Raw genomic sequence first — 217252 nt, 5'->3', positions numbered from 1 at the left:
CTCCAAACAATGTCTGAACAGTCCTTACCCAGCTGAAAGCACCCACCCTCAACGGGTGAATGTGTTCAACCAAAGGAATCCATCCCCCACCACAAGGTGGTAGGACGGGGTTGTGCTTCATGCACTGGCTTTTAACACACTGTTGAGTTCTCAAGAAACGGACGCGTACACCATCACCCACACCCGACCAACCGGTCCGGCAGAACTCCGGGGCGTTCCATTTCGTATCACTATCTTATCGGAAGTGCCGGTTTCGTGTCAAACTGTCGGATTTTCCGACCATCGACTCGAACCCGCCGAACCCGCTAGGATTGCGACCACCCCGTTTCCAGGGCAACCCCTCTAACTTACTCCAACATCCGGTCGCTGTCCAATCACATGGACACATCCGGTTTGCCGGGATGGAGAGAGGGTTTTGCCGGGCAGTTAGTTCGCTCCTGGAGGTTTAAACCTGGAGGCTCGCTGCCCTGCGGAAAGAACACTACCAGGACTCTCACGTCACAGAGACAACTTGCCAACCATCCCGGAGACTCGCGCGTCCCAAACAGGCAAGCGCGCAACCAGACGTCAAGCCATCCGCAATCGACTCTGGATACGAAGAGGCGCGAGGGTCAGAATCCTGACTCCGCCGTGGAGGTGAGCACCATGACCCGCTCGGAGTTCGACGACATCCGCGCGCACATCGATGCGGAGGCCGACCACCCAGGCGACCTGCTGAGGGTTGCCAGGTCTCTGCTGAACGACCTTGAAGACGCACGTATGAGAGAGGCGACCCTCCGCGCCTACTATCTGCGTCTCCTCACCGCGGCTCGGGCGACGGTCGCCGCGGAGGCGGCCGGCTACCCGGAGCCGTTGACCTTCCTCACCGACGAGCTCGCCAAGCGCGGCCAGCTCCCGACATCCGAGGACGAGGTGAACCGGATCCTCGGCGACGCCCACACCGCGGCGGCGCTGCTGGCCTGCCTTGAGGAGAATCCTCTTGGGACGACCCCGATGAATACCGGAGGGTCTCGCGCGCGGAGGTGCGCCGGCACAAGCCGTAGCCTCCCGCGATGAGGCGTTCCGCGTCATTGACCTGGGCTTGAACCAAGATCTGTAAGACTCCAGGCATGTTGCAGCGAGGGCTGAATTGGGCTGCGGCGACCCTCGTGGGCGTCTTCGGCTTTGTCTGGACCGGTGTAGTGATGTTCGCGGCCGTCGAGACCTCGACGTGGACGTGGATAGGACAGGTCTCTTTCGGGGCCTTCCTCACCTGCTGGGCTTGCTACAAGGCGAGTCTGCTGGTGCGTTGCACCAAGCCCAGCTTCGTCCCGAGACATCGCCGAGTGAGGGTCAGAGCCTGAGGGATGTCCTCGCGAGCCGAGACCCGGCAGCCGCTCATCGGCGCCGGGTCCCGGTTCGGAGTAGGCACGGCGGGGGCGGTCCGGAACGGAGTCTCGCGTCCCGGCCGCCGGGGACCGGGCAGACTATGACCCCGTCCGGAACGAGCGGAGCTCGTCGGCCACCTGCCGGCACGGCACTCCCAGGTCGAACCGGCTGAGCAGGTGAATGCCCTCCCCCGTGTCGATCTCCAGGAGTTCCGTACGCGAGGTGAAGCGGGTCCTTGTGTCCACCCGGATACGCTCGACGGCGCTCCACGGCACCCGTTCGGATCCGGCGAAGCCCTTCACCACGACGAGACCCTCGCCATCGGCCGTGAGCCGTACCGGAGCGAGGAGATCGCGTACCACCAGCGCTGTCAGGATCGCGGCCGCGGCGCCCGCCAGGATCGCCCCCCGTGGGTCGTCGAGGGTGAGAACCGTGAGCACCGCGAGGGCGAACGCCCCGACGATCTTCATAATGAGGAGATCGCGGCGCACGCGCCAGCGCAGGACAGGTCCGGACGTTTCGCTCACAACGGCACGCCACCTCTCAAACTCAGGCATCTCTCGAAATGCCTCCCGCACGCCCGGCCCGACATCCCCTGGCGTGTACGGCGATGTGATGCCCCGGCCAAGCGCACGAAGGCGAGGTCTCGACTGCCGAAAACGCGGAAGGCCCTGATCTCTGGGAGATCAGGGCCTTCCGATTGGTAGCGGGGACAGGATTTGAACCTGCGACCTCTGGGTTATGAGCCCAGCGAGCTACCGAACTGCTCCACCCCGCGTCGGTGTGTGTTTGAACACTATCCGGGATTCCCCTCGGGCTGCAAATCGGCACGGGAATGCGAGGTCAGCGGCCTCACATCGCCCCGTGCGCGGAGCCTCTGGGATGTCACAGACGGGCACGAGGCGCTATCCCCATCGCAGAGCCTCTGGACGCGGTGGAGCCCGAGAAGGGAACAACAAAAAAAGCCCCGGTCGCCGTTTCCGGCGACCGGGGCCTTCTCATTGGTAGCGGGGACAGGATTTGAACCTGCGACCTCTGGGTTATGAGCCCAGCGAGCTACCGAACTGCTCCACCCCGCGTCGGTGTATGTCTCAACCATACCCGGCTTTGGTGGCGGACGCGAATCAGATCGCTGGGCCCCAATGTCTTTTTAGGGATTCGGTGTGGGTGTCGGTGTGGCGGATGGGACAGGCGTGGGTGTCGCCGACGGTGCCGGGGATCCCGACGCCGAGGGAGACGGGGTGGGCGCGGGGCTCGCCTCGGCGCCCTTCAGCTTCGACAGCGCCGCCTGGAGCTCCTTCTGGGCCTCGCCATAGTCGTTCCAGTTCGGCGGGTCGGCCTGGAGAGCGGCCTGCGCCTTGTCGTACGCCTTCTGCGCCTCGTCGATCGCCTGAGCCAGCGCGGTGGTGGGCTGGTTGGCGTTCGCCTCCTCTGCCGGCTTCCCCTCCCCCTGCTGCTCCTGTGGAGCGGCCTGGGTGCTGTCACCGAAGACCTGTTCCAGCGCACCCTTGAGCGTGTCGGCCGAGCCGACCTTGCTGCCGTAGGCCACCAGGACGCGGCGGAGGATCGGGTACGGCTCCTGACCGGAGGCGGCCGCGATCTCCACGTAGACCGGTTCGACGTAGACCAGGCCGTCGGCGAACGGCAGGGTCAACAGGTTGCCGTAGCGGACCTTCGCCTGGCCGAGTCCGAGCAGGTTCAGCTCACCGGAGAACTTGTTCTGGAAGTTGTTCTGCACCTGGCCGGGACCGGGGATCGTGGTGTTGGAGGGCATGCGCAGGATGCGCAGCTTTCCGTAGTCGTCTCCGGGGGTGGCGTCCACGGCCATGAACGCGGCCAGGTTGGGTCCCTGGCGCGGCACGAACGTGGTGGTCAGCGAGAACGTGGGCTTGTCGGTGCTCGGCATCTTGACCGACAGGTAGTACGGCGGCTGCTTGATGTCACGCTCGCCCGAGGACGGGTCGTTCGGGACGTTCCAGAAGTCCTGGCCGCTGTAGAAGGCGTTCGGGTCGGCGATGTGGTACTGGGAAAGCACGTCACGCTGGACCTTGAACAGCGCCTCCGGGTAGCGAAGATGCTGCCTGAGCTCGGGCGTCATCTCCGTCTGCGGCTTGATGACGCCGGGGAAGGCCTTGCGCCAGGTCTGCAGGATGGGGTCCTTCTCGTCCCAGGCGTACAGGTTGACGGTGCCGTCGTAGGCGTCGACCGTGGCCTTCACCGAGTTGCGCATGTAGTTGATCTGGTCGCGCGGCTGCGGGACCACTACGCGCGGGTCGGTGATGGTGTCGCGCGTCATCGCCTCCAGGCTCTTGCTCTGGGAGTACGGGTAGGCGTTGGACGTGGTGTACGCGTCGGCGATCCAGACCACCCTGCCGTCGACGATCGCCGGGTAGGGGTTGTCGTCCAGGCTCAGGAACGGCGCCACCTTGGCGATACGCTGCTGCGGGTTGCGCTCGTAGAGGATCTTGGAGTTCGGGTTGACGTCACCCGACAGCAGCAGGTTGATCTCGCCGTACTTGGCGGCGTAGAGCATCCGGTTGATGAAGGATCCGACCGGGACACCACCCTTGCCTTCGTAGGTGGTGTTCTTCTGGCCGGTGCCACCGCTCTCGGGGTAGTCGAGCTCCTGATTCCTCTGGCCGTTGCCACCGACGACGACGTACTCGGCCGCGCCGCGTGCCTCGCCGAAGTAGATCCGCGACTCCTTGAGCTTCGTCCGCTCCACCAGGGAACCGGTGACCGGCATGTCCTTGGCGTCGAAGTTGGGCAGCCCCTCGGAGTCGACCTCGTTGCCGGGCGCCGCCACGAAACCGTTGCCGTGGGTGTAGACGAGATGCCGGTTGATCCAGTTGTTCTGTTCGGCCGGCGGCCCCGTGAGCTCTCGCACGGCCACGACGGTGTCGCGCATCGTGCCGTTCTCGTCGGGGTAGCGGTCGACGTCGAGCGGGTCGTGGAAGTCGTAGTAACCGCGAATCCGCTGCTTCTGCTGGTACGTCTTCGCGACCAGGCTGGGGTCGAGCAGGCGCACGCCGGAGATGGAGCTGTCGGCGCTGACGTTGACCTTGCTCGGGTCGCCCTGAGCCGTGTAATCGATCACCTCGGCGTCGTTGACGTCGTAGGCTGTTCGGGTCGCGTCGATGTTGCGTTTGATGTATTCCTGCTCCTTGCCCTGCTGGTTCGGCTTGACCTGGAACTGCTCGACCAGGGCCGGGTAGACCCCGCCGATCAGGATGGCCGAGAGCACCAGGAGGCCGAAACCGACGCCGGGCAGCATGCCTCCGGCACGCACGACCCCGGCGAAGAACAGGACCGCGCAGATCAGGGCGATGATCGCCAGGATGGTCTTGGCGGGAAGCACCGCGTTGATGTCGGTGTACGAGGCACCGTGACGGAATCCTCTGTCGGAGAAGACCAGCCCGTATCGGTCGACCCAGTAGGCGACCGCCTTCAGCAGCACGAAGATGCCCAGCAGCACCGACAGGTGCGCCCGAGCGCCGCGCGAGGCGTGCACGCCTGGTGACTGGAGCCGGAACCCGCCGTACAGGTAGTGCACGATCGCCGACAGCAGGGCGGAGAGCACCACCGCGACGAACAGGAAGTTCAGCACCATCCGGATGAAGGGATAGGTGAACATGAAGAAGGAGATGTCCATCTTGAACTGCGGGTCGGTCGTACCGAACGGCGTCGCGTTGATGAACTCCAGCCAGGTCTTCCACTGACCTGAGAAGGACGAACCAGAGAACAGGCCGAGTACCGCCACACCGATCAGGAAGATCAGTTTGCGGTGCGGATCAAGGGCCATCCGATAGCGGTCGGCGCCGCTGGCGCCACCGAACATTCCCGGGCCGAACATCGGTCGCATGCGGTACGCCAGCAGCATGTTGCCGCCGACGATCCCGACCATCAGCAGTGCGCCGACGGCGAACAGCAGGATCTGCGTGACGATCACACCGGAGAAGACGGCCGTGTAGTCGACCGAGTCGTACCAAAGGTAATCAGTAAAAATACCGGCAAAGAGAAAGAAAAGGATAACTATCGCGCCCAGCGCGATCGCGACGGGAACTAGCAGTCGTGGCCGGCGGGGCAAGCGCATTGCCCTGCCGGCTCCGGGGGTCCGGAAGCTCAAGGCCAACCCCTTGTCGTAAGAGCACGGTCCGTGTCTGGCAACCTACACCGGCGGGCAATGGGCCGCGTTCAGCCTTTCGGGCACGGTCCGGCCACAACACCAACTGGTCTCGGGTCCTCAGGTCCAACGTACGAGGACCCCGATGAGTGCCCCGCCACGAGGCCCGAGACCCGGAAAACCAGATCTTTTACCTAATTGGGCGACGCGTCCCGCTTTCCGGGCTTCTCTTGCCACTCGCTCCCGAGGTCTCATTCCCTCGCCCAGGAGCCCCCGTCCGGCTTCGGGAGTCAGCCCGCCGGGCAGCTCGGCACGGAACCCGAGCCGGTGCGGATCGCGTCGATCGCCTGGACTGCCTCGCGCAGGGTCGCGACCTTGACCAGCCTGAGTCCGTCCGGGATCGCCTTGACCGCCTCCGCGCAGTTTTCCGTGGGGGTAAGGAAGATCGTCGCTCCCGCCTTCCTCGCGCCGACCATCTTCTGCTGGATGCCGCCGATCGGACCGACGTCACCCTCCGCGGTGATCGTCCCGGTCCCCGCGACGGACTTGCCGCCGGTCATCGCCCCGGGGGTGAGCTTGTCGACGATGCCCAGGGAGAACATCATCCCCGCGCTCGGTCCGCCGACGTCACCGACGTTGATCTTGACCTGGAAGGGGAACTTGTAGCCGACCCGCATGGTGATGCCCACGAGGGGGGCGCCGTCCTGGCCCGCGACGGTCGGGACGGTGATGGTCATGCTCTCGGCGCCCCGGTTGACGACAAAACCAACCTGCTCGCCCGGCTTGTGCCTGCGGACGGCGGCGGAAACGCTCTCGCGGTCGGACACGGGGGTGCCGTCCACCGAGACGATCTCGTCGCCGATCTTGAACTTCCCGTCTGCGGGCAGGCCCTTCTCCGTGGAGGCCACGGTCACGACCGAGCTGTAGGGGATCTTCAATTCCGTCAGCGCCGCCGCGGTCGCGTCGTCCTGGGAGTTCGTCATCTCCTGGGTGTTCTGCTCCTCGACCTCCTTCGCGGTGGTCGCGGGAGGGAAGATCGTCTCCTCGGGCACGACCGCGATGGTGGGATCGATCCATCCCCTGAGCGCGCTGAAAAGATCGATCCTGGTGCCGGGTCCGCCCTGGTAGGCGACGGTGACGAGGCTGAGCTTGCCTTCCGTCGGATACGTCTGGCGCCCCTCGACGCTGATCACTGGCTTGCCGTCGACGTCCCCGATGGTGTTCTCGGTCGGCCCTGGGCTCAGCACGACGTACGGGACCGGCAGCAGGGCGCCGACCAGCGCGAACATGAGCGTGAGGAAGCCCGCCACCATGAGGGTCAGCGCACGTCGGGACATGGACAAAGCCTATGCCGTACGACAGGTCATGAAACCGCACCCGGACGCCGCCGCGCCGACGGTCGCGTACCGGCCGGTCGATCTCACTCGCAGGCCCCCACCCACTCGGAGGAGCCGTCGGCGAAAAACTGGTTCTTCCAGATGGGGACCTGGCTCTTGAGGTCGTCGATCAGCCTGCGGGAGGCCTCGAACGCCTCGCCTCGGTGTGGCGCGGCGACCGCCACGACGACCGCGATATCGCCGAGCCGCAGGTCACCGACTCGATGGACGGCGGCGAGCGCGGTCACGGGGAAGTCCGTGGCGATCTTCTCCGCCACCCGGCGAAGCTCGTCCACGGCGCTCGGGTGCGCCGAGTAGGACAGGCTCGTAACCGGCTTGCCGTGGTCCTGCTCACGGACCGTGCCGACAAAGACCGTTGTGCCGCCCGCGGCGTGGTCACCGACGGCGGCGAGCACCTCGTCGACGGAGAGCACGCTGTCGCGAATATCGAGCAACCGGATGACATCCACGCCGCAAAGCGTACCGGCAGGGAAAAACGGCCCCCGCCGCGCACCTTCGCGGACGGGATCCGCGCCCGGACCCGTACGAGCCTGTACGCCCCGAGCGGACATCAGGTGGTGCGGCGCTTCTTGCGGGCGGCCCGGACGATCGCCGCGGTGCCGAGGACGGCGACGGTGGCGCCGGCCGCGGTGAGCGTGGCCTCCTTGCCGGACAGGCGACGGCCCACGACGGCGTGCCTGCCCTCGCGCAGCTTGAGGAGCTGCTCGAACGCGGCCTCGTTGCTCCACATCGGCTTCCAACCGGCCTCGCGCAGCGCGGCGCAGTCGACCACCCACGGGTAGACGACGTAGTGCAGGTCGGTGGCCGGGGCCGGGGTGATGCCGAGGCGGTGCAGGCGCTGGGCGGTGCCGAAGGTCAGCCCGGCGGGCAGCTCCAGCCGGCGCAGCCCGGAGATCTCCTCCACCTGCTCCTGCTCCAGCCACCCGTCGCCGCCGACGGCCACCACCCCCGAGACCGTGCCGAGCGCCGCCATCTCAAGGGCCGAGACGAGGTCGTCCACGTGGCAGAACTGCCAGCGAGGGGCGCATCCCTTCACGGTCAGCAGCCGGGGCGCCTCGAAGTGCCTGGTCACCACGCTGTCGACGCCGGGGCCGACCACGGCGGCGGGCCGGACCACCGTCACGCCGAGACCGGGGTGGCTGCGCAGGGAGCGGCGGGCCAGCGCCTCGATCTCCAGATGGTCGCCGACCATGCCCGTGTCGGGCTCGGCGGCGACCGGCGCCCCCTCGGGCAGCGGGACCGGGTTGTCGGGGACGGCTCCGTACACCATGGCACTGGTGACCAGCACGACCCGCCGCACCCGCGCGGCCGCGCTGGCGGTGAGCACCGTCTGGGCCGCTCGCAGATTGTAGGCGCGCCGCTCCGTCGGGTTGACGTCGAGCGCGTAGTCGGCGGCCAGATGCACGAGCACGTCAATATCAGATATGCGGTTCGCCAAGAGCGGATCTCGGACATCGAGGACCCGCCAGGTGACGTCGGGGACGTCACCACGCTGCTCGTCGATGGCCACGACCCTGCGGAAATCCGCAGACGAGGCGACCTTCGCGAGGAAGGCACGGCCTAGGCCCGAGGCGGCGCCGGTGACGGCGACGACGGGGGGCCGGGAGCGTTTCGAGGTAGGCACCAGGTCCTCACTTTGCACTGACCCGCCATACGACGGATAACGTGGCGGATGTGGACTCCTCCATCCTGCACGAGGTAGAGCGGTGACTGACTTGCCAGGTCGGGAAAACGACCCCAACGAGAATCCGTTCGCCATGTTCGGCAACCCGGAGCAGATCGCAGCGGCAATGCGCCAGTTCGCCGACATGCTCTCCGCTCCGCCGACCTCAGGTCCCGTCAACTGGGACATGGCGAAGAACATCGCACGGCACGTAGTGGTCGCCGAGGGCGATCCAAGTGTCATGGAAGGCGAGCGGCGCCAGATCGTCGACGCCCTGAATCTGGCCGACCTGTGGCTCAACGAGGCCACCTCCCTGCCGAGCGGGGTGAGCAACCCTCAGGCCTGGAGCCGTTCGGAGTGGATCGAGAAGACCATTCCGGTCTGGCAGAAGCTCTGTGACCCGATCGCCGCCCGCATGGTCGAGACCATGAGCGGCACGCTCGGTGCCGCCGGTCTGCCCGCGGAGGCCCAGGCCATGGCCGGGCCGCTGATGGGGATGATGAAACAGATGGGCGGCATGATGGTCGGCCAGCAGATCGGCCAGGCCGTCGGCTCGCTCGCCCTGGAGGTGATCGGCTCCACCGACATCGGCCTGCCGCTGTCGGACAACGCCGCCCTGCTGCCCGGTGGCGTCGCGGCGTTCAGCCAGGGTCTGGAGATCCCCGCCGAGGAGATCCGCCTTTACCTCGCCCTGCGCGAGGCGGCCCACCACCGGCTTTTCCAGCACGTGCCGTGGTTGCGCGCGCACCTGCTCGGAGCGGTGGAGGAGTACGCCAGGGGCATCACGGTGGACGCCTCCGCGCTGGAGGAGCAGCTCCGCGGGCTCGACATCAACAATCCCGAGCAGCTCCAGCAGGCCCTGAGCGGCGGCAACCTGCTCAAGCCCGAGGAGACCGAGCGGCAGAAGGCCGCCCTGTCCCGGCTGGAGACCATGCTCGCCCTGGTCGAGGGCTGGGTCGGCACCGCCGTGGACGGCGCCGCGGACGGCAAGCTCCCCTCGGCGACCGCGCTGTCGGAGACCGTACGGCGCCGCAGGGCGACCGGTGGCCCCGCCGAACAGACCTTCGCCACGCTCGTCGGCCTCGAACTCAGGCCCCGCCGCCTGCGCGAGGCCGCCACCCTGTGGCAGGCCCTGGAGGCCGACCGGGGCGTCGACGGCCGCGACGCGGTCTGGAACCACCCCGACCTGATGCCCACCGCCGACGATCTCGACAACCCCGAGAGGTTCGTGCGGGGCGAGCCCGAGCTCGACCTGTCGTCCCTGGAGGGGACCCTGCGGGAGCCTCCCCGCGAGGGCGGCGACGCCGAGAAGAAGCGCGAGGACGACGAGGACGGGAGCGCGTGAGCCTGCGCGCCGACGCGAAGGACGTGCTCACGGGGTGGGTCGCCCCGACTGCGGAGGAGGAGATCCTCCGCAAGGAGTTCCTTGAGCACGTCCACGCCAATGACGACGCGATGTGGCGCGAATGCGTCACCGGCCACCTGACGGCCACGACCGCGGTGCTCTCCCACGACGGTGAGCGGGTGCTGCTGACGCTGCACCGCAAAGCCGGGATGTGGCTGCCCATGGGAGGTCACTGCGAGCGCGGCGACGCCTCCCTGGAGGCGGTGGCGCTGCGTGAGGCCACCGAGGAGTCCGGCATCGCGGGCCTGCGGCTGCTACCGGGCCCGCTCGCGCTCGACCGGCACCGGGTCTGGTGCCACCCCCCGCACAGCAGCCACCTCGACGTCGAGTACGGCGCCGTCGCTCCCGCCGACGTCGAGGCCGTGATCAGCGCCGAGTCGCTCGACCTGCGCTGGTTCCCGGTGGAGGAGATCCCCGAGCTCTCCGACGAGGCGACCCGCCGACTGGCTCGCCGCGCCCGTGAGGTCCTGCGTTCCAGGTGATCGGGAGCTCGATGCCGTACTCCGGCCTGCCCTGGACATGCCCCGAGGGTGTTGGACCGTTTTACGCTTGTCTCATCTTCTCCCGGATATCTTCGTTCTCATCGGGCTGTACGGAACGGATCGGGGCACTGTGAGCGTGAAGACAGCGGCTGACAGGGGCGCCGGACGTGTCGAGAGCGCGGTCGCGCCGTCGGCGCGTCGACGGCGTTGGAAGGTTCCCAAAACCTTCGCCTGGGCCACGGTGACCCCGTTCGCCGCCTGGGCGGTGGCCCGGGTGGCCGGGCTCGAACGCGACTCGCTGACCACCCAGCTCATGACCGGCACCCCGTACGTGGCCGCGGCCTCGCTCGTACCGCTGCTGCTGTCGGCGCTGACACGCAACCGGGCGGTGACGGCGGTGGCGCTGGTCACCACCGCGGCGCTCGGCCTCAGCGTGCTCCCCAGGGCCTTCCGTTCAGGGGATCCCGCGGTGGCGGCGGCGGGAACGCCGCTGCGGGTGCTGACGCTCAACACGCTGTTCGGGCGCGCCGAGCCCGACGCCGTGATGGATCTGGTCCGGCGGCTGGATCCCGATGTGTTCAGCACCCAGGAGCTGACCCCCGGGATGGTCGAGGAGCTGCGGGCCGCCGGGCTGGAGAAGATTCTGCCGTACCAGGTGCTGGAGCCGGAGTGGAGCGCCGGTGGAAGCGGCCTGTACGCGCGGTATCCGCTGACTCCGAGGCAGGACCTGTTCGAGGCGATCGGGCACAACATGCCCGCCGCGCTGATGACGATGCCCGGCACCAAACCCGTCGAGATCGTCGACGTGCATCCCTTCCCGCCGCTGGGCAGGCAGGTCTACGACTGGACGGCCGCGCTGGAGGCCCTGCCCCCCGCCGCGCCCGACACGATCCGCATCCTCGCGGGCGACTTCAACGCCAGCCTCGACCACGCGGCGATGCGGCGTTTCCTGAGCCGCGGCTACGAGGACGCGGCCGCCGTCGCCGGGGAGGGCCTCACCCCCACCTGGCCGGTCAACAGGCGCGTCCCCGCGATGATCACGATCGACCATGTCGTGGTGGACCGGCGGGTGGGAGTCAACGCGGTCAGCGTGCACACCGTGCCCGGCACCGACCACCGGGCGGTCTTCGCCGACCTGCGACTACCTTCGCCGTCCTGACGGCTTTCCGAAACGTCAGGACGAGAGGAGCGCCCGGGTGTTGTCCCAGCCCTCCAGGCCGGGGTCGAGGAGACGGATGTCGTCAGGGGTGCGCAGGCGGTGCCAGCCGGGACCCCTCGCGACCATGCGGCTGCCGGGCGCGGAGGCGCGGAGCGCCTTGACCGGGTCGAGGTCGTCGAAACCCACCGTGGCCCAGTCCGGATAGGGCAGGTGGGCGGCGAGCGCCACCGTGCCGCCCCCGGTGTCCGGGCAGACGGCGATCCTGGCCCGGCCCAGCTCGCGAAAGAGCTTGCCGATGAGCAACGGGGGCAGATCGGGCGCGTCCGCGCTCAGCAGGACCGCCTGCCGTCCGTACGGCAGGGCCGCGAAGGCCGCCTCGACCAGGGCGCTCCCGGAAAGGTCGGGGATCTCTACGACCGGGGTGCCCGGCCAGACGATCTCCTCCATGCCGGGGACGCTCGTCACCACGACCGGAGAGACGAAGTCGAGCCCGGCGACGAGCTCGTAGGCGTCTTCGGCGAGGGCCGTGAGGAAGAGGGCGGCGTCGACCCCCGCAGGGGCCGCGTCCGCCACGGAGGGCGTGACCAGGACGGCCACCACTCGGTCTTCCGTCAAAACCCCTCCGCGGAACCGTGAGCCGCCGTGGAGAATCCCTCCAGGAAGCCTCGCGCCCGCTCGGCCTTGGGATATCGTTCCACGAGCGCCCAGAAGCGCGCGCCGTGGCTCGGCACCAGCAGGTGGACGAGCTCATGCATGATCACATAGTCGACCACCCACGACGGCATGCCCCGGAGCCGCGTGGAGATCCTGATGGTCCCGTGATCGGGGGTGCACGAGCCCCAGCGGTGTTGTTGGTTCTCCACCCAGCGCACGCTCGACGGCCTCGCCTCCCCGCCCAGATATCGGGCCGACAGATCGACGGCCCGATCGAGGAGATCGTCGTCGGAGGGACGTCTGCGCTGCTCCTTGGCCGCGAGGCGATCGAGCATACGGCGCACCCATTGTTCCTCATCGGTGCTACTCAAACCGGCGGGGAGGAGCACGATCGTTTTCTCGCCGTCGCGGTACGCAGAAACCGTCCGCCGGCGGCGAGAACTACGACGGACCTCGACTGTCTCGGGGGGCACATATGAACGGTAGCCGAGAATGGCGAATTCACACCAGAGGGTAGAACACGTTCCCGCTGGTCAATCCCCGTTCGCCGATTGTTCAGCGTGGATGATCAACTATGACCGTGACTTATCTAATTAACCTGGATATCAGCCGTCTCATGCGTTGCCGAAACGCGGGACCCGCTGTTCTCTCTAGCCTGCCGCCCCTTCAAGCATGCCGTCGTAGATCATCTCGACGGGCCGGGCGAAGGGCTTCCGGCGCGGCGCGGCGTCGAGATCCCGTACCCGCCACCCGCCAGGGAGATCTTTTGAGCGGTCGACGGAGCGGGGATCCGGCAGGGGGTGAGTTGTCCACAGGATGGGAGTTATCCACAGGCGACGGGAAAGACGTCTGGGATCTTGAGGGGCCATGGCACGCTGGCACACCCGGCCCGCCCGCTCTCCCCAGCTCACCTGCGGGTTCCTCCTGAGAAAGGTTCTGCGATGAGACCACGTCTGAAGCCCGCCCTACGCCGCGTCGCCCGCGACGGACGCACCCTGCAGTTCGGTCTGCATCCCCGTCACGCGGTGGTGCTGACCGATCTGGAGCCGGGGGTCCGCCGCTGGGTCGAGAGTCTCGACGGCGTCCGTGACCTCGCGGGCGTGCTGGCCGGTGCCGCCGAGGTGGGCCTCGGCGAGGAGGGCGGCCGGACTCTGCTCGATCTGCTGGTCAGCCGTGGTGTGGTGGACGACGCGGGCGCGGGCCCCGGTCCGCTGCGCACACTCGCGACGGCCGAGTGTGACAGGCTCCAGCCGGATCTCGACGCGCTCTCCCTCACACCGGGCACGATCGACGGCGGTCTCGCCGTGCTGGAGCGCAGGCGAGAGGCCCAGGTGCGGGTCTACGGCGCGGGCCGGGTGGGCGCGCAGGTCGTCACCCTGCTCGCCGCCTCGGGGGTCGGTCGGATCTGCGTCATCGATCCCGGTACGGCCCGGCGAAGGGACGTCGTCCCCGGCGGGCTCGGCTGGACGGAGGTCGGAATGAGCAGGCAGGACGGCGCGGTCGCGGTGGCCAGGAGGCTCGCGCCCGGTCTCACGGCGTGGACCGGCGACAGGGCGGCCCAGCTGGCCGATGGGGCCAGACCTTTCGACCTGGCGGTGCTCGCTCCGGTGGGGCCCCTGGACGGTCTCCTGGTCAAGGAGCTCGTCGAGTGGGAGATCCCGCACCTGCTGGTCACCGCCTTCGAGGGCTCCGGGTCGGTCGGCCCTCTGGTGCTGCCTGGACGAAGCACATGCCTGCACTGCCTAGATTTGACCCGACGAGATCGTGACCCCGGTTGGCCTGTCGTCAGCGCCCGGCTGGGTGGTTTCCCCGCAGGAGAAATCGCGTGTGGGACGGTGCTGTCGACGCTGGTGGCGGCGACTGCCGCAGGTCACGCACTCGCCGTGATCGACGGCCATGAGCCCGCTGTGACCAACAGCACAGTGGAAGTATTGCCAGATTGGAGCTGGAAGAGGCGATCCTGGAGTGTTCATCCTCAATGTCGTTGCTTCCGAAACGAGTTGGGGTCGCTGACAATGGTCGCGTCGGCTGCCTGTCGCTGACGGACACACGGCTCACAAACACACAGCTGACAGACACAGCTGACGGACACAGCGGTCGGCTACCTGCCGCCGACGGATACACAGCGAAGGGAGGGAGCGGCGTCTCGCTGTAGCAGCGGATGCGCCGCTAACCAAGGTGAGTGACCTTCCGCGCCGCGCCGTTGCGCGCTCTGCCAAGCTGGCCGCCCTGCCGATCGGGTTCGCCGGACGCACCGCTCTCGGTCTCGGAAAACGGATCGGGGGCAAGTCCGCCGAGATCGTCGCCCAGGAAATCCAGGAACGCACCGCCGAGCAGATCTTCAAGGTTCTCGGGGAGCTCAAGGGCGGGGCGATGAAGCTCGGCCAGGCGCTGTCCATCTTCGAGGCGGCGCTGCCCGCCGAGGTCGCCGGCCCCTACCGCGCGACCCTGACCAAACTCCAGGACGCGGCTCCGCCGCTTCCCGCGGCGACCGTGCACAAGGTCCTCGTCGAGCAGTTGGGCGACGACTGGCGGGAGAACTTCCTGTCGTTCGACGACAGGCCCACCGCCGCCGCGTCGATCGGGCAGGTGCACAAGGCCGTCTGGCACGACGGCCGGACGGTCGCGGTGAAGATCCAGTATCCGGGGGCGGGGAAGGCGCTGCTCTCCGACTTCACCCAGCTGTCCAGGCTCGGCAAGCTCTTCGGGGTGCTGCTGCCCGGCCTCGACATCAAGACTGTGCTGAGCGAGTTGCGCGAACGGGTGGTCGAGGAGCTCGACTATCTCCACGAGGCCGAGGCCCAGCACGCCTTCGCCCTGGAGTACAAGGACGATCCCGACTTCCTGATCCCGGACGTGATCGCCGCCAACGAGCAGGTGCTCGTCTCCGAATGGGTCGACGGCACCCCTCTGTCGCGGATCATCGCCGACGGCACCCAGGAGCAGCGTGACCGGGCCGGTCTCCAGCTTGTCCGTTTCCTGTTCTCCTCACCCGCGCGGCTGGGCATGCTCCACGCCGACCCCCACCCGGGTAACTTCCGGATCGTCGAGGACGGGCGGATGTGCGTGCTCGACTTCGGCGCGGTCAACCGGATGCCCGACGGATACCCGCCGGTCTTCGGGAAGCTGACCCGCATCTTCAACAACGGCGACATGGCGACCGTCGTGCAGGGCCTGCGCGACGAGGGCTTCATCCAGCCGCACATCGAGATCGACCCCGAAGCCCTGCGGGCGTTCCTCGCCCCCTACGTCGAGCCGACCGCCGTGGAGGAGTTCTCCTTCAGCAGGGAGTGGCTCCAGCAGCAGGCCGCCATGGCCACCGACCTGCGTCCCGGCAATGTGGTGCGCCAGCTCAACCTGCCGGCCTCGTACGTTCTCATCCACCGGGTGCACGCGGCGGGGGTCGGTGTTCTCTGCCAGCTCGGCGCCACCGCCCGCTTCCGCGAGGAGGTCATCCGCTGGGTCCCCGGGTTCACCGACGAAGACTCGGGAGAACCCACTCTCACCAGCGCCTGAGGGATTTCTCCCTGCCACGACTTTCCGCTCCTGCGAGTTCTAGTTCTTCGACTTCTACGCGGACAGGGCGCCGGTGGCTCACCGGCGCCCGAGGGCTGTCCCCTTGTCGTGGCGCGGTGACGTACTGCGATACCCCTCGATGTGCCACGACGTGTTGCGATGCCTCTCGGACCTACCACGACGTGTTGCGATGCCTAGCGACGTGCCGCAACGTCCTGCGACGTGCAGCGACGTGGTGGATCCGGCGAGACGTTTGAGGGGTGGCCCGCCTGAGCGGGTCACCCCTCGTTCGTCTCGCTCTTTGAGTCCGTAGCCTCTCTCTGGCCCGTCTCGCTCTTCACGTCCGTCTTCCGTGCGGCTTCGCGTGTTTCTCGTGCGTGCTCTACGCGTCGCCGCCGGTCCCTACCGGTCGGGTCGAACAGATCAAGACGGACAGATGACGACAGAGGACGATGGATCAGACGAGGCGCAGGATCGCGCTCCGCAGGCGCGCCGAGGCGCGCTCCGCGTCACGCTGGGCGCGCCGGAGGCGCTGAAGACCTGTGGCCCTGCGATGCTCCTCCGCCTCCCGGTGGAGGGTCCGTATTCGGTCACGGACCAGTTCTTCTTGCATAGACGGCAGGGGGAGGCTTCTGGTGTTGGAGTGGCTCATCGGGGTGGTCCTTTCGGAAACGTGTGGTTCGTGGTCGGCCGAGTTCTTGGTGATCCGGGTTCTCGGCGGTTCAGGTTCTGGGTGGTTCGGCGGTTGCCGGGTTGTTCAGGCAGCGACCGGGTTCTTGCGGGGACGCCCGCGCGGACGCTTCCGGGGAACGATCGCCCCCCGCAGGACAAGCTCGCCGCCCCAGACGCCCCACGGCTCCTCGCGCTCCAGCGCGCGGGCCAGGCAGGCCTCACGGATCGGGCAGCCCCCGCAGAGTGCCTTGGCGAACTCCACGTCCTCCGGAGACTCGGCGAACCACAGGTCGGGGTCGGTACGACAGGGGATTGTGGCTTCGTCGATCAGGTCCATGACCGTCTGGGCCCCCATCTGTTCACCTCTCAGCTAGGTGTTGATCTTCGGTTACCTCTTGGGGTGGGGGTCAGGAATGACGCGGACAAACAAGAAGGCCGCGGATCCTGGGTGCGGATCCGCGGCCTGAAGGCTTTTTTTCCTCGGTCAGGTTATGACCGGAGGTTGCCCCCAGGGTTGCGGACCGCGCAGTCCACCGTTTCCGATGTGCTTGGTCGTTGTTGCGTAGTTGCCGCCCAGCCCACTCCGAACAGCCGGGACGTCCGTCGCCGGGAAATCGACCGGAGTGAACCAACGACGGCCGGCTTCGGCGTGGAAGCGGGCAGAGTCCACCTGCAGAGCCAGAGCAGCCGCGCCGCCGGCGAGGATGACCTGACTGTCGCAAGGCAGAACGGTGTTACGGCGCGCGGAAGTGAGCCCCATCTGGGACTGCATCAGGATGCTCTTCACAGCGGACTCACCTCCATTCGTGGATCGTCGGACAGTAGCGTCCGACTTGCATGACCATGACCTTAAACCCCGGCCCGGGGAGTGGGCAACCTATTTTCTACCTGCGGTTTTGCGACTATCTCACGCGGATCATCGCCTCCTGAACTACCGACACGGCCAGTTTCCCGGACCGGGTGAACATCTCGCCCTTGGCGAGCCCCCGCGCCGCCCCGGACCAGGGCGACTCCTGGGCGTAGAGCATCCACTCGTCCACCCGGAAGGGACGGTGGAACCACATCGCGTGGTCCAGCGACGCGCCGAAGAGGTTGGACGCGCCCCATGCGAGGCCGTGGGTGAGAAGGACGGTGTCGACCAGGGTGAAATCGGAGGCGTAGGCGGCGAGCACCACGTGCAGCAGCGGATCGTCGGGCAGTTCCGCGTCGTAGCGGAACCACACGTTGGTGTTTGAACCGCGAAGCTCCGGGTCGCGGTAGGCCTCCCAGGTGAGGGGGGTGACGTAGCGGGCGTCCACCGGCCTCGGCCTGGACACCCACTCTCGCAGCGGCGAGTCCGGCCCCACCGCCTGCAGAATCCGGTCCCTGAAGAGCGGCAGACCCTCGGGGTCGACCACCTGCGGCATCGTGACCGCCTGGTGTTCGACGCCGGTCTCCGTCACGTGGAAGGAGGCCGACATGGTGAATATCGCCTTACCGTGCTGGATGGCCACCACCCGGCGGGTGGTGAAGGACCTGCCGTCGCGGACCCGCTCGACGTTGTAGACGATCGGGATGGCCGGGTCTCCGGGGCGGATGAAGTAGGCGTGCAGCGAGTGGACGTGGCGGTCGTCGGGCACCGTCCGTCCCGCGGCGAACAGCGCCTGGGCGGCTACCTGGCCACCGAAGACACGCTGGATGCGCTCCTTCGGGCTGCGTCCCCTGAAGATGTCGAGCTCGATCTGCTCCAGGTCGAGCAGGTCCAGAAGCTCCTTCAACGCCTCGTTCACGCGCCCTCCGTCTGGTTCGCGGCGATACGGCATAGTTCGAGTACCGCCTCACCATAACGATCAAGCTTGACCCGTCCGATTCCGGTGATGGCGAGGAGATCCTGCTCCGAAAGCGGCGCCCGTTCGGCGATGGCCTGGAGGGTGACGTCGGTGAAGATCGCCCACTGGGGGATCTTCTCGTGCTTGGCCACTCCCGTACGCCACGACTTGAGCGCCCCGAGCAGCGCCTCGTCGTAGTCGGCGGGGCAGCCCGCGCACCTGCCGAGCTTCTGCTCGGTGGCGACGGTGAGGGTCTTGCCGCAGACCCGGCAGCTGATCGGCGTGGCGACCTGGCGGCGGTCGGCCGGCGCGGTCGGGGCGTCGGCGCGGCTTTTCCGCGTGGAGCGGCCGGTGAGCCCGTCCAGGAAACGGGACGGTTTGCGGGAACGCCGCCCGCCCGGTGAGCGCGCCAGCGCCCACGACAGCGCGAGGTGGACGCGGGCGCGGGTGACGCCGACGTACAGGAGGCGGCGCTCCTCCTCGACCTGCTCGGGCGTCTCGGCGTAGATGATCGGCAGCATGCCCTCGGCGACGCCGACGAGGAAGACGGCGTCCCACTCCAGGCCCTTGGCGGCGTGCAGCGAGGCCAGGGTGACCCCTTCGACCGGCGGCGCGTGCTGCTCTCCGGCCCGGCGCTCCAGCTCGGCCACGAAGGCGGGCAGATCGGCGCCGGTGGCGGCGAGGTCCTCGGCGAGATCGGCCAGTGCCTTCAGCGACTCCCACTTCTCGCGGGCCTTGCCGCCGCCGGGGGCCTCGGGAGTGAGCCCGATGCCGGCCAGGATGTGGTGCACGGTCGAGGCGAGCGTGTCGCCGGGCTCGGCCGAGCGGGCGGCGCCACGCAGCAGCACGACCGCCTGGCGGACCTCGGGACGCTCGAAGAAGCGGTCGGCGCCGCGCAGCACGTACGGCAGGCCGGCCTTGGCGAAGGCCTGCTCGTACGCCTCGGACTGGGCGTTGACCCGGAACAGCACGGCGATCTCGCGGGTCGGCACGCCGGTGCCGACGAGCTTCCTCACCGCCCGCGCCACGCCCTCCGCCTCGGCGGTCTCGTCGTCGTACTCGGTGAAGACCGGTTCGGGGCCGTCGGGGCGCTGGGCGATCAGGGCGAGCTTGTGCGGGGTGCGCGCCCTGTCGAGCACCCGGTTGGCCAGGGAGACGACCTGGGGGGTGGAACGGTAGTCGCGGACCAACTTGATCACGGTGGCGTTGGGGTGCTCGACCGAGAAACCGGTCAGGTAGCGGGGGGTGGCTCCGGTGAAGGAGTAGATCGTCTGGTTGGGGTCGCCGACCACGCACAGGTCGTCGCGCCCGCCGAGCCAGGTGTCGAGCAGCAGTTTCTGCAGGGGGTTGACGTCCTGGTACTCGTCGACCACGAAGTAGCGGTACTGCTGGCGGATCTGGGAGGCCACCTCGCGGTGCTCGGTCATCACAGCCGCGGTGAGCTCCAGGATGGTCTCGAAGTCGACCAGGTGCCGGTCGCGGCGGAGGTTCTCGTAGGCCTCGTAGAGCCGGAAGACCTCCTCGGCGGGGGCGGGCGAGACGCGGCCCGCCTTTTTCGCGGCCTCCGCGTAGTCCTCTGGGGCGATCTGGGTGACCTTTGCCCATTCGATCTCGGAGGCGATGTCACGCAGTTCTGAACGGTCCTGGTTCCTGCGCAGGACGCGACAGGCGTCGATCAGCAGCGGCAGCTTCGACTCGATCACCCTGGGCGGGTCGCCACCGATGACGCGCGGCCAGAAGTAGGTGAGCTGGCGCAGCGCGGCGGCGTGGAAGGTGCGTGCCTGCACGCCCGGCGTGCCGAGGTGCCGCAGCCGCTGCCTGAGCTCACCGGCCGCGCGGGTGGTGAACGTCACCGCCAGCACGCCCTGGGCGTCGACCACCCCGCTGCGGACCGCGTGCGCGATGCGGTGGGTGATGGCGCGGGTCTTGCCCGTCCCCGCCCCCGCGAGGACACAGACCGGTCCTCTGACTGCTTCCGCCACCTCACGCTGCTCGGGATCCAGTGCCGCCAGAACGTTGTCGGGCTCCACGGAGCCTCCTTACACGCAGTCGAACGGACCGGGCGGCAACATCCTCCCAGTCACTGGCCAAGCATCAGTCATTCTGGCAACATGCCGCCGTCAACCTATGTGGTTCGCCGAGATGCACAAAGCGGGCTTTTTGCTCCACAATGGGGTCGACCGATCCGGGGGAAGGAAGAGGCTCGTGCGAACTGGGGTAACCGTAGGTGCACTCGCCCTGGCGACGGCGATGGTTGTACCCGCGGTGGCGTACACGACCGCGCACGCCCACACGGTCTCGGCTCCGGCCCAGGCCGGCGCACCCGGCTCGGCGGAGGCCCCCACAGGCAGAGCCACCACCGGTACGGTGAAGAACGGCGCGGACGAGGCGGATCGCAGCACGTACGGCACGGCGAAGGCGACCATCGGGGTGGCCGAGATCGGCACGGTCGCCGCGGGCACGACCGGCACAGGGACCGGCGTGAGCAAGGCCGGCACAGGCACAGGCGGCACGGGCACGGGCGACCCCAAGAAGACCTCCACCCAGAAGACCCGCGCGGGCAACCCGACGCCCCCTCCGGTGGGCCAGCCCGACCCCCTGGTGCAGGGCACGGTCGTCAACACCGTCGCGTACGGTCGGCACGTCCGCCAGCGCATGGATGTCTGGTATCAAACCGACGAGCTGAAGCGGCCGGGTGTCTTCCTGATCCACGGCGGCTGGTGGTCGTCGGGCGACAAGAAGTACATGACCGAGATAAGCCGCAGCTACGCCGAGCAGGGCTACGTCGTCTTCAACATCAACTACCGCCTCTCCACCGACGCCTCCTGGCCGGCACAGCGCACCGACACGCTGAGCGCGATCGCCACCGCGCGGCGGAACGCGGCGCTGTGGTCCTTCGACCCGAACAACTACGTGGTCATCGGTTTCTCCGCCGGAGGCCACCTCGCCGGCGCCGTGGGCACCTACAAGAACGGCTGGCCCGGCATGCGCGGCGTCGTCGGCATCTCCCCGGTGATGTCCCCGCTCACGGCGTACACCGAGGGCATCGACACCTTCGACCTGGAGAGGCGCAAGCTTCGCGAGTCGGCCATCAGGCTCGCCGGGGGCTGTGAGCCCACCGGCAAGTGCGCCAGGGTCTGGGCGAGCATGGAGGTACCGTGGCACGCGAGCCGCGGTGACGCGCCCATGCTGGTCGTGCACTCGGAGGACGAGTTCGTGTCGCCGGAGCACAGCGAGCAGCTCAAGGAGCACCTGCGCAAGGTCGGCGTGCCGGTGACGATAGTCACCGAGCCCGGCATCGCGCACAGCTCGCCTCTTTACCGGCTGCCCGGCGTGGCGGACCGGGTTCAGCAGTGGGTCGCGGAGAAACTGCTCCCATCGGGAAGATGAACGGCCCTCGCCGTGTTGCCATTGGCGCCGGACATCACATGAGGGGATTTTTCACGACATGGCGCTCACTGTGTACACCACGACCTGGTGCGGTCCCTGCAAACGGCTGAAGAGCCAGCTCAGCCGCGAAGGGATCTCCTACAAGGAGATCGACATCGAGAGCAACCCGGACGCCGCCACGTTCGTCATGAGCGTGAACAACGGCAACCAGGTCGTTCCCACCGTCGTGGTCGACTCCCCCACCGGCCAGGTCGTCAGGACCAACCCCTCGGTGATCGAGCTCAAGCGCATCCTGGCGGGCGCGGGCGTGTAACCGCCCTCGCGACGTCGGAGCCCCGGTCTCACTTCCACGGACACCGGGGCTCTCGTATGCCAGGGTTCACCAGTCGCCGGTGAGCGGCTCGCCGTACCAGGCCTCGATGAGCCTGCGGGCGATCGACACCTCGGGCGGCAGGCGCACCTCGCCGCTCTCCACCGCGGCCAGCAGCTCGGCACGGCTGAACCAGTGGGCCTCGGCGATCTCCTCGGCATCGAGGACGAACTCCGTCGACGTGGCCCGCGCGAAGAAGCCGAGCATCAGGCTGCGCGGGAAGGGCCAGGGCTGGCTGCCCATGTAGCGCGGCTCGACGACGCGCACACCGACCTCCTCGACCACCTCGCGCGCCACGGCGTGCTCCAGCGACTCGCCGGGCTCGACGAACCCGGCCAGCACCGAGAGCCGCCCCTCGGGCCACTGCGGCCCCCTGGCCAGCAGGCACCTGTCGTCCTCGTCGTGGACCAGCATGATCACCGCGGGATCGACCCGGGGGAAGTGCTGGCTGCTGTCCTTGGGACAGACGCGTACGTGCCCGCCCGCGCGCACCTCGGTGGCGCTCCCGCACCGGGGACAGAACTCGTGGGTGGAGTGCCAGGCGTCCAGGGCGACCGCGTACACCAGCAGCCCCGCGTCCAGATCCTCCAGCATCGCCCCCACCTGGCGGAGCCCAGCGGTGAGGGTCTGGCCCTCCTCCAGCTCCGAGGAGGCGAGCGGGGCGACGATCCGGTTGAAGGAACCGGTGTGGACGCTGTCCGCCAGCGGCGCCGCCACCGCGAAGTAGGCGATGCCCTCGGCGTCGACACCGAGCAGGTAGCGCTCGCCGTCCGGCGCCTCCGCCGTGGGCAGCAGGACCAGCTTGGCCTCTCCGCCACTGCGCCGGATCAGCGCCTGCCCGTCGTCGATGACCACGACCCTGGTCGCGGTGTCCGCCCAGGCCTTCTCGAGCCACTCGGCGTCGCCGCGAAGCGCCGCCGACCGGTCGATGGCACTGCGCGCGAGCAGCAGCGGTCCCAACAGTCCTTCTTGTGCCGCGATCTCCACGCCGTTCAGCCTCCCCCACCGAGTGCACATACTATGCCGCAGGGCGAAGCCTCTATCGCCCCTCTCCGCGTACAGGTCTTCCGCCCTTCTCGACGTACGCGCGGGAAAGGTGGCATACGTCTCGGCGCACACCCCCCTCCCCCCTTCTCGGCATGAGCACGGGAGAGGTGACACACGCCTCGATGTATCACCGATTTTCCTCCTTCCTCGCCCCTCGCCCGGTTCTTCCCGCCCTGTACAGAGGGCTCTGCGGGCTCTCATCATTGGGCGACACGGACATCTACTGTCAATAAGCTGATCGCCTCCGCGTGCCGATCGACCTCAGGCTAGGATCTCCGAGTTAGGTTAGCCTTGCCTGATATCGGGGGTCCCTGCATTGCGGCTGTACCTCACCGCGCTGAAACCGACCGACTCGGTCAGCGACGGCTTTCTCCCTGCGGCACGTGCGCTCGGCTGCGAGGTCACCATCCTCACCGACCGGCCCGAGCGGTACCGCGACTCCGGGGCCGAGGTGCTCCGCTGCGACGTGCGCGACGCGCGGGCGGTGATCGACACCGTCGCGCACCACCACGCCCCGGACGCGATCTTCTCGAACTCCGACCACATCCAGGCGGAGACCGCGCTCGCCGCCGCGTACTTCGGCCTGCCGGGCAAGGACTGGCGGGCCTGCGTCGACACCAAGAACAAGGCGCTCACCCGGCGGCGGCTCGCCGCCGACGGAGTCGAGACCGTCCGTTCCGCACGGCTGGCACCGGACGATCCGCCGCCCGCGGACATGCCGTTCCCCGCGGTCGTGAAGCCACGCGAGGGCGTGGCGAGCGAGGACGTCGTACTGGTCCGCGACGCGGGCGAGCTCGCGGATGCCGTCGCGGCCATCCGGGACAGGCGCCCCGGAGAGACGCTGGTCGTGGAGGAGTATCTCGACGGCCCTCTGCACACGATGGAGACGCTCGGCGACGGCGAGCGGATCAGGGTACTCGGCGGTTTCCGCACCACCCTCGGGCCGCTGCCGTACTTCGTGGAGGAACGGCTCGACTGGGAACCACCCCCCGGCCGCGACCACGTGCTGCGGGCCCTTGGGGCGCTGCGGGTCGGGTTCGGGGCCTGCCACACCGAGTACGTGATGACCCCGGCCGGACCGCGGATCGTCGAGGTCAACTACCGGATGATCGGCGACCACTGTGACTTCCTGCTGGCGAGCATGCTGGACGCGCCCCTGTTCGAGCTCGTTCTCGGCGTGCATCTCGGAGCGCGTCTCGGTGCGCAACCGCGGCCTTCCGACCAGGGCCAGGGGCACGCGACCGCGCTGAGCCTCGTCGCCGACCGGCCTGGAACCGTGGTGAGTGCTCCGGGCACGGTCGTTCCCGCACCCGGCGACCCGGTCCGTATCTGGCACCGGCCGCTGCGCGCGACGGGCGACCGGATCGACCTGAGCAACACCAACCGCGACTACGTGGGCATCGTCCGCGCGATCGGACCCGATCGGGCCCGCGTGGACGCGGCCGTCGCGGCATTCACCTCGGAGAACCCGTGGGTGATCGCGTGAGCCGGAACAACGTGGACGATCGGGTGGGCCAAAACCCCGTGGGCGACCGAGTGCGCCCTGGAACCACGGGTGACCGTGCGGACCGGGAACGCACGACCGATCGCGTGGTCCGCGGAGGTCCCGGGGAGGTGTCGGCGGGTCGGCGATCCACGGGTGACCGTGTGAACCGCGAGATCGCGGATGCCCGAGCGGTCGGCGGAGATTCCGGGAGCGAACGGGAACGGTACCTCGCCACCCGGGTGCTGAACGCGCTCCTGCGCGAGGACTACGGCGGTCTGGCCGCGCGGGTGACCCGCGACAAGACCGGTGTCGCGCTGCTCCTGCCCGGGGGCAGGCGGGTGCGGTTGACCCCCGGCTCGCTGTTCCAGGACTTCGTGGTGGCCCCGGAGGAGGCACTTCACCTGGAAGAGGTCCTGCGCGCCCTGCGAGAGATCTCCTCTCTCGCCGACACCGCCGGGGTGGAGTCGTTCGTCACCGAGTGCCGCGAGGCGTTGCGCGCCCTCGACCTTCACGACGTCCACCGCGAGGACGTACTCGTCCGGTTGAACGTCACCGCCGTCGCCACGCGTTCCGGCCTTCCGCACACGACGGTGAGCGGGAACGGACGCGCGACGGGAGACGACGCCCCGCGCACAACCGAAGACGAAACCGGACGCGCGGCGGGAAACGAGGCACCGCGCACAACGGGCAGTGGGCGCGAAAACGGGCGCGGCGGCGTGTGGTACGAGACGCTGGCCGCGTTCCTCGATCACCCCGTCTATCCGACGGCCCGGTCCAGGAGCGGCCTGTCCGACGAGGATCTGACCGCGTACGCGCCGGAGTTCGCGCCCGCCTTCGAGCTGCGATGGGCGGCGGTGCCGCGAGAACGGCTCATCGGGACGGAACCCCCGGTGGCGCCCGGGTTCGCCGCCGTCGGCCTGGCCGGGGATCTCGCGCGGACCCATGTGCTGTTCCCCGTACACCCGCTCACGGTCCCGGTGGTCGAGGAGATCCCGTGGGCGGTCGTGGCTCCGTCGGCGTACCTGGAGGTCAGGCCCACGCTCTCGATGCGGACGGTCGAGATCGTCCCCGGCACGCACCTGAAGCTGCCGCTCACCACCAGCACCCTCGGGCTGCGCAACCGCAGGTCGCTCAAGCCGGACACGCTGGCCGACGGGGCGCGGGCCGAGATGCTTCTGCGGGCCATGCCCGATCCCGAGGTGCTTCTCGCCGACGAGCAGACGTACGGGCACGCCGGGCACGAATACCTGGGCTGGCTGCTGCGCCGTCATCCCGCCGGGGAGGTCGTCCCGGTCGCGGCGCTGCCCGCGCCGCTGCCCGGAGGCGGCCTGGTCGTCGAAGAGCTCGCCGGGCGGTGGTTCGACGGGGACGTCACCCGGCTGCTCGGCCGATACCTGCGGGTGCTGTTCCGCTTCCACGTGCGGCTCTTCGTCAGGTACGGCACGGCGCTGGAGGCCCATCAACAGAACCTCTCGCTGGTGTTCGGCGCCGAGACCGCGAGCGGGAACGGCCTCGGGGGCGGTCTCGCCAGTGACGGAGGCGCGGGTGACGGAGGCGCCAGTGACGGGGGCGCGGGTGACGGAGGCGCCAGTGACGGGGGCGCGGGTGACGGTGTCCTGCGGTTGCTCGTCAAGGACAACGACGGCCTGCTGACCTCGCCGGACAGGCTGCGGTCCGCCGAGCTCGCGGTGCCGGACTTCACCGACGCGCGGATGTTCACCGACGACCCGCACGCGCTCGCCGACGTGTTCGTGACCATCACCCTGCATCTGGCCGCGGCGGCCGTGACGTTCGGAGCGCTGCCCTCGCCGAGGGCCTTCGAGCTGGTCCGCGACACGCTCACCGAGGCGCTCGACGAGTACGGGGAGGATCCGATGGCCCGGCTGCTGCGGGCCAGGACCCTCGACGCCGACCGGCTCGTCGGCAAATCGATGATCACCGCCGGGACCCTGGTGGACAAGGCCCGCACCGGCGCGCGGGACGTGAACAAGTTCTACGGCACGAGCGGGCCGAACTATCTCCGCCATCCTCCCCAGCTCCCGCGAACCCCCCAGATCCCGCGAAGGACGACATGACCAGCCTCGCCCTCGGCTCACCCGCCGCCGTCGCCCCCGCCGTCGCCGAGGACGTCTCGCTGGCGGCGCTGCTGCGCTGCTGCGTGAGGGAGATCGCGGGCCCTCGGGGGCAGGTCGGGCACGAGGAACCGTACGTGCTGCTGAGCGTCGCCGGCACTCGCCTGCGGGCCCGCGCGCACGGCGGGCTCGCGCTGCGCTTCGAGGGGCGGCCCGAATGGTTGGAGAACGGCTCCTGGCGGCCGCTCTCGACGGACGTGCTCGTCCGGCTGGTGGAGACCGAACTCGGCGAGGACAACGACGAGTTCGCCGCCCAGGTCGCCGCGAGCAGGGACGCCATCGCGGCGCTGATCGCGGCCCGGCAGGAGGTGCCGCCGCCCACCGACCCGTGGCTCGCCTCGGAGCAGGCACTGGTCGGTGGGCATCCGTTCCATCCCAGCCCGAAGGCGCGCGGCGGCGCGGGCTGGCTGCGATACGCACCGGAGGCGCACGCGAGCTTCCCGTTGCGGCTGCTCGGGGTGAGGGACGACGTGCTGGCCGGGGAGGGTGACACCGGCGCGCTCGACGAGCTCGGCCAGGCACCGCCGGGCTACTCGCCGCTGCCCGCGCACCCGTGGCAGCTGGAGCTGCTCGCGGCGGACCTGGCCGCACCACTCGCCGACGGCCGTCTGATCGACCTGGGGGAAAGCGCCCGGATGGCGGTTCCCACGTCGTCGGTCCGCACGGTCTACGAGCCGCTGATCGACCGGTGCCTGAAGTTCAGCCTGGATGTGCGGATCACCAACTGCGTGCGGAAGAACTCCTGGTACGAGCTGGCGGGCGCGGTCGAGCTGAGCCGTCGCCTCGAACCGGTCTTCCTCGACCTGGCCGCCGCCTTCCCCGGCACCCGCTGGCTGCCCGAGCCCGGCTACCGCTCCGCGAAGCTGGGCACCCGGCTGCTGGAAGGGCTCGGCGTGATCGTCCGGGTCGGCCCGTGGTCGGTGTGCAGGCCGGGGGTGACCCCCCTGTTGAGCGGCGCGCTGGCCACCGGGTGGCAGGTGGCGGGCGACATGCCGGACACGGTGCGGTCGCCGGTGACCGGAGCGGTGCGAAGCGACGTGCCGGACATCGCTCGGTGGCGGGCGGCGGGAACGGTGCCGGGCGTGGTCGGGCCGCCGATGACCGGAACGGTGCCGGGCGGCGTGCCGACGGGCATGGCCGGGGTGTCGGTGGCCGATCCGGTGCGCTGGTGGCGGGCGTACGTGGAGTGCGTGGCGCCGCCGGTGCTCGACGCCTACGTGAGTCACGGCGTGGTGCTGGAACCCCACCTGCAGAACGTCCTGATCGGTGTGGACGCGGACGGGCTGCCCGTGGAGGCCGTGTTCCGCGATCTGGAAGGCACGAAGCTCGTCGCGGGGCGGCACGACCTGTCCGGGGTGCCCCACCGGGTCGCCGAGGCGCTCACCTACGACGCGGCCTCCGGCTGGAACCGGGTGGTCTACTGCCTGATGGTCAACCACCTCGCCGAGATCGCCGCCTCCCTCGCGGGGACCGGGTCCACGCGGGAGCTGTGGGCGGTGGCGGGAGACGTCCTGGCGAAGTACGCGGCGTCGCGCGGGTGGCCCCGGCCGCTGTCGGAGCTGCTGTCGGGAGCGCCGCTACCGGCCAAGGCCAACCTGTCGGTCCGGTGGACGCGCTCGGCGGACCGTTCCGCGGGATACGTGACGGTCGCCAACCCGCTGGCCACGGCCTGAACGGCGGAGGACTTCCCGCGGGGTCCGTCGCCCGGACGGTCGACGGACCCCGCGGGGTCGTCGGGGTCGTCCGGGGCCGTCCGAGGTCGGCTGGAACCGTCTCCCGCCGTCGCGCCAGACATCTTCCGGCCAGCCTGAGAGGTTCGGCCCGTCAGGGAGCCCAGCGTGACGGTCGAGAGAGGGTGACGGTCACCGCCGTCCTCTCGGCGGCGACCGTCACCTCTTCACCTCAGGTGTTCGTCACCGGGGATAGACCTCCAGCTCGTAGAGGGAGTAGCCGTACGACGTCCCCCGCGTGACACCCTGCATACGGACGTACCGGGCAGTGGTCGGGGTGAATCTCACGTTGTCCGCGCCGCCGTTTCCCGTGGTGGTGGAGTAGACGGTGGTCCAGGTGGAGCCGTTGGTCGAGGTCTGGATCGAGTAGGCGGCCCCGTACGCCGCCTCCCAGCGCAGCAGTGCCCTGGCCACGGTCGTGGCCGACCCGAGGTCGACCTGGAGGTACTGGTTGTCGCTGGACGAGCTCGACCACCGGGTGGTCGGGTCGCCGTCGACGGCCCTGCTCGCCGGGTAGAAGAGCTGGGTGCTCGACGCCGAGGCGCTCCTCCCCTCCGCCAGGTTGTTGATCGCGTCACCCCGATGGGCGGGGAACGACACGACCTGCTGGTAGGTCGGCCGGTTCTGCCAGGAGATCAGCGAGTGCGTGATCCCGCCGAGCGGAGACTGCTCGACGGCGTCGGCGCACCACTGGTCGCCCGCCGCGCAGACGTCGTCTCCGGGGTAGGTCGTCGCCGCGGGTTCGGCGAGCGCCGCCGCCAGGCTCTCCAGCAGGACGGTACGGCAGCCCGCCACCGTGCCGTTCCCGCAGTACTTGGCGGGCAGCGGTCCGGGGACCGGGTCGCCGAGCACGCTTCTGACGTCCTTGCTCACGTAGCCCCACCAGCCGTACTGGAACGCCGAGCCCTTGTGCGCCTGGGCCTCGTTCGCCGAGGTGGGCAGGGTGGACAGGTCGCCCTGCTGGTGGCCGGAGGGTGACTCGTTGATCTGGATCGCGTTCACCATCGACTGGTAGAGGCCGTCGCCAAGACCCGGCCTGAACTGTGCGCGGACGAGCTTGGGCCACCACGCGTCGAACGCGCGGATCGCGTCGGCGTGGGCGTAGGTCTTACTGCCCTGCGAGGTCTCCAGCCTGCGAGATCCCGCCGACGTCCAGGCCGACAGCTTGGAGACGGCCGAGGCGAGGGCCGGGTCGGTCACGGCCGCGCTGTTGATCACTCGGAGCAGGTCGGGCAGGACCCTCTTCCCGCGCAGGTCGGTCACACCGGCCTCGGCCATGATCTTCGTGGTGCCCGCCCGGTCGAGCCTGCCGCTTCCCGACAGGGCCGCCTTGATCGGGGCGTCCAGCAGGTCGGCCCGATGGATCGGCCCGAAGCTGAAGTTTCCGTCCGCGGAGCCGTAGTCCTTGGCCTGCTTGTTGTTCCAGCTGACGAAGTAGTCCTGGTTCACCGCTTGGGGGTGGGTGGCGGGAGCGGTGTAGGTCGCGCTGTTGGTGGCCGGGTCGAAGCCCGCCCACTCGTGGGCCGCGTCGGCCGTCATCGGCAGGTTCGGGTCGGACACCGCGGACCTGACCGGGGTGTTGCCCGACATGAAGTACGCCGCGTCCTTGGAGTTGACGTAGAACCAGTTGAACGCGAAGCCGATCGTCGAGGCCGAGTTCGTGAACGCCGCCGCGTCACCCATCTGGGCCGGGTCGTTGAACATCTGGAAGCCGACCGCCGAGTCGACCTCGTGCTGGTACGTCGACCGCAGCGTGGTGAAGGCGGTGGGCTGCCCGCCGACGGTGCCGCGCCAGCTCACCAGCCCGTACTTCGTGCGCTGGACGACGAGGTCGTAGGAGCCGCGGGCGGTGGAGTCGGCGACGGTGGGCTTCCACGAGTTGGTCTTCCTCAGCGTCTCCATCTCCGTGCAGACGCCCCGGTAGAGGTAGTGGTTGGACGCGGTGGTGGCCGCGCCGCCGCCGGGCTCGCAGAGCTGGAGGGCGTACGTGTCGGTGATGTCCTGGCCGCTGGAGGTCGCGCTCCAGGCATAGTCGGTGCCCCTGCCGAGCAGCACGTAGAGGTTGAGCCCGGCGAAGGCGGCGCCGCGCGAGCGGATGCCCGGCCCTGAGAGCTCCTGCAGCATGAGCAGCTGGGGGGCGAAGTAGCCTGTCTGCGGGCCGAACACCGCGATCGGGTTCCCTGTCGCCGACTTCGCCGCCGAGACCACCACGGCGTTGGACATTCCGGGCTTGGAGTTGTCGACGAGCAGGCCGTCGAGCACGCCCTTCTGGGCCGTCGCCGCCGCCGAGGCTGCGGAGGTGGCGGAGCCGGTCTCGTTCGCGGTGATGTCCACAGGCGCCGTCGACGGGTCGGGCAGGACGACCCCGGTGGCTCCGGCGGGCGCGGCGCCGGACGGGAAGCTCTGGCCGTTGTGCAGGGTGAGCGTCGCCTCCGGGTCGTTCTGCGCGCGGAACGCCGCCCAGACCTGGTCGCCGACCGCCGTACCGTACTTGGCGCGGGCCGCGACCCGCACGAGCGCGGACTGCATCTCCGCACCGCCGCCACCGCCGAACAGCCCGCCGATCACGCCGGAGATCGCGACCAGGTCGGTCATGGTGAACTTCACCGGGCCGCCCGCGTTGGTGATCGCGTCGAGGTGCCCGGTCAGTACGTACTCTCCGGGGCAGTTCCGGTCCGCCATGCAGCGGTCGATGTAGGCGTTGATACCGGCGATGTAGTGCTGCACGTCGGTGTAGAGCTGCGCGCCCCGGGGGCCGGAGTCCCTCAGCCTGGTGATCTGCGTCTGGAGGTCCGCCTCGGTGTAGGGGGCGTTGCGCCAGGCGCTCTGCTCCAGCGCCCGGTTGCCGGGCGCGCCACCGGCGAACGGCGTCAGCTCGCCGCGGCCCACGTGCCGCATCAGGTCCATCACCCACAGGCGGTCCTGCGCTCCCGCGTACCCGGCGCCGAACATCGTGCCCTCGCGGGTCGTCCCGGTGATGTGCGGGGTCCCGGTCGCCTTGTCACGGACGATCGTCACGTCCGAACGGGGGTTCGTGGTGCTCTCCACCTGTCCGGCGGAGACGCCGAACGAGGCGTCGTTGAAGAAGTCGGCGATCTGGTCGTTGGTGAGGCCGGTGTAGCTAGACAGGAGGTTCGCGTACTTGCCGAGCTGGTCGTCGCTGTGCTTCGGCTTGGTGCCCAGGGCCTGGTGGGCGAGGATCCCGGCGAGGGTGGCGTTGCCGTTCTGCCCCGGAGGCAGGATGTCGGCGCACTCTCCGAGGCAGTAGTCGTCGGGAGGGAGGACGGCAGCGGTCACCGTACCGGTCGTGGTGCCGGTTTTGGATGAGGTCGTGGAGGCGGCGGCTGCGGGCACGACGGGGGATGCCAGCGTGAGGACCAGAAGGAGCCCGGAGGCCGCCGTGGTCATCCGCCGGAGGCGTGCATGCATAGGAGGATCCCCTAAACATGAGGCGTACTCGGATGTTGAGAGGAACATACGTTCCGGCCAACACCGAATCAATGGCCGCTGTGATAATCACCCCTACCGGTTGTGACTCGTTGTCAGAACGGCCGGTCGACTCCTTCGCGGAGCCGTGAGGACGAGACCAGGTCCACACAGTCGACGGTCCTGGAGACACCGCTCCCCGAGGGCACCTCCCACGCGATCCACACCGTCTTGCCTCCGTCTCCACCCCCGCCCCCTCTTCCTCCCGTACCTCCACGCCCGGCCCCTCCCCCGCCTTTGACGGGGACGACACCCCAGCGGTCGGCCAGCGCCTCGACGATCGCGAGACCCCTGCCATGAGAGGCGTCCTGGCCGAGGTCGAGCGGACGAGGCCACCCGGGACCGTGATCGGTGACCCGTACACAGACCCCCTGGGCCATGCTCCACAGCGACAGCCGGATCGGCTCCTGCCCGTACACCGTGGCGTTCGCCACCAGCTCACCGACCACCAGGACCGCGTCGTCGACGAACTCCGGCGGCAGATCCCAGCCGGTGAAGACGTCCCGCGTCATCCGGCGGGCCTCGGCGACGGTCGCCGGGTCACGGGGAATGTCCCAGCAGACGGTCCGGAGTCCGTCGAGGGTGCCTGCGACCATCAGATCTCCTTGCCCGTGCCGGTGGGTTTCCGCTTCGGTCTCTTCCGCCTCGCGCATCAGCGCGCACAACTCCTCGGCCGTGCCCGCCTGCACGACCAGCGGCTCGCCTCCCACCGCGATCGCGTAGAACCGGCGCCCGCCCACCCCGTACATGACCAGCCAGCCCGTCTCGGCCCGATCCAGCCGGTCCGCGACCTCCCGCTGCTCGCGGTCCCACCGCCGTGGGCCTCGCTGATCGACGGGCTCGCCCCGCCGATGCCGCCCGCTCACGCCGCTTTTCCCTGCCGCAGCATGCCCGGGTACGGCCTACGCCCGCTCCCGGCGAGCTCGTCCGGTGGCCGACCTCGCCCGTACGGCGCGAACGACCCCGCGCCCGCCGGCTCCACGGGACGGGCTTGACGTCCGTGACCGGGAAACGGCCGCGCCTCCCTCGGCGGGCGTACCTCCGCCGAGGCGGACAACCGCCCCGCGAACCCCAGCCGCCACCACTCCGCCAGCCTCGCCCGGAACTGCGCAGGAGTCGGCCGCTCGTAGGCGTGCGCCTGCCGGTGCGGCAGGCACCGGTCGTCGTGTGCGTACGGCGAATGCCCACACCACCGACACCCCAACGGGGTCGGCGGCCGGTCACCACTGAAACGCATCCGGATGACCCGGATCGCCCTTGTAAAATCGAGCACGGGATTGGACCTCCAGCGTCCGGTTCAAGAGGCCGTCACGGTGTTGCTGCACCGTGACGGCCTCGCCTATTGGCATCGGTTCAGTGGAGACGAGACGGGATGCGACCATCGCAACCGCTTGGGCTGGATAGATAGACCAGGATCACTGATGTCACCGCCCTTCTCATTCCACATTGATCAGAGCAGACATTCCTTCTGTCGATCCAGGGCTGACATGCAACCCGTGTCCGAACTACCGATCCACAAGTAGCATTAAATATGACAATCGCCGATGTGACACTAATTCGGACACGTTTCCGCAGGCTCCGGGGCAAGCAGTTGCCACTGTCGCAATGCGACCACTTTCCTGCCTCAAGCCCACTAGCATGCTGGCAGAGCAAAGTATAAATCGCAACGCACAAGTGATTGTGCGGTAAATTGTCCACTTTGACCGGAGGTCATAGCGGACAATTCCCAGGGAGGTCTCAGCATGGCGAACAGCCCTACGGTCAAGCGACGGAGGCTTTCTCAGGCATTCCGCCAACTCCGCCAGGAAGCCGGCCTCTCGGTGACCGAGGCCGCCAGGAGGCTGGAGTGGGAGCCGTCGAAGATATCGAGGATGGAGCGCAACGAGTGGAAGCTTCCCAGCGTCCACGACATACGCCTGATGCTCGATTTCTATGGTGTCACCGACGAAGACCAGCGCGAGGCGATGATCACTCTCGCCAGGGAGTCACGTCAGCGCGGCTGGTGGGAGAAGTACCAGGACGTCTTCCGGACCAGCCTGCCCGACTTCGAAGCAGGCGCCAGCGTCATCCGAACTTGGGAGGTCATCCTCGTTCCAGGATTACTTCAGACGGAGGCATACGCGAAAGCAGTATGGCGAGCTGGCCGTGTTCTGGACGAAGCCCTCATCGAACGCCATGTGCAGGCGAGGCTCGCACGCCAGGAGATCCTCACCAACGAGAATCCGCCGACCCTGCTGACATTGATCGACGAGGCCGCATTACGAAAGTTGATAGGTGGGGCCGAAGTGATGTGTGAGCAGATCAACCACCTCATCACCATGGCCGCCAGGCCGAACGTCACCATACAAGTAGTTCCCGACTCCGCTGGCGCCCATCCCGCCTTGGACGGGGCGTTCGTCATCCTGGACTTCCCCAATGACCCGAGCCTCATTTACACCGTGACCGTAACGGAAAATCTCTGGCTTGAGCAGCAGGCGGACTATCAGCGATATAGCCTTATTTACAATCATGTGATGACATTAGCTCTGTCACCAGAAGAGTCGGTTCGATACCTCACAAAACTGACAGAACAACTCAAGAGACAAGTGGAGCATAGTGGAACAAAACACTCATAACCTCGTCTGGTGCAAGAGCACCCTCAGCGGAGCCAACACCGACAACTGCGTCGAGATCGCCAACCTACCCGGCGGCAACCGCGCCATACGAGACAGCAAAAACCCCAACGGACCCATACTCAACTTCACGCACACCGAATGGCGAGCATTCATCACCAACGTCAAAAACGGCAGGTTCGACTATCCGAACCAGCCGACTCGACAGGCGGCTAACCCCATGAAGCATCACAAGGGATAGGCGAAACAGTGGACCAGACCCGTCCGAATCTCACCTGGCGCAAGAGCACCCTCAGCGGAGCCAACACCGACAACTGCGTCGAGGTCGCCAACCTCCCCGGCGGCAACCGGGCCGTACGAGACAGCAAAAACCCCAACGGACCCATGCTGAACTTCACCTTTGATGAGTGACGCGCGTTCATTGGCGGCGTGAAGAACGGCGAGTTCGGCCAGAGATAGTCGGCCATGCCTGGAGCCCGCCAAGTGCCATGGATGCGATCGACACGCTCGGTGAGGAGGCTGTTGCGCAAGTCCCCGCAAGTTCGTTGCTTGAGTTGCGTCCATGGAAGTGGTGTACGAGTTTCCCAGCCAGTGGGCATGGCGCCGTGAAGCGAGGACCGTGCCGCCGCGATGGGAGTTCAGCTTCTTCGCTTGTTGGATCTTCTGGAGCCGTTCGCTCGTTTGGGACTGTCGGGCGCCGTGGGGTTCCCGGAACCGCGCTTTGCCGGGGCTCTTTCGGAGTCATCGGCCTTCGAAGCGCCTGCCCCCTTGGGAAGCATGGTCCGGCGCCTCAGCTCACCCATCACGCTGAGCACGATCGTCATCAGCACGACCCCGGCCGCCGAGACCCAGAGGACGGTGAGCGACCTCAGCTCCTGCGGCTCCCTGGCCTCGAACACGCCCAGGGGATCCATCAGCATCTCGACCGGCGCCCCGATCTCCAGTGGCGAATCGTCCCTATAGTTCTTGATCACCTCGTCAAGGAGTCGACCGTCCGGTCCCCGCAGGACATACCGGTAATGGTCCCTGTGCGACCTCCGGCCCTCGACCCACGTCCGCTCCGCCACGGTCGTGGTCACCGGTTCACCGAAGGTGCTCAGGTAGTAGTCGCCCGGCAGGAACATGCCGCTCAACAGCAGTACGGCGAGGAACGGAAACGTCCCCCAGACCGCCCAGGGGACATCCTCGGAGATCCCAACCAGTGCCACCAGGGCACAGCCGACCAGGGCGAGGCCGAGCATCCCGCCCAGAAACGACCATCCTGAGCCGAGGGCGAAGACGATACCGATGAGCCACCAGGAGGTGACTGTCGCTGCGAGGAACAGCACCCCCCGCCCGACGACCCGCCACCAGCCCGCCCGTAAAGCTGCCTCTGTGACCACAGACCAGATCATGACAACGGAGGCAGGACTGTGACGTCACTCGCGAGGATGAGCGGCACACCATCAGAAGGATGACACCCGACCGGCAAGGCCGGCCGTTCGGGCTGTTCACCGGCCCCGGCGACGTCCGCCGCCAAAGGCTCACGGCGATGACCTCATCTCGCTGCCAAAACGTGAAAGCCTCTCTAAGATCAAAGCCAGACAAAGGCGGAAGAGTCTGGAGAAACCGTGGATGATCAGGCTGGGCCGGCCGGGGTTGACCCGAACGTGCCCAACATCGCCCGGATGTACGATTATTACCTGGACGGCAAGGACAACTTCGCCTCCGATCGGGCCGCGGCCGAGCAGATGCTGAAGATCTTCCCCGAGACACGCGACTCCGCGAAGGAGAACCGGGCGTTCCTCGGGCGTGCCGTACGCCTCCTGGTCGAGTCGGGCATCCGGCAGATCGTGGACCTGGGCTCCGGGCTTCCCACCCGGGGCAACACGCATGAGATCGCGCACGAGGTCGCACCCGACACCCGCGTGGTCTACGTGGACTACGACAGCGTCGTGTGCGCGCACAGCCGGGCGATCCTGGAGAACAGCGACAACGTCACCGTCGTGCAGGCCGACGTGCGTGACCCGGAGACGCTGCTGGCCGAGTTGCGCGGGCACATCGACTTCGACCAGCCCGTGGCGTTCCTGTTGCTCGCCATCCTGCACTTCATCCCGGACGAGAACCCTGAAGGCGCGGGTGCCTACCAGATCGTCGAGCGGTTGCACGAGGCGAGCGCGCCGGGCAGCTATCTCGTCGTCAGTCACGGGACCGACGCCAAGCCCGACACCACGCCGGAGGCCCTGGAGATCTACAACCGGGCCACCGCGTCGCTGAGCCTGCGCACGCACGCGGAGATCTCCCGCTTCTTCGACGGCTACGAGCTGCTCGAACCCGGCCTGGTGTTCCCCAGGGAGTGGCGCCTCGCCGATCCGCCCCTGTTCGGTGCCCGGAACACCTCTATCGGCTACGTCGGAGTGGGTCGCAAGCCCTGATGCGCCTTGGCTCCGAGCGGGAGCGGGGGGTCGCCCCGACGCTCCCGCTCGGCGCCGTACGAGCCGCTCGTACGGCTCCGAGCGGGTGAGGGCCGGTCAGCGGCGCGGGTGCCAGCTCGTGGTGTCGATGTCCAGGCCGAGACGGCGGGCGATGTCGTCCCACTTCACGTATTTGAAGTTGGTGTTCTCCCGCACCTCGCCCTCCGAGTCCGACGCTTCGGGGGTGTTGGTGCCGTCGTGCGTGACGAACAGGCCCTTGGGGAACCCGCGGCCGAGAGGCACGTTGATCACCATCGCCCCGTCGCTGCCCTGCACACCGTCGATACGACCGCGCTCGCCGACCTGGAAGGAGCCGAGGTAGGTGTTCCTTCCGCCGCGGTCGTAGACGGCGAAGGTGTTGTCTCCCTGGCTGGAGGCGATCAGGTAGCCCTTGCCGCCCTTGCCGTGGTAGATGGTCAGGCCCTCGGCGTCCGCGGTCAGGTTGCGGCCGCCGTACCCGGGGTCGGCCCCGGGTACGCACTCGTCGGCGTCGGCGTCGTAGGTGGCGGGTACGCCGTACTCCCGGACGCGGTCGACCAGCACCGGCGAGCCGGTGAGATCGCCGTTCAGACGCCAGATGCCGACATCCTCCTGTGCCGCGTAGAGCGTGCCGGTCCCGGCGTCGACGACCATGCCCTCGATCTGCGGACCCACGCCCGGCTCGTCGCAGGGAGTCCAGCTCCGACCGTTCGGGAGGGTGAAGCGCGAGGGCAGGTCGATGGTCCTGACCTTCGTGTAGCCGACCTTGCCGCCCGGGGCGTCGGTGAGCTTCAGCAGCGCGAGCCGCGTCGTGTGCCGGCGGCTGACCAGGACGTAGGTGCCCGAGTCCCGCTTCCAGGTCGCGAGGCCGTACACGGTCTCGGCGTCGTTCACCTCCGCCTGGGTCGTGTTGAAGACGAACGGCGCGGCGGGGTCGGTGACGTCGGTGAGCACCCGTCGGTCCCGTCCGGCCTTCGCGGGGTCGATCCGGTAGACGCGCAGCTTGTCCGCACCGCGGTCGGAGGCAACGAAGATGTCCGACCGTCCCGCCGCGGCGGCGTGACCGTAGACGACGTCCACGTTGTTCAACCGGCCCGGTTCGTCGTCCCGGCCGGGCGCGGCCGGCGCGGGCAGGTGCTGGAGCTGCCTGCCGTCCAAGTCGTAGACGTAGAGCCCGCCCTCCTTCGCGGTGGTGGCGATCACGCTCGCCGCCGGGGAGGTGGGGTGGACCCAGATCGCCGGGTCGTCACCGTTGGCGTTGCCTCCGGCCTCGTCGTCGAAGAGGGCCGGGGTCTCGACCCGGGGGTCGACGGTGGGCAGGTCCTTCGCCGTCGCCGGTAGGGCCACGGTGCCGAGCAGGCAGACCGTCAACGCTGTGGACGTCAGTGTGCTCAAGGGACGCATTGACTTCTCCTGGGAAAGGGGGGTGTCGCGACCTCGATCCTGTGCAGGCAAGCGGAACGAACGATGAACCGGACCGAAACTTCTCCTCAAATCAGGATGCCGTTCGCACTTGCCCACAGATCTCGATCTGAGGTTCAAAACCGCTCGGAGTGGGGCGAAAGTACCCCAACCCGCGCGATGTACCGGGTGACGGGATGGCCGTCGCACCCGTTTGGCCACCGGAGACTCACAACGGCGACAGGCGCGTTCCAGCTGTCCTCCGCCCCGGACGACTCGCCGCCGTTCTCGCTAGGCCACCGCGGCCCGGCGGCGAAACCGGCCGGGCGCCACGCCGAACTCCCGCTTGAACGCGTTACCGAAGGCGAACTCCGACCCGTACCCCACCCGCTCGGCCACCTCCGCCACCGACGCGTCGGAGTCACGCAGCATGCGGGCCGCGCTCATCAGCCGCCACCAGGTCAGGTACGCCAGCGGCGGCTGCCCGACCAGTCCCGTGAAGCGGCGGGCGAAGCCGGCGCGCGACAGGCCCGCGTGAGCGCCGAGGGACTCGACCGTCCAGCGGCGGGCGGGGTCGCGGTGGATGGCGTCGAGCGCGCGGCCGACGGCCGGGTCCGCCAGCGCGGCGGCCCAGCCGGACAGGGTGCAGGGCTCGTCCTGCGTCTCGAAGTAGGCCCGCAGGACATACAACTGCAACATGTCGAGCAGGGACGACACGACGGTGTCCGTGCCCGGGCGGGGATTGTCGATCTCTCCGGCCAGCAACTCGACGGCGGCCCGCAGCTCCGGATGGCTGCCGAGCGTCGAGGGCAGATGGATCACGCCGGGCAGCGAACCCAGGATCGGGTGGGTCCTGTCGAGGTCGAGCAGGTAACCGCAGGACAGAATGACCGTCTCGGCGCCCGCGCCGCCGAACCCTGCCGAGGCGAACAGCTGAGAGTGCGCGCCACAGTCGGACTCGACCAGTGGCCTCGCGGGATCGTCGGCCAACCCGAACGAGTCGCCGTGCGGCAGGAACACCAGGTCGCCCACGCTCAGTGGAACGGGCTCGCCCTCCTCGGGGAGGAGCCAGCAGGAGCCGCGCAGCACCACCTGGAACCCCGCGGAACCGGGCGACGCGCGGAACGACACCCCCCAGGGCGCACGCCAGGAGACACGGGCGGAGGTGGGGCGCCCACATCGGATGAAGGCCGCGACGTCGCTCAGCATATCCACGCGGCCAGTCTACGCCTTGAGACGCTGGCTTATAAATATTGGACAGCTACGCATTCATTATCTCAGCTGGTCTCCCTACGGTGGTTTTCGTAACCGAGCGAGGGAGAACGACATGCTGAAGGTCGGCATCATCCTGGGCAGCACCCGGCCCGGCCGAAACGGCGAGGCGGTGGCGCACTGGGTCCGCGATCTGGCGGCCAAGCGGGGCGACGCCGAGTACGAACTCGTCGACCTGAAAGACTACGACCTGGGAAACCTTGACGAGCCCGAGCACCCTGCCACGGGCAACTACCGGCACGAGCGCACCAAGCGCTGGTCGGCCAAGATCTCGTCCCTGGACGCGTTCGTGATCGTGACTCCCGAGTACAACAACTCGTTCCCCGGCGGGCTCAAGAACGCCATCGACTTCCTGTACGCCGAATGGAGCAACAAGGCGGCCGGTTTCGTCGGCTACGGCGTGGACGGCGCGCCCCGGGCGATCGCGCACCTACGGCCCGTGCTGGGCCTGCTCAGCGTGGCCACCGTGTCGAACCAGGTCGGGCTGTCGATCCACACCGACTTCGCGGACGGCTTCAAGCCCGCCTCCGTCCACGAGGACAAACTGAACGCCGTCCTCGACCAGGTCCTCGCCTGGGGCTCCGCCCTGCGTCCGCTGAGGGGATGAGCCTCGGACGCCACCGCGAACGCTCCGCGGACTCGGTGGCGCCTCGGCTCCCCGGGTTTCTCGTCAAGCCGCTCGCGCGACGTGGAGGCGGCTGCCTTTCCTCGCAGGGCGGATCCGGGCGGAGCGGCCCGCTCAGCCGGCGGAGGTGAGCAGCGGCAGTTTGCGTACGCCGGTCATGTTGGGGCTGGGGATGAACTGCGGCGGCTCGTCCGGGTCGGTGCGCAGGTGCGGGAAGCGGTCGAGCAGGATGTCGAGCGCGACGCGGCCCTCCAGGCGGGCCAGCGGGGCGCCGAGACAGAAGTGGATGCCCCTGCCGAAACCGAGGTGGGGGTTGGGATCGCGGGTCGGGTCGAAGACGTCGGGGTCGGCGAACTGTCTGGGGTCGCGGTTCGCCGCCGCGATCCACACCATGAGCAGCTGGTCGGCGGGCACCTGCTGCCCGCCGATCTCGACGTCGACGTTGGTGACGCGGCCGACGGCCGCGAACGGGCTGAAGAAGCGCAGGGACTCCTCGATCACGGCCGGGATCGTCGAGCGGTCCGCACGGGCACGGGCGAACCGCTCGGGCTGTTCGTCCAGGCAGAGCACCGTGTTGCCCAGCAGCATGGTGGTGGTGATGTGCCCGGCCAGCAGCAGGATGTTGGCGAAGTTCACCACCTCGGCCTGGCTGAGCCGCTCACCGTCCACCTCGGCCTCGACGAGCTGGGTGAGCAGGTCGGCGCGCGGGTGGCGCCTGCGCTCGGTGGCGTGTTCGCCGAGGTAGTCGGTGAGGTGCTTCATCTGCTCCATCGCGACCGCGAGGTTGCGCTCCTGCTCCTCGCTGCGGTTGACCAGGGAGAACCGCTGGGAGTTCTCGAAGATTCTGTCGACCCACTGCTTGAACACGTAGCGGTCGGAGCTGGGCACCCCGAGCAGTTCCGCGATGACGATGACCGGCAGCGGGTAGGCGAGGTCGGTCACCAGCTCCAGCCGGTCCTGCTCGGCCACCGCGTCGAGCAGCTCATTGGTGAGCGCGGCGATGCGCGGTTCGAGGTCGGCGACGATCTTGGGGGTGAAGGCGTGGCTGACGAGCTTGCGAAGCTTGCCGTGCATGGGCGGGTCCAGCTGCGTCAGGCTGCGCTCGGCGGGCCTGGCGATCTCGGGCACCATGCGGCTGGTGTCGGAGGAGAACGTCTTCGGGTCGCCGAGAATCCGCAGCGCCTCGGGATAGCCGTAGACGTTCCACATCCCGGTGTCGGCGTCGAAGTTCACCGGCTGGTCGGGCCGCTTTCCGCGTAGCCAGAAGTGCCCCTCGTGCAGGCCCCATGTGTCGGCGATGGTGGTCATGGCGTGCCTTTCCGCTCAGGACGGGTCCGGGATCAGCCGGGCTCGTGCGCTCTCTCGTACGCGTGGAACCAGGTGCGGTGGGTCGGACCGACGCGCTTACCTGCCGGCGCTCGAAGGTCGGTCTTCGAAAATCTCACGGGAAGACACTCAGGGGAGGATTTCCAGCCGGATATCAGGGATGTCGTAGTACAGATATGGCGCTGAAGTGATGATGCGCCGGCCTCCTCGCGCTCCGACCGAGATCATTGGGTCACACTCCGGCACCCAGGACGCGGGATCACGCCAAGAGCGTCATGTTCACCGTGAGGAGTTTCACGGGAGTACGGGGACCGACTCGACGAGGGTGACGAGGCCGCGTTCGTCGAGGAGGTCGACGGGGCGGACCGTCTCGTTGAGCAGGACGTAGTGGAAGGCCGCCCCCACCTGGTCCAGCGGGACGGCGGCCAGGTGGGACCAGGCCAGCCGGTAGGCGGCGAGCTGCACGGAGGCGGCGGCCTCGGCCTTCCTTCCGTTCGGGCGACGGCCGGTCTTCCAGTCGACGACCTCGTAGCGGCCTTCCGAGACCTGGAAGACCGCGTCCATCCGGCCCCTGACCACCCGGTCGGCGATCACGGTCTCGAAGGGGACCTCGACGTCGAGCGGCTCCCTGCCCGCCCACTCGCTCTCCTCGAAGCGTTCGCGCAGCTGGTCGAGGTGGGCGTCGGTCTCCTCGAAGTCGTCGGACGCGCCGGGCAGCTCGAACTCGTCCATCAGCCGCTGCTGGCCCCAGCGCCCCTCAAGCCAGCGGTGGAAGGAGGTGCCCCGGCGAGCCAGCGGCGCGGGTTTCTTCGGCACCGGGCGGCGGATCTGCCTGGCGAGCGCCTTGGGGTCGGAGGCGAGGGTGACGAGGGAGGAGACGGTGAGGTGGGTCGGCAGCTCCACCCGGCCACTGCCACGCCGTCGCTTCAGCTCCTGTTCCCTGAGCAGGAGCTCGATGTCGCGTTCCCACGCCTTCGCCCGCTCCCTGTCCCACCCTCGCAGCTCTGCCGCAGGAGCCGGCCGCCGCTCGGAGGACCGCTCACCGGGCTCGGCCTCGAACCCGGCCCAGGGCCCGGAGTCGGCTGCGGGTTCCGCGGCCGCCGTCCCCGGCTCGGAGACCGCACTCGCCCCGGAGACCGGCTCGGACACCGTTCCCGCCCCGGACGCCGTCCCCGACTCGGGTACGGCTCCCGAGCCGATCGATTCGTCCCGCCGGGCGGGGGGTGCTCCGAGGTCGGCATCGGCAGGGAACGGCGCCTCAGGCTCCTCGGGGAGGAACTCGTCCCACGGGTCTTCGAGGAAGGGAACGTCCGTCTCCTCGGGGAAGCCCTCCCCTTGCGGGGCCTCGGACAGCGGGGCCTCGGGAAAGGGAACGTCCTCGTACGCGGGCGCGGAAACGGCCGCGGGAGCGGGAACGGGAACGGGAACGGAGGCGGCCCCGCCCGCGAGGGCCGCGAGGGCGGCCTCCACCATGGTGGCGCCGTCGAGGACGGCGGCGTAGCGGGCGTCGTCCGGCTCGATCGGCCACCGGGCCTCGGCTGGCTCGTCGAGGAGCGGGTTGGTTGCGCCCTCCTCCATCTCCGGCGCCCAGGACACCACCCTGCCGCAGGTCTCGCGGATCTCCAGCAGGAAGTCCGAAGGGGCCAGCGGCCTGGCCGCGGTGCCCCAGCGGTAGCCGGAGGCGATCAGCAGGTAGTGGGCGCGGGTGACGGCGACGTACGCCAGGCGGCGCTCCTCGAGCAGGTCGCGGTCGCGGCAGCGCTCGTCGAAGTCGGCCAGCTCCTCCTTCGCGAGCCCGGCAAGTCCCGGCAGGTCGGAGGCGTCCCCGCGCAGCTGGTAGGGCAGCTTGCGCGGGTTCTCCGTCCACCTCGTGCTGGTCGTGGAGCGGGCGGGGAACACGGTGCCGACGGTGAGCGTCCCGGTCTTCGACAGCGCCTGGGAGAGACCGGGCACCACCACGACCGGCCATTCCAGGCCCTTGGAGGCGTGGACCGTCATCAGCTTCACGCTGTTGCTCTCGCCCACCCGCCCGGCGTCCAGGCCGTTCTCCTCCTCGTCGGCCGCCTTCAGGAACGCCAGGAACGCGCCCAGCGTGGGGTCCTCGGAGTCTCCGGCGAACCGGGCGGCGGCGTCCAGGAAGGCGTCGAGGTCGGCGCGGGCGGCGAAGGGGCCGACGGCCGTCCCCCTCGCCGCCACCTCGATGTCCAGGCCGAGCCTGCGCTCGATCTCCAGGATCAGGTCGGGCAGCGGCTGGCCGGTGTGGGCGCGCAGGACGCGCAGCTCCTGGGCCATCGCGACCAGCCTCACCGCGGCCAGGGGGGAGAACAGTTCCTGCCACTCGGGGCGGTCGGGCAGCTCGTCGAGGGCGTCGACCAGGCTGCCGCGCTCCTCGGCCATGTCGGCCACGACCTGGTCCAGCGGGTCGGCCACCGGCGAGGAGCCCTCGCGGGTCTCCCGGTTCAGCTCGCGGGCCCGCTCGCCGAGCTCCTTGAGGTCGGCGGGTCCGATCCGCCAGCGAGGGCCGGACAGCAGCCGCACCAGGGCGTCCCCCGCGCTCGGGTCGTAGATCACCCGCAGGGTGGAGACGATGTCGGCGATCTCCGGCACGAGCAGCAGCCCGCCCAGGCCGACGACCTCGACCGGGATGCCGCGCTCCTCCAGGGCCTTGCGGAGCGCGGGGAACTGCGAGCGTTTGCGCGCCAGGATCGCCACATCGTGCGGCTGGAGCGCCTGCGGCCCGCCCCACATGCTCTGCTTCGCCTTCTTACGCTCGCCTTCGCCCCACGGCATGCCATCGGGCGCGCTCTCGACGCCCAGCACCTTCGCGACCTCCAGGGCGACCCAGCGCGCCTCGTCGTCCGCGGTCTCGTGGAAGGCGCACATCACCCGGCCGCGCTCGACCCGGTTCTTACCGGGCACCAGGACCGGCACCTCCCTCGCCTCCATGCGGAGCGGCAGCTGGATCCGGGCGGCGACGTCGAGCACGGCGTCGCCGTTGCGGAAGCTGACCGAGAGGCGGTTGACGGGCGCGAGCTCCCCCGAGGCGGTCCTGAAGTCGCGCGGGAACCGGGTGAGGTTGCCCGCCGAGGCGCCGCGCCAGCCGTAGATGGACTGGCAGGGGTCGCCCACCGCCGTCACCGGGTGGCCGCCGCCGAACAGGGCGCGCAGCAGGACGAGCTGGGCGTGGCTGGTGTCCTGGTACTCGTCGAGCAGGACCACGGCGAACCGCCCGCGCTCGATCACGCCGACGTCGGCGTGCCGGTCGGCGATCCTGGCGGCCAGCGCCATCTGGTCGCCGTGGTCGACCACCTCCCGGCCGCGCTTGAGGCGGTTGTACGCCTCCACCAGCGGCAGCAGCTGCTCCCTGGCCCGCTGGGTGAGCAGCGGTCTGCGCTGGTCCTTGGTCGGAGTGCCGGGCAGCGCGGCGAGCCGCTGGGCGAGCTTGGTGCCGACGTCGCGCACGTCCTGCGGGGTGCGCAGGTGTTCGGCGAGCTCACCGGCGAGTTCGAGCACCGCCCGGGTGACGGTCGCCGGGCTCCATTCGACCTGCTCCATCGGTCCGTCGTACGCGCTCACCACCCGGCTGGCGAGCTGCCAGGAGACGGCTGGGGAGACCAGGCGCATCGTCGGCTCCAGCGCCTCGCGCAGGGCGTGCTCGGTGACCAGGCGGGCCGCGTAGGCGTGGTACGTCGAGATGGTCGGCTCGCCCTCCAGCAGCTCCGCCGGCACCTGCCCGACCTCGACGAGACCGTTGAGCCGCTCGCGCACCCGCGCGGCCAGCTCGGCGGCGGCCTTCCTGGTGAAGGTGAGGCCGAGCACCTGCTCGGGGCGGAGCAGCCCGTTGGCGACCAGCCAGACGACGCGCCCGGCCATGGTCTCGCTCTTGCCGGATCCGGCCCCGGCCATCACGACCATCGGTTCGAGGCCGGCGTCGATCACGGCGGCCTGTTCGGGGGTCGGCGGCAGGATGCCCAGCTTGGCGGCGAGCTGGACCGGGCTCAGCACGTGGCGCCCCCGTCAAGGACCGTGCGGTGCGGGACCGATCCCCCCGTACGCGCGACACGACCGGACGCGGCGCGCGGGTTCCCCGTACGCGTGACGCGGCTCAGCACGGGGCGTCCCCCGGGGTCGTGCGGCTCAGCACACCTGGTCTCCGTTCTTGCTGACCGGGCAGCTCGACCGTACGGCGCAGGTGCGGCAGCCGTCGTTCACCTTGGCCTGGAAGAACGGCCCCGACATGCCGACGGCGACGGTGCCGACCATGTCCTTGGCCCAGTTCGGGTCGGGGTCGTCCCCGAGGGGAGGCTGCGCCTGCTCCTTGGCGGCCTTCTTGCCCGCCGCGTCGCCCACCTGGACCAGGGCCGCACCGCCCGGTTCGGTCAGGCCGTGCCGCTGGAAGGCGCCGAGCAGCGCGGCGAGCTGGTAGACGCCGAGCTGGGGGTGGCGTTCGAGCTCGCTGTCCTTGGCGCCGGTCTTGCCGGTCTTGATGTCGATGATCACGGCCCGGCCCTCGCCGTCGCGCTCGACCCGGTCGACCCGGCCCTTGATCTGCACGCCCTCGGAGACCATCGCCGTGAACGCCTCCTCCAGGCCGACCAGCTCCCTGGGGTTCTCCTCGTGCCAGCGGACGAACTTGGAGATCATCTCCTCGGCGACCGCGCGTTGCTTGCGGTTGTACCAGACGCCGCCGAAGTCGAGCTCGTGCCAGACGTCGTCCAGGCGCTTGCCGAGGGTCTCCTCCGTGGGCATGCCCGTCGCGGCGAGGACGGCGAGCGCGTGCACGACCGTGCCCAGGCCGCGGGCCACGTCGGTGCCGCCCGCGCCCACGGAGGTCTCCAGCAGCCAGCGCAGGCCGCACTTGCTGAAGCTCTCCACCGCCGAGGGCGAGACGCGCACGATGTCGTCGGGCCAGCTGAGCGGGCGGTCGTCGGAGATGGGGGTGAGGGCGTACCACTCGTTGGGGTGGGCGCCCGGCACCCCCGAGGCGGCGAGCCTCGCCAGGTGCTCGGCCGCGGACCTGCGCAGCGGCTCGGGCCTGGTGGAGTCGGCGACCGCCGAACGCAGGTCGGCCACGAGCGCGGGCATGCTGAGCCAGCGGGAACGCTCGTCGACGCCCGCGTCCTCGGTCGAACCGGGGACGAGCTCGGTGAGGAAGCGGGAGGGCCGCTCCTCGGTGTCGTCGCCGCCCACGGCGGTAACGATGAGTTTCTTTCTCGCCCTGGTCGCGGCCACGTAGAACAGGCGGCGCTCCTCGGCCAGCAGCTGGGAGGCGAGGGCGGCGGAGACGGCCGCGGGGTTCTCGTGCTCGGAACCCTCGGCTCTGGCGACCATGTCGTCGGTGCTCAGGATGGACCCGCGCAGCCGCAGGTCGGGCCAGGCGCCCTCCTGAACCCCCGCGACGACCACCACGTCCCACTCCAGGCCCTTGGAGCGGTGCGCGGTGAGGATGCGGACCGTGTCGCCGTCGGGGGCGCGCTCGGCGAGCGAGTCGCCGGGGATCTCCTGGGCGACCAGGTCCTCGACGAACATGTCCACCCCGGCGTGCGGGAGCCGGTCGACGAACCTGGCCGTGTGGTCGAACAGCGCCACGACGGCGTCAAGGTCGCGGTCGGCCATGAGGCCCCGCACGCCGCCCCTGAGGCTGATGTCGGTCCACTTCCTGGCCAGGCCGGTGGCCTGCCAGACGGCCCACAGCACGTCCTCGGCGGTGCCGCCCTTTCCCACCGCCTCGGTGGCGGCGGAGATGAGACCGGCGAGCCGCTCGGCGGGCTGCGCCACGTGCGGCTCCACCCTCACCAGCTCCCGCGCGTCCTTCAGCGCCGCGACCATCAGCTCGCCGGAGGAACGCGGGCCGTGGGTCTCGCGGTCCGCCATCTCGTCCGCGTCGTACTCGCCGACGCGGGCCGGCGCCTCGTCCACGCCGTGCTCGCCGAGGCCGGTCGCCGGCTCGTCCGTGGCGTCGTCGCCGACGCGGATCGACGCCTCGTTCGCGGCGTGGTCGCCGAGGCCGGTCGGCGCCTCGTCCGCATCGCGCTCACCGGGACCGGCCGACCTCTCCTCCGCATCGCGCTCGCCGGAACCGGCCGACCTCTCCTCCGCATCGCGCTCACCGGAACCGGCCGACCTCTCCTCCGCATCGCGCTCGCCGGGACCGGCCGACGTCTCGTCCATGTCGCGCTCGCCGATGCCTGCGAGCGCCTCGTTCTCGGCGATCCGCAGCGCGCGGCGCAGGCGGCGCACCCCGATCATGTCGGTGCCGCCGAGTGCCCCGGTCAGCAGTTCCTCGGCCACCCCCTCGTCCAGGGTCTCCGGGTGCAGCGCCACCTGGATGAGCCTGATCAGCGGCCGTACGCCCGGCTCCTGGAACAGCGGCACCTCGCCACCGCCGACCACGACGGGCACCCCTGCGCTGACCAGCGCCCGGCGCAGCAGCGGCACCTGACGGGTCGCCGAACGCACCAGCACGGCCATCCGCGACCAGGGAACACCGTCGAGCAGGTGCGCCCTGCGGAGGGTGTCGGCCACGATCGCCGCCTCCTGCGGCCCCCCGTCGGCCACCAGCACCCGTACGTCGCCGGGCTCGGCGTCCGGCAGGGCGCGCAGGTCGCGGTGGGCGGCGGCGCCGGGGGGAGCGGGCAGGCGGGCGGTGACGCGGCGGGTCGCCCTCAGGAGTTCGCGACCGCTGCGGCGGCAGACGCGCAGCGCGATGACGGGGGCCTTCGCGCCGTTCGCGTCGCGGAACCTGTCGGGAAAGTTCATGATCCCGCGGACGTCGGCGCCACGGAAGCCGTAGATCGACTGGTCGGGGTCGCCGACCGCGACCAGGTCGCGGCCCTCCCCCGCCAGCTGCCGCAGCAGGAACTCCTGCGCGGGGTCGGTGTCCTGGTACTCGTCGACGAAGACGGCGTCGTACGCCGACCGTTCGCGAGCGCGCACCTCGGGGTCGGAGAGCAGCGCGCCCGCCGCGCGGATCAGCTCCGCGTAGTCGAGCACCGGCTCCAGGTCGAGGTCGAACCTGGCCTGGTATCGGTCGGCGAACCCTCCTGCGGCCACCCAGTCGGCGCGGCCGTGGCGGCGGCCCAGCTCTCTCAGCTCAGGTCCGTCGAGACCGCGCTCGGCGGCGCGGGCGAGGAAGTCGCGGAGCTCGGAGGCGAAGCCGCGCGTCTTGAGCGCCTCGTGCATGTCGTGGGGCCAGTGCGTGGCGCCGTCCTCCAGCTCGCCGTGGAGCAGACGTCGGATCTCCAGGAGCTGCTCGGGACCGGTCAGCAGGCGCGGTGGCAGCCCTCCGGCGAGCACGGCCTCGCGGCGCAGCAGCGCGTAGGCGTAGCTGTGGAAGGTGAGGGCGAGGGGGGTGCGGGTGGTGCGGCGCATCCGGGAGGTGATGCGCTCGCGCAGCTCCTCTGCGGCCTTGCGGCTGAAGGTGAGGACGAGCACCCGCTCGGGGTCGACGCCCCTGCGCTCGATCCTGTCGACGACGGTCTCGACGATCGTGGTGGTCTTGCCGGTGCCGGGCCCCGCGAGCACGAGGAGCGGGCCGCTCTCATGGGCCACCACCGCCCGCTGGTGCTCGTCGAGCACAGGGGCAACAGCCCTCCCCGCGCCCTCACGACGTATCAGCCGCCAGTCCTGACCACTCACAACTCGCCATTCCACCAGATCCCGGACGATGATCGTGCCGAGTCGGCGGGTACGGCATGGCGGATTCTTCACCGGATGGGGCGGGCCGCGGGCGGTTTTTCGGGAATCCGGCGGGCGGAGCACCGCGCGGACCTGGGCGGGAGTCTTCCGAGGGCTCCAAAGGGGGTGCGGGGGACGGGGCGGGCATCGTGCGGGGCACTCGCGGAATCACCGGAAACCGGCCGGGAATCCGCGAGACCGCCGGGAGCGGAGGGACGCCCTCCGAGTGACGAAGTCGCAGACGGTTCCGGCCCCGAGGACCTCTCCCGGCAGGAGACGCTCCCCGGGACGCACTCGGGAACGGCTCAGGGGGCCGTATCCGGAGAGGAGAAACAGCCCCCTGAACCGGCGAATCACCCGGCCCGGGGCGGGCGGGTCAGGCGGAGAAGACGCGGTCGACGAGCCTCGCCGTCGCCTTGCCGTCGTCGCGGGGGACGTAGGTGCGCTGGAAGAGGTCGTACTTCTCGGCGTGGGCGGCGGCCACCTCGTCGATCGACTTCAGGGCCTTGATGACCTCGGCCCCGGTGGACAGCAGCGGGCCGGGGGCCTCGGCGGCGAGGTCGAGGTAGATGCCCCGCTTGGACGAGTAGCGCTGCAGGTCGTAGGTGAAGAAGAGCATCGGCCTGCCGGTCGCGGCGAAGTCGAACATGACCGACGAGTAGTCCGTGATCAGCACGTCCGCGATCAACAACAGATCCGTGATATCCGGATATGTCGTGACGTCGCGGCCGAGGCCGGCGCGCACGTTCGGTGCCGCCTGCATCGAGTGACCCCGGATCAGGAACTCGTGGCCCGGACCGAGCACCCGGTGCGCCTCTGCCAGGTCCAGGCGGATCGAGGCGTTCTTGCGGTCGTAGTCGCGGTAGGTCGGCGCGTAGAGCACCACCTTGGCGCCCTCGGCGATGCCGAGCCGCGCGCGCACCGCCGCGGCCAGCTCGTCGCGGTCGGGGGCGACGAGCACGTCGTTGCGCGGGTAGCCGCTCTCCAGGACCTCGCCCTGGTAGCCGAACGCCTTGCGCATGACGCGGGTCGCCCAGGGGCTCTGGGAGACCAGCAGGTCCCAGCCGCGCACCTCGACGGCCTGCCGGTGCCAGGCCGGCGGCTTGGGGTCGCGGGACATGTGCGGCAGGTCGTTGCCCAGGCGCTTGACCGGGGTGCCGTGCCAGGTCTGCACCACAACCTGGTCCTCGCGGGACCGGAACCACGGCGGCAGGAAGCCGTTGGTCACCACGTAGCGCGAGCGGGCGAGTGCCGCGTAGTGCTCGCGGCTGCCCGCGCGCACCACGGTCGGCCCCTCGCCCGTGCCGAAACCGAGCCTGTCGGGACCCGGCGGCACGAAGGCGCCGTCCTTGACCACCCAGATGTGCTCACCGGTGTCGCCGCGCCGCACGCGCTCCTCGTACACCGCGCGGACGCTGCCCTCGTACTGCCGCCCGTCGTAGGCGACGTAGACGGTCGCGTCGTTCAGCTCACGGGTCCGCTCGGCGGGGTAGAAGTGCCGGCGCAGGGCGTACAGGCCGCCCGCGCCCTTCTCGTCGTCGGGAAGGTGCTCGGCGACGGAGAGCACGGGGATGTCGAAGCGGGTGGAGAGCAGGCGGTATTCGCGGCCGTCACGGATCTTCGTCTCCTCGTCCAGCCCGTCGAGGATGGCGTGGTCGACGCGGAACGGGACGATCTGTCCGGCCGCGTCGCGCACCGCCATGCTCCAGGTGCCGCTGTTCAGCGGAGCCGTGTCGCCGAAGCGGGGCATCGCGGCGGGCGCGAGCCTCACCGTGAAACGGGAGTCCTCGCGCTCCAGGGGGATCGCGTGGATCAGTCCGCTGCGGTGCTTGAGGGTGAGCGCGGCCTCACCGGAACCCGGGTAGGAGCCCTCCAGGGTGAGCACGCCCCCCTCGTCCCAGGTCGCAGCGGTGACGACCGGGCGAACCCGGTGCGCGGAGACGCTCACGCGGTCGCGCCGGTCGCGCAGCACGGTGATCTCCCGGTCACCGACGACCGTACGGCTCTCCCGGGCCTTGCCGATCATGACGGAGGCCGCGGGGTCGCCCTTGGGCTCGATCCAGAGCCTGCCGCCGTCGCGTTCCTGCAGCAGGGAGGCCGTCGCGAGCGGCACGACGACGGTGGTGCCGCCCTCGCCGGGGGTGAAGTCGGCGGCGATCCGGTGGCCGTCCAGGCGGGCCTGCCCCCTGTTGACCTCCTTGCCCGGCAGGAAGACCTCGACCTCCAGGCGCTCGCCGTCCAGCCGCACGCCGACCAGCTCGGCCCGGGTGGGCTGCAGCACGACCTGGAGGGCGCGGTCGGAGGTCCAGACGGGACGGATCCACCAGCCCTTGCCGAGGTCCAGGCCCGCGGGGCGCTCGGTGCGGCCGGTGGAGGGACCGCGCAGCAGACCGCCCGCGCGGGCGCCACGGCTCCAGATCACGATCTCGGCGCGCCAGGTGGTGGTGTCCTGGACGGTCTCGCGGCGGCGCAGCAGGCGCTTGCCCCCGCGCACAACGGCCCGCACGGCCGAACGCCAGCGCAGCGGCCACGGGCTCATCTCGGCGGTGAAACCGGACCAGTCGTAGTTGCAGCCCGCCTCCTCCGCCCCGTGGGTCGCCTCGGGGTGGAAGACCCTGCGGGTGCGAAGCAGCACCGGCGGCAGCCAGCGCGGGCCGCGCAGCACCACGGTGGCCCGGTTGAAGCGGCGGCTGCGCACGGACAGTCCGGCCAGGTAGGCGTGCCCGCCGATGTGCAGCCGCCCGCCCGACCAGGAGATGTCCTCGATCTGGGTGACCGGGATGAGGTCGGCCGCCCGCAGGCGGTACAGGGCCTCGGGCAGCTCGTCCTGGAGCGGCAGGTCGGCGTACCACCTGAGGCTCTTGCGGACGCGCCTGGACGGTTCGGCCGCGGCGGTGACGAGCTTCTGCAGCGCGTCGCCGTCGGCGAGCTCGTCGATCTCCCGGTGCTCGATCAGGTGGAAGGCGATCCTGCGGGCCACCGGAAGGTCACGCTTGACCTTCGCGTCGACGCCGGTGACGTACGGCTTCAGTAGCGTGACGAACTCGCGGCGCTTGGCGGCTCCTCGCTTGGCCGCGATCTCCAGCCGGGACCCCAGGGGGCCGGCCAGCGCGTCGGCGTCGAAACGGCGTCGCTCGACCGGTTTCAGTCCGTCTGCCAGCACCGCTTCCATGATCGAGTCGAGTGGTTCTCCCCGGTCGCAGAGATCCTGGACAGCCCGCAGGCGATCGGCGACGGGGTCGCCGCCGGCTCGTGCGGGAGTGGCACCGGTCGCCATGGAGAAGGCACCGCCTTTCGGACAGAGCGCTGTCCTAGGCCATGTTAGTGCGCCACAGCAGGGCCGGTTACGCCGTAATTTACGGGCTTGAGAGATTTACAGGCATTTGTAATCTAGCCGGTTTCCCGCTCGGTCCCGTCGTACCATCTATGGTTTCCCGTCCCATCTGGCCGCCCGCATGTCGGCGCGCGCACCCCTCAGCGGGGTCCGCTCCGCGCGCCAGCTCACCAGGCACCGCTGCTCGTGACCGGGCGGCGGGGTGCCGTCGGCGTGCACGACGCGCCACCAGGGCACGCCCCCGCCCCACGTGGACATCACCCTGCCGACCTGGCGCGGGCCGCCCTCGCCGAGATACTCGGCGATGTCGCCGTAGGACATCACCATTCCCGACGGGATGCGCTCGACCAGGTCGAGCACCCGCTCGGCGTACGGGGAGGGATGGCCTACTGGCTCCATACGGTCGGTCCGGCGGAGAGGATCTCGTCGAGCTTGCCGAACTCGTAGGCCGCGGAGCCGTTCAGCTGCTCCACCAGGCCGCCGCGGATCGCGTAGGACTCGCCGTCCTCACCGACGAGCCGCGCTCCCAGAAGGGCGGACACGCGCGCCAGCTGGGCCACCTGCCAGTCGGATCCGGGCGTGCCGGAAAGCCGGCCGTCCCATACCGCTATGGCATGGACAGCGCCATTGTGACGGGCCAGGATCTCCCCCGACTCCTGTGAACCTCTGAATTCGAACCCCGCCTGCCCCAGCACAGTCGCGAGTTCCGCGAAGGCGAGAGGCGCAGGGCGCTCCACGCGCAACTCGTACCCCATAAGGCGCGAGACTATCGAACCTTCCAGGTATTCCGGGTATGAATCCCGACATCTGGGCTGCCGCATCCGAACGGTGTCCAAAACGCGTTCGAATCGCAGTCGAATCACCGTCGAATACGGTCACCTCCGCGCTCTTCCGCGCCAGATCGGCTCGGGGGCCGCCATCGCCCGCCCTCCCTTGCCGGAGTGCCGGTTGAGCATCACCACGGCCCCCGCGAACGCGAGCAGGCCGGCCACGAGGCCCGTGCCGTACAGCCAGAGGCGCACGGGCTCCGGCCCCGGCCTGCTGGGCTCGGTGGGCAGGGTGCCGTCACCGAAGTGCTTGCCCTCGGGAACCGGGACCTCCTTCGCGCCGGCCACGAGGCGGCCCGCCGCCTCCAGGGCGGCCGCGGCGTCGACGACGCCGAACCCGACGTGGTCGTCGTAGCCGTTGACGGGCCGGGACGTGGCCGTGGAGGTGAGGGCCTGCGACACCATTTGCGGCGATATATCCGGATATTTTGCTTTTATTAGGGCGGCGACTCCGGCCACCAGCGCGGTCGCCGAACTCGTCCCCTCTGAGGACCCGTACTCCCCTCCGGGAACGACCACGGGAACGTTGACGCCCGGCGCCGAGACCAGGACCGAGAGGTTGTCGCTGCTGAACGTCGCCGGCCTGCCCAGGTCGTCCACCGCGCCCACACCGATCACCCCGGAGTATCCGGCGGGGAAGTTCCAGAAGGAGGTGGCTTTGTCCATGGCGTACTGGGAATCCCCGTCGTTGCCCACGGCCGCGACGAGCACCACGCCCCTGGACAGCGCGTAGGAGACCGCCTCCCGCTCGCTCCTGTGCGGCCCGTAGGCGCCCAGCGACATGCTGACGACCTTGGCACCGTGGTCGGCGGCGTAGCGGATCGCGCGGGCGAGAGGGCTGTCGGCGCGCGAGCGCAGATCCTCGGGCGGCGCGGAGGACCCGTCCTCCGGCCGCTCCTCGACGATCAGCGGCAGCGAGAGGATGCTCGCCTCGGGCGCGACGCCGAGCAGGCCCTCCTCCCCCTTGCCGGCCCCTGCGATGAGCGAGGCCATCGCGGTGCCGTGCCGCCCGGCGTCCGGGGTGTCCCTGTCGAACCGGACCGACCCCATGTCCGGCCCGGAGATCACCCGCCCCCGCAACTCGGCGACCTGGTCGTCCACCCCGCTGTCGACCAGGGCCACGATGACGCCCGCGCCCCTGGTGACCTTCCACGCCTCCTCGGCGTTGAGCATCTCCAGCACCCAGCGCTGGTCCTCTCGGACGTCCGCGGCCCCCCTGGGCTCTACGGAAACAGGCGGCGCCGACACCGGCGAGGCGGCCGACACCGGCCCGGCGAGCGCCGGACCCGCCACGCAGAGCGCGGCCAGCACTCCCGCCGCCCAGAACCGTCGCCGCCTCAGCACACGTTCCCCTGGGTGCACTGGGGAACGGCGCTGGGCTCGTCGCCGAGAGCACGGGCGATGCGCCCGGCGACCGCCTGGGCCGCGGGCCACAGCTCGCTGTGCAGGATCTCCTCGGGGGCGACCGCCGCTCGGGTGCGCCCGTCGGTGTAACCGGCGGTGGAGAAGACGATGTAGGGACCGACACCCACCCAGGCGTTGCGCTGGCGTTGCGCGGCCCCGAAGAGCTCGGTCGCCGTGCCGGGGAAGGCCACGGGGCGCACCCCCACCCGGTCGTCCACGCCCAGCTGCGCGGTCGCGGCGATCCTCCGCTCCTCGTTGTCGAGCACGGCGATGCCCACGGTGAAGACGAACGAGGACGTCTGGTCGACGTAGGTGGCCCGCAGCAGGGTGCGGCAGCCGTATTCGGAGAGCACCGATCCCACCGGCGCGTCCGTTCCCGCCGCGCAGGCCACCTCGGGGGCGAGACCGACCCTGCGGGCGTACTGCTGGACCCTGCCGAGGCCGATGTACTGCAACTCGACGGGAAAGACCAGGTCGGCGGTCCAGGTGTACCAGCGCCTGGCGATGTCGTCCTGGATGTAGCGGGCCTGCTCGGCGGCGGTCAGCGGGCGTGAGCTCGTCTCGCGCACCAGCCCGACCGTGCCGGTCAGCACGTTGGTGGCGGCGATGGCGAGGATCGTGCCCACCAGGATCAGGAAGATCGTACGGAAGTGGATGCCCTGCTCCAGGGTCGCCAGCTCGGCCCGCCTGACCGCCTCGCGGTCGCGGCCCGCCGCGGGCCAGGACCGCACGCGGGCCCGCCGGGCGGAGGCGCCGGGCGCGGGCATTCGCCGACCCCGACCGCCTCCGGCGCCGCCGGTGCCGCCCACCCGTGAACCGGACGGCGGCCAGCCGCCGCGCGCGCGGGGGGCGGGAGCCCCCAGGGGCCGCTCCGGCTCCCGGGACCGCCCTTGCTGCGACATACTTCGATGCTACGTCGAAGGACCTCTCCGCCCTATCGGCGGCGTGTATTTTCGCGGCGCTCTCCCGCCCGGACGCCCACGGTCAGGCCGGAGGCTCACGGCCAGGGGGTCGTGAACGGGTCCGGCACGGGTTCCTCGACGATCTCCGACGAGCGCGTACGGCCGATGCACACGGCGAGCACGATCAGGGAGACGACCGCACCGAGTCCGGCGGCCACGGCCACCCCGCCGTACAGGGTGATCCGATCCCGGTCGCGGTGGACGATCCGCACGGGCTCGACCGCCTTGCCCAGCGGGCGGGCGGGGTCGTGCCCACCGGCGCCCCCGACCCCCTCGGCGGTGAGGGTGTGCCGGGAGATCCTGGCGGCGGCGGCGAGTGCCCGGGTGGCGTTGACGACGCCGAAGCCCGTATCGGTGTCATAACCGCCGGTGGGCCGCCGGGTGGCTCCCGCGGTGATCGCCTGCACGACCAGCGCGGGCGACATATCTGGATATTTGGCCTTGATGAGGGCGGCGACGCCCGACACCAGGGCGGTCGCCTGCGAGGTGCCCCGGCCGACCCAGTACTCGTCCCCCGGCCCGGCACCGAGGATGTCCACCCCCGGTGCGGCCACCAGGACCGAGGGGTTCCGGTTGGAGAACGAGGCCCGGCGCAGCCCGCGGTCCGTCGCGGCGACCGAGACCACCCCGGGGAAGGCCGCCGGGTAGGAATAGGGGGCGTGACCTCTCGCGTCCGGCTTCTCCGCGCCCTCGTTGCCCGCCGCCGCGACGAGCACGACCCCCTTGGATATCGCGTACCGGATCGCCGACCGCTCCTCCCTGGTCGCCAGTTCCTTGGAGATCGACATGTTGATCACGTCGGCGCCGCGGTCCACCGCGTGCCTGATGCCCCTGGCCACCACGTTCTCGTAGCGCTCGGCGGTGTTGAACTCCCGGAAACCGGGCTCCTCGTCCTCCAGGATGACCCGTACGGAGAGCACCTTCGCGCGTGGCGCGACGCCGATCACCCCGTCGCCGCCGCCGGGACCGTGCCCGTGTCCGGCGATCAGCGACGCCATGTACGTGCCGTGCAGCCTCAGGGGCTCCACCCCCGGCGGGTTGGCCCCGGTCGTGAAGTCCCTGCCCTCGATCACCGAGCCGGCGAGATCCCGGTGGTCGCGGTCCACCCCCGAGTCGAGGACGGCCACGATCACCCCCCTGCCCTCGGAGATTTGCCAGGCCGCGGGCAGGTCAAGGGTTCGCAGCACCTCCCGCTGGCTCTCCCTGACGTCGTCGGCCCGCGCGACCGGTGCCGGAACCAGGACCACCGGCACCACCAGGGCCGCCAGCACCACCGGCGTCGCCCTCGTCATCGCGTTCCTCAGCGCTCTCAGTGCCCTCGGCGACATCAGAAGTCTCAGCACCACCAGCACGGTGAGCACCGGCGGCACCCTCACGGACGACCCGGTGGCGGGCAGACGCCTCGGCGTGGTCAGCATCGCCATTCCGTGGAGGCGCAGTCGGGGTGGGCGGGCATGGACAGCTTGGCGAGAATGCGGTCGGCGATGTCCCCGGTGAACGCGAACAGGGTCGGCCGCTGCTCGCCGACCGCCCTCGCCGGCCGGCCGTCGGTCTGCCCGACCGTGGCCATCACCACGTACGGGCCCGCCTGCCGTGCGAGGCCCGCCTGGCGCCCCGCGGAGACGAACCTGTCGGTGACGGTGCCGGGGAAGGCGAGCGCCCTCAACCCCGGCGAGGGCCTGCCGCTCCTGGGCAGTGCCGCCCTCGCCGTGGTGGCGCCGATCTCGTCCGCGAAGGCCGCGACGCCGACGGTGACGACGATCCCCTGGAGTGCGTCGATGTAGGTGGCCCGCAGGATGCCCAGGCAACCGGTCTGTCGCAGCACCTTGCGCAGCCGGGCGTCGACCGCCCTGTCACAGCGGGTCTCCGGCGAGATGCCCACCCGGCGGGCCTTCTCCTCGCCTCCCTGCTCGGGGGCGTAGGTGACGGTCTCGGGGAAGACGCGCCCGGCGGGCCAGGCCTGCCAGCGCCTGGCCACCTCGTCGAGGGCGGCCCGGTCGAGCTCCGCCTGGGTCGGCCCCCGGGTGAGCTCCGTCGCCGCGGCACTGCTCGCCACCCCGGCCACGATCGCGCAGAACATCGTGAGGGCCGAGGCCACGACCAGCGTCGGCCATGAACGCCGCCGCTGACGTGGGATTTCATGCACGCCCTCGACCTTAATGCGGCGAGGCGGGTGTCATCCGCCGTTCCGTCCAGATCCGTCAGTGTGGAGAGCACTTGGTGACCCCGGTGGAATCCCTGCGGACCGCCTGAACGGCGAGCGCCCCGCGGAGCGTGTGCTCCACGGGGCGCGGGACATACCGGACACGGGGCCTCAGTAGGTGGGCAGGCTCGGGTCGACCGTCTTGATCCAGCTGAGCACGCCGCCGCCCACGTGGACGGCGTCGGAGAAGCCGGCGCTCTTGACGACCGCGAGGACCTCGGCGGAGCGGGCACCGGACTTGCAGTGCAGGACGATCTTCTTGTCCTGCGGGAGCCGCTCCAGCGCGGAGCCGTTGAGGAACTCTCCCTTGGGGATGAGCACGGCGCCGGGGATGGACACGATCTCGTACTCGTTCGGCTCGCGGACGTCGATCACGTAGATGCTCTCGCCCTGGTCCTGCCAGGACTTGAGCTCGGCGGCGGTGATCGTGGAGCCCGAGGCGGCCTCCTGTGCCTCCTCGGAGACCGCGCCGCAGAACGCCTCGTAGTCGTCGAGGAGCTGGGTGACCGTCGGGTTCTTGCCGCAGAGCACGCACTCGGGGTCCTTGCGGACCTTGACCGAGCGGTAGTTCATCTCCAGGGCGTCGTAGATCATCAGACGGCCGACCAGCGGCTCCCCGATGCCCGCGAGAAGCTTGATCGCCTCGTTGACCTGGATGGAGCCGACCGACGCGCACAGCACACCGAGCACGCCGCCCTCGGCGCACGAGGGGACCATGCCGGGCGGCGGGGGCTCGGGGTAGAGGCAGCGGTAGCAGGGGCCGTGCTCGGCCCAGAAGACGCTGGCCTGGCCGTCGAAGCGGTAGATCGAACCCCAGACGTACGGCTTGCCGAGGAGAACGGCCGCGTCGTTGACCATGTAACGGGTGGCGAAGTTGTCGGTGCCGTCCACGATGAGGTCGTAGGCGGCGAAGATCTCCATCACGTTGTCCGTGGTGAGCACCTCGTTGTGAACGACCACGTTGACCAGCGAGTTGATCTCCCTGACGCTGTCGGCGGCGCTCTCCGCCTTGGGGCGGCCGACGTCGGACTGGCCGTGGATGACCTGCCGCTGCAGGTTGGACTCATCGACCACGTCGAAGTCGATGACGCCGAGCGTGCCCACTCCCGCCGCCGCGAGATAGAGCAGCCCCGGAGAACCCAGGCCTCCGGCGCCCACACAGAGCACCTTGGCGTTCTTCAGACGCTTCTGCCCGGCCATGCCCACGTCCGGGATGATCAGGTGGCGCGAGTAACGGCGCACCTCGTCGACGGTCAGCTCGGCTGCCGGCTCTACCAGCGGTGGCAACGACACAGTTCTGCTCCCGTTTCAGGGGTCTTTGATGCGGCTGGCGCAGCACGCTTCACTCACAACCTAACCCGGTGCCCCTGTCATTCCCCAACCGGTGTGAGGCGCGTCTCGGCGATGAGGAGCCTCGCCTCGCGGGCCACCCGCTCGGGGAACTCCATCTGGGCCACATGCCCGGCGTCGGGCAGCAGCACCAGCCGCACGCGCGGGAAGGTCCGGACCGCGCGGGCGGCCATGCGAGGGTTGACGAGGCGGTCGTGGCGGCCGTGGATGACCAGCGTGGGCGAGCTCACCTGGGCCGCCTGCCGCCACAGGTTCGTCTCCCCGCGCCTGAAGTACTCGGCGACGATGCCTCGGGCCGAGTTGATCATCGCCTCCACCGCGTACGGGAGACCGTCCCTGCGGCGCAGCTCTTCGGCCGCCTCCCTGAGCCGGTCAGGGTGAATCCGCCCGATGTCGGCGTAACACAGGGCAAGTGTGGCGCCGAGCCTGCGCTCGGCGGGCACGAGGGCGAGCCTGCTCGCGGCCCACTCGCCGATGCGGGGCACGGTGGACAGCGCCACCCGCGCCGGGGCGTACCTGGGCAAAAGGTCGGGCAGGGCCGGCGAGATCAGGGTGAGCGACCGGACCAGGTCGGGGCGGGTGGCCGCGACCCGCACCGAGACGGCACCGCCCAGGGAGTTGCCGAACAGGTGTACGGGTGTGTCGGAGAGCCGCTCGATCAGGGCCGCGACGGTCCGGGCGTGGGCGTCGACGGAGTAGTCGGCGCCCGGCGGCGCGGGCGAGTATCCGGCGCCGGGCAGGTCGAGGGCGTGGCCCGTCACCGTCTCGGACAGCTCGTCCATCAGGTCGGTCCAGTTGGTCGCCGAGCCTGCGAGACCGTGCACGTAGACGGCGGTCTCGGCAGGCCCACGGGGTGTCGACCGCACGTGGACCCGCTGTTCGCCGAGGTCGATCGTCTCACCCGGCCAGATGGGGATCGGGTTGTTCACCACTCGCCTCCTGTCGTTCCACTGCCCTTCCACGATAGTTCGGCCCTCGGCATGGCGGGGAGACAGCCTCCCGTTACCACAAAAGACACATAACGCTTTTTTCGCCAGATGTCTTCTATTGCACGATTTATCATCATTAATTCGACGGCATTCCATCGGCGCCCGCGACCGCCGAGGGGCACCCCGCGACCGAACCTCCTCTCCGCACTTCCCACCAAAGAACAAAGGCGACATTAAAGACATTTCATTTCAAAACCATCAATAAGAGTCCAACACATGCCATAAATAGATAAGAGCAGCGCAAAGCCCTTCGATTCCTGTTTCTAGCCCGAGATGGGCGGAAATCATGACAAGCAGGGATGGCTCATAGCCAGCCATCTTTGGCAATTCCGGTTTATGCGGAAAATGCCAGAAATCGGGGTAATCGATCCTTTCAAGGGGGAAACGCATGCCCAAGTTCAAGAGCGTTCTCGCAGGAGTCGCGATCAGCACGGCGCTGACCGGCGGCGTCGTCGGCCTGGGGGCGGCGACCACCGCCACGAGCGCCGGCGCGATGACCACCACGGTCACCGCCGCCGCCTTCCCGACATGCGGCGGCGGCTGCGGCTGGCGTCGCGGCTGTGGCCGCTGCTGTGGTGGCGGCTGGCGCCACCATCGTCGCAGCCACCAGCGCATCAAGGTGATCATCAACAACCACAACAACAACCACAACGAGCTGCGCAACGAAAACCGCAGCGGCCTCCTTCGGCCCCTGGCCTTCGGTGACGACGACGACGAGTAAGTCGCCGGCCCGAAATCGCGTACCCGCACAGGGGCGCGGCACCATCGGAGGACAGGACCACTCAGGGCCCGATCCGCGATTTCCCGCGGCTTCGAGACCGTGACAGAGAGACAGGACCCCGCGCTCGCCGCGGCCGTGCTTCTCATCCAGGGGAACGGGCCAAACGGCGACAGCGGAAACTTGGGGAGAGACTCCCAAGACCCTGACTCTCACCACAGTGCGAGTTCTCATCTCACGAAGTGACAGCGAGGCCCCGCGGTTTCCGGACCGCGGGGCCTTCGCGCGTCCTCCACGACCTTCCGTCCTCCGCCTTTCCCACCGTCGCCCGGTATCTCCTCCGAACCGCGAACTCCTCTCGCCACCTCGGCGCCCGTGTATGAGGCGACACCGGCTCGCCCCTCGACGGCGTCCCGCACCCCTCGCCCCTCACCTCAAAGAACAAATCCGACATTAAATGCATTTCGGTTCAAAACGACCAATAAGCATCCAACATCGACGATAAATAGCTAAGAGGATCGCAAAAGCCTTCGATCTCCGTTTGTCAGCAGACATGCGAGGAAACTATGACAACCAGGGATGGCTTATCACCAGCCATCCCTGACAATTTCCGGCTTATACGGGAAAAGTCAAAAACGGGGATACTTAGTCCTTACAAGGGGGAAACGCAATGCCCAAGTTCAAGAGTGTCATGGCAGGGCTCGCGATCAGCACGGCGCTGGCCGGCGGGGTCGTCACCATGGGCGCGGCGACCACTGTCATGAGCGCCAACGCGATGACCACCACGGTCACCGCCGCCGCCTTCCCGACCTGTGGCGGCGGCTGCGAGCGTCGCTGCTGCTGCGGTGGCGGCCACTGCCACCGGCACCACAGCCGCAAGCGCTTCAGGCTGATCATCAACAACCACAACAACAACGACAACGAGCTGTTCAACGACAACCGCAGCGACCGCATCGTGCCGCTGCTCGGCACGGCCGCCGCCGGTTAGTCGTCGGACCGAGGCCGCACACCCCGATCGGGGCGCGGCACAGCCCGAGAACGAAATCGCTCACGGCAGGATCCGCGATTTCCCGCGGTTTCGAGGCCGTGACGACGGAGAGACAGGACCCCGCGTTCGCCGCGACCGTGCTCCTCACCCAGGGGAACCGGCCGAACAGCGACAGCGGGAACCTGAGGAGAGATCCACAGGAACCTGACTCTCACCACAGTGCGAATTCTCATCTCACGAAGTGACAGCGAGGCCCCGCGGTTTCCACACCGCGGGGCCTTCGTCGTTTATGTCCAACTCCCGCCCCCCTCCCCAGGCCACTCCCGGGGGCTGGAGCGTGACACCGACGTCCGGTTCGGCCCGTCGGCGACGGATCACCCGGGGAAGGGTCGCCCCCCTCCGGGAAACGCGCGATCGAGACACAGGGAGCCGAGGTCGCACGACGACACCCTCGGCGGGCGCGAGCCGCACCGGCCCATCTCCCGGCGATACACGGCAGCCATCTTCGCCCTCAGTGAACAAATCCGACATTAAATACATTTCGCTTTAAAGCGACCAATAAGCATCCAACATCGACGATAAATAGCTAAGAGTAGGGTAAAAGCCTTCGATCTTCGTTTGTCAGCAGACATGCGAGGAAACTATGACAAGCAGGGATGGCTCATCACCGGCTATCTCTAACCATCTCTGGCAATTCCCGACTCATGCGGTAAATGCCAAAAATTGGTAAGTCAATCCTTTCAAGGGGGAAACGCATGCCCAAGTTCAAGAGTGTTCTCGCAGGGCTCGCGATCAGCACGGCACTGGCCGGCGGGGTCGTCGCCATGGGCGCGGCGACCACCGTCACCAGCGCCAACGCGATGACCACCGCGGTCACCGCCGGCACCTTCACGACCTGGGGCGGCGGCGGCTGCTGCCGTAACCGGGACTACCGTCGCACCCACCACCGCTTCCGTCTGACGCTCAACAACGACAGCTGCAACCGGAACCGGCTGCACAACAAGACCCGCTCCGAGCGCCTCGTGCCCATTAAGGAGCAGGAGCACGAGCACGAGCACGAGCACAAGCCTTGGCCGACGGAGGCCACGGCGCCTCCGGTCGCCGCGTCCTGATCCCCGCTTGACACGGGGTCGGAACACGAGGCCGACAACGGCTGGAACCGCGTTTCACAGCGGTTCGGAAACCGTTACCGAGAGGTAGGAATCCCGTATTCACCAGGATCGCGTTCTCCTGCTCGGGGACGCCGGCCCGGACGGTGAGCACGGAAAGCCGGGGATGACATCCTCGGGATTTCAACTCTCAACACAGTGCGAATTCTCATTTCTCACGAATCACAGGCGGGGCTCCGCGGTTTTCCGACCGCGGAGCCCCCGTCCTGTGTTGTCCCACGTGTTGTCCGACGCCCGCCGCACGATTCTCCTCCGCACCCCCACTCTCTGCCCCCGCCCCCTGTTTCCCTGGGGCCACGGCCCTCCCTCACGTCTCGGGCGGCACGGCCTCCTCGGGCCGCCCGGCGAGGCTCTCCCCGCCGACACCTCACCCCGGAACCCGGATGTCGCGCACACGTTCGTGAAACCCCGTCGACGCCGCGGACGACGCCATGGGCGGCCCGAGGCCGCGTCTTTCGCGGCGCGCGGTACCCGAGGTCGTACGCTGGGCGATGTCCGACGTTTACCGGAACCGGGCGAGGAGAGGGAGCATGTCGAAGCCCGGATGACGACAGGGGATGTCTGAACATGAACGCGCGGGGCGACAGATCACATGGGGAAACGGCCGACGACCTTCCCGAGGAGCTCTCCGTCGAGACGCCCGAGGCCGACGCCGCCGAGCAACAGAGGGCAGTGCGTGAGAACGGCTCCGAGACGCCCGCCGACCTCCCGCTGGAGGTGAATCCCGCCGACGCCGCCGAGCAGAACCGCGCGACGCGCGAGGAAGAACCGCAGTGGCCCGACTCCGTCCCTCTGGAGGCCGATCCGGCGGACGCCTTCGAGCAGCGGCGCACCGTCGAGCTCGACGAGGACGACTATCGCTGACCCGGGTTACCCACGCGTAGGATGGCCCCAGACGCCAGGAGCTTGACACGAGGAGACCACGTGACCGCTACCCCGGACGCCAAGCCCCGGGGCACCCGGCTGCCCCGAACAGCTCGCCGCCGCCAGCTGCTCAGCGCGGCACAGGAGGTGTTCGTGGAGAACGGCTACCACGCGGCCGCGATGGACGAGATCGCCGAGCGGGCAGGGGTGAGCAAGCCGGTTCTCTACCAGCACTTCCCCGGCAAGCAGGAGCTCTATCTGGCACTGCTCGACCTGCACGTGGACGACATGATCGCCCGCTGTCGCGACGCCCTCGCCTCCACCACGGACAACAAGCAGCGCGTCCAGGCTGCGATCGGCGCCTTCTTCGACTTCGTCTCCACCCAGGGGGAGGCGTTCCGGCTGGTGTTCGAGTCGGACCTGCGCAACGTCGCCCCGGTCCGCCAGCGCATGGAGCGCAACCTCCGTGAGAGCGCCGAGATGATCAGTCAGGTCATCCAGGAGGACACCGGCTGCTCCAGCGACGAGGCGCGCCTGCTTGGCGTCGGGCTCGTCGGCATGGCCGAGGTCAGCGCCCGTTACTGGATCAGCAGCAACGGCTCCATTCCCAAGGACGCGGCCACCCAGCTCATCGCCCGCCTGTCGTGGCGCGGCATCTCCGGTTTCCCGCGCACCGTCGCCGACCACTGAGATCCCGGCGCCGACGGCGCTCCCGCCGTCGGCCCCGGTCGATCTCCTCCGCAGCGGCACTCCCGCCACCGGCCTCACCGACCTCTCCCGAAGTGGCACCCTCACCACCGGCCTCGCCGGTACCCGCCGTGTCGGCACTCTCAGCACCCGGAACCCTCGACCGCTCCGGTCTGCGGCCCGGCTGTTCGCTCGCCGCGATCAGCTGTTCGCTTCGCGCGATCAACCGGCGCGTCGGGCCTTCGTTGGGGAGACCATGGGGCGAGCAACCCTCATCGAAAAGGGAGCACGATGGAAATCAAGATCGGCGTACGTTCCGTGCACCGTGAACTCGTAGTGGAGACCAACCTCACGGCCGAGCAGCTTGAGGGCGAGGTCAGCGCCGCTTTCTCGTCCGGCAACGGTGTCCTCACCATCACCGACGTCAACGGCCGAAAGATCATCGTCCCGGTCGCCTCACTCGGCTTCATCGAGATCGGCGAGGAGGAGGCGCGTCCCGTCGGCTTCGGCGGCACGCTCTGACGGATTCCGGGCTCGCGCCAGGTCGTCGTCCCTCGTCGGCATGGCGCGGTCCGCGGATCGGGTGCGAGCGCGCCGCCGCGGAGCCGAAGAGAGGGGCGCCCGGCTCGGACACACCCGGTGGCAGGGCGATTGCCCTGAGAACATCCCGCTCCCAGATGCCGAAACCACAGGTGCCGAAGCCTCAGGTGCCTGAGCACTCGTCCCGCTCGCCGAACCCGCAGCAGCGCGGGCGTCTGACGCGGCGCAGATGCTCCCGCCCCCGGCTCACCGCCGGGCAGCCCGCACCTCCCCTGCGCAGCACGGGACGCGAAGTCCAGCGGTTCGGCCCACATCTCGTCAAGGAACTGCCATAGCGGCGCGAGGCCCTCATGTCTCGCACGCTACAGCTGTTCGCCGCCTCACGTGTCGTGATCCGCCGACCGGCTTCCCCTCTCCGCCCCCGGCGAACAGCCTCAGAGGCGATCAAAGGCCCCGAGCCCAGCACGTGCGGGAAGCCCGCTAGGGGCCCGGGGTGAGTCCCAGGGCGGCCATCCGCCGGCCGTGCTTCTCGCTCAGCCGGGAGAACATCCGGCTGATGTCCTCTCCCACCGCCTCCACCAGCAGGGCCGCGAGCTCCGGTCTGGCCGCGGCCACGTGCTGCCCCTGGCTCAGCGCCTCTCCCACCATCCGCCTCGCCCACAGCGCGAGCCGTCCCGCCTGCCTGGGATCCTCGGAGAGCGCCGCGCGGACCCGCTCGACGGCGAACTGCGACCGTCCCTCGTCCGTGAGGACCTCGTCGACGAGCTCCCGCGTCTCGTCGTCCACGCCGACGGCCGCCTCGCGGTAGAAGTCGAGCGCGATCCCCGTGCCGACGTACGCCTTGACCAGGGCCTCCAGCCAGTCTCCCGGGAAGGTCTGGGCGTGCCAGTCGTCCAGCGGCCCGGTGAACGGCGCCATCGCCTCCTCGGGGTCCACGCCCAGGGAGGTGAGCCGGTCGCGGAGCAACTCGAAGTGCGCGTACTCCGCCGCCGCGAGGCCGCCGAGGGCGGCCTGATCGGTCAGCGAGGGGGCGTACCTGGTGGCGTCCTCGGCGAGCCTGAGGAACGCGGTCAGCTCGGCGTAGGCGAGGACGCCGAGCAGGTCGGAGACACCGGGAGGGGAATCGCTCATGGAGGCAGCCTACGAGTTCGGTGGCCTCGCGATTCACCGGGAATACGAAGAAATCGGTTCTCCGTTGTGGTATCGAGTACACTGCTCTGTGAAAGTGCGACCGCACCGTGTTAATCCGGGATATCCACGCCCGGACGCCCCCAAAAGTCGGCGTGACGCCGCAGCGGTCGCTGATGACATGAGAGGGCTGGACCTTCCGCGAGGACCCGGCACGGGGACACGTTTTCTGCCCGTGGTCCCGGCAGGCCTGCCTTCAACGGAGATTTAGGCAGGCCAAGCTGACGACGTTCCGAGACCTCGGAGTCACCCCAGAGATCGCCGATGCCCTTGAGACCGAGGGCATCATCGCGCCGTTCCCGATTCAGGAAATGGCACTCCCCCTGGCCCTCAACGGCCAGGACATCATCGGCCAGGCGCGCACCGGCACCGGCAAGACCTACGCCTTCGGCGTGGCGATGCTGCAACGGGTCGGCAAGCCGAGGAAGAACCGCAAGAAGCCCCGCGGGCTGGTCGTCGTGCCGACCCGCGAGCTCGCCGTCCAGGTCACCGAGGACCTTGTGACGGCGGCCGGCAAGCTCGGCTCGCGGATCCTCACCGTGTACGGCGGGCGCGCGTACGAACCCCAGATCGAGGCGCTCAAGCAGGGCGTCGACGTCATCGTCGGCACCCCGGGCCGCCTGCTCGACCTGGTCAAGCAGAAGCATCTCGACCTCAGCCAGATCGGGACCCTCGTCCTGGACGAGGCCGACCGGATGCTCGACCTGGGCTTCCTGCCCGACATCGAGCGCATCATCAAGCTCATCCCGGCGGAGCGGCAGACGATGCTGTTCTCCGCGACCCTGCCGGGCGAGATCGTCGCCCTGTCCAGGCGTTACCTCACCCGCCCCACCCATGTGCGGGCGGAGAACAACGACGCCGAGGCCGAGGCGACCCCGCAGACGACCCAGTTCGTCTGGCGGACGCACCGGATGGACAAGATCGAGATCGTCGGCCGCCTGCTGCAGTGCGAGGGCCGCGGCCTCACCATGATCTTCTGCGAGACCAAGCGTGCCTGCGACATGGTCGTCGAGCAGCTCAAGGAACGTGGCTTCGCCGCCGCGGCCGTCCACGGCGACCTCGGTCAGGGCCAGCGTGAGCAGGCCCTGCGGGCCTTCCGCAACGGCAAGATCGACGTGCTGGTCGCGACCGACGTCGCGGCGCGCGGCATCGACGTCGACGACGTCACCCACGTCGTCAACTACGACTGCCCGCAGGACGAGAAGGCGTACGTCCACCGGATCGGCCGCACCGGCCGGGCCGGCAAGACGGGCGTCGCGGTGACCTTCGTCGAGTGGGAGGACCTCACTCGCTGGAAGGTCATCAACAACGCGCTCTCGCTCCCCTTCCCCGAGCCGGTCGAGACCTACTCGACCTCTCCGCACGTCTTCAGCGACCTGGGCATCCCCGAGGGCACCAAGGGCGTGCTGCCGCGCGCCAACCGCTCCCGGGCGGGTCTGGCCGCCGAGGAGGTCGAGGACCTCGGCGAGACGGGTCGCATCCGCTCCCGTCCATCCCGCAAGGGACGCGAGGACGACTCTCGTAAGGGACGCGAGGACGATCGCGAGGAGCGTCGCGAGCGCCCCGCGCGCACGTCCCGTGAACGCCGTCGCACCCGTGGCGGCCGTAGCGGCGGGGAGGTTTCCGCGCCGGTCGCGGCCGAAGAACCCCAGTCCCCTGTCGTTGAGATCGCCGAGGTGGAGGCGGATGTGGCAGCCCGCAGGGACATCCGTGACGAGCAGCCCGCCGAGGCCGCGCCCCGCAGGGGCAGGGCCCGCAAGGCAGGGCTGAACCCCGAGGTGAGCCTCACCGGCACGCCCGAGGCTCCGGTTCACACCGAGCCCGTCGCGGAGGAGCCGGTTCGCCGGCAGCGCCGCGCCCGGCGCGAGCAGGTGGCGGACGCCCCCGTGACCTCGCAGACCCCTTCGGCTCCGCCGCAGGCCGACGAGCGGGTCGCGGCGTTCGCGGAGCCCAGAGAGGACGACATCGTGGCGGAGCGCTGGGACGACGAGCCCGTGGCCGAGGCCCCCGCGCCCCGGCCTCAGCCCGAGAAGATCATTCCTCCGAGCCCGTTCTCGGTGATCTTCAAGTCGCCGGACCTGGCGTCGGAGGATGACGAGATCGCCCCCTCGGCGGCCTCGGAACGCGTGCAGAGCCGCCGTCGGCCGCCGGTACGCAACGGTCAGCAGCGAGGACCGCGTCGCCCCAACTAGCAAGTACCACCACGAAAAGGGGCGCGACCATATCGGTAGCGCCCCTTTTCACGCTCCCGGCCCCTTACGGACGCACGGAGCGAAGTCACCAAGAGAGGTATCGTGGGGCCACGTGAGTACGCCGCGTTTTCTGACCCTGCCTCCTGGCGTCCGCTCTCGCCAGATCGAGACGGCGGTGGGCTCCTTCGCCGTACTGGAGGCCCTGCCCGTCAGCGGCATCCCGGAGCGATGGCCCGCCCTGCTGGTGCCCGGTCTGACCGGCAGCAAGGAAGACTTCATCGCGGTCCTGCAGACACTCGCGCAGTCGGGGCGCCAGGTCGTCGCGATCGACATGCGCGGCCAGTTCGAGACGAACGGTCCTGACGACAGGAGCGCCTACACCTGCGCCGCGCTCGGCAACGACGTCGACGTCCTGGCCCAGGTGATCGGCCACGGGGGTCCTATCCACCTGGTGGGCCACTCGTTCGGCGGCCTGGTCACCCGGGAGGCGGTCATCGACGGCCGCACCCGGTTCGTGTCCTACACGCTCATGAGCTCCGGGCCGGCCGCGATCGTCGGGCCCCGCGAGCGCGCGGGCCGCTTCATGATCTCGGAGCTGCCCGAAGTCGGTCTTGAACACCTGTGGCACACCCGGCTGGAGCCCGAGGCCCTCGCCTCCGGGGTGTCCGACGAGATCATCGCCTTCCTGCGCAAGCGGCTGTTCGCCAACTCGACCGTCGGCATGCTCACGATGACCAAGGAGGTGCTCACCGCGCCCGACCGGTGCGACGAGCTCACCCAGGTCGAGGTCGACACCCTGGTCCTGTACGGCGAGCACGACGACGGCTGGCCACCGCGCATGCAGGCGGAGATGGCCCGCCGCCTGGACGCCGAGTGCCTGGTCGTCCCCGGCGCGGCCCACTCCCCCGCGGTGGAGGCGCCGGAGACCACGGCCGCCGCCCTCATCCGCTTCTGGAACGCCGCCGAGAGCCGTCTGAGGAGCTGAACCCTCCGAGGTTGCCCGGCGGCAGCGGCCATCGTGTGACCGGCTGTGAACGGCGTCTCGTGTGACCGGGTGCCGCCCCGACGAAGGCGCGCGGCGTCGATGACCCTGTCGCTCGGGCGCGGGGTCGGCGAGACAGCCCTCGGTCTCATCGCGGGGGACGCTGTCGCCAAGTCCTCGCCATCAGTCGGCGAGGGCCGCCCAGGGCTCGCGCTCGGTGCCCGCGGCCTGCCCCTCGGGGCAGTGACGGCGGAAGTCACACCACGAGCACAGGGGTCCCGTACGGGGCGGGAAGGCCGCGTCGACCTCGGGGGGCACGACGGGCGGGGCGTGGTCGCCACCGCGCGCCTTCGCAGGGGCGGCTCCCTTGGGCCGGGCCGTGGCCGACCACTCCCTGTAGCGCTCGTCGGCGCCGGACGCCTCGACGGCTATCTCCTCGGCGTGGCCCAGATGGCGGGCGAGCGACTCGTCGGTGTGCTCCCACTCCACGATCGAGGCGGTCGGCAGGTGGTGGAGCTCGACCCGGTGGCAGGGGCGGCGCATCATCCGGGAGGAAGCGATGGCGTAGACCGCCAGCGCGAGCGAGGAGCGGGCGTCGTCGGTGGTGAGCGGGCGTCTGCCGGTCTTGTAGTCGACCACGACCAGCTCCTCGCCGCGCCGGTCGAGCCGGTCCACCCGGCCGGAGAGCGCGACGACGGAGGTGCGCGTGGCGACCGTACGCTCGACGCCGACCGGCTCGGCGGAGGGGTCGAGGCTCGCCACGTATCCGCAGACCATCTCCCGGGCCCGATCCCGCCAGGTCCGCGACTGCTCCGCGTCGCGGAACCCCTCGTTGATCCATCCCCTGGTGAGCAGGCTTCCCGCGACCTCGGGCGTACGCCGCTCGGGCGGCTCACGCCACCAGGCGGCGAGGGCGTTGTGGACGCTGGCGCCCACGCTGTTGTGCGCCCACGGCGGGCCCTTCCGCGGCGCGGGCCGGTCCAGGTAGGTGAACCGGTAGCGGCGGGGGCAGTCGAGCCAGTTGTTCAGCCGCGACGGCGTGCAGGCGTAGAGCCGTCGCGGCATGCCCTCCAGGGGAAGCTGATCCATTTAGGGCTGTTCGTCCCGGAGGTTCAGCCGGATTCCCGCCGCGCGCGTGCCGTCGGTGAGCGGCCCCTCCTCTTCCGGCGCCTCGGCGCCGCGGGTCAGCGATCCGGAGAGCCAGGCGTCGAACTGGGGCTCCAGGTCGCCGATGGTCGTCTCCTCCCCGTGCGCGGGCAACACCCGGGTGCTGTGCGGCAGGGTGAACAGCCGCCCGCCGATCGCCGTCAGCTGGTCGGCCAGGGCGGGATACTCACCGCCGATCCTGCCGGGGCCGTCGGCCTGGAGGGTCTTGCCGGTGAAGACCGCGTCCAGGGCCTCGCAGTACAGCGAGACACCACCCTGGGAGATGCCGGGGGTGGACATGACCTCCAACTGGACGCCACCGACCTCGAACAGGCCCTCGTCCTCCATGGCGATGTCGGGCCAGGTATCGGGCCAGGTCAGCCGCCACAGCGGCCGGTCCTTCGGGTGAAGGGCGACCACCGCCTCGTCTCTGGCCGCGACCTCGATGGCCGCGCCCACGTGGTCGGGCAGGCCGTGGGTGCAGATGATCGCCAGCACCTCCCGCTCGCCGACCTTCTCCAGGATCTTCTCCGCGTCGCGCGCGGCGTCGATGACGATGACATCCTCGTCGTCACCCAGGATCCACGTGTTGTTCTCGACCTTGTGCTCGACGCCGTCGACATCGACGACGCCCTCGGTCACCACTCGCTCGATACGCGCTGTCACGCTTCCGAACTTTACTGCCTACACCCGCCCTCCGGTTCGGACAGAACGGTCAAGGCTCCGAACAAAGGGGACGCGAGCGGGCGAGTGTCAGGACGCCGGGAGGTCCAGACGCGGGGAAAACGCCCCGAAGGGCAGGTCAAGAGCCTGGTCCTGGTCGCGCAGGTCGCGCAGGGAGAGCTCGGCGAGGGTGATGAGGTAACCGGCCTCGGCGGGCCACACGACCGCCCAGAGCCAGTTTCCCATCGCCTCACCCGCGTAGACGGCCCGGTCGGGGGCGGCGGTGACGCACCACAGGGAGCACGGATGGCCCCTGACGTCGATCTTGGCGTGCGGCGGGCCCTGGTCGAACCCGGTGCCGGGGTCGGTGCCCTCCAGCCCCGCGAACGCCGCGCCGAGCCCCACCCCGGGCTCCTCCGCGATGATCAGCAGGTCGGCGGGACCGTGGGTCAGCGAGGGGCCGGAGACCGCGACCACGGTCGCCCGCGTGCCGCTGCGCTCGTCGCCCGCCTCGGCGAATCCCGTGACCAGCCACCCCGTGGGCAGCGGCCAGGGAACCCAGGCGGGGACGCGGGAGTCTCGGGTGACGGCCTCCACCGCGGCGGACGACGGCGGTCTGGGTGGCTGGAACGGCAGGACATCGCCGTGCGGACCGCATCTCCAGGAGCTTGACCAAGCACTCGGCGGACGAAGCGGGCCGAAACACCGTGGACAGATAGGGGCGGCTTTCACGCCTACCCACGCTGCTTCTTGTACCGGTCATCCGTCAAGAGGCTGGGGCGTTATCACAACGTAATCTTGTTCACGTGCGCGTAAATTGTGTTGGAGCGATCGTCCTCGACGGGTCGGGGCGGATGCTTCTGGTACGTCGTGGCCACCCGCCGGGCGAGGGCCTGTGGTCCGTCCCCGGAGGGCGGGTCGAATCCGGGGAGTCCGACTCCGAGGCGGTCGTGCGGGAGGTCCTTGAGGAGACCGGGCTCACGGTCGTCCCCGGACGTCTGGCCGGGACCGTCGACCGCCCCGGTCCCGGTGACACCGTCTACGAGATCCGCGACTACCTCGCCGAGGTCTCCGGCGGCACGCTCGCCGCGGGGGACGACGCCGCGGACGCCCGCTGGTTCACCCGCGAGGAGCTCGCGCGCCTCCCCCTCACCCCCGGCCTGCTGGACGCGCTGACCGAGTGGGCGGTCATCGCGCCCGGGTGAGCGCCACGGGATCGCCGCGAGCGCCACGCGGCGCGGGTGAGCGCGTGGCGCCGCGGTTTCCTGTCATCGTGACGAGGTGAGCGTGGAGCGCCACAGGGTGAGGTGGTCCGCGCTGTAGGTGGTGGAGCGGCCCAGGGCGACGACCTGGGCGCCGGAGACCGCCACCGCGCCGAGCCACTGGGCGCCCTCGCCGTCCAGGCTGCCCTGGCTGGGGGTGTGGCGCTGCCAGTTGAGGCCGTCCTCCGAGGTCCAGGCCGCGCTGTCGCCGGCCCCCGCCACCCCGTGCCAGCCGACGGCCACCACGCCCTCGGGCGTCGCGGCGAGATCCTGGACGGCGGACGCCCGGTCCGTGGGGAACCAGGAGAACTCCCAGCTCGCACCGTTGTCGTCGGAGACCGCACCGAACGCCTTCCTGCCCTCCTCGGTCTGTGCCGTGCCCGCCGCGACGACATACCCGCCGTACAGGACCACGTGCCGCAGGCCCGCGGACGTCGCCCCCGGCGGCAGGACCGGCTTGCGCGCGGTCCAGTTGACCCCGTCGGCCGACACCCACACCACGCCGGTCTCGCGCTCGGCCGTACCGGTGCCGCCGACGGCGACGTACCCGGACGAGGTCGCCGAGACGTCGTACAGCCGCACCCCCGTACCGCCCGCGGGAAGCTTGGACGCCCTGGAGAAGCGCTTGAGGTCGGTGGAGAACCACAGGACGGGCACGGTGGCGGCGGGGCCGCGGTCCTCGCCCGCCATGACGTAGCCGGACGGCCCCGCCGCCACCGCGTGCGGGGCGAGGAAGTCGTGGTCGTCCGTCGGCGCGAGGGGGCCGAGCACCGGCACCCTGCGCCAGCTCTCACCGTCTGAGGAGGTGAAGAGCAGGGGCTCGGTGGACGAGGCGTCGGTCATCGTGCTGCCCGCCGCCAGCCAGCCCCGCCTGCCGTGCGCGACGTCGGCGAGCGCCTGTCGCCTCGGGCCGCCGAAGAGCCGCGCGGGGCCGCCCGCCTTCCAGGCGTCTCCGGCGGCGCTGCCCCAGATCCCGGCGTCGCCGGAGACGGTGCCCACCGCGACGAACCTGCCGTCCCCCGAGGCCACCCTGGCCGTCTCGCGGGCGGCTCTGGCGAGGCCCTGGATGCCGCTCAGGGGGACCGGCCTCGCCTCGCCTCCCTTGGGCGCGGTGATGAGGACCACCCGGTTGTCCACGTCGGCGGCGCGCTCGTCGCCGCCGACGACGAGTGTGCCGGTGTCGGACAGCGCGAGCGCCCGCAGCGAGCCGGGCACCTCGCCGAGATCGGTGGTCTTGCTCCAGTCGCGGCCGTCCTCGCTGGTGTGGACGGTGTAGCGCTCGAAGCCGGACTCGACGACCGCGGCCACCCCCGCCGAGGAGGAGGCGAGGCGCTTGACACCCGTGCCCTCCTGCCCCAGGCCGGTGATGGCGCCGCAGGCCTTCCAGTCGGCGCCCTCTCCAGAGCAGTAGACGCGGACCTCGCCCTTGTCGCTGCGCTGCTGGGTCGGTACGAGGACGAACCCGTCGCCGGCCACGGCCAGCGCGCCCGGCTCGGGGATGACGTCGTTGAGCGCGGCACCGGTGCGCTGCCAGTTCCTGCCGCCGTCGGACGAGCGCAGGATGACCGAGGTGGACTGCCCCTGGGCCGGGTCCGCCAGCGCGACGACGGCGCCACCCCTGGCGACGACCGCCTTCATGCCGCGCACCTTGTCCGGCATGCCGATCTCCCGGGTCTCCACCCGGTCCCAGGCGCGCCCGTCCGGGGAGACCCAGGCGACGGCCCCGGTGGTGCCGTCCTCCAGTACGGCGGCGCCGACCGCGACGAAACCGGAGTCGGTCCTCGCCAGATCCATGATCTTGTCCCCGCGGGCGAAGGCGCCCAGCTCGCCGGGGTCGGCCGCGGTCCAGGCGTAGCCGTCGGAGCTGGTCCACAGGCCGTGCCCGCCGCCGAGAGGATCGTTTCCCGCCGCCAGCCAGAGGCCGTCGCCGCCGGCCACCCGGCCCACCGTGGTCGGCCCCGTCTCGTACCCCTCCGGGCCGGTCACCTTGCCCAGCTGCCAGGTCGTGCCGCCGTCGGGGGAGACGAGGAACAGCGGCCTGGGGACCGGGCTGGTGGTGTCGCTGCCGACCGCGACCATGACGGAACCCACGGAGGCCACCGCGTTGAGCACCTGGTTGGATCCGTTGCCGCCGACACCGGCCTGCGGCACGAAGTTGTCGTCGCCCGACGTCACCTCGTCACCGACCAGCCGGAGTCCGGTGGCGAACGGGCTGCTCACCCAGCCCCACAGGACCAGGCCACCGCCGACCGCGACGGTGAGGACCAGGACCATCAGGAACGGGATCACCAGACCGCGGCCGCGCCTGCGCCTGGTCGGGCTGGAGCGGCGCACCGCGGAAGGTGCGGTGGCCTGGCGGTGGTGCCGCCCGCCGTTCGTCCCCCGCCTGCCCGGCGGGCCCTGTGCGACGAGCATGTCGGGCCTGGCGGGCCTGCCGCCCGGTGGGCGCCCCACCCTTCGTACCGGCTCGAAGTCGTCCTCGGCCGTCGCGGAGGGCCACTCGGGCTCGGGTTCGGACACCGGCCCGGACGGCGCTCCGTGCTCGGGTCCGGGGTCCGGCCGCGCCTCCGGCGCCGGTTCGGGTGTGGCCGCGATGCTCGGCTCGACCCTGATCCGATCCTCGGCGGAGGGGTGCGAGGGCTCCTTTCTCCCACTTCCTCCCGGTTCGCGGGGCGGCCCAGAGGCGACGAGGAGGTCGGGGCGATCCGCTCTTCTCCTCCTCCCGCGCGCTGGAGCCGGTCCTGAGGCGACGAGGAGGTCGGGACGGTCCGCGGGCCGCGGCCGCCCCTGCTCGGGCGTGGCGTGGCGCCCCTGGCCCGCTGACCGCTCCTCCTCGCCTGAGGGATCGGCGGAGGTCTCCGGCGCGGGCGAGGGGCCTGAGGACTGGGAGGAGGGGCCGTAGGGGCGGGCGTACGGTCGGCGGCGCTCGCTCCCGAATCCCTCGGGGCGGGCCTGCTGCGGCTCGCCGTCGTCCGGGGTCGGCGCGGCGAACGGCGGGAGCATCCACGGGGAGGCCATGGGACGCCCTCGCGTGCCGTCGTCCGAGGGGCCTGGCGGGGAGTGCTGGATCGTCGGCGGTGACGTCTGGGGCTCCTGGGACCTGCCTTCGTGTATAGCGTCGTCGTGCACGCCGTCGTCATCCGCCGGCCACTCTCGCGAGCGCGGGTCGTGGGGGCCCGAGGCCACGCTCAGCACCTCCTTGCAGGAAGCCCATTCAGACCGGGACACCCCGTCCCGGACCGTTCCAGTCGTCTCCGTAACAGCAGGCCGCAACCCCTATGGATGCGGCAAATCGCAGCGTTCCTACTAGTACCCCGTTCTCCGGAAACGATCACCTCCCGCGACCGGATACCCGGTCCCCGGCCGTACACAGTCAAGAGCAACACGTCCGGGCCGCGATGACGAGACCTCTCTAGTCAGATTTTTCAATCCAGTACCGGAATTATCCGGCTTTCTCGTAGTCGGTGAGGATCCAACGTCGTCCCTCCGAGTGCGGATTAGTTCACAGACGGCCGGAACCAGGGCCTGTACATCTGATGTCACCACCCACCACCCCAGGGAGCGGATATGACACGGCTGGGGCCCGTATACACACTGGCGGCAGGAGCGGTGATGGCCGTCGCCCTCGGCGTGGCCAGCGCCACCACCTCGCCCGCCACGCGGACCGTCAACGCCCAGGACGACACACCCGCCACGCCCGCCCAGGCCATCACGGAGGCGTCGCCCGCACCGGAGGTCGTCAAGACGGCCAGGCCCACCCCCGCCAAGGCCGACTACGCCGGGCGGGTCACCGGCAACGGCGGCCTGATCGCCGTCTCCGTCAGGAACGGCAAGGCGGTCGGCTACTTCTGCGACGGCAAGATCGAGGCCTGGATGAAGGGCAGGGCCGCCGACGGCAAGGTCACCCTGTCCGGTCGCGGCGACGCCTCGCTCACCGCCCGTCTCGGCGGCGGCGGTGCCGCGGGAACCCTCGGTTTCGGCGGCAGGAAGTGGAGCTTCAAGGCTCCGACCGTGAAGAAGCCCTCCGGCCTCTACCGGGCGACCGCGCTCGTCCGCGGCGCCGACGTCCGCGCCGGATGGATCTATCTTGACGACGGCACCAGGGTCGGCCTCACCCTCGTGGGCGACGAGGTCGCCGACGTGCCGATCCCCGAGCCCGGCGAGAACGCCGTCGTGAACGGCGTGGAAGTCGATCCCCGGGACGTCGACGAGTTCATCGAGGGGTTCTGATGAGTGACACACAGATCACACCGGTCCCGCGGCCGCGGGCGAACAACGTCGCCCCACTCCTCCTCCCGCTCGTCGTCGGCGGGCTGGTGGCGGTCGGGCTCGGCGTCTACGGGCGAGCCCACACGCCCACCGGGTACGCGATCGGACCGGCCGGATTCTCCGGGGCACTGGCGATGAAGTCCTGGCTCACCACCGGCGCGTTCCTGCTGGCGCTCGTCCAGCTCTTCTCCGCCCTGGTCATGTGGGGCCGGATCAAGCTGGACGTGCCGTGGATCGGTGCCCTGCACCGCTGGTCGGGGCGGGCGGCGTTCCTGCTCACGATCCCGGTGGCACTCCACTGCCTGTACGCGCTGGGCGCCCAGTTCGACGTGCCGCGCGTGATGATCCACTCACTGCTCGGCTGCTTCTTCTACGGCGTCTTCACCGCGAAGATGCTGTCGCTGCCCAGGCGGGGGCTGCCCGGCTGGACCCTCCCGGTCCTCGGTGGGCTCACCTTCGTCGCCCTCACCGGCCTCTGGCTCACCTCGTCGTTCTGGTTCTTCACCACGATCGGGGTCAGGTTGTAGGCGGGGTGAAGGCCGTGGTGCGCCGCAGACCGGCGGCCCTGCCCTTCGCCGCGACCACCAGCGCCATCTTCCTGGACGCCTCGTCGATCATCTCGTCGCCGAGCATGACCGCGCCGCGCCTCTCGACCGTCGTGTAGTACTCGTACGCGTCGAGGATCAGCTCGGCGTGGTCGTAGTCCTCCTGCGGCGGCGAGAACACCTCGTTCGCGGCCTCGATCTGGGAGGGGTGGAGCACCCATTTCCCGTCGAACCCGAGCGCCGCGGCCCGCCCCGCCACGCGGCGGAACCCGTCGAGATCCCTGATCGCGAGGTACGGGCCGTCGATGGCCTGCAGGTCGTGCGTCCTCGCGGCCATCAGGATGCGCATCAGGATGTAGTGGTAGGCGTCGCCCTCGGTGTAGCCGGGCGGCTGCTCACCGACCACCAGGGTCCGCATGTTGATCGAGGCCATGAAGTCGGCCGGGCCGAACACGAGCGTCTCCAGGCGTGGGGACGCTCCGCCGATGGCGTCCACGTTGACCAGGCCCCTCGCGTTCTCGATCTGGGCCTCGATGCCGATCCGGCCGACCGGGAGGCCGTTCGCCCTCTCGATCTGGGTGAGCAGCGTGTCGAGCCACATCACCTGGGCCGCGTCCTCCACCTTGGGCAGCATCAGGCAGTCGAGAAACTCCCCCGCGCCCTCCACGACCTCGATGACGTCCCGGTAGGTCCACTGGGTGCCGAGGTCGTTGACCCGGACGACCCTCGTCCTGCCCGACCAGTCACCCTCGCGCAGGGCGGCCACGACGTTCTTGCGCGCGCCCTCCTTGGCGAGCGGCGCGACGGAGTCCTCCAGGTCGAGGAAGACCTCGTCGGCGGGGAGCCCCTGGGCCTTCTCCAGGAATCTGGGGTTGCTGCCGGGCACCGCGAGACACGAACGTCGAGAACGCATGGGGAACACGCTAACGCCCTCGGGGAGGTGGACGGCAGACCGGGCGCCGCCACGCCCACGCGCCGGGACGAGCCTGGCGACGCCGTGACCTCGGCCGGAACACACCGGATGAGGACGAGGACACCCCTGTGGCCTCCGCACAAAGACCCCGCCCTGTTCTTGGTGATGATCTCGTAGGACCCTTGCCTGAGATGTCAGAAGAATGGACATCAGGAATCTGCCAAGGGAGACACGCACGATGGCAAACGCTTCTTCGGTGGCAAGGCCCGCCGTACTGTCCGACCTCATCCCCGCGTCGCGCGTCCGCGACGTCGCGCTCGTGGTCGGCGGCGCCGCCCTGACGGGTCTGGCCGCGCAGCTGAGCTTCCCGCTGCCCGGCTCACCGGTTCCGGTCAGTGGCCAGCCCTTCGCGGTCCTGCTGGTCGGCGCCGCCCTCGGCATGAACCGCGCGACGCTGAGCATGGCGCTCTACATGCTGGCCGGTGTCGCGGGCGTGCCGTGGTTCGCCGCCGGCGCCTCCGGCTTCGGCGGGGCGTCCTTCGGATACATCATCGGCTTCATCGCCGCGGCGGCCGTCGTCGGCAAGCTCGCCGAACGCGGAGGCGACCGCACCGTACCGCGCACGATCGGCACGATGATCCTCGGCAACCTGGTCATCTACGCCTTCGGCCTGCCGGTCCTCATCGCCGTCGCCCAACTGGATCTCGCCACCGGCCTCGCCCTGGGCGTGGTGCCCTTCCTGCTCGGCGACGCCGTCAAGATCGTCATCGCGGCGGGACTGCTCCCGGCCGCCTGGAAGCTCTCCCGGCGCTGACCCGGCGACGTGTACGGCCTGTACCGCCATTCGGGGAGGCACAGGCCGTACATTCGTCTCATGGGTGTGATCGAGGAGGGCGCGAAGAAGTCGAGCGTCCTGTGGCTGTCGCTGGACCGGCCCCGGCTGGCCTGGCACACCTGGCACGACGGCGCGATCTACCTGGTCACCGGCGGGGGCGAGCAGCCGCTGCCGGGGCTGGCGGAGGCCGGGGAGGTGCGGGTGACGCTGCGCAGCAAGGACAACGGCGGGCGCCTGGTCGCCTTCGACGCCTCCGTGGAGGTGGTGGACCAGGCGAATGCCCCCGACGCGGTGGCCGCGCTCGCCAAGGAGCGGCTCAACGCCCCCGACGGGGCGAGGCTTCTGGAGCGCTGGGCCGCGGTTTCCAAGGTGATACGGCTCACCCCACGCGAGCCGGTTCCCTGACCTCTTCGACGGGCGAGGGCAGCGCGGCCGTGGCCCGCTGTGCCAGGTAGGCGCCGACCAGGACGATCAGGCCACCCGCGATCTGGAAGGGGCCGAGTGCCTCGCCCAGCAGGATCCAGGCGACCACCGCCCCGGCGATGACCTCCAGAGAGGCGACGGTGGAGCCGATCGCGGCCGAGAGGCGGCGGATCGCGAGGACGCCGAGGATGTAGGCGGCGGCCGTGGCGACCACGATCAGCCAGACCAGCGCCCCGACGACCGGCAGCGTGTGGCCGCCCTCGGGGGTGGCGGTCCCGCTGATCGCCTCCCAGGGGATGTTCCACGGCTGGGAGAACGGCAGGAGCACCACGGCGGCGCCGAGCAGGCCCCAGGCGATCAGGCCGAGCGGGTCGATGTCGTCGCCGAAGCTGTCACTGAGCAGGAAGTATCCGGCGCAGCACGTCATCGCGACGAAGGCCAGCAGCAGGCCCACCGGGTCGAGGGCGAGACCGGACCAGACCTCCACCACGATGCCGAGGCCGACCACGGCGACGACGGCACCGACGAAGGCCGCCCGTGGCAGCCGTACCCGTCGGACGAACCGCACCCAGAGCACCACCAGCACCGGCGAGGTGTACTCGATGAGCAGGGTGACGCCGACCGGCAGCCGGGTGATCGCCGCGAAGAACAGCGCCTGCACACCGGCGACCGCGACCACCGCGTACACCAGGAGGAACGGCAGCCGCGAGCGGGGGATGCGCAGGGCCGCGGGCCGGGCGACCGCGAGGATGCCGGCGAGCAGCAGCCCGGCGCCCGCCATGCGGATCCAGACCGCCTCCAGCGGGGCGAGTCCCGCCGCGCCCAGATATCTGGCCATGGGACCCGAGAAGGCGAAGGCCAGGGACGACGCGAGCGCGATCAGGAGTCCTGCACGTCTCATGACCCACCATTTCTGTAATTACCGTTAAGCGGCTTTGATGCTGTCATGCTGGAGTGTCGGCCAGCAAGTGAGTTCCGCGATGTGAGCAGGGGAGCGTGGCAGTGACCGATCGGTCCGGGATGCGGCCTACGCTTCAGATGTGAGGATCTTCATCGCACGTCTCGCCGGAACCCCGGTCTTCGACCCCGCGGGGGACCAGATCGGCCGGGTCCGCGACGTGGTGGTGGCCATCGCCGGAAGCGAGCCGCCGCACGTGCACGGGCTGGTCGTCGAGGTGCAGCCCCGGCGGAGGGTCTTCCTGCCGATCACCCGGATACGCTCCGCCAAGGCCGGCGCCGTCGTCTTCAGCGGCCAGCTCAACATGCGCAGGTTCGAGCAGCGGGCGACCGAGACCCTCGCCATCACCGAGCTGCTCGACCTCGGCGTGGAGGTCGACGGCGAGCGGATGACGGTCCTGGACCTGGCCATGGAGGAGACCAGGCGCTCGGAGTGGCTGATCACCAAGGTGGCGGTGATCGAGAGCCCTCCCGGCCTGGGGCTGCGCCGGCGCGGCGCGACCAGGATCGTCGACTGGCGCGAGGTCCACGGCTTCGGCGCCGTCCAGAAGGACCAGGGCGCGGCCAACCTGCTGGTCGCCTTCGAGTCGATGCGCGCCGCCGACCTGGCCGGCGCCCTGCACGATCTGCCCGCCAAGCGGCGGGTCGAGGTGGCCGCCGCCCTCGACGACGTACGGCTCGCGGACGTGCTCGAAGAACTTCCCGAGCGGGACCAGATCGGCATCCTGAGCAGGCTCGCCCCCGAGCGGGCCGCGGACGTGCTGGAGGAGATGAACCCCGACGACGCGGCCGACCTGCTCCAGGACCTCCCCGCCGAGCAGGCCGAGGCGCTGATGGCGCTGATGGAGCCCGAGGAGGCCGCGCCGATCAGGCGACTGCTGATCTACCCGGAGAACACCGCGGGCGGCATGATGACGAGCGAGCCGGTGATCCTGCCCCCGAACGCGACGGTCGCCGAGGCACTCGCCAACGTCCGCCAGCGCGAACTCACCCCGGCCGTGGCCGCGCAGGTCTACGTGACCCGGCCGCCCGTCGAGACGCCCACCGGCCGCTTCCTCGGCCTGGCCCACTTCCAGCGGCTGCTGCGCGAACCGCCCTCGACCCTGCTCGGCGGCATCCTGGACACCTCCCTCGACCCGATCAGACCCGAGTTCACCCTGCACCAGGTCACCTCCTACCTGGCCAACTACAATCTCGTGGCGGCTCCCGTGGTGAACGAGGCGGGACGCCTGGTCGGCGCGGTCACCGTCGACGACGTGCTCGACCACCTGCTGCCGGACGACTGGCGCGAGCGGGACGACCGACCGAGAGAGGGCGGGAATGGCTGACCGTCTCGACCAGCCCAGGCAGCCCGGCCTTCGGTTGCGCCCCCACTACGACCCCGAGGCGTTCGGGCGGCTGTCGGAGCGGATCGCCCGCTTCCTCGGCACCGCCAGGTTCCTGGTTTACATGACGGTTTTCGTCGCCGTCTGGGTGCTGTGGAACGTCCTCGTCCCCCACCCGCTGAAGTTCGACCCCTACCCCTTCATCTTCCTCACGCTGATCCTGTCGCTCCAGGCCTCGTACGCGGCGCCGCTGATCCTGCTCGCCCAGAACCGGCAGGACGACCGCGACCGGGTCCAGAACGAGAACGACCGCAGGGCTGCGGAGCGCAACCAGGCCGATCTGGACTACCTCACCCGGGAGATCGCCGCCCTGCGCATGGCGCTCGGCGAGGTGGCCACCCGCGACTACATCCGTTCGGAGCTGCAACGCCTGCAGGAGGACCTCTCCGAGCCCCAGAGGTCCATGGAGCCGTGAGCCCGCGCGACCTCCGGCCGGTCCTGGGAGGCGAGGGCTCAGTACGGGTCGGTGCCGGAGCCGGGGAAGAGCTTGTTCAGCATGGCCGCGCACTGCCGCAGCTCGTCGGGGTCGAGCATGTCCAGGAACTGGCCGCGGACCCCGCGCAGGTAGGTGGGGCCGGCCTCGGCCAGCCGCGCGGCCCCCTCGTCGGTGAGGACGGCGAACAGGCCGCGCGCGTCGCTGGGGCACGCCTCGCGCTCGACCAGGCCGTCACGCTGGAGACGGTCGATGAGCCGGGTCAGGCCGCTGCGCGACAACAGCACCCTGTCCGCCAGGTCGTTCATCCTCAGCCGCCGCTCGGGCGCCTCCGACAGCTGCGACAGGACCTCGTACGAGGCCAGGGCCAGATCGTGCTCGACCAGCAGGTCGGCCTCCAGAACCCGGGTGATGCGGACCTGGGCCCGCTGGAGCATGCGCCAGACCACCAGCTCCTCCGAGCCGGTGCTCCCTCTTGACTCGCCCGCTGTGAGGGTCACGGAGTAACCTTAGAACGTTGCACGTGCACCTACACAGCGAATTGTCCGAATCCAGCGACCATCACCGGTTTCGGAATTCCTTTCGGTGTTCTCGGGTTCATACCATGGGCTCACGACGCCGACCGCTCCCTGACGGGATCGGCCTCCTGCCAAGCCATACGGGCGCCACGACAGGCGGGGCCCGCCTGTGAGACGCCTCATCGATAACAGACAAGGAGGGACGGCATCCTCGTCGCCCCCGGGTGACGTGATTGCCGACACTTCGATGGCACCTACCACGGAACTGGTGATGGCCGCCCTCGCGACCGTCAACGACCCTGAGATCCGTCGGCCGATCACCGAACTCGACATGGTCAAGAGCGTCGACATCTCCCCCGAGGGAGCCGTACGTGTCGCGATCTACCTGACGGTCTCCGGTTGTCCCATGAAGGACACCATCACCCGAGACGTCACCGGCGCCGTCTCCAAGGTCGACGGGGTGACCGGTGTCTCCGTCGAGATGGACGTGATGAGCACCGAGCAGCGCAAGACGCTGCAGACCAAGTTGCGGGGCGCGAAGGGACCGGAGAAGGAGATCCCCTTCGCCCAGCCCGGCTCGCTGACCCGCGTCTTCGCGGTCGCCTCGGGCAAGGGCGGCGTCGGCAAGTCGTCCGTCACCGTCAACCTGGCCGCCGCGATGGCCGCGAGCGGCCTGAAGGTCGGCGTCGTCGACGCCGACATCTACGGCCACAGCGTTCCGCGCATGCTCGGCGTCTCCGAGCGCCCCACCAAGGTCGAGGACATGATCATGCCGCCGGTGGCGCATGACATCAAGGTCATCTCGGTCGGCATGTTCAAGCCGGAGGGCAACACCCCGGTCGTGTGGCGTGGCCCGATGCTCGACCGTGCCCTGCACCAGTTCCTCGCCGACGTCTACTGGGGCGACCTGGACGTATTGCTGATGGACCTGCCCCCGGGCACCGGTGACATCGCGATCTCCGTGGCGCAGCGGATGCCGTCCGCCGAGCTCCTGGTGGTGACCACCCCGCAGCAGGCCGCCGCCGAGGTCGCCGAGCGCGCGGGGTCGATCGCCGTCCAGACCCACCAGCAGATCGCCGGTGTCATCGAGAACATGTCGTGGCTGCCCTGCCCGCACTGTGACGAGCGGATCTCGGTCTTCGGTGAGGGCGGTGGCCAGAGCGTGGCCGACGCGCTCACCCGCACCCTGGGGTCCCGCGTGCCGCTTCTGGGCCAGGTGCCCATCGACACGCGTCTGCGCGAGGGCGGCGACGAGGGCAAGCCGCTCGTGCTGACCGACCCGGACGCCCCGGCCGCGACCGAGCTGAGCCGCATCGCCGCGTCCCTCAGCAAGAAGTCGACCAGCCTCAAGGGGCTCCAGCTCGGCATCTCGCCCACCCGGCGCGGCTGAGGCGGCTGCGTCAGAGGCCGACGGACCGGCCCCGCGAGGCCTGGAGCGGCCTCTCCCGCGACGCGACGGCGGCGGCGTCCCCGGAACCGGGGGCGCCGCCGTCTGCCGTGTGAGAGGCGCCTCAGCGCCGCAAAACGGAAAAACTACGCAAAGTTCAACGGCTAGGTCGCGTCGGAGTCGTACGGGGGGATCTCGCCGTACCCCAGCTCCCCACCGCCGCTCATCGCGTGGTGGTCGGTCGCCGGTTCCGCGGTGGCGGTGGTCGCCGAAGTGCCGTTCAGGTCGTCCTCAAGGTCGGCGATGAGGTGCTTTCTGACGAAGTTCTTCGGATTGAGGTCGGCCGGGTCGAAGTCGGCGAACTCGGGACCGAGCCCCGTCCGCAGGTCGTCTCTCGCGTTGTTGGCCATCCGGCGCAGGTTGCGTAGCGTCTTGCCCGCCTGTGAGGCGGCCTGGGGCAGTTTCTCCGGGCCGAAGACGAGAAGGGCGATCACCACCAGCGCCACGATCTCAGGCCAGCCGAGTCCGAACACGGTGATCTCCTACCGGGAGGAAGGTGCCAGAAGCACCTCTCCGGCCACACGCCGGAGAGGTTCCACACTAACGCCCCCACAGGTGAGCACGCGCCTCACCCCGTCTCTCAAAAGGGCCGCTCAGGAGGGTTGGGGTGAGGGCTGCTCGGGGGCGGTGCCAACGGTGACGGTCGCGGTCTTCTCCTCGCCGCCACGCTGGTACTTGACCGCGAGCTTCTCACCGGGAGCCCTGTTACGGATCATGGCGATCAGCTCGTTGCCGTCCTGGAGCACGACGCCGTCGATCTCCAGGATGACGTCTCCGGGCTTGAGACCGGCCTGGGCCGCGGGACCGTTCGGCTCGACCGGCTGGGTGCCCTGCCTGGACTCGGTGGCGATGCGCACCCCGACGCCCTGATAGGTCGGGTCGATGGCGACGCCGATGCGCGACTTCTTCGCCTTGCCCGTGGTGATCAGCTCCTGGGCGACCCGCCGGGCGTGGTTCACCGGGATGGCGAAGCCGAGGCCGATGCTGCCGCTCTGGCCGCCGACCGACCTGCCGAGCGTGGCGATCGCCGAGTTGACGCCGATCACCTCGCCGTTCACGTTGACCAGCGGTCCCCCCGAGTTGCCGGGGTTGATGGCCGCGTCGGTCTGCACGGCACTGAGCCAGGTGGTGTCGGAGCTGTTCTCCTCACCCGCCTGGACGGGCCGGTTGAGCGAGCTGACGATGCCGGAGGTGACGGTGCCGGTCAGGCCCAGCGGGGATCCGATGGCGATGACAGGGTCTCCCACGACCACGTTGTCCGAGTTGCCGAGAACGATCTCGGGGGCGCCGAAGGTCTCCGCGGGCTTGACCACCGCCAAGTCGGACTCGGGGTCACGGCCCACGACGACGGCCGAGGTGGACTTGCGGTTGTTGAACTGGATCTGGATCTGGCTGCGCGAGTCGGCGTTGGCCACCACGTGGTTGTTGGTCACCACGTAGCCGCCCTTGATCAGGAAGCCCGAACCGGTGCTGGAACTCACCCCGCCCTCGACGGCGAGTGACACCACGCTGGGCAGGACCTTCGAGGCCACGCCCGCGACCGACTCCGGAGGCCGGACGTTGGAGCCCGTCGGCGCCCCGCCCAGGCTGAAGGAGGGGTCGCGCCCCGAGGCCGTGGGCTTGGTGAGGAGGTAGGTGCCGACGCTGCCGAGCGTGGAGGCGAGCAACGCGATCACCAGGGCGAGGATCACCAGCGTGGTGGTGCGCGGCCCACTCCTGGCGGGCCTGGGCGGCGGACCGCCGAAACCTCCGGGGCCCATGGGAGCCCCGGGCGGCGGCGCCCAGCCGGGCCCCATGCCGAACGCCTGGGTGGGCGGAGGGGGCTGAGCGGACTGGGCGGCGAAGACCATCGTGTCCTGCCTGGGCGGCCTGCCAGAGGGGTCGCCCCAGCTGTGGCCCGCGGAACCGGGGCCCTGGTCGCCCTCACCGGGCGGCAGGTGCCTGTCGTGATGGCGCGACTCGGGCTGGTCCTGCGGCCTGCCCCACAGGGCGTGGTCGGACTGGGCGCCCGGCCGGCTCCAGCCGTCGTCGTCGCGGGGCTGCTCGGCCTGGAAGGGAGCACCCTCTCCGGCGGGCAGGAACTCGGGGCGGGAGAACTCGGGGCCGGACAAGTCGGGGCGGCGGGACTCCTGGGTGTCGTGTCCGCCGTCGGCGAATTCCGACGGCGTACGGCCCTCAGCATCGTTCGCCTCGCGGGCAGTACGGGCATCGTCGGTCATCGAATACTCACTACTCCTTGACTCGCGGACGGCCGCTCACCGGGGCAACCCGGCAATCTTCCCCCGAGTGACATACGCGATGTGTAAAGCACGCGCTATCCGAAGGGATTGACCCAGGAGAGCAGACGGCTGGCACCGCGGCCGAGCCGCGTCCAGAGATCGGGAACGGGCTCGTGCGGCAGCGCCGCGACAGCGGCGTCGACCATGTCAGCCGGCGCGTCGGCAAAGACAGTGTAGACATGACCCCCACTCGCCCAGATCGTCTCCTGCCCAGCAGGGTCTCGAATCCAGATCGTATGCCCCTTACGCCGTTCCGCATGCCAACCCTGGAGACGTTCTTCGTCAAGCATCCCAGACTGGATAAAAACCGACACAACCGACAAGCCATCTGAATACCCGAGATACAAGTATCCGGAGGGGACCGTGCGAGCGGCGAAGAGCTCCAGCCGTCCCGGCAGGGTGCGGGGGAAACGCAGACCCTCGGCTTCCATCCGCGGCAGCTCGGCCAGGTCAAGGCCACCGGCCGCCAGCGCGGGCGCCGCGCTCCTCACCACCGGATCGAGGGTCAGGTCGACGAAGGCTCCGGCCCTGACGACCCGCCCCTTCGTGTCCATGAGCTCGCGGCGCAGCACCGGACCTCCGTCCCGGTCGATCCAGTAGCGGGCGGCGACCGTGCCGTCGGCCCGCAGGACGTTCACCAGGCGGGCCGGGCGCCCGCAGGCGAAGCCCTCCCCCGCGTCCACGACCCGGTAGTTGCGGGCCATGACCTCGAGCATCACCTCGGACGGGCTGGACATGCCCCCGGCGGGGGTGCCGGGATCGGCGTTCCGCACCGAACCCGAGGGGGCGGCATCTCCCACGGAGCCCGAGGGCCCCGAGGACGCGGTGCGTACCGTCAACCCCTTTCCCGGGACGTTGCGCACCTCCAACACCTCCGAGGCGGCACCCGAGGTGCCCCAGGAGGTGACGTACTGGGTGCCGGAGTATCCGCGGGAGCGGCCCGCGGCCGCCGCCTCGCGGAGCAGGTGCAGGCCGGTGTCCTCGCTCTCGACGTCGTCCGGCGGCACGGCGTGCGGGGACCGGACGGCGTGTGCCGTACCGCCCGTCACCAGCCCCAGCAGCATGAGAGCGGCCAGGATGACCGTGGCGGGCAGCCGGATCACGGAGAGGGGGAGAGAGTCGGCGTCGCCGACCCGCCATAGGGCGCGGTGTTCCTGTGCTGGTTGGCGAACATGTCGACCGGCGGCACGATGCGCGGGTTGGGGTCGGCCCCGCCTACCACGAACAGGGTCCCGATGGCCACGGCCGCCGAGGCGACGCCCACCGCGACATAGCCCGCCCTGCGCGCGCGGCGGGGTCCTCCGGCACGGCCCCTGGGCCGGTTGTCGGGGGGAGCGATGCCGTGCATGCTCGGAATGGGCGCGCCACCGAAGGTGCGTGAGGCCCGAAAGGGGCGCTCACGCGGCGGCAACGGGCCGCCGGGCTCTGCCATTCGCAGCAGGGACATCGTCAGGTCGGTCGGCATCGCCGGACCGTCAAGGGAGCGCAACCGGCTCTTCAGTGCCCGCACGGCGTCGACCTCGGCCCTGCAGGGGGCACAGAAGGTCAGGTGCGAGAGGGCACGGTCGCGCTCGTGGTGATTCAGCTCACCGTCGACCAGCGCGGAAACGCGTTCTCCGAGGTGACTCATGCGCACTCCTTGCCAAGTGGCTCGTCGTGACATTCGTCATGACTGTGGTTTCTCATGCGAATTCCTCCCCGTGAGTAACGTTCGGGGGGAATTGATCGTTCCGCGGCGCACGATGGTCCAGCGCCTCACGCAACTGCGACCGCCCACGGTGAATCCTGCTGCGAATGGTGCCGAGCTTCACGCCCAGCGTCGCCGCGATCTCCTCGTAGGACAGCCCCTCGATGTCACACAGGACGACGGCCGCGCGGAACTCGGGCGCGAGCGCGTCGAGTGCGGCCTGGATGTCGGGCTCCAGATGGCTGTCGTCGTACACCTGGGCGGGAGAAGGCTCGCGTCCGCGCAACCGCTCGGCGGCGTCGTCGGCGAGCCCCTCGAACCTGATGCGCTGCTTACGCCGCGCCATGTCGAGGAACAGGTTGGTGGTGATGCGGTGCAGCCAGCCCTCGAAAGTGCCCGGCGTGTAGTTGGACAACGACCTGAAGACCCGGACGAAGACCTCCTGGGTGAGATCCTCCGCATCGTGCACGTTCCCGGTCAGCCGATAGGCCAGCCGGTAGACGCGCGCAGAGTGCGTCCGGACCACCTCCTCCCAGGTGGGAGGCGTCCAGTCGGACATGGGAGCTTCCGCCTGGTGGTCGGAACCCTCCACCGGCACTCCTCTCTCAGGGGCCACCGCTATCGCCATAGTGCCTGGTTTCGTCCCTTCGTGCGCACTCACTACCTTCAGGACCGGCAAAGGCCGCTTAAACCGTGCAACGCACCGGGGGTGACATGAGTTCCCGATCGGGCCTGCCTCCCTTAGGCTGCGACCCAGCGCCTATATGACTGTGTACGGAGAAAGCGGGAGGAGAGGCCGATGGCAGAGACGCCGACAAGTCCGTTGGAGGCCACTCTGGCCTATGCCGACGAGTTCCACAGGGAGGACGACATCCTGCGGGCCGCACGCATGCGCGGCACGGAGGTGGGGGCACCCCCGATCCTGCCCGGCGGCGGCGCCGCTCTCTGCTTCCTCGCCACCGCCATCAACGCCCGTGCCGTCGTGGAGATCGGCACCGGCTGCGGCGTGTCGGGGCTGTGGCTGCTCCGCGGCATGCGCCAGGACGGCACGCTCACCAGCGTGGACGTGGAACCCGAGCACCAGCGGCTGGCCAGGCAGAGCTTCGCCCAGGCCGGATTCTCCGGCGGCCGGATCCGCCTGATCACCGGCCGCGCCCTCGACGTGCTCCCCCGTCTCTCCGACGGCGGCTACGACCTCGTCTTCTGCGACGGCGCCATGCACGAGTACGCCGACTACCTGGCCGAGTCCGTCCGCCTGCTGCGGGTCGGCGGCATCGTCGTCTTCGACAACGCCCTCTGGGGCAACAGGGTGGCCGACCCCTCGCAGCGGGACCCCGACACGGTCGTCATCAGGGAGCTGGGCAAGCTGGTCCGCTCCGACGAGCGGCTCCGCCCGCTGATGATGCCCCTGGGAGACGGCATCCTGGCGGCCGTCAAGCTCGCCGACTGACAGGCGTCCCATGCGCTGAGGTGTTCAAGCCGGCTCCCGGTGCGCCCGAGCGATCGCCTCGTCATGCGGAGAGCCGGTTTTCAGGCGGCCGTGACGATGTTCACGGTGACGTCGCGGCGGGTCTGCCCGCCGACCGGCCGACGTCTCGACCGTCACCGCCCGCGACACGCCCCGGGGCCTGGCAATACCGTTCACACGGGTCCGGCAAGCGATCACCAAGATCCTGGGAGACGCGCGTCAATCCTCTATCGGCCGGAAACGATGCCGATAGGCCATGTCGCCACAACGCGGGCCTTTCCCACGATCACCGATACACAGGGGTGCGCCATGACGGTTGCCGCCAAGCTCGACAAACTGCTCGACAAGGAGTACGAGGGGTCCGATCTTCACTCGCTTACCAACGCGCCGGTCAGCGCGCTCTCCGGGGTGAGCGAGAGCGACGCCCAGGACCTGGCCAAGGCGTTCGGTATCAAGACCATCGGCGACCTCGGCCGCAACAAGCACTTCCGGGCCGCCGAGGCCATCGTCAGCCTCTCGGAGGCGAGCAGGTAGGAGTGGCCGGGCGGGAGCGGCGGCCCGCACCGGCCCCTTCGGGGGACCCGGTCCCGCGACCGCAGGCCGACCGGAGGCCAGGCCCACGGGCCTGGCCTCCGGCCTGGTCACCGCTATCCGCTCAGCGCCACGTGGTCGGCATTGTCAGCGTGGTCGGCGCGGCTGTCACCGCTCCCCGATCGGCGCTCCCTGGAGCCCCGACAGCCACCCGAGCAGCAGACGCACGCCGTACCCGGTGGCCCCCTTGCTGAGAACGCCCTCGTCGGCGCCGCTGCGGCCGACATTCGCGATGTCCAGGTGCGCCCACGGCCGTCCGCCGGTGAACTCGCGCAGGAACAGCGCCGCGGTGACGGAACCCGCGCCGTAGGTCGATCCCGCCTCGATGTTGGTCAGGTCCGCCACAGACGAGTCGAGCGCGGGGACATAGTCGTCGATCAGGGGCATCCGCCAGAGCCGCTCCCCGCTCGTCTCCCCCGCCTCGATCAGGGCGCCGGCCAACTCGTCGTCGGAGGCGAAGACCGCGCCGAGATCCTTGCCCAGGGCGATGCCGATCGCCCCGGTCAGCGTGGCGATGTCGATCATGACGTCCGGCTTCAGCTCCGCGTCGGCGTACGCCAGCGCGTCGGCCAGGACCAGACGGCCCTCGGCGTCGGTGTTGAGCACCTCCACCGTCCGGCCCCCGTACTGCGTGATCACGTCGGAGGGACGCTGGGCCGTGCCGGAGAAGGAGTTCTCGGCGGCGGCGACGAGGCCGGTGACCCGCACCCGCACGCCGAGCGCGGCCAGCGCGCCCAGAACCGCGATGACGACGGCTCCGCCGGCCATGTCGGTCTTCATGAAGACCATGTTGCTCGTCGGCTTGAGCGAAATGCCGCCGGTGTCATAGGTGATGCCCTTGCCGACCAGGACCACGTGACCGGTCGCGTCCTCGGGCTCGTAGGAGAGCTGGATCAGCCGGGGCGGGGTCACCGATCCCTGGCCGACGGCGAGGATGCCGCCGAACCCGCCGGAGCGCAGCTCTCGCTCGTCCCACACCCTCACCGCGACACCCCGCTCGGCGGCGCGCTCGGCGAGCCAGGCGGGTGACTTCACCGATGAGGGGGTGTTGGTCAGGTCTCTGGCGAGCGCCACGGCCTCGGCGACCACCTCGGCGGCGGCGACCTCCGTCTCGACCCCGTCGCCGACGAACTCGAGCGTCACCGGGGAGGACTTCACCTCACCGACCCTGAAGGTGTACGTGGCCAGGAGCGCGCCCTCCACGAACGCGGCCACCGGCCCGCTCGGGAGCACGATCCTGATGGCGTCCCTGCCCTTGCCGCGCCGCGCCACCGCCGCGCCCGCCTTGCGCAGGGTGGCCGGCGAACCGTCGCCGACCCCGTAGAGAAGCACCCGGCCGACGGCGTCGCCGTTCGCGACCGGAACCTCGACGATCTCGCCCGCCTCACCCTTGACCTTGTGGTGGGCGAGCAGCGCCGCCACGGGAACCGGCAGCTCGATATCGGGCGCGAGGCCGTCGGCGAAGGGGACGGCCAGCAACTCGGCGTCACCGGGGAGCCCGGCCCCTGGCCCCTCCCCTGCGGCCGGCTCCGCGCCCTCCGAGGACGCGACGGACAACCCCTGCGCGTAGGGAACGCGCGGCAGGAGCAGATGGGGGGAGATGGGCATAGCGGTAACTCCAGTCATCAGGCCCGGCGTGGGGAGAGGCACCGGGGAGAACAGCACGGCCCTGGCGCGAGCCACCGTGAGGCGGTCCGACGGCCAGGGCCGTGCAATCGTCTGTCCATCGTCGGTCTCGCGGGCCGTCGCAGGTGTCATGCTCCCCGAGCAAGCTCAAATAGGGCCCGGCTCCACCACTTCTGGTTTAGATCGGGATCAACCGACGATTTTCTTCAGTTCCTCACCGAGGGCACTTGCCTCGTCCGCCGAGAGTTCGACGACGAGGCGGCCGCCACCCTCCAGGGGAACCCGCATGACGATGCCCCTGCCTTCCTTGACGACCTCCAGCGGACCATCACCGGTCCTCGGCTTCATAGCCGCCATGCGTGTATCCCTTCCTGCTTCGGGCTCCGGATCTCCGACTGACCCGAGGGTGGCCGACGCATTCACGTCTTCTGTGATGTCCTATTATCCCGCCTCCGCAGGGAGAATGGGAACGATCAATCTCAGCGTCGGCTCATCCGGCGATCAAGACCGTTGTCCAAGCCCCCTTCAGACGGCCAAACTTGTCCTTGTGAACGCCCGCGCCGCTCTCTTCGATCTGTACGGGGACCACCTCAGGTTCCGAGGCGGTCGCGCGTCCGTGGCCGCCCTCGTTCGTCTGCTCGCCCCGCTGGACATCGCGGCTCCCGCAGTCCGCACCGCCGTCTCACGAATGGTCCGGCAGGGCTGGCTCACGCCGGCCCGGCTGCCCAGGGGGCCCGGCTACGAGGTCACTCCCAAGTGCGTACGCCGCCTTGACGAAACCGCACCAAGAATTTACCGAGTCGGAACGATCACGTGGAACGGCCGATGGCACATCCTCGTGGTGGAACCCGTGCGCGAGCGGCCCAGGCGGGAGCGCCTGCGCTCGGATCTCTCCTTCATCGGATACGCCTCCCTGTCGGAGACGACCTGGATCGGACCGCGTCCCTCCCCGGAACTCGACGCGATCCTCGAAGGCGTGGATCTCACCGCCGACCGGTTCGAGGCGGTGTTCGACGGCGACCCCGCGGCGCTGGTCGCCAGGACATGGGACCTGGACGCCATCGGGGCCGCCTACGAGGAGTGGATGGCCCAGGCGACGGAGCTGGTCGGCGGGCTGCCCGACAACGCGAGCGGCGACCAGGTGTTCGCCACCCGGAGCAGGCTGCTGCACGGCTGGCGCAACTTCCTGTTCCGCGACCCCGGGCTCCCCGCGGAACTCCTGCCGCGAGGCTGGCCGGGAGAGAAGGCGAGGATCTACTTCGAGCACGAGGCCGGGCGGCTGCTCCCTGCGGCCGCCGCCTTCGTCGACCGCCAGCTCAACGAGGTCTGAAACCACTCACGGAGTTCACCGGGCTCACGAACCCGCGCACCTCCAGGGCTCACGGGCCTCAAGAAAGACGTCGGGCGCCTCGCCTCCCCACGCGGGAAGGCGCCCTCGCGCTGCGGGCGTCGAGGAGAAAGACGTCGCGCGCCATCACCTCCCCGCACGAGAAGGCGCCCCCGCGCCACAGGCCTCCAGACCTCAGGGAAAAGACGTCAGGCTCGGCGTATCCAGCAGTCGACCAGGTGATCGTTGACCAGGCCGATGGCCTGCATCAGCGCGTAGGCGGTGGTCGGGCCGAAGAAACGAAAGCCGTGCGCCTTGAGCTCCTTGGCCAGCGCCTTGGAACCGGGGGTCTGGGCGGGCACGTCCGCAGGGGTCTTCGGGACGGGCGCGCCGGGGTCCGCGTGCTTCCAGACCAGGTCGGACAGGTCGACGTCGAGCGCGGCCCGCGCGTTCGCGATCGTCGCCTCGATCTTGGCCCGGTTGCGGACGATGCCCGCGTCGCCGAGCAGACGATCGACGTCCTCCTCGCCGAACGCGGCCACGGCCGGGATGGAGAATCCCGCGAAGGCCGCCCGGAAGTTCTCCCGCTTGCGCAGGATGGTGATCCACGACAGGCCGGACTGGAAGGACTCCAGCGAGATCCGCTCGAACACCTGGTCGTCGCCGGTGACCGGACGACCCCACTCCTCGTCGTGGTAGGCGATGTAGTCGGGGGCCGAGGTCGCCCAGCCGCAGCGCACGAGCCCTGGGGATTCCGCGGATTCCCTGGGCTGCGCGAGAGTCTCGGATGTCACAGGCTCACCTTGAACCACTGGGGCGCCCGGAGCCACTGCCCGCGAGGTCTCGGTCACCGGGTGTCCTCCGTCTTCCGCTCCCCCGTACGGAGGCCGACGGAACCGGGAGACGGCTCCTTCGAATCCGAAGTCTCGGACGAGGAAGAAGAATCCGACGCCTGAGGCGGCTCGGACGGCCTGGCGAAAGGCGACACGCCGGATGACCCGGATGAATCAGACGCCTCGTCGGGCTTGGCAGTCTCCTCCGGCTCGGAATCCTTGGAGGGCACATCCTCCTCAGACCTGAGAGGCTCCTCCGGCTCGGAGCTCTTGGAGGGCTCGGCCTCCGCAGGCTCGCCCGCGACCTTCGCCCCGTCAGAGAGCTTCTCGGAAGAGAGCTTCTGGGACGCCCCGAAACCCTTCCCGCCGGAGGACCCGGACGTCTCATCCCCGGCACGCGAAACCGCCCGCGGCCCGCTGGACAACTCCTCGGACGCCCCGAAACCCTCCCCGCCGGAAGACTCGGGTGATGTCTCACCCTCGGCACCCGGAACCGCCTGCGGCCCGCTGGACAACTCCTCGGACGGCCCGAAACCGTCCCCGCCGGAAAGCTCGTACGGCGCCTCGGGGCCGCGCGGCGAGGTCCGGGAGCCGGGGTTGAGCTCGTGACGAGCCTGGAGCCTGCCCGCGAGCAACTCCGACACCCGCTGCTCCAGCACGGCGATCCTGGTGTCACGCTCGCTCAGTGCCCCGGCGACCCGGCTCAGCGTCTCGTCCACGCTCTGCGTGTTGTATCCGACGAGGCTCACCGGGAGCTGGAGGGCCATGAAGTCGACCGCGCCGAGCTGACCTGCCTGGGGCAGGTTCAGCGGGGGCACGTCGGGGGCGAACTCACTCAGCTCCCCTCCCCGGCCCATGGCGACGACCGTGACACCGGCGATAACGGCTACAGCAGCGAGAGCTAATACGACCAGCACATACGAATCGTGCCACATCTGCGCTGACCTAGGATCGGATCATGACGTCCGCCCCCGGCTTGGAAGCCTTCGTCGTGCTCCGTCCCGGTGACCCGGGCGAGCCCGGCTGGGTCGAGGCCGTCTCGATCGGGGAGGTCGAGGAGCTCGCCCGTGCCGGGCGCACCGTGGTCGTCACCCCTGCCAGGCTCGCCGGCGTCGCCTCCGCCGCATCCGTACCGTCCGGTGACCTCGGGGAGTCCGACGAGGCCGAAGGCGGGGCGGACACGGCCGGAAACGCCGGGACCGGGATGGACGCCGGCGAAAACCCAGGAGCCGGGATGGGCACCGCCGGAAACGCCGCTAGGGAGCGGGACGCCGAGGCCGCCGAGCTCACCGCGGCCTCGATCTGCGCCTGGGCCGGTGCCCGCGTCTTCCGTACGGACCGCGTCGAACAGGTGCGGCTCGCGGTCGAGATGACCGACGCCCTCGCCGGGCGGCGGCCGCCCGCGCTAACCCGCCGTGGCCTCGCCTAGCTCCTCCGCGCTCGGCTCCAGGTGCCTGGTCGACTTCTCCAGCAGCCGGAACGCCTCGTCGACCGTGGTGGCCCAGGAGATGGCGTCGAAGACGTTCGGGCGGGTGAAGCCCGCCTCCTCCATGCCCTCGACCAGCTCCCGCAGCGGCTTGAAGATCCCCCAGGGATCGAGGACCACCAGCGGCTTGTCGTGCAGGCCCAGGGTGCGGGAGGTCCAGATCTCGAACAGCTCCTCCAGGGTCCCGATGCCGCCGGGCAGCACCAGGAAGGCGTCGGAGCGGGCGTCCATCACGCCCTTGCGCTCACGCATGTCGGTGGTGACCACCAGTTCGTCGGCACCGTCGTCCGCGAGCTCGATGTCGACCAGCGACTGAGGGATCACTCCGATGGTACGGGCGCCACCCGCGCGGGCCGCACGGGCCACGGCTCCCATGCAGGACACCCTGGCCCCGCCACTCACCAGGGAGTGGCCGCGCCTGGCGAGCTCGGTGCCGACCTGATCCGCCAGTTCCAGATACTTCTTGTCGATCTTCTGACTCGACGCGAGGAATATGCAAATGAACACGTGCCGACCCTATTCGGCATCGCCGACCGTGGACATGGCCGCTTTCCTTTCGTCCCCCAGTTGGCGGCCCCTCTTGCTGTCTGCGTCCATGATGATCCGGACCGCCTCGTCGACGTCGTCGGTGACGTGGATGAGATTCACGTCCACCGGAGAGATCTTGCCCGTCGCCACGAGGGTGTTCTTGATCCAGTCGATCAGGCCGCCCCAGAACTCCGTCCCCATCAGCACCACGGGGAAGGAGGTGACCTTCCGGGTCTGGACCAGGGTGAGCGCCTCGAAGAGCTCGTCCATGGTGCCGAAACCGCCGGGCAGCGTGACGAATCCGCAGGAGTACTTCACGAACATGGTCTTGCGGACGAAGAAGTAGCGAAACTCGATGCCGAGATCGACGTACTCGTTCATGCTCTGTTCGAAGGGCAGCTCGATGCCCAGGCCGACCGAGACGCCGTCCGCCTCCACGGCTCCCCTGTTGGCGGCCTCCATGCAGCCGGGGCCGCCACCGGTGATCACGGCGTAGCCCGCCTCGGACAGCTTCCTGCCCAGCTGAACCCCCATCTCGTACTCGGGGGTGCCCTCGGGGGTGCGCGCGGACCCGAAGACGGTGACCGCCTGGGGCAGCTCGGCGAGGTGGCCGAAGCCCTCCACGAACTCGGCCTGGATGCGCATCACCCGCCACGGATCCATGTGCAGCCAGTCGGCAGGACCTCTCCGATCAAGAAGCCGCTGGTCGTGGGTGGACTCGGAGACGAGATCACCACGGACCACGGCGGCCCCCTGGCGACGCTCTGGACGTGTTTTCTTCATGCGGGCCACCGTAGCGTCGTCTCAGAAAAATCTTGAAAAATCTCCATGAAAACATGGAACCGGACTTTGAACAGCGCACGTCTAACCGAACGAGGGTGCTGCTCGGGACTGAAAGTGGCTTTCCCCGCCAAATGGCCGGCGAGGAAAGCCACTTTCATTTGCACCGCCCCTCCAGGCTCTCGCACGTCGAGGCCCGCGCACGCCGCGAACAAGTCCTCACGACAGCCAGTCGAGCATTCCGCGCTCGCAGTCGGCGATCTTCGCCAACGAGACGAACTCCTCCTTCTGGTGCGCCAGGTTCGGATCCCCGGGACCGTAGTTGACCGCGGGCACGCCCAGGCCGGAAAAAAGCGACACGTCGGTCCAGCCGAGCTTGGCCCGTGGCGTGCCGCCCACGGCCTCGACGAAGGCCGACGCCGTCGGATGGGTCAGGCCGGGCCGCGCGGCGGCGGCGCCGTCGGTGAAGCGGACCTCGTACCCGTCGAAGACCTCGCGTACGTGGGCGCGCGCCTCGTCCAGCGACAGGTCGGGAGCGAAGCGGTAGTTCACGGTCACCACGCACTCGTCCGGGATCACGTTGCCCGCGATGCCGCCGCCGATGCCCACCGCGTTCAGTCCCTCGTGATACTCCAGGCCGTCCACGAAGGGAAGCCTCGCCTCGTAGGCGTTCAGGATCGCGAGCACCGGCTGGGCGGCGTGGATCGCGTTGATCCCGAACCAGGACCTGGCGCTGTGCGAGCGCTTGCCCCGGATGACGACCTGGGCCCGGAGCGTGCCCTGGCAACCGCCCTCGATCACGCCGTCGGTGGGCTCCATGAGCACGGCGAAGTCACCCGCGAGCCAGTCGGGACGGGTGCGGCTGAGGCGGAGCAGCCCGTTACGCTCGGCCTCGATCTCCTCGCAGTCGTAGAAGACGTAGGTCACGTCCCTGCTGGGCTCGGGAAGGGTGGCCGCGAGTTTCAGCGCGACCGCGACACCGGCCTTCATGTCCGAGGTGCCGCAGCCGTACAACCGGTCTCCCTCGACCCGGCTGGGCAGGTTGCCCGCGACGGGAACGGTGTCGAGGTGCCCGGCGATCACCACCCGCTCGCCGCGGCCCAGGTGAGTGCGGGCCACGATCGACTCGCCGTCGCGTTCGACGGTGAGGTGCCGTAGCGGCCTCAGGGACTCCTCCACGGCGTCGGCCAGGGCCTTCTCGCCGCCGCTGACCGACTCGACGTCCACGATCCTGGCGGTGAGCTCCCCGACATCCTGCGTGAGGTCCAGACGCGTACTCATGCCCGCGACCCTAGTGCCCGCACGAGTCTCACGCCCATGCCCCGGTGCCCGCACGAGTCTCACGCCCACGCCCTGGATGCCCGCACGAGGTCCGGCCCCGTGGGAAACCCGCCGTGCCCGTGCCGGATCCGAACGGTCCTCCCATCTCACCCCGCACCCCCACCGGTCCGGGCGCCGACCGGCCCTATCCGTGCAGGATGCGGTCGAGTTCGGCCCTGCCGGGCCTGTGGCCCTCCTCCAGGCGTTCGAGCACCAGGACACACCCCAGGCCGAAGGCGCCGCCGGGAAACTCGCGCCGACGGGTGCCTCCGGTCGCCACGCACCGGTCGGGGACGCGCCCGCGCTCCAGTTCCTCGCCCGTCCGAACGTCGATCACCGGGGTCGAGCCAGACAGGATCGTCCCGGCGCCGACCACGGCACCCCGTCCCACACGGGCCCCATCGGCGATCACCGCCCGGCCGCCGATCATCGCACCGTCCTCGACGATCGCGGGCATCGTCCGTTCCTCGGCGGCGAGGAAGGCCTCCCCGCCGTCGGGGTCGCCGCTCTCCCCGACGCCGACTCCCCCGGACAGGTGGACGTTCCTGCCGATCTGGGCGCACGAGCCGATCGAGACCCACGTGCCCACCGTGCTGCCCTCGTCCACGTGGGCGCCGATATCGACGAACGAGGGCATCAGCACGACGCCCGGCGCCAGGTAGGAGCCCCAGCGGGCGATCGCCCCCGGCACGACGCGCACCCCCTCGACGGAGGCCTTCAGCGGGACGCGGTCGTGGTGGTGGAAGTCGCCCACCTGGGACCTGGACGTGCCGAGCACCAGGAACGCGAGCATGACAGCCCGCCGGGCGCGCTCGTCAACGACCACCTCGCCGGCGCGGGAGACCCCGGCGACCCGGGCCTTGCCACTGTCGAGCATGTCCACCGCGCTCACGACGACGGCGCGGGCCTCGGTGTCGGCGGGGCTCAGCTCGGCCCTGCGCCACCACAGCTCGTCGACGGCCGCGGGCAGCGGGCTGGCATCGCTCTGGGTCATGGCCGGAGCCTATGTTCGCGGCGTTCTACCAGACCGCGCAATCGCTGGGGACCTGTAGGTTCTTGACCGTGCGACGGCGCTTCTCAAAAGGGGTCATCGCGATCATCGCGATCGTGACCGTGCTCGCGGTGGCCATCACCGTGGGTCTTCTCAGCCTGCTCAGGAAGGTGACACCGCTCGTCGACCTCGGCGAGGGATGCAAGATCACCACACCGGAGGGCTCACTGGAGCTGGACCTCGAACAGGCCAAGGTGGCCGCGGTCATCGCGGCCGTCGCGGCCCGCAGGAAGCTGCCCGAGCGGGCCGTGGTGATCGCCTACGCCACCGGAATCCAGGAGTCCAAGCTGGAGAATCTGACGGGCGGCGACCGCGACTCGGTCGGCGTGTTCCAGCAGCGCCCCTCCCAGGGGTGGGGCGAGCCCAAGCAGCTCGTCGACCCCGTCTACGCCTCGGGAAGGTTCTTCTCCGCGCTGGTGAAGGTGAAAAACTACCGCAAGCTGCCGCTCCACGAGGCGGCCCAGGCCGTGCAGCGCTCGGCGGACGGGTCGGCGTACGCCCAGCACGAGGACGACGGGAAGGTTCTCGCGGCGGCGTTCACCGGGCGCGTGCCCAAGGCGGTGCACTGCTGGTTCCCCGCCCCGACGGGCAAGACCCCGCTCCCCGACGAGCGGGGGGCCGCGCGCGAGCTCGCCAGGGCGCTCGGAGCGGGAAACGGCTTCGCGCCCCCCTCGCGCAAGCGCGGCTGGCTGGTGGCCGGCTGGTCGATCGCCCACGCCAAGGAGTTCGGGCTGGGAGGGATCCGCTACGACGGCCAGTCATGGACGGCCGCGAAAAGCCACGACGGCTGGCGGGCCGACCCGAAATCCTCCGCCAGGAAAGTCGAGCTGTCCTGACCGTCCCCGACCTCTCGGGACGGCGGCCCGTACGCCTTGAGCGAGGAACCCGGCGGGCTCCACCGCGACTCCCCGGGCGACGAGTGCGTCCACATCGCGAGCGGACAGGTCGGGTTCGGGGCGACGTACGGGGCGATGGGGTGATCGAGGGCGTGTGGCCTAGCCGCCCTTCTTCTTCTCGATCTTGATCGTGCCGGGGGCGAGGGGCTGGGCGTGGGAGGCGCCCCAGCGCTTGCCCTGGAGGCGTTCGAAGCTGAGCAGGCGGCCGTCGGCGGCCCGGTAGTCGGCGAAGTCGAGCAGGCCCCGCTCGGGCATCGAGGTGACCCCCTCCCCCCGGAAGGCCGCGGTGCCCCGGTCGACGGGGAAGAAGTCGACCCCCTCGACGCTCAGCGTGGCCTTGGCGGGGATCATGCCCTCCGTGGGTACCTGTGTCCACAGCAGCACCTCAAGGTGCGGCGGATCACCGGCGGCCAGCCCGGGGCGCATCTGGATCGAGAGCCACTGGGGGCGGCGGGTGCCGTCGTCGAGGCGGTACTCGGTCCACTGGGTGCCCTGCCACGACAGGTACAGGGCGCCGAGGACCCTGCTGCGGATCCCCTGGCACTCGATCGTGTCGCCGACCCTGATCGTGCGGGGGTCGGGGTAGTCGATGCCGACATGGCCCGCAGACGGTTGGGCCGACGGCTGCGCGGCCTCAACCGAAGGGAGGGGCGTCTCGCCGGAACGCTCGGACTCGTCGGCCACTCTCGTCCTGCTGTTCGTCGTGAGGAACGCGACGAACAGCAGGACGAGAGTGGCCACACTCAGTCCGAGTATCACGACGACCTCGGGGGTCATGCCGCGCGATCCTACTGGAGGCGCCGCACCGCCGCACCGACGCGTTCGTCGTCGGCCGTCACGGCGATCCTGATGTGCCTCTCTCCCGCGGTCCCGTAGAAGTCGCCGGGCGCGACCAGGATTCCTTTCCCGGCCAGCGCGCGGACCTGGTCCCAGCAGCCGGCTCCGTTGGACGCCCACAGGTACAGGCCCGCGGTGGAGTGCTCGATCTTCCAGCCGGCCGCCTCCAGGGCGGGGCGGAGCGCCGCGCGGCGGGCGGCGTAGCGGGCCCGCTGCTCCTCGGCGTGCTCGTCGTCGTCCAGGGCCACGGCCATCGCCGCCTGGACCGGCGCGGGCATGATCATGCCGGCGTGCTTGCGTATCTCCAGCAGCCGCTTGACCAGCGCGGGGTCACCCGCGACGAATCCGGCCCGGTAACCGGCCAGGTTGGAGCGCTTGGACAGCGAGTGCACCGCGAGCAGGCCCTCGTGCGAGCCGCCGCAGACGTCCGGGTGCAGGATCGAGACCGGCCGCTCCTCCCAGCCCAGCTCGATGTAGCACTCGTCGGAGGCCACGACCGCGCCGTGCTCGCGCGCCCACGAGACGACCTTGCGCAGATGCTCGGCGGGCAGGACTTTGCCGGTCGGGTTGGACGGTGAGTTCACCCAGACCAGCGGCACCCGCTCGGGACCGAGCGCGAGCAGCCCGTCGGTGGCGTACGGCTCGGCGCCCGCGAGGCGCGCTCCCACGTCGTAGGTGGGGTAGGCGAGCTCGGGCAGGATCACCCGCTGCCCCGGGCCGACACCGAGCAGCGTCGGCAGCCAGGCCACGAACTCCTTGGAACCGATCAGCGGCAGCACGTTCGCCTGGTCGAGGATCACGCCGTGCCTGCGTCGCAGCCATCCGGCGGCGGCCGAGCGGAGGCGCTCGGTGCCGTACGTCAGCGGGTATCCGGGACTGTCGGAGGCGTCCGCGAGAGCCTGCCGCACGATGGCGGGCACCGGGTCGACGGGCGTGCCCACCGACAGGTCGACGATCCCGTCCGGGTGCGACGCCGCGAGCTCCTTCAGCGGCGTGAGCCGGTCCCACGGAAAGTCCGGCAGACCGTTCATCGGAGCCTCGCCGGGACGCTCGAAGCCTCTGACCGGTCGGAATTGGCGTTCATGGTGATCAGCCGTCGTCTTTCACTGGAACTGGGCCTGCCGATGACGGGGCGAGGGATTTCGCCGGAACGAGGTCCGGCGATGGCGGTGCGAGGGGACGGCCGTCGCGGCCGCCCCCTCGGACACCGGCTCCTAGTGGCTCTCGGCCTGCGGAGGCAGGGCCGCGACGACCGGGTGGTCCTTCTCGATCTTGCCGACCTTGGAGGCGCCGCCGGGCGACCCCAGGTCCTCGAAGAAGTCCACGTTCGCCTTGTAGAAGTCCTTCCACTGCTCGGGAAGGTCGTCCTCGTAGAAGATGGCCTCCACCGGACACACCGGTTCGCACGCGCCGCAGTCGACGCATTCGTCGGGGTGGATGTAGAGCATCCGCTCACCCTCGTAGATGCAATCGACAGGGCACTCCTCGATGCACGCCTTGTCCAGGACGTCCACGCAAGGCTGCGCGATGACGTAGGTCACCTCGGGCTCCTTCTTCTTTACGCACCTAGGCACGACTTCGACCGCGAGTTGCTAAGCCCTAGTATTGCCGTGCCCGCCGTGTCTCTGAAACGGGAGGGGGCAAAAGCCAATGGCCTTTCATGTCAGCGCTCGCCTGAGCATCACCATAACCCCTTCCGACGTGGGCAAAAGAGTCACCACCCGGAGAAGGGTCCCCGAGGGATTTCGCGACGCGGTGGGCGAGTTGGAGTTCTGGCGGGACGGCGTGCTCGGTGTGCGCAGGCGGAACGGCGTCCTGGTGGAGATCGCCGAGGAGACGCTCGCCGCGGCGAAGGTCGTTCCCGAGTCCCCGCGGCCCCGGGGTCCCCGCACCGGCGGGTGAACGGCGGCCCAGAGACTCCAGGGGACTCCAGGGGACGTTCCGGGGACCTCAAGGGGCACCGGGGCCTCGCCGGGACGCTCGGAGCCGCTGACCGGTCAGGATGGACGCCCTCTGGGTAAGCCACTCGCCAAGACACGTGTAAGCCGTTCGTTAAGAAGCGTCGCGCCTGCTCGACCAGGGGAATGACAGCGGAGAGCATTTCGCTCGTGACCGTACGTACCAGCGCCGCAGCCGCCGTGATCCTCACGGCCACGATCGCCGGATGTGGCGCCCCGGCTCCTCAGAACGTCCAATTCCCGCCTCTCAACGTGCAGGCCGCCTCCCTCAAGGAGGGCTTCTCGACGATGGAGCGCCTCGTGGAGGCCGCCAGGCAGGAGGGGGCGCTCACGGTGATCGCGCTGCCGCGCGACTGGGTGAACTACGGCGAGATCATCGACACCTTCTCCGAGGAGTACGGGATCAAGGTGCACCAGTTGGAGCCCGACGCCGGAAGCGCGCGGGAGATCGCGGCCGCGGACGACCTCAAACCGGACGTGTTCGACCTGAGCATGGACGTCGCCGCGGCCAACGCCGCCCGTTTCGCCCCGTACAGGGTCCAGGGCTGGCAGGACATCCCCGACCGTCTGAAGGACCACAGGGGCTTCTGGTACGCCGGGTACGGCGGCTACATGTCCATCGGCTACGACCCGACCAGGGTCACCGCCCCCGCGTCCTTCTCCGACCTGCTCAAGCCGCGCCACAGCGTCGCGCTGCCCGGCGACCCCCGAGAGGTCTCCGCGGCCTTCAGCGGGGTGATGGCGACCTCCCTGCGGGGTGGCGAGGCGCGGGCGGAGCGGGGCGTGGAGTTCTTCCACCGCCTCAAGAAGGCGGGCAACCTCGCGGCCACCCCCAAGGCGGCCTCGGTCCTCGTCGACTGGGACTACAACAACACCGAGCGGGCCGCCGCCGACAAGACGTGGAAGGTGATGATTCCCGGCGACGCCGTGCTCGGCGCGTACTACGTGCAGGCCATCAACAAGCGGGCCCCGCACCCGGCCGCGGCCAGGCTCTGGCAGGAGTTCCTGTTCTCCGACAGAGGGCAGAACCTGTTCCTGAAGGGCTACGCCAGGCCCGCGAGGATGGAGGCCCTCCAGATGCGCGGCACCCTCGATCAGGAACTGGCCGCGAAACTCCCCGCCACCAACGCTAGGCCGGTGATCCTCACCATCCCGGAGATCGACACGGCGAGGGCCTACCTCCAGCGCGAGTGGTCCAGCAAGGTGAGATAGCCCTGAGGTTGCTGAGGCTGGTGAGACTGATATGTCGCGACTTCCCAGAGGCTCTAAAGTGTCTGGAGAGTACCGATAAGAGGCTTCGCGTCTCAGAATGTGAGCTGATCGTCTTGCGATACGACACCCCGAGCTTGATGAGGTGGAACGCTCGCGCCTACGACAACAGCTTCGGATACGTCTCGGCGCACGGCGCCCCGCTGGTCGACCTCCTCGACCCGCAGCCCGGGGAGCGCATCGTGGATCTCGGCTGCGGCACGGGAATGCTCGCGGCCGAGATCACCTCCCGGGGCGCCTACGTCCTGGGGATCGACGGATCGCAGGCGATGATCGAAAAGGCCCAGGCGCAGCATCCCGGGCTGGACTTCGTCGTCGGCGACGGCCGCGGCTTCACGGTGGCCGAGCCCTACGACGCGGTCTTCTCCAACGCCGCCCTGCACTGGATGGGCCAGGAGCCGGACGCGGTGATCGGCAGGGTCCGCGAGGCCCTCACGCCTGGCGGGCGGTTCGTGGCCGAGATGGGCGGCGCGGGCAACTGCGCCGCGCTGACGGCGGCACTGTCCACCGCCTGGCGGGAGTACGGGCTGCCCGAGCCCGGCCTGCCCTGGTATTTTCCCACCCCCGCCGAATACGCCACGCGGCTGGAGAAGGGCGGCTTCACCGTCCGCCTGCTGGAATACTTCGACCGGCCGACCCCGCTCGACGAGTGCCCCGGCGGGGCGGCCGACTGGGTGCGGATGTTCGCCGGCTCGCTGCTCAAGGAGGTGCCCGCGGAGATGGTCGACCCGCTGCTCCGGCGGGTGAACGAGCTGGCCGCCCCCGCCCTGCGGCGGGAGAGCGGCTGGATGGCCGACTACGTGAGACTGCGGTTCGCGGCCGTACGCCGCTGAACCCACCCAATGCGCCGAGGTAATTTGCCAGACTATGGTCTGTTCCATGAGTCTCGTTCCCCGGCCACATGGGGTGACTCGGGCGGCTTGAGGGGCTGGTGAAGGGAACGGATGAACTTCTGTCTGAGTGACCTCGTGCCGCCGCTGCGCTGGAGCGACGCGGCCACGATCCCACTTCTGCGTGAACAGCCCGACCTACCGGACGCTTGGTGGCGGAGCCTGCCGATGGCCCGCGTGCTCGCCGTGCTGGGCCCGGAGAGGCTCGCCGACATCCTCGCCTCGATCGTCCTGAACCACTGGCCCGCCGCCGCCCTGGGTGACGTGCTCCCCGCCCTGCACGTCCTGGACCCGGACGAGGCCGACGAGCCCTCCACGGCCATCGCCCTCGACCGCGCCGGGTCCTGGCCCGGCCTTCTCTCACTGACCGGCCACGACCTGCGCGACCAGCCGTTCATCCAGCCGGTCCCTCTGCTGCACGTCCTGTTCACGGCGGTCTTCACGCGCCTGGCGGTCCCCGCCCACGCGATCCCGCCGGCGCGCGCGGCCGAGTCCTCCGGGGCGGCGTCCTCCGGGGCGGCGTCCTCCGGGGCGGTGTCCTCCGGGGCGGTGTCCTCCGGGGCGGTGTCCTCCGGGGCGGTGTCCTCCGGGGCGGTGTCCTCCGGGGCGGCCGAGGCCGCCCACGAGCCCGTCGCGGACGGTGGCGCCACGCGCGAAGCCCTCGCGGACGAGGGTGCCGAGAGCGAGTCCGTCGCGAGTGGATCCGTCGCCGGAGGGCTCCGGGCGCCGGACGGCCCGCCCGCCGTGGCGGACCTCCGCGCGCAGACCGTGCCGGAAGACGCCGAGAACGTTCCCACGCCGGAGCCCGAGGCCCTCGCGCAGCCGATGGCGTTGCCGAAGCGCAAGGCCCGCCGGGAGCCACCGGTAACCGACACCCGCCGCCCCGACGAGGCCCCCGGATCGCTCTTCCAGCCCGCCTCGGCGAGGAAGAGCCCGTCGGCGAGCGCCTTCCAGCGGGAGGACGCCGACGCCTTCCCGTGGGAAGGGGCGAGCGCTTTCGTAAGGGAGGACCGGTTCGCGCCCGCTTCCGGGGAGGCGGAGCCCGCCGGAGCCGGAGCCGGACCCGCGGAAACCGGAGCCGGGTTCTTGGAAACCGGGGCCGAGCCCGCCGGAGCCGGTCCCGTGGAAACCGGAGCCGGGCCCGCGGACGTCGAAGCCGTGAAAATTGGGGACAGACCCGCGGAAACCGAGGCTGAATCCTCGGAAGTCGAGGCCGTGGAAGCCGGACCTGCGGAAGCCGGAGTCGCGGAAGCCGTCGAGCCGGACGTGGAGCCCGCCACCGAGACAGCCGAGACGGCCGAGACAGGGGACGCCCCCGAGGACGACTCCGAGGGCGACCGCGAGGACGCCTTCGCACTCCCCGACGCCCCCGAGCCGGTCGCGGAGGGCGACGAGGCCGACGGGCGCGACGAGGGTGATGACGAGGGCCGCGACGACGGCGACGAGGCCCGGCCGGTGCGGAAGAACCTGCACGCGCTGCTGGACGGCGTCTTCGCCAACGTGGAGGACAAGCGCTGGGCGGTGGCGCAGAACAGGTTGTTCAGCGACGCCCCGGCGACCGTGGAGGCGCTGGCCAAGCTCTTCGCGGTGTCTCCCGAGGTCATCCGCGGCATCGAGGCCGACCTGCGCCGGGAGCTCGCCGAGTGGGTCGCCTCCGACGAGGCCGCCCCGTACCGGGAGCACCTGGAGGGGGTGAAGGAAATCCTCGGCAAGGCCGCGCCGAGAGAGCGTCTGATCAACGCGGCCGAGTGGCACACCGGGGAGCTGCACTCCCTGGACGTGCCTGCCTGGCAGTTCGTGCTGGCCACCCTCCCCGGCTACCACCTGGTCGACGAGTGGCTGGTGGAGGGCGACATCACCGAGCTGCGCCACCGTACCCGCGACATGATCAGCGGTGCCAAGCCGCCGCTCACGATCAACAAGGCCCTCGACATGGTCTCCTCGCTGGGCATTCACCCCGAGGTGTCCAAGGAGTGGCTGGAGAACGTCCCGCAGCTCCGCATCCTCGGCGCGGGCGAGCGGTCTCCCCAGCGTTCGAACGGCGCCCCGGCCCTCACCGTGGAGAAGCCGGCCGAGGGGATCGGCGAGCCGCCGGGCGGCGGGGAGCCGAGGAAGGCCCCGTTCCGCCCGCTGAAGGACGTCTCGCTCACCAGGCGCTGCTTCCGGCAGCCGGACGGCCGCTGGTGGCTCAGGATCGACGTCACCGAAGAACACCTCGGGGGCATCGAGTGCCCGCTGCCCAGCGGGTTCGCCGCCTACCTCGGGATGTCGCCGGGCGAGGGCCGCACGGTCAGCAGCGCGGTCGGCGAGCTGGTACTCAGCTGGCACGACAGGCCCGTGCTGGAGTCGCTCAGGACGCTCCTGGAGGACGTGGGCGCCAAGGAGGGCAGTCACCTGTTCCTCACCCTGTCCGACGAGGGGGTCCTGCGGGCCAGGCACCTGCCGCTCGCGGGCGAGGAGGTGGAGACGACGGCGCGGGCACTGCGGCTGGTCGGCTACACCGCGGCGGGCGGCACTCCCGAGCAGGCGAGGCGGGTCATCGCCACCCGGGTCGGCATGACGGGTCCCGTGGGCTTCCCGGAACTCCTCACCAGGCTTCGAGAACGCGGGGACCGCGATCTCCTGTCCCTGTTGGCCTGACCCATGCCCCGCCTCGCCATCTCCCCCGACTTCCCCGTCGAACTCGGCGCCCTGGCCCAGCCGGTGCGCAGGGACATCGTGGTCTCGACGCGCAGATTCCTTCAGAACGTGGCGGGCGCCCCGCACCCCGAGCGGGTCAGGGGGGCGAGGGACCCCCGGGTGGCCACCCTGTGGCTGGCCGAGCGGCACCGGGGCGTCGTGGTCAAGCAGCGGGACGTGTACTGGCTGCTCACCGTGCTGCCGGACGCGGAGGCGTGGGCGTACGCGCAGCGCTACCGGTTCGGCGTGAACACGGCGCTGGGCGTGGTCGAGATGTGGGACGCCGAGGCGCTGGACCGGGTGCGGCCCGCGGTGCGCAGGGCGGCCGAGGCGTCCGCGACGCGACTGTTCGTCGACATCTGCGACAGCGACCTGGCCGAGCTGGGGGTCGACGGCCGTTTCCTGCCGCTGGTCAGGCAGATCACCGACCAGCTCACCCTGGAGGCGCTGGAGCCGCTGCTGCCCCCGACGCAGTACGAGCCGCTGGCGGCGCTCGCCAGGGGCGAGTCGATGGCCGGGGCGTGGCGGGAACTGGAGAACTGCCGCGCCGTCGCCGCGGGCCCCGAGCCGATCAATCCCGAGGACTTCGGCGCCGCGCTCGTGCGCAGCCCCGACCGCGCCGTCTTCGTCGACGATCCGCGCGAGCTGAACCGCGTGCTCGACGCGCCCGGCTGGTGCGTGTTCCTGCACCCGCCGCAGCACCGGCTCGCGTACTGGGAGTCCTACCAGCAGCCGACGCTGGTCACCGGCGGCGCGGGCACCGGCAAGACGCTCGTCGCCCTGCACAGGGCCGCCTACCTGGCCAGGCGCGCGAGCGGGCAGATCCTGCTCGTCACCTTCTCCCAGGGGCTGAGCGCCGAGCTCGCGACCAGGCTCGACCTGCTGATCGAGGACGAGGTGGTCCGCAAGCGGATCGAGGTCGGCAACGTGGACCGGCTCGCCCACCGCGTGGTCGCCGAGGCCGAGGGGCGCCCGCCCTCGCTGATCGGCGCCGCCGAGCTGACCGCGCTCTGGGAGGAGACCGAGACCGGTCACAGCCCGGCGTTCCTGCTGCGCGAGTGGGAGCAGGTGGTCCTGGCGCAGAACCTGCGGACCCTGGACGAGTATCTGGCGGCCCCCCGCCCCGGCCGCAGCGTCGAGCTGTCCGGCGAGGAGCGCGCCTCCGTGTGGAGGGCCGTCGAACACGTCACCGAGCAGTTGCGGGCACGCGGCAAGCGGACCCTGCTGCAGCTCGCCTCCGAGGCGTCGGTGCTGCTCGGCCAGACGACGGGGGACCTGCTGGAGGAGGCGGAGCCCGCGCGGGAGCCGTACCGGCACATCATCGTGGACGAGGCGCAGGATCTTCACCCGGCGCAGTGGCGGCTGCTGCGGGCGGCGGTGCCGCACGCCCGCGACGACCTGTTCATCGTGGGCGACCCGCACCAGCGCATCTTCGACACGCGGGTGACGCTCGGCGCCGTGGGAATCGACGCGATCCAGCAGCGTCTGCGGGTGTCGTACCGGCTCCCACGGGAGATCCTGTCCTGGGGAGTCCGATTACGCGGGGGCGGTCCCGCCGACGGGCTCGTCAAGGGTGTGCAGGAGCTTTACGGCTTCAGGGGCACCCGGCACGGGCTCCGGCCGATGGTCCGCGCCTACGATTCACCGCAGGACGAGCTAACGGGTCTGGTGGCACAGGTGGGACAGTGGGTGAATGAGGGTGTGACGCCCGAGGAGATAGCGGTGGCCGCCAGGACCGCCGGCCTCGTGCGTGACGCACGGGCCGCTCTGCGTGATCTGGGGGTACGGGTGACGACGCTGCACGGCATGAAGGGGCTGGAGTTCCGCCGGGTCGCGGTGATCGGCGTGACCGAGGGGATCGTCCCCGACCTCGACTCCCTCACCCCGATCGGTGAGGACCCCGCCGCCAGGGCACACGACCTCCAGCGGGAACGCGGCCTGCTGTATGTGGCCTGCACCCGGGCCAGGGAACTTCTTTACGTTTCTTATTACGGACGGGCAAGTCCATTCCTTCCTACCTGACCACATAGTCTGAACTGCGGATATATTCCCCTTTGCCGGTTGGACCTCAATGAACCTCAGTTTGAGCGACATCGCGCCACCTCTGCGCTGGACCTCTCCCGGCCAGGTGGCGCCGATCGCGACCGACCCCCGCCTCCCCGAGGCGTGGTGGCAGGCGCTCCCGCTCGACACCGCCTGCTCGACCATCGGGACGTCCGAGGTGGCCGGCCGCCTGGCCGACCTCGCCCTGGCGTGCTGGGGCCACCTGATGCTCGGTGACGTCCTCCCCCTGCTCAGGTTCGCCGACCCCGCAGCGAGCGCCCGCACGCCGGAAGGGCTCGGCCGCGAGGTGGTGCACAAGCTGTTCACCGGGGTGCTGGAGCGGCTCCTCGAACCGGTCACCGAGGAGAGCGTCACCAGGATGCGCCCCTCCCGGCCCGACCGGCCGCTGCCCGAGCTGATCGACGAGGTCTTCGCCGCGCTTGACGAGCGGCAGCGGGCCATCGCCAGGGACCGGCTGTACGCCTCCCAGCGGGCCACCCTCGACGACCTGGCCCAGCGGTTCTCGGTCACCAGGGAACGCATCCGGCAGATCGAACGCGACCTGCGCGACCACGTCGAGGCCTGGCTCGCCAAGGAGGACGCGGCGCCGCTCATCGCCCACGTGTCGTGGCTGCGGGGCCGGCTGGGCTCCGCCGTGCCCGCCGACGACCTCGCCGCCGCCGTACCGTGGCACCGCACCGAGCTCGCCACGCTGGGCATCCCCTCCTGGCGGTTCGTACGGACCCTGCTGACCGGCTACGAGCAGGTGGACGGCTGGCTGGTCGCCGGGGGCGCCGACGAGCTCAGGGAGAAGACCCGGCAGTTGTTCACCGACGGGCCCCGCCCGATGGACGAGGCCGTGACGCTCGCCAGCCAGCTCGGCATCCGCGAGGACGTCGCCGAACGCTGGCTCATCGCGGTGCCCCAGCTGCGGGTGCTGGAGAACCACGTGGTGCCCTGGCCGCGCAGCGTCAACGACAAGGCCGAGGCCGTGCTCGCGGTGGCGGGCGGCCCGCTCACCCCCGAGGAGATCCAGGAGCGCATCGGCGAGGACTACAGCCTCGTCGGCATCCGCAACCAGCTCACCGCCGACGACCGTTTCCTGCGGGTCGACCGGAACAAGTACGGGCTCGCGCGCTGGGGCGGCGAGCAGTATCTGGGCATCCGGGAGATGATCGTCCGGGAGATCGAGCGGGCCAACGGCGAGGCGTCGGTCAACACGATCGTCACCAACCTCACCGAACGCTACGACGTGAGCGAGAGCTCGGTCCGCGCGTACGCGGGCGGGCCGGGCTTCGAGCGTACGCAGCGCGGGTGGATCAGGGTCGCCGGAGCCGAGCAGGCCGACTACCAGCCGCGCAGGGACGTCTCCGAGACCCGGCGCTGCTTCCGCAGCCGCGACGGGCGCTGGTGGCACCGGGTGGACGTGAACGCCGAGCACCTGCGCGGCTCGGGCTCGCCGCTGCCGACCGGTTTCGCCGCGCACCTGGGCATGGCCCCCGGCGGCCAGCTCACCGCCGCCACCCCCTCGGGCGACGTGGTGATCAGCTGGCACAACCAGCCGACGATGGGCTCCATCCGTCCCGTCCTGATCGCCGCCAACGCCTCCGAGGGCGACCACGTCTTCCTCACGGTCTCCGACGGCGGCGAGCTGCTCACCCGCTACCTGCCCGCCGCCTCGCCGACCCTGCCCGCCCTGAACCGGGCACTGCACCTGATCGGCTACACGGCGCCGGTGGCCTCCGAGGCGGAGGGCATCCGCCTGATCGGCGCCCGCATCGGCCTGTCGGAGGGCTGCACCCGCGAAGAGGTGATCACCCGCCTGCGCGACCGGGGCGACCGCGAGATCCTCGCCTTCCTCGAAGGGTGATCTCGCCGTACCCCCGGGTACGGGCGCGGCCACGCGCCCAGAAGGCGGGTGCGGCCGCGCCCGTACCGGCTCCGGTCGCGCCCGGGGCGGCTCACGCGCCGTGGGATCGGGCGCGATCGTTGCGTAGGCTCGACACATGCTGCGCCTGTATGACACACGGAATCGCCGGGTCGAGCGGATCGTCCCCGAGGGGAGCCGTTCCCTGCGGATGTACACCTGCGGCCCGACCGTCTACAGGTCGGCCCACGTGGGCAACCTCCGCTCGTACCTGCTCGCGGACCTGATCAGGCGGGTCAGCGAGCGGCAGAAGGTCCGGGTGGTGGCCTGCCGCAACATCACCGACGTCGGGCACCTGGTGGACGACACCGAGATCGACCCCTCCGGCGAGGACAAGGTGCTCGCCCAGGCCAGGGCCGAAGGGCGGAGCGTCCTTGAGGTCGCGCGCTTCTACGAGGACGCCTTCGTGGCGGACACGACCGCGCTGAACATTCGCCCGCCCGAGCACTCGCCCCGGGCGAGCGAGTCGATCGACCTGATGATCGAGATGATCGCCAAGCTGATCGAGAAGGGGCACGCGTACGCGACCCCCGACGGGTCGGTCTTCTTCGACGCCGCCTCCTTCCCGACGTACGGGGAGATCTCCGGCAACCGGCTCGACCAGCTGAGGCCGGGCCACCGGATCGAGGCCGTCGACCCGCGCAAGCGCTTCCACGCCGACTGGGCGCTGTGGAAGCCCTCCGAGCAGGGACTGACCTGGGAGACCCCGTGGGGCCGCGGCTTCCCCGGCTGGCACATCGAGTGCTCGGCCATGTCACTGCACTTCCTCGGCGAGAACATCGACCTGCACACCGGCGGGATCGACCTGCGCTTCCCGCACCACGACGACGAGCGCGCCCAGTCCGACGCCACCGCCGGGCACGAGGTGGTGCGGCACTGGGTGCACGGCGAGCACCTGCTCTTCGACGGGCGCAAGATGTCGAAGTCCACCGGCAACGTCGTCCTGCTCAAGGACGTGGCGGACGCCGGTCTCGACCCGCTGGCCGTACGGCTCGCGCTGCTTGAGCACCGCCACCGCCAGCAGATGAACCTCACCTGGGACACCCTGCGGGCCGCCGACAAGACCCTGCGGCGCTGGCGCGGCCAGGTGGCCGAGTGGTCGGAGTCGCCGAGCGGCCCGATGCCCGCCGACCGGGTCTCCAGGATCGAGGCCGCCTTCGACGACGACCTCGACACCCCGCTCGCGCTGCGGCTCATGCGCGAGCTGGAGCGCGACGGCTCGATCGCCCCCGGTTCGCGCTTCGAGGCGTTCCTGCACCTCGACCAGATCCTCGCCCTGGACCTCTCCCTCGACATCGGCAAAGCGGTCAGGCCGAAGACCCTGCCGGAAGGCGCCGCCGAGCTGCTTGAGCGGCGCTCACGAGCCCGCGACACCAAGGACTGGGCCGCCTCCGACCTCCTCCGCGACGAGCTCGCCGCTCTCGGCGTGAAGGTCGTCGACACCCCCGATGGCCAGACCTGGTCCTGACGGTCAAGGGAATCCAGCTCAGGCCGATCGGTCGCCCGTCGTCAGAACACGCAGTTCCCGGGCGGCGGGCAACTCACGAGCCTTCTCAGGAGCAACGGCCAGCACGATGCGAGCCGTCGCCTTGACCCGTGCGTCCCGCCGTGCGACCGGGAGCGCCTCCACGAGTCTCAATGCCTGTTGTGCGCCCTGTTCCGGGTCCGTCCGGGCGTGCAGTGCGGCATTGTGCAGGGCGATGGTGACCCTCGTATGGTTCTGCGACGGATAGAGCTCTTCGGCAGTGTTTTGTGCGTCATTTGCCCGCTTGGCGTCTCCCGCGAATGTATAGATCAGGCTTTGATCGAAGTACATCCAATGGGGATCCAGGCCAACGCTTTGAGACGGCAGCCGAGAGAACACCTCCTCAGCTCGACGTAGTACGGCGACCGCTTCGGCGTAGCGGCCCAGCATCGCGAGAGTCTGAGCCTCGGCGCTGAGGGCGATCACGAGTGGCGTGCTGGGGTGGTCTCCGGCGAGACGACGAGCGCGCTGAGCCGCGAGAAGCACGTCAGCGAGGTCTTCGTCTGGATCTGTTCTTCGGTAGGCCGCTTCACGGCCTATCAGCCACGCGGCCAGCAAAGTATCTCCGGATCGTTCGCTCAGCGTCCGCGTCTTCGCCCACCACCTGTGCGCCTCACGGCGGTTTCCCAGGTCGAACCACTTTCCGGCGATCAAGGCCGCATGACGTGCGGCGGCATGGGCGAGATCGCTCCGTACTGGCTCGGGTTGCATTCGGCTCAGGTGAGGAGCCATGTCAGTGAAGTCAGCGGCGAGCGCGGCAAGGACCACAGCGGGCGGGTCAACATACGCCTGTTTCGCGTGGATGTCGGCGGCGTCCTCCCAGTCGTCGATCATCTCCTGCGACACGCTCGCACCGGAGATCCGAGGTTCGGACGCCTGCCAAGCGTCAGTCAACGTGGCCAGTACGGGCGCGACCACGCCACCAACGGCGACGGTGGCGGCATCCCGCATGAGTCGTCTGCGCTCCATGTCCTCTCCCTCATCCAACTTTGAGGCCTTTGCCTCGACGGTGCCCTTCCGTGCCTGATCGGCGTCGGCCATGGCCACACGCAGTGCCTGCGCCATGAGTTCGCCCCCCGCTTCGAGTTCGGCGTCGAGGGCCATGATCGCCTCGACAGGCGGGCGGTTCTTCCCCTGCTCCCACTTGCCGATCAATGAGAAGTGCCATCGGACCCGCTCGGCGAGATCACGCAGGCTCAGCTCACGACGCTCCCGCCACGCTCGCAGAGCGTGGCCGAACTCCTGCCACCCCGCCGAGGCATTCACTGTTGATTGTCCGGCCATGTCTGTCCTCGTGATCCGTCGCATGCGTCGCACGGGCATCAGCGCGACAGGGTGTGCCTTTCCGCACACTCTCCGCGACTCCAACTATGGGCACCATTCAGCGTCACGTAAAGCGGAACGCCGCAGGCGGACTGGGCCATGCGGAGTCCCCTTGATCGCAAAGGAGTCGCGATCTATGAGCACGTCCTCCATCGAGGCGGACGCGGAGAGCCTCCGGCACGAACCCGGCGAAGACCTCCACGCGCTGTGCACGCTGACGCTCCGCTTCCCCGGCTGGCGCCCCTGGTACGGCCACGCCACCGGACGCTGGTGGGCGCTCTCCCCCACCCGGTGCCGGCAGCGCATCGGCCTCGTCGAGGCCGACACCCCCGCTGAACTCGCCGCCCGGATGCAGCACATCGAGGACTTCCGCCCCCACCCCGAACAGCACGACCAGCCAGCCGACACCGACCACCGGACGGCCGTCAGGGACACCGAGGCCTCCGGAGGCGGCCAGAGCACCGAGATCACGAGCAAGGGAGGTGACCGGGATGACCGTACGACTGCTGTCCGCACTCGCCAGCGTGCTCGCTGACCGATTCCGGACCACGCCCGGCGACGCCACCGGACCTGCTCACCCAGCCGCGCTCTGGTCGCCGTATCCGGGCCGGATACCCGGCTGGTCGACGACGCCGACCCCCACCCCCGTCATCTCCCAGCGGTTCACGGCCACCACCGACCAGGTCAGGCCCGCACGCACCTTCGTCGCCGACATCCTCGGCGACGACCACCCGCTCCGCGACGACGCCATGCTCCTGACCAGCGAACTCGCTACCAACGCCGTCGAACACTCCGCCAGGCCGGTCTGCACCGGGACCTCAGGTGCCAGAAGCGCGGACGTCACACCGGTCGATCGGCCACGGGAGTTCGTCGTCACGGTGGCCTTCACCTTGCGCGGCGTCATCGTCACCGTCCAGGACCCCGGCTCCACGCGGATCCCCCACACCGGAAATCCCCGTCCCAACGCCACCGGCGGCCGAGGACTCCTCCTCGTCAACGAACTCTCCACCCGCTGGGGCTTCCACCGCGACCCCACAGGAACCGTTGTCTGGTTCGAGCTCACCTGACAGCCCGGCGTGGCGGCGCGCGCCTGGAGGAGCAGCGCCGCCACGCCCTCAACCAACGGGGCCACTCGGTTTCCGCTCGGCGTCCTGGCGCCTACCCGGTGATGAGCACCTCGTGGAATTCACGGCTCTTCAGCTGGGGGGCCAGTGACGGGCGAGCCGGTCACACAGTGGGGTCAGTTCGGCCACGACGTGCTGGGAACCGGATTCGCACACGACCAACGTCCTATGGAGCGAGCTTGCGCCGTAGTTCCTCTACCTGACGGCTACAGGGTGAGATCAGGACGTACGTCCAAGCGTCCGCCGACCGGCTTGATCACGCCCATATCCATAGCGCGGTCGATGTTCTGCAGTCGGCTAGCTGCCGCCTGCTCCGCCTTCCTTGTATCCCGCAGCAGGCTGCAGGGCCAGCAGGGCGGAAACTTGTCCGTGCCCTTGCCTCGCACCTGCACCATCACCCGCTAGTCGACGTACTCTGCGTCGGACCGGGCATCAGGGGCGACATCCAGGGCGAACATCAATGGCTCGCCCGGCCAGCCCTCCGCTGACACCCCCAGCAGCCAGGACCGCCTTAAATCGCAAGCTGAGGGCAGCCTTGCTGATCTGCGGTGGGATCCGGACACGCACTCAACCTCTACCGGTGGCCTGTTGGATCAAGCTGTGCGTCGGGTATCACCCTGTTAATACTCGTTCGAATGTTTCGAGGGGGTGTGTGATGACCACTCGTCTGCCGTGCCCGGTGGCGCCTGCTCCGCTGGAGAATTACGCGGCGCGTTTTGATGACCTGTTCTCCGCGCTCGGGCAACGGCGCGGGTTCGCGAGTATCTGACCGAGCTGCTGCTACCTCGCGAGCGTAACAAGACGTCGACCTGCCTGGCCGGGGCCGCACCGGTGGCCGGGAGCAACGACCCGGCGGTGCAACGGTTGCAGTACTTCCTGTCGGAGTCGGTGTGGGACCCACAGAAGATCAACGCCCAGCGGCTGGCACTGTTGCGTGCAGATCCGACGACCGCGCCGCACCGGGGCGGGGTGCTGGTGATCGACGACAGCGGCGACCATAAGGATGGGCAGGCCTCCGATCACGTGTCCCGTCAGTGGCTGGGCCGCCTGGGCAAGACCGACAACGGGATTGTCACCGTCACCACGTTGTGGGCCGATGAGCGGCTGTATGAGCCGCTGCACGCCCAGCCGTACACGGCCGCCTGCCACACGGCACGGCCGATTCGGGCTTCGCCACCAAACCGCGCCTTGCCGCACGGCTGGTGGCCAAAGCGCTGGAGGCCGGGATCGCTTTCACCGCCGTGACCGGTGACTGCGCCTACGGCGACAACGACTACCAGCGGGAGTTGCGGCAACTCGGGCTGACGTATGTGCTGGCGCTCAAGCGGCGCAAGGGCCTGTGGGCGCCCGTCAGCGCCGAGCACACCCCGATCGACGCCGCCCGCGCTCTGGCCTGGGGCGGCCCGGACGCTCCCGGAGAGTGGACGCGTGTGCGGCGTCGTTTCCGTGACGGCCATACCGAGACCTGGTGGGCGGCTGATGCCCCGCTGGGGCCGTGGGGCCCCGATGAGCCCTACCGGCTGGTGATCGCCACCACCGACCCGGCCAGGTTGCCAGATGCCGGCACCTGCTATCTGACCACCAACCTGCCGCGCCCCGGCGGCCCGGCCGCCGCCAGCTCCTCGCACCCACCGGCCGACCTGGCGGCACTCGTACGGATCTACGCGTTGCGCTCCTGGATCGAGCAGGGCTGCAAGCAGGTCAAGGACGAGCTCGGCTGGGCCGATTTCCAGGTCCGCTCCTCGGTGACGATCCGCCGCCACCAGGCGCTGGTGATGGCCGCGTTCTGCTTTTGCTGGCACACCCTGACCGGAAGCGGCCCGCCCGATGGCAGCGTGGGCCCGGGCGGCGAACCACCGCCTCTGTTGAGTGAGAATCATTCCAACGGTGGCCAGACCGTCGAGGATCGGGAGGAAAATCAGCTCCGACGTCCAGCTCAGGCCGTCTTGGCCGTCAGTGCTGCGCCACGTCCGCGGCTGGCTTACCCCCTGGGTACGGCTCCAGCGTTACTGGCGTGCCCGGTCCAACGCGCCCCCGCCCTCTGAATTTCAGCGCCTCCTCACCGCCCTCGGAGCCAGACACGCCCTCAACCTCTACGCCAGGATTTAATAGACCACCGGTAGGTCCATCATGTCCCCCAGTTCGGTCAGCGTCGCGGCCAAGGAACCGCGCTCGAGGCGCCACGACCGTGACAGCGGGACCTGGGCCAGCCGCCGCTCGACCACGCTCTTGTGCACCTGCTCCTACCAGATTCACTCGGCGACCATCGTGGGGTCGGCGCCAGCCTCTATCACCGCCCGGTGCCACCCCAGGCGGCGATATGCGGCACAGCGTGACGAACTCGGCTTTCTCAGACCGATCGGACTCATCGGCTGCGGCGAGCGCATTCACGATTCGCGCTACGTTGGACGACTGAAGAGCTTGCCGAGCCAGCGGTCCAGCCGCAGCGCGAGGTCGATCTATCGCAGAGAGCCCTACGGCGGCCGTCCACCGAGGAAGCGCCGCTCTCCATCTGGGCCTGCGCCGACATGGCGCTGCACACCCGAATCTTGACCCGGTTGCGCTCGCCCGTGCGCATCCCGCCGAAGACGCTCATCACCAGGCCGTGTGCCTCACTGGCCGAGTCGATCGGCCCGCAGCTGACGCAGCGCGCGATCGGTATGGCGACATGTGGCTCTGCTCTCGGACAAGAACCTTCTGCAGTCCGGTCCCGTTGTCCTACTGACTCACGTGCGGCAGGAAGTCGCCGAAGCCGCCCTGCTGGTAGACAAGGGGACGCACGTCGCTGCTTAGGGCGACGTCGGTCACCTCGCCGACCACGAGAGTGTGGTCTCCGATGACGGTACGCGAGTGGGTTCGGCAAGCCAAGTGGGCCAGTATGCCATCGAGCACCGGGAGGCCGCGGACGCCGATACGCCATCGGGTCGGGCCGAGCCGGTCGATACTACGCAGAGCGAACCGGGCGGCCACGTCAGCCTGGCCAGCAGACAGGATGTTCACCCCGAAGCTCTCCGCCGAGCGCAGCGACGCCCAAGTGGCGGAGACGTTGGCGATGTAGAACGCGACCAGCGGCGGCGTCAAGCTTATCGATGAGAAGGAGGTCGCGGTGAGCCCGACCGGACCACCGTCTACTCGGGCGGTGACCACCACCACGCCAGCCGCATGCCTGGACATAGCCCGGCGAAAGCACGCGTCATCGATTGCCTGCCAGTCCTGCGCCGATGTGGACCCGATCTCCGACATATCTGCTCCTTCCGGCGTTGATACGACACGGCAATGCACCGGGGACGGTCAGCGGGCCGCACCCGCCGGCTGCCGTGGAGTGACGGCGGAAGCGAGAATCTCATATGAGCGGTGGCGGTCCTCGACCTCGTGGACCAGGCTCATCGCCATCAGCTCGTCCGCGCCGGTGGCGGCGATCAGCTCGGCCGCCCGTTCCCGTACCGTGTGCGGGCCACCGATGATGTGGGTGCGGAGCTGCTCGCGCGACTGGGTCCGCTCCCGCGGGGTTCGGAAGTACCGGGCGGCCTCACTCGTCCCCAGGTTCGGGTGGGTCCGAACACCGCGCAGCGACTCGTGCATCACCACCGCGAGAGGCCCGGCGAGCAGGTCGGCCCGCTCGTCGGTGTCCGCGGCCACGACCGAGGCTGTGATCAGCGTGTACGGTCGGGCGAGCCACGCCGACGGGTGAAACGCGGCGCGGTAGGCGGCGAGCGCCTCGCTGGCTTGGTCCGGCTTGATGTGGTAGGCGAAGGCATACGGCAGACCTAGCCGTCCGGCCAGCTCGGCGTTCTCCGCGCTGGATCCGAGGATCCACAGCTCGGGTCGGTTGCCCTGGGCAGGGGTGGCCACGATCCTGTCGTCCTTGCCAGTGTCTGGTTCGAAGTACGCGGCGACCTCGGCCACCTGCTCCGCGAAGTATCCCGAGCGCGGCGGGCTGCTCACCCGGCGCAGTGCGCGGGCGGTCCCCATATCGGTTCCCGGGGACCGGCCGATGCCCAGGTCGACGCGTCCCGGGTGCAGCGCCTCCAGAGTGCCGAACTGCTCGGCTACGACGAGCGGGGCGTGGTTGGGCAGCATCACCCCACCTGATCCGACCCGGATAGCCGAGGTCGCGGCGGCGATTTGTCCAGCCAGCACGGCGGGAGCGCAACTCGCGATGAACCTAGCGTTGTGGTGCTCGGCCACCCAGTACCGGTGGTAGCCGAGTCTCTCGACGTGCACCGCCGCAGCCACGCTTTCCCTTAGGGCCAGTGTTGGGCTGGCGCCTCTCCATACCGGAGAGGTGTCGAGGACCGACAGTCTGGTCAGTGCCTGCTCACTCATGGCCACCGTCTCCCTGGCGTTATGCGATCGACGTGAATCTATCAAGGGCATCGAACCCGTCGAATGATTACACGCGCAGGTATGCCCAGAAAAGGTCGTCAGATCACGGTGAAAGATCACTGAAAGCGTAGCGAAAGTCAGCGGAAAACAGAGAGAACGCGATTCGGAAGAAGGTCTTGCTACTGTCGTAACCAGTCGCAGGAAGTGCCACCGCGAAAAACGCAGAGCTTCCTGAGTGCGAATCAAAGGAGAATTAAATGGAGAAGGACGTGCTGGCCTACGAGCCGCCCACAGTGTCCGGTGTCGGCGAGTTCGCAGAGGTTACGCTGGGTCGGCCGAGCTGGGGCTTCGAGGCCGACTGGTCGTGCGTCATGCTCTGCTAATCCGCGCTGCGACTATGGCGGGGCGATGCAGTCCGTCTGACTGAAGTAACCAAGTCGCTGGCGCCGGCCTTCTTGGCCGGCGCCAGCTCCTTCAGCGCATTTACGCGCACCGGAGCTGGCGCTCGACAACCAGACAGGGACTGAAGTGGACTTCGTAATACTCCCCGACACGATCGAGGGAGAGAATTTTTACAACTCCTTCCTAGCCGTCCAGGAATGCAAGGTCATCACGCATTCTTCTGGGCGTCCATGGGTGGTTGGCGAATGGCGTCCGGAGGAGTTGACCACGGTGGTGGTCGGTTCGAGGAAAGCCGTGATTCTTGGCGTGACGTCGGCCACTGCCGAGCAGGTGGGCCGGGCCCTGGCGAAGGCCGCCCAACTGCCGGATCTGGACGCCTTGGTGGGCGGTCTGGCCGGTTCTGCCCACTTTCTCGTCTCTTTTGACGGGGACGTCAGGGCGCAGGGCACGTTGTCTACCACGTGTCAGATCTTCCACGCCCGTATCGCCGGCGCGCACGTCGCCGCCGACCGCCCGCAGACGCTGGCCAAGCTGTCTGGGGCCGGGATGGCGGAGGATCTGCTGGCTACCCGGCTGCTCGCGCCCTGGGCACCGTGGCCACTGTTCGAACATCCGATGTGGCAGGGGGTCGAGGCCCTGCCCGTCGGATGCTATCTGGAGCTGAGCCGGGACGACGGGTTCCGCACGGTCCGCTGGTGGGCGCCGCCACCGGCCGAGACCCCCCTGGCGGAGGCCGCCGAGCGGGTGCAGCGGGCGCTGTGGGAAGCCGTCGCCGTCCGCACTGTGGGCGGCCCGGTGATCAGTGCGGACCTCTCCGGCGGCATGGACTCGACCAGTCTGTGCTTCCTTGCGAACGCCAGGTCCGACCGGCTGATCACCACGCAGTGGGAGGCGGAGAACCCCGCTAGCGAGGACCGCATGTGGGCGGCCCGCGCCGCCTCTTCCCTGCCGCGGGCGGAGCACATCATCCTGCCGGTGCGGGAGGCACCAAAGTGGTTCTCGGGCCTGGCGGAGCTGGACGACGACCTGGAAGCTCCATTCGCCTGGATCCGGACCCGTGACCGGCTCTCCTACCTGGCACAGCGACTCGCCCACGAGGGCTCGCGTCGGCACCTCACCGGGCATGGCGGGGATGAGCTCTTCTTGACCACACCGCTTTACCTGCACACGCTCATCCGGTCCCGGCCGCTGCGGGCAATCCGGTACTTGCGCGCCAACCGGGCGATGCACCGGTGGAGCCTGTCGGGAGCGGTCACGGCCCTGATGCGTAACCGTTCCTTTGGATCGTGGCTGGCGGAGTCCGGTGCGTCGGTCGTGGACCCGCTGCGCGAAATCTCATCCAAGCCGGATTTCGGTTGGGGATTCAGCTTCCGGATGCCGGAGTGGGCGACGGGACACGCGGTCGACGTGACCCGCCGCGTGCTAGGGCAGGTCGGCGGCGCACAGCCGGCGCCGCTGTCACCGCTGCGCGGCCAGCATCTGGCCGTCCAAGACGTCCGGCTGTGCGGGGACACGCTGCGCCGAGTGAACCGGCTAACGTCCCGGTTCGGCGTGTCCTGGGAGGCGCCATATGTCGACGACCGGGTACTGGAGGCGGCGCTGTCCATCCGGTTTGAGGACTGTGCCATGCCGGACCGGTATAAGCCACTACTCGCCGCGTCGATGCGGGGAATCGTCCCGGACGACATCCTCAATCGCTCGACGAAGTCAGAGTACAGCTCCGAGGCGTACGCGAGCCTGCGAGCGAACCGGTCCGAGCTACTGGAGCTTTGCGAGGATCTGGAACTCGCGCGGCTCGGGCTGGTTGACGCCGACGCGCTGCGCTCGGTGTTGCTCTGCCTGCCACCGCGGTCGATGAGCCTGATGCCGCTGATCAGCACCTTCGCCTGCGAGACATGGCTTCGCTCGGTGCGCGCCGGACAGCCTGCACCCCTGATTCGATGAGAGGTGGAATAGGGTGAGTTTCTCTCTCGCACCGCATGTCTCCATGACCGATATGGGACAGAGTCTGGTCCTGTTGAACGAGAGATCCGGCGGCTACTGGCTGTTGAACGCCACGGGCGCGGTCGTGGTGCGGCTGCTGCTGCAGGGGGTGAGCGTGCCCGAGGTCGTGGCGCAGCTCGGCCGCAGCCACCCCGCGTCCGTGCACCGCATCCCAACGGACGTGGAAAAGCTGCTGGTGTCGCTGCGCGAAGCCCGGGTCGTGACGCCATGACGATGCCGGTGACGCTGGAGGCGTCGGCCCGGATCACTTGGCGGCGGCGGCTGGCCGCGCACGTGGCGGTGAGCTTGGCCCGGGTACTCATGCGGCTGTCCCCGCTGCGGCTACGCCGGCTGCTCATGGTCATCCGGCGCGGCGCCGGGCCGTGCCCGGCGGATCGGGCACTGGCCGCCCGGACGGCCGTGGTCACGGTGAGCGTGCAGTGCGCTGGCCAGGGCTGTCTGCAACGGTCGATCGCCACCGTGCTGCTGTGCCGGTTCGCCAGCACTTGGCCGACCTGGTGCACCGGGGTCCTCACCGAGCCGTTCCGGGCACACGCCTGGGTGGAGGTGGACGGCGTGCCGATCGGCGAGCGCGACGAGATCCGGCATTTCCACCGGACCATGGTCATACCCCTCATGTCTGCCCCTGCCCGGCTGGGAGAGACGCAATGACGTACGTGTTGATCGCTATGACGAGCTTCATCGCCACGGTGTTCGCGGTGGCGTTCGTCAACAAGGTGCGCGGCGTGTCGTTCTTCCACCGGTTCGAGGCGGCGATCAGCCACCTCGCCGTACTGTCGCCCCGGCTCGCCAGGTCGGCCGCAGCGGGCATCGTGCTCGGTGAGGGGGCCACCGTCGCCCTGCTGGTATCGTCCGGCACCCGTGGCGCGGGGTTCGCCTTGGCCATCACGCTGTTGGCGTGCTTCATCGCGGTGGCAGTCCGGGCGGTGCGCAGCGGTGTTATCGCCGAGTGCAGGTGCTTCGGCCGGGGCGGGTCGGTGATGAGTACCGGGATGATCGTCCGCAATGTGATCCTCATCATCGCCGCCGCCGCGGGTCTCGCCGCCACCGGGTCCGCAGCGCCGGTGGGCCCTGCGGGCTGGTCTGTGGCCGTCGCTGGCGTGCTCGTGGCGGCCCTCTACATCCGGTACTACGACGATGTCGTGCGGGCCGTTGCAAGGCACCTTCCGCCAACTACGGCCTAACGGCGGGAACCTCTCAGGAAAGGAGCAGACTCCGGTGACCGCAGCGATCGAAGTGATGGGGCTGAGCAAGCGCTACGGGGACGTCGCCGCGCTGACGGACGTCAGCTTCGCGGTGCCGCGCGGCTCGGTGCTAGGGCTACTCGGACACAACGGCGCGGGCAAGTCCACGCTGATCGGCATCCTGTCCACGCTCTCCCGGCCGGACGCGGGCAGCGCCCAGGTCGCCGGATTCGACGTCGTGCGGCAGGGCGCGCAGGTCCGCCAGCGGATCGGGCTGACCGGGCAGACCGCCACCCTGGACGAGCAGATATCCGGACGGCAGAACCTGGTGCTCATCGGGCGGCTGCTCGGCACCACCCGCGGCTCCGCCGAAGTGCGTGCCCAGGAACTGCTCGACCTGTTCGATCTGTGCGGCGCGGGCGATCGGAAGGTGCGGACCTACTCGGGGGGCATGCGGCGGCGGCTGGACCTAGCCGCGAGCCTGGTGGGCCGTCCCGACGTGATTTTCCTAGACGAGCCCACGGTGGGTCTGGACCCAACCGGGCGGCTGGCCATGTGGGAGGTCGTGCGTGCGGCCACGCGGGACGGCGCCACTGTGCTGCTCACTACGCAGTACCTAGACGAGGCTGACCAGCTGTCCGACTCGATCGTCGTCATGGCGGGCGGAACGGTGGTGGCGGCCGGGTCGCCGAATGAGCTGAAGGCGCGAGTGGGTAACCGTACCATCACGGCACGCTGCGGGAACCCGCATGACGGGCGTACATCTGTATTGGCTCTGCGAGCCGCGGGGTTCGCCCCATTGTGGGACGCGGCCCGGCTCGCTGTCACCATCCCGGCGGTACGCACCCAGGACATCGTCGCCTTCGGTCAGGCCATCGCCGGATGCGGCGTGGAGATGGCGGAGATCAGCTTCACCGAACCGAACCTAGACGACGTGTTTCACGCATTTTCCGGCTAGCCGGGAACGTAACGATTTCGAGAGGAGAGGCGATGAGCGGCACTGCCATTCTGGACACCGAGGACGCCCCGAAGGGGACCCGTGTCGGTTCCTGGCGGGGGACCTCGGTGGTGGCGCAGATCCGCGTTCTCACGCTGCGCTACATGAACACGATCGCGTTCGATCCACGCATGATCGCGCTCAACGCGGCGGGGCCGTTGCTGATGCTGCTGGTTTTCAGCCAAATCTTCGGATCCATAGCGGACACCCCAAACTTCCCACCCGGAGTGACCTACATCGAGTTCCTGGTGCCGGCCATCATGGTCAACTCAGCTATGCAGGCTGCCCTGCAAACCGGTATCACGCTCACCCAGGACGTACGGAACGGAATGATTATCCGGCTCCGATCGCTGCCTATCTGGCTGGGCTCGGTGCTCTTCGCCCGGAGCCTGGCGGATCTGGTGCGCAGCGGCATCCAACTCCTGTGTGTGCTCGGCTTCGCTTACGTGCTTTTCGGGTTCAGGCCGTCCGGCGGGTTCGCCGGGTCGGCTGTCTCCTGGGCGGTGGCACTGATCGTCGGCGCGGGCGTGGGATGGCTGTTCATCGCGCTGGCAAGCTGGGTGCGCAACGTTGACCTGTTCCAGGGCGCCACGATGCTGGTGACGTTTCCGCTGATGTTCGCGTCGAGCGCTTTCGTGCCGGTGGGCGGGCTGCCGGAGTGGCTGCAGGTGGTCGCGATGGTTAATCCGATGACATACGGCATCGACTCGACCCGCGCGCTCATGCAGGGCCAGGTACCGGGCACGGCGGCGTATCTGGCGGTCCTGCTCAGTTTGCTGCTGTCGGCGCTCTGCGCTGTAGTCGCGGTCCGCGGCTTCCGCCGCCCCCTATGACATCGTTTGTAACGCTGTCTTGTGACGCGGTGCGCCGACAACACCGGCCACCACGGCTCTCCCCGCTTGCTGAGGCCGTAAACCGAGACGCCGGGCGGGGTTAGCCGTGTTTGCGGAAGTTCGCTTCGACCAGGCCAGCCTCGTAAGCGGTGATGACAAGCTGGGCTCTGTCCCTTGCGCCGAGTTTCGCCAGCAGGCTGCCAATGTGGGTCTTCACTGTGGCCAGGCTGACCTGGAGTTGGCGGGCGATCTCGGTGTTGGACAGACCGCGGGCGACATGCAGCAGCACCTCTCGCTCTCGCTCGGTGACACCGGGGAGGGCGCGGCCGCGGGCCGAGGCGGTCGCGGGTCCCGGGTGCCGGACGAACTCGGCGATGAGCCGCCGCGTGACCACGGGCGAGATGAGGGCGTCCCCGCCCGCCACGACCCGGATCGCGGCAAGCAGGTCTGCGGGCGGCGTGTCCTTGAGGATGAAACCGCTGGCTCCCGCCCGGAGCGCACCGTAGACGTATTCGTCCATGTCGAAGGTGGTCAGGACGAGCACCCGCGCGCTGCTCTCCCGGCTGGCGCAGACCTGACGGGTGGCCTCGATACCGTCCATGTCCGGCATCTGCACGTCCATTAGGATCACGTCTGGGACCTGCCGCAGCAGCAGCTTCAGCACCTCGCCACCTGTCCCGGCCTCGCCCACGACCTCAATGTCGGGCACCGATTCGAGCAGCATGCGAAGGCTGCCGCGGAGCAGCACCTGGTCGTCGGCGATAAGCACCCGGATGCGCTCGGTCATGACCCTCCATCCCCTGTTACGAGCGGTACGGCAATCTGGCCGCGACCCGGAATCCGCCCTGTTCCTGCGGGCCGGCGGTGAAGTCACCATCCTGGAGCAAGACACGTTCACGCATACCGATGAGGCCGTGCCCGCCCGCCCTGGCGGTCGTGACCTTACCGCCTTTCCCGTTGTCGACCACCTCGACGAGAACCTCCCGAGGTGTCACTGCGACCGAGACTGCGCAGGACACGCGCTCCCCCGTGCCGTCCGTCGCGTGCTTGATCACGTTAGTGAGGGACTCCTGCACGATGCGGAAGACCGCACTCTCGATGCCGCGCGGCAGGTCCTGCCCGCCGTCATGGTTCAGGGTGATCTGCAAACCCGCCTCCCGTGCCTGACCGGCCAAAGTCTCTAGGCCAGCCAGTCCGGGAACGGGGGTCAGCGGGGAGTCTCCTGGGTCGTCGGCGCTGGCCGAGCGCAGCACGCCCACCATGCGGCGCATTTCGTCGAGCGCGGCGCGACTGGTCGCCTGGATCACTTCCAGCGCCGCGACGGCCTCGCCGGGGCGCTCCCCGGCCATGTGCACCGCGACGCCAGATTTCATGGCGATCAGGCTGAGGCTGTGGGCGACGATGTCGTGCAGCTCTCGGGCGATACGGACCCGCTCCTCGGCCACAGCGAGGCGGGCCCGCTGTTCGGCGATCCTGGCCGCGCCGGTCCGCCGTTCCCGGACGGTCAGGCCGAGCAGCCAGGCGGCGGCCATGGTCAGCCAGCTCAGCCCGATCAGCCCGAAGCTGCCCACAAGGTTGGGCTCGTGCGAAATAGGCACCAGAGCGGCGGCGGCGACCAGGCTGGCCACGAGGCCCAGGTAGGCGGGCAGGCCCGAGGTGATCAGCCCGACCGTGTAGAGCACGAACGCCCACGCCAGCCACGGGTTGATCAGCGCGCCGGCCCACACCCCGGCGGCCGCGATGGTCAGCACCAAGGCGAGCGTGGGCAGCGGCCAAAGCCGACGCAGCGCGGCGGCCAGCCCTAGCCCGGCCCCGAACAGCCAGCCGTACGGCGGCATGGCCACCCGTTCGAGCGCCACCAGGCCAATCGGGACAGCCAGCACTACATCGAAGGCGAACAGATGGTGGCGGCGTAAGCGCGAAGCCATCAGCGGACGGAGGCCATCCATGCGATCACCTTACGTACCGCCCGGCCGTAGAGCATCCGCCCTGGGGTGGAGGCCGCGGCCTCCACCCCAGGGCGGAGAGGTCCAGACCTGGGCTCGATGACTTCGAGCCAGTGTTTCGCCATCGTGGAGACATGATTGAAGTACGGAACCTGACCAAGCGCCACGGGTCCAGGACTGCCGTCGACAACCTGTCCATCCATGTGATGCCGGGTCTGGTGACAGGGTTCCTTGGCCCGAACGGCGCGGGGAAGTCGACCACTATGCGTGCGGTGCTCGGCCTGGTCACCCCTACCTCAGGCGAGGCCCTCATCGGCGGCCGACCCTACCGGTCGCTGGTCCGTCCGCTCTACTCCGTCGGCGCGTTGCTGGACGCGGACGCCGCCCACACCGGCCGCTCAGCGTACCATCATCTGTCCGTGCTGGCCCGCACCAATGGCATCGGCCGCCGACGGGTGGCCGCGGTGCTGGACCAGGTCGGCCTAGCGGATGTGGCGCACCGGAGGGTGGGCGGTTTCTCGCTCGGCATGCGGCAGCGGCTGGGAATTGCCGCGGCTTTGCTTGGTGATCCCGGGGTGCTCATCCTCGACGAGCCGATCAACGGGCTCGACCCCGAAGGCATCCGGTGGATCCGCGGGCTGCTGCGCACGCTAGCGGGCGAGGGTCGAACGGTCTTCATCTCAAGCCACGTGATGAGCGAAACGGCACTGACCGCGGACCGAGTCATCATCATCGGACGCGGCCGGCTCATCACTGAAGCGACCATCGACGAGCTCCTCGTACGGTTTCACCGGGACGTGCTAGTGCGCAGCCCGCGGGAGGATGAACTGAAGCGGCTACTGCTCGCGCACGGCGCCGTGGTGCGCCCCGAACCGGGAGGCGGGCTGGCCATCAGCGGCGGTCAGCGCGACGCCACCCGCACTCCCGCGCTCGACAACGCGTGGATCTCCGAGTTGGCCACCGCGCACAGCATCCCGCTGTACGAGATCACGCCGCGCAGCGCGTCGCTGGAAGAGGCGTTCATCGAACTCACCGAAAGCAGCACCGACCACAGGACGGGACGACGGCAGGCATGAAGACCGGTGACACCTATATCGCGAGCAGCCTCATCGAGCCGGATGGCCGCACTCTGGAACCCTCCCGCACCCGGTTGATCTGGGACCTGGTCGCGGCGGAGTGGCTCAAGATCCGCTCGTTGCGCTCGACGTACTATCTGCTGGCGGTGCTGCCGCTGCCGATCGTGCTCGGCGGCGGGCTAGCCCTGAGCGCCGCCAGTTCCTGGGAGCGATTGTCCGAACAGGGCCGCTCCGGGTTCGACCCGTCGGCGGCGGGTGGGACCGCGCTCCAGGTGACTTACTTGGTGTTAGCCGCCTTTGGCATCCTCGCCATCACCTCGGAGAGCACCACGGGCATGCTGCGTATGACGCTCACTACCGTGCCACAGCGACGCAGCCTGTTAATGGCGAAGGCGGTGGTAGTCGGAGTGGTATCGCTCGCCGCCGGCCAGGTCAGCTCGTTCGCCATCTTCTTCATCAGCCAGGCCGTGCTCGGCACCCGCGGCATCGGTGTAACGCTCGCGTCGCCGTACGCCCTAGCCACCGTACTCGGCGCCGGGTTCAGTTGCATGGTGATGGGGCTGGTAGGGCTAGGGGTGGGGACCGTGCTGCGCTCGTCGGCTGGCGGGTTTATCGCGATCTTCGCCCTGCTGTTCGTGGTTCCAGCACTGATCTCGCTGCTGCCTGCCCCCTGGAACGAGCGGATCGGCTCGCTCACCCTGCCGATGGCCTCCAACCTGCTGCCGGGCCGGATCTCGGACGCGTGGCTGCCGCCAGCGGGGGCGGTGCTGGTGCTGCTCGGCTACATCGCGCTCGCGCTGGCAGCCGCATCCGTCGCCATCACACGCCGGGACCCCTAACCGTTCCGCGCTCTCCGGGCACAGCCCGAGACGCGCGGACAGCCGGTCCAGGTCTTCGCTGTTTACTCTTAGCCAACAATTCCACACGCAATGCAAATGTTAAATGCTCACTCAGATTGGAGGTTATGCACAACCACTTTTCTTTGCTTAAATGATGCTAGACAAACGCCGAAAGGAAATGCGATCATGCGATCATGCGATCAGATTCCTTGCCGAAGACCTCCTCCGCAAACAAGGAAATTATGTTCCTCCTCCTAGGGCCGTTCGAAGTCACTCTGCACGGACAATCTATAGTTTTGCCCTCCGGGAAAAGGCGAACGCTTCTGGCATCGCTTCTACTAGACGCCAACAAGGTCGTTCCCGCCGAAGAGCTCATCGCCCGCCTCTGGGACGACGACCTGCCACGGGAGCCGCGTGGCGCCCTACATACGTGCGTAACTCGCCTCCGTCAGACTTTATGCAGTTTCGGAAAGGGAACGTCACCTGCAATCCGAACGGCATCGTCCGGTTATGCGATAGAGATCGACCAGGAGAGTCTCGATCTGATCCGCTTCCGCCGCTTGGTGACCGGGGCTCGCGACGCGGGCCGAGCCGGGGACTTCGGCGCCGAGGTCACCGGCCTAGCCGAGGCACTCACCTTGTGGCGCGGTCCGATTCTCTCCAACCTGCAGGCCGATCCCATAATCCGAGACTCCGCACCGAAACTCACCGACGAACTCCTTTGGACGTTTGAACGGCACAATGACCTCTGTCTCGGCTTAGGCTGGATCGATAGCAATCTCATCACCAGCCTTAGTTCATTGACCACCAAGCATCCTTTCAGAGAACGACTGTGGTGGCAGCTTATGCTTGCGCTTTTCCGTTCGGGGCGGCAGGTTGAGGCACTGGCGGCATACACTTCTATCAGCCATCGCCTCCGTGAGGAGATGGGAATTGATCCGAGCCAACAACTCCAGCGACTCCATATGGAGATCCTGCATGGCGACCCGGTTTATCCGCTGCAGGAACTGGCTGGAACGAGCAGGCCTAACCTGACGGCCATGACTTTCTTCTGAAGTCAAGGAGACATGCGATGCCGCCACCGGCAAGCCCACAAATGGTTCGGCATCACCCCGCCTCAGCAGATCATCGAGCTCGCCACCCCCTTGTGACCTCGGACTCGCGCTCGAACTCCTAGAGACATGCCCACTCGGCGTGTCTCCGTATGTTTTCCCATTTCAGATGCCAGTTTCGAGCTCTAGCCGCTCCGAATTACGCGGAACGCAGGCCCATGAACCAGGACTCATCCAGAACGCTCACGGCCAGGCTGCCCGAGCGGGCAGCGGCGTCCAGATGGGCGATGACGAAACGGCGGATGGCGGCTCTATGGCCGCCGCCCTCCTTCAGGTGGCGCGGTGGTGGATGGGGGGTGGGGGCAAAGGTGTTGAATTACCGGGTGAAAAACATCGCGCCCACAGGGGCCCAACACACCATCTCGGACGGCGGTTTCCAGGCCGTCGTCACCGAGCTCGGAGCAGGGCTACGGAGTCTCACCCTGGACGACCGCCCGCTCGTCATCGATTTTCCCGAGGACGAGCCCCCGCTCGGCGGGGCGGGGCTGCCGCTGCTTCCCTGGCCGAACAGGGTCGAGGACGGCCGCTACACGTTCGACGGCGAGGAGCGGCAGCTCGCGCTGAGCGAGCCCAAGACCGGCAACGCGATCCACGGCTTCTCCCGGTCGTTCCCCTGGACGGTCCTCTTCCACGACGACAACTCGATCCGGCTGGGGATGCGGCTGTTCCCCCAGCTCGGCTACCCGCACGTCCTTGACCTCTCCGTCCGGTACGCGCTGAGTGCGGCCGGCCTGGAGGTCGAGGTGAGCGTGGAGAACGTCGGCGCCACCGACGCGCCGTACGGCTTCGGAGCCCATCCCTACCTGTCCCTCGGCACCCTCTGCGCCCTCGACGACGCCCTCCTGGAGCTCCCCGCAGCCCAGTGGATCGCGGTGAACGATCGGAAGATCCCCACCGGCCGCCACGACGTCGAGGGCACCGAGTACGACTTCCGGGTCCCCCGCCCGATCGGCGGGACGGAGCTCGACACCGCGTTCACCGGCCTGGAGCGCGGCGCCGACGGCCGGGTGCGGGTCACGCTGGCGGCCCCCGACGGGACCGGGGTCGAGCTGTGGGCGGGCGAGGGGATCGAGTGGCTCCAGCTCTACACCGGTGACACCCTGCCGGAGGGCCACCGCCGTCTGGGGCTCGCGGTGGAGCCGATGACCTGCCCGCCGAACGCCTTCCGCAGCGGTGAGGACGTCATCAGGCTCGCCCCCGGCGACCGCGCCGTCCACCACTGGGGGATCGGCCCGATCTGACCGGCGTCCCGGCCCGCTCCTGAGGGTTCGGGTCGTACGAGCGGAACCGGGTCAGACGGCTCGCGGCCACCGTGCCGTGGGCGTTGACCAGGTCGGTAGCAAAAGTCTCATACGCGCATCTTCGCCCTGACGTCGGTGCCGACCCCATGGGGGTGGTGCCACACTTGCGGAAGCATGTCGCCTAGGAGGTTTTTGTGAGGTTCCGCCCGTACGCCTGGATGCCCCGCCCACTCACGTGGCTGGCGCGGGTGCTCACCGTTCTTCTGGTGCTCGGGCTGCTGCTCGCCGGAGCGGGCGTATGGAGCGTGCGAGCGTCCTTCCCACAGCTCGAAGGCGAGCTCAAGGTGGACGGCTTGAAGGGGAAAGTCACCGTATATCGCGATAAGACGGGCATCCCGCACATATACGCAGACTCCCCAGAGGACCTCTTTCTCTCCCAGGGCTACGTCCACGCCCAGGACCGCTTCTTCGAGATGGACTTCCGCCGCCACGTCACCGCGGGACGGCTCTCGGAGATGTTCGGCTCGGCGACGCTGACCGAGGACAGGGTCATCAGGACCATGGGCTGGCGGAAGGTGGCCGAGAAGGAACTCCCCCTGCTCGACGAGCGGACCCGGCGCTACCTGAACGCCTACGCGGGCGGGGTGAACGCCTGGATGAAGCGGAACGACGGCTTCGCCGACAGGAGCCTGGAGTACGTGCTGCTGCGGGCGACCAGCCCGGACTACCGGCCGGAGCCGTGGACCCCGGCCGACTCGCTCGCCTGGCTCAAGGCGATGGCCTGGGACCTGCGCTCCAACATGACCGACGAGATCGGCCGGGCGCTCGCGGCGAGCAGGCTGCCGCGCGGCCGGGTGGAGCAGCTCTGGCCCGACTACCCGTACGAGACCAACCAGCCGATCGTCACCCGGGGCTCGGTCGGCGAGCGCGGGTTCCGCCAGGACGAGGAGCCGAAGAGCGCCGAGCCCGAGCCGTCAGGGGTGGCGCCCGCCACCGGGGCGCTGACCCGGGCGGCCGAGGCCATCCGCGCGGTGCCGAGCCTGATGGGCGACCCGGCGGGCGGCAGGGGCATCGGCTCGAACTCCTGGGTGGTCGGCGGCGAGCACACCGAGTCGGGCAAACCAATCCTCGCCAACGACCCCCACCTGGGGCCGGGCATGCCCTCGGTCTGGTACCAGGCCGGGCTGCACTGCCGCGTCAAGAGCCCCGAGTGCCCGTTCGACGTCACCGGATTCACCTTCTCCGGCGTGCCCGGCGTGGTCATCGGCCGCAACGACAAGATCGCATGGGGCTTCACCAACCTCGGCCCGGACGTCGCCGACCTCTACCTGGAGCGGATCAAGGATGATTCGTACCTGCTCATGGGCGAGTGGAAGCCGATGACCACCAGGACCGAGACGATCAAGGTGGCCGGGGGCGACGACGTACGGCTCACGGTGCGCGACACCATGCACGGGCCGATCATCTCCGACGTCCTGGAGAGCGCGAAGGACACGCTGCCCGGCATGGACGCGGTCTTCGAGGAGAAGGGCGACGCGGTCGCGCTCAAGTGGACCGCCCTGGAGCCCGGCAGGACCGCCGACGCGATCTTCGCGCTGAACACCGCGCAGGACTGGCAGGAGTTCAGGGCGGCGGCGAGCAGATTCGAGGTGCCCGCGCAGAACCTGATCTACGCCGACACCGAGGGCAACATCGGCTACCAGGCCCCCGGACGGATCCCGGTGCGGACCCGCGGCGACGGCACCTGGCCGGTGCCCGGCTGGACCGGCGAGTACGCCTGGCAGTCGACGATCCCCTTCAACAAGCTGCCCAGCCTCTACAACCCGCCGGAGGGCTACATCGTGACCGCCAACAACGCGGTCATCGACCCCGACCGCTACCCGTACAACCTCACCAAGGACTGGGCGTACGGATACCGCTCCCAGCGCATCCTTCAGCGCCTCCGCGAGGCGCTGAAGGACGGCGGCAAGGTGGACGTGGCGGCGATGAGCGCGTTGCAGCAGGACAGCGACAACGGCTTCGCCCGCTTCCTGGTGCCCAAGCTGCTCGACGTCGAGATGGCCGGGCCCGCCAAGGACGCCCGCGAGCTGCTGCGCGGGTGGGACCAGGCGCAGGGCACGGAGTCCGCTCCCGCGATGTACTTCAACGCCGTCTGGCGGCACCTGCTCATCGAGACCTTCAACGACGATCTTCCCGAGGGCGCCTGGCCCCAGGGCGGCGACCGCTGGTTCGAGGTCGTACGGGTCATGCTCGACAAGCCGGACGAGGCGTTCTGGAACGACACGACCACCCCGCGCGCCGAGACCCGCGACGACATGCTGCGACGGGCGATGGCGAGGGCGTACGACGAGCTGAACGGCCTGCTCGGCCCGGACGTCAAGGACTGGCGCTGGGGCGACCTGCACTCCCTGGAGCTCGTCCACCAGACCTTCGGCACCTCGGGGATCGGCCCGATCGAGTGGCTGTTCAACCGGGGTCCGTTCCCGGTGGCGGGCGGCGACGACGCCGTCAACGCGGCGGGGTGGGACGTACGGGACGGTTACGCGGTGAGCTGGCTGCCGTCCATGCGGATGGTGGTGGACCTGGCGAACCCGGACAAGTCCCGATGGATCAACCTGACCGGTGCCTCCGGCCACGCGTTCCACGACAACTACTGGGACCAGGCGCCACTGTGGGCGCGCGGCGAGACCACCCCCATGCTGGCCGGTCAGGACGCCGTCAAGAAGGCGGCCATCCACACCCTGACGCTCAGCCCCTGACCGAGCAACCCCTGAGAGGCGGGGACGCACCCTCCGGCACCTCCTGACGGCCGCGGGCCGCTTCCGGGCCGCGGGGTGAGCCCCCGCGGCCCGGATCCCCGTTTCTCCCGCCTCCCCGAACCGCTGTCAGGGCGTCAGGACGCGGGACTCACCGACGGCGAGGTCCCACAGGTCGGCGCGGTCCCGCCCGGCCTGTGCCCAGGCCACCCTCGCCTCCTCCACCGGCGCGAGGAGCGACTCCCCCGACAGGACGAACGTGCCCCAGTGCATGGTCGCCATCCGGCGCGCCCCCACGTCCTGGCACGCCCGCACGGCCTGTTCGGGATCGACGTGCGCCGCCTGCATGAACCAGCGGGGTTCGAACGCCCCCACCGGCATCAGGGCCAGGTCGATGCCGTCCGGGTAGCGGGCCCCGATCTGCGCGAAGCGCTCACCGTACGCGCTGTCCCCGGCGAAGTAGATCGTCTGGTCGTCGGAGGCGATCACCCAGCCGCCCCAGAGGGTCTTGCAGGTGTCCCAGATCGACCGGCGGCTCCAGTGGTGGGCGGGGACGAAGTCGAAGCGGACATCACCCACCCGGGTGCTCTCCCACCAGTCGAGCTCGGTGACGTCACGGAACCCGCGCCGGGTGAACCAGGACCTGAGCCCGGCCGGTACGAGGACGGGCGTGCTGCGCGGCAACCGCCGCACCGTCCACGCGTCCAGGTGGTCGTAGTGGTTGTGGCTGATCACCACGGCGTCGATCCTGGGCAGGTCCGCCCACGCGACGCCGGGCGGGGTGAGCCGGGGCCGGTGAATACCGACGATCTTCCTCGCCCAGACCGGATCCGTGAGAATGGTGAGCCCGCCGATCTGCACCACGTACGTCGCGTGCCCCACCCACGTCACGACCGCCTCGGTCCCCGTCGGCCGTGGGAGCCCGTTCCTGTGGACCGGGATGCGGTCCGCGTCCCCGACATCGGGCCGGAGCGTGCCGTGCCAGGCGACCGCCAGCAACTCCTGGAACGTCGGGATCGGCGAGGTCAGCCGGTCCCTGAAGCCACCCGGCCACGACCGCCTCGGCAGGGGCTCCGGCCGCCTCGGCGGCGCGGGCCGTACCGGAGGCGCGGGTCGTCCGGATGTCCCGGACTGTACGGGGAACTCCGTTCCCGTCGAGGTTCCCGTCGAGAAGGCCATCGAGGGAGCGGAGAGCATGGAGGAACGGGATGCCGCCTCGGCCATGGCCGTACGCGGTCCTGAGGGGCGATCCCGCACCGCCCGGCCGGCGGTGCGGCCCAGTTTCCTGAGGGCGCGCGCCGGTCGCGCGGCGAAGCGGGCCGACCATCCGGGACGCCGCGGGGGCTCCGCGACGAGGCCGTCGATTTCCACGGACAGGTGGGAGGCGGTTTCTGGGTGGGACGTCTGCGACATGGGCGGCCCCCTTCGGTCATCGACAGCTCACCCCTTGTAGATCCCCCCACAGCGGGATTCATTCCTTTTGTGGGGATCTGGTGTTGAGCCACCAGGGCGACCTTCGGGCGTAGTTGCCGTCCTCCAGGTTCGCCAGCCGCTCGAAAAGGTTCCACGAGGCCTGGTTTCCGCAGATCATCATGGAGACGACCACCGCGACGACGTAGAGCGGGAGCATCGGCAGGCCCACGCAGCACATGTACTGGGAGGCGTGCCGGTCCTCATGCTTGAGCAGGGAACCGGTGAGGAAGCCCTCCGGGTGCTTGGTCAGCACCACGTTCCCCACGGTGAACGCCGAGGCGATCGGGAACCCGAAGCGGTAGCCGTACGCCAGGAGCAGCCCGTCGGGCCCCGCCGTCACCCGGGCGCGGCCGACGCGTGCCAGGAACAGCCCCAGCGGTGTGGACAGGTTGATGTAGTTGAGGGTCCGCCGTACTCGATGTAACCGCCGCATACCCGGATTGTCCGCCATCAGGGCGGCGAGCGACAGACGCCCCGGGACTCTGGGCGGGGGCGCGTCAGGGAGCGGGCGTGCCCGGTGGTGCGGGTGGGGTCTGGGAGCCGGGAGGGGGCGGGAAACCGGGCGGAGGCTGGGAATCCGACGGTATCGGCGAGGATTCGGGACCCGAACGGTAACCGTCCGGGGTGGGCGGCCACGTCCCGCCCAGGATGGCCGACGGCGAAAGCATGATCCCCACCGTGACCGCCGCGAGTCCTCCGTAGAGGTAAAGGTAACCGGACAGGTCGTTGGCGATGACCAGGTCGCCCTCCGGCCGTCCGGAGATCCAGATGATGGTGATCAGCGCCCAGCCCGCCACGAACGCCACGGCCGCGGACTTGCCGTGCGTCATCCGGCCCGCCCCGTAGGGGATCGCGAACAGCAGGGCGAGGCAGACGATGGCGGAGACCGGGACGGGCCTGATGTACCAGGAGTGCTGGAACCCCCCCAGAACGCCCAGCAGCAGTCCGAGCACGAAGAGCACGGCGTTCGTCGCCACGGCGACAACCGTCTCCGAGGGCGCGCGCACAGCCGGGACCTGCTCCATCACAAGCATCGAGGCTAGTGGATCCCGGCGAAGAGATCGTCCTCACGGTCGTACGGCTCGCCGAGCCCGCCCATTTCGATCGGCGCTCCCAGGCCCGCGGGACCCCGTACGCCGGAGCGGAGGATGAAGTGCTCGACGCCGAGGAGTTCCTGGCCGACGTCGTTGGACAGGGCGAACCAGGGCGGGCTCACGCTGATCTGGGTGGCGTGCGCCCGCAACGCCTCGGTCTTCCTGCCGATGTGGGCGCGGGCGTCGATCTCGGTGGTGACGTCCCCGTCCGCGCAACCGAACGGCAGGTCGTCGACCGGCTCGACGAGAAAGGGGGTGCCGCTCTCGCGCATCGCCTCCTCGCTCCTGTACAGCACGGATCTGGGGACGGCGGTGTGGTAGAACTTCGCGACCCGCCACGGCTCGTCTCCGCCAGGCGCTTCTCCGGACACGGAAGCGCCCCCCGAACGGGTCACGGAACCGGAGAACCCGGGGTCGGCGGCCAGCTCGACGGCCCGCCAGGCGACACGGTGGGCCTGGATGTGGTCGGGGTGGCCGTAGAAGCCGTTCTCGTCGTAGGTGACGAGCACCTGGGGCCGCACCTCGCGGATGATCCTCGCGAGCTCGCCCGCCGCCTCGTCCAGGTCGGCCCGCCAGAAGGCGTTCTCCCTGTGGTTGGAGGCGGCGCCCATCATGCCCGAGTCCCTCCAGCGGCCGGGGCCGCCCAGGAAGCGGTGGTCGGTGACGCCGAGCGCCGCGCAGGCCGCGGCGAGTTCTCCGACGCGATGCCCGCCCAGGGTGTCGTCGCGGTCGGCGGTCAGGTGGGCCAGCTCCGGGGGAATGACCTCGCCCTCCTCTCCCAGCGTGCAGGTCACCAGCGTGACGTGCGCCCCCTCGGCGGCGTACCTGGCCATGGTGGCTCCGCTGCCGATCGTCTCGTCGTCCGGGTGGGCGTGTACGAGCATGAGGCGCCGATCAGTCATGCGTCCGAGGGTATCGATGCCGGGCATCGCCCAGAACCTCCGAATTCCCTTCCCGCCGATCCTCGGAAAACTAAGCACTCGATGCGGAACTGGCAAGATGGCTCGTTTAACGACATCCCCACGGATAAATCCGGGGGATTTCCCAGCTCAGACTGCACCTGATCCACCGTCCCGGAAGGAGGCGATCTGATGTCTGACGTCGTCGGCACTGGCACGGTCGCGTTCAGCCGTGGCGAGGATCGTCCTCGCGGCGTTGAGGTCACGGTCCGCGGTGTATCCGCAGGCCGCGCACTCGAAAGTCCGTACACCCAATCCGAGGCGGAGATTGGCTCTCTCACCGCACTCGGAGCAGGTCATCGTGGTGTAGGCGGGCGGCACCAGCACCACCTTCCGGCCCGCCCGCGTGCCACTTTTCGATCAACTGTCGTTTGCACGCGCCGATCGCGGCGTCCGCGGCCTTGCGGGCCATGGACGTGCCGGCCAGGAACTTCGGCTTGAAGTCCTCGATGGCGATCAGCGTGTGGCGATCGACGATGCTCTTGGCCCAGACGCGGGCATCGTGGGTGTTTTGCCGGGCTGCCTTTTTCGCGATCCGGGCTGCCTGCCGTTTCGCGGTCAGGTAGCCCTTCGACGCCGGGCGGCCTTTGGGCCGACGGCGGCGGGCCATCTTGCGCTGGGCTTTGGCCAGTTCGGCGGCGCAGCGCTTGCGGTGGCCGAGGTGCGGCAGGTCGAAAGCCGGGTCGGTGGTGGTGGCGGTGGCCTTCACGCCCCAGTCGACACCGATCCCCGGCAGGTCCGCATCCGAAGGTTCGACCTGGTCGCGGCGGACCACGAAGGACGCGTACCAGTGGCCGAGGTTGTCTTGGTAGACGCGGACGCTGGTCGGTTCGGACGGCAGGTCGCGCGACCACAGGACCGGGACGGCCACATTGCCGGGCAGGCACAGCCGATCGTTCTTGATCGAGAAACCCCGGGTGGTGTACTCCAGGCTCAACAGCGCGTCCTTCTTGCGTTTTTTCTTCGGACGGCCACGACCCTTGACCTTGAACGAGGCGTCCAGGGCAGCACAGTAGGTACGCAGCGTCTGCTGCTGAGCCACTTGCGAGCCGGCCCGCAGCCAAGACAGCCGGGAGCGGGCCTCGGTCAGCATCTTCGACAGTTTGCCGAACGTCGGCTTGCGGCCCGACTTTTGCTGATGTGCGGCCTCGTTCCACAGCCACCGGCAGCGCGACCACTCTTCGAGCAGTGCGGCCTGCGCCTGGCGGCCGGGCCGCAGGCGGTAGGTGTAACGCACTGTCTCGATCACGCCGATCACTATACAGGCCCTAGCTGTATAGTCGAAAGCGTGGACGAGATCCGATCGAACAACAACGTCGTGTACCGCTGCACCTACCACGTCGTCTGGTGTCCGAAGTATCGCCGGGACGTCATCAAGGGTGACGTCGACACCCGGCTCAAAGAGATCATCCGCGAGGTGTGCGTCGAACGCGACGCCCCCATAGCCGAACTGGAAACCATGCCCGACCATGTGCGCCTGCTGGTCACCTGCGACCCGCAGTACGGCATCCACCGGCTGGTCAAGCAGATCAAGGGCCGATCCTCACGCCTGCTGCGCACCGAGTTTCCGCACCTCAAGTCCCGGATGCCGACCCTGTGGACCAACAGTTACTTCGTCGCCACCGTCGGCGGCGCGACACTGGAGATCGTGAAGAGGTATGTCGAGAACCAGCGCAACGTCTGACCAGACGTTGCGCTTCCTCCCCACGGCTAAAGCCGGGGGTTTCCACGGAAGGATCCTGATGAGTGAGAGCTTCCCTCGCCTGCACGCCAGAACCCGTCGATTCACCCTCGGGGTGCCGCGCGGCTTCACGATCGCCCCGGGCGGTGACCGCGTCGTCTTCCTTCGGACCAAAAGCGGCTTCGACCCGGTGACCTGCCTGTGGGAGTACGACGTCCTCAGCGGCACGGAACGGCTCATCGCCGACCCTCGCGCGCTGGCGGCCGACGAGGAGGACCTGCCGCCCGAGGAGCGGGCGCGCCGCGAGCGGAGCAGGGAGCAGGCCGGGGGCATCGTCGGATACAGCACCGACTCCGCGGTGACCGTCGCCGCGTTCGCTCTCTCCGGGGGCCTCTACGTCGTCGATCTGAAGACCAGGCACGTACGGCGGCTGACGACCTCCGGACCGGTGATCGACCCCCGGATGTCCCCCACCGGCGTCCATGTCGGCTACGTGACCGGCGGCGCGTTCCACATCCAGGACCTGGAGGACGAGGTCGACCACGCGCTGGCCCGTCCCGAGTCTCCCGACGTGACGTACGGCCTCGCCGAGTTCATCGCCGCCGAGGAGATGGACCGCATGCGGGGCTACTGGTGGTCGCCGTCCGGCGACGCGATCCTGGTCGAGCGGGCCGACGAGTCGCCGGTGCAGCACTGGCACATCGCCGACCCGGCCAACCCGGCCCGCCCCGCCACCGAGCAGCGCTACCCCGCCGCCGGTACGCCCAACGCCGGGGTCGAGCTCTTCGTCCTCACTCTCAACGGGGCCCGCGTCCCGGTGCCCTTCGACGACGAATACCTCGTCAACGCCGGCTGGGACGCCCACGGCCTCTCGATCGTCACCATGACGCGCGACCAGCGGACCATGCGGCTGTTCGACGTCGACCCCGCCACCGGCACCTCCACGCTCGTACGCGAGGACACCGACCCCGCCTGGGTCGACATCGTCACCGGCGTTCCCGGCCACCTGTCCGACGGCAGCCTCGTCTGGGCCGCCACCGGCGAGGGCGGCCACCGCCTGATCGTCGGCGACTCCCCCGTCACGCCGCCCACCCTCCAGGTCCGCCAGATCCTCGACATCGACGGCGAGACCGTGCTCTTCCGCGCGAGCGGCGAGCCCACCGAGATCGCCGTCTGGGCCTACCGGCGGGGCCAGATCACCCTGGTCAGCCCGACCGAGGGCGGCGTCTACAGCGGCCACACCGCGGGCGGCACCCTGGTGATCACCGGCCAGACCCTCGGCAGTGAGGGCTCGGTCACCCGCGTCCTGCACAACGGCACGCCCCGCGGCCACATCACCTCCCACGCCGAACGTCCCACCCTGGACCTGCGGGTCTCCCTGATCAAGGCGGGCGAGCGCGACCTGGCCACCGCCGTACTCCTGCCCGCCGGGCACGTGCCGGGCTCGGCGAGGCTGCCGGTCCTGATGGACCCGTACGGCGGACCGCACGCCCAGCGCGTGCTGGCCGCGAGCGGAGCGCACCTGACCAGCCAGTGGTTCGCCGACCAGGGCTTCGCGGTGGTCGTCGCCGACGGCCGCGGCACCCCGGGGCGCGGCCCCGAGTTCGAGCGGGCCGTCCTGCACGATCTGGCCACCCCGATCCTGGACGACCAGATCGACGCCCTGCACGGCGCCGCCGCACGGTTCCCCGACGACCTGGACCTGTCGCGGGTCGGCATCCGGGGCTGGTCGTTCGGCGGTTATCTGGCCGCCCTCGCCGTGCTCCGCCGCCCGGACGTGTTCCACGCGGCCGTCGCCGGCGCCCCGGTGACCGACTGGCGCCTGTACGACACCTGCTACACCGAGCGCTACCTCGGCCACCCGGACGAGGGCCACTACGACTCCTCGTCGCTGTTCGCCGACGCCGAGAAGCTGGACCGTCCCCTGCTGCTGATCCACGGCCTCGCCGACGACAACGTGGTCGCCGCGCACACCCTGCGCCTGTCCTCCGCCCTGCTGGCCGCGGGCCGCCCGCACAACGTGCTGCCGCTGTCGGGGGTGACCCACATGACCCCGCAGGAGACCGTGGCGGAGAACCTGCTGCTCCTCCAGGTCGACTTCCTGAAAAAATCCTTGTCCTGACCCGCCCTGAGCTGTCCCGAGCCGGCGGTGAGCCGCCGGCCACCGTCTTCACCGGCTGCGCCCCCTCTTCCGCCTCGGGGCGTGGTCGGCGGTGGCCGCGTCGGTCGTTCTGACAGCTCCAGGGTCTCAGCGGTTCTGGCCGGGCGGATAGGGGGCGGTGTAGCCCTGCTGAGGGTTGTACGCCTGCGGCGCGGTGTAGCCCTGCTGGAAGTCGTGCCCCTGCGGCACGGCGTGGCCCTGCGGCGGATAGGACTGCGGAACCATCGGCTGCTGGAGAACCTGCGGGGCGCGAGCGGTCCGGCGCTCGGCGGCTCCGCAGGCGGCGCCGGCGACCATCAGCCCGATCGCCCCCAGCGCGAAGACCTGAGCCCGTTGCATGTTCTCGGGGTCCCCCTCGTTCATGGCCAACAAGAAGGCTACGAACAGCACCATGCAACCAAAGCTGAGATAGAGGATGCGGCCTATACCCATGGGGCGAGAGTGTAGCCTCCCGGACCGACGGACCTTTTTGCCCCGGAAGAGGCTGTCCGTGGGGGGCGGCGGTTCACCGGGGACGGAACACCCCGGCGCGGGCCGCCGCCAGGGCCGCTGCGGCGGCACGGTCGGCGACCTGCTCGTCCACCGGCTCACCGGTGACGAACAACCGGTAGTACAACGGCGCGACGGCGGTGCGGATCAGGTCGGCCGCGTCGATGTCCCCGGGCAGCTCACCGCGCTCGACCGCCCGGGTGACGAGGAGCGCCGACTGCTCATGGCGGGCGGCGAAGAACGCGCGCAGTGCCCTCGCGACGACGGGATCGCGTGCGGAGGCCCTGACGAACGCGGTCGACACCGGCCCCATCTCGGGGTCGGCGAAGCCGTCCAGCACCAGGCGGGTGAGCTCGCGTAGATCCCCCTCGATCGTGCCGGTGTCGGGAACCGGCCACGGTTCGGCCACGGCCAGGTCGAGCGCATCGGCGGCGAGCCCCTCCACACTGCCCCAGCGCCGGTAGACCGTGGTCTTGTGCACCCCGGCGCGCAGGGCGACGCCCTCCACGGTCATCCGGTCGTATCCCTTCTCCGCCAGCTCGGCGAGGGTGGCCTCGCGCACGGCCTCGCGTACCCGCGCGGTGCGCCCACCGGGCCGTACGGTCCCGCTTCGCGTCACGATCACCTCCGGTTGCGAGTGCTACGACTCATCAGGCATACTCCAACTTAATACAACTCAGTAGCGTTAAGCCAAACCCAAGGAGCGCAGCAGACGTGGACCTCTCACCCGGCATCGCGATGACCCGTCCACATCCCGTTCCGGAGGCCCGTCCTGTCAACTCAACTCACCCTTCGCGGGGTTTCCAAGACGTACGGCGAACGACCGCTTCTTGACGACGTCTCCTTCACCGTCAGGCCGGGCGAGCGCGCCGGGATCGTCGGGGAGAACGGCTCGGGCAAGTCGACCCTGCTGCGATTGATCTCCGGAGCCGAGGCCCCGGACGACGGCGAGATCACCGTCTCCGCCGACGGCGGGATCGGCCACCTCGGCCAGAGCCTCGACCTACCCGCCGACCAGACCGTCCAGCATGCCGTCGACGCCGCGCTCGCGGAGTTGCGCGCCATGGAGCGGCGGATGCGGGCGCTGGAGGACGACCTCACCGAGGACCGGCTCGCCGAGTACGGTGACCTGCTGAGCGCGTACGAGGCGCGTGGCGGCTACGAGGCGGACGCCCGCGTGGACAAGACCCTGCACGGCCTCGGGCTCGGGCACGTCGCGCGCGACCGCCCGCTGGGCACCCTGTCCGGCGGCGAGCAGGCCCGGCTCGGCCTGGCCTGCCTGCTCGCCGCCTCCCCCGAGGTCCTCCTGCTCGACGAGCCGACCAACCACCTCGACGCCCCCTCGACGACCTGGCTGGAAGAGCGGCTGCGCACCCACCGGGGCACGGTGGTCGCCGTCTCCCACGACCGCCTCTTCCTCGACCGGGTGGCCACCGCGATCCTGGAGGTCGAAGGCGGAGGAGTCACCAGGTTCGGAAACGGCTACACCGGGTTCCTGGCCGAGCAGGCGGCGGCCCGGCGGCGATGGGAGCAGGCCTACGCCGACTGGCGCGAGGAGATCAGGCGGGTGGAGACCTTCGCGGCGACCACGGCGTACCGTGTCGCGCCCGGCCGCCCCATGAAGGACCGCAACAAGCCGGCCTACGACCGCGACGCGGGCCGGGTGCAGAGCTCGATCGCCGGCCGGATCCGTCAGGCGCAGGAGCGCCTGCGCCGTCTCCTGGAGGATCGGGTGCCCAAGCCGCCGGAGCCCCTGCGGTTCCAAGGGCTCTTCCGGAGCGGCGCGGCCGAAGGCCCGGTCGCCGAGCTGGACGCCGTACGGGTGGGCGACCGGCTCGCCGTCGACTCCTTCCGCGTCGAACCGGGACAGCGGCTGCTGATCCACGGCCCCAACGGCGCAGGCAAGTCGACCTTCCTGCGCGTTCTCGCCGGTGACCTCCAACCCGACCTCGGGACCGTGCGACACCGGGGAGGAGTCGGCTACCTGCCGCAGGAGTCGCCCCCGTCCCGGCCTGAACTGACCGTCCTCGACACGTTCGCCGAGGGCCGGCCGGGCTGTCCGGACGAACACCGCACGCGGCTGCTGTCGATGGGCCTGTTCAAGCCCGGCGACCTCCAGACCCCGGCCGGGGCGCTGTCGGTCGGCCAGCAACGGCGGCTCGCCCTGGCCAGACTGCTGACCTGCGAGGCCGACCTGCTGCTGCTCGACGAGCCGACCAACCATCTCTCCCTCACCCTCGTCGAGGAGTTGGAGGAGGCCCTCGCCGCCTATCGAGGTGCCCTCGTCGTGGTCTCGCACGACCGGGCGCTGCGCGGCCGGTTCACCGGCACCGAGATCGAGATGCGCGACGGCCACCTCGTCTGACAAAGACGACCACTTCTTCGCCTGACATTCGTCTGACAAAGGAGAACCTCTCTCATGCCACACGACCTGACCGTATCGATCGAGGAGTTTCCCGTGTCCGGCCCCGACGCCGGGCCGTACGGGATCACCGTCGGCCCCGACGGCGCCCTGTGGTTCACGATGGTCCATCACGGCCGGATCGGCCGGATGACCTTCGACGGTGAACTCGGCTCCCACCAGCTCGCCCCGGCGTCGTGCGGGCCGACGGTCATCGCCACCGGCCCCGACGGCGCCCTGTGGTTCACCGAATATCAGAGCCACCGGATCGGCCGGATCACCACGACCGGGGAGATCGGCTCGTTCCCGCTGCCGACGCCGGGTGCCGGGCCGTTCGGAATCGCGGCGGGAGCCGACGGCGCCCTGTGGTTCACCGAATCCGGCGCCGGCCGGATCGGTCGGATCACCACCGACGGCCGGATCGACGAGCACGAGTTGCCGACCCCGGCATCGGAGCCGCACGGCATCGCGGCCGGACCTGACGGCACCCTGTGGGTGGCACTCGAAACCGGCGCCCTGGCCCGGCTCACCACCTCGGCTCCTCGCTGAGAGGCGCGGAGGCGGAAGCCCGCGAGCCCGCTCTCATCGGGAGGTGCCGTGCCAGCTGCTCCACAGCGCCGCGTACGAGCCTCCCGCCGCGACCAGCTCGTCGTGGGAGCCGAGCTCGCTGACGCGGCCGTCCTCCACCACCGCGACGCGGTCGGCGTCGTGGGCCGTGTAGAGGCGGTGGGCGATCGCGATGACCGTACGTCCTTCGAGGACGGCGGCGAGCGAGCGCTCCAGGTGACGGGCGGCGCGGGGGTCGATCAGCGAGGTGGCCTCGTCGAGGACGAGGGTGTGCGGATCGGCGAGGACCAACCGGGCCAGGGCGAGCTGCTGCGCCTGGGCGGCGGGGACGGCCTCGCCACCGGAGCCGACGACCGTGTCGAGCCCTTCGGGCAGGGCCTCCACCCACTCCCAGGCGTTGACGGCCTCCAGCGCCTCGCGGACCCGCGCGTCGTCGGCGTCGGGCCTGGCGATCAGCACGTTCTCGCGTACGGTGCCGCGGAAGACGTGGTGCTCCTGGGTCACCAGGGCGACGTGGCCGCGCAGGTCGTCCAGGGGGAGCTCGATGAGCGGGACACCGCCGACCGCGACCGAGCCGGTGCGGGGGCCGTGGATGCCCGCGAGCAGGCGTCCCAGCGTGGACTTGCCCGCCCCTGACGGGCCGACCATGGCGAGCCGCTCCCCCTGCCTGATCGTGAGGTCGATGCCGTGCAGCACGTCGTGGCCCTCGCGGTAGGCGTAACGGACGTCGTCGGCCCTCAGCTCGCTGCCCTCGGGAGTGGCGGCGGTGGCCTCGCGGTCGTCGGGCACCTCGGCGACGCCCAGCAGGCGGGCCATGGAGGCGCCGCCGACCTGGAGCTCGTCGATCCACATGAGCAGCCGGTCGAGCGGGTCGATGAGCTGCTGGACGTACAGGGTGGCGGCGGTGACCTGCCCCAGCGAGACCCAGCCCCGGGTGTAGAAGAGGCCGCCGATGACGAGCGTCGCCACGATCGGGATCACGTAGCCGAGCTCGACCGTGGGGAACCAGACCGTGCGCAGCCCCATCGTGTATCTCTCGGCCGCCCACGACTCGGCGATGTCGGCGTCGGTGCGGCGGTGGCGCCGCTCCTGCAGGCCCAGGGCCTCCACGGCGCGGGCGCCGTTCACCGTCTCGGCGAGGCCGTCGGTCATGTCGGCGTACGCCGCGCTCTCCCGCAGGTATCCGTCTCTGGCCCGCTTGAGATACCAGCGGGTGGAGATCCACAGGACGGGGACGGCGAGCAGCGAGGGCAACGCGAGCAGCGGCCCGACCAGCAGCAGCGCGCCGACGGTGATCACGCAGGTGACGAGCGCGATCAGTGTCTCCGGCACGGCGTGCCGCACGGTGCGCGACAGCGAGTCGACGTCGCGGGAGGTCCTGGAGATCAGGTCGCCGGATCCGGCGCGCTCGACCGTGGACAGCGGCAGGCCCAGCACCCGCCCGACGAACTCCTCGCGCAGCTCGGCGAGGACCTTCTCCCCGAGTCTGGAGGAGAAGTAGACGGCGGACCTGACCAGCACCGCCTGGGCGACCACGAAGCCGCCGATGGCGAGCGACACCCCGGTGACGTCGACCCCCGAGTCGTCGTGGACGCCCTGGACGAGGCCACCGAGCAGCCACGGCGCCGTCAGGCCCGCGACGGCCGCGAGGGCGTGCAGGAGCAGTGCCACGGTCAGGTCGCGGGGGTACTTCAGGGTGAGCCTGCGGGCGTACGCACGGACCTGCGACTGGTCGGCGACGGGCAGGATCTGCCTGCTCATCACGCTTCTCCCCGGGTGACGGCGGCGGCGTAACCGGGGTGGGCGGCGAGCAGCTCCCGGTGCGTGCCCTGGGCGCGCACGACGCCTCCTTCGACGTAGATGACGTGGTCGGTGCGGTCGAGCACCAGCGGGCTGGTCGTGCAGACCAGCGTGGTCCTGCCCGCGCGGGCCTTGGCCAGCCGGTCGGCGATGCGCGCCTCGCTGTGGGCGTCGACCGCGCTGGTGGGCTCGATGAGGATGAGCACCTCGGGGTCGAGGGTGAGCGCCCTGGCGAGCCTGAGCCGCTGCTGCTGGCCGCCGGAGAACTCCCGGCCCGCCTCGGCGACGCGCCCGCCGAGACCGCCGGGCAGCGCCTCGACGATGTCCTCGGCGCACGCGACCCGCAGCGCCCGGCCGAGCTCGGTGTCCGTGGCCCGCCCTGTGACGTCGAGCTCGTCCCTGAGCACTCCGGCGAACAGCCTCGCGTCGTTGTCGGCGACGAGGATCCGGCGGCGCACCTCGGAGATCGGCAGGGTCGCGAGCGACACGTCGCCGAAGTCGACGTCACCCTCGCCGTAGCGGCCGAGCCGGTCGGCGATGGCCTCCGCCTCTTCGGGGACGGCCGCCGCGACGGCGGTGAGCATGCCGGGGCGCACGGCGACCCCGGAGGTGACGTCGCGCAGCAGGCCGCCCTCCGAGCGGCCGGTGCCGCCCTCCACCTCCGGCCTCAGCGAGAGGATGCGCACCACCCTGCGGGCGGCGACGTGCCCCTTGGTCAGCTTGTCCGCGGCCTCGGTGAGGGTGCGTACGGGGGCGATCAGGAAGGCCGCGTAGCCGTAGAAGGCGACGAGCTGGCCGGCGCTGATCTCGCCGCGCGTCGCGAAGGTCGCGCCGAGCCAGGTCACCGCGGTGACCAGCAGTCCAGGCAGCAGGACCTGTGCCCCCTCCAGCATCGACTCCACCGAGGCCACCCGCACACCCGCCCGCCGCACCCGCTGGGACTCGGCGCCGTAGCGGTCGGCGAAGACCCGCTCGCCGCCGATGCCGCGCAGCACGCGCAGGCCGGAGACGATGTCCGCGGCGCGGGTGGAGAGGTCGCCCTGCAGGTCGCGGTGGGCGTTCTGGCGGCGGTGCAGCGGCTTGAGCAGGGGGGCGACGGCGACCGCCATGACGGGCAGGCCCGCCAGCACCATCAGGCCGAGCGGCGCCGAGCTGCTCAGCAGGATGACGGTCACGACGACGATGGCGACGACCGCGCCACCGCCCCGGATGAGGATGTCGACCGTGTTGCCGATGTGGGCGATGTCGGAGTTGCCGACGCTGACGACCTCGCCGGTGGACATGCGCTTGGGCAGGGTCGCGCCCAGCCTGGTCGCCTGTCTCGCGGTGACCTGGACGGTCCGGTAGGCGGCGGCGAGCCAGTTGTAGACGGCCATCCGGTGGCGCAGGATGCCGGCGACGGCCTGGGTGATCCCCAGGGCGAGCACCACCCCGCCCCAGGTGGTCAAGGAGGGCACGTCCTTCGCCGTGATGGCGTCGATCCCCTTGCCCATGGCGTACGGCACGAGGGCCATCGCGAGCCACCACAGGATGGCGTAGGCGATGCCGAGGAGCAGCGGGCCCATCTGCGCGCGGATCACCCACCACAGGTATCCGAAAGGGCTGCGGGCATCGGGAACGCCGGGGTCGGCGACGGGTAGGGAGCGCATCTCACAGCAAGGGTCACAAACTTCGACCTGGCCCGGCAAACCATTTTCGGCCTCCCCGGCGTGTCGCCGTCAATTGGGGTTGACAAGCGCATCACGTCAACCTAAATTGACAGACATGAGCGATACGGCACAACTGGCATCCGACGCCGGCAGCCGCGATCCGGCCGTCGGCCTGCGGGCCGTACGGGCACTGCGGACACTGGTCGACCGGCTGGAGGCACTCCAGGTGGAGAACGCACGCGAGCAGGGCTGGTCCTGGCAGGAGATCGCGCACTGTCTGGAAGTCACCCGGCAGGCGGTGCACAAGAAGTACGCGGGCGGCCGAGGTTTGCTGAGACGGGAGAGATAGCGATGTTCGAACGGTTCCATCACGAGGCCCGCCAGGCGGTCACCCTCGCACAGGAGAACGCCAGAAAACTGCGGCACGACGTCATCGGCACCGAGCACCTCCTGCTCGGCCTGCTCGCCCAGCCGGAAAGCGTCTCGGCGCGGGTGCTCGGCCGCCACGGCCTCGACCACGCCCGCGCCTACCGGTCGGTCACCCGCCTCACCCCCCAGAAGCCCGGCGACGCGCTCGACGCCGAGGCGCTGGAGTCGATCGGCATCGACCTGTCGGCCGTGAGGGAGAAGGTCGAGGCGACCTTCGGACCCGGCGCACTGGACCGCGAACCCGACATCCAGCGGCGAGGCCGCCTGTTCGGCTTCCACGTCCCCTTCAGCCGCCGGGCGAAGAAGACCCTGGAGCTGTCCCTGCGCGAGGCCGTCAACCTCAAGCACAAGCACATCGGCGACGGCCACATCCTGCTGGGCATCCTGCGCGAGGGCGGGGGGCGTGGCAGCGAGGTGCTGTCCGACGCGGGCATCGACGCCGCGACCCTGCGACGGGAGATCGTCACCGAGCTCGGCTAGCCACCGGGAGGCCCCAAGGACGCCGGCCCTGACGGGAGGGCGGAAACCACACCCGGCACGTCACCGGCTCGGGACAGTGCAGGCGGCCACGCCCGGACACCGACGACCTGGAACGGTGAAGGCGGAAACCGCACCGGTCAGGGCAACGGGAAAGCGGAAGCCGCGCCCGGTGTGGGGCGGCTCCCGCCTTCGGGAGACCTACTTGGCGGCTCGCAGGTAGTCGCGGTTCATCTGGGCGATGGTGTCCAGCGGGATGCCCTTGGGGCAGACCGCCGTGCACTCCCCGGTGTTGGTGCAGCCGCCGAAGCCCTCCGCGTCCATCTGCTCGACCATGGCCTTGGCGCGGGAGTCACGCTCGGGCTGGCCCTGCGGCAGCAGGGCGAGGTGCGTGATCTTGGCGGCGGTGAAGAGGGAGGCCGAGCCGTTCGGGCAGGCGGCGACGCAGGCGCCGCAGCCGATGCAGGTGGCCGCGTCGAACGCCGAGTCGGCGTCGTCCTTCTTCACCGGGACGCTGTGCGCGTCGGGGGCCGATCCCGCGGGGACCGAGACGAAGCCGCCCGCCTGGATGATCCGGTCGAACGCCGAACGGTCCACGACCAGGTCCTTCACCACCGGGAAGGGCGCCGCGCGCCACGGCTCGATGGTGATGACCGCGTTGTCCTCGAAGTGCCGCATGTGCAGCTGGCAGGTGGTGGTGGCCACCTGCTCGCCGTGCGCGACCCCGTTGATGACCATGCCGCACATGCCGCAGATGCCCTCGCGGCAGTCGTGGTCGAAGGCGATCGGGTCGTCGCCCTCCAGGATGAGCCGCTCGTTGAGGACGTCGAGCATCTCCAGGAAGGACATGTCCGGTGACACGTCCTCGACCCGGTAGTTGACCATACGGCCCCTGTCCTCGGGCCCCTTCTGCCGCCAGATCTTGAGAGTGAGGTTCATGCCCATGGTTCGCTCACCGTTCCTCGTTCGCCGCGCGGATCGCTCGTCCCTCGCGAGCCACTTCGCTCACTACGTCAGGCGCACTCACTTGTAGCTCCGCTGGCTCATCTTGACGTACTCGTAGTCGAGATCTTCCTTGTGCAGGATCGGGCCCTGCTCCCCGTACTCCCAGGCGGCGACGTAGGCGAAATGCTCGTCGTCGCGCAGGGCCTCGCCGTCGGCGTCCTGCGACTCGGCGCGGAAGTGGCCGCCGCAGGACTCGGTGCGGTGCAGCGCGTCGATGCACATCAGCTCGGCCAGGTCGAAGAAGTCGGCCACCCGCCCGGCCCGCTCAAGCGCCTGGTTGAGCTCCCCGGCCTCGCCGGAGACCTTCACGTTCTTCCAGAACTCCTCGCGCAGCTCGGGGATCCGCTCCAGGGCCTTGCGCAGCGACTCCTCGGTGCGCTCCATGCCGCAGTGATCCCACATGAGCCTGCCCAGCTCGCGGTGGTAGGAGTCGGCGGTGCGGTCGCCGTCGTTCGACAGCAGCCTGGCGATCTTCTCGCGCACCGCGACCTCGGCCTCCGCCACGGCCTCCTCGTCGACCTCGCCGTACGGGCCGTTCGCGAGGTAGTCGCCGATCGTGGTCGGCAGTACGAAGTAGCCGTCGGCCAGGCCCTGCATCAGCGCGGACGCGCCGAGACGGTTGGCGCCGTGGTCGGAGAAGTTGGCCTCGCCGATCACGAACAGGCCGGGGATCGTGGACTGCAGGTCGTAGTCCACCCACAGGCCGCCCATCGTGTAGTGGACGGCCGGGTAGATGCGCATCGGCTGGGCGTAGGGGTCCTCGCCGGTGATGCGCTCGTACATCTCGAAGAGGTTGCCGTACTTCTTCTCCACCGCGTCGCGGCCCAGGCGGCGGATCGCGTCGGCGAAGTCGAGGTAGACGCCCAGGCCGCCGGGGCCGACGCCGCGGCCCTCGTCGCAGACGTTCTTGGCGGCGCGGGAGGCGATGTCGCGCGGGACCAGGTTGCCGAACGCCGGGTAGATGCGCTCCAGGTAGTAGTCGCGCTCCTCCTCGGGGATCTCCGAGGCCGGACGGCTGTCGCCCCGCTCGAGCGGCACCCACACGCGGCCGTCGTTGCGCAGCGACTCCGACATCAGCGTCAGCTTCGACTGGTAGTCGCCGCTGACCGGGATGCAGGTCGGGTGGATCTGGGTGTAGCAGGGGTTGGCGAACATCGCGCCGCGCCGGTGCGCCCGCCAGATCGCCGTGGTGTTGCAGCCCTTGGCGTTGGTCGAGAGGAAGAACACGTTGCCGTACCCGCCGCTCGCCAGCACGACCGCGTCGGCCAGGTGCCGCTCGATCTCGCCGGTGACCATGTCGCGGACGATGACTCCGCGCGCCCGGCCGTCGGAGACGATCAGGTCGAGCATCTCGTGGCGGGTGTGCATCTCGACGGTTCCCGCCGCGATCTGCCGCTCCAGCGCCTGGTACGCGCCGAGCAGGAGCTGCTGGCCCGTCTGGCCGCGCGCGTAGAAGGTGCGGGAGACCTGCGCGCCGCCGAAGGAGCGGGTGTCGAGCAGGCCGCCGTACTCGCGGGCGAACGGCACGCCCTGGGCCACGGCCTGGTCGATGATGTTCACGCTGACCTGGGCGAGCCGGTAGACGTTGGACTCGCGGGCGCGGAAGTCGCCGCCCTTGACCGTGTCGTAGAACAGCCGGTAGATCGAGTCGCCGTCGCCCCGGTAGTTCTTCGCCGCGTTGATGCCGCCCTGGGCCGCGATGGAGTGCGCGCGGCGGGGTGTGTCCTGGTAGCAGAAGGACTTGACGTTGTAGCCCAGCTCGCCGAGGGTCGCGGCGGCCGAACCGCCCGCCAGCCCCGTACCCACGACGATGACGTTGAGCTTGCGCTTGTTGGCCGGGTTGACCAGCTTGGCGCCGAACTTGCGCTTCTCCCAGCGGTCCTCGATCGGGCCTTCGGGAGCCTTGGTGTCGCGGATCGGCGCACCCTCTGTGTATCCCGTGCTCATGCCCCGCTCACCGCTCCTCGCTCGTCTCGGGGAAGACCCCCTTCTCGTCCGCCGTACGGGAGATCCGTTCCCCGTACGCCGCCGTGCCCGGCTCCGATCACTTGATCACTCCGACCGCGACCGCGACCGGGACCGCGAGGAAGCCGACGACCAGCAGGGCGGACAGCCCCGTGGCGGCGGCCCTCAGCGAGCGGTAGCCTCGGCGGCTCGCCAGGCCGAGCGTCTGGAAGGCGCTCCACAGGCCGTGGCGCAGGTGCAGGCCGACCATGACGACCGCGAACACGTAGAACAGGGTCACCCACCAGCGGGACGGCGCGAAGCCTTCGACGAGGCGCTCGTACGGGGTGGAGCCGGCACCCGCCGGGTTCGCCGCGCCGAACGTCAGGTCGAGCAGGTGGTAGACCACGAACAGCACGATGACGACGCCGCCGTAGCGCATCGTGTGGACCGCGTAGCCGTTCGCCCGGGACTTGCGCCTCGCCGCGTACCTGACCGGGCGGGCCTTGCGCGCCCGCCGGGCCAGCGAGATCGCCGCCCACATGTGCAGGCCGACCGCGACGACCAGTCCGATCTCGACGACGGTCAGCAGGGTGCGGTGCGGGAGGATCGGCTCGCCCATGGTCCGCAGGAAGGCCGCGTAGGAGTTGAAGGACTCCGCGCCGAAGAAACTCTTGAGGTTTCCGGCCATGTGTCCGACAAGGAAGAGCACCATCACGGCACCCGTGACGGCCATCACGGCCTTCTTGCCGTTGGTGGAGCCCAGGAAGCCGCCTGGCCGCCTGGGTCGCGTGGACTTCGCAGGGGCGTCCGCCGGGGGTTTCACCGGCGCGGTGGCGGATCCGCGCTCAATCGTGGCAGTCACGTTCATCACGCTAGGTAGGAGGGTTTACCACCGTCCAAGTCATCGTGGATGTGGTTTCCATAGCCTGCGGCTATTATCTCTGCGCTCCTGCCGCTTCCGGAGACGCGATCGCCGCGCTGTGCGAGCAATCTCACAACTTCTTTATGGCAATCGCCCATTTTCTCCCGTGTCACCGTCGGCCCCGGATCCGAGACCGGAGGATCCGTGCGCTATAAATACCCGCACGTCCTGTATGTCCCGGCAGGCATCTGCCCCCGGCGACCCCCTACGCTTGGGAAACGTGCAGCTCCAGCAACTCGCCTACTTCGTGGCGGTCGCCGAGGCCCGCCATTTCACCCAGGCCGCCGAGAGGATGCGCGTCGCCCAGCCCTCGCTGAGCAAGCAGATCAAGGCCCTGGAGGCCGAACTCGGCGCGTCGCTGTTCAGCCGCGCCCGGGGGAACGTCACGCTCACCCCCGCCGGCGAGGCCCTGCTGCCGCTGGCCCGCAGGATGCTGGCCGACGCCGAGACCGCGAGAAGCGAGGTCGGCGAGCTGGTGGGACTGCGCCGGGGCCGGGTCCGGCTGGGCGCGACCCCCTCGCTCTGCGCCGGGCTGCTCGCCGACGCGCTGGCCAGGTTCCACCACGCCTACCCCGGCATCGAGCTGTTCGTGGAGGAGGGCGGCTCCCGCGACCTGGTCCGCACCCTCGCCCGGGGCCAGCTCGACCTGGCGCTGATCATCATGCCGCTGCACAGCGACGATCCCGCCCTCGTCACCGAGGAGATCCTGCGGGAGAACCTCGTCGTCGCCTCCCCCTCCAACGATCACGCCCGCAAGCCGTACGCGCGCATCGAGGAGTTGCGGCGGCGGCCGATGGTGATGTTCAGGCGCGGGTACGACCTGCGGGAGGCCACGCTCAGCGCCTGCAGGCAGGCCGGCTTCGAGCCCATGTTCGCGGTGGAGGGCGGCGAGATGGACGCCGTGCTGCGCTTCGTCGAGGCCGGGCTGGGCGTCGCCCTGGTCCCCTCGATGGTGCTGGACGGTCGTCCCGGGCTGGCGGGCACACCTCTGGCGCCTCCCGGACTGCGCCGCACCATAGCGATCGCGCACCGCAAGGACGTCGAGCCCACCCGGGCCGCCCAGGCCTTCCGCGCGACCCTGCTCCGCTTCCTCACCGAGGCCGCCCGCGACGGCAGCCTTCCGCAGGGGGTCGACCTGATCACCGAGAGCTGACGGTGCGGGAGGAGGAGGGCGCTTTGCCGCGTTCCCCACGTGCGGAACGGGCACGATGTCGGCCGGTGGATCAAGGTGACTGATCAACACCCTCTAAGTGCCGGTGTCACACTATTCTACGTAGCGTCGACAGGTTCTCCCGATCAACGAAGAGGCGTCAGTGACCGCCCCCGCCAATGAAACGCTCACGCTCCTCCTCATCGAGGACGACGCGGGCGACGCCTTCCTCGTGGAGGAGCTGCTCAGCCAGGCGGACAACCCCCCCAAGATCATTTGGGTGCGCAGCCTGGCCGAGAGCCTGGAGCGCCTCACCGAGGACGTGCGATGCGTGCTCGTCGATCTCTCCCTGCCCGACGCGACCGGTCTTGAGGCACTGGAGCAGGTGCTGTCGATGGCACCGCACGCCGCCGTGCTCGTGCTGACCGGTCTGAACGACACCCACGTCGGCGTGGAGGCCGTCGCCGCCGGCGCCCAGGATTTCCTGGTCAAGCAGGATGTGGAGGCCCGCCTGCTGGCGCGGGCGATCCGCTACTCGATAGAGCGCAAGCGCGCCGACCTGGCCCAGCGCAAGCTGGTCCAGGCCGAGCTGCTCACCAAGGAGAACTCCCGCCTCGAACGCGGGCTGCTGCCGGTCCCGCTGCTCACCACCAAGGTCCTGGACCACCACGCCCGCTACCTGCCAGGACGCAGGCGCGCCCTTCTCGCCGGTGACTTCTGGGACACCGTGCAGAGTCCCGACGGCGCCGTCCACGTGGTGGTCGGCGACGTGTGCGGGCACGGCCCCGACGAGGCCGCGCTGGGGGTCGCGCTCAGGATCGCCTGGCGGACCCTGGTCCTGGCCGGGCACACCGGCAACGAGTTGCTCACCACCCTGGAGTCGGTGCTCCGCCTTGAGCGCAAGTCCGCGGAGATCTTCACCACCCTGTGCATCGCCACGATCGACCCCACGCTCAGCACCGCGCGGATGCACGTGGTCGGCCACCCGCCGCCGCTGCTCATCCGCGACGGCGAGATCGGCGTGGTGCCCGGTACCCCCTCGGGACCTCCGCTGGGGATCTTCCAGGGCATCGAGTGGTCGGAGATCGACGTCGAGCTCGGCGACGACTGGTCGATGCTGCTCTACACCGACGGCCTGATCGAGGCCACCGTGGGCGGCGGACCCGACCTGCTCGGCACCGAGGGCCTGCTCAGGCTCGTCCAGGAGCAGGGCGGGATCGAGCTCGACCGCCTCATCGAGCGCGTCGTCGAGCTGAACCGCGACGCGCTCAGTGACGACCTGGCGACCGTGCTCATCTCCAGGAACGGAAAACGATGACCGGCCGTTCCGCCCGTTCGAGTCCGCACCCCCTCCCCGCGTTCACCCCCGGCCGCGGGTTCGCGAACCTGCCGGTCGGACGCTGGTTCGCGTTCGCCGGGGTGGGCGTCGCGCTGGTCTTCATGATCTCGGCCGCCGTCACGGTCAACGCGATCGAGGAGACGCGGGAGGCGAAGGAGGCGCTGGTCGACGTCGTCGACCCGGCGGCGCTGCGCCTGCTGGAGATCTCCAACACACTGACCTCGCAGGAGAGCTCGGTACGGGCCTACGGCAGGACCAACGAGGAGATCTCCCTCCAGGAGTACCGCAAGGCGATCACCGCGGAGGAGGCCGCGCTGGACACCCTCACCGCGCTGCTCCCCCGGATGCCGGAGCGGCAGGCGGTCGGCGCCGAGGTGGACGGGCTGAAGGCCGCGGGAGACGCCTGGCGGCGCGACTACGCAGAGAAGGTCATCGCCGCCGTGCCGACCCTCAAGACCGACGCGGCCCGGCAGAACGCCTCCGTCAACGCCACCCGCTTCAACGAGGTCCGCCAGTCCCTCGCGGTGCTCCAAAGACACCTGAACCAGCTGCACGACGTCGGTGTCGTACGGCTCGAGACCGGCTGGCAGGCCCTCTACGCCGCGCTCCTCGGGGTGGCCGCGGCACTCGTCGTGGCCGGGATCATCGCGGTGCTCATCGTGCGGTACGCGGTGCTCCGCCCGCTGGCGGAGCTGAACCAGCAGGTCCGCGCGGTCGCCCAGGGAGACTTCGACCACAGGCTCAAGGTCGAGCGCCCCGCCGAGCTGTCGGAGCTGTCGGGCCACGTCGACGCGATGCGCCGCCGCATCCTCGCCGAGTGGCGCCTGTCCTCGGAGACGCAGCGCAAGCTGGAGGACCAGGCCGCGGAGCTGAAGCGCTCCAACGGCGAGCTCGAGCAGTTCGCCTACGTGGCCAGCCACGACCTGCAGGAGCCGCTGCGCAAGGTCGCCAGCTTCACCCAGATGCTGGACCAGCGCTACAGCGACCAGCTCGACGATCGCGCCAAGCAGTACATCGCCTTCGCCGTCGACGGCGCCAAACGCATGCAGATGCTCATCAACGACCTGCTCGACTTCTCCCGGGTCGGCAGGATGGGCGGCGAGCGCACCAGGATCGACGCCGCCGTGCCGCTCAAGGCCGCGCTGAACAACCTCGGCGCGACCATCGAGGACAGCGACGCGACGGTGACCCACGACGAGCTGCCCGAGGTGCTCGGCAACCGTGCCCAGCTGACCCAGCTCTTCCAGAACCTCATCGGCAACGCGATCAAGTTCCACTCGCAGGACCCGCCGGTGATCCACATCGGGGTGCGGCGCGACGGGGACATGTGGGAGTTCTCCTGCACCGACAACGGCATCGGCATCGACAGTAAGTACACTGACCGCATCTTCCTGATCTTCCAGCGCCTGCACGGACGGGACGTGTACGCGGGCACGGGCATCGGGCTGGCACTCTGCAAGAAGATCGTCGAATATCACGGTGGCCGCATCTGGGTCGACTCGGAAAACGGGGGAAGCACCCAGAGCGCCGGAACCACCGAAGTCACCGAGCCCGGCGAGAACGTCGAAAAGGCCCCAACACGGGGTACGACCTTCCGCTGGACCCTTCCCACAGGAGATTTGGATGAATGACCTGCGCTGGATAGACGTGCTCCTGGTCGAGGACGACCCGGGCGACGTCCTGCTGACGCGGGAGGCGTTCGAGCTCAACAAGGTCCGCAACAAGCTGCACGTGGTGAACGACGGCGAGCAGGCCATGGCCTTCCTGCGCAAGGAGGGCGACTACGCCGACGCGCCCAGGCCCGACCTGATCCTGCTCGACCTCAACCTGCCCAGGAAAGACGGCAGGGAGGTGCTCCAGGACATAAAGGCCGACGAGAAGCTTCGCGGGATCCCGGTGGTCGTGCTCACCACGTCGGAGTCCGAGGAGGACATCCTGCGCAGCTACAACCTGCACGCCAACGCCTACGTCTCCAAGCCGGTCGACTTCGACCAGTTCATCAGCGTGGTCCGGCGGATCGACGACTTCTTCGTGACCGTCGTCAAACTGCCCAACTCCACCCAGCACTACTGACGGCCCGCGAGGGCGCGGGCGGGGGATGAGGTCAGGGGTTGTCCTTTCGCCACATCTGTGCCTCCCGTCCGCCGAGACCTTCCCGTGATCGTCCACCTCGTGAGATGTCGCAGGCGAGACACCCTTGGCAGGCGAACGTGACAGGAATCACACCGGGGTAGTGAAATTGTGAGAGACCCCTTGCACACAACCCCTGAGGTCCGTCGTAACGTATCCCCCACCAATATGCGCGCGCACGTGTGAGCCCGGCGCGACGATGGCCCGGACGCGCGGCACAACTGATACAACCCGGACACCTGGGCGAGCGGGGTCCGCGGGAGGTGGAGAGGTCTCAATGACCCAGACAACGGCCGAGAGCCCGGCCAGAAGGCAACGTGCGCAGATCAAGGAGCGCACTCTGCGAACGGACCAGTGGTGGCGCTATCCGCTGGTCACTTTCATCATCTTCACGGCATTCCTCGTCTACGCCACGTGGGCGATCTTCGATACAAGCTACTTCGTGTCGCCGTACCACGCGCCGTTCGCGTCGCCCTGTCTGGCGACGAGCTGTCCGCCGGGCGCACGCCTGTTCGGCCTCGCGCCCTTCGGCGACTGGTACACCCTGCCTCCCGGCCTGCTCATCCTCGGCCTTCCCGCGGGCTTCCGCTTCACCTGCTACTACTACCGCAAGGCCTACTACCGAGGGTTCTGGCTCTCACCCCCGGCCTGCGGGGTGAACGAGCCGCACAGCAAGTACACCGGTGAGTCGCGCTTCCCGCTCATCCTGCAGAACGTCCACCGCTACTTCTTCTACGCGGCCATCGTCATCGGCCTCGTCCTCGCGCACGACGCGGTGAAGTCGCTGATCGAGAGGCCCGGCGGTCTGGGCACCTGGATCCTGATCGTCAACGCGGTGCTGATCAACCTGTACACCCTGTCGTGCCACTCCTGCCGGCACATCACGGCCGGGCGCCTGAACCACTTCTCCAAGCACCCGATCCGTTACCGGGCATGGGGATTCGTCTCCAAGCTCAACGCCAAGCACTCGCAGCTCGCGCTGATCTCCATGTTCTCCGTCATGGGCGCCGACCTGTACGTGCGCCTGGTCGCCAAGGGCATCATCGCCTTCCCGTTCGCATAAGGATCACCTGTGGAAATCGAGCGTCACGAATACGACGTCGTCGTCATCGGCGCCGGCGGTGCGGGGCTGCGGGCGGCCATCGAGGCCCGCCAGCAGGGCAAGCGGACGGCGATCGTCTGCAAGTCCCTGTTCGGCAAGGCGCACACGGTCATGGCCGAGGGCGGCGCGGCCGCCGCGATGGGCAATGTCAACAGCGACGACAGCTGGATGGTGCACTTCCGCGACACCATGCGCGGCGGCAAGTTCCTCAACAACTGGAGGATGGCCGAACTGCACGCCAAGGAGTCCCCCGACCGGGTCTGGGAGCTGGAGGCGTGGGGCGCGCTGTTCGACCGCACCAAGGACGGCAAGATCAGCCAGCGTAACTTCGGCGGGCACGAATATCCTCGGCTCGCGCACGTCGGCGACCGCACGGGCCTGGAGCTGATCCGCACCCTGCAGCAGCGGGTGGTCGCGCTCCAGCAGGAGGACGAGAAGACCCACGGCGACGCCGAGGCGTACATCAAGGTCTTCCAGGAGTGCACGGTCACCCGCCTGCTCAAGGAGACGGGTCCCGGCGGGAGCGGCGCGATCTCCGGGGCCTTCGGCTACTGGCGGGAGAACGGCAAGCTCATCCTGTTCGACGCCCCCGCGATCGTGCTCGCCACCGGCGGCATCGGCAAGTCGTACGTGGTCACGTCCAACTCGTGGGAGTACACCGGCGACGGCCACGCGCTCGCCCTGCTCGCCGGCGCGAAGCTGATCAACATGGAGTTCATCCAGTTCCATCCCACCGGGATGGTCTGGCCGCCCTCGGTCAGGGGCATCCTCGTCACCGAGTCCGTCCGCGGTGACGGCGGGGTGCTGAGAAACTCCGAGGGCAAGCGCTTCATGTTCGACTACATCCCGGACGTGTTCAAGGACAAGTACGCCACCACCGAGGAGGAGGGCGACCGCTGGTACACCGACCAGGCGAACAACCGCCGCCCTCCGGAGCTGCTCCCCCGCGACGAGGTCGCGCGGGCCATCAACTCCGAGGTGAAGGCGGGCCGCGGGTCACCCCAGGGCGGCGTCTATCTCGACGTCTCCACCCGTCTCCCGGCCGCCGAGATCGTCAAGCGGCTGCCGTCGATGCACCACCAGTTCAAGGAGCTGGCGGACGTCGACATCACCAAGGAGGCGATGCAGGTCGGCCCGACGTGCCACTACATCATGGGCGGCGTCGAGGTCGACGCCGACACCGGTGCGGCGGACGTGCCCGGCCTGTTCGCGGCCGGTGAGGTCTCCGGCGGCATGCACGGCTCCAACCGGCTGGGCGGCAACTCGCTGTCGGACCTGCTGGTGTTCGGCCGCCGCGCGGGCGCCGGAGCGGCCTCGTACGTGGACGGTCTCGCGGCCCGGCCGGCGATCTCCGATGAGGCCGTGGCCGAGGCGAGCGCGGAGGCTCTCGCCCCGCTGGAGCGCACGGGCGAGAACCCGTACGAGGTCCACCACGAGCTGCAGCGGACGATGAACGAGCTGGTCGGCATCATCCGCAAGGCCGAGGAGGTCTCCGAGGCGCTGGAGGCGGTGGAGAAGCTCAAGGAGCGGGCCCAGGGCGTCGGCGCGGCGGGCAACCGCATCTACAACCCGGGCTGGCACCTCGCCCTCGACCTGCGCAACATGCTCCTGGTCTCGGAGTGCGTCGCGAAGGCGGCGCTGCTGCGCCAGGAGAGCCGCGGCGGTCACACCCGCGACGACTTCCCCGGCATGTCGCCCGAGTGGCGGGCCAAGATCCTGCGCTGTGCCCTCACCCCGGACGCCTCCGGCATCACGGTGGAGGAGAAGGTGCAGCCTCCGATGCGGGACGACCTCATCACGCTGTTCGACCGGGACGAGCTGAAGAAGTACATCACCGAGGAAGAGCTGGCCGCCTTTGACGCGCTGGCCAAGGAGTAACCATGAGTTACAAGGCGAAGTTCCGCGTCTGGCGGGGCGAGGGCGGCGAGGGCAAGCTTGAGGACTTCACGGTCGAGGTGAACGAGGGCGAGGTCGTCCTCGACATCATCCACAGGCTTCAGGCCACTCAGGCTCCCGACCTCGCCGTCCGCTGGAACTGCAAGGCCGGCAAGTGCGGCTCGTGCTCGATGGAGATCAACGGCAAGCCGAAGCTGGGCTGCATGACCCGGATGTCCACCTTCTCCGAGGAGGAGACGATCACCGTGACGCCCATGCGGACGTTCCCGGTGATCAAGGACCTCGTCACGGACGTGTCGTTCAACTACCAGAAGGCCAGGGAGATCCCGTCCTTCACCCCTCCGGCCGACGTGAAGCCGGGCGAGTACCGCATGCAGCAGATCGACGTCGAGCGGTCCCAGGAGTTCCGCAAGTGCATCGAGTGCTTCATGTGCAACAACGTCTGTCACGTCATCCGCGACCACGAGGAGAACAAGACCAACTTCGCCGGTCCGCGCTTCCTGATGCGGATCGCCGAGCTGGACATGCACCCGTACGACGTGGCCGACCGCAAGGACTCCGCCCAGGAGGAGCACGGTCTCGGCTACTGCAACATCACCAAGTGCTGCACCGAGGTCTGCCCCGAGCACATCAAGATCACTGACAACGCGCTGATCCCCATGAAGGAGCGCGTCGTCGACCGGAAGTACGACCCGCTGGTCTGGCTCGGCAACAAGATCTTCAAGCGTTCCAGCTCGAAGACCTGACCTTCCCGCGTCTCACGGCGCCGTCCACGGGCTCTCCCGGGGGCGGCGCCGTTCGCGCTTTGTTGAGCAGGGCCTTCGTACGGGCTCTCCCGGCCGCTTTCAGCCGTCTCCAGGAGCCTCGTACGGGCTCCTGGAGGCCTCACTCCCGCCACAGCCGCCGGGTCTGCTTCCGCATGACGTCGTCGGCGCGGACGGCGAAGTCGTGAATGACCGTCAGCTCCGCGTCGCTGTAGTCCGCGGCGAGATCGGCGTAGGCCCTGTTGAGGTCCGCCAGGATCTCCTGCAGCGCGAGGTAGGGGCCCTCACGCACCAGCTCGACGAGGACACGGCGCCGGTCGACGGCATCCCGGCCGCGGCGCACGTACCCCGCTCTCTGCAGGCGGTCCACGACCGCGGTGATCGCGCCACCGCGTGTCAGCCCCAGCCGTACGGCGAGGTCGTGAGGGGTGAGAGGGCCTTCCTTGTCGAGGAGGGCCAGGCAGTTGAAGTCGGTCACGTTGATTCCGGCCCGGCCTGCCACGCCGACGTGGAACAGCACCGAGCGCATCGCCGTCAGGCGTCCCTGATCGGACACGGCCGTGATCATCTCTTTGCGGGCTTCCGGCTCCGTTGACACGGCGCCCCCTCTTTCCGTTCTCTCCAAAACAGAGAGACTCCAAATCAGAGAGTCTCTCTCATGCGACAAAGAGTGGCCGACCCTCCAGCAGGAGGATGCCCGCTCCTCCTGCCCAAACCGGCTCGCCCCTATCACGTCGAAACCGAATCATCTTCGGCATCGTCCCGAGCGCGGCCTTCCTGGACAACGCGCCGCTGTCTTAGCCCCCGGCCGCGCCGCCCTGCCTGCTGCTGCCGGCCGCGTCCACGACCGAGCGGCGGACGGCACAGGCCGTGGACGCGCTCGGAAGGGCGGGGCGGGTCAGGTGGAGCGGCGGAAGAGACCGCGCTTCTTCTTGCCGGAGTCCTTGCCGGAGGACTTGCCGGTCTCCTGGCCGGGAATCGGATAGATCGCCGTCGAGGCGGGACCGGCGGGAGGCCGCTCGCCCCCGGTCGACTGGTCGCCGCCAGGACGCGCCTCACCGGGGCCGCCCTCGCCCGGACCCTGACCGGGACCGTCCTGAGGCTGGGGTCCGAAAGTCATGACCTCGCCCTTCGACCCGCCCAGGTCGCCCTGCGGCTCCCGCCCCAGGGGCGGGAGGCCGTCCTGAGGGCCGTCATTGAGGGGCCGGTCCTGCGAGGGGACCTGGCCGGGAGCGTCATCGGTAACGGCCGGCCGGAAGTCGTCCAGCGGGTCGTCGCCCGGCCTGCTCCTGGCTGGCTCCTGCGGGAACGGCGCACCGGGGAACTCCGGCGCCCCCTGCGGGAGGCGTCCCTCACGGGAGTCCTGGCCGGGGTGCGGGGTGCCCTGGAAGGCCGCCGCGCCGCCCTGAGGCGTCGGGCCGTCCTGGAGCGTCGGGCCGTAAGGCGACTGCCCGGGGGGCACGGGATACACCTGGCCGGTCCGCGGGTCGTACGGGGCACCGTGGCCGGTGGCCGGGTGCTGCTCGTGGCCGGGCGCGGGCATGTACGCCGTCGTCTGGTCGTACCCGTGGGGATACTGCTCGGGGGTGTAGCCCTCCGGGTAGACCGGGGCGTACATCTGCATGGGCACGAAGCTGATGATCGGCGCGTAGGCCGTACCGCCCTGGTAGGGGCCGGCGGCGGCGTAACCGGGACCGCCGGGGTAGGCCATCGGGTCCATGCCGCGCGGACCGGCCCTGCGGATCGCCGCCGCGTGGGCCATGCGGCGCAGCCTGCCCTCGAAGATCAGCACGGCGAACAGCACCAGCAGCACCAGGATGAGCGCCGGGATGCCGAGCTGACGGCTCAGCGTGGCCCCGTCGAACTCGGAACCCGCGTTGCGGATCTCGTACACGGAGGTGCCCGAGGAGCTCTGGTCGAGCGTGGCCGTGTCGGACGGCGTGGGCTCTGCGGCGGGAAGCTGCTGGTTCGGCTCAGGGGTGGTCTGCGGGAACTGGGGTTCGTTGTTCTCCGAGTTCTCCGGCGTGTTGGCCTCGGCGGTCGGGACCACCGGGGGCGGATCCTGGACCGGCGGCGGCGCGACCGCCGTCTCCTGCGGAGGCGGAGGCGGAGGGGCGGCCGTGGTCTTCGTGGGCTTGGGCTTCGGCGACGCCGGGACGGTTATCGTGGTCGTCACGGTCTCCTGCGGCACCTCGGGATCCTCGGTGACCGTGACGGTGACGACCGGCGTGGGCTCCTCACAGGGGCCCGCGGGATCGACGTCACACCCCTCGACCTGCGAGGGCTCGATGACCATCGTCCTGACGGTCGCGCCGGCCGCGGAGGATCCGGTAAGCGGCGCCAAAGTGAGCAGGACGGCGCCGCTGAGTCCGACGGACATCGCGACGGCGGAGAACGCTGCCCTGCGCCGTGCTCGCGTCACCGGTGTCCTCCGTGCAATCAACCATGAACACGCCAAAGAAATACTAGTCGGGCAAAAATAACAGTAATCCGCGTTTTACAAAACGTGTCGCGACCGACGACGCCGCTGGATCCTCCGCTGCAGCCACAGAAGGCCCAGCAACGTCCCCACCCCCGCACCTACCGCCGGGAGACCCGTCGCTCCTGTCAGTAGCGGGCTTGACTCGGAGACCGGCTGGACCTGACCGCTCGGGCCGTCGAGATCCTGCGGCAGGGGCGCCCCCTGCGGACCCGAATCCTGTGAGACGGGCACCTGCGCGGCGGGAAAGGGACCCGCCTGCGGCAGCTGGAGACCGTTCGCGAGCCCCGGCATCTGGCCCGCCCCCGCCATGCCCATCGAGATCGGCGGCGTCATGGCCCCCGGTACGCCCGGCTGGATGCCCGGCGTCTGCGGCCCGCCCGGCTGCTGCCCCACTCCCGGCCCGCCGGGAGCCATGGGGCCGCCCACCGGCCCGCCGGGACCCTGCTGCGGCACGCCGGGCTGCCCCGCCATCCCCGGTTGCCCGATCCCCGGGTATCCGGGAGGCATCGGCTGCCCCATGCCCTGCCCGGGCACGGCGGGCTGTCCGATCCCCGGGTATCCGGGAGGCATCGGCCCGACCATCGGCCGACGCGATCCCGGGCCACCGGCCGTCTTCTTCCCGTTTCCCGGGTAGCCGGGATAGAGGGGACCCATCTGCTCCAGGCCCGGTCCCATCTGCGGGAGAACCGGCTGGCCGGGTCCCATCTGCGGCACCCCGGGCAGCCCGACCGTCTGCCGGCCGGGACCCGTCTGCCGCAGGAGAGCCTGCGGGTTCACTCCCTGCTCGCGCGCACCGGGCCGACCGGCCGCGTGCCGCTGCCCGCGCACCTTCCGCCCGGCCGCCTTGCGGCCCGTCTGGGCACCCGTGGCCGAGTGGTTCCTACCGTTCTGCCCTTGGATGGCGGGGGGCTCGGGCGCTCCCGCCGGCGGTATGGCGGCCGCTCCCTGACCTGGTGCCGCTCCCCGACCCGGCACCGCCGCACCGGCCTCCGGCGCGGCACCCTGAGCCGCGGCGCCCGGAACCGCGGCGCCGTCCGGAAGCCGTGTTCCCTCCTGCGGACGACCGGGAGAGAGCGGGGCCGCATGACGGTCGGGAGGCAGCGGGGCCGCGGGACGACCGGGAGGAAGCGGGGCTGCCGAGCCACCGGGAGGCAGCGGGGCCGCGGGGCGACCGGGAACCTCCCCGTCAGGGACCCGGGCGGGAGCCACCGGAGACCCGGCCTCCCCACGCCCGCCCGGCACCGTGCCCCGCGTCTCGTGGGAGGCCGCCGGGCCTCCCGTCGCTCCCGGGGCGCCGGGAAGCGCGCGCGTCAGCGGGTTCACGGGCACCCCGGCTCCCCGCGACGTTCCCTGATCGGCGGGAGCCCCGGCGGCGTTCGCTCCCGCGCCAGGACCCGAGACGGGCGGCGCGACGAACGCTTTCCCGGCAAGATCGAGAAGGAACGCCGACATGCGCTGTTCGGCCCTCTGCGCCTCCGAGACACGGGGTGCACCCAATGGGGCCTCCCCGGACTCCTCGGCCGTCTGGGGCACCTTGAGGACCATGCTGGCGGCACCTGGAGCTCCCACACCGCCGCGGGGCTCGGCGGGCCTCGACTCCCGCGTGACGCGGGCGTGCTCCAGCGTCTCCGGCACCTCGGCGGCATCCCCGCCTCGCCGCATCACCGCGTCCGTGCTCTTGATCGTGTTCTGGGCCCGCTGGCTCACCATCTTGCCGTCGGGGCCGCTCATCCGGGCCAGGGCGGACACCGTGAGATCACGCGGGCGCTCCGGCAGGGCGAGCAGCACGTCGACGGAGCCGCCCTCGGCAGGCAGGGCTCCGACCATGCACACCCCCGCCCCCTTCGGGAGGGGCGTCGACGACCTGGTCTCCTCGGGGCACTCGATGCCCCTGAGCGCCTCGGCGGGGGTCGTCAGGACCGCGAGCCGGGCGTCGGTGCCCGGCCCCCGCAGCCGGATCCGGTAGCGGATCACCTGCTCGGCGCCGCTCCCCCGTGCCCACGCATCCGAATCGGCCACGGTGGTCAGGTCGAGAGGCGACGGGGCCGACTCGTCCATCTGAACGGCGTACACCCCCGAGGCTCCGAGGACGAGTACTCCCGCTCCGACCGCTGACACGAACCCAGCACCACGCCACCTTACGGTCACCGCATATCTCCGTTCCCCGGGTACGGACACGCGACATCGCCACGTCCAGTAGCAGTTATGTCACGCTGCGGAGTTGATCAATCCTTATTGAACCGACCTTGCCCATCGTTGAGGCGACCTTGTACCGCCCGGACGATTGGAAGGTCCGCGGGGAGCCACGCCACGTCGTAGAGCTCGCTCTCGGCCAGCCAGCGCAGGTCCAGATGCTCCTTCGCCTCGGGCCTGCCCTCGGCGACCACCGCGAACCAGACCCGCAGGACGTAGCCGCCGGCGAGCGCCCAGTCGCCCCCGACGCGCTCGCCCACCTCGATCAGCACGCCGAGCTCCTCCTGGCACTCCCTGACCAGTGCCGTGTGCTCGTCCTCGCCGGGATCGACCTTCCCTCCCGGCAACTCCCACCCTCCGGCCAACTCTGGAGGATCGGCCCGCTGGGCGGCGAGCAGTCTCCCGTCGCCGTCGACGATGGCGGCGCCCACAACGACCTTTTCCATGGCACCCGATTCTGTCAGCCCTGCTCCCGTGTCTTGAGTTGCGCGAGAACCTGGGGGTGTCGCAGCGGCCGGGTGAACCCCACGATTCCGGTGCGTTCCCGGTAGGTGGTGACCTTGATCGGCCCGCACAACCGGCACCTCGCCTCGACCATCTTGCCCGGGGAGACCACCAGCCCCACGTGGCCGGGACGGTCCGGGCCCGTTCCAGGACCGGAGTTGAAGAAGACGAGGTCTCCGGCCTGCTCCTCCCCCGCGGGAACCTCCACTCCGAACGGCCACTGGCCGAACGTGGTGCGCGGGATGGTCAGGCCGGCACTCCGGTAGGCCATGTAGATGATCCCCGAGCAGTCGTAGCCCGCGGGACCCGTACCGCCCCAGATGTAGGGCTTGCCGCGCTGGGCGAGCGCGTACTCCAGGATCGCGGCCACCGTGCTCGTCGGCGCCGCCTCCAGCATGGGCTCGTCACAGTTCTCGTCCGCCTCGGGCGGTACGGTGACCTCTCCGTCCTTGGCGTACTTTTTGGCGATCTCCATCACCTGGTCGACGTACCACCAGGCGCGGTTGTAGACGAACAGCGAACGTCGCACGTCCTCCGGCGCGCCGTTCCGCTTCAGCATCTTCGCCGCGCCTAGGATGGCGTCCGCCGGGTTGTACACGTCGGCCCAGCCGTCTCCGTCGCCGTCGGAGGCGTAGCCGTTGAACGTGGACGGGATCTTGATCTTGGCCTTGCCGCCCCATGTGCTGATGAGAAACTGCATCGGCCCGGCCGCGCCCGCGTAGTTGGTGCCGCTGCGCACACCGGGGAGCGTGGAGCGTCCGTGGTTGGTCTCGCGCTTGCCGACCCCGGCGAGCACATTCCACTGCACGCCGACCTTTTTGCCGTGCTCGCGATACAGCTTCAGATACTCCTCGGGGATGTCGGACGTCGCGGTCTCCGACTGGTCCTCCGCCGCCCCGCCGGTGTCTCCGCACTCAGGCTGCTGCGCCGCGCCACCGGTGATCGACGGGAAGGAGGGGAACCCGCTGATCATCATCATCGGCGCCATGATCAGCGTGATCAGACAGAGCGCGGCGACTCCGAGGATCAGCGCGAGGCGGAGGTGCTTGTTGTTCCTCATGCCACCTTGCCGCCCATCTCATCCCGCCGGTACGCGGCCCCGCCCGCTCGCTCCCATCCGTACGCGATCTCGCCGCTCATCCGGTCCCGCCGGTGGCGCCGCTCTCGACGGGCTGATCGTCCCCCTCCTGGCCGGAGTCCGCGGGCTGGAGATCGTGGACCCGCCATTCCGCACCGGCCTGGATGAGCGTGACGGCGTACTCCGCGGTCCTCTCGTTCGCCCCGCTCCTCGCCGTGACGTTCTGGGTGCCCACGACCACGAAGGTCACCGAGGCGCTGTCGATCTGCCGGATCCCCTTGACCCGCGCCGTACCGATCGACACGATCTCGTCGGCCTTGTTCGCCTCGACGGTGCCCGGTGAGGTGACGGTCCGCAGCAGCGTCCCCGAGAACTCCGCCGTGACGTACCCCTTGAGGCGGTCGCCGTAGACCGCCGGGTCCTCGTCGTAGCTGAACGTGCCGTACTCGGCGGTGAAACGCTGCGCGTAGTCGGCCGCCGCGGCCAGCTCCTGCTTGGTCATCGGCAGGTAGGAGTAGACGTCGAAGGGCGCGTCACTCGCCGTCGCCGCCGGACGGGCCGGCTCCTCGGCCGCCTCCTGCCCCGACGCCACCGTACGGGTGACACCGGCCGGCTGCCCCGGCCCCCCCTCGGTGTCCGGCCACATGGTCAGGTAGACGCCGACAACGGCGAGTATCACGACCAGCACCGCGAAGACGGCTCCCCGCCGACTGCCTCCCTCGACCACTGTCAGTCCTTGTCGCGGTTGGAGGAACGCAGCCAGAACGGCGGCGGCTCACCGGCCTCCCCGCCGCGCTCCACCCGCCGGGTGATCCAGAGCGGGGGCGCCTCGGACGACCTGCCTCCGGAGTCGCGGTTCCGCGAACCACCGGAGCCCCGGGAGCCGCCGAAGATGCTCCCGCCCGACCCCGAGCCTCCCGACCCCGAGGAGCCGCGGGAGGAACCTCCGCCGTTACGCGATCCCGAGCCTGAGCCGCCCCGCGAGGAGCCGGATCCCGAGGACCCTCGGGAAGAACCGCCGCCGCCGAAGATGCTCCCGCCGGAACGACCGCCACCGCCCGAGGAGCCCGAGGAACCGGACGACCTGCCGGGCGCGGGCGCCGAGGGCCGCACCGCGGGGGCGGAGGAACCCGACGACCTGCCCGCCGAAGAGGGTCGGCCGCCCGAGCCTCCCTGCGGAGCCCAGCCGCCGGAACGGCCGCCGAACCAGCCTCCCGAGGAGCCCGTCCCTCCCGAGCCGCGTCCCGAGGAGCCTCCGGACCTGGTCGGAGGCGCGCTGCCTCCCGTACCGGCCCCGGAGAGGTTGAGCGGCGGCGCCGCGCCGGTGCGGGCCGCGGTGACCGGCCTGCCGGTGCCCTTGCGCCTGCCCGCGGCCTGGGCGTCGGTGTCGAGCGGCGCCGGTTGGGCGCCGGTCGGCACCCGGGTGCCCGACGGCGTGTTCGGCGTGGCACCACCCTCCTCGCCACGCACCCTGCCCTGGGCGACCGCTGCCGCCGCAGCCGCGCCGACCGAGGCTCCGCCGACCATCGCCGCCGCCTGCAGCACCGGCTCGGCCTTGCGCATCCCCCACCGGCCCGCCCTGACCGCCGCGACCGGCGGCAGCGCGGACGCCGCCCGCTGCAGGGTCGGCGCGGACGCCGCGTCGCCGAGCATCCGGGTGGTGAGCGTGTGCCCGTCCATGGACGAGAACAGGTGCTGGAACGGTCTCCGGTAGAAGAACACCGCGATCGTGAGGATCGCCATGAACATCACCTGCATGCCCCACGGCATCGCCGTGGACATGATCAGGGCGTAGCCGTAGACGAGCACGCCGAGGACGAGGGCGAGCACCGCCTGTCTGAGCAGGGTGCCGATCAGCATCTCCACCCAGCGCATGGCGATGATCCGCCCGGATCCCGGATGGACGCCGATCAGCAGGAAGACCGGCGCGAGGATGAGCAACAGCAGGAACCCGACCTTGAGCACCAGCAGCGAGACCGCCACCAGGAAGATCAGCAGTCCCGCGACCACCGCGGCCATGAAGGCGCCGATCGCGACCCCCAGGCGGTTCGTCCAGTCCTTGCCCTGGAAGAGGGGGAAGTACGGCGTGTTCTGCAGCTTGTCGGCGATCTCCGTCTCGTATCGCGCCTGGTGGGAGTTCGCCTCCGGCACCTGCTGGGCCTTCATCTCGGCCGCGTCGATCGTCTGGATCTCCAGCAGCTTGGCGCCGAATATCTTGATGATGGGGGCGTCGGGGTCGGCCGTGCCGAACTGGCCCATCAGCCACGGCTTGCAGACCAGCGTGGACCAGAGCGCGTCGGCGTTCTGCTCGACGCCGGGCACGCCGCTCTGCCCGTATCCGCCGCCCTGAACCTGCGGGTTCGCCTCACCCGGTGCGGGCAGGCAGGAGGTCCCGCCCGCGCCGGGCAGCCCGGCGAAGGCGGAGTTGACCACCTCGCCGGTCTTGTCCGTGACGATCTTGCCCATCCCCGTGAGGTCGCCGGGGCGGCTGAAGAACCAGACGGCCACCGTGACCGCGAGGACCATCCAGATGACACCCTCGGCGGTGGTGGTGGCGCGTTTGCGGATCAGCCCGTACCAGGCGAGCCAGATGGCGCCGAGGATCACCAGCGGCCGCAGGTACGGCCAGTACATGGCGTCGGCCAGACGGACCACGATGTCGTCGACGACGTTCTTGATCGATTCCAGCGGGCCCTCGGTGGCCGCCGCCTGGTAGGTCGTGATGGTCAACCGGTCCAGCGCCTTCGCCCACAGGAAGACCGTGTTCGCCATCGCGTTGCCCATCACGGCCGCGATGTCGTCGCAGCCGAGCAGGTGGGTGTGCCAGAACTGGCCGCTCATGCCGTACGTCGCGTAGTTGCCCTGGGCCGCCGGGGGCTGTGCCGCGGGGGCGCCCGTCGCGGGCGGGTCGGGAAGCGGCGGCTGGATCAGGCCGTCCACGCCTCCGGCGACGATGTCGGGTGACAGGTCGGGAGACATGTCACAGGGAGCCGCGGCGACGGCCGTGGACGTGTCGCCGGGGAACGCCAGCGGCAGCGCGAGGAAGGCGGCGAGCACGACCAGCCCGATCGCGATCCGCCTGCCCAGCCGTCCCCTGCGGGAACCCGCGCGGGAGCCCGATGTGCCTCGGACCTCACGAAGCCCACGGACCTCACGAAGCCCGCGAATCCCACGGAGACCGCGGAACTCACGGACCTCACGAAGCCCGCGGAGACCCTTCGGCCCTCCGAGTGGCCGTCTCCCGCGAAAGCCATCGAATCCCTTAAGGGAGCCTTTCATGACCGCACCTCCAGCGCCGCAGCCCCCGGCCTACCGACTCTGTCGCCCCCAGGAAGATCATGCACTTTCTCGTCGGGTTTGTCGTGGGTCGGATTCGTGTCGAGCCAGCGCAGCAGCTCGTCCGAGATCAGGTCCACCCCGATACGGCCCGCGCGACCGTCCAGATCCCGGAAGACGCATTCACCGTTACCGAGCGAGCGCAGCACCGCCTTGTGCTCCTCGGAGGGCTCGACCCCGAGCAGCGCCATCACGTGCTCCACCTCGACCCGTTCCGTGGAGCGGAAGGCGAAGACCGACGACAGACAGTTCGTCACCTGCTCACTCAGCAGGTCTCCGGCGTTCTGCGAGACCAGGACCAGCGCCGTGTTGCGGGAGCGGCCCATCCGGCTGACCTCGGGCACCAGCTTGGCCCCCTCGGGGGTGGAGGTGATCGCCCACGCCTCGTCCAGGAAGATCGCCTTGGGCGTCCGCCGGTCCAGGCCGTTCATCAGACCCCGCGCGAACTGCGCGACGAGATAGAGCAGCGCCACCGACAGCCTCTGCTCGTAGGAGTAGTCGTCGCGACCGGTGGAGGCGTCGGGCAGCGTCAGGCCGCCCAGGGTGAAGACCGTGGTCCACCCCTCGGTGTCGATCTGGTCGCCGCCCGAGGGGTCGAAGCAGAGCCTGGCCAGATGCATGTCCGACATGGAGCGGAGCACCGCGCCCAGGTTCTTGGAGGCGGCGTCCTCGGTCTGCTCAAGGAAGTCGACGACCTTGCCCAGCGACGGGTCATGGCCGTTGGAGACCGCGGCGACCGCCTGGATCATCGCCGACTCGCGTTCCTCCGACATGCGAGGCAGCAGCAGACGCAGGGTCTCGGTGGCCATCGTCTTCTTGGCCGCCAGGTCGTCACCGAACGAGAACGGGTCAAGCAGGCCCGGGGCCGCCGACCCGAGCGGGATGATCCGCGCCTTCCTGCCCCGCTTCTGCAGCAGCTGCACCAGCGACTCGGCGTCGCCCTTGGGGTCGATCACCGCGACCGTCACCCCGCGCAGCGCCATCTGGTAGATCATCAGCAGCGCGAGCGTGGTCTTGCCTCCACCGGGCTCGCCGGTGATGGCGATCGCCGTCGGCCGGTTGCGCGTCGCCGCGACCAGCGGGTCGAAGTGCACGATGCTGCGCGCCCTGCCCAAAGTCTCCCCGACGTACGGGCCCATCCAGCCGGAGCCGCCCTCGTCCGTCCGGTCGCCCAGGTCGACGGTGGCGGTGGCCATGCCGCCCGCGATGGTGCGCAGCGGCTGCCGCTGCGCGTAGGCGTTCACCCGGACCCGCTCTCCCGGCAGCGTCTCGCAGAACAGCGAGAACTGGTCGCCGGTGGAGTTGACGATGTCGATGCCCATGTCGCGGTAGTGCTCCACGACCGCCTCGACCCGCTGCACGCAGATCTCCTCGGTCGGGGCCGACACGATCAGGCGGTGCCAGCCGTACACGAACGGCAGACGCTCCTTGGTGATGCCGTGTTCCAGCATCCTGGCCGCGTCGATCTGCTCGGCGAGGGCGAGTGGCGCCTCGGCGCCCGCCTCACGGATGTGGATGTCCATGTCACGGGCGTGGGCGAGCTTGCGCGCGACGTCCTTGCTCGCCTTGACCGGCGGGATCAGCCGCATCCTCGAACTGATCTCCACGGGGAAGGGCAGCTGGTCGGCGAAGTGCATCCAGGGCTCGCCGTCGGGGAAGGGCATGAGGTCGGGGAAGCGGGCGAAGGACATGTGCGCGACGTAGGAGTCGCCCTGCGGCTGCTCGATCCGCAGCAGCGCCCTGCCGTTGTGGATCTGCCCCTCGACGAGGGACTCGATCTCCCCCTGTCCCCACCGGCGCTTGGGGCTGGCCGAGGCCGGGGGGTCACCGAGGGAACCGGTCGTGGCGTGCTGGAACAGCCAGGCGAGCTCGACGGAGGTGGCGTGCCTGGCGTACAGCGCGCTCGCGGACAGCGCCCTGCCCAGCCGCTCCGCCTGCTCGGACCACTTGGCGATCTCCGCCTTGGGGACGTGGTCGTCCTCGATGCCCAGGGCCTTCTCACTGCGCTGGTAGAAACCGAAGAGCTGCGCGAGGACCCCGGTGCCCAGCTGCCGCCCGCGCGTGCCGAGCCGCACGCCGAGATAGACCTCCTTTGTCCAGAAGTCCTTGGCCCAGACGTGGCGATACATGTCCTCCAGGTAGTCGCGCCAGCCCGGTCCCTCGTCGGAGGTGGCGTTCAGCGCCATCGCCCACTCGGCGGCGGGATAGGTGCGGTGCGCCACCCGCAGGTGGACCTCGGCGTCGGGCATGCGGATGGCGGCGAGCGCGATCGTGATGTTGGTGGCGAGCGCCTCCCGCTCCTCGGGGGTGATGAACTCGTAGCTCACGGTGGGAAGCCTGAAATAGGCCCAGACCGACGAGTCGGTCAGCAAAATCCGATCGTCGAAGTATCGGACGGCGAGGCGGCTGCGCGCCTGGGAGGCGCGGCTCACGGCCCCTCCTCCATCGCGCGCGCGGCCCTGCCTCCGCGGCCTCCGGACCCCTCGCCGATCCGGATTCCACGGCGTCCGCTCATCCGGACCCCGGCCTGCCCGCTCACCACCCGCACCTCGTCTCGCCCGCTCACCGCATCTCCTCGCGCCCGGGGGATCACTGGGCTAGTTCCTCCTCGCTGGGTCGACCCGCCTGAACCGTTCCGAAGCCCGCCACGACGACACCGGCCAGGGCGAGATACGCCCGGCGGCCCGGCGCCCGCAGGTGGGACGGTTCCACCCGATCGGCCCTGCCGGGGGCCAGGGCGTCCTCCCAGGGCACCCGGACGATCGCCCGGCACCTGCCCCGCGCGACCGCCTCCGCCTGCTCCACGTCGGCCATGCTGCGGCGGCTCACCCCGTTGACCACCATGACCGCCCGATGGCGAAGGTCGGAGCAACCGTGCCCGTCGAGCCACTCGTAGGTCATCGCCACCGCGTCCGGCCCGTCCTCGCTCGCCGGGACGACGAGGACGAGCTGGTCGGCGTAGGGGAGGACCCGCGCGGCCAGAGCCGCGGCCGGGTCCATCACGACCACCTTGTAGTGCCGGTCGAGCATGTCCATCGTCTGGCCGAGCCGCCGGTCGGAGAAGAGCGTGCGGTCGGACAGGCGCTGCTCGGCACCGGCGTCGCTGTCTCCGGCGAGGACCTCCAGCCCCGAGGCGCAGCGGCTGGTGTAGGCGCGCATGCCGAGATATCCCTGGACGTTGTCGAGCCCGGAGAGCAGGGAGGTCAGGGTCTCCGGCGACTCGCCCTGGATCCGGCTGGACAGGGCGTGGGAGCCGGTGCTGGCGTCGACCGCGAGAATCCGGTCCTCGCGGTAGCGGGCGAGGGTGTGGCCGAGCATGAGCGCGGTCGTGGTCTGCCCGGCGCCGCCGGTGCATCCCAGGACCACCACCCGGCGACTGCCGCTGAACACCGCCCTGGCCCGCGCCTCGTCGATCTCCGAGCCGTCCGTACGGCCACCGCCGGGTCCGATCACCACCTGGGCCAGCCGCCGCCAGCCGCCGGAGGAGTCACGGCCGACCACCGACTCGACCCGGCGGACCCTGGTCTCGGCCTCGCCACGTGAGGAACCGGTCACCGGCACCGCGGGGGTGACCGGATCCGCCGTGGCAGGCCCCGAGGGAACCGCGCGGATCGACATGCCGCCCCCCTGGACGCCGGTGCCCGCCGGGGCGCCGGGACCCGCCTGCGCACTCGCGGGCCGCTCCGGCGGCCATGCCTTCGACGCCTTCGACGCCCTCAGCGTCTCCGCCGTCTCCGCCGTCTCCGCCGCGCGCCCGATCGGCGCGGGCTGCCCCTTGCGGTGTTGACGCCGTGCGCTCTCCTCGTCCTGGCTGTCCTGCTTGTCCTGCCTGCTCTGTCCGGTCTGCGGGAGCTCGGCCGCCTCGGCGCGGCGCCCGACCGGCGCCGGTCCGACGAACCTGGGTACGAAGGAGGGGGCGGGCTCCGAGGGCTTCCTGACGGGGTCGGGCACGACGGCCGGCCTCTCGGCGGACACCGCACGGGCCGGAGCGGAGGTCTCCTCCCGTGGTGCCCTGGGTGCCGAGGGCTGCGGCACGGCCGGTGCCTCGGGCCGTTCCTCGGAGGGTTTCGAGGTGGGGGCGTCGGTCTCGGAGGACGCCGCGGGCGCGATCACCTCGGGTCGCCCGACCGGCGCGTCGGGACGCTCGACCGGCGCGAAAGGCACGATCACCTCGGAGGGCGGCGTGACCGCCGCGGGAGGCGCGACCGGTATGGCCGGAGCGGAAGGTACGACCGGCGGTGGGGCCACGACCGGCGGGGCGGGGGCCGCGGCGGCGCGCTCGGCCTCCGCGGAGGCCGCGAGCCTGCGCAGCCGCCGCAGCGCCTCGGTGCCGATCGGAGCGGGCGGAGCCGCGGTCGCGCCGGACGCCCCCGGGGTCTCGTCCCTCGAATCGTCCGCCTTCCCCTCGGCCGCGGATCCGGCCGGCGAAGTGCGGTCGGCCCGCTCCTCGGAAGGTCCGCGGGAATGATCCGCGGGCGGTCGCGAGGCAGGGCCGGGGATCGGCGTACCCGGCGCGGACTCGACGGCCTCGGCCGCCTCGGCGAACGCGACGGGCTCGGACACCGGAGTCACGACGGGCAGGGACCGCACAGACGGCGCGGAGGGTCCGGACAGCGCAGAGGGCACGGGGAGAACGGCGGGGACGGCGACCGGGGGCGCCTCGACGGCCCAGGGGGTCTCGACGCCCCGGGAAGTCTCGGCGGCCGAGCCCTGACCGACGCCCGAGCCCTGACCGACGCCCGCAGCCTGACCAAGGGCCGAGGTCTGGCCAAGGGCCGGGGCGACACCTTGGCGAAGCGCGTGAACCTCGGCCCTGGCGACGGGCGCGGTGGCGGCGGCCGCCGCGGCCGCGGCCACGGCGGGACGCACCTCGCGGCGGGCGGCGGCGCGCTTGGCCTGGGCGTGCCGGGCCTTGCGCGACGCCTTGACCCTGACGGCCGTGTACTGCGGCGCGGCCCGCCAGATCCGGCCGGTCAGCGTGACCTCGGCGGGTTCGGAGAGGGGGGCCATCCTGCACCAGGTGCGCGGCTCTCCCACGTAGCGCACCTGCGACTGGAGCAGCTCGGTGAGCCTCTTGCTCTCGATCACCGGCCGGGTGGAGAGCCAGGTGACGATACCGGGGGGCACCAGGTAGATCACGTGCCAGGGGGCGGCGAAGGGCAGACCGAGAAGGTAGAGCAGCAGCGACCACGGGGCCAGCACTCCCACGAACCCACCGATCCAGACGATCGGGAGCGGCATCGGCAGCCGTAGGTCGTACAGCTTGTAGAGCCGCTTCTCGATCCTCCAGATATTGGTGTACGTGGGCAGATCCACGTGATCCTCCTCTCCGCCTCTCCTTGTTTGACCGTTCGAACCCGGTCTCAACCCCCCGAAATGCCCAGCGCGCCCGCGATCGCCTTGGCAGTCACCTCGATGATGTTCGGAACGTAGAAGATCACTCCGATGGCGATCGCCAGAATGATGAACTGGACGAACCTGGTGATCTCACGGGTGAAGAGGAAGAAGAGTGCCACCACCGAGACGATGACCAGGAAGAGCGGCGCGAAGAAGCTGCGGAGGAAGTCGGCCAGGCCCTCGGTGTTGACGCCCGCCGGAGGTGCTGTGGGCTGAGCGAGCTCCATGGCGCTCAGCAGCATGGTCTTGAGAATCACTTCTTGTCCTCCGTACTCACGATCGTGCCCGCCAAGCGGATAAGGGTCCTCGGCGCGTGTGCGCGGGGACCCGGACCGACGGCTCATCGATCAAGGGGGGTCTGCTCACCGTGGATCGGCACCATTCGATCATGCTTACCCCGCCACAGATCGGTATGCGCCGCGGATGTCCTTGACGAACCACTTGTCGCCCTGCTTGACCATGGTGAGCAAGTAGGACTGCTCCAGCTTGCCTCCCATTTGGCCGGGATCGGCGGGCTCTGGGTCGGTGGACGGGACTGCCTTCGACGGCACGCCCCACGTGACCGTCGCGGTCACCTCGCGGTCGACTCCCCCACTGACGGGCACGGAGAGGTCCTTGAGCTGCAGGAAGGTGAACGCCCCCCCGAATCCCTGCAGGGTGACCCCGGCGTCGGCGTAGCGCTGCAGCGCGGTGGTGTCACCCGCATAGGCCTTGAAGAAGTCTTCCAGCGGGGTGCGCAGCTCCTGCTCGGCGTCGCGGTCGCGCTCGGGTGCGGCCTTGGGCGGCAGGCCGGCCGCCCTCGGCGCGGGCAGGATGCCCGGACGTCCGGCGACGACGAACCTCTCCGCGGCCCGGTCGCGGTAGACGGGCACGGACAGGAGCTGGCGGCGGTTCTCCGACTGGTAGGCCACGGTGACGACGGCGTTGTCGGCGTCGACGACCTCGATCCCGTACGGTTGCACCGCTCCAGCGCTCATCCTGCCGAAACCGTCCCAGCCGAACTGCCCTTCGACGCCCTCCGGCAGGTAGGGGGCGAGCCTCGACTCCCTCTCCGCGAGGCGAGCCCCGTCGAAGTTCAGATAGACCTCGGCGAACTGGGCCGCGAAGGCGGAGGCCTGGACCGTGGGGAACCCGTTTCCCTCGACGGGCACGGCGCTCGAGGGCGCGTTCTGCTGGGTGAAGCGCTCGAAGGGCGCGCGGACCCCGTTCACGACGATGACGACGATCAGCGCCCAGAGCACGGCGCGACCGGCCCACACCAGCCAGCGTCCGCCTCCACCGGACCAGCGTCCGCGCGACACGCCCCGCCCGCGCGCCGGAGCGCGATCGAGGTCGGGATCGTCGGGGAAGTCCGGATATGACGACAGCTCAGGGTCGCCAGCGATCCGGGGATCACGCTGGACTGTCGACCTTCGAGCCATCACGCCTCCGCTCGCGTCAATCCTCGGCCGGTGCGGTGTCGTATTGTTGACGATCCCGTTGGCCATGGTGACGCACTTACTCTAGCCGCCCCGCCGATTCTTCCAGGAAAGCCACGCCTATGCTGCAGGCATCATGATGACTGAGCAAACCGGGTCTGGAACCTCGACGAGGGCGCCGATGCGGCCTATGGTCGAGGAAAAGCGCATTCCCCCTGGCCAGCGCGTGGGGTGATTACTCAAACGCCACCCATTGCTAACCAGACAGCCCCCTGACTGTCGCGACCTGCGCATTTAACACGAAATACGTCACCTGGGGTCACAACCCCTGGAAATACACCTCCTCACCACCGGCCGCCATCGCGAGGGGGTTCCGGCCACCCCGAGGCGGACGGTGCCGATCTCCACGGTCGGCCGCCCCGCCGGTTCCGGAGGTCCGACGAGGCGTCCAGGCCCCCGCCCGATGCCGGGCCGGCGCACCGACCGTCGCGGAGACGAGATTCGCCGGGACGTCGTCGTTCACGATCCACGATGCCGTCGCCCACGATCCAACCGACCCGAACGTGCTCGTCCGGTTCGAGGTCGGAGAGCTCACCGGACCGTTCGTGCGCGGCGAAGACGCCGTTCGACCGGAGTTCGCGCGCGGCGAGGACGACCGTTCGCTCAGACGTTGAAGCGGAACTCCACCACGTCGCCGTCGCGCATGACGTAGTCCTTGCCCTCGATGCGCGCCTTGCCCGCCTGGCGGGCGGAGGCGATGGAGCCGGTCTCCACGAGCTCGTCGAAGGAGACGATCTCCGCCTTGATGAAACCCCGCTGGAAGTCGGTGTGGATCACCCCGGCCGCCTCGGGGGCGGTGGCGCCCTTGCGGATCGTCCAGGCCCTGGTCTCCTTGGGACCCGCGGTCAGGTAGGTCTGCAGGCCCAGGGTCTCGAAGCCCACCCTGGCGAGCTGGGTGAGACCCGACTCCTCCTGGCCGACGGACTGCAGGAGCTCCAGCGCCTCGGCGTCGTCGAGCTCGACGAGCTCGGACTCGATCTTCGCGTCGAGGAAGACGGCCTCGGCCGGTGCGACGAGCGCCGACAGCTGTGCCCTGAGCTTCTCGTCCACCAGTTCGTCGGCGTCGAGGTTGAAGACGTACAGGAACGGCTTGGCCGTGAGCAGGTGCAGCTCGCGCAGGTCCTTGGGGTCGATGCCCGCGCCCTTGGCCCCGGCGTACAGGGTGGCGCCACCGTCGAGGAGCTTGAACGCCGCCTCCGCCGCGTCGAGCGCGGCCTTGCGGTCCTTGTTGGTCCTGGACTCCTTCTGGAGGCGGGGAATCGCCTTCTCCAGGGTCTGCAGGTCGGCGAGGATCAGCTCGGTGTTGATCGTCTCGATGTCGCGCCCGGGGGCGACGCCGCCGTCCACGTGGGTCACGTCGGGGTCGTTGAAGACCCGGATGACCTGGCAGATCGCGTCGGTCTCACGGATGTTGGCGAGGAACTGGTTGCCTCGCCCCTGTCCCTCGGAGGCCCCGCGGACCAGGCCGGCGATGTCGACGAACTCGACCTTCGCCGGCAGGATCTTCGCGGACCCGAAGATCTCGGCCAGCTTTTCAAGACGCGGGTCGGGAACGCCGACGATGCCCACGTTGGGCTCGATGGTGGCGAACGGATAGTTCGCCGCCAGGGCGTTGGCGGTCTTCGTCAGCGCGTTGAAAAGCGTTGACTTGCCGACGTTGGGCAATCCGACGATGCCGATGCTCAGGCTCACGTGAGCCGAGTTTACGCGGAATGACCCACTGCTACCCGCCACGGGCAGGTCACAGGTACGAATCGCAGGGCGCTCACCTGGCACTCACGGGTCACTCATGGGGCGCGAACCGGGCCGTTCCGTGCCGTTCCGGGCCGAGGAGCGTGTCGGAACCGCCGGAAGCGGCCGGGCCTGGAATCATGCCGGGGTGGATGTCATGGCTCTCTCCTTCCAGCTCGCGGTGGGCCTCGCCGCGGGACTCGCGATCGGCTTCCTGCTGGGCCGGGCGCGTTCCTCCTCGGGAGCCGCCGACGTCATGGCCCGCCTCGCCGACGCCGAGGCCCGCGCGAAGATCGCCGAAGAGAAGGTCGTCTACATCGAGGGACAGCTCTCCGAACGGTTCCAGGCCCTGTCGAGCCGGGCGCTGGACGTCAACAACCTGCGATTCCTGGAGCTGGCGGAGACGAGGCTCGCCGCCAACCGGGCCGAGGCCGCCGGGGAGCTGGAGCAGCGCAAGCAGGCCGTCGAGCACCTGATCGAGCCGCTGAAGGACACCCTGGCCCGCGTCGAGACGCAGCTGCGCGACACCCAGGCGGGCCAGCGGGCCGCCCACGCCGAGCTGGCCAAGCACATCGACATCGTCCGCGAGAGCAACGAGCAGCTCCGCGCCCAGACGAACTCGCTGGTACGGGCCCTGCAGCGGCCCGAGGCGCGGGGCAGATGGGGCGAGCTCCAGCTCCGCAGGGTCGCCGAGATCGCCGGCATGCAGCGGTTCTGCGACTTCGACGAGCAGGTGAGCGTCACCACGCCGGACGGCGTCCTGCGACCCGACATGATCGTGCGGCTCGCCGGCGGCAAGAACATCGTGGTCGACTCCAAGGTCTCGCTCGCCGCCTACCTGGAGGCCGCCGAGTCGGCCGACCCCGACCACTCCTCGGCCCGGCTCGACGCCCACACCCGGCACGTGCGCGACCACGTCGACCGGCTGGCCTCGAAGCCCTACTGGCAGGCGTTCAGCCCGGCACCCGAGTTCATGGTGCTGTTCATCCCCGGCGAGGCGTTCCTCGCCCCCGCGCTGGAACGCGACCCCGCCCTGCTGGAGTACGCCATGCGACGGCGGGTCCACATCGCCACACCGACCACACTCATCACCATGCTCCGCACCGCGCAGTACGCCTGGCAGCAGGCCGCGCTCGGCGAGAACGCACGGGCGATCTTCGAGGTCGGCAAGGAGCTGTACGAGCGCCTGGGCAGCATGGGACGCAACGTCGACGCCCTGGGCCGCTCGCTGAGCCGGGCCGTGGAGTCGTACAACAGGACGGTCGGCTCGCTGGAGACCCGGGTGCTGGTGAGCGCCCGCAAGCTGAACGACCTGGGGTTGGTCGAGAGCGACCTGGACACGCCACAGGCGGTCGAGGACCTGCCGCGCGCCCTGACCTCACCCGAACTCCTCGCGCGAGAGGAGCCAAGCCCGCCTCTCGTATCCCGCCTGAACGGTAGGTTGACCAACGACCTGCCCTGAAACTGTTCCCTCGGGGGCTCCTGCGGCCGGACACTGGAGATAGCGAGGGCGACGGCGCCGGGGGCCGCGGTGGTCAAGGTCAGGGGGCGAGTGGTGGACGAGCGAGGCGGCGTGCAGCCGGTCGGCGGGGTGATCGCATGAGTGAGCTTGACCGGGCCTCGGGCATCCGGCTGACCGTTCGGGGCGCACTGGCCTTCGTGCTGGCGTCCACGCTGGTGGGCGGTGTGCTGCAGGCGCTGACCGGGGTGGCGGCACTGACCGGGGCGGCGTTCGTCGCCGGTTGCGTCGCCGCCGCGTCGCTGGTGAACCGCAGGGACCTGCTGTCGCTGGTGGTGTCCCCGCCCCTGCTCTTCTTCGTGACCACCGCGCTCATCGAGGCGATCCGATCCCTGTTCGCGTCCACGCCCGTGCAGGCCTTCGGCCTGGGCATGTACACCGCGCTGTCGCAGGGGGCCCCGTGGCTGTTCGGCGGTTCGTTCCTGGTGCTGGTCATCGCCTGGCGCCGGGGACTCACCCGCTGCGTCCAAGAGCTGCGCGAGGAGCTCAGGGCCTCCAAGGCCTCGGTGCCCCGCCCCAGGAGCGGCGACGGCGACGGCGGCGACGGCAGGGCCTTCGCCCCCGAGCCCGAGGGATACTTCGAGCCCAGGGTGTACGGCACCCCCCGCGAGGGGCAGTAGCGGCCGGGCGCGGGGGCTCGCCCGTGACGGGATCTCCCAGACCGCGGAGAAGGCTGCCGGGCCAGGGCCTCGCATGAGGCGTCCGATCGGATCGGACGGCCGGAGCGTGGCAGGGGTCCTCAGGGTGGCAGGGGTCCTCAGGCGAGAGCGCGAAGCGCACGCTCTCGCGGACGGACTCGACCTCCCAGGCGGATGACGCGACGTCAGACCGTGGCGCGCAGGTCCCTGCGCAGCTCGTGCGGGAGGGCGAAGCGCACGCTCTCGCGGACGGACTCGACCTCCTCGACGTCCCCGAACCCGTTTCGCGCGAGACGGGCCAGGACCTCGGCGACGAGCTCCTCGGGCACCGAGGCGCCACTCGACACGCCGACCGTGGTGACGCCGTCGAACCAGGCGTCGTCGATGAGCGAGGCGTCGTCGACCAGGTAGGAGGCCTCGGCCCCGTGGTCGAGGGCGACCTCGACGAGCCGCTTGGAGTTGGAGGAGTTCTCGGAGCCGACGACGATGACCAGCTGGGCCTGGGCGGCGATCTCCTTGACCGCGACCTGGCGGTTCTGGGTGGCGTAGCAGATGTCGTCGCTCGGAGGGTCGATCAGGTTGGGGAAGCGCTCCTTGAGCCGGGAGACCGTCTCGGTCGTCTCGTCCACCGACAGCGTGGTCTGCGACAGCCAGACCAGCCGCTCGGGATCCTTGACCCGCAGGGTGTCGACCGAGTGCAGGCCGTCGACGAGCTGGACGTGGTCGGGCGCCTCGCCCGCGGTGCCCTCGACCTCCTCGTGGCCCTCGTGACCGATGAGGAGGATGTCGTAGTCCTGGGAGGCGAAACGCTTGGCCTCGTTGTGCACCTTGGTCACCAGGGGGCAGGTGGCGTCGATCGTCTTGAGACCGCGGTCGGCGGCCTCCTGGTGGACCGCGGGAGAGACGCCGTGGGCGGAGAAGACGACGATCGCGCCCTCGGGCACCTGCTCGGTCTCCTCGACGAAGATCGCCCCGCGCTGCTCCAGCGTCTTGACCACGTGGGTGTTGTGGACGATCTGCTTACGTACGTAGATCGGGGCGCCGTACTGCTCCAGCGCCTTCTCCACGGCCTGGACCGCACGATCGACCCCCGCACAGTAACCACGGGGCTTCGCCACTAGTACGCGTCGGGTCGCGGGGGTGTCTGAAGTCATGCTCATATGCTACGTGGACACGCCCGCGAGACTGCCCATACGTCCCACAAGCTCATGCGGCACAAGTCTTGTCACACTAGCCTTCTCGATACAGACCTCCCAGGGAGACGATATGTCAGTCCCCGACATGATTCGCAATGTCACACAAAAAGCAAAAGACCTGCCGCTGCACATGCTGCAGAGCGCACTGAGCGGGGTCGGCCAGGCCCTGCTCCTCGGTGACCGCGTCCGGACCAGGTTCAAGGGAACCTCGGGCCAGGGCGAGACCGCCGAGGAGCCCACAGGGACGGTCGGCGACCAGCCGAGGAAGAGCGGCGAGGAGAGCACGGAGCAGGCGGGGAAGCCCACCCGTCGCGAGCCCGTCATCTTCGCACCGCGTCCGGAGAAGGCCGCGAGCGCTCCCTCCACCGAGCGCAACGGGACGAAGACCACCCCCGACCCTGTCATCTTCAGCCCCACCAAGCCCGACACCGCGACACCCTCCTCGCCCGAGGTCAAGGCCCCCGCCGTCGAGGCCCCGGAGGTCAAGGCCGAGGCCGGCGACGCCCCCGAGGTCAAGGCTTCCGAGGTCGTCGACGCCCCTGCCACTACCGGAACCACCGAGGCCCCCGCCCCGACTCCGGAGCCCAAGACCGCCTCGACTCCCGAGCCCGCCCCGGCTCCGGAGCCCGAGCCCGCCCCGGCGAAGCCCGCCGAGGTCGTCGCCACGGAGCCCTCGGACACCGCCGAGGTGAGGGCCACGGAAGCACCGGCCGCCCCGGAAGTCTCGGAGACCCCGGCCGTCGCCGAGACTCCCAAGGCCGCCAAGACCTCGACTCCCAAGACCGCCAAGGCACCCAAGACCCCCGAGGCCCCCGAGGCCCCCGAGGTCAAGGGCGCGGAGACTCCGGCAGCGGAGGCGAACGCGGTCGTCGAGACCCCCGCCAAGAAGCCCAGGGCCACCCGGGCCAAGGCCAAGGCCCCGGTCGCCGCAGCCGCAGCCGCAGCCCCCGAGGCTCCCAAAACCACCGAGGCCACCACTCCGAAGGCCAGGACGACCAGGACCCGCAAGGCGACCGCCAAGGCCGCACCCGCGGACACCGTGGCCGAGAGCGCCGAGAGCGGCACCCTGACGAGGGCCACGGCCTCCGCTGGGGAAGGCACCCCGGCCGAGGTGGAGACCCCCGCGGCGGTGAAGGTCGAGGTGACCAAGGTCGACACCGCGAAGCCCGGGGCCACGGACGCCGCGGTGGTCGAGGTGACCGGGACCAGGGTCGCGGCACCCGAGGCCGCCGACGCGGCCGGCCCCTCCTCGAAGACGACCACCACGGCGGCGGAGTCCTCCTCGGAAACCGCCACACCCGCCGAGCCTCTGCCCGGCTACTCGGAGCTGACGGTCGCGTCCCTGCGGGCGCGGATGCGTGGCAGGACCGCCGAGCAGATCCGGGAGCTGCTCGCCTACGAGCGGGCCACCGCGGACCGCGAGGTCGTCGTGCGGATGTACGAGAACCGCCTGGCCAAGCTGGCGGCCGCGGAATAGTCGCCTCCGGCGCGTAGGCTCCCGGCCATGAGCTCGAACACCACCCCTGAGCAGCCCCTACCGGTTCGCACGGTGTTGCAGATGGTCGGCGGCTGGATCGGCAAGCTCGGCACCGTCTGGGTCGAGGGGCAGATCACCGAGCTGACCGCCCGCGGCGGCACGGTGTTCCTGACGTTGCGCGACCCGGTGGCCAACGTGTCGGCCCGGATCACCTGCCCGCGCGGTGTCTACGAGGCGACCGTCCCCCGGCCGGTCGACGGCGCGAGGATCGTGGCCCACCTGAAGCCCGATTTCTGGGTCAACAAGGGCTCGTTCGCGTTCACCGCGCTGGAGATGCGGCCGGTCGGGGTGGGCGAGCTGCTGGCGCGGCTTGAGCGGCTGCGCCGACTGCTCGCCTCGGAGGGGCTTTTCGGCGTCGACAGGAAGCGGCGGCTGCCGTTCCTGCCGGGCACGGTCGGGCTGATCTGCGGTCGCGATTCGGCCGCCGAGCGCGACGTGCTGGAAAACTCTCGGCGCCGCTGGCCCGCCGTGCGGTTCAAGGTCGAGCCGGTGGCCGTGCAGGGGCCGTACGCGGTCGGTGAGGTCGTCGAGGCGCTGCGCAAGTTCGACGCCGACGCCGAGGTCGACGTCATCGTGGTCGCGCGGGGCGGCGGGTCGATGGAGGACCTGCTGCCCTTCTCCGACGAGGCTCTTGTGCGGGCGGTGGCGGCCTGCCGTACGCCCGTGGTGAGCGCGATCGGCCACGAGCAGGACAATCCGCTGCTCGACCTGGTCGCCGACGTGCGCGCGTCCACCCCGACGGACGCGGCGAAGAAGGTCGTGCCGGACGTCGGCGAGCAGATGACGCTGATCCGCCAGCTCCGCGACCGGGGCCGCAGGGTGGCGGGCGGCTGGCTCGACCGCGAGACGGCCTGGCTCGCGGCGGCCCGCTCCCGCCCCTCTCTCGCCGACCCGGTGCGCGAGGTCGAACGTAGGGCCGAGCAGGCCGAGCAGCTCAGGGACCGGGCGAGGCGGTCCCTCACCGCCTCCCTGGACCGTGCCTCCGATTCGCTGGAGCACCTGCGTGCCCGCCTGGTCTCGCTGTCTCCCGCCGCCACGCTGGAACGCGGTTACGCGATCGTGCAGCGCCCCTCGGGCGAGGTCGTACGGCTCGCGAGCGAGGTCTCCCCCGGTGACGAGCTCACGGTGCGCTTCCCCGACGACCGGGTGCGGGTCAGGAGCGATCCCGCCAGGTGAGCGAGGGGTAGCCGTCGTCGACGAAGCCGAGCTGCCGGTAGAGGGGCTCGGCGTCGGAGGTCGCGTGCAGGTCGACCCTGCGGACTCCGCTGTCGCGGTACCACTCCAGGAGGGCTCCCATGATCGCCCGGCCGTGCCCCCTGCGCCGGTGGCGGGGGTCGGTGGTCATGCCCTGGACGTAGCCGTAGCGGCCGTCGGGAAGGCTGGGGCCGGGAAAGCGGTCGAAGATGAGGCCGATCCCGCAGGCCGCCAGCCCGTGGCCGGGGGAGTCCACCACGTAGACGGCGGTGTCGGAGCTGCCCAGCCGCTCCCGGAGGCTCTCGGCGTAGGCGCCCTGCCACTCCTCCTCGATGGGGAGGTGGCCGTCCATCGCCATCCGGTCGGCCAGGATCTCCCGGAGGCGCACCAGTTCGGGAATGTCGCCGACCGTCGCGTCACGAACGTTCACCTCGGCATTCTTCCAGCCGTACGGCACCGGCGAAGCGGGAGGGGAGCCCGCCGACGCCGATCAGCCCTCGCGAACCGACGGTGACTCCCGGCACGGCACGGCGTCACCGGATGGGCGCAACGATCTAAGGTGGGTCCGTGGCCGATGAGAAGAGACCGTCGTACGAGCAGGCGCGCGAGGAGCTGACCGAGGTGGTCCGCAGTCTTGAGGCGGGCGGGCTCACCCTGGAACAGTCGATCGAGCTCTGGGAGCGCGGCGAGAAGCTGGCCGCGATCTGCGAGGAGTGGCTCCAGGGGGCTCGGGTGAGGCTCGCGGCCGCGATGGCCCAGCGTCGGCAACCCGACCCGGCCGGGGAGACACCCTTCTGAGTCCCCTTCGGCGAGCGGCCGATGTTGGACGAGTGGGGACGAATGGTTCCGGCGGCGTTCATCTAGAGTGGCCTGATCAATTTGGCCGTTTTTGGCGCTGGGACAGGGCCGCTCCCGCTTCTAAGGTAAGCCACATGGACATTCTCGTACTCGACCGGCGAGCGGGCGGCGCGTTGGGCAAGGTCGTCGCCGCTGTCACCCCTGAGGATCTCGGGTGAATCCCGTGAGGAGCTTCGTCGCGATCGGCGACAGTTTCACCGAGGGGGTCGGTGACCCGCTTCCCGACGGCACGTTCCGGGGATGGGCGGATCTCGTGGCGGCGGATCTCAGCTCGCCCGGCTTCGGCTACGCGAACCTGGCCATTCGGGGGCGCAGGTTCGACGAGGTCGCCGCGGAGCAGGTGGAGGCGGCGGTGGCGATGAACCCGTCGCTCATCAGCGTCGCGGCGGGCGGCAACGACGCGCTGCGGCGTGGTTTCGACGCGGCCGCGATGCACGACCGCTTCGACCGGGTGGTCGGCCGTCTGCGCGCGTCGGGCGCGGACGTGGTGCTCTTCCGGTTTCCCGACATGAGCGTGCGACTCCCCCTGCCCCGAGTGCTGCGACCCCGCATCATCGCGATGAACGACCTGGTCACGGAGGTGGCCGGGCGACGCGGGACCTACCTGGTCGACCTGTTCGGCGACCGGGCGTTCGACGGTCACGAACTGTGGAGCGAGGACCGCCTGCACCTCAACCCGCTGGGCCACCGCCGGGTCGCCGACCATGTCCTGGCCACGCTCGGCCGCACCGCCGCTCCTCCCCCCGCCGGCCTGCCTGGAAGCCGATCGGCGCCGCTCGCCGATCTCCGCTGGGCGGCGACACACCTCACCCCCTGGCTGCGCCGCCGCATGACGGGCCGTTCCTCAGGCGACGGGGTTCTTCCCAAACGTCCCGTCCTGACGGGCGGGTTCGAACACGCGTGGGATCGTGCCGGTGAGCGGGGCGACCTCGTCGAGTGAGGCGTCGTCGCCCACGACTCTCGATGACATCGACCAGTGCCCCCTCGTCGCCCTCGAACAGGGCGGTGTTGCGCTTGGCCCGCTGCCGGAGCCGGTCGCGCATGATCACCTCGCACCCGGCTGGCCCGTCGCCGCGCAGGAAGAGCGCGGAGACCTCCCGCTCGGCCAGGCAGCCCTCCAGACAGGTGCGGACCCCGGCGATGAACAGCCTCACTGGACGGAGCCGTCTCTGCTCAACCTGCCCCTTCTACCTTTTTCTCATAAAGGGTAGGTAGAACGATGCCGTGAACGAACACTCCGGCGCGAAGGTGCTGGTCGTCGACGACGAGCCGAACATTCGCGAGTTGCTGTCCGAGGCCCTGGAACTGAACGGCTTCTCCGTGCGGACCGCGGCGGATGGCCGCCGGGCGCTGGAGGCGGTGGCCCGAGAGCGGCCCGACATCGTCGTGCTGGACGTGATGATGCCCGGCCTGGATGGGTTCACAGTCGCGCGCAGGCTCCACGAAACCGGTGACAGCCCCATGCTGCTCTTTCTGACCGCCAAGGACGCGGTGTCCGACCGGATCGCAGGGCTGACCGCCGGTGGTGACGACTATGTGACCAAGCCTTTCAGCCTGGAAGAGGTGCTCCTGCGGCTGCGGGCGATCATGCGCAGGATGCGGCCCGCACAGGAGCAGGCCGACGACGGCGTGCTGCACTACGCCGACCTGGAACTCGACGAGCAGGCCCACACCGTACGGCGGGCGGGGCGGGCGATCCACCTGTCGCCGACGGAGTTCAGCCTGCTGCGCTACCTGATGATCAACGCCGAGCGGGTGGTCAGCAAGGCGCAGATCCTCGACCGTGTGTGGGACCACGCCTTCGACGGCGAGAGCAGGATCGTGGAGTCCTACATCAGTTACCTGCGGCGGAAGATCGACGCTGACGGCCCGCCACTGATCCACACGTTGCGTGGCGTCGGCTACCGGTTGCAGAGGTTCTCGTGAGACGGGCCTGGCCCCTGCGACATCGGCTGCTGGCCGCGCTGCTCGGTCTGTGCGCGGTCGGGCTGGCGACGTTCGCCACCGCGAGTGTGCTGCTACTGGAGCGTTCGTTGCTGTCCAAGGTGGACGCCCAGCTGACCGAGACGGTCATCGTCTTCGGCCGGCGTCCGCTCCCGCCTCCGCCTCCGCCATCGGTGGATGGGGGGCAGTCCGTTCAGATCCCCACCCAGTTCAAGATCGCCTTTTACCACCCTTCCGGGACCCTGCTGCGCAGTCTTCCCGCCGAGAACGGTGACGGACCGATCATCCCCAAAGCGGCGATATCCACCATCCCGCGAGGCCCCATCACCGTGCCCGCCACGGAGACGGGTCAGTGGCGGGTGCTGGTGAGGAGCCTGCCCGACGGCACCAGGCTGACCGTGTCGATGTCGCTGGAGCCCAACCAGGCGACCGTGCACCAGATCCTGGTCATCGAGGCGGCGGCGGGTAGCCTGGTGCTACTGCTGCTCGGCACGCTCGCCTTCGCCGTGGTACGGCTGGGCCTGCGCCCGCTGACCCGCATGGAACAGACCGCAGAGGCCATCGCAGGCGGAGACATCGACCGCAGGGTCGGCGACACCGACCCCGACACCGAGACAGGCCGTCTCGGTGGCGCGCTGAACACCATGCTGGAGCGCCTGGCCACCGCGCTACACGAGTCCGAGCGCTCCGAACGGCGACTGCGGCACTTCGTCGCCGACGCCTCCCATGAACTGCGCACCCCGCTCACCTCCATCAGGGGCTTCGCCGAGCTTTACCATCACGGCCAGGACGCCAGGGATCCGGCGGCCGAGCGGCTGCTGCGCAGAATCGAGGCCGAGGCCGAGCGCATGGGCGTCCTGGTGGAGGACATGCTGCTGCTGGCCAGGCTGGACCAGGAGCCCGCGCTGGAGCCCAGCGTCGTGGACCTGCACGTGCTGGCCGGAGACGTGGTGCACGCCGCTCGCGCCCGCGATCGCGAACGGCCGATCCGACTGATCATCTCCGACGGGCCGGTCTTCGTGCGCGGCGACGAGCGCCGCCTGCATCAGGTCATCGCCAATCTGGTCGGCAACGCCATCCAGCACACCTCTTCCGGCACCGAGATCAGCCTCACCGTCGCTCCGCGAGCGGTTACCGGGGTCCTCACCCCCGGTGTCGTGCACGCCGGTACCGGACCCGCCCCCCACCGCGGAGCCGCACTACTCGAAGTGCGAGACGAGGGGCAGGGCATCGATCCCGAGCATCTGCCATACCTGTTCGACCGCTTCTACCGTGCCGATCCGGACCGCTCCCGTGACAGCGGCGGGACCGGGCTGGGCCTGGCCATAACCGCCGCGCTCGTGCAGGCGCACGACGGCCGGATCGAGGTGACCAGCACGCCTGGCCGCGGCACCACCTTCCGCGTGCTTCTCCCGCTGGAGCAGCCCCAGGACAGCTGAACGTCCACAGGCAGTTCACCTTCCCGTCGGATGCGGTTCACACATTGTTCCCAGCTTGGTGCTGTCAGATGTGCGCTGACGAAAGGAGAAACATGCTGGCAAGATTCCGCAAACCAGCCGTCTCCGTGGCTCGCGACAGCGATCGAAGCACATCCGGCACCGAACCAGCCGATGACCCAGCCGGTGATCAGGGTCACCGGCTGCGGGCACCGAGCAAGCTGCACGCCTTCAACCGGTACGAGATCAAGTACCTCGTGGCGGCCTCGGAGGCGGTCACGCTCAGGAAAGAGATCGAGCAGCGACTGGATCGCGACCGTCACAGCGGCCAGGAGGGGTACGGCATCTGGAGCGTCTACTACGACACCCGGCAGTTGCGCTTTTACTGGGAGAAGATCGAGGGGCTGAAGTTCCGCAGGAAGCTGCGGGTGCGCCACTACGGCGACCGGTTCACCCTGCGGGACGACACTCCGGTGTTCGTCGAGATCAAGCAGCGAGTCAACCGGGTCACGCAGAAGCGCCGGGTGAGCCTGCCCTACAGGGACGCGCTGCGCCTGTGTGACGGCCGGCAGATGGTCGAGCACGAGCCATCCCAGCGTGCGTTCCTGCAGGAGGTGCTCGACCTCTCCTTGCGTCTGGACCTGCGGGCTGTCGCGATGACCGGTTACACCCGGCACGCCTACGTGGGCCGCGACGCCGACGTAGGCCTGCGCGTCACCTTCGACAACCGCATCCGGGGCCGTGACCGCGACTTCCACCTGGGCGCCGACGCCGAGAACAGGCTCATCGTCCCCGCTCACATGTCCATCGTCGAGGTCAAGGCCAACGAGCGCGTGCCGTACTGGCTGACCGACCTGACCGCCAAACGGAACCTGCAGGTGGTCCGGGTCTCCAAGTACTGCCAGAGCGTGGAGGCGCATGGGCTCGCTCCCCGCTCGGTCTTTCACATTCCCGACCACGATCTCGATCTCGGCCGCCATCAGCCGACCGTTCTCTCGGAGGCATGACTCCCCATGGACTTCTCGTTCCAGGACCTGTCCGGCACGTTCAGCGTGGCCGACATCGCGATCGCGATGTCGCTGTCGTTCGTGCTCAGCGCGATGATCGGCTGGGTTTACCGGGCCACGCACCGCAACGTGTCCTACAGCCAGTCCTACGTGCAGACGCTGGTCATCCTGGGCATGCTGATCTCGCTGATCATGCTGGTCGTCGGCTCGAACATCGCCCGCGCCTTCGCCCTGGTCGGCGCGCTCTCGGTGGTGCGGTTCCGTAATGCCATCAAGGAGACGCGTGACGTCGGGTTCATCTTCCTCGTCATGGGCATCGGGATGGCCGTCGGTACCCGCTTCTACCTGCTGGCCATCGTCGCCGCCGTGGCGATCTCGCTGATCATCATGGTCATGCACCGGTTCAACTGGTTCCAGCTCAACGTACGGCGGCAGGTGGTCAAGGTGCAGGTTCCCACGGATGAGGACTACACCGCGGTCATCCAGGATGTGCTCATCCGGCACACCGAGGAGTTCGAACTGGTCAGCATGGAGTCGATCCGAGGTGGCGCGCTGACAGAGCTGATGTACACCGTGAAGATCAAAAAGGGCAGCGAGCCCGCCGATGTGATGGCCGCGCTGCGCGAGCGCAACCACGGCCAGTCGGTCACTGTCTTGACCGGGTACGACCAGAGCGACCTGTAAGGCGACACCATGGCGCAGTTCAAACATCGCATCCCGGTCAAACTCCGGCACAACTGGAAGCTGGTCGCGCTGTGCGCGGCGTTCCTGGCCCTGTGCTGGGGTGTGCTCGGCAGCGGGATGATCCGCCCGTACGTCACCGTCTCCCAGAGCGCCAAGGCTGAGACCGTCATCACGAACGTGACCGGCACCAAAGAGCTCTTCGACACCTCCGTGGCGCACGAGGTGAAGATCACCTTCACCGACGCGGCCTATGAGGACATGCTGAACGAGTACTTCAAGGACGGCGACAAGAAGTATGTCGAAGCCGATCTGACCATCGACGGCACCCGCATCCCCAGCGTGGGCATTCGGCTCAAGGGCAACTCCACTCTGGCCGGGCTGACCTGGAAGGGACAATCCAAGCAACGGAGCATGCCTGGCGGCGGGCAACGACGCGGAGGTATGCCAGAGGGGTTCCAACCACCCGAGGGGTTCCAACCACCCGAAGGCGGTGAGCCGAATGGCGACCAGCCCAGAGGTGGCGGGTTCGGCGCGTCTTTGAAGGGCGAGGAGCCTGAGAACCTGCCGTGGCTGATCAGCTTCGACGAGTTTGTGGAGGGCCGCCGCTACCAGGGGCACAACCAGGTGGCGGTACGGCCGGCCGCGATGGGCTCGACGACGATGCTGAACGAGGCACTGGGCATCGCACTGGTCGGTGCCTCCGGTGAGCCTACCCAGCGTTCCATCCACAGCGCCTTCACCGTTAACGGCCGCACCTCGACACCGCGCCTGATCGTGGAATACCTCGACGAGGGCTATGCGGAAAACCTCGGCGACGGCGTGCTGTACAAGTCGTTGGCCAGCGGCTCCTTCACTTACAAGGGCGAGGACCAGACCGGGTACACCAACGACTTCAAGCAGATCAACAAGGTCGGCGTCCAGGATCTGCAGCCGGTCATCGATCTGGTCAAATGGGTGAACGAGGCCTCCGACCCCGAATTCGCCTCAGACCTGGGCGAGCGTTTGGACGTGGAGTCGTTCGCCCGTTATCTGGTCCTGCAGAACCTCATGGTCAACTTCGACGACATGGCTGGGCCCGGACGCAACTACTACCTGTGGTACGACCTGGACACCAAGAAGTTCAAAGTCATCACCTGGGACCTCAACTTCGCCTTCAACGGTAACGCCAAGAGTGGTGTGAACGACACGATCTCGATGGGCGGCCGAGGACGCCCCCAGCAAGGCCAGCCGAACCAGAGTGCCACCCCACCCCAGAATGGCCGGCCGGAGCGTCCGCAAGGTCCAGAAGGCGGCGGCATGATGCGCTTGGGCCATCCTCTGAAGGAGAAGTTCCTCAAGAACGCCGCCTTCAAGAAGATCTACCAGGACCAGTATCGCGCTCTGTACACCGAACTGCTCGGCAACGGCACCGCATCCGGCCTGCTCGACGATCTCGTCACGTCCTACAAGCTGAACGAGAACGCCGACACCGCCAAGGCCGACACCGAGGCACAGAAGCTGCGCACGTTCCTGACCACCCGCACTCAGACACTGCGGTCCGACAAAGCGATCAGCGGCGGTTAGGGTTCTCGCGATCACGCGAGGGCCCTGAGGAGGGAGCTGGACCGAAGCCCGGAAGCGACCGCGGCCCAACCGTTCTCCGACAGACCGGTCTGCCGGAGAACCGTCCCTTCGCCCTTTCAGGAATCACACAGGTCATGTGCGTAACGATGATCACGCACATGATCGACCAAGGGCCGGTGCCGGTCACCTGACGATCACGTGACCGGCTCTCTAGGAGGTGTTCTTCGGCAGTTGTTTGAGGGACCCGGCCAGGGTGGACAGCTCGTCCCACGGGGCGGTGCCGGTGACGACGATCGTGACGTCCGGCAGGAACCGTACGAGGGAGCGCTGGTTCTTGTCCTCGCGGACGCGCTGTTCCCAGGTGACGCCGTTGATCTGGACGGTGCCGGTGACCGTGGAGGTGTTGGAGAGCCGGTTGGCGAACTCGGCCTCGGGCTTCTCGTCGCTCTGGGCGAGCATCGCGTGGAAGCGCTTCGCGGTGGCGAAGCCGAGCCTCCAGGTCGTGACGCCGTTCGCGTTCGTGTTCCTGGAGCTGTTCGGGACCCATCCGGCGGCGACGGGCTCGGGTGCCCACACCAGGAAGGGCGCCGTACGGCGCAGGTCGGCGAGGGCGATCGAGTAGTCGACCCTGGGGATGTGCTCGGTCCTGCTTTGCGGCGTGACCAGCAGGAACAGGCCGACGGCGGCCAGACAGACCGCCATCGCGAACACGTAGCCGTAGAAGCCCTGGGTGAACTTTCGCACGACTGTCGACACTATCCGTTCGGGTGGGTGGTCGGTCCTCAGGGGCGGTGGATCCGGGCGATGATGGTCAGCACGTCTTCGACGAGTGCCCGGGAGGCGTCCTCGTCGTCGGAGAGGGCGACTTCGGAGACGGCGGCGGCGAGCGCGCCGGTGAGGACGACGACCAACGCCCCCTCGTCGCCCTCGAACAGGGCGGCGTTGCGCTTGGCCCACTGCCGGAGCCGGTCGCGCATGATCACCTCGAACCCGGGCGGCCCGTCGCCGCGCAGGAAGAGCGCGGAGACCTCCCGTTCGGCCAGACAACCCTCCAGGTAGGCGCGGGCCCCGGCGATGAACAGCCGCATCGGGTCGCTCTCGCCCTCCGCCCTGGCGTCCTGGACCGCCTGCTTGGTCCGCTGGGTCTGACGAGTCTGGAACTCCTCGAAGAGCGTGAGATAAAGATCGGCTTTACCGGAAAAATGATGGTAAAGACTTCCGACACTCGCTCCCGCGCGGGCGACGACGTCGGTGACCCCGGTCTCGGCGAAACCGCTTGTGACGAAGATCTCCCTCGCGGCGGACAGGAGCGCGACGCGCGTGGCGGCACCCCGCTCGGATGTCCGCGCACCCACGCCTTTCACCAGCCGTTCCGTGTCGCTGCTCATGGTGGGCACATTATCCTCCGCCGACCGGTCAGAGGGGGGCCAACTACGATCGTTGCATTGACACGAGAGGGGTTTCCCACCATGTCCGATGAGACGTCCGTTCCCGACGCCCTCGCCACGGGAGAACACGCACCCGATCGCAACCTCGCCTTGGAACTGGTCCGGGTCACGGAGGCGGCCGCGATGGCCGGTGCCCGCTGGGTCGGGCGAGGCGACAAGAACGGCGCCGACGGCGCCGCGGTGAACGCGATGCGCCAGTTGATCAACACGGTGTCCATGAGCGGTGTGGTGGTGATCGGCGAAGGTGAGAAGGACAACGCGCCGATGCTCTACAACGGCGAGCAGGTGGGTGACGGCAGTGGCGCGGCGTGCGACGTGGCCGTGGACCCGATCGACGGCACCCGGCTCACCGCGCTCGGCATGCCCAACGGCATCTCGGTGATCGCGGTCAGCGAGCGCGGCTCGATGTACGACCCCTCGGCCGTCTTCTACATGGACAAGCTGGTCACCGGCCCCGAGGCCGCCTCGTCGGTCGACATCAACGCGCCGGTGGCGGACAACATCGCCGCGGTGGCCCGCGCCAAGGGCGGCGTGCCCTCGGACGTGACCGTGGTCGTCCTCGACCGGCCCCGCCACGAAAAGATCATCCAGGAGATCCGGGAGGCCGGGGCCCGGATCAGGCTCATCACCGACGGTGACGTGGCCGGTGCGATCATGGCGGCCAGGGTCGGCACGGGCGTCGACCTGATGCTCGGCATCGGCGGCACCCCGGAGGGCATCATCGCCGCGTGCGCGCTCAAGTGCCTCGGCGGTGTCATCCAGGGCAGGCTCTGGCCGCAGGACGACGCCGAGCGCCGCCGGGCGCTGGACGCGGGCCTCGACCTCGACGCCACGCTGAGCACCGACGACCTGGTCAGGTCCGACGACGTGTTCTTCGCGGCCACCGGGATCACCGACGGCGAGCTGATGCAGGGCGTCCGCTACCGCGCGGGGAGGGCCATCACCAGCTCCCTGGTGATGCGCGGTCGTTCGGGGACGATACGGAAGATCGAGAGCGAGCACCAGCTCTGGAAGCTGCGGGCCTACAGCGCGATCAACTTCGACAGCGCCAGCTGAGAACCGGGCGCCGGAGCCGGGATTCCCCTTCGGCCGAGGAGCGCCCTCAGTGGGGCGCCCCTCGGCGGGGGCTCCCGGTGAAGAGGGCGCGGCGGAAGAGCGATCGCGGCCGGCAAAAGGCCACGAAAGACCAGGAAAACCGCGTCGGCGGCTGATCCGGGAACGGTGTCAGCGGCGGAACCAGGAGCGGCGGGGACGCTTGGGAGACTTCGCCACGATGCTCCCCAGCGTGACGACGCCGGTGATCTCGATGACCGGCCCGTCGGGTGAGGCTGGAACCTGGTTCTTCTTGCCCCCCATGTACGACGAGGCGGGCATCTCGATCCGCACGCCCTCGGGGACGATCAGGGTGAGGGTGCCGCCCATCACGGTGACGTGCAGGGTCACGTGGCTGGACTGCAGCAGCGCGTCACACAGGTCGAGCTTGACGTTCGCGCAGATGGCGGTGGCCGTGAACCGGGTCGGCACCACCCATCGGCCGGAACGCTCCTCGGAGCCGAAGAACGCCGCCACCGGGCGGACGTCGGTGCGCAGCGGCTGCGCCTCGGGCGGGAGCAGGTCGGCGGTGAGCGCGGAGAGCTCTCCCAGCGTGCGGGCGCGGTAGAGGGTCTCGGTGCGCTCGTCGTACTCCGCGTGGTCGAGACGCCCGTCGGCGAGCGCGTCGGCCAGCACGGCGGCCACTCTCTCGCGGTCGACGTCTCCGGCTCTCAGGTCGGCGGGACGCGGCTGGGGACCGGTATGACGGACGGCGGGGGGACGGGGACTCTCCACCCTTCGACCATAATCCCTGTGGAGGCTCCGGCAGCGGTGCGAGTGCGCCGGCATGCCCGTGAGCCGGAACATCCGGCGCGACGGACCGGCGAAAACCGGTAGATCATCGGCCATTGACCGCCGGGTACCTCGCCCATACCCTGACGGAAACTTGAATCCCCCTCATGTTCCCCGGAGGTCGTCATGCCGACCCCACGTGACAGGCAGGCGCGCGTGGCGACCTGGGCGGCGTTCTTCGTCCAGGGGCTCTGCTTCGCCACCCTGCTCACCCATGTGATCGACCTCCAGCACAAGTTCGGGCTCAGCGACGGCGACCTCACCCTGGTCCTGCTGCTCGTACCGGTGATCGCCGGGGTCGGCAGCGCGGTCGCGGGTCTCCTCGCGAGCCGGTACGGCAGCGCCCCGGTTTTGCGGATCGCCCAGGTCGGCGTCTGCGCCACCGTGGTCCTGACGGGCTGGAACGAGCAGCTCGCCGGGCTGTACGCCCTCAGCGCCGCGTTCGGCCTGTTCGTCGGCGCGGTGGACGCGGCGATGAACATGCAGGCGGTCGCGGTCGAGCGCCGGTACGGCATGAGCGTGCTGACCGGTTTCCACGCGGTGTGGAGCATCGGCTCGATGCTGGGCGCGGGGTTCAACTCCGCCTTCAGCGCGCTCGGCGTCGAGCTGGGCTGGTCCTTCTCCGTCCCCGTGCTGATCGGCGCGGCGATCTCGATCGTCATGCTCCCCCGGCTCTACGGGCGGCAGGAGGAGAGGTCCGGTGAGCGGGCCGCGCACGTGACGGCCCGGGTGCCGTGGCGGCCGATCATCCCGCTCTGCCTGGCGATGGCGTTCCTGTACGTCGGTGACGCGGCGGTGTCCAACTACAGCACGGTCTACATGGAGAAGGCGCTGACGGCGAGCGGCTGGCTGGTGCCGTTCGCCTACCTCGTCTACCAGGCGACCATGCTGCTGGTGCGGGTCCCCGGCGACCTCGCCGTACGGAGGTATGGACCGGCGCCGGTGGTCCGCGTGGGCGCGGTGATCGCGGCCGTCGGCACGCTCGGAGTCGTCGTCGCGCCCGGCGTCGCGGTGGCCGTCGTGTCGTTCGGCCTGATCGGCGTCGGCCTGTCCGTCATCGCCCCGCAGTCGTTCTCGGCCGCGGGGCGGCTGGGCGCCGGGGCGGAGACCGCGATCGCGCGGGTCAACATGTTCAACTACGTCGGCTTCCTCGTCGGTGCCGCCGTGGTCGGAACGCTCAACGACCTGGTGAGCGTCCGGGTGGCGTTCGTACCGGCGGCCGTCCTGGTGGCCCTGATCGTGTTCCTCGCCAGGGGCTTCCAACCCGATCTGGAACCCTCGGACGACCGTGGCCCCGGGAGAGCCCCGCAGGAGCCCGCCGAACGGCCGTGACTCCGGTCCTGGTGATCAACCGGTCCGGCCGGGCGGCTCGCCGTCGCCTCCGGCCGCGCGAGGCTCGCCCGGATCTCGTCGTCAGCCCGGTCGGCCGCTCCCGTCGCCGGTGAGCTTCCTCAGGTACGCCAGGCTCTCGCGGACGTTCTCCCTGGGCGCGGCGGAACCGCCGGGCTCCCCGGGGCCACCGGGACCGTCCGAACCGTTTTTGGCGGGCTCCAGCACGATGTTCTGTTCCAGGACGTACCAGCCGCCGTACCCGGCCGCCGTCAGGCCGCCGACGACGGCGGGGAGGTCCACGTCGCCCCCGCCCAGCGGGCGGTAGAGGCCGTTTCTCACGGCCCGGGTGTGGGTCAGCTCGCCCGCCCTGACCCGCTCGGCCATCGCGGCGTCCACGTCTTTGAGGTGGACGTGCGCGATCCGTTCCGCGGCGTGGGAGACCAGTTCGGCGGGGTCGGTGCCGCCCGCGAGGAGATGGCCGGTGTCCAGGCACAGCGGCATCGAGCTGTCGTCGAGCACCCGCTGGACCTCCTCACGGTTCTCCACCACGCTTCCGATGTGCGGGTGCAGGGTGACGGTCCTGCCGAACTCCTTGGCGTTCTTGAGGATCCGGCGCAGGTTGCCGGTGAGGGTCTTCCAGGCGGTGGCGTCCAGCTCCGGCCTGGGGTCGCGGCTCTCGCCACCGGTGGAGGCGGCGAGCACGAGCACGTCCACCTCGCCGTCCATGAAGGCGCGCATCGCGGCCCGGACGATCGGGAGCGGGTCGTGGTCGGCCTCGTGCAGGACGACGGGGACGAACCCGCCCACCGCGCGCAGCCCGTACTCCGCGAGCAGGGAGCGGCAGTGCGTCGGCGAGGGCGGCAGGAACCCGGCGGGGCCGAGTTCGGTGGCCGTCAGGCCGAGCTCTCTCATCTCGGCGAGCACCTGAGAACGATCCGGCTGCCGCCCCCAGCCCGGGCCCTCGCAGGCCCCCCAGGAGATGGGTGCGCCGGCCGTTCTCACCGGGGCTCCTTCGGCGGCGGAGCCGGACTCTCTCACAGGATCGCCTCTTCTCACATAATCACCTCCGTGACGCGCACCGCACGCCCCTCGCGCCGGGAGAGTCCCGCGGCCTCGGCGAGGCAGGGCGCCGCGAGGGTGTCCTCGACAGTGCGGTGACTCTCCGCTTCCCCCCGGACCACGCCGGGAAACGCGCTAATCCTGCGGATTCCCGATGGTTCAACACGCATTGTGCCTTTCGGGGAAGAAAGCGGTTGATCCCCAGTTCTAGGCGAGGACTGGGAAGCCGTCAAGAATTTGTCAGGACATAAGGACGATCCATCGGACCGTACGCGACGTCCACCGGAAGGCGTATCCACAGGTGGAAGGCCTGATCGTGGGGCGACTCAGCGGCGCGGGGCATCCGCGGGGACGCGGATCGCGAGACGGCTCGGCGGATGCCCGCGAGGACACGGATCGTGACCGCCGACCTCGGTGTCACCGACGACCGGATTCCCACGAGGACACGGATCACGAGGTGACTCAGCGGCGCAGGGCGTCCGCGAGGGCACCGACCATCGCGTCGGCGCGGTGGACGGGCAGCCGGGCGAAGCCCATCACCAGTGCGGGCGGACCCGGGGCGTATCGCATCGGACCCACCGGCTCGGCCGCCAGCCCGCACTCCTGGGCCGTCTCCGCCACCACCGCCTCGTTCCAGTCACGCGGCAGCTCGGCGAGCAGGTGGAGCCCGGCGGAGACACCCCGCACGGTGATCTCGGGAAGGTGCTCGCCGAGGGCGAGCGTGAAGGCGTCGCGGCGGGCGCGGTACTCCCGGCGCATCCTTCTCAGGTGCCGGTCGTAGCCGCCGGTCGTGATGAAGTCGGCCAGGACGTACTGCTCCAGGACGGGCGATCCCAGGTCCAGCTCGCCACGGGCCAGTCGCAGCGATCCGGCGATCTCGGGCGGGGCCGCCACCCAGCCCAGGCGGAGGCCGGGGGCGAGGGACTTGCTGACGCTCCCGATCAGGATCACCCGGTCGGCGGCCAGCCCCTGCAGGCAGCCCACCGGGTCGCGGTCGAAGCGGAACTCCGCGTCGTAGTCGTCCTCCAGGATCGCCGCGCCGGTCGCGACGGCCCACTCGATCAGCTCGGCGCGGCGGCGGGGCGAGAGCACGACCCCCGTCGGGTACTGGTGCGCGGGGGTGAGCAGCACCGCCCGCGCCCCGGTCGCGGCCAGTGCCCCGACGTCGACGCCCTCGCCGTCCACCGGGACGGCGACCAGGTCGGCGCCGGCGGCGTGCAGCAGAGGGAGCTGGCGCGCGCCCGCCGGATCCTCGACCGCGAGCCGAATCCGGCCGGGGGACGGCACGGGGTTCGCGGCCCCCCGGACGAACCAGCCGAGGTCGTGGGGGGACCGGGCTTGGGGGAGCCTGCCCGCGAGCGCCTGGACGGTGAGGCTCATCCCCTGGGCCACCCCGCTCACGATCACCAGGTTGTCCGGGCTCACGTCGGCCGCCCTCACCCTCCCGAGATAGGCGGCCAGTTCCTCGCGCAGCGTCGGGACACCGCCCAGGTCGCCGTAGTTCAGGGCCTCCGCGGGCAGCGTGGCGAGCGTCCTCCTCATCGAGGCCAGCCACCGCTGTCTGGGGAACGCCCCCAGGTCGGGCGCGGTGGAACGGCGCCCGCGGTACGGCCCGCGACCGCTCTCCTCCCCGCGGGCGGTGCGTGCCTTCGCGCGCGGCCGGGCCGGCGGCGTCGGGGAGGGACCGTCGAGGGGCGCGGGACGGCTCGCGGCGGGTGCCACGGTGGTTCCCGCCCCGATCCTGGAGATCAGGAAACCCTCGGCGACGAGCTGCTCGTACGCCTCGACCACCACGCCGCGAGAGAGCCCGAGATCCCTCGCCAGCTCGCGGCTGGCGGGCAGCCTCGCCCCGGCCGCCAGCCGCCCGCGCCGCACCGCCTCGCGGAGTTCGCGGGCGATCTGGGCGGCGACACCGCCCGCCGCCCTGTCGACGACGATGTGCAGGTCGGCCAATTGGTCCTCTGTTTCACCGCTGGATTGGACCCGACAAGAGTGCCATTGACTTCCTAGCATTCCGCACATGAACGTGGATGTCAGTACCGCCGCCCGGCGGGGACGGCGCGGCCCGGTCGAGGCCGCGACGGCGATGTTCCTGGTGGGCACCCTGGCAGGGGTCTCAGGAGTGATCGGGGAGTACCCCGTCTACGGCGGCCAGGCCCTGCGCTACCTGCTCGCGGCCATGATCCTGCTCACCGTCGCCCGGCTCGCGGGGCTGCGGTTCGTCCGCCTCACCCCCCGCGAGACGGCGCTGCTGGCGGCGTTGTCCCTCACCGGTTTGGTGATCTTCAACGTGTGCGTGATCGAGGCCACCCGGCACGGCGGTCCGGCCCTGGTCGGGACCGTCCTCGGCACCGTACCGCTCGCGCTCGCCCTGCTCGGCGGGCGCCCCTCGCCCCGGCTCGTCGGGGCGGCGGCGGTGGTCGTCGCCGGGGCGACGGTGGCGACCGGGCTCGGCAGCGGCGACCTGACCGGGCTGCTCTGGTCGCTGGGCGCGCTGGGCTGCGAGGTCTGCTTCTCCCTGCTCGCCATCCCGCTGCTGCCGAAGCTGGGAGCGGTGCGCGTCTCGGCGTACTCGGTGACGCTGGCCGTGCCGATGCTGGTGGTCGCCGGGCTGCTCGTGGACGGCGCCGCGATGATCCGGGTGCCGACGGCGCCCGAACTCGCGGGTCTGGGCTACCAGTCGCTGATCGTGACGAGCGTGGCGTTCTTCCTCTGGTACGACGCCCTGCCCCGGCTCGGCCCGGCGACCGCGGGACTGTTCGCCGGGCTGATCCCGGTCGGCGCCATCGCCACCGGCGCGATCCTCGGCCTCGGCGCACCCTCGGCACCCGACCTGCTCGGCGCCGCGCTCGTCGTCGCCGGCATCGTCATCGGCCTCAGCTCAGCGGGCTCACCCGCTGCGGGGGTACGTCGGCCGGCCGGGACGGGGCGACCCGCTGCCGGGGAATCTCGACCTGTTGGGGCAGGCTGACCTGCCGCGCGGACTCGCCGACCTGCCGCAGGGGCAGGGTCGTCACCCGCTGCGAGGGCAGGCTCGCCGGCCCGGAGGCGGTGTCTGGCTTCTGCTGGGAGAGGGTGAGCGGAGGTTCCGGCCAGCTCACCGGCCACTGCGGAATGCGTCCGCCGGTCTCCTTGATGCTCGTCAGCGTGATCGCTATCAGTGACACGGTGAGACCGACCATCACGAAGAGGGCCACGATCACCAGCATGACTGTGTTTCCTATGGTCATTGTCCATCTCCCCGCTTCCGCCGGACGCTCGGTCCGGCTCCTTCCAGCCTCCTCTTCATTTCGGACAAATAGCCATAAAAGACGCATAAGTCATCAACACTTGCCGCAAATATGTGTCTTTCATCTCATATGTCCGGCTGACCGTGCGCAACCCGACCGCGGGGGCCGAGCGCGAAACACGAGGCCGTACCCTCTAGGGAAAACGGCGCCCGCACGGAGGATCGACGACGATGCCCGAGTTCGACTACACCGACCTGCTTCCCCTGGGACCGGACGAGACGGAATACCGTCTGATCACCACCGAGGGGGTGCGGGTCGTCGAAGCCGCGGGACGCAGGTTCCTCGAGGTCGAGCCCGAGGCACTGAGGCTTCTCACCGAGAACGCGATCCACGACATCTCCCACTACCTGCGGTCGTCCCACCTCGCCCAGCTCCGCAAGATCATCGAGGACCCCGAGTCGAGCGGGAACGACCGCTTCGTCGCCCTCGACCTGCTGAAGAACGCCTCGATCTCGGCGGGCGGCGTGCTCCCGATGTGCCAGGACACCGGCACCGCGATCGTGATGGGCAAGCGCGGGCGCCACGTGCTCACCGACGGCGCCGACGCCGAGCACATCTCCCGCGGGGTGTACGACGCCTACACCCGCCTGAACCTGCGCTACTCCCAGATGGCCCCCCTCACCATGTGGGAGGAGAAGAACACCGGCTCCAACCTCCCCGCGCAGATCGAGCTCTACGCCGAGGACCCGGGCGGCCACCCCGACGAGTACAAGCTGCTCTTCATGGCCAAGGGCGGCGGCAGCGCCAACAAGTCCTTCATGTACCAGGAGACGAAGGCGGTGCTCAACGAGAAGCGGATGCTCCAGTTCCTGGAGGAGAAGATCCGCTCGCTCGGGACCGCCGCCTGCCCGCCGTACCACCTGGCGATCGTCGTCGGCGGCACGTCCGCCGAGTTCGCCCTGAAGACCGCCAAGTACGCCAGCGCCCGCTACCTGGACTCCATCCCCACCTCCGGCTCCCCCTCGGGTCACGGCTTCCGCGACACCGAACTGGAGGCCAAGGTCTTCGAGCTCACCCAGAAGCTCGGCATCGGCGCGCAGTTCGGCGGCAAGTACTTCTGCCACGACGTCCGCGTCATCCGCCTCCCCCGCCACGGCGCCTCCTGCCCCGTGGCCATCGCGGTCTCCTGCAGCGCCGACCGCCAGGCCCTGGCGAAGATCACCCCCGAGGGGGTCTTCCTGGAGCGGCTGGAGACCGACCCGGCGAGGTTCCTGCCGGAGACCACCGACGACCACCTCTCCGAAGACGTCGTCAAGATCGACCTCAACCGCCCGATGGCGGAAATCCTCGCCGAGCTGACCAGATACCCCGTCAAGACCCGCCTGTCACTGACCGGCCCGCTCGTGGTCGCCCGCGACATCGCCCACGCCAAGATCGACGAGCTTCTGGACGCGGGCGGCGAGATGCCCGAGTACCTCAAGAACCACGCGGTCTACTACGCCGGCCCCGCCAAGACCCCCGAGGGGTACGCCTCGGGCTCCTTCGGCCCCACCACCGCCGGGCGCATGGACTCCTACGTCGAACGCTTCCAGGCGGCCGGGGGCTCCAAGGTCATGCTCGCCAAGGGCAACCGCTCCAAGCAGGTCACCGACGCGTGCAAGGCCCACGGCGGCTTCTACCTCGGCTCCATCGGCGGCCCCGCCGCCCGCCTCGCCCAGGACTGCATCAAGAAGGTGGAGGTCCTCGAATACCCCGAGCTGGGCATGGAGGCCGTCTGGAAGATCGAGGTCGAGGACTTCCCCGCCTTCATCGTCGTTGACGACAAGGGTGAAGACTTCTTCGCCGACTCGACCGGCCCCGTCCTCACCATCGGCCGCCGCTGACCACACCCCCTGGCGAGACGCCGAGGGTCAGGACCCGCCGTACAGGCGCCCGAGGTCGACGAGTTCGACGTCGGAGCGCCGTGCGGCGGTGTGCGCGACACCTCGGGAACGACGGCCGCAACCGTCATTGGCGGGACCATCGCTCTGTCGGCCACCACTCCCGACGAGGACACCCCCCTCACCGCAACGTGCGGTCCGACTACGGAGAGAAGCCGTGAAGTCCGACCAATCCAGCAGATGTCACCCATTGTTTCCTAACAGTTACAAGCCTGAAAATCTGACTCAAGTTGGCAAGAAGATTCGGGCCTGTCTCTACTGGTCGCATTACGCAAATCGGTAAGCTGCACCACATGCGTGCGCCGCCCGGATACCTTCTCGCAGCGCGCTACCGGTTGTCCGAACCGGTTGGGCGCGGCGGCATGGGCACTGTTTGGCGTGCACACGACGAGTTGCTCAACCGCGAGGTGGCCGTCAAAGAGGTTCGCCTTCCCGTGATCCTCGACGAGGAGCTCCGCGCCGAGCTGTGCGCCAGGACCGAGCGCGAGGGGCGCGCGACCGCGATGGTCGCCCACCCCTCCGTCATCACGGTCTTCGACGTCGTCACCGAGGACGAGCGCCCCTGGATCGTGATGGAGCTGCTCCGCGCCAGGTCGCTGGAGCAGCTCCTCCAGGACCACGGCCCGCTGCCGCCCCGCCAGGTGGCGGAGATCGGCAGGCAGGTCCTGGGAGCGCTGCGTGCCGTGCACGCCAAGGGGATCCTCCACCGCGACGTGAAGCCGAGCAACGTCCTGGTGACCGACGACCGGGCCGTGCTCACCGACTTCGGCCTGGCCGCGCTCGAAGGAGACGTGTCGATCACCCAGGCGGGCATCGTGCTGGGCTCGGCCGGATACATCGCCCCCGAGCGCGTGCTGGGTGCCAAGGCCAGCCCGGCCGGCGACCTGTGGTCGCTCGGCGCGACCCTCTACACCGCCGTCGAGGGCCGGGGCCTGCACGGGCGCCGTACGGCCGCCGCCGCGCTCGCCGCGCTGACCAGTGGCGAGCCGATCCCCATGGAGCGGGCCGGACCGCTGACGCCGGTGCTGCGCGGCCTCCTCACGATCGACCCGAACGCCCGGCTCGACGCGGGACGCGCCCTGATGATGCTCGCCAGGGTGGCGGCCGGAGGACTGGTCGAGGAGTCCTTCTCCAGGCCCTCCACACGACCCGACACCAGGCCGTCCACGAGCGGGTCCGGCGGCAGGCCGTCCACGGGCGGGTCCGGCGGCAGATCGTCCTCTGGCGGATTCAACGTCAGGTCGTCCGCGAGCGGGTCCGACGGCGCGTCGGCCCCGCCGTTCAGCCGCCGCTCCCAGCACCGCGGGATGCACCGGGTCGGTTCCGCGCCGCCCCCGGCACCGCGCCCCTCGTCACCGGGGACGCCCCCACCGCCGTCGGGGCCTCCGTCCGGGCCGACACCTCAGCTCCGGGCGCACCGGCGCCCCGGTGAGGGGGTCCATCGGAAGCCAGTGGAGATTTCGCCAACCTACCGGCCACTTGTCCGTTTTATGACGCCCTTTATAAGGTTGGTCCTCCCACGTCTTCTCTGGCCGAGGGAACTCCGTAAGCGCGGGTAAAGCGCTTCTCAAGGTGGAATGGCTATCTTCTTCTCATGCCGGAACAGCAGACGCGTGTGCTCGCGGACCGTTACGAGCTGATCGCGCCGCTCGGCCGAGGCACGATGGGCACCGTTTGGAAAGCCCACGACCGTTCCCTCGGCCGTGAGGTCGCCATCAAGGAGATCCGTCAGGAGCCCGGCCTCAGCGAGGCGCAACGCGCCGAGCTTCGGGAGCGGATGATCCGCGAGGGTCGTACGGCCGCCCGCATCAGCCACCCCTCGGTGGCCACCGTCCACGACGCGATCGTCGAGGACGGCAGCCCCTGGATCATCATGGAGCTCGTACAGGCGCGCTCCCTGGAGCAGGTGATCGAGGAGGAGGGGCCCCTTCCACCCCGCCTCGTCGCCGAGATCGGGGCCGACCTGCTGGGGGCGCTCCGCGCGGCCCACGCCCAAGGGGTCCTGCACCGTGACGTCAAACCCGGCAACGTGCTCATCACCGAGAGCGGCCGGGTGGTCCTCACCGACTTCGGCATCGCGAAGGCGGAGGGCGACACGAGCCTCACCAAGACCGGCATGGTGATCGGCTCCCCCGGATACACCGCACCCGAGCGGGCCCGCGGCGAGCACACCGGGCCCGAGTCGGACCTGTGGTCCCTCGGCGCCACGCTGTACTTCGCGGTCGAAGGCCGCCCGGCCTACGAGCGGGCCTCCGTGGCGGAGACCCTGGCCGCGCTGATGAGCGAGCAGGTCGACCCGCCGACCCAGGCGGGACCGCTCCGCCCGGTGCTCGAACAGCTGCTGGAGAAGGACCACACGGCGCGGCTGACAGCCGCCCAGGCGGGGGCACTGCTGCGGGCGGTGGCCGACACCCCCTCACACCTCGCGGACTCCCTGCCCCCGGTCCCCGCGCCCGCCACGCCCCCTCCCGCGCCGTCCCCCTCGGCCTCCGCGCCCCCTTCCACGGCGGACACCGGGGACGCCAAGGACGGCGACGAGGACCCCGAGGACGGCGCCGACGATTTCGACGCCAATCGCACCGTGATGGTCATCCGTCCCAAGGACGGCCTGCGCATCCCCGGCGGCACACCGCCCGCCGCCCCCGGCCGCCCGACGACCTCGCCCTACCCTGACCGCCCGCCCTTCGGAGAGCCGGGCGGTCCGGCCGCGAGACGGCAGGGCCCTCCCGGTCTCGGAACCCCCGTCGCCCGAGGACCCGGCGCCTTCGGAAGGCCAGGCGCGTTCGAGGAGCCGGACGAGACGGCCTTCGCGGAGCCAGGAGCCGAGGCCGCGGCGACGCCACCCCACGGGTTCCCCGTGAGCGGCAGAGCCGATCTCTCCGCCACCCCGCCACACGGCTTCCCGCCGGTCGATCCGGAGTTCGGGAAGCCCGGCGCGGGAGGCCCGGGATCCGAAGCACCCCCTCCGCCGAGACTCGTCCCCGGCAACCGGCCCGGTCCCGGTAACCCCCCCGGCGTCGGCGGCTCACCCGACCATGCGGGGCCGGTCTCCTCACAGCCCTGGCGTCCGCCGGGCCCCGAGGCGTCCGACGGCGCCTACCGCTCCCCCGGCCTGGGCACCGACCTGTTCGCGATCGCGGGCCAGAACGCCCACCCCGACCCCGGTCGCCCCGGGCCGAGGAAACCGCCGTCGGAGAAGACCCGGATCGGCGTCCTCGTCCTGATGGGCGTGGCGGCGATCGCCCTCGTGGTGATCATGATCCTCGCGGTGGCCGCCCTCTTCTGAGAACCCCCTTCCGAGAACGTCCCGCGAGGGCGACCCCGTACCCGCCGTTTGATTTCCTCCTCAGGACGCAGACTGGGGTCATGAGCGAGTATCGGATCGAGCATGACTCGATGGGCGAGGTACGGGTTCCCGCGGGGGCGAAGTGGCGGGCGCAGACCCAGCGGGCGGTGGAGAACTTCCCCGTTTCGGGGCGCGGGCTGGAAATCCCGCACATCTCGGCGCTCGGCCTGATCAAGGCGCTCGCCGCCGAGGTCAACGCGGAGCTGGGGGTGCTCGACAAGGAGCTGGCGGAGGCGATCGCCGAGGCCGCCACCGACGTCGCGGAGAACGAGTGGGACGGCGAGTTCCCCATCGACGTCTTCCAGACCGGCTCCGGCACCTCCTCCAACATGAACGCCAACGAGGTGATCGCGACCCTCGCCGAGGAGCGGCTCGGTCGTCCCGTCCACCCGAACGACCATGTGAACGCCTCACAGTCGTCCAACGACGTGTTCCCCACCTCCATCCACGTCGCCACCGCGACCGAGGTCTCGTACCACCTGATCCCCTCGCTGCGGCACCTCGCCACCGCGCTCCGGGACAAGTCGCTGGAGTTCGAGGGCGTGGTCAAGGCCGGGCGCACCCACCTGATGGACGCCACCCCGGTCACGCTGGGGCAGGAGTTCGGCGGGTACGCCACGCAGATCGACAACGCCATCGGGCGGGTGCGGAGCGCGCTCCCGCACCTCACCCAGCTGCCCCTGGGCGGCACGGCGGTCGGCACCGGCGTCAACACCCCTCCCGGCTTCGCGGCCAAGGTCATCGAGAAGCTGCGCCAGACCACCGGGCTGCCGTTCTCCGAGGCTCCCGACCACTTCGAGGCCCAGGGCGCGAGGGACGCCGTCGTCGAACTCTCCGGCCAGCTCCGCACGGTCGCGATCTCGCTCAACAAGATCGCCAACGATCTGCGCTGGATGGGCTCCGGTCCCCGGGCGGGACTGGGCGAGATCAACCTGCCCGACCTGCAGCCCGGGTCGTCGATCATGCCGGGCAAGGTCAACCCGGTCGTCCCCGAGGCGGTGACCATGGTCGCCGCCCAGGTCATCGGGAACGACGCGGCCATCGCCTTCGCCGGTGCCTCCGGCACGTTCGAGCTCAACGTGATGCTCCCGGTCATCGCGCGCAACATCCTGGAGTCCGTACGGCTGCTCGCCAACGCCTCCCGGCTGCTGGCCGACCGGTGCGTACACGACATCACCGCCAACGTCGACCGCATGCGCGAGTACGCGGAGTCGTCGCCGTCGATCGTCACGCCGCTCAACCCGTACGTCGGGTACGAGGAGGCCGCGAAGATAGCGAAGCAGGCCCTGGCCGAGCGCAAGACCATCCGTGAGGTCGTCATCGAGCGCGGCCACGTCGCCAACGGCACCCTCACCGAGGAACGGCTCGACGAGCTGCTCGACGTCCTGTCCATGACCCGGCCCCCCTCGTAGACCGCGCCCGGCCGCAGGTCACCGACCGCGCCCAGGCCCCCTCGCGGACCGGTGACCGGTCCGGCACGTGCACCGGCGGCCCCGACCGCCGACCGTGAACCGGCACGATCGTGAACCGGCTCCCCGGTCGGCGTCGTAGTCGGCTTCCTGGGAGACTCGGAAACATGACCCAAATCAAGTTCTACGGCCGCAGGGACGCCTGGTCCGGCCGGCGTCAGGAGATCTCCGACACTGTCCACGGCTGTCTGGTGGACGTCTGGAAGCTCCCTGAGGACAAGCGGTTCCATCGGTTCCTGCTGCTGGACGCCGAGGACATGATCTGCCCGCAGCGGAGCGAGCGGTATCTCATCGTGGAGATCGTCTGTTTCAGCGGCCGGACGGACGAGGCCAAACGCTCGCTGATCCGCGCCTTGTTCACCGGAGTCGGCGACGCCCTCGACCTTCCCGCCGAGGACCTGGAGATCGTGATCATGGAGTCCCCCAAGGTCAACTGGGGCATCCGCGGCCTCCCCGGCGACGAGCTCACGCTCACGTACCCGGTCACCGTCTGAGAGCCACGCGTCCCTCCACGAACCCGCACCGGGAAGCCATTCTCCCTAACCCGTGCGGCCAGGAGCGGCAAAGCGATCGAGACAACGAATCGTTGAACGTCCGCGTTCGTCTCACGCGACGGCTTCCGGGACGTTGACCCACTTCCCGCCCTCCGCCACCGAGGTGTCCCGAGCCGGGTGGCGGGACGGGACCAGGCAGGCGGATATCCGCCACATAAACGTACGGTGGAGTGTGGGGGTGGGCGACATGGGCCAGGATTCGGGTCATTGCCTAGATTCGGCAGCATGATTGACCTAGCGGGTCGGCGAGCCGTGGTGACCGGAGCGGGCAGCGGGATCGGGCGCGCCTGCGCGCACCGGCTGGCCGCGGCCGGAGCACACGTGCTGGTGGTCGACATCGACCCCGAGGCGGCGGCGAAGGTCGCCGCGGAGATCTCGGGCACACCCGTCGTCGCGGACCTGTCGGAACCGGATTTCGTACGGGCGATCCCGCCCGGTACGGACATCGTGGTGAACAACGCCGGGTTCCAGCACGTCGCCCCGATCGAGGAGTTCCCCCCCGAGGTGTTCTCCAAGATCCTCAAAGTGATGGTGGAGGCACCCTTCCTGCTGGTCAGGGAGGTCCTGCCGGGGATGTACGAACGCGGCTGGGGCCGGATCGTGAACATCTCCTCGGTCCACGGGCTCCGCGCCTCGCCCTACAAGGTGGCGTACGTCACCGCCAAGCACGCCCTCGAAGGGCTGTCCAAGACGATCGCCCTGGAGGGCGCCTCCCACGGCGTCACCTCCAACTGCGTGAACCCCGCCTACGTCCGCACCCCTCTGGTGGAGAACCAGATCGGCGCCCAGGCCGGAACCCACGGCATCGGCAGGGACGAGGTGATCGAGCAGATCATGCTCGCCCCCGCCGCCGTCAAACGGCTGATCGAACCCGAGGAGGTCGCCGAACTCGTCGCCTACCTCTGCGGCCCGAACGGCTCCTTCGTCACCGGCACCTCCCTCCCCATAGACGGCGGCTGGACCGCCCGCTGACACCTAACATCGCCATGAACCCGTGAAACCGCACCGGGGAAGAGGGAGGGAGCGGGACAAGAGCGGCCTCACCGCAACGCCCCAGCGTCCTCAACAGTGAGGACTACCCGTGAGGCCGCGCCGGGGACTGGACTGAGGAGAGGGAGGTCGTGAGGAACGAGCGACCTTCCTCGACGAGGGAAGGAGCCGGACAAGAGCGGCCTCACCGCGACGCGCCGGCGTCGCCAACAAAACAGCGGCCGAACCGCGACGCGCCGGCGTCGCCAACCAACAGGAGCGAAGCGGATGAGCGACGAGGGAAGGAGCCGGGTAAAAGCGGCCTCACCGCAATGCACCAGCGTCCCCAGTAGTGGGACTACCCGTGAGGCCGCGCCGGGGACTGGACTGAGGAGAGGGAGGTCGTGAGGAACGAGCGACCTTCCTCGACGAGGGAAGGAGCCGGACAAGAGCGGCCTCACCGCGACGCGTTAGCGTCGCCAACAACACAGGTCTTTCTCGAACTGCTGGCCAGGGAGGCTTCGGCCGTCGAGTTCGAGGGACCCGTTCTCGCGGCGAGGTCCGACGGGATCGACGCGGAGGCGCTGGCGGAGCTGGAGGAGGCCAAGCTCGCCGCGCTGAAGGTGCGGGCGCTGCTGAGGCGCAGGGCGAAGCGTGAGGCGGAGCTGTCGGCGCTGTTCGACACGGCGGGCGACCTCGCCGGGCTGCGGGACCTGGACGCCGTTCTGGAGGCCATCGTGCACCGGGCCAGGCAGTTGCTCGGCACCGACGCCGCCTACATGACGCTGCACGACCCCGAGCGGGGCGACACCTGGATGCGGGTGACCGACGGCTCGGTGTCGGCGAAGTTCCGGGCGCTGCGGCTCGCCATGGGCGCGGGGCTCGGCGGGCTGGTGGCCCAGACCGCCACCCCGTACTCGACCGCCGACTACTTCGCCGACGAGCGCTTCCGGCACAAGAGCGACATCGACGACGCGGTGCTTGAGGAGGGGCTGGTCGCCATCCTCGGCGTGCCGCTCAAGCTGGGCGCGCGGGTGATCGGGGTGCTGTTCGCGGCCAACCGGAGCGTACGGCCCTTCACCCAGGACGAGGTCGTGCTGCTGGGCTCGCTGGCCGCGCACGCGGCGGTGGCGATCGACAACGCCCGGCTGCTGCAGGAGACCAGGCACGCCCTGGAGGAGCTCAGCGAGGCCAACCGGCAGGTGAGCGCGCACAGCCAGGCCGTGGAGCGCGCTGCGCTCGCACACGACCGGATGACCGGCCTGGTGCTGCGCGGCGGCGGGGTCGAGGACGTGGCAGCGGTGGTGACGGAGGTGCTCGGCGGCTCGCTCGCGGTGCTCGACGACGCCGGGCGTCCGATCGCCGGGGACGCGCGCGTACTGGAGGACGGCGCGCTGGGCAAGGACGCGATCGCGGACGCCGCGCGCTCGTCGAGGGCGCTGGGGCGCGGCGTACGGCAGGGAGACCTGCTGGTCGCGTCGGTGGACGTGGGCGCGGAGCCGCTGTGCACGCTGGTGCTTCGCAACGGCGGCCAGGTGTCGGACGCCGACCAGCGCATCCTGGAGCGGGCCGCGCTGGTGACCGCGTTGCTGCTGTTGTTCAGGCGTACGGTGGCCGAGGCGGAGGGCCGGGTCAGGGGTGAGCTGCTCGACGACCTGATCTCGCGGCCCGCGCTCGACGGTCTGGCCGACCGCGCCCGGCGGGTCGGGGTGAATCTGGACCATGACCACGTGGTGGTCGTGGTGCGCCACGGCGGTGGGCGGGAGCGTGCCGCGTTCTGGGCGTCCTCCCAGGCGGCGATGCACCACGGTCTCGCCGCGCAGCGCGGCGACGAGGTGGTCCTGATGCTCCCGGGGGACCGGCCGGGGCCTCTGGCCAAACGGGTCGCGACCGAGCTGAGCGCCTCGCTGGGCCATCCGGCCACGGCGGGCGCCGGAGGGCCCGTACGCGGCACCGCCGAGGTGGCCGCGGCGCACCGGGAGGCGCAGCGCTGCGCCGACGCCCTGGTGGCCCTGGGGAGGGCCGGGGAGGGCGCCGGTGCGAGAGAGCTGGGTTTCGTCGGGCTGCTGGTCGGTGAGGGACGCGACATCGGGGCGTTCCTCGCCTCGGTGCTCGGCCCGGTGATCGACTACGACGCCCGCAGGGGCACCGCTCTGGTGCAGACGCTCACCGCGTACTTCGGCATGGGCGGCTCGCTGTCGCGGACGAGCGAGGCCCTGCACATCCACGTCAACACGGTCACCCAGCGCCTGGACCGGATCGGCCAGCTCCTCGGCGACGACTGGCAGAGCCCCGACAGGGCGCTGGAGGTTCAGCTCGCCCTGCGCCTGCACCGTCTCAGCGGCTGACCGGGCCGTGCCGGGCCCGGCTCGCGGGGCCGTCGCACACGTCCACATAGGGCACCTGTCGGCTATGGCGGTCGTACCCATAGGAGTGACGCCGGTCACTACGTACGGTAGCCGAAATCCCCCCAACAGCGACTTCCCCTGGTGAGTGAGATGGCAGAGAAAACCCGCACCCCCATCGGAAAGATCGTCGGTGCCAGTCTCGTCGGCACCACGATCGAGTGGTATGACTTCTTCCTGTACGGCTCCGCCGCCGCACTGGTGTTCCCGCAGTTGTTCTTCCCCGAGTCGGAGCCGCTGACGGGCACCCTGCTGGCGTTCCTGACCTACGCGGTGGGCTTCGTGGCCCGCCCGCTGGGTGCGCTGGTCTTCGGGCACTTCGGCGACCGGCTCGGCCGCAAGAAGCTACTGGTGGTCAGTCTGCTGCTGATGGGCGGGGCGACCTTCCTGATCGGCTGCCTGCCGACCCACGCGGCGATCGGCATGGCGGCACCACTGCTGCTGACCCTGCTCAGGCTCGTCCAGGGCTTCGCCCTCGGTGGCGAGTGGGGCGGTGCGGTGTTGATCGTCTCCGAGCACGGCGACGCCGCGCGCCGCGGCTTCTGGGCCTCCTGGCCGCAGGCCGGCGCCCCCGGCGGCAACCTGCTCGCCACCGCCGTGCTGGCGGTGCTGGCGGCGGTCCAGACGGACGAGGCGTTCGTGAGCTGGGGCTGGCGGATCCCGTTCCTGCTGTCCGGTGTCCTGGTGCTGGTCGGCATGTGGATCCGGCTCTCCATCAGCGAGTCGCCGGTCTTCCAGCAGGCGGTCGCCAACGCCGAGCCCGCGCCGTCCCTGCCGATCGTGGACGTCTTCAGGTATCACTGGCGGGACGTCCTCATCGCGATCGGCGCCCGCTTCGCGGAGAACGTCTCCTACTACGTCATCACCGCGTTCGTGCTGGTCTACGCGACGGCACAGGCGGGCCTGCCGAAGCCCCTCGTGCTCAACGCGGTACTGATCGGGTCGGCCATCCACTTCGTCTCGATCCCGATGTGGGGGGCGCTCTCCGACCGGCTCGGCCGCAGGCCCGTCTACCTGATCGGCGCCGCCGGGGTGGGGCTGTGGGCCTTCGCCTTCTTCCCGCTGATCGACACCAGGAGCTTCGCCGCCGTCACCCTGGCGGTGACCGTCGGACTGATCCTGCACGGCGCGATGTACGGCCCGCAGGCCGCGTTCTTCTCCGAACTGTTCGCGACGAGGATGCGCTACTCGGGCGTCTCGATCGGCTCGCAGCTCGCCTCGATCGTCGCGGGCGCCCTCGCCCCGCTGATCGCGGTCGCCCTGCTGGACACCTACAGGTCGGCGTTCCCGATCATGTTGTACGTGGCCGGAGCCGCCGTGCTCACCCTGATCACCGTGTATGTCTCGCGCGAGACCAGGGGACGCGACCTCGTCACCATCGGCACCCCCGACGAGGCCAAGACCACCACCCGCTGAACCGTACGGAGAGACGTCTGATGCACATCGAGAACCGGCCGGTGCCCACCGGCCGGATCACCCAGAATGTCCTGTCGGTCGTGGGGAGCGCCACGGAGAACGCCTCGGAGAGCGGCGAGACGGTGCTGTTCGTGCACGGGAACGTGTCGAGCGCCGCCTTCTGGCGGGCCACGCTGCTCGCCCTGGCCGAGGCGGGCCACCGACCGCTCGCCGTGGACCTGCGAGGCTTCGGCGACACCGAGCCCGCCCCTGTCGACGCCACCCGTGGCCTGCGGGACTACTCCGACGACGTGCTCGCCCTCCTCGACGCCCTCGGACTGGACCGCGTGCACCTGGTCGGCTGGAGCATGGGCGGCGGGGTCGTGCTGCAGGCGCTGCGCGACCGGCCGGCCGCCGTACGGAGCGCGACGCTCGTCAACCCGGTCTCCCCGTACGGCTTCGGCGGCACGCACGGCCCCGACGGCGTGCTGAACCACCCCGACGGCACGGGCTCCGGGGCGGGCGCGGCCAACCCCGACTTCGTGAAGCTGCTCGCGGCGGGGGACACCTCCGACGACTCCCCGGTCTCGCCGAGGAACGTGATGCGGACCATGTACGTGAAGCCAGGCACGGTGATCGAGGACGAGGACGCCCTGGTCGCGTCGTTGCTGTCCACGAGGGTCGGCGAGGACAACTACCCCGGCGACGCGGTGGCGTCGGAGGAGTGGCCGGGGGTCCGTCCCGGTACGCGGGGCGTGCTCAACTCGTTCGCCCCGACGCATTTCCGGCTCGACGACCTGCACACGATCGACCCGAAGCCGCCGATCCTGTGGGTGAGGGGCGAGGCAGACGTGATCATCTCCGACACCTCACTCTTCGACCTGGCCCACCTGGGCGCCCTGGGGGCCGTCCCCGGCTCGCCCGGCACCCCCGCGCAGCCGATGGTCACCCAGACCCGCGCCGTCCTGGAGCGGTACGGCCCGTACACCGAGGTCGTCCTGGACTGCGGCCACAGCCCGCACATCGAGCGGCCCGCCGAGTTCCGCGCCGCCCTCTCCGACCACCTGAAGCGGAGCCGACCATGAGTAGTGAGGAAAGCGGCGTTGAGAACGGCGCGGGACGCGGCGTCAGGGGGCGCGGCCGGGTCGCGGGGGCCGTCGCCGTCGGGCTCGCCGCGCTGGTGGCCCTCGCCGGGGCGCCCGCGGCGAGTGCGGGGACCGCGCCGGCGCACTGCGCCAAGCTGGACCGGGTGACGGTGCCGGGTGCCGAGCACCAGGTGAAGGCATGCCTGGACGACCTCACGACGGCGGGCACGACCGTCTCGGGGCACACCGACCCGGCCGACTGGGCGGGCCTGCACCCGGCGGGGGCGGTGAACCCGAAGGGCGTGCCCGGCATCCAGATCGACGGCTACTTTCCCGACACCTCGACCTTCAACACGACGCACGGGTGGAACCACGACTCGCAGTTCGTCCTGCGACTGCCGGACGACTGGAACGGCGGGCTGGTGGTCACCGGCACCCCGGGCAACCGGGAGCAGTACGCCAACGACTTCACCGTCTCCGACTGGGCGCTGGCCAAGGGGTACGCCTACGCGGTGACGGACAAGGGCAACGTCGGCGCCACCTTCTACAGGGACGGCCGCAAGTCCGGTGACGCGGTCGCCGAGTGGAACGACCGGGTCACGCAGATCGCGATCGCGGCCAAGGCCGTCGTCGCGCAGCGCTACGGCAGGCTTCCCGACCGGACCTACGCCGCGGGCATCTCCAACGGCGGATACCTGGTCCGCTGGCAGCTGGAGAACCGGTCCTGGCTCTACGACGGCGGGATCGACTGGGAGGGCACGCTCTGGCGGGTCAAGGGCGACAACCTGCTCAACTACCTGCCTCTGGCGCTGCGGGCCTATCCGGCGGGTGACACCCAGGCGATGTACGACGCGGGTTTCGCCCGTGGCTCGGAGTTCCTGTGGCCGTTCCACTACCAGTACTACTGGGACCTGACCCAGCGCGTCTACCGCGAGGAACTCGACCCCTCCTTCGACGGCGACACCGACGCGGGCACGCCCTTCTGCTCCTCGGGCACCCCGGCCTGCGACGCCGACTACGACTACGACGCGCGCAAGCCGTACGCGGCGGTGCGGAAGATCGGGCTCACCGGCCGGATCGGCAAGCCGCTGATCACGATCCACGGCACGCTGGACACGCTGCTGCCGATCTCCCGCTCCGGCGACGTCTACGCGGACATGGTCGGCGATCGCCGGCCGTTCCGCTACTACCGGATCACCGACGGCACCCACGTGGACAGCCTCTACGCCTCCTACCCCGACAGGCTCCGCCCGTTGCTGCCGTGCTTCCGCAGCGCCTTCGAGACTCTGGAGAGCTGGGTGGAGCGCGGGCAGAACCCGCCGCCGAGCGCGACGCTG

Annotated in this window: 190 protein-coding genes, 2 tRNA genes and 1 pseudogene (1 of these 193 cut by a window edge); 97 read left to right on the top strand and 96 right to left on the bottom strand. The window is 69.8% G+C overall.

The features are described 5' to 3' along the window. Positions 1-645 precede the first annotated feature (645 nt). Positions 646-1056 (top strand): hypothetical protein, encoded by a 411-nt coding sequence (locus tag ABZ664_RS17375; RefSeq protein ID WP_350947823.1) that lies wholly within the window; start codon positions 646-648, stop codon positions 1054-1056. Between the two features lie 410 nt (positions 1057-1466). On the opposite strand, the gene ABZ664_RS17370 is transcribed toward ABZ664_RS17375, so the two are convergent. The 7 genes from ABZ664_RS17370 to ABZ664_RS17340 form a co-directional block, all read right to left on the bottom strand. Next, positions 1467-1895, bottom strand: a complete 429-nt coding sequence (locus tag ABZ664_RS17370) for a PH domain-containing protein (protein ID WP_362510035.1) — start codon at positions 1893-1895, stop codon at positions 1467-1469. A 174-nt stretch (positions 1896-2069) separates the two neighbouring features. After that, positions 2070-2146: transfer RNA gene (locus tag ABZ664_RS17365), tRNA-Met, on the bottom strand. A gap of 224 nt (positions 2147-2370) precedes the next feature. Then, a tRNA-Met gene (locus ABZ664_RS17360) sits at positions 2371-2447 on the bottom strand. 71 nt (positions 2448-2518) lie between these two features. Further along, positions 2519-5461: a UPF0182 family protein gene (locus ABZ664_RS17355; protein ID WP_362510032.1), complete on the bottom strand. Its 2943-nt coding sequence runs from the start codon at positions 5459-5461 to the stop codon at positions 2519-2521. A 320-nt stretch (positions 5462-5781) separates the two neighbouring features. Beyond that, entirely contained in the window at positions 5782-6828 is a 1047-nt protein-coding gene (locus ABZ664_RS17350; RefSeq protein ID WP_362510029.1) for a PDZ domain-containing protein, read from the bottom strand. An 83-nt stretch (positions 6829-6911) separates the two neighbouring features. Beyond that, positions 6912-7337 carry a molybdenum cofactor biosynthesis protein MoaE gene (locus ABZ664_RS17345; protein WP_362510027.1) on the bottom strand — a complete coding sequence of 142 codons (426 nt, stop codon included), beginning with the start codon at positions 7335-7337 and terminating at the stop codon, positions 6912-6914. Between the two features lie 101 nt (positions 7338-7438). After that, the gene (locus tag ABZ664_RS17340; protein WP_362510073.1) at positions 7439-8515 is read right to left on the bottom strand and encodes an NAD-dependent epimerase/dehydratase family protein; all 1077 of its coding nucleotides are present in this window, start codon (positions 8513-8515) and stop codon (positions 7439-7441) included. Between the two features lie 79 nt (positions 8516-8594). Here ABZ664_RS17340 and ABZ664_RS17335 point away from each other — a divergent pair, with 79 nt between their 5' ends. The 3 genes from ABZ664_RS17335 (at position 8595) to ABZ664_RS17325 (ending at position 11597) form a co-directional block, all read left to right on the top strand. Further along, entirely contained in the window at positions 8595-9896 is a 1302-nt protein-coding gene (locus ABZ664_RS17335) for a zinc-dependent metalloprotease (protein WP_362510024.1), read from the top strand. After that, complete coding sequence (locus ABZ664_RS17330; protein WP_362510021.1) at positions 9893-10438, top strand: NUDIX hydrolase; 546 nt, start codon at positions 9893-9895, stop codon at positions 10436-10438. Before ABZ664_RS17335 ends, ABZ664_RS17330 begins: the two co-directional genes overlap by 4 nt. Positions 10439-10574: 136 nt before the next feature. Further along, positions 10575-11597, top strand: a complete 1023-nt coding sequence (locus ABZ664_RS17325; protein WP_362510018.1) for an endonuclease/exonuclease/phosphatase family protein — start codon at positions 10575-10577, stop codon at positions 11595-11597. Between the two features lie 15 nt (positions 11598-11612). On the opposite strand, the gene ABZ664_RS17320 is transcribed toward ABZ664_RS17325, so the two are convergent. After that, the gene (locus ABZ664_RS17320; RefSeq protein WP_362510015.1) at positions 11613-12212 is read right to left on the bottom strand and encodes a hypothetical protein; all 600 of its coding nucleotides are present in this window, start codon (positions 12210-12212) and stop codon (positions 11613-11615) included. After that, a complete protein-coding gene (locus tag ABZ664_RS17315; RefSeq protein WP_362510012.1) occupies positions 12209-12724 on the bottom strand; it encodes a M48 family metallopeptidase in 516 nt (171 codons plus the stop codon). Before ABZ664_RS17315 ends, ABZ664_RS17320 begins: the two co-directional genes overlap by 4 nt. Before the next feature lie 468 nt (positions 12725-13192). Between ABZ664_RS17315 and ABZ664_RS17310 the strand changes: the two genes are divergently transcribed. Both ABZ664_RS17310 and ABZ664_RS17305 read left to right on the top strand, forming a co-directional pair. Further along, the gene (locus tag ABZ664_RS17310; protein ID WP_362510009.1) at positions 13193-14293 is read left to right on the top strand and encodes a ThiF family adenylyltransferase; all 1101 of its coding nucleotides are present in this window, start codon (positions 13193-13195) and stop codon (positions 14291-14293) included. 136 nt (positions 14294-14429) lie between these two features. Beyond that, positions 14430-15767: an AarF/UbiB family protein gene (locus tag ABZ664_RS17305; protein ID WP_362510006.1), complete on the top strand. Its 1338-nt coding sequence runs from the start codon at positions 14430-14432 to the stop codon at positions 15765-15767. 757 nt (positions 15768-16524) lie between these two features. Here the strand turns inward: ABZ664_RS17305 and ABZ664_RS17300 are convergent. The 4 genes from ABZ664_RS17300 to ABZ664_RS17285 form a co-directional block, all read right to left on the bottom strand. Continuing rightward, on the bottom strand, positions 16525-16794 hold the full coding sequence (locus ABZ664_RS17300; RefSeq protein ID WP_329085648.1) for a WhiB family transcriptional regulator: 270 nt from the start codon (positions 16792-16794) through the stop codon (positions 16525-16527). Positions 16795-16923: 129 nt separating this feature from the next. Then, positions 16924-17226, bottom strand: a complete 303-nt coding sequence (locus ABZ664_RS17295; protein WP_362510002.1) for a hypothetical protein — start codon at positions 17224-17226, stop codon at positions 16924-16926. 115 nt (positions 17227-17341) lie between these two features. Then, positions 17342-18208: an acyl-CoA thioesterase II gene (gene tesB / locus ABZ664_RS17290; RefSeq protein ID WP_362509999.1), complete on the bottom strand. Its 867-nt coding sequence runs from the start codon at positions 18206-18208 to the stop codon at positions 17342-17344. Next, entirely contained in the window at positions 18205-20277 is a 2073-nt protein-coding gene (locus ABZ664_RS17285; protein WP_362509996.1) for an ATP-dependent DNA helicase UvrD2, read from the bottom strand. The genes tesB and ABZ664_RS17285 overlap by 4 nt, the downstream gene beginning before the upstream one ends. A gap of 175 nt (positions 20278-20452) precedes the next feature. Here ABZ664_RS17285 and ABZ664_RS17280 point away from each other — a divergent pair, with 175 nt between their 5' ends. After that, positions 20453-21637 (top strand): alpha/beta hydrolase, encoded by a 1185-nt coding sequence (locus tag ABZ664_RS17280; protein WP_362509994.1) that lies wholly within the window; start codon positions 20453-20455, stop codon positions 21635-21637. Positions 21638-21695: 58 nt separating this feature from the next. Next, entirely contained in the window at positions 21696-21950 is a 255-nt protein-coding gene (locus ABZ664_RS17275; protein WP_362509991.1) for a glutaredoxin domain-containing protein, read from the top strand. A 66-nt stretch (positions 21951-22016) separates the two neighbouring features. On the opposite strand, the gene nudC is transcribed toward ABZ664_RS17275, so the two are convergent. Next, on the bottom strand, positions 22017-22994 hold the full coding sequence (nudC, locus tag ABZ664_RS17270) for an NAD(+) diphosphatase (RefSeq protein WP_362509988.1): 978 nt from the start codon (positions 22992-22994) through the stop codon (positions 22017-22019). Between the two features lie 376 nt (positions 22995-23370). On the opposite strand from nudC, the gene ABZ664_RS17265 reads away from it, so the two are divergent. The 3 genes from ABZ664_RS17265 to ABZ664_RS17255 all read left to right on the top strand — a co-directional run bounded on the left by ABZ664_RS17265 (position 23371) and on the right by ABZ664_RS17255 (position 28345). Next, a complete protein-coding gene (locus tag ABZ664_RS17265; protein WP_362509985.1) occupies positions 23371-24540 on the top strand; it encodes a siderophore biosynthesis protein in 1170 nt (389 codons plus the stop codon). A 161-nt stretch (positions 24541-24701) separates the two neighbouring features. Beyond that, positions 24702-26615, top strand: coding sequence for an IucA/IucC family protein (locus ABZ664_RS17260; protein ID WP_362509982.1), 1914 nt, complete (start codon positions 24702-24704; stop codon positions 26613-26615). After that, positions 26612-28345 (top strand): IucA/IucC family protein, encoded by a 1734-nt coding sequence (locus ABZ664_RS17255; RefSeq protein WP_362509979.1) that lies wholly within the window; start codon positions 26612-26614, stop codon positions 28343-28345. Before ABZ664_RS17260 ends, ABZ664_RS17255 begins: the two co-directional genes overlap by 4 nt. A gap of 240 nt (positions 28346-28585) precedes the next feature. On the opposite strand, the gene ABZ664_RS17250 is transcribed toward ABZ664_RS17255, so the two are convergent. From ABZ664_RS17250 to ABZ664_RS17240, 3 genes are all read right to left on the bottom strand, one after another. Then, positions 28586-31831 (bottom strand): penicillin acylase family protein, encoded by a 3246-nt coding sequence (locus ABZ664_RS17250; protein ID WP_362509976.1) that lies wholly within the window; start codon positions 31829-31831, stop codon positions 28586-28588. Positions 31832-31944: 113 nt separating this feature from the next. Beyond that, positions 31945-32754, bottom strand: a complete 810-nt coding sequence (locus ABZ664_RS17245; RefSeq protein ID WP_362509973.1) for an ATP-binding protein — start codon at positions 32752-32754, stop codon at positions 31945-31947. Next, a complete protein-coding gene (locus tag ABZ664_RS17240) occupies positions 32751-33161 on the bottom strand; it encodes a hypothetical protein (protein ID WP_362509970.1) in 411 nt (136 codons plus the stop codon). Before ABZ664_RS17240 ends, ABZ664_RS17245 begins: the two co-directional genes overlap by 4 nt. A gap of 469 nt (positions 33162-33630) precedes the next feature. Here ABZ664_RS17240 and ABZ664_RS17235 point away from each other — a divergent pair, with 469 nt between their 5' ends. The 3 genes from ABZ664_RS17235 to ABZ664_RS17225 are packed head-to-tail and all read left to right on the top strand — an operon-like array spanning position 33631 to position 34911. After that, on the top strand, positions 33631-34503 hold the full coding sequence (locus ABZ664_RS17235) for a helix-turn-helix transcriptional regulator (protein WP_362509967.1): 873 nt from the start codon (positions 33631-33633) through the stop codon (positions 34501-34503). Then, entirely contained in the window at positions 34484-34741 is a 258-nt protein-coding gene (locus ABZ664_RS17230) for a DUF397 domain-containing protein (protein WP_362509964.1), read from the top strand. Before ABZ664_RS17235 ends, ABZ664_RS17230 begins: the two co-directional genes overlap by 20 nt. Before the next feature lie 8 nt (positions 34742-34749). Continuing rightward, entirely contained in the window at positions 34750-34911 is a 162-nt protein-coding gene (locus tag ABZ664_RS17225) for a DUF397 domain-containing protein (protein WP_362509961.1), read from the top strand. A gap of 227 nt (positions 34912-35138) precedes the next feature. Here the strand turns inward: ABZ664_RS17225 and ABZ664_RS17220 are convergent, their stop codons facing one another. Then, the gene (locus ABZ664_RS17220) at positions 35139-35882 is read right to left on the bottom strand and encodes a hypothetical protein (protein WP_362509958.1); all 744 of its coding nucleotides are present in this window, start codon (positions 35880-35882) and stop codon (positions 35139-35141) included. A gap of 228 nt (positions 35883-36110) precedes the next feature. Here ABZ664_RS17220 and ABZ664_RS17215 point away from each other — a divergent pair, with 228 nt between their 5' ends. Next, positions 36111-36914 carry an SAM-dependent methyltransferase gene (locus ABZ664_RS17215; protein WP_362509955.1) on the top strand — a complete coding sequence of 268 codons (804 nt, stop codon included), beginning with the start codon at positions 36111-36113 and terminating at the stop codon, positions 36912-36914. Between the two features lie 96 nt (positions 36915-37010). Here the strand turns inward: ABZ664_RS17215 and ABZ664_RS17210 are convergent, their stop codons facing one another. Beyond that, positions 37011-38336 (bottom strand): phytase, encoded by a 1326-nt coding sequence (locus ABZ664_RS17210; protein ID WP_362509952.1) that lies wholly within the window; start codon positions 38334-38336, stop codon positions 37011-37013. Between the two features lie 288 nt (positions 38337-38624). Next, a complete protein-coding gene (locus tag ABZ664_RS17205; RefSeq protein WP_362510070.1) occupies positions 38625-39542 on the bottom strand; it encodes an AraC family transcriptional regulator in 918 nt (305 codons plus the stop codon). A 118-nt stretch (positions 39543-39660) separates the two neighbouring features. Here ABZ664_RS17205 and ABZ664_RS17200 point away from each other — a divergent pair, with 118 nt between their 5' ends. Further along, positions 39661-40212, top strand: coding sequence for an NAD(P)H-dependent oxidoreductase (locus tag ABZ664_RS17200; protein WP_362509949.1), 552 nt, complete (start codon positions 39661-39663; stop codon positions 40210-40212). Positions 40213-40344: 132 nt separating this feature from the next. Here the strand turns inward: ABZ664_RS17200 and ABZ664_RS17195 are convergent, their stop codons facing one another. The 12 genes from ABZ664_RS17195 to ABZ664_RS17140 all read right to left on the bottom strand — a co-directional run bounded on the left by ABZ664_RS17195 (position 40345) and on the right by ABZ664_RS17140 (position 60242). Continuing rightward, positions 40345-41538 carry a cytochrome P450 gene (locus ABZ664_RS17195; RefSeq protein ID WP_362509946.1) on the bottom strand — a complete coding sequence of 398 codons (1194 nt, stop codon included), beginning with the start codon at positions 41536-41538 and terminating at the stop codon, positions 40345-40347. A gap of 312 nt (positions 41539-41850) precedes the next feature. Next, positions 41851-45561 (bottom strand): UvrD-helicase domain-containing protein, encoded by a 3711-nt coding sequence (locus ABZ664_RS17190; RefSeq protein WP_362509943.1) that lies wholly within the window; start codon positions 45559-45561, stop codon positions 41851-41853. Positions 45562-45693: 132 nt separating this feature from the next. Continuing rightward, positions 45694-49134 (bottom strand): UvrD-helicase domain-containing protein, encoded by a 3441-nt coding sequence (locus ABZ664_RS17185; RefSeq protein ID WP_362510067.1) that lies wholly within the window; start codon positions 49132-49134, stop codon positions 45694-45696. Between the two features lie 475 nt (positions 49135-49609). Next, positions 49610-52510: a CDP-glycerol glycerophosphotransferase family protein gene (locus tag ABZ664_RS17180; protein ID WP_362509940.1), complete on the bottom strand. Its 2901-nt coding sequence runs from the start codon at positions 52508-52510 to the stop codon at positions 49610-49612. A gap of 147 nt (positions 52511-52657) precedes the next feature. Then, positions 52658-52966 (bottom strand): MGMT family protein, encoded by a 309-nt coding sequence (locus ABZ664_RS17175; RefSeq protein WP_362509937.1) that lies wholly within the window; start codon positions 52964-52966, stop codon positions 52658-52660. Continuing rightward, positions 52954-53304: a hypothetical protein gene (locus ABZ664_RS17170; protein WP_350947866.1), complete on the bottom strand. Its 351-nt coding sequence runs from the start codon at positions 53302-53304 to the stop codon at positions 52954-52956. The genes ABZ664_RS17175 and ABZ664_RS17170 overlap by 13 nt, the downstream gene beginning before the upstream one ends. Positions 53305-53442: 138 nt before the next feature. After that, positions 53443-54738, bottom strand: a complete 1296-nt coding sequence (locus ABZ664_RS17165; protein WP_362509934.1) for a S8 family serine peptidase — start codon at positions 54736-54738, stop codon at positions 53443-53445. Then, positions 54732-55700 (bottom strand): hypothetical protein, encoded by a 969-nt coding sequence (locus tag ABZ664_RS17160; RefSeq protein WP_362509931.1) that lies wholly within the window; start codon positions 55698-55700, stop codon positions 54732-54734. The genes ABZ664_RS17165 and ABZ664_RS17160 overlap by 7 nt, the downstream gene beginning before the upstream one ends. Positions 55701-55795: 95 nt before the next feature. Next, entirely contained in the window at positions 55796-57178 is a 1383-nt protein-coding gene (locus ABZ664_RS17155) for a S8 family serine peptidase (protein ID WP_362509928.1), read from the bottom strand. After that, positions 57172-57906 (bottom strand): hypothetical protein, encoded by a 735-nt coding sequence (locus ABZ664_RS17150; RefSeq protein WP_362509926.1) that lies wholly within the window; start codon positions 57904-57906, stop codon positions 57172-57174. The genes ABZ664_RS17155 and ABZ664_RS17150 overlap by 7 nt, the downstream gene beginning before the upstream one ends. 168 nt (positions 57907-58074) lie before the next feature. Further along, the gene (moeZ, locus tag ABZ664_RS17145; protein WP_362509923.1) at positions 58075-59256 is read right to left on the bottom strand and encodes an adenylyltransferase/sulfurtransferase MoeZ; all 1182 of its coding nucleotides are present in this window, start codon (positions 59254-59256) and stop codon (positions 58075-58077) included. A gap of 77 nt (positions 59257-59333) precedes the next feature. Then, on the bottom strand, positions 59334-60242 hold the full coding sequence (locus tag ABZ664_RS17140) for an alpha/beta hydrolase (protein ID WP_362509920.1): 909 nt from the start codon (positions 60240-60242) through the stop codon (positions 59334-59336). Positions 60243-60690: 448 nt separating this feature from the next. Between ABZ664_RS17140 and ABZ664_RS17135 the strand changes: the two genes are divergently transcribed. The 6 genes from ABZ664_RS17135 (at position 60691) to ABZ664_RS17110 (ending at position 65250) form a co-directional block, all read left to right on the top strand. Further along, entirely contained in the window at positions 60691-61023 is a 333-nt protein-coding gene (locus tag ABZ664_RS17135) for a hypothetical protein (RefSeq protein WP_362509917.1), read from the top strand. A gap of 667 nt (positions 61024-61690) precedes the next feature. Beyond that, positions 61691-62008 (top strand): hypothetical protein, encoded by a 318-nt coding sequence (locus ABZ664_RS17130; protein ID WP_362509914.1) that lies wholly within the window; start codon positions 61691-61693, stop codon positions 62006-62008. A 755-nt stretch (positions 62009-62763) separates the two neighbouring features. Then, positions 62764-63120, top strand: a complete 357-nt coding sequence (locus ABZ664_RS17125; RefSeq protein WP_362509911.1) for a hypothetical protein — start codon at positions 62764-62766, stop codon at positions 63118-63120. Positions 63121-63744: 624 nt separating this feature from the next. Continuing rightward, a complete protein-coding gene (locus ABZ664_RS17120; protein WP_362509908.1) occupies positions 63745-64041 on the top strand; it encodes a hypothetical protein in 297 nt (98 codons plus the stop codon). A gap of 60 nt (positions 64042-64101) precedes the next feature. Beyond that, a complete protein-coding gene (locus ABZ664_RS17115; protein WP_350947877.1) occupies positions 64102-64731 on the top strand; it encodes a TetR/AcrR family transcriptional regulator in 630 nt (209 codons plus the stop codon). A 288-nt stretch (positions 64732-65019) separates the two neighbouring features. Then, the gene (locus ABZ664_RS17110) at positions 65020-65250 is read left to right on the top strand and encodes a DUF3107 domain-containing protein (protein WP_362509905.1); all 231 of its coding nucleotides are present in this window, start codon (positions 65020-65022) and stop codon (positions 65248-65250) included. 498 nt (positions 65251-65748) lie between these two features. Here ABZ664_RS17110 and ABZ664_RS17105 read toward each other — a convergent pair whose 3' ends face one another. After that, on the bottom strand, positions 65749-66399 hold the full coding sequence (locus ABZ664_RS17105) for a ferritin-like fold-containing protein (RefSeq protein ID WP_362509903.1): 651 nt from the start codon (positions 66397-66399) through the stop codon (positions 65749-65751). Between the two features lie 368 nt (positions 66400-66767). Between ABZ664_RS17105 and ABZ664_RS17100 the strand changes: the two genes are divergently transcribed. After that, positions 66768-68648 (top strand): DEAD/DEAH box helicase, encoded by a 1881-nt coding sequence (locus ABZ664_RS17100; protein WP_362509900.1) that lies wholly within the window; start codon positions 66768-66770, stop codon positions 68646-68648. A 112-nt stretch (positions 68649-68760) separates the two neighbouring features. Further along, the gene (locus tag ABZ664_RS17095) at positions 68761-69633 is read left to right on the top strand and encodes an alpha/beta hydrolase (protein WP_362509898.1); all 873 of its coding nucleotides are present in this window, start codon (positions 68761-68763) and stop codon (positions 69631-69633) included. A 180-nt stretch (positions 69634-69813) separates the two neighbouring features. Here ABZ664_RS17095 and ABZ664_RS17090 read toward each other — a convergent pair whose 3' ends face one another. From ABZ664_RS17090 to ABZ664_RS17080, 3 genes are all read right to left on the bottom strand, one after another. Next, positions 69814-70719, bottom strand: coding sequence for a PD-(D/E)XK nuclease family protein (locus ABZ664_RS17090; protein WP_362509895.1), 906 nt, complete (start codon positions 70717-70719; stop codon positions 69814-69816). Beyond that, the gene (locus ABZ664_RS17085; protein ID WP_362509892.1) at positions 70720-71442 is read right to left on the bottom strand and encodes an MBL fold metallo-hydrolase; all 723 of its coding nucleotides are present in this window, start codon (positions 71440-71442) and stop codon (positions 70720-70722) included. 87 nt (positions 71443-71529) lie between these two features. Further along, positions 71530-72171 carry a DUF6758 family protein gene (locus ABZ664_RS17080; protein ID WP_362509889.1) on the bottom strand — a complete coding sequence of 214 codons (642 nt, stop codon included), beginning with the start codon at positions 72169-72171 and terminating at the stop codon, positions 71530-71532. A gap of 74 nt (positions 72172-72245) precedes the next feature. On the opposite strand from ABZ664_RS17080, the gene ABZ664_RS17075 reads away from it, so the two are divergent. Next, positions 72246-72644: an NUDIX domain-containing protein gene (locus tag ABZ664_RS17075; RefSeq protein WP_350947885.1), complete on the top strand. Its 399-nt coding sequence runs from the start codon at positions 72246-72248 to the stop codon at positions 72642-72644. A gap of 63 nt (positions 72645-72707) precedes the next feature. On the opposite strand, the gene ABZ664_RS17070 is transcribed toward ABZ664_RS17075, so the two are convergent. Continuing rightward, positions 72708-75887: a hypothetical protein gene (locus ABZ664_RS17070; protein ID WP_362509886.1), complete on the bottom strand. Its 3180-nt coding sequence runs from the start codon at positions 75885-75887 to the stop codon at positions 72708-72710. A 381-nt stretch (positions 75888-76268) separates the two neighbouring features. Between ABZ664_RS17070 and ABZ664_RS17065 the strand changes: the two genes are divergently transcribed. Next, positions 76269-76931: a hypothetical protein gene (locus ABZ664_RS17065; RefSeq protein WP_362509883.1), complete on the top strand. Its 663-nt coding sequence runs from the start codon at positions 76269-76271 to the stop codon at positions 76929-76931. Further along, positions 76931-77497 carry a DUF6529 family protein gene (locus ABZ664_RS17060; protein ID WP_362509880.1) on the top strand — a complete coding sequence of 189 codons (567 nt, stop codon included), beginning with the start codon at positions 76931-76933 and terminating at the stop codon, positions 77495-77497. Before ABZ664_RS17065 ends, ABZ664_RS17060 begins: the two co-directional genes overlap by 1 nt. Here ABZ664_RS17060 and ABZ664_RS17055 read toward each other — a convergent pair. Continuing rightward, positions 77487-78428, bottom strand: a complete 942-nt coding sequence (locus ABZ664_RS17055; protein WP_362509878.1) for a CoA ester lyase — start codon at positions 78426-78428, stop codon at positions 77487-77489. The genes ABZ664_RS17060 and ABZ664_RS17055 overlap by 11 nt on opposite strands. Positions 78429-78666: 238 nt before the next feature. Between ABZ664_RS17055 and ABZ664_RS17050 the strand changes: the two genes are divergently transcribed. After that, positions 78667-79242, top strand: coding sequence for a biotin transporter BioY (locus ABZ664_RS17050; protein ID WP_362509875.1), 576 nt, complete (start codon positions 78667-78669; stop codon positions 79240-79242). Positions 79243-79302: 60 nt separating this feature from the next. Next, complete coding sequence (locus tag ABZ664_RS17045) at positions 79303-79668, top strand: hypothetical protein (protein WP_362509872.1); 366 nt, start codon at positions 79303-79305, stop codon at positions 79666-79668. Here ABZ664_RS17045 and ABZ664_RS17040 read toward each other — a convergent pair. Further along, complete coding sequence (locus tag ABZ664_RS17040; protein WP_362509870.1) at positions 79643-80587, bottom strand: DMT family transporter; 945 nt, start codon at positions 80585-80587, stop codon at positions 79643-79645. The two genes, ABZ664_RS17045 and ABZ664_RS17040, sit on opposite strands and share 26 nt — an antisense overlap. Positions 80588-80726: 139 nt before the next feature. Here ABZ664_RS17040 and ABZ664_RS17035 point away from each other — a divergent pair, with 139 nt between their 5' ends. Both ABZ664_RS17035 and ABZ664_RS17030 read left to right on the top strand, forming a co-directional pair. After that, on the top strand, positions 80727-81971 hold the full coding sequence (locus tag ABZ664_RS17035) for a CBS domain-containing protein (protein ID WP_362509867.1): 1245 nt from the start codon (positions 80727-80729) through the stop codon (positions 81969-81971). After that, entirely contained in the window at positions 81964-82443 is a 480-nt protein-coding gene (locus ABZ664_RS17030; protein ID WP_362509864.1) for a DUF1003 domain-containing protein, read from the top strand. Before ABZ664_RS17035 ends, ABZ664_RS17030 begins: the two co-directional genes overlap by 8 nt. A 38-nt stretch (positions 82444-82481) precedes the next feature. Here the strand turns inward: ABZ664_RS17030 and ABZ664_RS17025 are convergent, their stop codons facing one another. Then, positions 82482-82961: a MarR family transcriptional regulator gene (locus ABZ664_RS17025; protein WP_362509861.1), complete on the bottom strand. Its 480-nt coding sequence runs from the start codon at positions 82959-82961 to the stop codon at positions 82482-82484. A gap of 265 nt (positions 82962-83226) precedes the next feature. On the opposite strand from ABZ664_RS17025, the gene ABZ664_RS17020 reads away from it, so the two are divergent. Further along, on the top strand, positions 83227-84369 hold the full coding sequence (locus ABZ664_RS17020; protein WP_362509858.1) for an Mrp/NBP35 family ATP-binding protein: 1143 nt from the start codon (positions 83227-83229) through the stop codon (positions 84367-84369). A 161-nt stretch (positions 84370-84530) separates the two neighbouring features. Here ABZ664_RS17020 and ABZ664_RS17015 read toward each other — a convergent pair whose 3' ends face one another. The 5 genes from ABZ664_RS17015 to sigE form a co-directional block, all read right to left on the bottom strand. Then, positions 84531-84899: a sec-independent translocase gene (locus ABZ664_RS17015; RefSeq protein ID WP_362509855.1), complete on the bottom strand. Its 369-nt coding sequence runs from the start codon at positions 84897-84899 to the stop codon at positions 84531-84533. A gap of 120 nt (positions 84900-85019) precedes the next feature. Then, positions 85020-86645, bottom strand: a complete 1626-nt coding sequence (locus ABZ664_RS17010) for a trypsin-like peptidase domain-containing protein (RefSeq protein ID WP_362509852.1) — start codon at positions 86643-86645, stop codon at positions 85020-85022. Between the two features lie 95 nt (positions 86646-86740). Beyond that, positions 86741-87808, bottom strand: a complete 1068-nt coding sequence (locus ABZ664_RS17005) for a sigma-E factor regulatory protein RseB domain-containing protein (protein ID WP_362509849.1) — start codon at positions 87806-87808, stop codon at positions 86741-86743. Next, positions 87805-88335, bottom strand: coding sequence for a zf-HC2 domain-containing protein (locus ABZ664_RS17000; RefSeq protein ID WP_362509846.1), 531 nt, complete (start codon positions 88333-88335; stop codon positions 87805-87807). Before ABZ664_RS17000 ends, ABZ664_RS17005 begins: the two co-directional genes overlap by 4 nt. 52 nt (positions 88336-88387) lie before the next feature. Beyond that, on the bottom strand, positions 88388-89020 hold the full coding sequence (gene sigE / locus ABZ664_RS16995) for an RNA polymerase sigma factor SigE (protein ID WP_362509843.1): 633 nt from the start codon (positions 89018-89020) through the stop codon (positions 88388-88390). Between the two features lie 171 nt (positions 89021-89191). On the opposite strand from sigE, the gene ABZ664_RS16990 reads away from it, so the two are divergent. Next, positions 89192-89842: an O-methyltransferase gene (locus ABZ664_RS16990; protein WP_362509840.1), complete on the top strand. Its 651-nt coding sequence runs from the start codon at positions 89192-89194 to the stop codon at positions 89840-89842. 327 nt (positions 89843-90169) lie between these two features. Continuing rightward, positions 90170-90394 carry a hypothetical protein gene (locus tag ABZ664_RS16985; RefSeq protein WP_362509837.1) on the top strand — a complete coding sequence of 75 codons (225 nt, stop codon included), beginning with the start codon at positions 90170-90172 and terminating at the stop codon, positions 90392-90394. A 165-nt stretch (positions 90395-90559) separates the two neighbouring features. On the opposite strand, the gene ABZ664_RS16980 is transcribed toward ABZ664_RS16985, so the two are convergent. Then, positions 90560-92059: a leucyl aminopeptidase family protein gene (locus ABZ664_RS16980; protein ID WP_362509834.1), complete on the bottom strand. Its 1500-nt coding sequence runs from the start codon at positions 92057-92059 to the stop codon at positions 90560-90562. Between the two features lie 207 nt (positions 92060-92266). Further along, on the bottom strand, positions 92267-92434 hold the full coding sequence (locus ABZ664_RS16975; RefSeq protein WP_084195322.1) for a DUF3117 domain-containing protein: 168 nt from the start codon (positions 92432-92434) through the stop codon (positions 92267-92269). A 190-nt stretch (positions 92435-92624) separates the two neighbouring features. Here ABZ664_RS16975 and ABZ664_RS16970 point away from each other — a divergent pair, with 190 nt between their 5' ends. Next, positions 92625-93407: a PaaX family transcriptional regulator C-terminal domain-containing protein gene (locus ABZ664_RS16970; RefSeq protein ID WP_362509830.1), complete on the top strand. Its 783-nt coding sequence runs from the start codon at positions 92625-92627 to the stop codon at positions 93405-93407. Positions 93408-93613: 206 nt separating this feature from the next. Here the strand turns inward: ABZ664_RS16970 and ABZ664_RS16965 are convergent, their stop codons facing one another. Both ABZ664_RS16965 and ABZ664_RS16960 read right to left on the bottom strand, forming a co-directional pair. Beyond that, positions 93614-94198 carry a DNA-3-methyladenine glycosylase I gene (locus ABZ664_RS16965; RefSeq protein ID WP_362509827.1) on the bottom strand — a complete coding sequence of 195 codons (585 nt, stop codon included), beginning with the start codon at positions 94196-94198 and terminating at the stop codon, positions 93614-93616. 53 nt (positions 94199-94251) lie between these two features. Further along, positions 94252-95154, bottom strand: a complete 903-nt coding sequence (locus ABZ664_RS16960; protein ID WP_362509824.1) for a hypothetical protein — start codon at positions 95152-95154, stop codon at positions 94252-94254. Between the two features lie 41 nt (positions 95155-95195). Between ABZ664_RS16960 and ABZ664_RS16955 the strand changes: the two genes are divergently transcribed. Next, a complete protein-coding gene (locus ABZ664_RS16955; RefSeq protein ID WP_362509821.1) occupies positions 95196-95666 on the top strand; it encodes a hypothetical protein in 471 nt (156 codons plus the stop codon). Here the strand turns inward: ABZ664_RS16955 and ABZ664_RS16950 are convergent. From ABZ664_RS16950 to ABZ664_RS16935, 4 genes are all read right to left on the bottom strand, one after another. Next, positions 95643-96230: a TIGR00730 family Rossman fold protein gene (locus ABZ664_RS16950; RefSeq protein ID WP_362509819.1), complete on the bottom strand. Its 588-nt coding sequence runs from the start codon at positions 96228-96230 to the stop codon at positions 95643-95645. The genes ABZ664_RS16955 and ABZ664_RS16950 overlap by 24 nt on opposite strands. Positions 96231-96239: 9 nt before the next feature. Next, positions 96240-97034, bottom strand: coding sequence for a TIGR00730 family Rossman fold protein (locus ABZ664_RS16945; RefSeq protein WP_362509816.1), 795 nt, complete (start codon positions 97032-97034; stop codon positions 96240-96242). Between the two features lie 216 nt (positions 97035-97250). Further along, positions 97251-98312, bottom strand: a complete 1062-nt coding sequence (gene dapE, locus ABZ664_RS16940; RefSeq protein ID WP_362509813.1) for a succinyl-diaminopimelate desuccinylase — start codon at positions 98310-98312, stop codon at positions 97251-97253. Between the two features lie 184 nt (positions 98313-98496). Then, on the bottom strand, positions 98497-99345 hold the full coding sequence (locus ABZ664_RS16935; RefSeq protein WP_362509810.1) for a 2,3,4,5-tetrahydropyridine-2,6-dicarboxylate N-succinyltransferase: 849 nt from the start codon (positions 99343-99345) through the stop codon (positions 98497-98499). Positions 99346-99413: 68 nt separating this feature from the next. Here ABZ664_RS16935 and ABZ664_RS16930 point away from each other — a divergent pair, with 68 nt between their 5' ends. Beyond that, positions 99414-100238, top strand: a complete 825-nt coding sequence (locus ABZ664_RS16930) for a hypothetical protein (protein ID WP_362509807.1) — start codon at positions 99414-99416, stop codon at positions 100236-100238. A 159-nt stretch (positions 100239-100397) separates the two neighbouring features. On the opposite strand, the gene ABZ664_RS16925 is transcribed toward ABZ664_RS16930, so the two are convergent. The 3 genes from ABZ664_RS16925 to fdxA form a co-directional block, all read right to left on the bottom strand. Then, positions 100398-101075, bottom strand: a complete 678-nt coding sequence (locus ABZ664_RS16925) for a DUF4178 domain-containing protein (RefSeq protein WP_362509804.1) — start codon at positions 101073-101075, stop codon at positions 100398-100400. 11 nt (positions 101076-101086) lie between these two features. Beyond that, complete coding sequence (dapC, locus tag ABZ664_RS16920) at positions 101087-102166, bottom strand: succinyldiaminopimelate transaminase (protein WP_362509801.1); 1080 nt, start codon at positions 102164-102166, stop codon at positions 101087-101089. A 183-nt stretch (positions 102167-102349) separates the two neighbouring features. Further along, positions 102350-102676, bottom strand: coding sequence for a ferredoxin (fdxA, locus tag ABZ664_RS16915; protein WP_344902423.1), 327 nt, complete (start codon positions 102674-102676; stop codon positions 102350-102352). Positions 102677-102836: 160 nt separating this feature from the next. On the opposite strand from fdxA, the gene ABZ664_RS16910 reads away from it, so the two are divergent. From ABZ664_RS16910 to cysS, 7 genes are all read left to right on the top strand, one after another. After that, complete coding sequence (locus tag ABZ664_RS16910) at positions 102837-103037, top strand: hypothetical protein (protein ID WP_362509797.1); 201 nt, start codon at positions 102837-102839, stop codon at positions 103035-103037. A gap of 206 nt (positions 103038-103243) precedes the next feature. Beyond that, entirely contained in the window at positions 103244-104305 is a 1062-nt protein-coding gene (locus ABZ664_RS16905) for an ABC transporter substrate-binding protein (RefSeq protein ID WP_362509794.1), read from the top strand. A gap of 137 nt (positions 104306-104442) precedes the next feature. Continuing rightward, positions 104443-105195 carry a methyltransferase domain-containing protein gene (locus ABZ664_RS16900; RefSeq protein WP_362509791.1) on the top strand — a complete coding sequence of 251 codons (753 nt, stop codon included), beginning with the start codon at positions 104443-104445 and terminating at the stop codon, positions 105193-105195. A gap of 111 nt (positions 105196-105306) precedes the next feature. Then, positions 105307-107892, top strand: coding sequence for a hypothetical protein (locus ABZ664_RS16895; RefSeq protein ID WP_362509788.1), 2586 nt, complete (start codon positions 105307-105309; stop codon positions 107890-107892). A 3-nt stretch (positions 107893-107895) separates the two neighbouring features. After that, complete coding sequence (locus ABZ664_RS16890) at positions 107896-109953, top strand: UvrD-helicase domain-containing protein (protein ID WP_362509785.1); 2058 nt, start codon at positions 107896-107898, stop codon at positions 109951-109953. Between the two features lie 61 nt (positions 109954-110014). After that, complete coding sequence (locus ABZ664_RS16885; RefSeq protein WP_362509782.1) at positions 110015-111844, top strand: sigma factor-like helix-turn-helix DNA-binding protein; 1830 nt, start codon at positions 110015-110017, stop codon at positions 111842-111844. A 136-nt stretch (positions 111845-111980) separates the two neighbouring features. Further along, complete coding sequence (gene cysS / locus ABZ664_RS16880; protein WP_362509779.1) at positions 111981-113369, top strand: cysteine--tRNA ligase; 1389 nt, start codon at positions 111981-111983, stop codon at positions 113367-113369. Between the two features lie 18 nt (positions 113370-113387). Here the strand turns inward: cysS and ABZ664_RS16875 are convergent, their stop codons facing one another. Beyond that, positions 113388-114710: a helix-turn-helix domain-containing protein gene (locus ABZ664_RS16875; protein WP_362509776.1), complete on the bottom strand. Its 1323-nt coding sequence runs from the start codon at positions 114708-114710 to the stop codon at positions 113388-113390. A gap of 175 nt (positions 114711-114885) precedes the next feature. Here ABZ664_RS16875 and ABZ664_RS16870 point away from each other — a divergent pair, with 175 nt between their 5' ends. The 4 genes and pseudogenes from ABZ664_RS16870 to ABZ664_RS16855 all read left to right on the top strand — a co-directional run bounded on the left by ABZ664_RS16870 (position 114886) and on the right by ABZ664_RS16855 (position 117918). Continuing rightward, positions 114886-115284, top strand: coding sequence for a hypothetical protein (locus ABZ664_RS16870; RefSeq protein ID WP_362509773.1), 399 nt, complete (start codon positions 114886-114888; stop codon positions 115282-115284). Beyond that, entirely contained in the window at positions 115241-115816 is a 576-nt protein-coding gene (locus ABZ664_RS16865) for an ATP-binding protein (protein ID WP_362509770.1), read from the top strand. The genes ABZ664_RS16870 and ABZ664_RS16865 overlap by 44 nt, the downstream gene beginning before the upstream one ends. Positions 115817-116623: 807 nt before the next feature. Next, positions 116624-117118 (top strand): annotated as a pseudogene (locus ABZ664_RS16860) (transposase); the annotation flags it as partial. Beyond that, complete coding sequence (locus tag ABZ664_RS16855; protein ID WP_362509767.1) at positions 117076-117918, top strand: transposase; 843 nt, start codon at positions 117076-117078, stop codon at positions 117916-117918. The pseudogene ABZ664_RS16860 and the gene ABZ664_RS16855, both read left to right, overlap by 43 nt. 60 nt (positions 117919-117978) lie before the next feature. Here ABZ664_RS16855 and ABZ664_RS16850 read toward each other — a convergent pair whose 3' ends face one another. The 3 genes from ABZ664_RS16850 to ABZ664_RS16840 all read right to left on the bottom strand — a co-directional run bounded on the left by ABZ664_RS16850 (position 117979) and on the right by ABZ664_RS16840 (position 120199). After that, entirely contained in the window at positions 117979-118110 is a 132-nt protein-coding gene (locus ABZ664_RS16850; protein ID WP_362509764.1) for a hypothetical protein, read from the bottom strand. A gap of 481 nt (positions 118111-118591) precedes the next feature. Further along, on the bottom strand, positions 118592-119116 hold the full coding sequence (locus tag ABZ664_RS16845) for a flavin reductase family protein (RefSeq protein ID WP_362509761.1): 525 nt from the start codon (positions 119114-119116) through the stop codon (positions 118592-118594). A 48-nt stretch (positions 119117-119164) separates the two neighbouring features. Then, positions 119165-120199: an LLM class flavin-dependent oxidoreductase gene (locus ABZ664_RS16840; RefSeq protein ID WP_362509758.1), complete on the bottom strand. Its 1035-nt coding sequence runs from the start codon at positions 120197-120199 to the stop codon at positions 119165-119167. Between the two features lie 257 nt (positions 120200-120456). Between ABZ664_RS16840 and ABZ664_RS16835 the strand changes: the two genes are divergently transcribed. The 7 genes from ABZ664_RS16835 to ABZ664_RS16805 all read left to right on the top strand — a co-directional run bounded on the left by ABZ664_RS16835 (position 120457) and on the right by ABZ664_RS16805 (position 125619). Beyond that, positions 120457-120582, top strand: coding sequence for a lasso RiPP family leader peptide-containing protein (locus tag ABZ664_RS16835; protein WP_362509755.1), 126 nt, complete (start codon positions 120457-120459; stop codon positions 120580-120582). Between the two features lie 145 nt (positions 120583-120727). Then, positions 120728-122545: an asparagine synthase-related protein gene (locus ABZ664_RS16830; protein ID WP_362509752.1), complete on the top strand. Its 1818-nt coding sequence runs from the start codon at positions 120728-120730 to the stop codon at positions 122543-122545. 13 nt (positions 122546-122558) lie between these two features. Beyond that, positions 122559-122816 carry a lasso peptide biosynthesis PqqD family chaperone gene (locus ABZ664_RS16825; protein WP_362509749.1) on the top strand — a complete coding sequence of 86 codons (258 nt, stop codon included), beginning with the start codon at positions 122559-122561 and terminating at the stop codon, positions 122814-122816. Continuing rightward, positions 122813-123256 carry a lasso peptide biosynthesis B2 protein gene (locus tag ABZ664_RS16820; RefSeq protein ID WP_362509746.1) on the top strand — a complete coding sequence of 148 codons (444 nt, stop codon included), beginning with the start codon at positions 122813-122815 and terminating at the stop codon, positions 123254-123256. Before ABZ664_RS16825 ends, ABZ664_RS16820 begins: the two co-directional genes overlap by 4 nt. Continuing rightward, complete coding sequence (locus tag ABZ664_RS16815; protein WP_362509743.1) at positions 123253-123789, top strand: MauE/DoxX family redox-associated membrane protein; 537 nt, start codon at positions 123253-123255, stop codon at positions 123787-123789. The genes ABZ664_RS16820 and ABZ664_RS16815 overlap by 4 nt, the downstream gene beginning before the upstream one ends. A gap of 34 nt (positions 123790-123823) precedes the next feature. Then, a complete protein-coding gene (locus ABZ664_RS16810; RefSeq protein ID WP_362509740.1) occupies positions 123824-124747 on the top strand; it encodes an ATP-binding cassette domain-containing protein in 924 nt (307 codons plus the stop codon). 32 nt (positions 124748-124779) lie between these two features. Continuing rightward, on the top strand, positions 124780-125619 hold the full coding sequence (locus ABZ664_RS16805) for an ABC transporter permease (protein WP_362509737.1): 840 nt from the start codon (positions 124780-124782) through the stop codon (positions 125617-125619). Positions 125620-125719: 100 nt separating this feature from the next. On the opposite strand, the gene ABZ664_RS16800 is transcribed toward ABZ664_RS16805, so the two are convergent. Together ABZ664_RS16800 and ABZ664_RS16795 are read right to left on the bottom strand one after the other, a co-directional pair. Next, a complete protein-coding gene (locus ABZ664_RS16800; protein ID WP_362509735.1) occupies positions 125720-126406 on the bottom strand; it encodes a response regulator transcription factor in 687 nt (228 codons plus the stop codon). Between the two features lie 16 nt (positions 126407-126422). Continuing rightward, positions 126423-127568 carry a sensor histidine kinase gene (locus ABZ664_RS16795; protein WP_362509732.1) on the bottom strand — a complete coding sequence of 382 codons (1146 nt, stop codon included), beginning with the start codon at positions 127566-127568 and terminating at the stop codon, positions 126423-126425. A gap of 131 nt (positions 127569-127699) precedes the next feature. Here ABZ664_RS16795 and ABZ664_RS16790 point away from each other — a divergent pair, with 131 nt between their 5' ends. The 5 genes from ABZ664_RS16790 (at position 127700) to ABZ664_RS16770 (ending at position 134592) form a co-directional block, all read left to right on the top strand. Continuing rightward, positions 127700-128641 carry an ATP-binding cassette domain-containing protein gene (locus tag ABZ664_RS16790; RefSeq protein ID WP_362509729.1) on the top strand — a complete coding sequence of 314 codons (942 nt, stop codon included), beginning with the start codon at positions 127700-127702 and terminating at the stop codon, positions 128639-128641. Beyond that, a complete protein-coding gene (locus ABZ664_RS16785) occupies positions 128638-129480 on the top strand; it encodes an ABC transporter permease (protein ID WP_362509726.1) in 843 nt (280 codons plus the stop codon). Before ABZ664_RS16790 ends, ABZ664_RS16785 begins: the two co-directional genes overlap by 4 nt. Positions 129481-129674: 194 nt before the next feature. Continuing rightward, complete coding sequence (locus ABZ664_RS16780; protein WP_362509723.1) at positions 129675-130535, top strand: AfsR/SARP family transcriptional regulator; 861 nt, start codon at positions 129675-129677, stop codon at positions 130533-130535. Between the two features lie 380 nt (positions 130536-130915). Then, the gene (locus ABZ664_RS16775; RefSeq protein WP_362509720.1) at positions 130916-131833 is read left to right on the top strand and encodes an aldose 1-epimerase family protein; all 918 of its coding nucleotides are present in this window, start codon (positions 130916-130918) and stop codon (positions 131831-131833) included. Between the two features lie 218 nt (positions 131834-132051). Next, positions 132052-134592, top strand: a complete 2541-nt coding sequence (locus tag ABZ664_RS16770) for a penicillin acylase family protein (RefSeq protein ID WP_362510064.1) — start codon at positions 132052-132054, stop codon at positions 134590-134592. 126 nt (positions 134593-134718) lie between these two features. On the opposite strand, the gene ABZ664_RS16765 is transcribed toward ABZ664_RS16770, so the two are convergent. The 6 genes from ABZ664_RS16765 to ABZ664_RS16740 all read right to left on the bottom strand — a co-directional run bounded on the left by ABZ664_RS16765 (position 134719) and on the right by ABZ664_RS16740 (position 139364). Beyond that, entirely contained in the window at positions 134719-136002 is a 1284-nt protein-coding gene (locus ABZ664_RS16765) for an MBL fold metallo-hydrolase (protein ID WP_362509717.1), read from the bottom strand. Between the two features lie 58 nt (positions 136003-136060). After that, positions 136061-136495 carry a hypothetical protein gene (locus ABZ664_RS16760; RefSeq protein WP_362509715.1) on the bottom strand — a complete coding sequence of 145 codons (435 nt, stop codon included), beginning with the start codon at positions 136493-136495 and terminating at the stop codon, positions 136061-136063. 64 nt (positions 136496-136559) lie between these two features. Then, positions 136560-137096, bottom strand: coding sequence for a DUF6113 family protein (locus ABZ664_RS16755; protein WP_362509712.1), 537 nt, complete (start codon positions 137094-137096; stop codon positions 136560-136562). 5 nt (positions 137097-137101) lie between these two features. Beyond that, on the bottom strand, positions 137102-138058 hold the full coding sequence (gene mshB / locus ABZ664_RS16750; RefSeq protein ID WP_362509709.1) for an N-acetyl-1-D-myo-inositol-2-amino-2-deoxy-alpha-D-glucopyranoside deacetylase: 957 nt from the start codon (positions 138056-138058) through the stop codon (positions 137102-137104). Positions 138059-138205: 147 nt separating this feature from the next. Next, entirely contained in the window at positions 138206-138415 is a 210-nt protein-coding gene (locus tag ABZ664_RS16745; RefSeq protein WP_362510061.1) for a zinc ribbon domain-containing protein, read from the bottom strand. Next, the gene (locus tag ABZ664_RS16740) at positions 138393-139364 is read right to left on the bottom strand and encodes a transposase (RefSeq protein WP_362509706.1); all 972 of its coding nucleotides are present in this window, start codon (positions 139362-139364) and stop codon (positions 138393-138395) included. Before ABZ664_RS16740 ends, ABZ664_RS16745 begins: the two co-directional genes overlap by 23 nt. Before the next feature lie 39 nt (positions 139365-139403). On the opposite strand from ABZ664_RS16740, the gene tnpA reads away from it, so the two are divergent. Both tnpA and ABZ664_RS16730 read left to right on the top strand, forming a co-directional pair. Continuing rightward, positions 139404-139799, top strand: a complete 396-nt coding sequence (tnpA, locus tag ABZ664_RS16735; protein ID WP_362509703.1) for an IS200/IS605 family transposase — start codon at positions 139404-139406, stop codon at positions 139797-139799. Positions 139800-139857: 58 nt separating this feature from the next. Then, positions 139858-141918: a prolyl oligopeptidase family serine peptidase gene (locus ABZ664_RS16730; protein WP_362509700.1), complete on the top strand. Its 2061-nt coding sequence runs from the start codon at positions 139858-139860 to the stop codon at positions 141916-141918. A 126-nt stretch (positions 141919-142044) separates the two neighbouring features. Here the strand turns inward: ABZ664_RS16730 and ABZ664_RS16725 are convergent, their stop codons facing one another. Beyond that, positions 142045-142350, bottom strand: coding sequence for a hypothetical protein (locus tag ABZ664_RS16725; protein ID WP_362509697.1), 306 nt, complete (start codon positions 142348-142350; stop codon positions 142045-142047). Between the two features lie 112 nt (positions 142351-142462). Further along, the gene (locus tag ABZ664_RS16720; RefSeq protein WP_362509694.1) at positions 142463-143065 is read right to left on the bottom strand and encodes a TetR/AcrR family transcriptional regulator; all 603 of its coding nucleotides are present in this window, start codon (positions 143063-143065) and stop codon (positions 142463-142465) included. A 132-nt stretch (positions 143066-143197) separates the two neighbouring features. Here ABZ664_RS16720 and abc-f point away from each other — a divergent pair, with 132 nt between their 5' ends. Continuing rightward, on the top strand, positions 143198-144811 hold the full coding sequence (gene abc-f, locus ABZ664_RS16715) for a ribosomal protection-like ABC-F family protein (RefSeq protein ID WP_362510058.1): 1614 nt from the start codon (positions 143198-143200) through the stop codon (positions 144809-144811). Between the two features lie 54 nt (positions 144812-144865). Then, positions 144866-145396 (top strand): hypothetical protein, encoded by a 531-nt coding sequence (locus tag ABZ664_RS16710; protein ID WP_362509691.1) that lies wholly within the window; start codon positions 144866-144868, stop codon positions 145394-145396. Positions 145397-145429: 33 nt separating this feature from the next. On the opposite strand, the gene ABZ664_RS16705 is transcribed toward ABZ664_RS16710, so the two are convergent. Both ABZ664_RS16705 and ABZ664_RS16700 read right to left on the bottom strand, forming a co-directional pair. After that, positions 145430-147175, bottom strand: a complete 1746-nt coding sequence (locus ABZ664_RS16705) for an ABC transporter ATP-binding protein (RefSeq protein WP_362509688.1) — start codon at positions 147173-147175, stop codon at positions 145430-145432. Next, positions 147175-148863: an ABC transporter ATP-binding protein gene (locus ABZ664_RS16700; RefSeq protein ID WP_362509686.1), complete on the bottom strand. Its 1689-nt coding sequence runs from the start codon at positions 148861-148863 to the stop codon at positions 147175-147177. The genes ABZ664_RS16705 and ABZ664_RS16700 overlap by 1 nt, the downstream gene beginning before the upstream one ends. Positions 148864-148978: 115 nt before the next feature. Here ABZ664_RS16700 and ABZ664_RS16695 point away from each other — a divergent pair, with 115 nt between their 5' ends. Together ABZ664_RS16695 and ABZ664_RS16690 are read left to right on the top strand one after the other, a co-directional pair. After that, positions 148979-149212, top strand: a complete 234-nt coding sequence (locus ABZ664_RS16695) for an RNA polymerase subunit sigma-70 (protein WP_329085846.1) — start codon at positions 148979-148981, stop codon at positions 149210-149212. Between the two features lie 2 nt (positions 149213-149214). Beyond that, entirely contained in the window at positions 149215-149772 is a 558-nt protein-coding gene (locus ABZ664_RS16690; protein ID WP_362509682.1) for a Clp protease N-terminal domain-containing protein, read from the top strand. A 198-nt stretch (positions 149773-149970) separates the two neighbouring features. Here ABZ664_RS16690 and ABZ664_RS16685 read toward each other — a convergent pair whose 3' ends face one another. The 3 genes from ABZ664_RS16685 to ABZ664_RS16675 form a co-directional block, all read right to left on the bottom strand. Next, complete coding sequence (locus tag ABZ664_RS16685) at positions 149971-150708, bottom strand: succinate dehydrogenase/fumarate reductase iron-sulfur subunit (protein ID WP_362510055.1); 738 nt, start codon at positions 150706-150708, stop codon at positions 149971-149973. An 84-nt stretch (positions 150709-150792) separates the two neighbouring features. Further along, on the bottom strand, positions 150793-152721 hold the full coding sequence (locus ABZ664_RS16680) for a fumarate reductase/succinate dehydrogenase flavoprotein subunit (protein WP_362509679.1): 1929 nt from the start codon (positions 152719-152721) through the stop codon (positions 150793-150795). Positions 152722-152818: 97 nt separating this feature from the next. Further along, positions 152819-153583 (bottom strand): succinate dehydrogenase cytochrome b subunit, encoded by a 765-nt coding sequence (locus ABZ664_RS16675; protein WP_362509676.1) that lies wholly within the window; start codon positions 153581-153583, stop codon positions 152819-152821. A gap of 280 nt (positions 153584-153863) precedes the next feature. Between ABZ664_RS16675 and ABZ664_RS16670 the strand changes: the two genes are divergently transcribed. From ABZ664_RS16670 to ABZ664_RS16640, 7 genes are all read left to right on the top strand, one after another. Beyond that, positions 153864-154796, top strand: a complete 933-nt coding sequence (locus tag ABZ664_RS16670) for a LysR family transcriptional regulator (protein WP_362509673.1) — start codon at positions 153864-153866, stop codon at positions 154794-154796. A gap of 160 nt (positions 154797-154956) precedes the next feature. After that, the gene (locus ABZ664_RS16665; RefSeq protein ID WP_362509670.1) at positions 154957-156111 is read left to right on the top strand and encodes a SpoIIE family protein phosphatase; all 1155 of its coding nucleotides are present in this window, start codon (positions 154957-154959) and stop codon (positions 156109-156111) included. After that, entirely contained in the window at positions 156108-157763 is a 1656-nt protein-coding gene (locus ABZ664_RS16660) for an ATP-binding protein (RefSeq protein WP_362509667.1), read from the top strand. Before ABZ664_RS16665 ends, ABZ664_RS16660 begins: the two co-directional genes overlap by 4 nt. Continuing rightward, on the top strand, positions 157756-158205 hold the full coding sequence (locus ABZ664_RS16655; protein WP_362509664.1) for a response regulator: 450 nt from the start codon (positions 157756-157758) through the stop codon (positions 158203-158205). The genes ABZ664_RS16660 and ABZ664_RS16655 overlap by 8 nt, the downstream gene beginning before the upstream one ends. A 334-nt stretch (positions 158206-158539) precedes the next feature. Next, complete coding sequence (locus ABZ664_RS16650; protein ID WP_362509661.1) at positions 158540-159325, top strand: hypothetical protein; 786 nt, start codon at positions 158540-158542, stop codon at positions 159323-159325. Between the two features lie 9 nt (positions 159326-159334). Further along, positions 159335-161242, top strand: a complete 1908-nt coding sequence (locus tag ABZ664_RS16645; protein WP_362509658.1) for a fumarate reductase/succinate dehydrogenase flavoprotein subunit — start codon at positions 159335-159337, stop codon at positions 161240-161242. 2 nt (positions 161243-161244) lie between these two features. Beyond that, the gene (locus ABZ664_RS16640) at positions 161245-162006 is read left to right on the top strand and encodes a succinate dehydrogenase/fumarate reductase iron-sulfur subunit (protein WP_362509656.1); all 762 of its coding nucleotides are present in this window, start codon (positions 161245-161247) and stop codon (positions 162004-162006) included. 139 nt (positions 162007-162145) lie between these two features. Here the strand turns inward: ABZ664_RS16640 and ABZ664_RS16635 are convergent, their stop codons facing one another. The 13 genes from ABZ664_RS16635 to ychF all read right to left on the bottom strand — a co-directional run bounded on the left by ABZ664_RS16635 (position 162146) and on the right by ychF (position 180184). Then, a complete protein-coding gene (locus tag ABZ664_RS16635; protein WP_362509653.1) occupies positions 162146-162580 on the bottom strand; it encodes a MarR family transcriptional regulator in 435 nt (144 codons plus the stop codon). A 342-nt stretch (positions 162581-162922) separates the two neighbouring features. After that, positions 162923-164446, bottom strand: coding sequence for a hypothetical protein (locus ABZ664_RS16630; protein WP_362509650.1), 1524 nt, complete (start codon positions 164444-164446; stop codon positions 162923-162925). Between the two features lie 75 nt (positions 164447-164521). Continuing rightward, positions 164522-166624: a hypothetical protein gene (locus ABZ664_RS16625; protein ID WP_362509647.1), complete on the bottom strand. Its 2103-nt coding sequence runs from the start codon at positions 166622-166624 to the stop codon at positions 164522-164524. A 107-nt stretch (positions 166625-166731) separates the two neighbouring features. Continuing rightward, positions 166732-167145 carry a (deoxy)nucleoside triphosphate pyrophosphohydrolase gene (locus ABZ664_RS16620; RefSeq protein ID WP_362509644.1) on the bottom strand — a complete coding sequence of 138 codons (414 nt, stop codon included), beginning with the start codon at positions 167143-167145 and terminating at the stop codon, positions 166732-166734. 14 nt (positions 167146-167159) lie between these two features. Then, positions 167160-168263 carry a bifunctional lytic transglycosylase/C40 family peptidase gene (locus ABZ664_RS16615; RefSeq protein WP_362509641.1) on the bottom strand — a complete coding sequence of 368 codons (1104 nt, stop codon included), beginning with the start codon at positions 168261-168263 and terminating at the stop codon, positions 167160-167162. Between the two features lie 76 nt (positions 168264-168339). After that, positions 168340-169008, bottom strand: a complete 669-nt coding sequence (locus tag ABZ664_RS16610) for a hypothetical protein (protein WP_362509638.1) — start codon at positions 169006-169008, stop codon at positions 168340-168342. 2 nt (positions 169009-169010) lie between these two features. Further along, a complete protein-coding gene (locus tag ABZ664_RS16605; RefSeq protein ID WP_362509635.1) occupies positions 169011-171338 on the bottom strand; it encodes a type IV secretion system protein in 2328 nt (775 codons plus the stop codon). A gap of 218 nt (positions 171339-171556) precedes the next feature. Then, the gene (locus tag ABZ664_RS16600; protein WP_362509632.1) at positions 171557-174049 is read right to left on the bottom strand and encodes an ATP-binding protein; all 2493 of its coding nucleotides are present in this window, start codon (positions 174047-174049) and stop codon (positions 171557-171559) included. Next, entirely contained in the window at positions 174046-174183 is a 138-nt protein-coding gene (locus tag ABZ664_RS16595) for a hypothetical protein (protein WP_362509629.1), read from the bottom strand. Before ABZ664_RS16595 ends, ABZ664_RS16600 begins: the two co-directional genes overlap by 4 nt. 23 nt (positions 174184-174206) lie before the next feature. Then, positions 174207-176933, bottom strand: coding sequence for a TcpE family conjugal transfer membrane protein (locus tag ABZ664_RS16590; RefSeq protein ID WP_362509626.1), 2727 nt, complete (start codon positions 176931-176933; stop codon positions 174207-174209). Positions 176934-176980: 47 nt separating this feature from the next. Continuing rightward, a complete protein-coding gene (locus tag ABZ664_RS16585) occupies positions 176981-177256 on the bottom strand; it encodes a hypothetical protein (RefSeq protein ID WP_362510052.1) in 276 nt (91 codons plus the stop codon). A 150-nt stretch (positions 177257-177406) separates the two neighbouring features. Further along, positions 177407-178435, bottom strand: a complete 1029-nt coding sequence (locus tag ABZ664_RS16580) for a conjugal transfer protein (protein WP_362509623.1) — start codon at positions 178433-178435, stop codon at positions 177407-177409. A gap of 660 nt (positions 178436-179095) precedes the next feature. Further along, positions 179096-180184: a redox-regulated ATPase YchF gene (gene ychF / locus ABZ664_RS16575; RefSeq protein ID WP_362509620.1), complete on the bottom strand. Its 1089-nt coding sequence runs from the start codon at positions 180182-180184 to the stop codon at positions 179096-179098. Positions 180185-180380: 196 nt separating this feature from the next. Between ychF and rmuC the strand changes: the two genes are divergently transcribed. Beyond that, complete coding sequence (gene rmuC / locus ABZ664_RS16570; protein ID WP_362509617.1) at positions 180381-181685, top strand: DNA recombination protein RmuC; 1305 nt, start codon at positions 180381-180383, stop codon at positions 181683-181685. Positions 181686-181822: 137 nt separating this feature from the next. Next, on the top strand, positions 181823-182362 hold the full coding sequence (locus ABZ664_RS16565) for a DUF6542 domain-containing protein (RefSeq protein ID WP_362509614.1): 540 nt from the start codon (positions 181823-181825) through the stop codon (positions 182360-182362). A gap of 203 nt (positions 182363-182565) precedes the next feature. Here the strand turns inward: ABZ664_RS16565 and ABZ664_RS16560 are convergent, their stop codons facing one another. Beyond that, positions 182566-183534, bottom strand: a complete 969-nt coding sequence (locus ABZ664_RS16560; RefSeq protein WP_362509611.1) for a 4-hydroxy-3-methylbut-2-enyl diphosphate reductase — start codon at positions 183532-183534, stop codon at positions 182566-182568. Between the two features lie 112 nt (positions 183535-183646). Here ABZ664_RS16560 and ABZ664_RS16555 point away from each other — a divergent pair, with 112 nt between their 5' ends. Both ABZ664_RS16555 and xseA read left to right on the top strand, forming a co-directional pair. After that, positions 183647-185053 (top strand): hypothetical protein, encoded by a 1407-nt coding sequence (locus ABZ664_RS16555; protein ID WP_362509608.1) that lies wholly within the window; start codon positions 183647-183649, stop codon positions 185051-185053. A gap of 27 nt (positions 185054-185080) precedes the next feature. After that, a complete protein-coding gene (gene xseA / locus ABZ664_RS16550) occupies positions 185081-186289 on the top strand; it encodes an exodeoxyribonuclease VII large subunit (RefSeq protein WP_350947960.1) in 1209 nt (402 codons plus the stop codon). On the opposite strand, the gene ABZ664_RS16545 is transcribed toward xseA, so the two are convergent. Beyond that, complete coding sequence (locus ABZ664_RS16545) at positions 186267-186737, bottom strand: GNAT family N-acetyltransferase (protein WP_362509605.1); 471 nt, start codon at positions 186735-186737, stop codon at positions 186267-186269. The two genes, xseA and ABZ664_RS16545, sit on opposite strands and share 23 nt — an antisense overlap. Before the next feature lie 137 nt (positions 186738-186874). Between ABZ664_RS16545 and ABZ664_RS16540 the strand changes: the two genes are divergently transcribed. The 7 genes from ABZ664_RS16540 to ABZ664_RS16510 all read left to right on the top strand — a co-directional run bounded on the left by ABZ664_RS16540 (position 186875) and on the right by ABZ664_RS16510 (position 193799). Continuing rightward, positions 186875-187105 carry an exodeoxyribonuclease VII small subunit gene (locus ABZ664_RS16540; protein ID WP_350947962.1) on the top strand — a complete coding sequence of 77 codons (231 nt, stop codon included), beginning with the start codon at positions 186875-186877 and terminating at the stop codon, positions 187103-187105. A gap of 214 nt (positions 187106-187319) precedes the next feature. Beyond that, complete coding sequence (locus tag ABZ664_RS16535) at positions 187320-188105, top strand: SGNH/GDSL hydrolase family protein (RefSeq protein WP_362509601.1); 786 nt, start codon at positions 187320-187322, stop codon at positions 188103-188105. A gap of 284 nt (positions 188106-188389) precedes the next feature. Further along, positions 188390-189091 (top strand): response regulator transcription factor, encoded by a 702-nt coding sequence (locus ABZ664_RS16530; RefSeq protein WP_362509598.1) that lies wholly within the window; start codon positions 188390-188392, stop codon positions 189089-189091. Further along, entirely contained in the window at positions 189088-190548 is a 1461-nt protein-coding gene (locus ABZ664_RS16525; RefSeq protein ID WP_362509595.1) for an ATP-binding protein, read from the top strand. Before ABZ664_RS16530 ends, ABZ664_RS16525 begins: the two co-directional genes overlap by 4 nt. Positions 190549-190640: 92 nt before the next feature. After that, positions 190641-191552 carry a polyphosphate polymerase domain-containing protein gene (locus ABZ664_RS16520; protein ID WP_362509592.1) on the top strand — a complete coding sequence of 304 codons (912 nt, stop codon included), beginning with the start codon at positions 190641-190643 and terminating at the stop codon, positions 191550-191552. Positions 191553-191558: 6 nt separating this feature from the next. Next, a complete protein-coding gene (locus ABZ664_RS16515) occupies positions 191559-192236 on the top strand; it encodes a DUF4956 domain-containing protein (protein WP_362509589.1) in 678 nt (225 codons plus the stop codon). Between the two features lie 9 nt (positions 192237-192245). Next, the gene (locus tag ABZ664_RS16510; protein WP_362509586.1) at positions 192246-193799 is read left to right on the top strand and encodes a CotH kinase family protein; all 1554 of its coding nucleotides are present in this window, start codon (positions 192246-192248) and stop codon (positions 193797-193799) included. 210 nt (positions 193800-194009) lie between these two features. On the opposite strand, the gene ABZ664_RS16505 is transcribed toward ABZ664_RS16510, so the two are convergent. Both ABZ664_RS16505 and ABZ664_RS16500 read right to left on the bottom strand, forming a co-directional pair. Next, positions 194010-194543, bottom strand: a complete 534-nt coding sequence (locus ABZ664_RS16505) for a DUF4245 domain-containing protein (protein WP_362509583.1) — start codon at positions 194541-194543, stop codon at positions 194010-194012. A gap of 38 nt (positions 194544-194581) precedes the next feature. After that, positions 194582-195187 (bottom strand): TetR/AcrR family transcriptional regulator, encoded by a 606-nt coding sequence (locus ABZ664_RS16500; protein WP_362509580.1) that lies wholly within the window; start codon positions 195185-195187, stop codon positions 194582-194584. An 81-nt stretch (positions 195188-195268) separates the two neighbouring features. Between ABZ664_RS16500 and glpX the strand changes: the two genes are divergently transcribed. Then, positions 195269-196303, top strand: a complete 1035-nt coding sequence (gene glpX, locus ABZ664_RS16495; protein ID WP_350947970.1) for a class II fructose-bisphosphatase — start codon at positions 195269-195271, stop codon at positions 196301-196303. 168 nt (positions 196304-196471) lie between these two features. Here the strand turns inward: glpX and ABZ664_RS16490 are convergent, their stop codons facing one another. After that, complete coding sequence (locus ABZ664_RS16490; protein ID WP_362509577.1) at positions 196472-197074, bottom strand: DUF1707 domain-containing protein; 603 nt, start codon at positions 197072-197074, stop codon at positions 196472-196474. A gap of 183 nt (positions 197075-197257) precedes the next feature. Here ABZ664_RS16490 and ABZ664_RS16485 point away from each other — a divergent pair, with 183 nt between their 5' ends. Next, positions 197258-198463, top strand: coding sequence for an MFS transporter (locus ABZ664_RS16485; protein ID WP_362509574.1), 1206 nt, complete (start codon positions 197258-197260; stop codon positions 198461-198463). An 81-nt stretch (positions 198464-198544) separates the two neighbouring features. On the opposite strand, the gene ABZ664_RS16480 is transcribed toward ABZ664_RS16485, so the two are convergent. Then, positions 198545-199465, bottom strand: a complete 921-nt coding sequence (locus ABZ664_RS16480; RefSeq protein ID WP_362509572.1) for a TIM barrel protein — start codon at positions 199463-199465, stop codon at positions 198545-198547. Between the two features lie 519 nt (positions 199466-199984). After that, positions 199985-201475: a PLP-dependent aminotransferase family protein gene (locus tag ABZ664_RS16475; protein WP_362509569.1), complete on the bottom strand. Its 1491-nt coding sequence runs from the start codon at positions 201473-201475 to the stop codon at positions 199985-199987. Between the two features lie 67 nt (positions 201476-201542). Here ABZ664_RS16475 and ABZ664_RS16470 point away from each other — a divergent pair, with 67 nt between their 5' ends. Next, a complete protein-coding gene (locus ABZ664_RS16470; protein WP_362509566.1) occupies positions 201543-202493 on the top strand; it encodes a DMT family transporter in 951 nt (316 codons plus the stop codon). Here the strand turns inward: ABZ664_RS16470 and ABZ664_RS16465 are convergent. Continuing rightward, positions 202399-202752, bottom strand: coding sequence for a hypothetical protein (locus ABZ664_RS16465; RefSeq protein WP_362509563.1), 354 nt, complete (start codon positions 202750-202752; stop codon positions 202399-202401). The genes ABZ664_RS16470 and ABZ664_RS16465 overlap by 95 nt on opposite strands. A 230-nt stretch (positions 202753-202982) precedes the next feature. On the opposite strand from ABZ664_RS16465, the gene ABZ664_RS16460 reads away from it, so the two are divergent. The 10 genes from ABZ664_RS16460 to ABZ664_RS16415 all read left to right on the top strand — a co-directional run. Continuing rightward, a complete protein-coding gene (locus ABZ664_RS16460) occupies positions 202983-204635 on the top strand; it encodes a fumarate hydratase (RefSeq protein ID WP_362509560.1) in 1653 nt (550 codons plus the stop codon). A gap of 350 nt (positions 204636-204985) precedes the next feature. Continuing rightward, positions 204986-206251: a serine/threonine-protein kinase gene (locus ABZ664_RS16455; protein ID WP_362509557.1), complete on the top strand. Its 1266-nt coding sequence runs from the start codon at positions 204986-204988 to the stop codon at positions 206249-206251. Between the two features lie 35 nt (positions 206252-206286). Continuing rightward, complete coding sequence (locus ABZ664_RS16450) at positions 206287-207978, top strand: protein kinase (protein ID WP_362509554.1); 1692 nt, start codon at positions 206287-206289, stop codon at positions 207976-207978. A gap of 80 nt (positions 207979-208058) precedes the next feature. After that, entirely contained in the window at positions 208059-209450 is a 1392-nt protein-coding gene (locus tag ABZ664_RS16445; RefSeq protein WP_362509551.1) for a class II fumarate hydratase, read from the top strand. Positions 209451-209614: 164 nt separating this feature from the next. Further along, complete coding sequence (locus ABZ664_RS16440) at positions 209615-210001, top strand: tautomerase family protein (protein WP_362509548.1); 387 nt, start codon at positions 209615-209617, stop codon at positions 209999-210001. Positions 210002-210286: 285 nt separating this feature from the next. After that, positions 210287-211033: a 3-hydroxybutyrate dehydrogenase gene (locus ABZ664_RS16435; protein WP_362509545.1), complete on the top strand. Its 747-nt coding sequence runs from the start codon at positions 210287-210289 to the stop codon at positions 211031-211033. A gap of 401 nt (positions 211034-211434) precedes the next feature. Continuing rightward, entirely contained in the window at positions 211435-213378 is a 1944-nt protein-coding gene (locus ABZ664_RS16430; RefSeq protein ID WP_362509542.1) for a helix-turn-helix domain-containing protein, read from the top strand. 150 nt (positions 213379-213528) lie between these two features. Further along, the gene (locus tag ABZ664_RS16425) at positions 213529-214851 is read left to right on the top strand and encodes an MFS transporter (RefSeq protein ID WP_362509539.1); all 1323 of its coding nucleotides are present in this window, start codon (positions 213529-213531) and stop codon (positions 214849-214851) included. 20 nt (positions 214852-214871) lie between these two features. After that, on the top strand, positions 214872-215915 hold the full coding sequence (locus ABZ664_RS16420; protein WP_362509536.1) for an alpha/beta hydrolase: 1044 nt from the start codon (positions 214872-214874) through the stop codon (positions 215913-215915). Continuing rightward, positions 215912-217252: the 5' portion of a tannase/feruloyl esterase family alpha/beta hydrolase gene (locus ABZ664_RS16415; protein WP_362509533.1), read on the top strand. It continues 51 nt past the right edge of the window; the window shows 1341 of its 1392 coding nt (coding positions 1-1341); it begins with the start codon at positions 215912-215914; its stop codon lies beyond the right edge, outside the window. The genes ABZ664_RS16420 and ABZ664_RS16415 overlap by 4 nt, the downstream gene beginning before the upstream one ends.

It is taken from the genome of Streptosporangium sp. NPDC006930 (genome assembly GCF_040635605.1).
In the GTDB taxonomy this organism is placed as follows: Bacteria; Actinomycetota; Actinomycetes; order Streptosporangiales; family Streptosporangiaceae; genus Streptosporangium.
The sequence above is the reverse complement of the archived record's forward strand: the minus strand, read 5'-3'. Positions and strand labels throughout refer to the sequence as shown.

Bases quoted from the DNA above. Each gene is read 5' to 3' on its own strand.
- ABZ664_RS17375 (WP_350947823.1), top strand. From the start codon at position 646: ATGACCCGCTCGGAGTTCGACGACATCCGCGCGCACATCGATGCGGAG.
- ABZ664_RS17355 (WP_362510032.1), bottom strand. From the start codon at position 5,461: ATGCGCTTGCCCCGCCGGCCACGACTGCTAGTTCCCGTCGCGATCGCG.
- ABZ664_RS17350 (WP_362510029.1), bottom strand. From the start codon at position 6,828: ATGTCCCGACGTGCGCTGACCCTCATGGTGGCGGGCTTCCTCACGCTC.
- ABZ664_RS17310 (WP_362510009.1), top strand. From the start codon at position 13,193: ATGAGACCACGTCTGAAGCCCGCCCTACGCCGCGTCGCCCGCGACGGA.
- ABZ664_RS17300 (WP_329085648.1), bottom strand. From the start codon at position 16,794: ATGGGGGCCCAGACGGTCATGGACCTGATCGACGAAGCCACAATCCCC.
- ABZ664_RS17275 (WP_362509991.1), top strand. From the start codon at position 21,696: ATGGCGCTCACTGTGTACACCACGACCTGGTGCGGTCCCTGCAAACGG.
- ABZ664_RS17255 (WP_362509979.1), top strand. From the start codon at position 26,612: ATGACCAGCCTCGCCCTCGGCTCACCCGCCGCCGTCGCCCCCGCCGTC.
- ABZ664_RS17250 (WP_362509976.1), bottom strand. From the start codon at position 31,831: ATGCATGCACGCCTCCGGCGGATGACCACGGCGGCCTCCGGGCTCCTT.
- ABZ664_RS17235 (WP_362509967.1), top strand. From the start codon at position 33,631: ATGGCGAACAGCCCTACGGTCAAGCGACGGAGGCTTTCTCAGGCATTC.
- ABZ664_RS17210 (WP_362509952.1), bottom strand. From the start codon at position 38,336: ATGCGTCCCTTGAGCACACTGACGTCCACAGCGTTGACGGTCTGCCTG.
- ABZ664_RS17205 (WP_362510070.1), bottom strand. From the start codon at position 39,542: ATGCTGAGCGACGTCGCGGCCTTCATCCGATGTGGGCGCCCCACCTCC.
- ABZ664_RS17200 (WP_362509949.1), top strand. From the start codon at position 39,661: ATGCTGAAGGTCGGCATCATCCTGGGCAGCACCCGGCCCGGCCGAAAC.
- ABZ664_RS17195 (WP_362509946.1), bottom strand. From the start codon at position 41,538: ATGACCACCATCGCCGACACATGGGGCCTGCACGAGGGGCACTTCTGG.
- ABZ664_RS17180 (WP_362509940.1), bottom strand. From the start codon at position 52,510: ATGGCGACCGGTGCCACTCCCGCACGAGCCGGCGGCGACCCCGTCGCC.
- ABZ664_RS17175 (WP_362509937.1), bottom strand. From the start codon at position 52,966: ATGGAGCCAGTAGGCCATCCCTCCCCGTACGCCGAGCGGGTGCTCGAC.
- ABZ664_RS17160 (WP_362509931.1), bottom strand. From the start codon at position 55,700: ATGTCGCAGCAAGGGCGGTCCCGGGAGCCGGAGCGGCCCCTGGGGGCT.
- ABZ664_RS17155 (WP_362509928.1), bottom strand. From the start codon at position 57,178: ATGCTGACCACGCCGAGGCGTCTGCCCGCCACCGGGTCGTCCGTGAGG.
- ABZ664_RS17135 (WP_362509917.1), top strand. From the start codon at position 60,691: ATGCCCAAGTTCAAGAGCGTTCTCGCAGGAGTCGCGATCAGCACGGCG.
- ABZ664_RS17130 (WP_362509914.1), top strand. From the start codon at position 61,691: ATGCCCAAGTTCAAGAGTGTCATGGCAGGGCTCGCGATCAGCACGGCG.
- ABZ664_RS17125 (WP_362509911.1), top strand. From the start codon at position 62,764: ATGCCCAAGTTCAAGAGTGTTCTCGCAGGGCTCGCGATCAGCACGGCA.
- ABZ664_RS17120 (WP_362509908.1), top strand. From the start codon at position 63,745: ATGAACGCGCGGGGCGACAGATCACATGGGGAAACGGCCGACGACCTT.
- ABZ664_RS17110 (WP_362509905.1), top strand. From the start codon at position 65,020: ATGGAAATCAAGATCGGCGTACGTTCCGTGCACCGTGAACTCGTAGTG.
- ABZ664_RS17105 (WP_362509903.1), bottom strand. From the start codon at position 66,399: ATGAGCGATTCCCCTCCCGGTGTCTCCGACCTGCTCGGCGTCCTCGCC.
- ABZ664_RS17100 (WP_362509900.1), top strand. From the start codon at position 66,768: ATGGCACTCCCCCTGGCCCTCAACGGCCAGGACATCATCGGCCAGGCG.
- ABZ664_RS17090 (WP_362509895.1), bottom strand. From the start codon at position 70,719: ATGGATCAGCTTCCCCTGGAGGGCATGCCGCGACGGCTCTACGCCTGC.
- ABZ664_RS17065 (WP_362509883.1), top strand. From the start codon at position 76,269: ATGACACGGCTGGGGCCCGTATACACACTGGCGGCAGGAGCGGTGATG.
- ABZ664_RS17060 (WP_362509880.1), top strand. From the start codon at position 76,931: ATGAGTGACACACAGATCACACCGGTCCCGCGGCCGCGGGCGAACAAC.
- ABZ664_RS17055 (WP_362509878.1), bottom strand. From the start codon at position 78,428: ATGCGTTCTCGACGTTCGTGTCTCGCGGTGCCCGGCAGCAACCCCAGA.
- ABZ664_RS17050 (WP_362509875.1), top strand. From the start codon at position 78,667: ATGGCAAACGCTTCTTCGGTGGCAAGGCCCGCCGTACTGTCCGACCTC.
- ABZ664_RS17045 (WP_362509872.1), top strand. From the start codon at position 79,303: ATGGGTGTGATCGAGGAGGGCGCGAAGAAGTCGAGCGTCCTGTGGCTG.
- ABZ664_RS17040 (WP_362509870.1), bottom strand. From the start codon at position 80,587: ATGAGACGTGCAGGACTCCTGATCGCGCTCGCGTCGTCCCTGGCCTTC.
- ABZ664_RS17030 (WP_362509864.1), top strand. From the start codon at position 81,964: ATGGCTGACCGTCTCGACCAGCCCAGGCAGCCCGGCCTTCGGTTGCGC.
- ABZ664_RS17020 (WP_362509858.1), top strand. From the start codon at position 83,227: ATGGCACCTACCACGGAACTGGTGATGGCCGCCCTCGCGACCGTCAAC.
- ABZ664_RS17010 (WP_362509852.1), bottom strand. From the start codon at position 86,645: ATGACCGACGATGCCCGTACTGCCCGCGAGGCGAACGATGCTGAGGGC.
- ABZ664_RS17000 (WP_362509846.1), bottom strand. From the start codon at position 88,335: ATGAGTCACCTCGGAGAACGCGTTTCCGCGCTGGTCGACGGTGAGCTG.
- sigE (WP_362509843.1), bottom strand. From the start codon at position 89,020: ATGGCGATAGCGGTGGCCCCTGAGAGAGGAGTGCCGGTGGAGGGTTCC.
- ABZ664_RS16990 (WP_362509840.1), top strand. From the start codon at position 89,192: ATGGCAGAGACGCCGACAAGTCCGTTGGAGGCCACTCTGGCCTATGCC.
- ABZ664_RS16985 (WP_362509837.1), top strand. From the start codon at position 90,170: ATGACGGTTGCCGCCAAGCTCGACAAACTGCTCGACAAGGAGTACGAG.
- ABZ664_RS16980 (WP_362509834.1), bottom strand. From the start codon at position 92,059: ATGCCCATCTCCCCCCATCTGCTCCTGCCGCGCGTTCCCTACGCGCAG.
- ABZ664_RS16975 (WP_084195322.1), bottom strand. From the start codon at position 92,434: ATGGCGGCTATGAAGCCGAGGACCGGTGATGGTCCGCTGGAGGTCGTC.
- ABZ664_RS16955 (WP_362509821.1), top strand. From the start codon at position 95,196: ATGACGTCCGCCCCCGGCTTGGAAGCCTTCGTCGTGCTCCGTCCCGGT.
- ABZ664_RS16945 (WP_362509816.1), bottom strand. From the start codon at position 97,034: ATGAAGAAAACACGTCCAGAGCGTCGCCAGGGGGCCGCCGTGGTCCGT.
- dapE (WP_362509813.1), bottom strand. From the start codon at position 98,312: ATGAGTACGCGTCTGGACCTCACGCAGGATGTCGGGGAGCTCACCGCC.
- ABZ664_RS16935 (WP_362509810.1), bottom strand. From the start codon at position 99,345: ATGACCCAGAGCGATGCCAGCCCGCTGCCCGCGGCCGTCGACGAGCTG.
- ABZ664_RS16925 (WP_362509804.1), bottom strand. From the start codon at position 101,075: ATGACCCCCGAGGTCGTCGTGATACTCGGACTGAGTGTGGCCACTCTC.
- dapC (WP_362509801.1), bottom strand. From the start codon at position 102,166: ATGAACGGTCTGCCGGACTTTCCGTGGGACCGGCTCACGCCGCTGAAG.
- ABZ664_RS16900 (WP_362509791.1), top strand. From the start codon at position 104,443: ATGAGGTGGAACGCTCGCGCCTACGACAACAGCTTCGGATACGTCTCG.
- ABZ664_RS16895 (WP_362509788.1), top strand. From the start codon at position 105,307: ATGAACTTCTGTCTGAGTGACCTCGTGCCGCCGCTGCGCTGGAGCGAC.
- ABZ664_RS16890 (WP_362509785.1), top strand. From the start codon at position 107,896: ATGCCCCGCCTCGCCATCTCCCCCGACTTCCCCGTCGAACTCGGCGCC.
- cysS (WP_362509779.1), top strand. From the start codon at position 111,981: ATGCTGCGCCTGTATGACACACGGAATCGCCGGGTCGAGCGGATCGTC.
- ABZ664_RS16875 (WP_362509776.1), bottom strand. From the start codon at position 114,710: ATGGCCGGACAATCAACAGTGAATGCCTCGGCGGGGTGGCAGGAGTTC.
- ABZ664_RS16870 (WP_362509773.1), top strand. From the start codon at position 114,886: ATGAGCACGTCCTCCATCGAGGCGGACGCGGAGAGCCTCCGGCACGAA.
- ABZ664_RS16865 (WP_362509770.1), top strand. From the start codon at position 115,241: ATGACCGTACGACTGCTGTCCGCACTCGCCAGCGTGCTCGCTGACCGA.
- ABZ664_RS16845 (WP_362509761.1), bottom strand. From the start codon at position 119,116: ATGTCGGAGATCGGGTCCACATCGGCGCAGGACTGGCAGGCAATCGAT.
- ABZ664_RS16840 (WP_362509758.1), bottom strand. From the start codon at position 120,199: ATGAGTGAGCAGGCACTGACCAGACTGTCGGTCCTCGACACCTCTCCG.
- ABZ664_RS16835 (WP_362509755.1), top strand. From the start codon at position 120,457: ATGGAGAAGGACGTGCTGGCCTACGAGCCGCCCACAGTGTCCGGTGTC.
- ABZ664_RS16820 (WP_362509746.1), top strand. From the start codon at position 122,813: ATGACGATGCCGGTGACGCTGGAGGCGTCGGCCCGGATCACTTGGCGG.
- ABZ664_RS16815 (WP_362509743.1), top strand. From the start codon at position 123,253: ATGACGTACGTGTTGATCGCTATGACGAGCTTCATCGCCACGGTGTTC.
- ABZ664_RS16805 (WP_362509737.1), top strand. From the start codon at position 124,780: ATGAGCGGCACTGCCATTCTGGACACCGAGGACGCCCCGAAGGGGACC.
- ABZ664_RS16800 (WP_362509735.1), bottom strand. From the start codon at position 126,406: ATGACCGAGCGCATCCGGGTGCTTATCGCCGACGACCAGGTGCTGCTC.
- ABZ664_RS16795 (WP_362509732.1), bottom strand. From the start codon at position 127,568: ATGGATGGCCTCCGTCCGCTGATGGCTTCGCGCTTACGCCGCCACCAT.
- ABZ664_RS16790 (WP_362509729.1), top strand. From the start codon at position 127,700: ATGATTGAAGTACGGAACCTGACCAAGCGCCACGGGTCCAGGACTGCC.
- ABZ664_RS16785 (WP_362509726.1), top strand. From the start codon at position 128,638: ATGAAGACCGGTGACACCTATATCGCGAGCAGCCTCATCGAGCCGGAT.
- ABZ664_RS16780 (WP_362509723.1), top strand. From the start codon at position 129,675: ATGCGATCAGATTCCTTGCCGAAGACCTCCTCCGCAAACAAGGAAATT.
- ABZ664_RS16770 (WP_362510064.1), top strand. From the start codon at position 132,052: ATGCCCCGCCCACTCACGTGGCTGGCGCGGGTGCTCACCGTTCTTCTG.
- ABZ664_RS16765 (WP_362509717.1), bottom strand. From the start codon at position 136,002: ATGTCGCAGACGTCCCACCCAGAAACCGCCTCCCACCTGTCCGTGGAA.
- ABZ664_RS16760 (WP_362509715.1), bottom strand. From the start codon at position 136,495: ATGCGGCGGTTACATCGAGTACGGCGGACCCTCAACTACATCAACCTG.
- ABZ664_RS16755 (WP_362509712.1), bottom strand. From the start codon at position 137,096: ATGCTTGTGATGGAGCAGGTCCCGGCTGTGCGCGCGCCCTCGGAGACG.
- mshB (WP_362509709.1), bottom strand. From the start codon at position 138,058: ATGACTGATCGGCGCCTCATGCTCGTACACGCCCACCCGGACGACGAG.
- ABZ664_RS16745 (WP_362510061.1), bottom strand. From the start codon at position 138,415: ATGACCTGCTCCGAGTGCGGTGAGAGAGCCAATCTCCGCCTCGGATTG.
- ABZ664_RS16730 (WP_362509700.1), top strand. From the start codon at position 139,858: ATGAGTGAGAGCTTCCCTCGCCTGCACGCCAGAACCCGTCGATTCACC.
- ABZ664_RS16725 (WP_362509697.1), bottom strand. From the start codon at position 142,350: ATGGTGCTGTTCGTAGCCTTCTTGTTGGCCATGAACGAGGGGGACCCC.
- ABZ664_RS16710 (WP_362509691.1), top strand. From the start codon at position 144,866: ATGCCACACGACCTGACCGTATCGATCGAGGAGTTTCCCGTGTCCGGC.
- ABZ664_RS16705 (WP_362509688.1), bottom strand. From the start codon at position 147,175: ATGAGCAGGCAGATCCTGCCCGTCGCCGACCAGTCGCAGGTCCGTGCG.
- ABZ664_RS16700 (WP_362509686.1), bottom strand. From the start codon at position 148,863: ATGCGCTCCCTACCCGTCGCCGACCCCGGCGTTCCCGATGCCCGCAGC.
- ABZ664_RS16695 (WP_329085846.1), top strand. From the start codon at position 148,979: ATGAGCGATACGGCACAACTGGCATCCGACGCCGGCAGCCGCGATCCG.
- ABZ664_RS16690 (WP_362509682.1), top strand. From the start codon at position 149,215: ATGTTCGAACGGTTCCATCACGAGGCCCGCCAGGCGGTCACCCTCGCA.
- ABZ664_RS16685 (WP_362510055.1), bottom strand. From the start codon at position 150,708: ATGAACCTCACTCTCAAGATCTGGCGGCAGAAGGGGCCCGAGGACAGG.
- ABZ664_RS16680 (WP_362509679.1), bottom strand. From the start codon at position 152,721: ATGAGCACGGGATACACAGAGGGTGCGCCGATCCGCGACACCAAGGCT.
- ABZ664_RS16660 (WP_362509667.1), top strand. From the start codon at position 156,108: ATGACCGGCCGTTCCGCCCGTTCGAGTCCGCACCCCCTCCCCGCGTTC.
- ABZ664_RS16655 (WP_362509664.1), top strand. From the start codon at position 157,756: ATGAATGACCTGCGCTGGATAGACGTGCTCCTGGTCGAGGACGACCCG.
- ABZ664_RS16650 (WP_362509661.1), top strand. From the start codon at position 158,540: ATGACCCAGACAACGGCCGAGAGCCCGGCCAGAAGGCAACGTGCGCAG.
- ABZ664_RS16640 (WP_362509656.1), top strand. From the start codon at position 161,245: ATGAGTTACAAGGCGAAGTTCCGCGTCTGGCGGGGCGAGGGCGGCGAG.
- ABZ664_RS16620 (WP_362509644.1), bottom strand. From the start codon at position 167,145: ATGGAAAAGGTCGTTGTGGGCGCCGCCATCGTCGACGGCGACGGGAGA.
- ABZ664_RS16615 (WP_362509641.1), bottom strand. From the start codon at position 168,263: ATGAGGAACAACAAGCACCTCCGCCTCGCGCTGATCCTCGGAGTCGCC.
- ABZ664_RS16585 (WP_362510052.1), bottom strand. From the start codon at position 177,256: ATGCTGCTGAGCGCCATGGAGCTCGCTCAGCCCACAGCACCTCCGGCG.
- ABZ664_RS16580 (WP_362509623.1), bottom strand. From the start codon at position 178,435: ATGGCTCGAAGGTCGACAGTCCAGCGTGATCCCCGGATCGCTGGCGAC.
- rmuC (WP_362509617.1), top strand. From the start codon at position 180,381: ATGGCTCTCTCCTTCCAGCTCGCGGTGGGCCTCGCCGCGGGACTCGCG.
- ABZ664_RS16565 (WP_362509614.1), top strand. From the start codon at position 181,823: ATGAGTGAGCTTGACCGGGCCTCGGGCATCCGGCTGACCGTTCGGGGC.
- ABZ664_RS16560 (WP_362509611.1), bottom strand. From the start codon at position 183,534: ATGACTTCAGACACCCCCGCGACCCGACGCGTACTAGTGGCGAAGCCC.
- ABZ664_RS16555 (WP_362509608.1), top strand. From the start codon at position 183,647: ATGTCAGTCCCCGACATGATTCGCAATGTCACACAAAAAGCAAAAGAC.
- xseA (WP_350947960.1), top strand. From the start codon at position 185,081: ATGAGCTCGAACACCACCCCTGAGCAGCCCCTACCGGTTCGCACGGTG.
- ABZ664_RS16520 (WP_362509592.1), top strand. From the start codon at position 190,641: ATGCTGGCAAGATTCCGCAAACCAGCCGTCTCCGTGGCTCGCGACAGC.
- ABZ664_RS16515 (WP_362509589.1), top strand. From the start codon at position 191,559: ATGGACTTCTCGTTCCAGGACCTGTCCGGCACGTTCAGCGTGGCCGAC.
- ABZ664_RS16510 (WP_362509586.1), top strand. From the start codon at position 192,246: ATGGCGCAGTTCAAACATCGCATCCCGGTCAAACTCCGGCACAACTGG.
- ABZ664_RS16500 (WP_362509580.1), bottom strand. From the start codon at position 195,187: ATGAGCAGCGACACGGAACGGCTGGTGAAAGGCGTGGGTGCGCGGACA.
- glpX (WP_350947970.1), top strand. From the start codon at position 195,269: ATGTCCGATGAGACGTCCGTTCCCGACGCCCTCGCCACGGGAGAACAC.
- ABZ664_RS16485 (WP_362509574.1), top strand. From the start codon at position 197,258: ATGCCGACCCCACGTGACAGGCAGGCGCGCGTGGCGACCTGGGCGGCG.
- ABZ664_RS16470 (WP_362509566.1), top strand. From the start codon at position 201,543: ATGAACGTGGATGTCAGTACCGCCGCCCGGCGGGGACGGCGCGGCCCG.
- ABZ664_RS16465 (WP_362509563.1), bottom strand. From the start codon at position 202,752: ATGACCATAGGAAACACAGTCATGCTGGTGATCGTGGCCCTCTTCGTG.
- ABZ664_RS16460 (WP_362509560.1), top strand. From the start codon at position 202,983: ATGCCCGAGTTCGACTACACCGACCTGCTTCCCCTGGGACCGGACGAG.
- ABZ664_RS16455 (WP_362509557.1), top strand. From the start codon at position 204,986: ATGCGTGCGCCGCCCGGATACCTTCTCGCAGCGCGCTACCGGTTGTCC.
- ABZ664_RS16450 (WP_362509554.1), top strand. From the start codon at position 206,287: ATGCCGGAACAGCAGACGCGTGTGCTCGCGGACCGTTACGAGCTGATC.
- ABZ664_RS16445 (WP_362509551.1), top strand. From the start codon at position 208,059: ATGAGCGAGTATCGGATCGAGCATGACTCGATGGGCGAGGTACGGGTT.
- ABZ664_RS16440 (WP_362509548.1), top strand. From the start codon at position 209,615: ATGACCCAAATCAAGTTCTACGGCCGCAGGGACGCCTGGTCCGGCCGG.
- ABZ664_RS16435 (WP_362509545.1), top strand. From the start codon at position 210,287: ATGATTGACCTAGCGGGTCGGCGAGCCGTGGTGACCGGAGCGGGCAGC.
- ABZ664_RS16425 (WP_362509539.1), top strand. From the start codon at position 213,529: ATGGCAGAGAAAACCCGCACCCCCATCGGAAAGATCGTCGGTGCCAGT.
- ABZ664_RS16420 (WP_362509536.1), top strand. From the start codon at position 214,872: ATGCACATCGAGAACCGGCCGGTGCCCACCGGCCGGATCACCCAGAAT.